A 229,940-nucleotide genomic window follows, 5' to 3' on the forward strand; every position below is an offset into this window, starting at 1 on the left:
CAACGACCTGCGTATCCCGGCCACGCTGCGCCTGGGCGAGGAGGGCGAGGGCTACCGCATCGCCCTGGCCAACCTCGAAGGCGGCCGCATCGGCATCGCCGCCCAGGCGGTCGGCATGGCGCGCGCGGCGTTCGAGGCGGCGCGCGACTACGCCCACGAGCGGGAAACCTTCGGCAAGCCGATCATCGAGCACCAGGCAGTGGCCTTCCGCCTGGCCGACATGGCTACCCGCATCGCCGTGGCGCGGCAGATGGTCCACCACGCCGCCAGCCTGCGCGAAGCCGGTCTGCCGTGCCTGACCGAAGCCTCGATGGCCAAGCTGTTCGCCTCGGAAATGGCCGAGGAAGTCTGCTCCGCGGCGATCCAGACCCTCGGTGGCTACGGCTATCTCAAGGACTTCCCGGTGGAGCGCATCTATCGGGACGTGCGGGTCTGCCAGATCTACGAGGGCACCAGCGACGTGCAGCGCCTGGTGATCGCGCGCAGCCTGTAGCGGCGACTATCCGTCGTTTCCGCAACAGCGCCCTCTCCCTTCAGGGAGAGGGCGCGCTGAGGCACCTCGGAAGCAAACGACTGTGGCCTCGTTCGCCCTACGCCCCTTGGCAGGCGCTCACGCCGGCTGTGCCGCCTTGTTCTCGCGCGCGGTGACCTGCTGGCACAGCTCGATGATCTGTTCGCGCATCCAGCGGTTGGCCGGGTCCTGGTCGGTGCTCTCGTGCCAGTACAGGTGGGTTTCCAGCTTCGGCACGTCGCTCACCGGCAGCACCGCGTAGTGCAGGTCGTGGTGACGGGCGAAGCGTTCCGGCACGGTCATCGCCATGTCGGTCTGCTGGACCACCGTGGAGGCCATCAGGTAGTGCTGCGAGCGCAGCGCGATCTTGCGCTGGATGCCCATCTTGCCCAGCGCCAGGTCGATGTAGCCGAGGCCGCTGCGGCGGCTGGAAATATGGATGTGGGTCAGGCCCAGGTAATCGTCCAGGGCCAGCTTCGGCTTGCCCGCCAGTGGGTGGCCGCGGCGCATGGCGCAGACGTAGCGGTCCTCCATCAGCTTGACGTGGCGCACCTGGGGATCGGTGTTCAGCGGCGCGTCGACGGCGAAGTCGAGGCGGCCGGCGGCGAGTTCCTTGGTGGTTTCGCGGCGCTTGGCGAGGAAGCTCTCGATATGCACGTTCGGCGCCAGGCGGCGCAAGCGCTGGAACAGCGGGGGGAGGATGACCGCTTCGGTGAGGTCGGTCATGCTGATGCGGTAGGTCTTGTTCGCCTGCTGCGGATCGAAGCTGCGGCTCTCCTGCACCGAAACCCGCAGCAACTGCAGCGCGTTGCGCACCGGGCCGATGATGTTCTGCGCCATCGGGGTCGGCACCATGCCCTGGGCGGTGCGCACGAACAGCGGGTCGTTGAAGGTCTCGCGCAGGCGGGAAAGGGCGTTGGATACGGCTGGCTGGGTGATGCCGACGATCTGCCCGGCGCGGGTCAGGTTGGCTTCGGTATAGATCGCATCGAACACGATGAACAGGTTCAGGTCGACTTTGTTCAGGTTCATGGCACTGGCTCCGCGACTTTTCTTGTTATTGGGGGCTTGGATGACCCCCATATGGATCATGAATGTTCATGGACGGAAAAAATAGACTGGGCAAATCTTAAGCCCTGTTCCGGCATCGTTACCAGCGCCTTTGTCCGATGCCTCGCCTGCCAACCCGTCAGAAGGTATCCCCATGGATTTCGCCTATTCCCCCAAGGTCCAGGAGCTGCGTGAACGCGTCAGCGCGTTCATGGAAGCGCATGTCTATCCCGCCGAGGCCGTGTTCGAGCGCCAGGTCGCCGAGGGCGACCGCTGGCAGCCGACGGCGATCATGGAAGAGCTGAAGGCCAAGGCCAAGGCCGAAGGGCTGTGGAACCTGTTCCTGCCCGAGTCCGAGTACGGTGCCGGGCTGGCCAACCACGAATACGCGCCGCTGGCGGAAATCATGGGCCGTTCGCTGATCGGGCCGGAACCCTTCAACTGCGCCGCGCCGGATACCGGCAACATGGAGGTGCTGGTGCGCTACGGCAGCGAAGAGCAGAAGCGCACCTGGCTGGAACCGCTGCTGAGCGGCGAGATCCGCTCGGCCTTCGCCATGACCGAACCGGGCGTGGCCTCGTCCGACGCCACCAATATGGAGGCGCGCGCCGAGCGCCAGGGCGACGACTGGGTGATCAACGGACGCAAGTGGTGGACCTCCGGCGCCTGCGATCCGCGCTGCAAGATCCTGATCTTCATGGGCCTGACCAACCCGGACGCGCCGCGCCACCAGCAGCACTCGATGATCCTGGTACCGGTCGACACCCCCGGGGTGAAGATCCTCCGTCCGCTGCCGGTGTTCGGCTACGACGACGCGCCGCATGGCCATGCCGAAGTGCTGTTCGAGAACGTGCGGGTGCCCTACGAGAACGTCATCCTCGGCGAGGGCCGCGGTTTCGAGATCGCCCAGGGGCGCCTCGGCCCGGGCCGCATCCACCACTGCATGCGCTCCATCGGCATGGCCGAGCGCGCCCTCGAACTGATGTGCAAGCGCGCGGTCAGCCGTACCGCGTTCGGCAAGCCGCTGGCGCGCCTGGGCGGCAACATCGACCACATCGCCGACTCGCGGATGGAGATCAACATGGCGCGCCTGCTGACCCTGCAGGCCGCCTACATGATGGATACCGTGGGCAACAAGATCGCCCAGAGCGAAATCGCCCAGATCAAGGTGGTGGCGCCCAACGTGGCGTTGAAGGTGATCGACCGGGCGATCCAGATGCACGGTGGCGCCGGGGTTTCCAACGACTTCCCGCTGGCTTACTGGTACGCCATGCAGCGCACCCTGCGCCTGGCCGACGGTCCGGACGAGGTGCACCGCGCGGCGATCGGCAAGTTCGAGCTGGGCAAGTACGTGCCCAGGGAGATGCTGCGCAGCAGCCGCTGACGGCTGTGGTATAGGGGAAAGGCCCGCGGGTGCGGGCCTTTTTCATTCCGGGGAGTCTGCCCCTTTTTCCTCGGCGTTGCGTTCCAGCTGCCACGCGCGACGGCTGTGCAGCAGGGCGGCGAACTCGCGGGCCGCCCGCTCGTTGCGGAAGCAGATCCCACGCGTGCCGAGGCGGACCCGCCAGAAAGGTTCAGCGTGGGTGTCCAGACGTTCGATCCAGAGCGTGTTCGGCATTCGGTTCGGCCTTGTCCTCGACGGTGGCTTTCGGCGTGCGGGTCTTCAGCAGGGAGAGCAGGATACCGCCCGCCAGCAGGCCGAAGGTTACGCCAAGCGAGAGGCCGGCGGGAATCTTGCCGATCACACCGTGGAGCATGATCTTCGCACCGATGAACACCAGCACCAGGGCCAGGGCGTATTTCAGGTAGACGAAGCGGTGGATCATCGCCGCCAGCGAGAAGTACAGGGCGCGCAGGCCGAGGATGGCGAAGATGTTCGAGGTGTAGACGATGAACGGGTCCTGGGTGATGGCGAAGATCGCCGGCACGCTGTCCACCGCGAACACCAGGTCGGCCAGCTCGATCAGCACCAGGGCGAAGAACAGCGGGGTGGCGTAGCGCACCAGCTTGCCGCTGGCGTCCGGCAGGCGGACGAAGAAGTGATGCTCGTGCAGTTCCTTGGTCACCCGCATGTGCTTGCGCAGGAAGCGCAGCACCGGGTTGTGCTCCAGGTCGGGTTCTTCCTCGTGCTTGTTGAACAGCATCTTCACGCCGCTGAACAGCAGGAAGGCGCCGAACACGTACATGATCCAGTCGAATTCCTTCACCAGCGCGGCGCCCAGGCCGATCATGATGGCCCGCAGGACGATGGCGCCGAGGATGCCCCAGAACAGCACCTGGTGCTGGTAGCGGCGGGGGATGCCGAAGAAGCTGAAGATCATCGCCATGACGAACACGTTGTCCATCGATAGCGACTGTTCGACCAGGAAGCCGGTGTAGTACTCCACCGCGCTGGTGGGGCCGAAGGCGTACCAGACCCAGCCGCCGAAGGCCAGGCCGCAGGCGAAGTAGCCGGCGGACAGCAGCAGGCTTTCGCGCACGCCGATTTCGTGGTGGTCGCGTTGCAGCACGCCGAGGTCGAGGACCAGGAGAACGATGACGATGGCCAGGAAGGCCAGCCAGAACCAGGTAGCCGTACCGAGGAACGGTTCGGTGAGAAATGCATGCAGAGCTGCCATTGGGCCCCCTCGCTTCGAATTGTCGGATGGTCATGTGACTCCGACATGGCGGCAATTGCTTACCGTCAGAGGGGCCCGCAGTCACTCGGAAAAAATAAACCAGGCTCCGGGCGCCGGCAAAACGGCGAGGTTACAAAGTGCTACAGCGTTCAGTAGACCCAGACTTCCACCCGCCGGTTCTTCTGTCGGCCCAGTTCCTGGTCATTGCTGGCGACCGGCAACTCGTCGCCGAAGCCGGCGATCTCGCGGAAACTCACGCCGCCGCGGGCCAGTTCGCGGCGCACGGCCATGGCGCGCAGGCGCGAAAGCAGGACCGAACGCTCGGCGTCGGACTTGGGATCGCCGAAGCCCACCAGCACGGTGCGCTCCTGCAACTTCCGATTTTGCCGCAGGTAGTCCAGCAAACGCTGTACGTCGAGCAGTGCCTTGTTGTCGAGCAGCGCGCTGCCTTCCTGGAAGCGGAAGTTCACCGTCAGGCGCCGCGCCTGTTCCGCGAGCTTGCGGTATTCGGCGGGCATCTGCGGGCGCGGTGCGATCTGCACCGCCTGGATCTTCTGCGCGACGAAGCCGCTGCGGGTGACGATTGCCTGGCCGCGCGGGCCCTGGGCGAAACGTACCAGGGCCTGGGCCCAGGGGTTCTTCTCGCCGGGCTTCAGGTAGAGGAACAGGCGGCGCGACAGCGGGTAGTCCTCGGTGGCGATCAGGCTTTCCTGGGGCGCCATCGGCAGCGATTCGCCGTCGGCGATGGCCAAGGCGCGGGCCCGGCCCACCGACGCGATGCCGACGAAGCCGATGGCGTGCGGATCGGCGCTCACCGCGGCCGCCAGCCGATCGTTGGATTCGAAGCGGCGGGCGTCGCTGGCCAGGCTCTTGCCGTGACTGGCCAGCACCAGTTCCTTGAAGGTGTCGTAGGTGCCGGACTGCTCGTCGCGAGCGTACAGGCGGATGGCGCCGCCCTTGCCGCCCAGTTCTTCCCAGGTACGCACCTCGCCGGCGAACACCGCCGCCAGTTGCGCGGTGTCCAGCGAGGCCAGCGGGTTGTCCGGATGCAGGATGATCGCCAGTCCGTCGATGGCGATCACCTGCTCGGCATATGGGCTGCGCAGGTCGCCGAAGCCGGCCAGGGCGCGAACTTCGCTGTCCTTGACGGGGCGCGAGGCCGCGGCGAGTTCGGCGTGGCGTTCGAGGAGGGCGGCGAAGCCGGTGCTCGAACCGTGGGCGGATAGCTCCACCCTCACCAGGCGGCCGTCGCGGCTCTTGCCGAGCAGATGGAGTTCGTTTTCCCGTTCTCCGGGGGTACGGCGGATATCCTCCAGGCCTTCCTCTTCCATCAGGCCCTCGACCAGGGCCGGCAGGAGCTTCGCGCCGATGGTGTTGGAACCCTGGATGCGCAGCGCCGGCGTGTCGTCCGAGGGGATCGGCAAGGGGGCGGCGAATACCGACCAGGGGAAGGCGTAACAGAGGAATCCGAGGAAAACCAGGCTCAGGGTACGGCTCCAGAGGTCTTTGTCACTGGCGCGCTGGCGGTGTGGCATCGCGGGCATCGTCTTCTATGGGGAAGGGAATTTGCCGGCGAGATTAAGTCAGACGGGTGACGCTAAGGTTACAGCGTTGGGGAATCATGGCCCTGCGCCATTGTCTCGGTCAGGAAGTCGAGAAACACCCGGGTCTTGCCGGCCAGTTGGCGCGATGGATAGACCGCGTGGATCGCCGTCTCGTCGGCCTTCCAGTCAGCCAGCAATTCAACCAGGCGGCCTTCGGCCAGTTCCGCCTGTACGTACAGCCGTGGGATCAGGCTCAAGCCGAAGCCGGCGAGCAGGGCATCGCGCACCGCCAGGCTGGAGGACACCCGGTAACGCCCGGCGATAGGCACCGCTATGCACTCGCGGCCCTTGCGGAAGGTCCAGCGGTCGGCATGGCCAGAGAGGCTGAAGCGGATGCACTCGTGTTCGCGCAGGGCCTCCGGCCGCAGCGGCTGGCCATGCTGACCGAGGTAGGCCGGCGCCGCGCAGAGCACGTGCTCCAGGATCAGCAGCGGGCGGGCGACCAGGCCGGAGTCCGCAACCCGGTCGCTACCGCGCAGGGCCAGGTCGATGCCTTCGGCGATCAGGTCCTGGCGGCCGTCCTGCAGGAGCAGTTCCAGGCGCAGGTCCGGATAACGCTGGAGAAAAGCCGGAATGGCCGGGGTCAGGCAGGTGAGGGCGAGGGTCAGTGGGGCGCTGACCCGCAGCAGGCCGCTGGGGCCCTGCTGCATCGAAGTGAGCGCGGCGTCGGCGGCCTCGAGGTCGTCGAGGATGCGCTCCAGGCGCTGCCGGTAGACTTCGCCGGCCTCGGTCAGGCTCATGCTGCGGGTGGTGCGATTGATCAGGCGCACCTTGAGGTGCGCTTCCAGCTCGGCGACGTTCTTGCTCACGGCGGCCGGCGAGAGATTCATCTGCCGGGCCGCGGCGGCGAAGCCGCCATTCGCGGCCACGGCGCGGAAGACCTTGAGGGCGGTGAGGTGATCCACGGCGATAATTCACTATCAGTAATCAATGAATCAGGGATTAAAGCATTATCAACCCGAGGTGTGCTGGCTAAAGTCTCGCCATAGTCCACGGTCCTAGAGGTGAATGACCATGCAACCCTTCGTCGTCGAACGTCTCGATCACATCGTCCTGCGGGTCCGCGACCTGGAACGCAGCATCGCGTTCTATCGCGATGTCCTCGGTTGCGTGGTGGTGAAGTGGCGCGACGACCTGGAGCTGGCCCATCTGCGCCTGGGCACGTCGATGCTCGACCTGGTCGCGGTGTCCGGGTCGCTCGGCCGGGAGGGCGGTGCGGCGCCGGGTGGGGAAGGGCGCAACGTCGATCATTTCTGCGTGCGCATCGAGCCGTTCGACGAGGCCGCGCTGATCGCCCATCTCGAGGGGTTCGGCCTGGTCCCGCAGGTTCCCGCGGAAATCCGCTTCGGCGCCGAGGGCGACGGCTGGTCGCTGTACTTCTTCGATCCGGACGGCAATCGAGTGGAGCTGAAGGGGGCGCGGGTGGACAATCCTGCCTGAGGGAAAGGTCGCGCGCCGGATAGGGGGGCGTCGGCGAGATCGCCCGGGCCAGGCAGCGACCGCCTGAAGGCTCATCCGGGGATGAGCCTTTTCCTTAGGCTGGGTCTCAGGCCAGTTCCAGCCAGATCGGGGCGTGATCGGAGGGTTTCTCCATACCGCGCAGGTCGTAGTCGATGCCGGCGTCCTTGAAGCGCGACTGCAGCACCCGGCTGGCCAGGATCACATCGATGCGCAGGCCGCGCTTGGGGGTGTCCTCGAAGCCACGGCTGCGGTAGTCGAACCAGCTGAAGCGGTCGTTCACCTCCGGATTCAGGGCCCGGAAGCTGTCGACCAGGCCCCAGTTCTTCAAGGTAGCCAGCCATTCGCGCTCTTCCGGCAGGAAGCTGCACTTGCCGGTCTTCAGCCAGCGCTTGCGGTTTTCCTCGCCGATGCCGATGTCGCAGTCTTCCGGCGAGATATTGATGTCGCCCATCACCACCAGGGCCTGCTCGGGCTTGAAGCTGTTCTCCAGCAGCGACTGGAGATCGGCGTAGAAGCGCTGCTTGGCCGGGAACTTGGTCGGATGCTCGCGGTTCTCGCCTTGCGGGAAGTAACCGTTCATCACCGTGATCGGGTTGCCCTGGGCGTCGCTGAAGGTGCCCCAGATGAAGCGACGCTGGGACTCCTCGCCGTCGCTCGGGAAGCCGCGGTGCAGTTCCAGGGGCGCCTGGCGGGAGAGCAGGGCGACGCCGTAGTGGCCTTTCTGCCCGTGGTAGTGGACGTGGTAGCCGAGCGCCTCGATCTCGGCCTGGGGAAACTGGTCGTCGGCGACCTTGGTTTCCTGCAGCCCGATCACGTCGGGCTGGTGCCGCTCGATCAGCGCCGCCAACTGGTGCGGCCGGGCGCGCAGACCGTTGATATTGAAAGAGACGATTTTCATGGTGGGCGTCCTGGCAAAAACAGGAATGCTAGCCCAGCCGGGGGATGCCTGGCGACCCTGGAGGCGCTGTGCTAGTGTCCGCCGGGTACCCGATGGCTGTGTGGCTTGGCGCTTTGCCGGCCCTGTGGTCTGCCGCGGACGGGGATGGCCAGGCCATCCGCTCGACCAATCGCCGTGGCGAAGCGTGCGTGTCGCCGCTCCTGCGGCCGACAAGGAATGCGTTCCATGCCTGATCAGGTCACCGATGTCCGTCTGCTCGACGACGGCTATAGCCGCGAAGTCCGCTCGCTTTTCTACCACGCCTACCGCCACGAACCGACCTTCGCCTACCTGATGGATGCGCAGCGCGCCGGCTACGACCAGCGCGTGCGTGCCTGCGTCCGGGAGATGGTCGAGCGCCATCTGGGCGAAGAGTTGCCGGCCATCGGCCTGTTCATCGACGATCGGCTGGTCGCGGCGGCCCTGATCACGCCGCCGCAGCGGCGCCTGGATATCACCGAGAGCTGGAGCTGGCGCCTGCGCATGCTGTTCAGCGTCGGCCTGGCCGCGACCCGGCGCTACCTGGATTACCACCGGGCGGTGCAGGCCTGCCTGCCGGTCGGCCCCCACCACCAGTTGCCGATGCTCGGTGTGCATCCCGAGTACCAGGGCAGGCAGATCGGCGAGCAGTTGCTGGCGGCCGTGCAGCGCTGGTGCGCCGAGGACTCCGCTTCGCAGGGGCTGGTCCTGGATACCGGCAATGCGCGCTACCTGGACTTCTACCAGCGGCACGGCTACCGCGAGATCGGCGAGGTGACGCTGGGAGCGGTGCGCGAGCACGTCCTCCTGCATCCTGGCGAGACGCCGGCGGCGACCTGAGCGTTCCCCCGGACGCGCGAGAAAAGCCATGCCTGTCAGGCGCTTGGCGTCATAAAACCCGAATGTCAGGAGGTGGTCGGCGGCGTCCGCGCAAATCTGGACGCGCGCCACCCGCCTGCGTAGCATCCGCGCCATGAGACTGACTCAAGGATTGTTCCGGTTCCCGCTGGCCGGGCTGCTGTGCCTGAGTACGGCCGCCTTCGCGGAGAGCCAGCTTAGCGTGCGCGTCACCCCCGCCAATGCTGCCCTGAAGGCCAATATCGAGGCCTACGTGGGTAGCCTCGGCGAGCGGGACGAGGCGGCGTTGCAACGTTTCCGCCGCAATGCCGAGGCGCAGGCGGAAAAGGCGGCCCAGGCGCTCGGCTACTTCCAGGCGCAGATCGACAGCGAGGTGAAGGACGGCAAGCCGCCGAAGCTCACGCTCAAGGTAGTGCCCGGCGAGCCCGTGCGCCTGCGCCAGGTGAATATCCAGGTGCTCGGCGAGGCCGCCAGCCTGGAGAGCTTCCGCTTGCCGTCGGGCAAGCAGCTGAAACCGGGCGCGAAGCTGAACCAGGGCGTCTACGAGGACGCCAAGCGGCTGATCCAGAACCAGGCCTCGCGCTACGGCTTCTTCCAGGGCCGCTTCAGCACCCAGCGCCTGAGCATCGATCCGCGCGCCGGCATCGCCGACATCGACCTGGTCTACGACAGCGGCCAGCGCTACACCTTCGGCAAGGTGAGCTTCGACGGCGACTCGATCATCGAGGAAGAACTGTTGCGCCGCATGGTGCCGTTCAAGGCCGGCCAACCCTATGACTCCGAACTGATCGCCGAACTCAACCAGAACCTGCAATCCAGCGGCTACTTCGAGGGCGTGCGGGTCGACGCCGCGCCGACCCAGGCGCAGGCCGACGGCGCGCGCCAGGCGATCCCGGTAGCGGTCCGGCTGGAGGCGCGCAAGCCCCGGACCATGGGCGTCGGCCTCGGCTTCTCGACCGACGTCGGGGCGCGCGCGAGGTTCAACTGGACCCGCCATTGGGTGAATGCCGAAGGGCATAGCCTGGGATTCGAGTCGGAAATCTCCGCACCACGGCAGAACGTCGGCGCCTGGTACGAGATTCCCCTCGATCCGCCGCTCACCGACAAGCTGCGCTTCACCAGCGGCTACCAGTTCGAAGACCTGGTCGACACCGAGAGCAAGCTGCTGACCCTTGGCGGCGAATGGCACAGCAAGCAGCCCGATGGCTGGCAGCGGGTGGTTTCGCTGAACTGGATGCGCGAGGAGTACAAGCTGGGCGACGACTCCGGGCTGAGCAGCTTCCTGATGCCGGGGATCGGCTACTCGCTGCTGGAGACCGACAACAAGGTCGACCCCAGCCATGGCTACCGCCTGCAGTTCAACGTCAAGGGGGCGAAGGAAGGCCTGCTGGCCGACGCCGACGTCCTCCATGTCGACGCCATGGCCAAGGGCCTGACCAGCTTCGCCGGCGGCCATCGCCTGCTCGGCCGCCTGCAGGTAGGCGGAATCGCCACCAACGACTACAAGTCGATCCCGCCCTCGCTGCGCTTCTTCGCCGGCGGCGACCAGAGCGTGCGCGGCTACGACTACCGGACGCTGTCGCCGGAGAATTCCGATGGCGACAAGATCGGCGGCCGCTACATGATCGCCGGCAGCGTCGAGTATCAATATCCGCTGGCCGAGCGCTGGCGCCTGGCGACCTTCGTCGACCAGGGCAACGCCTTCAACTCGCTGGACTTCCCGTCGATCAAGACAGGGGTCGGCTTCGGCGTGCGCTGGGTCTCGCCGGTCGGCCCGTTGCGCCTCGACCTGGCCCATGCGCTCGACGACGACGGCGGTTTCCGCCTGCACTTCTCCATGGGGCCAGAACTGTGAAGGCGCTGAAGATCACCCTGCTGGCCATAGTCGGGCTGCTCCTCGCGCTGCTCCTGGGACTCGCTGCGCTGCTCGGCACCCAGGCCGGCAGCGCCTGGCTGCTCGGCCGCGTGCCGGGCCTGCAGGTCAGCGGCTTCGAGGGTCGCCTCGGTGGCGCCTGGCAGGCACAGCGGCTGTCCTGGGCGCAGGACGGTACGCAACTGGTCGTCGAGCGGCCGGAACTGCGCTGGTCGCCGGCTTGCCTGGCGGGGCTGCGCCTGTGCCTGCAGCGGGTGGCCGCCGAGCGGGTCGCGCTGGACCTGCCGCCGAGCGGCGACAGCGCCGACAGCGGGCCGATCAGCCTGCCGACGCTGAAACTGCCGCTGAGCATCGAACTCGGCGAAGTGGCGGTCGGCAGCTTCCTGCTCGACGGCAACCAGCAGGTCGCCGAACTCAAGCTGGCGGCCCATTGGCTGGCCGACGGCCTGCACATCGACTCGCTGACGGCGCGGGGCTTCGGCCTGGACCTGGCGCTCCAGGGGCGCTTGCAGCCGAGCGGCGACTGGCCCTTGCAGGCCGAAGCCACGCTCGGCCTGCCCGCTCCCGAAGGCAAGCCGTGGAAGCTGGCCGTCCAGGTCGGCGGTGAGCTGCAGCAGGCGCTGACCCTGAAAGGCCGCAGCAGCGGTTACCTGGACGGCAGCCTGGAAGGACAGTTGCAGGCGCTGGCGGAAAACCTGCCGGCACGATTGCTGATCCGCGCCGACGGTTTCAAGGGCGCGGCCGGACTACCGGAAACCTTGACCCTGAATGCCATCCAGCTCGATGCCGGCGGCGATCTCAAGAGCGGTTACCTGATCCGCGGCGGCGCCAGCCTGCCGGGCGAGGGCGGGGCGGTGGCGTTGAGCCTGGACGGGCGGGTCGACGCCCAGGGCGCGGATATCCGCCAACTGCGCCTGGACGCTGGCGGCGAGCAGCGCCTGGAGCTGGTCGGACGCCTGGACTGGCGCGAAAGCCTGGCCGCCGACGCGACCCTGGACTGGAAGGACTTCCCCTGGCTGCGCCTGTATCCGCTGGCGGAGCCGCCGCCGGTGACGCTGAAGACCTTCAAGGCGGAAGTGCATTACCAGGACCAGCGCTACCTGGGCAATTTCAGCGCGGCGGCGAGCGGTCCGGCGGGCGACTTCACGCTGGCCAGCCCGGTGTCCGGCGACCTCGTCCAGCTCAACCTGCCGTCGCTGCAGCTCCGCGCCGGGCAAGGCCAGGCCGAGGGCCGGGTGACGTTGCGTTTCGACAATGGCGTGGCTTGGGATACCGCCCTGCAGCTCAGCGAACTGAACCCGGCGTACTGGGTCGCCGAGCTGCCGGGTTCACTGGCCGGTCCCTTGCGCAGCCAGGGAAGTGTTCGCGACGAGCGGCTGGCGTTGGGCGTGGATCTCGACGTCAAGGGCCGCCTGCGCGGCCAGCCGGCGCTATTCCAGGCGCGCGCCGAAGGCGAGGGGCAGCGCTGGACGCTGGGCAACCTCGACCTGCGCCTGGGGGATAACAAGGTGCAGGGCAGCGGGGCGCTCGACCAGCGCCTGCAAGGCCGCCTGGACATCGCCCTGAACCGTCTCGGCCAGCTTTGGCCGCAACTCTTCGGTCGCCTCGACGGACGCCTCGACTTGGCTGGCAGCCTCGCGGCGCCGCAAGGCAGGCTGAACCTCAAGGGACAGCAGATCGCCTACGCCGAGCAGCGCATCGCCGGCCTCGACCTGCAGGCGAACCTCGATGCCCGGCAGAACGGCACCCTGGCGCTGGTCGCTTCCGGCCTGCGCAGCGGCGAAACCGATCTCGGCCTGTTCAAGGCCAATGCCCGCGGCGACCAACGCCGCCAGCAACTGGAACTGGACCTGCAAGGTGCCTTGCTCAAGCTCGGCCTGGCCTTCGACGGGCAACTGGAGCGCGGCAACTGGCGCGGTCGCCTGGCGCGCGGCGAGTTGAGCAGCGGCGGCCAGGACTGGAAGCTACAGCAGCCGGCGCGCCTGGAGCGGTTGGCCGACGGCAAGGTCAATTTCGGCGCACATTGCTGGGTATCCGGCGCTGCCAGCCTCTGCGGCGGCGAGCAGCGCCTGCTGCCCGAGCCGCGGCTGCGCTACACCTTGCGCGACTTCCCGCTGGACAGCCTGAAGCAATGGTTCCCCGAGGATTTCGCCTGGCAGGGCAAGCTGAACGGCGACCTGCAACTGGACGTTCCGGCCCGCGGCCCGAGCGGCGTGGTCAGCCTGGACGCCGGCAGCGGTACGCTGCGCCTGCGCGACCAGGGCCAGTGGGTCGACGTCGGCTACGACAGCCTGCGCCTGGAGAGCCGGCTGGCGCCCAACCGCGTCGATACCTCCCTCGACTTCCGCGGACCGAAGCTCGGCGAGTTGCGGGTGCAGGCGCAGATCGACCCGCGCCCGGCGAGCAAGCCGCTGAGCGGCGAGTTCAGCCTGGCCGGCCTCGACCTGTCGGTGGCGCGCCCGTTCGTGCCGATGGTGGAGAAACTGCAAGGCAGGCTGAACGGCAGCGGCCGGCTTTCCGGCGGCCTGCTGGCGCCGCGGGTCGACGGACGGGTGACGCTGAGCGACGGCAACATCGGCGGCGGCGAGCTGCCGACCAGCTTCGAGAACCTTTCCCTCGACGCTCGCATCGCTGGCGAAAGCCTGGAACTCGGCGGCGGCTGGCGCAGCGGCAGGTACGGCCAGGGCAGCCTGTCCGGCAACCTGAGCTGGGGCGAGGCGCTGAACGTCGCCCTGAACATTCGTGGCAACCGCCTGCCGGTGGTGGTCGATCCCTATGCGCAACTGGAGGTGGAACCGGACCTGAAGATCGGCATGGCCGGCCAGGAGCTGGCGATCTCCGGCAAGGTCCTGGTGCCGCGTGGCGACATCACCATCCGCCAGTTGCCGCCATCGACGGTCAAGGTCTCCGACGACGCGGTGATCGTCGGCTCCGAGCAGCCCGAGCAGCAGCCGCTGAAGATGAAGATGGACATCGATGTCGAGGTCGGCCAGGACAAGCTGGCGTTCTCCGGCTTCGGCCTCAGCGCCGAACTGGCCGGCCACCTGCACATCGGCGACAACCTGGATACCCGCGGCGAGCTGAACCTGAACAAGGGCCGCTATCGTGCCTACGGCCAGCGCCTGACGATCCGTAGGGCGCGGCTGTTCTTCGCCGGACCGATCGACCAGCCGTACCTGGATATCGAGGCGATCCGCCGGGTCGACGATGTGGTCGCCGGCCTGCGCCTGACCGGCAGCGCCGAGCAGCCGACCAGCGCGGTATTCTCCGAACCGGCGATGAGCCAGGAGCAGGCGCTGTCCTACCTGGTGCTGGGGCGGCCGATGAGCACCGGCGAAGACAGCAACATGCTCGGCGAGGCGGCCCTGGCCCTGGGCCTGGCGGGTAGCGCACCGCTCACCGGGGAAATCGCCAAGCAGCTCGGCATCCAGGACTTCCAGCTGGACACCGAGGGCACCGGCAACAGCACCAGCGTGGTCGCCAGCGGGAATATCACCGACAAGCTCAGCCTGCGCTATGGTGTTGGAGTGTTCGAACCGGCAAATACCATCGCCTTGCGCTACCAGTTGACCAAACGCCTCTATCTCGAAGCGGCGAGCGGCCTGGCCAGTTCGCTGGACCTGTTCTTCAAGCGCGATTTCTGACGGATGCGCTGATACGGACCATGCGTAACGCATAAAAGTGTGTCACTTTTAGCGGCGCATCGACGTCGTAGAATGGAGCGGGCGCCGACCGCCAGGTCGGTGCCCGAAGCAACTCGGCACAAGGACTGGCTGACATGATTTCCGTCTATCAACTCAAACCGCGCTTTCAGAATCTTCTTCGTCCCGGCGTGCAGCGCCTCTACCAGCGCGGCATCACTGCCAACCAGGTGACCCTGGCGGCCTGCCTGCTGTCGCTGCTGGTCGGCGCGCTGGTCGCCGGTTTCGCCAGCCATCTCTGGCTGTTCGCCCTCGTTCCGCTGTGGATGTTCCTGCGCATGGCGCTGAACGCGGTGGACGGCATGCTCGCCCGCGAGTTCGGCCAGAAATCCGACTTGGGCGCCTACCTCAACGAACTCACCGACGTGATCGCCGACAGCGGCCTGTACCTGCCGTTCGCCCTGTTGCCGGGAGTCAATCCGCTGTGGGTGGTGCTGGTGGTGCTGCTGGCGGTGATCAGCGAATATGCCGGTGCGCTGGGCACCATGGTCGGCGCTTCGCGCCGCTACGACGGCCCGATGGGCAAGAGCGACCGGGCGCTGTGTTTCGGCGTGATCGGCGCCGGGGTGGCCAGCGGCCTGTTGCCGCTGGCCTGGATCGACTGGCTGATGTTGCTGATCGCGGCCCTGCTGCTGCTGACCATCGGCAACCGTGTGCGCCAGGGCCTGGCCGAGCTGGCCGCGAGTCGGCGGGGCCGCGACGAGCAGGCCTGAGCGGGAATGGGCGAACGCCATGGAGGTGGGCGCCCGCAGGAAGCAACCCCGCCGGGTTCCCGGCCGGGGCAACGACATAGGGACATCACATGCGCGACGTACAGGAATTGCGTTTCACCACCCACGACGGGGTAGAGCTCTTCTACCGCCACTGGCCGGCCAGCCGCCCGGCGCCGGACGGCACGCGCCAGGCGGTGTTGCTGTTCCACCGCGGCCATGAGCACTCCGGGCGGATCGCCCACCTGGTCGACGAACTCGACCTGCCGGAACACGACTTCTTCGCCTGGGACGCCCGTGGCCACGGCCTCTCGCCAGGCGCCCGCGGCGATAGCCCGAGCTTCGCCACCAGCGTGCGCGACGTACAGACCTTCGTCGACCATATCCAGGCCGTCCACGGTATCGCCGAAGAGCGGATGGCGGTGGTGGCGCAGAGCGTCGGCGCGGTGCTGGTTGCCACCTGGGCCCACGACTACGCGCCGAAGGTGCGCGCACTGGTGCTGGCTTCGCCGGCGTTCCAGGTCAAGCTCTACGTGCCGTTCGCCCGCAGCGGGCTGAAACTGATGCGCCTGTGGCGCGGCAATTTCTTCGTCAACAGCTATGTCAAGGCACGCTTCCTCAGTCACGACCCGCAGCGGATCGCCTCCTACGACAGCGACCCGCTGATCGCCAAGGCGATCTCGGTGAACGTCCTGCTCGGCCTCTACGAAGCTGCCGAGCGGGTGGTAGCGGACGCACAGGCGATCCAGATTCCCACCCAACTGCTGATTTCCGGGGCCGACTTCGTCGTCCATCGTGCGCCGCAGGAGCGCTTCTTCGAGCGTCTCGGCAGCCTGCGCAAGGAAAAGCACATCCTGCCCGGCTTCTTCCACGACACCCTTGGCGAGCGCGATCGTCACCTGGCCGTCGGCCGTGCCCGGCGCTTCCTCCTCGAGGCATTCGCCACGGTCCCAGAACGACCGAGCCTGCTCGATGCCGACCGCCTGGGTCATACCTGCGCCGAGGCCGAGGCGCTGGCCGCGCCGTTGCCGAAGAACTCGCCGCGCGATCTCTACTGGCGCGCCACCCGTGCCGGCCTGCGCCTGGGCAGCCTGTGGTCGGACGGGGTCAAGCTGGGCTTCGACACCGGTTTCGATTCCGGCAGCACCCTCGACTATGTCTACCGCAACCAGCCCAGCGGCAGCGGCCCGCTGGGTCGCCTGATCGACCGCAACTACCTGGACTCCATCGGCTGGCGCGGCATCCGCCAGCGCAAGCTGCACGCCGAGGATCTGCTGCGCCTGGCCATGCAGCGGTTGCGCGAGGAGCAGCGCGAGGTGCGCATCGTCGACATCGCCGCCGGCCACGGCCGCTACATCCTCGAAGCCCTGCAAGGCGTCGAGCCGCTGCCGGAAAGCATCCTCCTGCGCGACTACAGCGAGATCAACGTGCGTGACGGCAGCGCCCTGATCGAAAGCAAGGGCCTCGCCGGCATCGCCCGCTTCGTCAAGGGCGACGCCTTCGATCGCGCCGACCTGGCGGCGCTGCAACCGAAGCCGAGCCTCGGGGTGGTTTCCGGGCTCTACGAGCTGTTCGCCGACAACCGCATGGTCGGCGACTCCCTCGCCGGCCTCGGCGAGGCGTTGGAGGAGGGCGGCTACCTGGTCTACACCGGACAGCCCTGGCACCCGCAGCTGGAACTGATCGCCCGCGCGCTGACCAGCCACCGCCAGGGCCAGGCCTGGGTGATGCGGCGCCGGACCCAGGCGGAAATGGACCAACTGGTGGCCGCCGCCGGCTTCCGCAAGATCACCCAGCGGGTCGACCAGTGGGGCATCTTCAGCGTATCGCTGGCGCAGAAGGTCGCCCGCTGATGGCGCCGCGCGAGCCGGGGGTACTGAAGCGGGCGGTGCTCTGGCTGCTGTTCCTCGGCCCGTTCTTCTTCGCCAGCTATGGCCTGGCCAACTGGTTGACCAGCCAGCGCGGCGACGTCGGCAGCCTGGTCTTCGACTGGGAACGCGGGATGCCGCTGTGGCCCTGGACCATCCTGCCGTACTGGTCGATCGACCTGCTCTACGGCCTGTCGCTGTTGTTGCCGCGAGACAAGCGCGAGCTGGACACCCACTGCCTGCGCCTGCTCAGCGCCCAGGTGCTGTCGGTGACCTGCTTCCTGCTGTTCCCCCTGCGCTTCACCTTCGAACGGCCGGAACTGGGCGGCGTGTTCGGCTGGCTGTTCGACGTGCTGATGGGGTTCGACAAACCGTACAACCAGGCACCGTCGCTGCACATCGCCCTGCTGGTAGTGCTCTGGGTCTGCTACGCGCGCTACGCCAGCGGCGCCTGGCGCTGGCTGCTGCATGGCTGGTTCGCGCTGATCGGGCTGTCGGTGCTGACCACCTGGCAGCACCATTTCATCGACGTGCCCACCGGTGCGCTGGCCGGCTGGCTGTGCGTCTGGCTGTGGCCGCAGGCGCAGCCCGCGCCGTTCGCCCGCGCCAGCCTGAGCCGCGACCGGCAACGGCGGCGGCTGGCTGCTCGCTACGGCCTCGGCGCGCTGGCCTGCGCCGCCGTCGCCTTTGCCGTCGGTGGTGCGGCGTTGTGGCTGTGCTGGCCGGCGCTGGCGCTGGCGCTGGTGGCGCTGAACTACCTGCTGTTCGGCGCCGCCGGCTTCCAGAAGGGCAGCACTGGCCGCCTGAGCGCCGCCGCGCGTTGGCTGCTGGCGCCATATCTGCTTGCCGCGCGGATCAATGCCTGGCTCTGGACCCGTCGCCGGCCGCAGCCGGACGAGGTGCTGCCGGGCCTCTGGCTGGGGCGCCTGCCGTCGTCCGCGGAACTGGCCGACGGCCGCTTCCGCGCATTGCTCGACGCTACCGCCGAACTTTCCTGCGAGCCGCAGGGGCTGGCCTATCGCAGCCTGCCGTTGCTCGACCTGGTCGCGCCGGACGTCGGGGACTGCCGGCGCGCCGCCGCGCTGATCGACGAACTGCTGGCGCAAGGGCCGCTGCTGGTGGCCTGTGCCCTGGGCTATTCGCGCAGCGCCACGCTGGTCGCCGCCTGGCTGCTGCTCAGCGGCCGCGCGGCGGACGTCGAGTCGGCCGTGGCGGTGTTACGCCGGGCGCGACCGCAAGTGCTGCTGGGCGAGGCCCAGCGGCGGACCCTCGCGGCGCTGAGCGGGAGCGTGCCGGAGCCATCGGCGGAACTGGGCGAGGTGCGCCATGCCTGAGCAATCCCTGGCCCTGGTGGCGGCTCTGCTGCGCCGTGGCCGCGAGATCGACCGGCTGTCCGCCGCACTGACCCTGCTGGCCATCGGGCTGGGCCTGTACCAGGCCGTGCAGGGCATCGGCTGGCGCTATTTCGCTGCGGCGATGCTGGCGATCGCCATGCTCGGCCTGTGGCAGAAGTACTGGGCGCTGCGAGTGGCCCTGGACGCCGAACTGTTCGAACGTTTCAGCCGCGCCGGCGACAGGCTGGAGGCGCAGACCCAAGACCTGGACCGGGCCCTGGCCGACCTCGGCCTGGCCCGCGCGGACGCCGCGGAGCGCACCTGGAACCAGCGCAGCCGCGGCGCCCTGCGCCTGCTACGCTGGCAGGCGCTGGCCTGTGGCGCCCAGTTCCTGCTGGCCTTGTCGTGCCTGTTGTCGATCCCTCTATTCAACGCTCAAACCTGAAGAGTCTTCCCATGCTCGAATCAGTCGTCGCCTATGGCATCATCGCCGGCGCCCGCGCCATCACCGGCTTGCGCAGCCTCTGGCTGGGCACCACGCCGATCCCCAAGCAACGCATCTATTACGCCAACCACAGCAGCCATGGCGACTTCGTCCTGCTCTGGGCCTCGTTGCCGCCGGAGGTGCGGCGGCGTACCCGGCCGGTGGCGGGCGCCGACTACTGGAACAAGGCCGGCCTGCGCAGCTACGTGATCAACAAGGTGTTCAACGGCGTGCTGGTCGACCGCCAGCGCAGCGAGGCCAATGCCAATCCGCTCGAACCCCTCGACCGCGCCCTGGACGGCGGCGACTCGCTGATCATCTTCCCCGAGGGCACCCGCAACCTGGACGACGAGGTCAAGCTGTTGCCATTCAAGAGCGGTATCTACCACCTGTCCCTGGCCCACCCGGAGGTCGAGCTGGTGCCGGTCTGGCTGGCCAACCTCAACCGGGTCATGCCCAAGGGCCGCATGCTGCCGTTGCCGCTGCTCTGCACCCTGAGCTTCGGCAAGCCGCTGGTCGCCACGGCGGAAGAAGGCAAGGAGGCGTTCCTCGAACGAGCGCGCATGGCCCTGCTGGACCTGGCGCCGGAAGAGGAGGCCTGAGATGAACGAACAGACCTGGATGCTCTTCGGCGGGATCGGCGCGCTGCTGCTGCTCGCCTCGCTGGTCGGCTTCGTCCTCAAGTGGCGCGCCGGTCCCGGCCCGAACGCGGTGATCGACAACCTGAACGCGCGGATCAACGCCTGGTGGGCGATGGTCCTGGTGATCGGTTTCGCCTTCTGGCTCGGCCAGGCGGCGGTGATCCTGCTGTTCTATGGCGTGTCGTTCTACGCCCTGCGCGAGTTCATCACCCTCACCCCGACCCGGCGCAGCGACTACCCGGCGCTGGTGGCGGCGTTCTACTTCGTGCTGCCGATGCAGTACCTGCTGATCTACATCGACTGGTACAGCATGTTCTCGATCTTCATCCCGGTGTACGTGTTCCTGCTGTTGCCGATCCTCGCCTCGCTGGGCGGCGACACCAAGCACTTCCTCGAGCGCGCCTCGAAAGTGCAGTGGGGCCTGATGCTGGCGGTGTTCTGTATCTCCTTCGTGCCGGCGCTGCTGACCCTCGACATCCCCGGCTTCGAGGGGCGCAACCTGCTGCTGATCGCCTACCTGGTGATCGTCGTGCAGCTCTCCGACGTGATGCAGTACATCTGCGGCAAGCTGTTCGGCAAGCGCAAGATCGCTCCCAACCTGTCGCCGTCGAAGACCGTCGAAGGCTTCGTCGGCGGCATCGCCCTGGCCACCGCCATCGGCGCCTCGCTGTGGTGGATCACCCCGTTCAACCTCTGGCAGGCGGCGCTGATCGCGCTGCTGATCAACCTGCTGGGCTTCTTCGGCGGCCTGGTGATGTCGGCGATCAAGCGCGACCGCGGGGTCAAGGACTGGGGGCACATGATCGAAGGTCACGGTGGCATGCTCGACCGCCTGGACTCGGTGTGCTTCGCCGCGCCGATCTTCTTCCACGTGGTGCGCTACTGGTGGACGCCCTGAGGTTCGCCCGTCGCCGTTCCCCGCCGTGTAGGCAGCCAGGAAATTGCGAGCGATAGAGACCCGTAGGGCGGATACCGCCACAGGCGGTATCCGCCGAAACCCCGGATAAGCGGCGGATAACCGCAAGCGGTGATTCGCCCTACAACCAGGCTCCGGCATATGGAGACGTGACCGCAGCTTCACTGTCTCAGAGATTGACCAGGCGCATGCCTTCCTCGCTATAGCGACTGCCGGCGACCGCCTCGGCGGGGAAGATCGCATCCAGCTCGGCCAGTTCCGCCGCGCTCAGGCGCAGTTCCGTCGCGGCGACGTTCTCCTCCAGGTAGCGCCGCTGCTTGGTGCCGGGAATCGGGATCAGGTCATCGCCCTGCGCCAGCACCCAGGCCAGCGCCAGTTGCGAGGGTTTCACGCCCTTGGCCGCGGCCAGTTCGCCGACCTTGTCCACCAGCTTCAGGTTCTTCGCGAAGTTCTCGCCCTGGAAGCGCGGGCTGAAACGACGGTAATCGTCGGCGGCGAAGTCTTCCGGGCGCTTCAGGGTGCCGGTAAGGAAACCTCGGCCCAGCGGGCTGTAGGGGACGAAGGCGATGCCCAGGCGACGGCAGGCGGCGAGCACCCCGGTGTCCTCCGGATCGCGAGTCCACAGCGAGTACTCGCTCTGCAACGCGCTGATCGGGTGCACCCGGTGGGCACGTTCGAGGGTTTCCGCCGAGGCTTCGCTGAGGCCGATGTGGCGGATCTTGCCGGCCTTCACCAGGTCGGCGAGGGCGCCGACGCTGTCCTCGATGGGCACCTGCGGGTCCATGCGGTGCTGATAGTAAAGGTCCAGGCGGTCGGTACCGAGGCGCTTCAGGCTGCCTTCGATGGCGCGGCGGATATACGCCGGGCTGCCGTCGACGCCGCGCGCCTGGGGATTGGCAGGGTCGCGGACGATGCCGAACTTGCTGGCCAGGAACACCTGCTCGCGTTTGCCGCGCAGGGCCTCGCCGAGCAGTTCCTCGTTGCTGTGCGGGCCGTACATGTCGGCGGTATCGAAGAAGTTCAGCCCGAGTTCCACGGCGCGATGCAGGGTGGCGATGGCCTCCTGGCGGTCGCCGCCGGTGGTGTAGAAGTCGGTCATGCCCATGCAGCCGAGGCCGATGGCGGAGACGGAAGGGCCGTTGTGGCCGAGTTGACGGGTTTTCATGTGTCGAGCCTCGCGGGAGGGAAGGAAAACGCCGTCATTCTTCGCTCCGCATTGGCCTGGATAAAGCCCATAATTACGGTTTTACCATTCGTATTTTCCAAATAATCGAGGACGTCCGATGGATCGTTTCCAGGCCATGCAGGCCTTCACCCGCATCGTCGAGCTGGGCGCCTTCGGCAAGGCCGCGGACAGCCTGGAGCTGCCGCGCGCCAGCGTGACCCAGGCGATCCAGCAACTGGAGGCGCACCTTGGCGTGCAGTTGCTGCAGCGCACCACCCGCCAGGTCAGCCTGACCCTCGACGGGCAGGCCTACTACGAGCGTTGCGTGCGCCTGCTGGCGGACCTGGAGGAGGCGGAAAGCTGCTTTCCACGCGTCCTGAACAACCCGCGCGGGCGCTTGCGGGTCGACCTGCCGGGCGCACTGGGGCGGATGCGGGTGATTCCGTTCCTGCCGGAGTTCTGCGAGCGCTACCCGGAACTGGAGCTGCAGTTGAGCAGCAACGATCGCCTGGTCGACCTGCTGCGCGAGGGTGCGGACTGCGTGCTGCGGGTCGGCGAGCTGCACGATTCCAGCCTGGTCGGCCGGCACCTGGCCGACCTGCCGCAGGTGACCTGCGCCAGCGCCGCCTACCTGGAGCGTCATGGCCATCCGCGGCAGCTCGCCGAACTCGGCGGGCACCTCGCGGTGAACTACCAGTCGCCTTCCAGCGGGCGTACCGCCGACTTCGAGTTCAGCGTCGACGGGCGCCTACGCACGCTGCCGATGCGCAGCCGGGTCAGCGTCAACAACGCCGATGCCTACGTCGCCGCCTGCCGGGCCGGGCTCGGGCTGATCCAGGCGCCGCACTATCACGTCGCCGCCGGCCTGGCCGACGGCAGCCTCCGACAAGTGCTCGGCGAATGGTTGCCGCCATCGCTGCCGCTGCATGCCGTGTATCCCTCGCAGCGCCAGTTGTCGCCGCGGGTGAGGGTGTTCGTCGACTGGCTGGTGGAACTGTTCGGTCGCCAGGCGGCCGGCGAGACGCAATGAGACGCAGGCTTCCTGGTGAAGATTTTTCTCGATTTCGCCGGGATAACCTCGTTAGGATCGGCAGCCTTGGCCTGTCGAGCAGGGATGTTCGTCCGAGTTCCGGATGCCCACTGCCGCCAGGCCGCATTCATTCGAACAAGAATAAGGATCGCTGATGGAAAGCTTGCAGAAGTGGGTGGTCGACCTGAACGGCGTGGTCTGGGGGCCGTTGATGCTGGTGCTGATTCTCGGCACCGGCCTGTACCTGATGCTGGGGTTGAAGTTCATGCCCCTGGTGCGCCTGGGAGTCGGCTTTCGCCTGCTCTGGCAGGGGCGTAGCAAGGATGACGAGAGCAGCGGCGAGATCAGCCCGTTCCAGGCGCTGATGACCTGCCTGGCGGCCACCGTCGGTACCGGCAACATCGCCGGGGTGGCCACGGCGATCTTCCTCGGCGGCCCGGGCGCGCTGTTCTGGATGTGGTGCACCGCGCTGGTGGGAATGGCCACCAAGTTCTCCGAAGTGGTGCTGGCGGTGCACTACCGCGAGAAGGATGAGCGCAACGAACACGTCGGCGGTCCGATGTATGCCATCAAGAACGGTCTGGGCAAGCGCTGGGCCTGGCTCGGCGCGGCCTTCGCGCTGTTCGGCGGGCTCGCCGGCTTCGGTATCGGCAACATGGTCCAGGTCAACAGCATGGCCGATGCCCTGGAGGTTTCCTTCGGCGTGCCCGACTGGGTCACCGGGGTCGCCACCATGCTCGTCACCGGGCTGGTGATCCTTGGCGGCATCCGCCGTATCGGCAAGGTCGCCGAAGCCCTGGTGCCGTTCATGTGCGTCGGCTACATCGTCGCCTCGGTGATCGTCCTGGTGGTCCATGCCGAGGCGATTCCCGGCGCGTTCCAACTGATCTTCACCCACGCCTTCACGCCGATCGCCGCCACCGGCGGCTTCGCCGGCGCAGCGGTGATGGCGGCAATCCGTTTCGGCGTCGCACGCGGGATCTTCTCCAACGAGGCTGGCCTCGGCACCGCCGGCATCGCCCAGGCCGCCGGCACGACCCATAGCGCGGTGCGTTCGGGCCTGATCGGTATGCTCGGCACCTTCATCGATACCCTGATCATCTGCAGCCTGACCGGCCTGGCGATCATCACCTCGGGCGTCTGGACCAGCGGCGCCAGCGGCGCGGCGCTGTCCTCGGCGGCGTTCGAGGCGGCGATGCCGGGCGTCGGCCACTACATCCTGTCGTTGGCCCTGGTGGTGTTCGCCTATACCACCATCCTCGGCTGGAGCTACTACGGCGAGCGCTGCTGGGAGTACCTGGTGGGCACCCGGGCGATCCTGCCGTTCCGGATCGTCTGGACCCTGGCGATTCCGTTCGGCGCCATGACCCAGCTGGACTTCGCCTGGCTGGTGGCGGATACCCTCAACGCGCTGATGGCGATTCCCAACCTGATCGCCTTGCTGCTACTGAGTCCGGTGGTGTTCCGCCTGACCCGGGAGTATTTCGCCAAGGCCAGGAGTTGAGCCTCGGGGGACGGCGACGCTCAAACCCGAGGTTTTCGCTCGGGTAAAGCGTGCTAGCATCGTCGCCGGCCCCGAATGCTTCCGCTGCCGGCCACAGGGCCGGCGGCTTCTCACTGACTAGAAGGATCAACGCAATGGCTCAAGTGACTCTCAAGGGCAACCCGGTCAACGTCGATGGCCAGCTCCCGCAGAAAGGCGCCCAGGCTCCGGCCTTCAGCCTGGTCGGCGGCGACCTCGCCGACGTGACCCTGGAAAACTTCGCCGGCAAGCGCAAGGTGCTGAACATCTTCCCCAGCGTCGACACCCCGACCTGCGCCACCTCGGTGCGCAAGTTCAACGTCGAGGCCGGCAAGCTGGCCAACACCGTGGTGCTGTGCATCTCCGCCGACCTGCCGTTCGCGCAGAAGCGCTTCTGCGGCGCCGAAGGCCTGGAGAACGTAGTCAACCTGTCGACCCTGCGCGGTCGCGAGTTCCTCGAGAACTATGGCGTGGCCATCGCCAGCGGCCCGCTGGCCGGCCTGGCCGCGCGCGCCGTGGTGGTGCTCGACGAGCAGAACAAGGTGCTGCACAGCGAACTGGTCGGCGAAATCGCCGACGAGCCGAACTACGCGGCGGCCCTGGCGGCTCTCTGAGCCCCACGGCCAACCCGCTTCGTCCCATGACCGTCGGCCAGGCTGGCTGGTAACGGGCGAACCCGATTCCCTTGGCTGCTCGCCTCGGGCCATGAGCAGGGCGGATAATCGCAGCGCGGTCATCCGCCCTGCGTCGCAGAGACGCAGCGCTAGCGCATGGCGACCTGGTGGCGCCGGCTGACGCTGGCGAAGGCGCTCCGGAACGCCTGCATCTCTTCCTCGCTGCCTACCGTCACACGGACCCAGTTGGGCCAGGAGGCCCACGGGCGGCCAACGTGCACCCGCTGTTTCTCCAGTTCGGCGATGACCAGCTCGGCGGGACGGCGCATATCCACCATGAAACAGTTGGACTGCGAGGCGGTGCAGCGGAAGCCCTGCTGGCGCAGCCAGGCGATGGTGCGCTCGCGGACCTCTGCGTTCTGCTGCTTGCGCCGTGGCACCAGATCGTCGTCACGCAGGCTTTCCAGCCCGGCGTGGGCGGTCGGCGAGGGCACCACGTTGTGGCCGCCGAAGCGCTCCAGCCGCGCCAGCAGCTGCGGATGCCCGATGGCCAGGCCGAGCCGGGCGCCGGCCATCCCGTAGAGTTTCGAGAAGGTACGCAGGACCAGCACATCCTGGCGCTGGACGGCCAGGCCAACGACGCTGGGTGCGTCGGAAAAATGGATATACGCCTCGTCGACCAGCACCACGCTGCGCTCGGGCTTGCGTTCGATCGCCCTGACGATCCGCTCGTACGGGGTGAGGGTGCCGGTCGGGTTGTTCGGGTTGCAGATATAGATCAGCCCGGCGTCGCGTTGCGCGGCGGCGAGCATGCGCTCGATGTCGTGGGCCGCCTCGGCGTCCAGCGGCACGGCAGCGACCTTCGCCCCCTGGGCCTGGGCGGCGCCGAGCACGGAGTCGTAGGAGGGATCGGCCATGACCAGGCTGCGCTCCTTGCCGGTGAACGCCGCGACGGCGTATTGCAGCGGCTGGCGCGAGCCGCAGTAGGCATGCACGGATTCGGCGGGGATGCCGTTCTGTTTGGCGAACAGGCCGACCAGGGCGTCCTGCGCGTCGTAGTCGTAGCGGCCGCAGAGCGCGGCCGCCTGCTGCATGGCGGCCCTGGCCTTGGCGGAGGGGCCGTAGGGGCTTTCGTTGAAATCCAGGAAGGTCTCTTGCGGCTTCCCGGCGGCGCTTGTCGCGCCGCTCCCGGCGAAGGCTCGCGGGCTCAGCAGGATGCTGCTGGAGGCCAGGGCGGTCAGGGTCACGAACGAACGACGACTCAAAGCGGGCATAGCTTCACCTCCGTGTACCGAATGGGATATGCGTGCGGTGGGTTCCTCTCGGGCGTGTGTCACCAGAGTGGAGAACGAGGAGGGAGCCGGTCCGTTTATGGTGGCGTGATAATGGCGCCAGAATATCGGCGGGTGTTCTTCGGATTGCGCACGCGGCGCTCCCGGGCGGCGAACCGCCGGGGAGCGCCGCGCGGGCTCAGAGCGTGAGGGTGAAGCGCCCGGTCAACGCGCCCGGCAGGTGCATCGAGTCGGTCTGGCGTTCGCCGTAGGTATTGCTGGACAGGCGCAGTTCGCGCTCGTGGCTGAGGTCTTCCAGGTGGGCGCCGAGGAAGCTGTACAGGCTGTCGTCGAAGCGCATGGTGCTGACCGGCGCCCGGATCTGGCCGTTCTCCACCCAGAAGGTGGCGAAGCGGGTCATTCCGGTCAGGCGCGCGGCGGGCATGTCCGAGTAGTTCAGGTACCACAGGTTGCCGATGTACAGGCCGGTATCCAGGGCCTCGAGGATGCGCGCCTGCTCCAGGCTGCCGCCGGCCATGTCCAGCGCCGTGGGCGCCTCGTTGGCGCCGGCGCCATTGGCTACCAGGCCGTATTCGCGGGCGCTGCGCGAACTCACCAGGCGTCCGCTCAGGCGGCCGTTGCCGACCAGTTCGACCTCGGCGCGCGGCGAGCCTTCCGCGCTGAATGCCGGGGAGGGCGAGGTGGCAGGGCGCTCGGCGAGGTTCAGCAGCGGGCTGAGCAGGGCGTCGCCGTTCTGCAGGCGTTGCAGGGGGCTTTCGCCGGTAGCCAGGGCGCGTGCGGAGAAACCGCCCCAGCAGAGCATCTGCATGACTTCTTCGAGCGCCGCCGGCGCCAGGTAGGCGCGGTAGTCGCCGGGGCGCAACTGGCGCAGCGGCTTGCCCAGGTGGCCGAGCTGCTCCCGGGCTTGTTCGAAGCGCCGGGCGAAGGCTTCGTCGTCCCAGCGCTGGCCGGCGTAGTCGGCCTTCACCGCCTGGCCGTTGCCGTGGAACAGGCTCCAGTCGAAGTTGAAGCTGCTGCCGGCATGCCAGCCGAAGGCGCCCCAGGAGTTGGCGAAGCCACGGAACAGCGGTCCGGCGGCATAGATGCCGACCAGGTCGAGGTCGCGCGCCCGGCGTTCGAGGCTGGCCAGCAGCGCGCCGCTGTCGGGCGCTGCGCCGAGGTCCTGGTTCTCTCGCTGCCAGGCCGAGGTGTCGAGCAGCAGATAGGGATCGGCGGGAATCCAGGCCAGGCTCTGGCGCAGTTGTCGAAGGCCTTCGACCAGACGCTGGCGGTCTTCTTCCGGCGCGCCGGAGAGCGTCAGGTCGAGGCTCGCCTGGCGTTCGTCGCGGATCAGCCGGAGCAGCGCGCTGGCCTGGCGCACCCGACCGGCCTGGCGCACCCGCGCCCGGTTGAAGCGGATGAACTCGGAGTCCTCGGCGCTGTACCAGAGGGTGAAGTCCTCGCCCTCGGCCAGATGCCGGCGCAGGTCCTCGGCGAGGGCTTCGAAATGCTGTCTCTGGTGCATCAGGCGTCTCCCCCGAATACGTCCACATCGCTGAATACGCAGGCTGGCGAGGCGTGGCCGACACGGATCACCTGGTTCGGCTCGCCCTTGCCGCAGTAGGGCGTGCCGAGCACCTCGAAGGTGCCGGCGTCGCCCACCGCGCTGAGGTTGCGCCAGAACTGCGCGGAGATGCCCCGGTAGTTGGGGTTCTTCACCACGCCCTTGAGTTCGCCGTCCTCGATCAACTGGCCCCATTCGCAGCCGAACTGGAACTTGTTGCGTGCGTCGTCGATCGACCAGGAGCGGTTGTAGGACATCAGCACCCCGCGCTCGATACCGCCCACCAGTTGGGCGAAGCTCTTGTCGCCGGGCTCCAGGTTGAGATTGGCCATGCGGTCGATGGGCGCGCGGTTCCAACTGCTGGCGCGGCTGTTGGCGACGCCCTCCAGGCCGCTGCGGTGTTGTGACAGGGCGCCGCCGAGCGGGCGCAGCAGGCGGCCTTCGCGGATCAGGTATTCCTTGCGCGCGGGGCTGCCGTCGTCGTCCTGGCGGTAGCTGGCCAGCTCCTCGGGGATTTCCGGGTCGAAGCTGACGTTGAGCAGGCTGGAGCCGTACTGGTAGCGACCGAAGTCCTCGGTCTTGATGAAGCTGGTACCGGCGTAGTTGCGCTCGTCGCCGAGGATGCGATCCAGCTCCAGCGGGTGGCCGATCGACTCGTGGATCTGCAGGATCATCTGGTCCGGCATCAGCAGCAGGTCGCAACGGCCGCTCGGGGTGTTCGGCGCCGCCAGCAGTTGCAGGGCCTGGTCGGCGATGCGCGGCGCGGCGCCGACCAGGCCGAGGCGCTCGATCACTTCGGCGCCGCCCTGCTGGCCGGCATGGTGGCCGCCGAAACTGCGGGTCTGGCTGTCATGGCCGTCGTAGGCGGTGACGCTGGCGCCGGGATAGACGAAGCGCTGCTCGTGGTATTGCTCGGCGCCGGCGCTGTTCAGGTAGAGCTGTTCCTGGCGGCTGACTTCGAGGAATACGCTCCAGTTCACCAGGCGCTCGTCGCGCGGCACCTTGGCGGACTCCTCGGCGAGCAGTTCGTAGCACTCGGCGAGGGAGGGGAAAGGGGCGTCCTGGTTCGGCGAGCGATACTGCGAGCGGCCGCTTGCCGGCGGCAATCCGCGGACGTCGAACAGGGCGTGCCGGGCGATCCGCTCGGCTTGCCGTTCGGCCTGCTCCAGGGCGGCCTGCAGGCCGGCCGCGGAGAGATCGTTGGTGGCGGCGTAGGCTTCCACGCCGTTCAGCCGTACGCAGAGCATGGCGCCGCGGTCCTGGCTGAAGTGCGGCGGTTCGCTGACGTTGCGGCGCACCGAGAGGTACTCGCCGCTACGCTGGACGTAGCGCAAGGAGTGGAATTCGGCGCGACTGCGGAGCGCCGCGAAGCGGTGTTTCAACGGGTCGATCATCTGTGCGTCCCTGGCCGATTGCGGAGTGGGCGAGTGCAGGACGCTCTATTTCAAGCCTTCGCCCGTAACGGAGCAAGCCGTTTGTTGTCATAGCCTGGTGCCAGGCTGTGGGTGGCTCGCCGAAGCATGCGGGCGGAATGCCTAACTATCGGTAAAGCAAGGGTAAATAGCGGGTAAAGAGGCTTTGCCTGGGCCCCCGCAATGCTTATCGTGCAGCCTGGAAAAAGCGCCTCCGTTCTAAGCCTGAAGAAGAACCATGACTCCAACGACCGGTAAATCCAAGTTCCGTACCCTGCGCCCGTGGCTGATCACCGCCCTGGCCTTCGCCGCCGTGATCGGCCTGGTGATGTGGCTGGCGGCGCCCGCCTCGGCGCCGTCCTCCGACGGGCGACCCGGTCGCGGCGGCAAGCCGGGCGCCGCGCTGCCCAAGGCCAACGCGCTCACCGTCGGCGTGGCCAGGGTGGAGCAGGGCGACCTGGCGCTGCATTTCAACGCGCTTGGCACCGTCACCGCCTTCAACACGGTGAACGTCAAGCCGCGGGTCAACGGCGAGCTGGTCAAGGTGCTGTTCCAGGAGGGGCAGGAGGTCAAGGCCGGCGACCTGCTGGCGGTGGTCGACCCGCGCACCTACAAGGCGGCGCTGGCCCAGGCCGAGGGCACGCTGATGCAGAACCAGGCGCAACTGAAGAACGCCGAGATCGACCTGCAGCGCTACAAGGGGCTGTACGCCGAGGACTCGATCGCCAAGCAGACCCTGGATACCCAGGAAGCCCAGGTCCGCCAGTTGCAGGGCACCATCCGTACCAACCAGGGCCAGGTCGACGACGCCCGCCTCAACCTGACCTTCACTGAGGTCCGCGCACCGATTTCCGGGCGCCTCGGCCTGCGCCAGGTGGACATCGGCAACCTGGTCACCAGCGGCGATACCACGCCGCTGGTGGTGATCACCCAGGTCAAGCCGATCTCGGTGGTGTTCAGCCTGCCGCAGCAGCAGATCGGCACCGTCGTCGAGCAGATGAACGGCCCCGGCAAGCTGACGGTCACCGCGCTGGACCGCAACCAGGACAAGGTTCTCGCCGAAGGCACCCTGACCACCCTGGACAACCAGATCGACACCACCACCGGCACGGTCAAGCTCAAGGCGCGCTTCGAGAACGCCGACGGCAAGCTGTTCCCCAACCAGTTCGTCAACGTGCGCCTGCTGGCGCAGACCCTCAAGGGCGTGCTGACCATTCCGGCCAACGCCGTGCAGCGCGGCACCAACGGTATCTATGTGTACGTGGTCGGCGCCGACAACAAGGTCAGCCAGCGCAGCGTCGCCATCGGCACCAGCGAGAACGAGCGGGTGGTGGTGGAAAGCGGCCTGAAGGCCGGCGAGCAGGTGGTGGTGGAAGGCACCGACCGCCTGCGCGACGGTATGGAAGTGCGTGTCGCCGAGGCCTCCCCGCAGGTCCTCGAGGGCGAGCCGCAGAAACCGCAGACTGGCCGCCCCAGCGGCCTCCAGGGCGACTCGGTGGGTAGCGGGAGCGCTGAATGAACCCGTCCCGCCCGTTCATCCTGCGGCCGGTCGCGACCACCCTGCTGATGGTGGCGATCCTGCTCTCGGGCCTGATCGCCTACCGCTTCCTGCCGATCTCGGCGTTGCCGGAAGTGGACTACCCGACCATCCAGGTGGTCACCCTGTACCCCGGTGCCAGCCCGGAGATCATGACCTCGTCGATCACCGCGCCGCTGGAGAACCAGCTCGGGCAGATTCCGGGGCTCAACGAGATGTCTTCCAGCAGTTCCGGCGGCGCCTCGGTGATCACCCTGCAATTCAGCCTGCAGAGCAACCTCGATGTCGCCGAGCAGGAAGTCCAGGCGGCGATCAACGCCGCGCAGAGCCTGCTGCCCAACGACCTGCCGAACCAGCCGGTGTTCAGCAAGGTGAACCCGGCGGACGCACCGATCCTGACCCTGGCGGTGATGTCCGACGGCATGCCGCTGCCGCAGATCCAGGACCTGGTGGATACCCGCCTGGCACAGAAGATCTCGCAGATCTCCGGGGTCGGCCTGGTCAGCATCAGCGGCGGCCAGCGCCCGGCGGTGCGGGTGCGCGCCAACCCGACGGCGCTGGCGGCGGCCGGGCTGAGCCTGGAGGACCTGCGCAGCACGGTGACCAGCAACAACCTCAATGGCCCCAAGGGCAGCTTCGACGGCCCGACCCGTGCCTCGACCCTGGACGCCAACGACCAGTTGCGCTCGGCCGACGCCTACCGCGACCTGATCATCGCCTACAAGAACGGCTCGCCGCTGCGCATCCGCGACGTCGCCAGCGTCGAGGACGACGCCGAGAACGTGCGCCTGGCCGCCTGGGCCAACAACCTGCCGGCGGTGGTGCTGAACATCCAGCGCCAGCCGGGGGCCAACGTGATCGAGGTGGTCGACCGGATCAAGGCGCTGCTGCCGCAGCTGCAATCGACCCTGCCGGGGAATCTCGACGTGCAGGTGCTGACCGACCGCACCACCACCATCCGCGCCTCGGTCAAGGACGTGCAGTTCGAGCTGGCGCTGGCGGTGGCGCTGGTGGTGATGGTCACCTTCCTGTTCCTGCGCAACGTCTACGCCACCCTGATTCCCAGCTTCGCCGTGCCGCTGTCGCTGATCGGCACCTTCGGCGTGATGTACCTGTCCGGCTTCTCGATCAACAACCTGACCCTGATGGCGCTGACCATCGCCACCGGCTTCGTGGTCGACGACGCGATCGTCATGGTGGAGAACATCGCCCGCTACCTGGAGCAGGGCGACTCGCCGCTGGAAGCGGCGCTCAAGGGCTCGAAGCAGATCGGCTTCACCATCATCTCGCTGACCTTCTCGCTGATCGCCGTGCTGATCCCGCTGCTGTTCATGGGCGACGTCGCCGGGCGGCTGTTCCGCGAGTTCGCCATCACCCTGGCGGTGGCGATCCTGATTTCCGGCTTCGTCTCCCTGACCCTTACGCCGATGCTCAGCGCCAAGCTGCTGCGCCACATCGACGAGGACCAGCAGGGCCGCTTCGCGCGCGCCGCGGGGCGGGTCATCGATGGCCTGATCGCACAATACGCCAAGGCCCTGCGGGTGGTCCTGCGGCACCAGCCGCTGACCCTGCTGGTGGCCATCGCCACCCTGGCGCTGACCGCGCTGCTCTACCTGGCCATGCCCAAGGGCTTCTTCCCGGTGCAGGACACCGGAGTGATCCAGGGCGTCGCCGAAGCGCCGCAGTCGATCTCCTTCCAGGCCATGTCCGAGCGCCAGCGCGCCCTTGCCGAGGTGGTGCTGAAGGACCCGGCGGTGGCCAGCCTGTCCTCCTACATCGGCGTCGACGGCAGCAACCCGACCCTCAACACCGGCCGCCTGCTGATCAACCTCAAGCCGCACAGCGAGCGCGACGTCACCGCCAGCGAAGTGATCCAGCGCCTGCAGCCCGAACTCGACCACCTGCCCGGGATCAAGCTGTACATGCAGCCGGTGCAGGACCTGACCATCGAGGACCGGGTCGCCCGCACCCAGTACCAGTTCACCTTGCAGGACGCCGACCCGGACGTGCTCGCCGAGTGGGTACCGAAGCTGGTGGCGCGGCTGCAGGAGTTGCCGCAGCTCGCCGACGTCGCCAGCGACTGGCAGGACAAGGGCTTGCAGGCCTACCTGAACATCGACCGCGACACCGCCTCGCGCCTCGGCGTGAAGCTCTCCGACATCGACAGCGTGCTCTACAACGCCTTCGGCCAGCGGCTGATCTCGACCATCTTCACCCAGGCCACCCAGTACCGCGTGGTGCTGGAGGTGGCGCCGCAGTTCCAGCTCGGCCCGCAGGCCCTGGAGCAGCTCTACGTGCCGTCCAGCGACGGCACCCAGGTGCGCCTGTCGAGCCTGGCGAAGGTGGAGGAGCGGCATACCCTGCTGGCGATCAACCATATCGCCCAGTTCCCCTCGGCGACCCTGTCGTTCAACCTGGCCAAGGGTTACTCCCTGGGCGAGGCGGTCGAGGCGATCCGTGGCGTCGAGGCCAGCCTGGAGCTGCCGCTGAGCATGCAGGGCAGCTTCCGCGGCGCGGCGCTGGCCTTCGAGGCCTCGCTGTCGAACACGCTGCTGCTGATCCTCGCCTCGGTGGTGACCATGTACATCGTCCTGGGCATCCTCTACGAGAGCTTCATCCATCCGGTGACCATCCTCTCGACCCTGCCCTCGGCCGGGGTCGGCGCGCTGCTGGCGCTGATGCTGGCGGGGCAGGAGATCGGCATCGTGGCGATCATCGGCATCATCCTGCTGATCGGCATCGTCAAGAAGAACGCGATCATGATGATCGACTTCGCCCTCGACGCCGAGCGCAACGAAGGCAAGCCGCCCCATGAGGCGATCTACCAGGCCTGCCTGCTGCGCTTCCGGCCGATCCTGATGACCACCATGGCCGCGCTGCTCGGCGCGCTGCCGCTGATGCTCGCCGGCGGCGCCGGCGCCGAGCTGCGCCAGCCGCTGGGCATCACCATGGTCGGTGGCCTGCTGCTGAGCCAGGTCCTGACCCTGTTCACCACCCCGGTGATCTATCTCTACTTCGACCGCCTGGCCCGTCGCTGGGCGGCCTGGCGCAAGCAGCGCGGGCTAGACCTGAACACCGAGGCCGGGTTCGACGGGGATGCCGGGCGATGAGCCTGTCCACGCCCTTCATCCGCCGCCCGGTCGCCACCACGCTGCTGACCCTGGCGTTGCTGCTGGCCGGCACCCTGTCGTTCGGTCTGCTGCCGGTGGCGCCGCTGCCCAACGTCGATTTTCCGGCCATCGTGGTCAGCGCCAGCCTGCCGGGCGCCAGCCCGGAAACCATGGCCTCGTCGGTGGCCACACCGCTGGAGCGCTCGCTGGGACGGATCGCCGGGATCAGCGAGATGACCTCCAGCAGTTCGCTGGGCTCGACCACCGTGGTGCTCGTGTTCGACCTGGAGAAGGACATCGACGGCGCCGCCCGCGAGGTGCAGGCGGCGATCAACGGCGCGATGAGCCTGCTGCCCAGCGGCATGCCGAACAATCCCAGCTACCGCAAGGCCAACCCCTCGGACATGCCGATCATGGTTCTCACCCTGACCTCGGAGACCCAGAGTCGCGGCGAGATGTACGACCTCGCCTCGACCGTGCTGGCGCCGAAGCTGTCGCAGGTGCAGGGGGTAGGGCAGGTGAGCATCGGCGGCAGCTCGCTGCCGGCGGTGCGGGTCGACCTCAACCCGGATGCCATGAGCCAGTACGGGCTGTCCCTGGACAGCGTGCGCACGGCCATCGCCGCGGCCAACAGCAACGGCCCCAAGGGCGCCGTCGAGAAGGACGACAAGCACTGGCAGGTGGACGCCAACGACCAGTTGCGCAAGGCCCGCGAGTACGAGCCGCTGGTGATCCACTACAACGCCGACAACGGCGCCGCGGTGCGCCTCGGCGACGTGGCCAAGGTCAGCGACTCGGTGGAGGACGTGCGCAACGCCGGCTTCTCCGACGACCTGCCGGCGGTGCTGCTGATCGTCACCCGCCAGCCCGGCGCCAACATCATCGAGGCCACCGACGCCATCCACGCGCAACTGCCGGTGTTGCAGGAACTGCTCGGGCCGCAGGTCAAGCTGAACGTGATGGATGATCGCAGCCCGTCGATCCGCGCGTCGCTGGAAGAGGCCGAGCTGACCCTGCTGATCTCGGTGGCGCTGGTGATCCTGGTGGTCTTCCTGTTCCTGCGCAACGGCCGTGCCACGCTGATCCCCAGCCTGGCGGTGCCGGTCTCGCTGATCGGCACCTTCGCGGTCATGTACCTGTGCGACTTCAGCCTGAACAACCTGTCGCTGATGGCGCTGATCATCGCCACCGGCTTCGTGGTGGACGACGCCATCGTGGTGGTGGAGAACATCGCCCGACGCATCGAGGAGGGCGATCCGCCGATCCAGGCGGCGATCACCGGCGCCCGCCAGGTCGGTTTCACCGTGTTGTCGATGACGCTCTCGCTGGTCGCGGTGTTCATCCCGCTGCTGCTCATGGGCGGCCTCACCGGGCGGTTGTTCCGCGAGTTCGCGGTGACTCTCTCGGCGGCGATCCTGGTGTCCCTGGTGGTATCCCTGACCCTCACGCCGATGCTCTGCGCGCGTCTGCTGCGTCCGCTGAAACGGCCCGAGGGCGCCTCCCTGGCGCGGCGCAGCGATCGCTTCTTCGCCGCCTTCATGCTGCGCTACCGCGCCAGCCTGGGCTGGGCGCTGGAGCACTCGCGGCTGATGGTGGTGATCATGCTGGCCTGCATCGCCATGAACCTCTGGTTGTTCGTGGTGGTGCCCAAGGGCTTCCTCCCGCAGCAGGACTCCGGGCGCCTGCGCGGCTACGCGGTGGCCGACCAGAGCATCTCGTTCCAGTCCCTGAGCGCGAAGATGGGCGAGTACCGCAAGATCCTCTCTTCCGATCCGGCGGTGGAAAACGTGGTCGGCTTCATCGGCGGCGGCCGCTGGCAGTCGAGCAACACCGGTTCGTTCTTCGTCACCCTCAAGCCGATCGGCGAACGCGACCCGGTGGAGAAGGTCCTCACCCGGCTGCGCGAGCGGATCGCCAAGGTGCCCGGCGCGGCGCTCTATCTCAACGCCGGCCAGGACGTGCGCCTGGGCGGCCGCGACAGCAACGCGCAGTACGAATTCACCCTGCGCAGCGACGACCTGACCCTGCTCCGCGAATGGGCGCCGAAGGTCGAGGCGGCGATGCGCAAGCTGCCGCAGCTGGTGGACGTCAACAGCGACTCCCAGGACAAGGGCGTGCAGACCCGCCTGGTGATCGACCGCGACCGTGCGGCGACCCTGGGGATCAACGTGGAAATGGTCGACGCGGTGCTCAACGATTCCTTCGGCCAGCGCCAGGTGTCGACCATCTTCAACCCGCTGAACCAGTACCGGGTGGTGATGGAGGTCGACCAGCAGTACCAGCAGAGCCCGGAGATCCTCCGCCAGGTCCAGGTGATCGGTAACGACGGCCAGCGCGTGCCGCTGTCCGCGTTCAGCCACTACGAACCGAGCCGGGCACCGCTGGAGGTCAACCACCAGGGCCAGTTCGCCGCCACCACGCTGTCCTTCAACCTGGCGCCGGGCGCGCAGATCGGCCCGACCCGCGAGGCCATCATGCAGGCCCTGGAGCCGCTGCACATCCCGGTGGACGTGCAGACCAGCTTCGAGGGCAACGCCGGCGCGGTGCAGGACACGCAGAACCAGATGCCCTGGCTGATCCTCCTGGCGCTGCTGGCGGTGTACATCGTCCTCGGCATCCTCTACGAGAGCTACGTGCACCCGCTGACCATCCTCTCGACCCTGCCTTCGGCCGGGGTCGGCGCGCTGCTCGCGCTGATCCTCTGCCGCAGCGAGCTGAGCCTGATCGCGCTGATCGGCATCATCCTGCTGATCGGCATCGTCAAGAAGAACGCGATCATGATGATCGACTTCGCCCTGGAGGCCGAGCGCAACCACGGCCTGAGCCCGCGCGAGGCGATCCTCGAGGCCTGCATGATGCGCTTCCGGCCGATCATGATGACCACCCTGGCCGCCTTGCTCGGCGCCTTGCCGCTGATCTTCGGCATCGGCGGCGACGCCGCGCTGCGCCGGCCGCTGGGCATCACCATCGTCGGCGGGCTGATCGGCAGCCAGTTGCTGACCCTGTACACCACCCCGGTGGTCTACCTCTATCTCGACCGCCTGCGCCACTGGGTCAACCAGAAACGCGGCGTACGCACGGACGGTGCGCTGGAGACACCCCTATGAAACACACCCCCTCGTTGCTTGCCCTGGCCCTGGTCGCCGCCCTCGGCGGCTGCGCCATCGGCCCCGACTACCAGCGACCGGACCTGGCGGTGCCCGCCGAATTCAAGGAAGCCGAAGGCTGGCGCCGCGCCGAGCCGCGCGACGTGTTCCAGCGCGGCGCCTGGTGGGAGCTGTACGGCGACCAGACCCTGAACGACCTGCAGATGCACCTGGAACGTTCCAACCAGACCCTGGCCCAGTCGGTGGCGCAGTTCCGCCAGGCCGAGGCGCTGGTGCGCGGCGCGCGAGCCGCGTTCTTCCCGTCGATCACCGGCAACGTGGGCAAGACCCGCAGCGGCCAGGGCGGCGGCGACAGCACCGTGCGCCTTCCCGACGGCTCCACTGTGAGCAGCGGCGGTGGCTCCGGTGCGATCAGCAACAGTTACTCGACCAGCCTCGGCGTCAGCTGGGAGGTCGACCTCTGGGGCAAGCTGCGCCGGCAACTGGAGGCCAACCAGGCGAGCCTGCATGCCAGCGCCGCCGACCTCGCCGCGGTGCGCCTCAGCCAGCAGTCGCAACTGGCGCAGAACTACCTGCAACTGCGGGTGATGGACGAACAGATCCGCCTGCTCAACGACACGGTGACGGCCTACGAGCGTTCGCTGAAGGTGGCCGAGAACAAATACCGCGCCGGCATCGTCACCAGGGCCGACGTGGCCCAGGCCCGCACCCAGCTGAAAAGCACCCAGGCCCAGGCCATCGACCTGAAGTACCAGCGTGCCCAGCTGGAGCACGCCATCGCCGTGCTGGTCGGCCTGCCGCCGGCGCAATTCAACCTGCCGCCGGTGGCGAGCGTGCCGAAGCTGCCGGACCTGCCGGCAGTGGTGCCGTCGCAATTGCTCGAACGACGGCCGGACATCGCCTCGGCGGAACGCAAGGTGATTTCCGCCAATGCCCAGATCGGCGTGGCCAAGGCCGCCTATTTTCCCGACCTCACCCTGAGCGCCGCCGGCGGCTACCGCAGCGGCAGCCTGAGCAACTGGATCAGCACGCCGAACCGCTTCTGGTCGATCGGCCCGCAGTTCGCCATGACCCTGTTCGACGGCGGCCTGATCGGCTCCCAGGTGGACCAGGCCGAGGCGACCTACGACCAGACCGTGGCGACCTACCGGCAGACCGTGCTCGACGGTTTCCGCGAGGTGGAGGACTACCTGGTGCAATTGAGCGTCCTCGACGAGGAGAGCGGGGTGCAGCGCGAAGCCCTGGAGTCGGCCCGCGAGGCACTGCGCCTGGCCGAGAACCAGTACAAGGCCGGCACCGTCGACTACACCGACGTGGTCACCAACCAGGCCACCGCGCTGAGCAACGAACGCACCGTGCTGACCCTGCTCGGCAGCCGCCTGACCGCCAGCGTCCAGTTGATCGCGGCAATGGGCGGCGGCTGGGACAGCGCCGACATCGAGCGGACCGACGAGCGGCTCGGCCGGGTCGAGGAGGGCCTGCCGCCTTCGCCCTGAGTTCTTCTCGCTGCCTGTTCCTGACGAATGCCTTTCCCCGCTATTGCGCTTGCATGACACACCGCCGTCCGCGTCTCGGCTAGAGTGCGGCGGCGGATGTGGAGGTGAATACGTGTCGGGGAAGTTTCCGGAAAAGCCCTCGCGCCGAGGCTACTGGCTCGGCTGGTTGTGCCGCCTGGCCATGCTTGGCGGCGTCGCCGCGATGTTCTGGGCGCTGCTGCAATGCTTCGTCCTGCTGCACGGCGATCCGCCGCTCCAGCGCGCCCCGCTGCGGACGCCCTGGACCCTGCTGGCGCTCGGCCTGACGCTGTTCCTCGCCGGTTTCTGCGGCGAGTACCGGCTGTGGCGGCGCCGCGCCGGTTGCTGAAACCGGCGTCAGGCAGCGCCCGTCGCAGGGAACAGCAGGCGCAGGTGGGTCTTCTGCTGCGGTACGCTTTCCGCTTCGGCGCGGCCGCCGTGGTAGGCCATGATCGATTGCACGATGGCCAGTCCCAGGCCGGTGCCGGCCTGGGCTCCAGTCTGGCGTCCGGCGCGGCGGTAGAAGCGCTCGAACAGGTGCGGCAGGTACTCCGGTGGGATGCCCGGGCCGTCGTTGCTGACCCTCACCTCGGTTTGCCCCGCGCGCTCCCCGATCCGCACGTCGATGCGCCCGCCTTGCGGGGTGTGGCGCACGGCGTTGGACACCAGGTTGGAAATGGCGCGCTGGATCATCAGGTTGTCGCCGTGGGCGAAGCCGCTGCCGGAGAGGCGCAGTTCGACGCCCTTGTCCTCGGCGACCATCTCGTACAGGTCGATGACCTTGGCCGCCTGCTCGTGCAGGGCGACGCAGCCGAACTGGGCCTGGATCGCCGGGTTGTCCACCTGCACCAGGAACAGCATGTCGGTGACGATCCGCGACAGCCGCTCCAGTTCCTCGGCATTGGACTCCAGGGCTTCGCGGTATGCCGCGCTGTCGCGATGCTGGCTGAGCAGCACCTGGTTGCGCACCAGCAGGTTGCAGATCGGCGCGCGCAGTTCGTGGGCCAGGTCGTCGGAAAACTGCGAGAGCTGGCGTACGCCATCCTCGAGGCGGCCGAGCATGTGGTTGAAGCTGCGGGCCAGGCTGTCCAGCTCGCGCGGCAGGTTCTGCTCGGGGATGCGGTAGGAGAGATCCTGCGGGCTGACCTGGGCGGCCACCCGGCGGAAGCGGTTCAACGGTTCGAGGCCGGCACGCACCACCCACCAGGCGGCCAGGGCGATCAATGGCAGGAGGAAGGGCAGGGCCAGCAGGGTGGCGCGGAGGAAACCGTCGAGCAGGCGCTCGTCGGCGTTGCGCTCGCTGCTCAGCAACACCTGTACCGGGGTGCCGTTCTTCATGCGCATGGAAGCGCCGATGCTCAGCAGGCGCTGGTCGTTGCCGGTGCTCCAGCTCTGGAACACCGGCTGGCGGGCATCCGCCTGCAAGCGGGCGAGAAGCGCGCGGTTGGCCGCGACGCTGGCCGCGGCCTGGTCGCCGAAGCTCATCAGCGGCTGGCCGCTGCGGCTGTCGAGAATGCTCAGGTGCAGGCCGCTGTGGGCCACCAGTTGGTCCTGCAGGGCATGCGCCTGTACGGCCGGGTCGCTGCGCAGGTCGAGATCGTCTTCCAGGCTGTGGCGGATCTGCTCCAGCTTCAATTGCAGGTTTTCCCGCTCGCGGGCTTCCAGCTCGCGGCCGAGGTTCCAGTGCGCCATCGCGCCGAGCGCCAGGGCCAGCAGCGCGCCGAGGGCGCCGACCAGCAGGGCCAGGCGCAGCGACAGTCGGCCTGGTGGCGTCATCGGCGCGCTTCCAGGACGTAGCCGACGCCGCGAATGGTATGGATCAGCTTGAGGTCGAAGCCGTCGTCGATCTTCGCCCGCAGGCGGCAGATGGCGACTTCCACCACGTTGGAGTCGTTGTCGAAGTTCATGTCCCAGATCAGCGAGATGATCTGCGTCCGGGTGATGACGTCGCCGTTGCGCCGCATCAGCAGGTGCAGCAGGGCGAACTCCTTGGTCGTCAGGTTGATCCGCACCCGGCCGCGGAAGGCCCGGTGGCGGCTGGCGTCCAGCTCCAGGTCGGCGACCCGCAGGACGTCCTGCATCGGTGCCTGGTCGTGGCGGCGCAGCAGCGAGCGGACCCGCGCCAGCAGTTCGGGGAACTGGAACGGCTTGACCATGAAGTCGTCGGCGCCGAGATCGAGGCCGCGCACCTTGTCGGTCAGCCTGCCATGCCCGGTGAGCATCATCACCCGCGCGCTGCTGCGTTCGCGCAGGCGGCGGAGCAGGTCCCAGCCGTCGATGCCGGGCAGGTTGACGTCGAGGATCACCAGTTCGTAAGGGTGTTGCAAGGCCATGTGCAGGCCGTCGATACCATCGTTGGCGCGGTCGACGATGTAGCCGCTTTCGGTCAGGCCCTGGTGCAGGTAGTCGGCAGTCTTGACTTCATCTTCGATAATAAGGATGCGCATGTTCGCCCCTATATAAAGTATGGATTCATTTGCAAGTAAATGTTTAAGTGCATTGCTATAAAGTTACATTGCGGGCGTTGCCTGGATAGAATCCTGGAAATGTAATTTCATATCGTTGCGCTGCTTCGATGATAATTATCGAATGACCGGGTAGTTCTCCCGGGAGTCCGCCTGAAAACTTTGGAAATGTCCGCGGCGCAAGCACCGCTGGGCGTGAGGGGCAATGCCTTTTGTAAGCGCATGTTGCTTTTGTCCCTATGTTTCATCCAACTATTGCCAGTCTCTTCGAAGGTTGCCGAAGTGTAACCGCTAATTGTCCGTGGAGAATATTCATTACCGACTTGTAATTCTTCCGTCACCTTGCCGATAAGCCCCGCTACCTAACATCTGCCGCATCCCGGAAGTGCAACTTCGAATATCGCCGGCGAGATATCGCCGATGAACGGTTGCGTGGTTCCGGGCCGGTAATGGATCGCCGTCGCCGACGACGATCAGCAGACGAGGAGCGGAACATGCCGATACTTCGGCCACTGGCCAGCGCGGGGAAACGCGCCTGCTGGCTACTGATGGGACTCTGCCTGGGCCTGCCGGCCCTGGCGAACGAGGCGCCGGTGAGTTTCAACGGTACTTCGATCAGCCTCGAGCAGGCGTTGGAGCGGGCCCTGCGGAGCAACCCCGAGCTGGCGGCGGTGGGGCGCGAGACCGAGATCGCCAGCGGCGCGCGGCAGCAGGCCGGGCTGATCCCCAACCCGGATCTGTCCTGGAGCGTCGAGGACACCCGCCAGGGCAATCGCCAGACCAGCGTCAGCATCGCCCAGCCGCTGGAGCTGGGCGGCAAGCGCGGCGCGCGGGTGGAGGTGGCGAAACGCGGCAGCGAGATCGCCTGGACCCAACTGGAAGTCCGTCGCGCCGAACTGCGCGCCCAGGTCCGCGGCGCCTACTACGCGGCGCTGACCGCGCAGGAGCGGGTGCGCCTGGCGAAGACCTCCCTGGACCTGGCCAGGCGCGCGCTGCAGGCCGCCGACCGACGGGTCAAGGCCGGCAGCATCTCTTCGGTGGAACGGGTCCGCGCCCAGGTCCTGGCGGACAACGCCCAGCTCGACCTGAGCCAGGCGGAGCTGGAGCAGCAGCGCACCTATGTGCAGCTGTCGAGCACCTGGGACGAGCCGCAGCCAGGCTTCGCCAGGGTCGGCGGTGCGCTCGACGCGGTGCCGGCGAGCATCACCCGTGGCGCCTTGCTGCGCCATCTCGACGAGTCGCCGACCTTGCGCCTGGCGGCCCAGGAGGTAGCGCGCGGCGAGGCCCAGGTCGACCTGGAGAAGCGCCAGCGCATCCCCAACCTGACGGTCAGCATCGGCAGCAAGTACGACCAGACCGCCCGCGACGGACGTGGCGAACGGGTCAACCTGATCGGCCTGTCGATGCCGCTGCCGCTGTTCGACCGCAACCAGGGCAACATCTACGCCGCCCAGAGCCGTGCCGACCAGGCCCGCGACCTGCAGCGCGCGACCCTGCTGCGCCTGCGCAGCGAAGCGGTGCAGGCCTACGACCAGTTGCGCACCTCGGAACAGGAGCTGGCGCTGGTCCGCCGCGACCTGCTGCCCGGCGCACAGAGCGCGCTGGACTCGATGACCCGCGGCTTCGAGATGGGCAAGTTCAACTTCCTCGACGTGCTCGATGCCCAGCGCACCCTGGTCGGCGTCCGTGCCCAGTACGTGCGCGCGCTGGACGCCGCGGCGCAGGCGCGGGTGAGCATGGAGCGCCTGCTCGGCGAAGACATCGGCCACCTCGGCCAGTGAGATTTCCGGGGCGGGCCGCCGGCGCGCCCCCCGAACGGTTCGGGAGAACAGAATGGGCAAGAAGACGATTATCGCGGTGACCGCACTGGCACTGCTCGGCCTGGGCGGCGGCGCCTACCTGGAGCTGGGCGGCAAGGCGCCGGCCGGCGCCGGCGAAGCGGCCGCCGAGGGCGAGGGCAGCGGACCGCGCGGCGGCATGTTGTTGCGCCAGGGCGACCTGACCCTGGAACTGCTGGTGCCGGAGGACGGCAGCCCGCTCAAGGCCTGGGTCGAGCGCGGCGGCAAGGCGCTGGCGCCGCAGGAGGTGGTCCTCGGCGCGGACGTCGAGCGCGCCACCGGCGAGGTCGAGGACCTGCTGTTCAAGGCCAGCGGCGATGGCCTGGTGGCCAATGCCGGGATCGCCGAGCCGCATGCCTTCACCGCGCGCCTCAAGCTGATGGCCGGCAAGCAGGGCTACGACTTCGCCTTCACCCGCGAGGAGGGCAAGCTGGAGCTGGATGCCGAGCAGATCGAGGCCGCCGGCATCACCCTCGATACGGCGCGGACGATCAGCCTGGCCCAGGTGGTCTCGCTGCCCGGCGAGATCCGCTTCAACGAAGACCGCACCGCGCATATCGTCCCGCGCCTGCCGGGGATCGTCGATAGCGTGCCGGCCAACCTTGGCCAGGCGGTGAAGCAGGGCGAGCTGCTGGCGGTGATCAGCAGCCCGCAGTTGTCCGACCAGCGCAGCGAATTCGCCGCCGCCCAGCGCCGCCTGAGCCTGGCGCAGAGCACCTACAAGCGCGAGCAGCAGCTGTGGAAGGAGGGCATCTCCGCCGAGCAGGAATTCCTGCTCGCCCGCCAGGGTTTGCAGGAAGCCGAGATCGCGCTGAACAACGCGCGGGCGAAGATCGCCGCGCTCGGCGGCAATCCCAGCCTGCAGGGCGGCAACCGCTACGAGCTGCGCGCGCCGTTCGCCGGGGTGCTGGTGGAAAAGCACCTGACCCAGGGCGAGCCGGTGGACGGCACCGCCAACGTCTTCACCCTGTCCGACCTGTCCTCGGTCTGGGCCACCTTCAACGTGCCCGCGCAACTGCTCGGCCAGGTCCGCGTCGGCAGCAAGGTCAAGGTGCTCGCCCAGGCGCTGGATAGCGAGGTGGAGGGCACCGTGTCCTACATCGGCGACCTGCTCGGCGAGCAGACCCGCGCGGCCACCGCCCGGGTCACCCTGAGCAACCCCGAGAGCACCTGGCGCCCGGGGCTGTTCGTTTCCGTGCAGGTGGCCGAGGCGACCCGCAAGGAAGTCCTGACGGTCGCCGACGGCGCGGTGCAGAACGTCGACGGCGAGGACGTGGTGTTCGTCCGCGTGGCCGACGGCTTCGTGGTCCAGCCGGTCAAGCTGGGCATCAGCGACGGCCAGCGCGTCGAGGTCCTCGAGGGCCTGCGCGCCGGCAGCCAGGTCGCCGCCAGCGGCAGCTTCATCCTCAAATCCGAACTGGGCAAGGGCTCGGCGGAACACGGTCACTGAGTCCCGCTCCAGGAGTCTTCGCATGTTCGAACGCATCATCCAATTCGCCATCGAGCAACGCTGGCTGGTCCTGCTGGCGGTGCTGGGGATGGCCGGGGTCGGCATTGGCAGCTACCAGAAGCTGTCCATCGACGCGGTCCCGGACATCACCAACGTCCAGGTGCAGATCAATACCGCCGCCCCCGGCTACTCGCCGCTGGAAGTGGAGCAGCGGATCACCTACCCGGTGGAGACCGTCATGGCCGGCCTGCCGGGTTTGCAGGAAACCCGTTCGCTGTCGCGGCCGGGGATTTCCCAGGTGACGGTGATCTTCGAGGAAGGCACCGACATCTACTTCGCCCGCCAGCAGGTCAACGAACGCCTGAGCACGGCGCGCGAGCAACTGCCGGAAGACATCTCGCCGACCCTCGGGCCGATCTCCACCGGTCTCGGCGAGATCTACCTGTGGACGGTAGAGGCCGAGGAGGGCGCGACCAAGGAGGACGGCAGCGCCTACACGCCCACCGACCTGCGCACCATCCAGGACTGGATCATCCGTCCGCAGTTGCGCAACGTGAAGGGCGTGGCCGAGATCAACACCATCGGCGGCTACGCCAAGCAATTCCTCATCGCCCCGGATCCGAAGAAGCTCGCGGCCTACAAGCTGACCCTCGGCGACCTGCAGAACGCCGTGCTGCGCAACAACGAGAACGTCGGCGCCGGCTACATCGAGCGGCGCGGCGAGCAGTTGCTGATCCGCGCGCCGGGCCAGGTCAAGGACATGGACGATATCCGCGGGATCATCGTTTCCAACGTCGACGGCGTGCCGATCCGTATCCGCGACGTCGCCGAGGTCGGCCTGGGCAAGGAGCTGCGCACCGGCGCGGCCACCGAGAACGGCCGCGAAGTGGTGCTCGGCACGGTGTTCATGCTGATCGGCGAGAACAGCCGGGAAGTGGCCCAGGCGGTCGGCCAGCGCCTGGAGGAGATCAACCGGACCCTGCCCAAGGGAGTCAAGGCGATCACCGTCTACGACCGCACCACCCTGGTGGACAAGGCCGTGGCCACGGTGAAGAAGAACCTGGTGGAAGGCGCGGCGCTGGTGATCGCGGTGCTCTTCCTGTTCCTCGGCAATATCCGCGCGGCGCTGATCACCGCCACCATCATCCCGCTGTCGATGCTGTTCACCTTCACCGGGATGGTCGGCAACAGGGTCAGCGCCAACCTGATGAGCCTCGGCGCGCTGGACTTCGGCATCATCGTCGACGGCGCCGTGGTGATCGTCGAGAACGCCATCCGCCGCCTGGCCCACGCCCAGGCCCACCACGGCCGCCAGCTGACCCGCGCGGAACGTTTCCACGAGGTCTTCGCCGCGTCCAGGGAGGCGCGCCGGGCGCTGATCTTCGGCCAGATCATCATCATGGTGGTGTACCTGCCGATCTTCGCCCTCACCGGGGTCGAGGGGAAGATGTTCCACCCGATGGCGTTCACCGTGGTCACCGCGCTGCTTGGCGCGATGATCCTCTCGGTGACCTTCGTCCCGGCGGCGATCGCGCTGTTCATCACCGGCAAGGTCAAGGAGGAGGAGAACTTCGTCATGCGCCGCGCGCGTCTGGCCTACGAACCGGCGCTGCGCTGGGTGCTCGGACACCGCGCGCTGGTGGTCGGCGGTGCCCTCGGCGCGATCCTGCTCACCGGGCTGGTGGCCTCGCGGATGGGCAGCGAGTTCATTCCCAGCCTCAGCGAGGGCGACTTCGCCATGCAGGGCCTGCGGGTGCCGGGCACCAGCCTGACCCAGTCGGTCGAGATGCAGCAGACCCTGGAGAAGAAGCTGATGGGCAAGTTCCCGGAGATCGAGCGGGTCTTCGCCCGCACCGGGACCGCCGAGATTGCCTCCGACCTGATGCCGCCGAACGCCTCCGACAGCTACGTGATGCTCAAGCCGCAGAGCCAGTGGCCGGACCCGAAGAAGTCGCGGGAGGCGCTGCTGGAAGAATTGCAGGCCGCGGCCCTTGAGGTGCCGGGCAGCGTCTACGAGTTCTCCCAGCCGATCCAGTTGCGCTTCAACGAACTGATCTCCGGGGTGCGCAGCGACGTCGCGGTGAAGGTCTTCGGCGACGACATGCAGGTGCTCAACGACACCGCGGAGAAGATCTCCAAGGTGCTGCAAGGCATCGACGGCGCCTCCGAGGTGAAGGTCGAGCAGACCACCGGCCTGCCGGTGCTGACGGTGGACATCGACCGCGACAAGGCGGCACGCTTCGGCCTCAATGTCGGCGACATCCAGGACACCGTGGCCACCGCCCTCGGCGGACGCAATGCCGGTACCCTGTTCGAGGGCGACCGCCGCTTCGACATCGTCATCCGCCTGCCGGAAACCCTGCGCGCCGACCTGCCGGCACTGTCCAACCTGCTGATCCCGCTGCCGCCGAACAACCTGGCGCGGATCGACTTCATCCCGCTGTCGGACGTGGCGCGCCTCGACCTCTCGCCGGGACCGAACCAGATCAGCCGGGAGAACGGCAAGCGGCGCATCGTGGTCAGCGCCAACGTGCGCGGCCGCGACATCGGCTCGTTCGTGCTGGAAGCGCAACAGAAGCTGCAGGACGGGGTGAAGATCCCGGCCGGCTACTGGACCACCTGGGGCGGCCAGTTCGAACAGTTGCAGTCCGCCGCCAAGCGCTTGCAGGTAGTGGTGCCGGTGGCGCTGCTGCTGGTGTTCACCTTGCTCTTCGCCATGTTCAACAACGTCAAGGACGGCCTGCTGGTGTTCACCGGCATCCCCTTCGCCCTCACCGGCGGGGTGCTGGCCCTGTGGCTGCGCGGGATACCGCTGTCGATCTCGGCGGCGGTGGGTTTCATCGCCCTGTCCGGGGTGGCGGTGCTCAACGGCCTGGTGATGATCTCCTTCATCCGCAACCTGTTGCAGGAAGGACGCAGCCTCGACCAGGCGGTGTGGGAGGGCGCCATCACCCGCCTGCGTCCGGTGCTGATGACCGCCCTGGTGGCCTCCCTCGGTTTCGTGCCGATGGCCCTGGCCACCGGCACCGGCGCCGAGGTGCAGCGGCCGCTGGCGACGGTGGTGATCGGCGGCATCCTGTCCTCGACCATGCTGACCCTGCTGGTGCTGCCGGTGCTCTATCGCTGGACCCACGGGCGCGACGCCGGACCGCGCGAGGAGACGCCGGCGGCCGGCTGAAGCGGGCGCGCAAGCGGGCCGGCAGGGGAAACCCTGGCGGCCCTTTTTCGTTGGCCGTTGGACGGATTCCGTTCGATTACCGCACGCGATTGCCGGCCCGGATTGTCGCCGGCGGGGGGCTTGCGTAGTGTGGGTGGACGTTCCGCGCCCGGCGCTTGGCGCCGCGCGACGATAACAACAACGATAGCAGCCTGAGTGTCCTGCCCATGAATGCCTCCTTGCTCAGCGAGCGCAGCCGGGTGTTCGAACGTGCCGACCCCTATGCGGTGTCCGGCTACGTCAACCGGCACGTCGGTACGCACTGCATACGCCTGCCGGCCGCCGGCAGGCCGCAAGCCAGCCTCGACCACCGCACCTTCGCCAGCCTCGACCTGTGCCGGATCAGCTACGGCGCGGCGGTACGGGTCACCTCGCCGGCGCTGGAAAGCATCTTCCACCTGCAGATCCTCCTGCGCGGCCACTGCCTGTGGCGCGGCGGCGGGCAGGAACACGCCCTGGCGCCGGGCGAGCTGTTGCTGATCAACCCGGACGATCCGGTCGACCTGACCTATTCGGCGGACTGCGAGAAATTCATCGTCAAGCTGCCCTGCGCGCTGCTCGAAGCGATCTGCGCCGAGCAGCGCTGGAGCCATCCGGCGCGCGGCGTGCGCTTCCTCGAACATCGCTATCGCCTGGACCAGCTGGAAGGCTTCGTCGGCCTGCTCGCCCTGGTCTGCCGCGAGGCGGAGTCCGGCGAGCGGCTGGCGCGGGTCGACAGCCACTTCGAGCAGATCCTCGGCAGCAAGCTGCTGACCCTGCTGAAGACCAACGTCAGCCGCGAGGACCCCGGCGATGCGCAGGTCGTCTTCGCCCGCCTCGATGCCTACATCCGCCGCCATCTGCAGAGCGAGATCGAGGTCGCGGCGCTGGCCGAGCAGGCGCACATGAGCACTCGCTCGCTGTACGCGCTGTTCGAGCGCCAGCTTGGCGAGAGCCCTCGGCAATACATTCGCCGGCTGCGCCTGGAGCGCATCCGCGCCTGCCTGGAAGACCCCGGCTGCCGGGTACGCAACCTCACCGAACTGGCCCTGGACTTCGGTTTCGTCCACCTCGGCCGCTTCGCCGAGCAATATCGCCGGCAGTTCGGCGAGCTGCCTTCGGAAACCCTGCGCCGGCGCGCCTAGCGCCGACCGCTACGGCGTGCAGGAATCGGCCAGCGATCCGCAGGCAACGGATATCCCCAGCAGCACGCGCTACCTAACCTGACCGGGCCTGAACAATAACAACGGAGGCCCCGGCCATGTCCCTGGGTAGCGATTACTTGCGTTCTCTGCTCGAGGAAGACCCCGAGCGCGGCGTCTACCGCTGCAAGCGGGAGATATTCACCGACCCACGCCTGTTCGAGCTGGAGATGAAGCACATCTTCGAGGGCAACTGGGTCTATCTCGCCCACGAAAGCCAGGTTGCCGGAATCAACGACTACCTGACCACCCAGATCGGCCGCCAGTCGATCGTCATCGCGCGCAACCGCGACGGCCAGCTCAACGCCTTCATCAACGCCTGCAGCCACCGTGGCGCGATGCTCTGCCGGCACAAGAGCGGCAATCGCAGCAGCTATACCTGTCCGTTCCACGGCTGGACCTTCAACAACTCCGGCAAGCTGCTCAAGGTCAAGGACCCGGCCGAGGCCGGCTACCCGCAGGGCTTCAACTGCGAGGGCTCGCACGACCTGACCCGGGTGGCGCGCTTCGAGTCCTACCGTGGCTTCCTGTTCGGCAGCCTCAACCCCGATGTCAGGCCGCTGGCCGAGCACCTGGGCGAGTCGGCGAAGATCATCGACATGATCGTCGACCAGTCGCCGGAAGGCCTCGAAGTGCTGCGCGGCTCTTCCAGCTATGTCTACGAAGGCAACTGGAAGCTTACCGCCGAGAACGGCGCCGACGGCTACCACGTCAGTTCGGTGCACTGGAACTACGCGGCGACCCAGAGCCAGCGCCAGCAGCGCGACGCTGCGGACCAGCTGCGGACCATGAGCGCCGCCGGCTGGGCCCGGCAGGGCGGCGGCTTCTACTCGTTCGAGCATGGCCACATGCTGCTCTGGAGTCGCTGGGCCAACCCCGAGGACCGGCCGGCCTTCGAGCGCCGCGCCGAGCTTGCCCGCGACTTCGGCGAGGCCCGCGCCGACTGGATGATCGAGAACTCGCGCAACCTCTGCCTGTACCCCAACGTCTACCTGATGGACCAGTTCAGCTCGCAGATCCGCATCGCCCGGCCGCTGTCGGTGGACCGCACGGAAATCACCATCTACTGCATCGCGCCGAAAGGCGAGAGCGCCGAGGCGCGCGCCCGGCGCATCCGCCAGTACGAGGACTTCTTCAACGTCAGCGGCATGGCCACCCCGGACGACCTGGAGGAGTTCCGTTCCTGCCAGCAGGGCTACCAGGGCAGCGTGGTCGGCTGGAACGACCTGTCGCGCGGCGCCGAACACTGGATAGAGGGCGCCGACGCGGCGGCCGCGGCCATCGACCTGCGGCCGCGCCTGAGCGGCGTGCGCACCGAGGACGAAGGGCTGTTCGTATTGCAGCATCGCTACTGGCAGGAGGCGCTGCTCGCCGCCCTGGAGCGCGAACGGACGCAGCGCGTGGCGCTGCGGGAGGTGGCGTCATGAGCCTGGGCTACGACGCCCTGCGCGATTTCCTCTACCGCGAGGCGCGCTATCTCGACGACAAGGATTGGGACGCCTGGCTGGCGTTGTACGCCGCGGACGCCAGTTTCTGGATGCCGTCCTGGGACGACCGCGACCACCTCACCGAGGACCCGCAGCGGGAAATCTCGCTGATCTGGTACGGCAACCGCGGCGGTCTGGAGGACCGGGTATTCCGCATCCGCACCGAGCGCTCCAGCGCGACCCTGCCGGACACCCGCACCTCGCACAACCTGAGCAACATCGAACTGCTCGGTGAGGACGACGGCATCTGCCGCGTGCGCTGCAACTGGCACACCCTGAGCTATCGCTACAAGACCGTGGATAGCTACTTCGGCACCACCTTCTACGACCTCGACGTACGCGGCGAGAGTCCGCTGATCAAGGCCAAGAAAGTGATCCTGAAGAACGACTACGTTCGCCAGCTGATCGACGTCTACCACGTCTGACGCCCGCGCCGGCGGGCTGTCGAGGGACATGCCATGAACCATCGGATCGCACTCAACTTCGAAGACGGGGTGACCCGCTTCATCCATGCCGCGCCCGGCGAGACCGTGGCCGACGCGGCCTACCGCCAGGGCATCAACATCCCCCTGGACTGCCGCGACGGCGCCTGCGGCACCTGCAAGTGCCTGGCCGAGGCCGGGCGCTATGCGCTGGGCCAGGACTACATCGACGATGCCCTCAGCGCCGAGGAAGCCGCCCGCGGCTACGTGCTGACCTGCCAGATGCGCGCCGAAAGCGACTGCGTGCTGCGCGTGCCGGCGTCCTCGACCCTGTGCAGGACCGGCCAGGCGCGCTACGAGGCGCGCATCAGCGAAGTCCGGCAACTGTCGCCGAGCACCATCGGCCTGTCGCTGCGCGGCGAGGCGCTGGCCAGCCTGGCGTTCCTGCCCGGGCAGTACGTCAACCTCCAGGTGCCCGGCAGCGAGCAGCGCCGCGCCTACTCCTTCAGCTCGCTGGCGAAGGACGGCGAGGTCAGCTTCCTGATCCGCAACGTCCCCGGTGGGCTGATGAGCGGCTTCCTCAGTGGCACGGCCAGGGCCGGCGACAGCCTGGCGATGGACGGCCCGCTGGGCAGTTTCTACCTGCGCGAGATTCACCGGCCACTGCTGATGCTGGCCGGCGGCACCGGCCTGGCGCCGTTCACCGCGATGCTCGAACGGATCGCCGAGCAGGGCAGCGCGCACCCGCTGCACCTGGTCTACGGGGTGACCCACGACGTCGACCTGGTCGGGCTCGAGCGCCTGGAGGCGTTCGCCGAACGGATTCCCGGCTTCACCTGGAGCGCCTGCGTGGCCAGCGCCGACAGCGACTATCCGCGCAAGGGCTACGTGACCGAGCACATCGCCGCGCAGCACCTGCACGAGGGCGACGTCGACATCTACCTGTGCGGGCCGCCGCCGATGGTCGAGGCGGTCGAGCGCTACCTGCGCGAGCAGGGCGTGCGCCCGGCGAATTTCTACTACGAAAAGTTCGCCGCCAGCGCGGCCTGAACCCGAGCGAGCCAAGGAGATTCCCATGAACGACAGATTCCGCGACAAGGTCGCCCTGGTCAGCGGCGCCGCCCAGGGCATCGGCCTGGGCGTGGCCCGGCGCCTGCTGGAGGAAGGCGCGCGGGTGGTGGCGGTGGACCGCTCCGAGCTGGTCCACGAATTGGCCGGCGACGCCTGCCTGTGCCTGACCGCCGACCTGGAGCGCTACGCCGAATGCCAGCGGGCACTGGAGCGGACCCTGGAGCGTTTCGGCCGGCTGGACATCCTGGTCAACAACGTCGGCGGCACCCTCTGGGCGAAGCCCTACCAGCACTACGCCGAGGACGAGATCGAGGCCGAGCTGCGGCGTTCGCTGCTGCCCACCTTGTGGTGTTGCCGCGCGGCGCTGCCGGCGATGCTGGGGCAGGGTAGCGGGGTGATCGTCAACGTCTCGTCGGTTGCCACCCGCGGGGTCAACCGGGTGCCCTATGGCGCCGCCAAGGGCGGGGTGAACGCGCTGACCGCCTGCCTGGCGTTCGAGACCGCCGACCAGGGCATCCGCGTCAACGCGGTGGCGCCGGGCGGCACCGACGCGCCGCCGCGAAGGATTCCGCGCAACGCCGCGGCGCAGAGCGAGGAGGAGCGGCGCTGGTATCGACAGATCGTCGAGCAGACCCTCGACAGCAGCCTGATGAAGCGCTACGGCAGCATCGACGAGCAGGTCGCGGCGATCCTTTTCCTCGCCTCCGACGAGGCGTCCTACATCACCGGCGTGACCCTGCCGGTAGCTGGCGGCGACCTCGGCTGAGCGCATCAGTCGCCGCTTTCGGTGAACTTCTCCAGGTACAGCCGCAGATGCTCCAGGGAGCGCTCGCGCAGCCACTGGCGGACCGCCTCGACCATCGGCGGCGGCCCGCACAGGTAGAGGTCGAAAGCTTCGTCGCGCAGGCGGGCGGCGTCGAAATGCTCGTGCAGGTAGCCGCGCCGGCCGTCCCAGTCGGCGTCCGCCTCGCTGAGCACCGGGACGAAGCGGAAGCCGGGAAGCCGCTCGGCGTAGCCGGCGATCCGCTGCAATTCGCAGAGATCGGCGGCGCGGCGTACCCCGTAGCAGAGATGCACCGGCCGCTCGCAGCCGCGCTCGGCCAGTTCGTCGAGCATGCCGAGGAACGCCGACAGGCCGGTGCCGCCGGCCACCAGCAGCAACGGGCGCTCCACCTGACGCAGGTAGAAGGTGCCCAGCGGCGCCTCGAAGCGGATCTCGTCGCCGACCCGGCAACCTTGGCGCAGGTAGTCGCTCATGGCGCCGCCCGGGAGCAGGCGGATGAGGAACTGCAGGTGGTTCTGCGGATTCGGCCGGTTGGCGAAGGAGTAGGCGCGCCGGCAGTCGCTGCCGGGTACTTGCAGGCGCGCGTACTGGCCGGGCAGGAAGTCCAACTGGCGGCCCGCGGCGCCGGCGTCGAGGCGGAGCAGCGCGGTGTCCTCGGAGAGCAGGCGCAGTTCGCGCACCACGCCGCTGTGCTCCTGGGCCGCGGCGGCGTGGCAGAGGGTCGAGGCGAAGTCGAAGTAGAAGGCCGCGTCGGAGCGCACCCGGGTCTGGCAGGCGAGCACCTTGCGTTGCTCCAGGTCGGCGGCGGAGAGGGTGTCCTCGTCGGCGTAGTCCAGGCTGTAGCTGCCCGCCTCGCAGCGGCCCATGCAGGTGCCGCAGACCCCTTCGCGGCAGTCCAGCGGCAGGTTGATGCCGTGGCGCAGGGCGGCGTCGAGGAGCAGGTCGTCGTGGCCGACGGGCAGGAACAGGGTCTTGCCGTCGGCGAAGCTGAGGGCGACTTTGTGATTCATCGTGACGGGGCCCGCCGTTCAGAGGTGGTAGAAGTCGAGGACCGAGTCGATCCGGTCGTTGAGCAGGACGATGTGCTTGCGCGCGATCAGCCAGGCCTCGCCATGGGGTTTCAGGCGGTAGGTGGCATGGCCGAAGAAGCTGCCGGTCTGGTCCAGGCGCTGGAACAGGGTCTGCCAGTTGACCCGCACTCGCAGCAGGCCTTCGCCTTCCTCGGCGATGCGCACGTTGCCGATCTGGTGCAGGGTGCGCGGCATCGGCACGGTGGACGCGGCCTTGCCGGTGCGGATACGGAACACCCGGTCTTCCAGGCCGGCACGGCTGGGGTAGTAGATCAGCGACATCTCGCGCTTCGGATCGCGGGTGTAGCGGTGCTCGGACTCCCACTGCGGCAGGTGGAACTCGCACTGTTCGTCGAACTGCGCGAGGTAGCCGTCCCAGTCCTGGGCATCGCAGAGTTCGGCGTGGCGGTAGAGGAACTGTTCGACGCGGTACTGCAGTCCGGCGTTCATGGGGTCACCTCCTTCGCGCGCAGGGCCAGGCGCTCCAGGCCGTCGAGGAGGAAGCGCCGCCAATGCGCGTGCTGGTTGACGTAGAGGCCTTCGTGGGTGATCTCGGTGCCGGTCAGCAGCGGCGCGATACCCAGCGCCTGGCTGTTCGGCGTCGCGCCTTCGAGCCACTTGCCGTGGCCGCGGGAGATGTCGCTCCAGCGCTCCAGGCGGGCCTGGAAGCCACGCTGGGCTTCGCGGAACTCCACCAGGTCGTCGGGCGTGCCCATCCCGGAGACGTTGAAGAAGTCCTCGAACTGGCGGATCCGGTTCTCCCGGTCGGCGTCCGACTCGCCCTTGACGCCGATGCACTGGCTGACGATCTCGGTACGGTTCCAGGCCAGCGGGCGGACGATGCGCAGCTGCGAGCTGATCTGGTCGATGACGAACAGGCTGGGGTAGAGATTGAGGTTGCGCAGGCGATGCATCATCCACTCGGCGCGGGCCTGGCCGTATTCCGCCACCAGCCGCGGCATCACGCTGGCGTAGCCGGGGCGTACGGCGGGGTTGGGCATCTCGCTGAAGAGCACGCTGTGGCCGTTGGCGAAGGAGAACCAGCCGTCGTCGGTGGCCGCGTCGCCGGCGCCGAGCTTGCTGTAGTCGAGGGTGGCGGCCGCGCCGCCGCGCTCGGCCTCGACCTGCTGGCGGTGCTGCACGGTGGCTACGTAGTTGTAGTGCACGGTACTGACGTGATAGCCGTCCAGGCCATTCTCGTTCTGCAGCTTCCAGTTGCCTTCGTAGGTGTAGGTGGAGGTGCCGGGCAGCACTTCCAGCTCGCCGCTGGGAGACTGCGCCACCAGCATGTCGAGGAACACCCGGGCGTCGCCGAGGAAGTCCACCAGGTCGTCCTCGCCGGCGACGTCCAGGCTGACGAAGACGAAGCCCCTGTAGCTCTGGATGCGCGCTTTCTTCAGGCCGCGGGTGGCCTTGTCGAAGCCTTCCGGGTATTCGCCCGGCGCCTTGACCTTCACCAGCCGGCCGTCGTTCTTGTAGCACCAGGCATGGAACGGACAGGTGAAGGTCGACTGGTTGCCCTTGCCGACCCGCACCAGGGTCGCGCCGCGATGCTGGCAGGCGTTGACCAGCGCGTGCAACTGGCCGTTGCCGTCGCGGGTGACGATCAGCGGCTGGCGTCCGGCGCGCAGGGTGACGAAGTCGTGGGGCCTGGCCAGTTCGCTTTCGTGGCAGGCGTAGATCCAGTTCTTTTCGAAGATCAGCTCCATCTCCAGGTCGAACAGCTCCGGTTCGGTGAACATGTCCCGGGCGATGCGGAAGATGCCTTCCTCGGGACGGAAGTCGAGGCAGCCGCCGACATAGTCGCGCCACTGTTCCAGGCTTCTGCGGGTAGCGTTCATGCGTTCTCACCCTTGTGCGTTGTCGTTATGGGTGACCCATTCAACGGCCGCGAGCGGGGGCGGGCTATCCGCTTAGTCGACGATGCGCATCCCGAAAATGTGCGGCCGCCGAGGAGCGGCCGAGGGCCTCGCGGAGGGCTCGTTCCGGGTTCGAGCGGCGCTTGCGGCGGACGCTTTGTCCGGAAAGTCGGCGAACGCTATCCGGATAGTGGAGGATGCGGGGAGTCGGCCTTGCGCCGGCACATGCCTTGCATTTTGCTGAAAACAGAGCGCCAGCAGAGCGCACCCTCAGCCTTGCCGTGTCGAGTGCCGAACCATGATGAGGAGCCATCCCGTCGCCGATCGTGGCGATCTCCATGCCGACCACCTGGACCTGGCCGCCGCCCGTTCCTGGATGTCGAAGGTCTGCGGGCCGCACCGGCTCGAAGCGGCGAGCCCGGGACTGGTGCAGTTCCAGCACCACGGCAACGTGCTGAAGTCGATGTGCACCACCCTCGGCTACATCGGCTACGGCACCGACGTCACCATCACCGTCGAGGATGCCGCGGCGTTCAACGCCTACAGCCTGAGCCTGCCGCTCAGCGGCGAGCAGGAGCTGTGCCGGGGCGGGCTGCGCCTGCTCTCCGACGTCCGCCGCGGGGTGATCATCGCGCCCAACGAGCGCCAGGAGCTGAGCATCGCCGGGGACTGCCGCAAGTTGCAGGTGGTGATCGGCCGCACGGCGATGCGCAAGGTCCTGGAGGAGATGTTGCAGCGGCCGATCGATACGCCCTTGCGCTTCGATCCGGAAATGGATGCCCTGGACGGCGCCTCGGCGTCCTGGTGGCGCACCGTGCGGCACATCAGCGAGGAGATGGCGCGCAGCGAACTCTACGCCCAGGCGTTTTTCAGCAGCGACCTGGAACGCGCGCTGATCAAGGGACTGATCCTGGCCCAGCCGAACAACTACAGCGAGGCCCTGCAGCAGGGCCTTGGCGGGCGCCCGCCGCACTACCTGCTGCGCGCTCGCGAGTTTCTCCAGGCCAACGCCCGCGAGACCCTGAGCCTGGAGGACGTGGAACGCGCCGCCGGGGTCTCGCGGTTCAAGCTGTTCGAGGGCTTCCGTCGCTACTTCGGGGTATCGCCGATGAGCTACCTGAAGCACTACCGACTCGCCGCGGTGCGCGAGGAGATCCTCGCCAGCGGCGGCGCCCGCAGCATCTCGACGATCGCCCTGGGCTGGGGCTTCAGCCACCTCGGACGCTTCTCCGTGGACTACCGCAAGCGCTTCGAGGAAACCCCGAGCATGACCCAGCGCCGCGCCGCGCGGCGCTCCTGAGAGGGCACTCAGGCGTCCTCGCGGCCGATCAGCGCCAGGCAGCGCCGCAGGTGCGGGGAGCCGTCGCCCTGGCGCCGGCTGACGATGATCGGCGAGGTCAGGGAGGCGTCGGCCAGGGCCTGGTAGGCGACGTCGTCGCGGTGCTGCAACTGCACCGAGGCCGGCACCAGGGTCGCGCCGAGTCCGGCGGCGACCAGGCCGATGGCGGTCTGCATCTCGTTGGCCCATTGCGTCACGCGCAGGCTCAGGCCGTGGGTGGCGAACAACGCCAGCACGTGGTCGGCGTAGCTCGGCCGCGGCTGGCCGGGGTAGAGCACGAACGGCTCGCGCGACAGGCGCTCCAGGCTCAGCGGCTGGCCGAGCAACGGGTGGCCGGCGGGCAGGGCGGCGACCAGCGGCTCTTCGCTGAGCACGCTCTGGCGGATCGCCGGGTCGTCGATGCGGATGCGTCCGAAACCGATGTCGATGCGCCCGCTCTTCAGCGCCTCGACCTGTTGCAGGGTGGTCATCTCCAGCAGGCCCAGCTCCAGCTCCGGGTCGCCGCGCAGGTGGCGGATCAGCTCCGGCAGCACGCCATACAGCGCCGAGGGCACGAAGCCGATGCCGAACCACTGGCGCTGGCCCTGGCCGATCCGCCGGGTGCTGTCGCAGATGCTCTCCAGTTGGTCCAGGAGCGTCGCGCTCTGTTCGTGGAAGAAGCGCCCGGCTTCGGTCAGGCGCAGCGGCCGGCCGCGCTCCAGCAGGGCCACCCCGAGCATTTCCTCGAGTTGCTGGATCTGCCGGCTCAGCGGTGGCTGGGCGATGTGCAGTTGCTCGGCGGCGCGGGTGAAGTTGAGGGTCCGGGCCAGCGCCTGGAAGTAGCGCAGGTGACGAAGCTCCATGATACCTCCAGGGTATGGTTCGAGAGGAAGATGATATTGGACCCCAGTGAAGAAGGCGATGGATGCTTGGCCGAAACGACGGCGAAACCTGCTCGGTATCGAGCGAGCCTTGAGCGGCGAACCGTCGAAAACCCGACCGCAACCCTGGTGGACCCCCGAGAATGAGCCAAGCCGTGATCCAAAGCCTCGAGTCGATCATCGTCGACCTGCCGACCATCCGCCCGCACAAGCTGGCCATGCACACCATGAACCGGCAGACCCTGGTGATCCTCCGCCTGCGTTGCAGCGACGGCATCGAGGGCCTCGGCGAAGCCACCACCATCGGTGGCCTGGCCTACGGCAGCGAGAGCCCGGAGAGCATCAAGAGCAATCTCGACGCGCATTTCGCCCCGTTGCTGCTGGGCCAGCCGGCGGACAACGTGAATGCCGCGATGCAGCGCCTGGACCGGCACATCAGGGGCAACACCTTCGCCCGCTCGGCGGTCGAGACCGCCTTGCTCGACGCCCATGGCAAGCGCCTCGGCCTGGCCGTCAGCGAACTGCTCGGCGGCCGCCTGCACGACAGCCTGGAGGTGGCCTGGACCCTGGCCAGCGGCGACACCGGCCGCGACATCGAGGAAGCCGAGCGGATGCTCGACCTGCGCCGCCACCGGCACTTCAAGCTGAAGATCGGCGCCGGTGAGGTGGATGCCGACGTGGCCCACGCGATCGCCATCAAGCGCGCCCTTGGCGAGCGCGCCAGCGTGCGGGTGGACGTCAACCAGGCCTGGGACGAAGGCGTTGCCCAGCGTGCCTGCGCGACGCTCGGCGACAACGGCATCGCCCTGATCGAACAGCCCATCGCCCGCCACAACCGCATCGGCCTGGCGCGCCTGAGCAGCCGCGGCGGCGCGCCGATCATGGCCGACGAGGCCATCGAGAGCGTCGAGGATGCCTTCCACCTGGCTCGCGAGGGCGCCGCCCCGGTGTTCGCCCTGAAGATCGCCAAGAACGGCGGACCGCGCGCGGTGCTGCGTAGCGCGGCGATCGCCGAGGCGGCCGGGATCGGCCTGTACGGCGGGACCATGCTCGAGGGCGGCATCGGCACCCTGGCCGCCGCCCACGCCTTCGTCACCCTCGACCGCCTGGCCTGGCACAGCGAACTGTTCGGCCCGTTGTTGCTGACCGAGGACATCCTCCTCGAGTCGCCGCGCTACCAGGATTTCCACTTGCACGTGCCGCGTGCGCCGGGTCTCGGCCTGGCGCTCGACGAGGAGCGCCTGGCGCGCTTCCGCCGGCGCTGAAGCCATTCCGCAGACAGAGGAGAAACGACCGATGCTGTTCCACGTGAAGATGACCGTGAAGTTGCCCGTCGACATGGACCCGCAGCAGGCCGAGCGGCTCAAGGCCGAGGAGAAGGAAATGGCCCAGCGCCTCCAGCGCGAGGGCAGCTGGCGGCACCTCTGGCGGATCGCCGGGCACTACGCCAACTACAGCCTGTTCGACCTGCCCAGCGTCGAGGCGCTGCACGACACCCTGACCCGGCTGCCGCTGTTTCCCTACATGGACATCGAGATCGACGGGCTTTGCCGGCATCCCTCGTCGATCCATGCCGACGACCGCTGAGATTCCCTTCCCACGCCCGACAACAACAAGCAGAGGCAAACGCCATGACCGTGAAGATTTCCCAGACTGCCGACGTCCAGCGCTTCTTCGAAGAGGCCAGCGGCCAGCTCAACGAACGCGGCGATCCGCGCACCAAGGCCCTGGTGCGGCGCATCCTCGACGACACGGCGAAGTTGATCGAAGAGATGCAGGTCACGCCCGACGAATTCTGGAAAGCGGTGGATTACCTGAACCGCCTGGGCAGCCGCCAGGAGGCCGGCCTGCTGGCCGCCGGGCTGGGCCTGGAGCATTACCTGGACCTGCTGCTCGACGCCCAGGACGCCGAGGCCGGCCTCACCGGCGGCACGCCGCGCACCATCGAAGGGCCGCTGTACGTCGCCGGCGCGCCGCTGAGCGACGGCGAGGCACGGATGGACGACGGCCGCGACCCCGGCACCGTGATGTTCCTCCAGGGCCGCGTCAGCGGTCCCGACGGCCAGCCGCTGGCCGGAGCCATCGTCGACGTCTGGCACGCCAATACCCAAGGCACCTATTCCTACTTCGACAGCAGTCAGTCCGAATACAACCTGCGCCGGCGCATCCGCACCGACGCCGACGGCCGCTACCGTGCGCGCAGCATCGTGCCCTCCGGCTACGGTTGCCCGAGCGACGGCCCGACCCAGGAACTGCTCGACCGCCTCGGCCGCCACGGCCAGCGGCCGGCGCACATCCACTTCTTCGTCTCGGCGCCCGGCCATCGCCACCTGACCACCCAGATCAACCTGGCGGGCGACCGCTACCTGTGGGACGACTTCGCCTACGCCACCCGCGATGGGCTGATCGGCGACCTGCGCTTCAACGACGATCCCGCCGCGGCCCGCGACCGCGGCGTGGAGGGCGGACGCTTCGCCGAACTGGATTTCGACTTCCAGCTCCAGGCCAGCCCGGCGCCCGCCGCCGAGCGCCGCAGCCAGCGGCCGCGGGCATTGCAGGAGTAAGGTGGGAAACGGGGAGGGCGGCTGGTCGCTGGCGACCATGCCGCCTTCTTCCGCCAGGCGCGACGGCGGATAAAAAAAGGCGCCATGACTGGCGCCTCAGGACTTGTCCAAAGGAGCAACCCAAAAAGGACAAGTGTATTGCTCGGTGAAAGGCTGCTCAGCCGTTGCCGTTCTTGCGCTCGGCGCATTTGCTGCGGTCGGTCTTCTGCGCTTGCGCTTCCAGTTGTTGCTTCTGCAGGCGCTTTTCGCGCAGTTCTTTCTGCGCGGCGCGGAATTCGGCGTTGTACTGCCAGGAGCGTTCGCTGCCGTCCTGGGCCTGGGCAGTGGCGGCGCCGGTCGCCAGCAGGGCGGCCAGCAGCATCGGGATGATCTTCATGGCAAACCTCTCGGGTTGGCTCGTCGCCGGGGCGAGGTATTCGTCCCGTTTGAGCAAAGAGTAAGAGCGGACGGATTACCCGAGGGTGAGTGGAAAATTACGTTTCCGATAACTTCGGCGATGCTCCGTTGCATGGCGGAGGAGTCTGCGCGAAGCGCATTAAGTGCGAGTTAAGATTGCGGAAAAGTAATCCCCACCTCATGTCTGCGTCATTTCCCCGGTTCCAGAATCAGCCCCACGGTCAATGCCGGTTGCGGCAGGACTGCGCGGGGGCGCGATCGACCAGAAGTTCACGCACAGCCAGCGTCGCAAGGCATGGCCGCAGAAGAAAAACAGACATGAACCGATCTGGAGCAATCGCCATGCAAGGGGATGGAAAGAAACGACTGTGGACGCTTCCACTGCTGCTGGGCGCTGGAGTGATGGCCTCGGCCGTCGCCGAGGAGAACGCCGAGCGGAGCAAGGAAGGTTTCATCGAGGGCAGCGAGGTCAACCTGCTGCTGCGCAACTTCTACTTCAACCGCGACTTCCGCAAGGGCCAATCGAGCCCGGCGGGCGGCGGCTACACCGAGGAATGGGTGCAGGGCTTCATGGCCAACTTCTCCTCGGGCTTCACCCAGGGCACGCTGGGCGTCGGCATCGACGCCTTCGCCCAGCTCGGCGTGCGCCTGGACAGCGGCGGCGGGCGTTCCGGCGCCGGCGGTAGCGTCGACCTGCTGCCCTATGACGACCAGGGGCGGCCGCAGGACGACTATTCGCGAGCCGGCGGCGCGGTCAAGCTGCGCTGGTACGGCACCGTGCTGCGGGTCGGCGACGTGTTCCCGGAAACCCCGGTGATCCAGTACGGCAACAGCCGGCTGTTCCCCTCCAGCTTCCGCGGCTTCACCCTGGTCAACGACAGCCTGGCGAAGGGCCTGACCCTGCAGGCCGGCAAGCTGAACTCGATGACCCAGCCGAACAGCACCAGCGGCAGCGACGACTTCTACAGCTTCTACACCGGCCGGCGCATCGACTCGCCGTGGGTCGCCTACGCCGGCGGCGACTACCAGGCCACCGAGCACTGGAGCGTCAGCCTCTACGGCAGCCGCCAGAAGGACGCCTGGGACCAGTACTACGCCGGCACCAGCTTCAACTATCCGCTGGACGACAAGCTGTCCCTGCTCGGCGGCGCCAACTACTACAAGGTCAAGGACCAGGGCAGGCAGGTGATGGGCGAACTCGACAACGACATCTGGAGCGTGCGCGGCGGCTTCGCCTACGGTCCGCACCAGGTGCTGCTGTCGTACCAGCGCAACAACGGCGACGACGACTTCGACTACCTGCGCCAGACCGACTCCATCTACCTGGACAACTCGATCCAGTACAGCGACTTCAACTCGCCCAAGGAACGCTCGCTGATGCTCCGCTACGACCTCGACATGGCCGCCTTCGGCGTGCCGGGGCTGAGCTTCATGACCCGCTATGGCAAGGGCTGGGACGCCGATTATTCGAATGCCAACAGCGTCTACATGCGCACCGACGCCAACGGCAACCCGCTGACCAACCAGGGCCGCTGGGAACGCGACGTGGAGGTCAAGTACGTGGTGCAGGGCGGCGCGGCCAAGGACCTGGCGTTCCGCGTGCGCCAGGCCACGGTGCGCTCCGACAGCTTCGAGTCGGACCTCGACGAAGTCCGCCTGATCGTCGAATACCCGCTGCAAGTCCTCTGAAGGCGCGCCGCCGCCCCGTCCGGGGCGGCGCTCTGCGACAGCCCGTTGCTGGCGGCTGCGCGGCGGCGCTGCTACTTTCCTCTGGGTAGGCGGGCCGAAGGGCGGTTCCTGGCCGGGCATGGCTTCGACCTGCCGGTGGGCGCCGCGACCCGAACCTCGGCCACGCCATTCCACCCATGCCGCCCGGGCACCGGCGTGCCCGTGGCAGCCCAGGCTACGGGCGCCGCGTAGCCAGCCAAGCGGGAGTCGACATGGCCTCGTGGACCTTGGTGGACGCCAGCGCGATCGCTGTCCGCCATCCCTACACCTTCTACAAACCGGACGCGGAGACCATCGACCGGGTCGCCGCCGGGGAAAGCGTCAAGCTGATCTTCGCCTTCGATACCGACAACCCCGATGCGCCGCGCGCCGAGCGGCTCTGGGTGACGGTCGAGGGCATCGAGGCGGATGGCGCCTTCAGCGGCCGCCTGGACAACTATCCGCAATACATCCGCGACCTGTCGCTGGGCGAACGCATCGTCTTCGAGGCGCGGCACATCATCAACACCGAGCACGACCCGCGGGAAACGCCGATCTCGCGCTATGCCCGGCGCTGCTTCGTGACGCGCCGGGTGATAGACGAGGGGAAGGCGGTCGGCTACCTCTACCGCGAGGCGCCGGAAGAGGAAAACGACAGCGGCTGGCGGCTGATGGCCGGCGACGAGTCGGACGACTACATGAATACCGCCGGGACCACCGCCTACGTCAGCCTGGGCTCGGTGCTGAACGCCGACGACAGCATCCTGCCGCTGCTCGACGCGCCGCCGGGACGGGCGTTCGAGCGGCTGGCCGACGGTTCCTTCATCGAGGTGCAGGGACCGGAGGGTTGAGCCTCAGCCTGGCAGCTCGGCGAGGAAACGCTCCAGGCGCTCGGCCAGGGCCAGGTAGTCGTCGGGACTGCGGTTGCTGCCCATCTTTCCCGACCTGACCCGCCTGGCGTCGCTGCGCTCGCGCTCGGCGCGGCTGGCGAGGGCCAGACGCAGGGCGCTGGCCCTCGCCGGCGACTCCTCCAGCAGCGGTCGCACCATGATCCGCGCGGCGTCGGCGTCGCCGTATTGCAGGGCGAGGAGCACCGTATTCGGGTCGGAGATCGCGCCGAGCCGCAACAGGCGTTCGGCCAGGACCGCATCGAGGTGCGCGGCGCCAATCTGCAGGCTGTCCTGGTGCACCGCGACGCCCTGGTCGAGCAGCCATCTGGCGGCCTCCAGGCGCCCGCGGGCGAGGCAGGCCTCCAGCACGCCGCCGCGTCCGCGCAAGGTTTCGGCGAAGTCGCAGCCGGCATCGCGCAGGCGTTGCAGCAGGTCGATGTCGCCGTCTTGCGCAGCTTCGGCCAGGGCCAGTTGACGCAGCCTTGGCTCGGCGGCCAGGCTGCCGTCGGCGAGGGCCGGCCGCCAGTCGAGGATGCGCTGGCGCAGCAGGACTTCCAGGCGGCCCTTCAGCGCCTTGCCGGGCTCCCCGGCGGCCTCCAGGGCGTCCAGCGCTTCCAGCAGCTCGTCGGCCACACCGCAGGCGTTCTCGGCGTCGAACGGGTCCTGTTCGAAGGACAGCAGGCGGAACAGCCCGCCGACGTCGTCGGCCAGGCGCGTCACCGAATCCTGGTGCAGGCGTCCGGCCCAGGCCGGCGGCAGGCCGTGGCTCCAGGCGATTACCGCGCCATACTCGGGGCCGGGTTCGACGCAGACGTAGAGCCGCTCCAGGTACTCGAAGCCACCGAACGGCAGGTAGGCCAGCTTGCCGTTCCAGTCGCAGCCTTCTTCTGCCGCGGCTTCCGCCGCCAGCTCGCGCTCGTGTTCGATCCAGCCCCAGAGGTCGTGGTAGCCGTCGCTGTCCGGATAGAACAGTTCGCTGAAAGAGAACGGGTGGCGGTGGCCGTCGTAGTCGACTTCCAGGTCATAGCCGAGGCGCCCGCCGAAACAGGTGCGCCAGAGGCGCAGCAGGTCTTCTGGAATCGGTCCGGCCAGGCCTTCGGCAAGACGCTGGACATGTTCGGCGGACACCGGCGGCTGGGCGTCGTACACCACGCAGCCGTCGAACACGGCCAGGCGATGGGCCAGCAGGAGTTGGCGTTCGGCGGGGGAGAGTTCCATTCTCTGTGGTCCTGTCGATTCGGGGCGGCCACTCTAGCACGGCGAGGGTGCGCGTTCCGCAACGCCTTGGCTATCATGCGCGGCTTTCCATCCGCCCTGGCCGGAGTCCGTCGAACCATGCACACCTTGCAGCAACTGCGCAGCGGCGAACTGGCCGGCGCCACGCGCCTGGACCTGTCCTGCGGCCTGCGCGAGTTCCCCCGGGAAATCTTCGAACTGGCCGACTCCCTGGAGGTGCTCAACCTCAGCGGCAACGCCCTGGACAGCCTGCCGGACGACCTCGGCCGGCTGCATCGTCTCAAGGTGCTGTTCTGTTCCGCCAACGACTTCGCCGAATTGCCGGCGGCGGTGGGCGACTGTCCGGCGCTGAGCATGGTCGGCTTCAAGTCCAACCGCATCGAGCGGGTGCCGGCCGCGGCCCTGCCGCCGGCGTTGCGCTGGCTGATCCTCACCGACAACCGGATTGCCACGCTGCCCGAGGAACTGGGCCGCCGGCCGTTGCAGAAGCTGATGTTGGCCGGCAACCGCCTGGAGGCCTTGCCCGAGAGCATGGCCGCTTGCGAAGGCCTGGAACTGCTGCGGATCGCCGCCAACCGTTTCCAGCGCCTGCCGGCCTGGCTGGCGACGCTGCCGCGCCTGGCCTGGCTGGCCTACGCCGGCAACCCGTTGTGCCGCCTGCCGGCGCTGGCCGACAGCGGCATCGCCGCGCTGGACTGGAGCGAGCTGAGCCTGGAAGGGCTGATCGGCGAAGGAGCCTCCGGGGTCATCCATCGCGCCGGCTGGCGCCAGCCGGACGGCTCGACGCGCACGGTGGCGCTGAAGCTGTTCAAGGGCGAAGTGACCAGCGATGGCACCCCTGCCAGCGAGATGGCCGCCTGCCTGGCGGCGGGGCGCCATGCGCAATTGATCGAGGTGCTCGGCCGGCTCGCCGGGCATCCGCAAGGGCGCGACGGGCTGGTGCTGGAGCTGCTCGACGACGCCTATCGCAACCTGGCGGGGCCGCCGAGCCTGGAGTCCTGTACCCGCGACGTCTATCCGCCGGGACTGCGCTTCGAGCTGGCCACGGCGCTGCGCCTGGCGGCCTCGCTCGCCGGGTTGATGGCCCATCTGCATGGACGCGGCATCAGCCATGGCGACTTCTATGCGCATAACATCCTCTGGCGCGAGGATGGCGCCTGCCTGCTGGGCGATTTCGGCGCCGCGTCCTTCCTCCCGGACGACGCCGTGCTTGCCGGCGCCCTGCGGCGTCTGGAAGTGCGTGCCTTCGCCTGCCTGCTGGAGGAGTTGCTCGAGCGCAGTGAGGCGCTGCCGGGGCAGGCCTCGCTACGTGCGGCGCTGGTCGAGTTGCAGCGACGTTGCGCGCTGCCACGGGTGAGCGAGCGGCCGGACTTCGGCGAGATCCAGGCGATCTTGCGCGACCTTGCCGCTCGCAGCCAGGCGTTTCCTCAAGTTCGATGAATTTGCCCGAGATTGACCGCAGGCTGATAAATATCAACGCAGTTCTAGCGGGCTTGGAGCTAGACTGACAAGTATGTCAGGAACGCGGCCAACGAGGGTAAACATGGATTCCTACGGCGTCACTTTCGCAATCATCGTGCTGGGCATGCTCTTCATCGGCACGGGTTTCACCAAGCGCGACACGCCGTTCGGCCTGTTCCTCATGTGGGTCGGGGTGATCTGCATGCTGGCCATCATCAGCTACCGCATCTATATCGCCACCCATTACTGAAGCGCCACCCGCGCCCGCAATGGCGGGCGCGGAGGTCCGCCGCTCAGTCGCGCGTCTCGCCCATGGCCCGGGCATAGCCGGACGGGGCGAAGCGCAGGGTCACCAGCAACATCGCCACCACACTCGCCGCGAGCAGCAGCCAGGAGGCCTGGAAGCTGCCGGTGGCGTCGCGCAGCCAGCCGGTCAGGTAGGGCACGATGCCGGTGATGATGAAGCCGATGCCCTGCACGAAGGCCGCCAGGCTTCCCGCCGCACGCGGCTCGTGGAGGTGGTCGAGGGTCAGGGTCAGGCTGAGGGCGAAGCAGGCGCCCAGGCCGTAGCCGATCAACGCCACCCACAGCGCCGCGTGCTGCAGCGGCATCGACAGCAGGCCGCAGAAGCCGCCGAGCTGGACCAGCAGCGCGGCCAGCAGCCAGGGCCGGCGGTCGAGGCGGCGGCGAATCAGCAGCGGCACGCTGAGCGCGGCGAGCACCTGGAAGATGGTCATGATCCCGACCAGCCCGCCGCTGTCCTGGGCGCTCCAGCCGAGCTGGCGGTAGTACACCGGCAACCAGGCCACCATGCTGGTGTAGCCACCGTTGATCAACCCGAAATACACCGCCAGCAGCCAGCCACGGCGATTGCCGAAGAAGTGCCGGACCGGCCCCTCGCCAGCGCTCGGCAGCACCTCCCTTGGCCGCGCGAACATCCACAGCAGCAGCGCCAGCAGGGCCGGTACGGCCCAGGCGCCGAGGCCGGCCTGCCAGTTGGAGAAGTGTTCGGCGATCCGCGGGCTGAGCACCGCCGCGGTTCCGCCGCCGGCCATCAGCGACGCCGAGTAGAGGCCCATCGCCGCCGGGACCCGCCTCGGGAACCAGCGCTTGACCACGCCCGGTACCAGTGCCTGGATGATCGCCACGCCGCTGCCGGCCAGCGCGGCGCTGGCGATCAGCGCCAGCCCGCTATCCAGTTCCAGGCGCCAGAGGCAGGCCGCGGCGATGGCCAGCAGTCCGCAGACGATGCCGCGGTGCTCGGCCAGCCAGCGCCCGAGCCAGGGCAGGAACAGCGCCACCAGGCCCATGCAGAGCACCGGCAACACCGTCAGCAGCGACGCGCCCTGGAAGCCGAGACCGGTGCCGGCGGTGATTTCCTCGAGCAGCGGGCCGATGCCGGTGAGGATCGGTCGCAGGTTGATGCCGAGGCAGAAGATCACCAGCAGGCCGACCCAACTGACCTCCGCCGCGCCGACGCCGGTGGCGGCCTGGCCGCCGGAAGGGATTCGCGCGCTCATGCCTGGCGTTGCCGCCATTGCCGGTACAGACCCTCTTCGCCGGCAGGACGCAGGGCGCGTAGCGGCAGGCTCTGCCGCTGTGGCGGGCGCGCCATCTCGGCGTAGAGCGTGGCCGTGGACAGGCCGAACGCTTCGCCGTCCTCGTTGGAATAGGCGAACCAGGCCGCCTGGATGCCGCAGAGATGCATGGCGGCCAGGCACATCGGGCAGGGATGGCCGCTGGCGTAGATCACACAACCGTCCAGACGCGGGCTGCCGAGCGCCTGACTGGCCTGGCGGATCGCCTGCAGTTCGGCGTGGGCGCTGGGATCGTGGGTCTCGTGGATCTGGTTGACGCCGCGGGCCAGGACCCGCCCGTCGCGCACCAGCACGGCGCCGAACGGGCGGCCGCCGGCCTCGACGTTGGCGCGGGCGAGGGCGATGGCCTCGCGCATGAAGGTTTCATCGGACATGTCTTTCTCCTTCGCTTTCATTGGGCGCCGGCGGCCAGCAGCAGCCGCTCGATCCCGCCCTGGCCGCGCTGGCGGGCGTGGGCCAGCGGGCTGACGCCGTCGGCATCGGCCAGGTTGACGTCGGCGCCGGCGTCGATCAGCAGGCGCACGATCTCCTGGTGGCGCGGACCGCCGTCACTCAGCAGGATCGCCTCGAGCAGCCCGGTCCAGCCGAGCTTGTTGACATGGTTGGGATCGACCCCGGCTTGCAGCAGCGTCTTCACCACTTCCACATGGCCGCGTTCGCAGGCCGGGATCAGCGCGGTGCCGCCATAGCGGTTGGTACTCTTCAGGTCGGCGCCGTGGAGCAGGGTCAGGCGCAGGATTTCCAGGCGGCCCTCGGCGCCGGCCAGCAGATACGGGCTGTCGAGCCGGCTGTTCTGCCGGTTGACGTCGGCGCCGGCCTCGATCAACTGGCGCGCCACCGCCAGGTGGTCGTTGGCGGTGGCCAGCAGCAGCGGGGTGCTGCCGTCGGCGCTGGGCGCGTCGACCTCGACCTTGCGTTCGAGCAGGCTGGCGACCTGCGCGGTATCGCCGCGACGCGCGGCTTCGAGCAATGCTCCGGCGTCGCTCGCGCCGGCGCCTCCGCTGAATGCTGCGCAGACCAGCATGGCTCCGCTCCTGCATAGATTGGCCAGGGACATGTCGATGGGCTCCGATAGGCGTTGGCGAAAAGTATGGCGTCGATGTCATGTATGCTGAAATTAAATGATGTAATGCCTTTCAGTGGGAGTGTGCATGCTCGATCTGGTCCTGCTCCGTACCTTCGTCAGCGTTGTCGACACCGGCAACTTCACCCGCGCCGGCGAACACCTGCACCTGACCCAGTCCACCGTCAGCCAGCAGGTCATCCGCCTCGAACAGAACCTCGGTTGCCGCCTGCTCGACCGCAGCCAGCGGCAGGTCTTGCCGACCGAGGAAGGCGAGCGCCTGCTTGGCTACGCGCGGCGCCTGCTGCGGCTCTCGGACGAGGCCAGCGAGGCCCTCAGCCCGGCCCATGGCGACGGTGTGCTGCGCCTTGGCGTGCCGGAAGACCTCGCCGGCGAAGTGCTGATGCCGGTGCTGACGCGCTTCACCGAAGAGCGTCCGCGACTGCGCCTGGAGGTCGAGAGCGGTCTCAGCCATCACCTGCTGCGCCTCTATCGCAGCGGCGAGCTGGACCTGCTGCTGGTCAAGCAGTGGGGGGCCGACAGCGACTGCCATGCACGCTGGGCCGAGCCGCTGGGCTGGTTCGGCAGCGCAGCGCGGCCGTTCGGCGAGGGTTCGCCGGAGGAGCCGGTGCCGCTGGTGGTGTTCCCTGTCGGCGCGCTGTATCGCCAGGAGATGATCCATGCCCTGGAGAGCATCGGGCGTCGCTGGCGCATCGGCTATTCCAGCGCCAGCCTGGCCAGCCTGGTGGCCGCGGTCGGCGCCGGACTGGGGGTCAGCCTGCTGCCGCTGGGCTGCGTCGGGCCCGAGCATCGCCTGCTTGGCGCGCAGGCCGGCTTCCCGCCCATCGCTGGCCTGGAGCTGGCGCTCTACGCGCGGCCCGAGCTGGACAGCGCCGGGCGCACTCTCCGCGACCGCCTGCGCGACCTCTGCGATGCACGCCTGGAAGGGTTGCAGGGCGAGCGCTGAGCGCTGCCTCCGGGCTATGATCCGGCTCCCTCAGCGAATGGACACGGAAGCCCGCCAGATGTCCCGACCCACCCTGCAAGTCGACCTGCTGGTCGAGTCCTTCAACTACAAGGCCTGGTCCGACCGCCGCACCCTCGATGCCATCGCCCGGATCGACGCCGAGGCGTTCCCGGCCTCGCTGGCCTTCGCCTTGCAACAGCTCAATCACATGGCGATCGTCGAGGAACTGTTCAGGGCGCGCCTGCTGGGCGAGCCGGCGCCCCACCAACAGACCAACAGCGAGGTGGTGCCTGGCTACGACGTCCTGCGTCAGCGGCTGGAGGATTCGGCCGCCTGGTTCGCCGGCTATGTCGCCGAGCTGCCGCTGGAGCGTCGCGGCGAATGGCTGCGCTTCCGCTTCGCCGATGGCCGCGACGGCGGCATGACGCGCCAGGAGATCCTCTTCCATATCGTCAACCATGGCACCTACCATCGCGGCGCCATCGGTCATGCCCTCGACCTGGCGGGCGCGCCCCGGCCGGCGGATACCTACACCCTGTATATCCACTCCGCGCAGCCGGAGCGGCGGGAATAGCCCGCGGCAATGGCCGCCGAGCCTCTACGCCATCGCCGAGAAACGACGTGGGGCTCGACCGAGCGTCCGCCCCGCGCGGCGCATAAAAAAGCCCCGCGACCAGGAGCTGCAATCGCGGGGCTGGAGTGGCCGATTTCCATCGGCCGGGGATAGCCGGTTCAGGCGCTGGGTTGCCAGCCACCGCCGAGGGAGCGGTAGATCGCCACGATGCCGCGGTACAGCTCGACCTCGGCCTGGGCCTGGGCATCTTCGGCGGAGAGTTGCTCGCGTTCGGCGTCCAGCAGCACCAGGAAGTCGGTGGTGCCTTCGCGGTAGCGGATCGCCGCCTGTTGCGCGGCGGCGCGGCTGGATTCCGACTGGCGGACCAGCGAGACCAGGCGCTCCTGGCGCTTGCCGTAGTCGCTGAAGGCATTCGCCGATTCTTCCAGGGCCAGCAGCACCTGCTGTTCGTAGCTGGCCAGCGCGGCGTCGGCGTCGGCCTTGGCGCCGCGCAGGCGGGCACGCACGCTGCCGAGGTCGAAGGCGGCCCAGCTGATGCTCGGGCCGACGCTCCAGGCGCGTGCAGCGCTCGAGCCGATCTGCGAGCCCCGCCCGGCGGTGAAGCCGAGGAAGCCGCTGAGGCTGACCCGCGGGAACAGGTCGGCGGTGGCCACGCCGACGTCGGCGGTGCTGGCGGCCAGGCGCCGTTCGGCGGCGCGGATGTCCGGCCGGCGGCGCAGCAGTTCGCCGGGATCGCCGATCGGCAGGGCCTTGGTGATCGCCGGCAGGTCGCGCGGCGAAAGGTCCACCGTCAACTCTTCCGGCCGTTGGCCGAGGAGGGTGGCGATACGGTGCCTGGCGCGCTCGGCTTCCGCCTGCAGTTGCGGCACGCTGGCGGCGGTGGCCGCCAGGCGCGCATCGGCGCGCAGTACGTCGAGTTCGGCACCGACCCCGGCGTCGCGCAGTTGCTCGGTGAGCTGGCGCGACTCCTTCTGGTTCTCCAGGTTGCTCAGGGCAATCTTCTCGCGCAGTTGCGCGCCGCGCAGCTGGCCGTAGGCGTCCACCAGCTCGGCGATCAGGCTGACCTGCAGTTGTTGCAGGTCGGCCTCGGCCGCTTCGCTGAGGGCGTCGCTGGACTCCAGCTGACGGCGGATGCGCCCGAACAGGTCAAGCTCCCAGGCGCTATCCAGGCCAAGGTCGTAGCGCTCGCTGTTGACCCGGTCCTCGGTCACTCCCGGTTGCTGGCCCTTGCCGATGTCGGCGCTGGCGCGGCTGGTGACCACCGGGAAGCGATCGTTGGCCACGTCGTCGCGCAGGGCGCGGGCGGCGCGCAGGCGGGCGAAGGCCACGCGCAGGTCGCGGTTGCCGCTCAGCGACTGCTCGACCAGTTGGTTCAGGGTCGGATCGTCGAACTGTTTCCACCACAGGCTTTCGAAGCGACTGCGGTCGTAGGGCTTGCTCGCCGTGGCGTCGATCTTCGCCGCCGCGGTGTCGGGGGTCCGGTAGTCCGGACCCACCGTGCAGGCGCTGAGCGCCAGCAGACTGAACAGACCCAGGGCGGGCGCGAGCCCGCTCCGGATCGACTGCGCGTGAATCATGCATGCACCTCTGGCAGGCCTTTGTCGTTGGCGGCGCGGCGCGCTTCGCGGTTCTCCACGAAGCGGCGGATGAGGACGTAGAACACCGGCGTCAGCAGCAGGCCGAAGAAGGTCACCCCGATCATCCCGGAGAACACCGCCACGCCCATCGCATGGCGCATCTCGGCGCCGGCGCCGGTGGAGATCACCAGCGGCACCACGCCCATGATGAAGGCGATGGACGTCATCAGGATCGGCCGCAGGCGCAGGCGGCAGGCTTCCAGCACCGCGGCGACGCGGTCCATGCCTTCCTCCTGCTTGTCCTTGGCGAACTCGACGATCAGGATCGCGTTCTTGCACGCCAGCCCCACCAGAACGATCAGGCCGATCTGGGTAAAGATGTTGTTGTCGCTGCCGGCCAGGATCACCCCGGTGATCGCCGACAGCAGGGTCATCGGCACGATCAGGATCACCGCCAGCGGCAGGCTCCAGCTCTCGTACTGGGCGGCCAGCACGAGGAAGGCCAGCAGCACGCAGAGCGGGAAGACGAACAGCGCGGTATTGCCGGCGAGGATCTGCTGGTAGGTCAGCTCGGTCCACTCGTAGGTCATGCCGTTGGGCAGTTCCTCCTTCAGCAGCTTCTCGATCGCCGCCTGCGCCTGGCCGGAGCTGTAGCCCGTGGCCGGGGCGCCGTTGAGTTCGGCGGTGATGAAGCCGTTGTAGTGCATCACACGGTCCGGACCGGAGGTGTCGCTGACCTTGATGAAGGACGCCAGCGGGACCATCTCACCGAGGTTGTTGCGCACCTTCAGCTGGCCGATCTGCTCGGGTTCGAGGCGGAACTGCTGCTCGGCCTGGACGTTGACCTGATAGGTACGGCCGAAGCGGTTGAAGTCGTTCGCGTACAGCGAGCCGAGGTAGACCTGCAGGGTGTCGAAGATGTCGCTGATCGCCACGCCGTGGGTCTTGGCCTTCTCGCGGTCGATGTCGGCGTCGATCTGCGGCACGTTGACCTGGTAGCTGGAGAACACCGAGCTGGGTTCCAGCTCAGGCAGCGCACGGGCCTTGGTGATGATGTTCTGGGTCTGCTTGAACAGCTCCTCGTAGCCCTGGTTGCCACGGTCCTCGATCTGCAGGCGGAAGCCGCCGATGGTCCCCAGCCCCTGTACCGGCGGCGGCGGGAAGATCGCGATGTAGGCGTCCTGGATGTCGGCGTACTTGGCGTTCAACGCGGCGGCGATGGCCCCGGCCGACTGGCTCGGGTCCTTGCGCTCGTCGAACGGCTTCAGCGGGGTGAACACGATGCCGCTGTTCGGGCTGTTGGTGAAGCCGTTGATCGACAGGCCGGGGAAGGCCACCGAGTCCGCCACGCCGGGCTGCGCCAGGGCGATCTCGGACATCTGCTTGATCACCGCCTCGGTACGGTCCAGGCTGGCCGCGTCGGGCAACTGGGCGAAGGCCACCAGGTACTGCTTGTCCTGCTGCGGGACGAAACCGGTCGGCGTGCTGGAGAAGCCGAAGTAGGTCAGCACCATCAGCCCGCCGTAGACCAGCAGGGCGATCGAGCTGCCGCGCAGGACCCGGTTCACCGTGCCGACGTAGCCATGGCTGGCGCGGTCGAAGAAACGGTTGAACGGACGGAACAGCCAACTGCCGAGGAGCTTGTCGAGGAACACCGAGAAGCGGTCCTTCGGCTCGTGGTGGCCCTTGAGCAGGACCGCCGCCAGCGCTGGCGACAGGGTCAGCGAGTTGAACGCCGAGATCACCGTGGAGATCGCGATGGTCAGGGCGAACTGGCGGTAGAACTGCCCGGTGAGGCCGGAGATGAACGCGGTCGGGATGAACACCGCGCAGAGCACCAGCGCCGTGGCGATGATCGGCCCGGTCACCTCGCGCATGGCACGCTTGGTGGCTTCCACCGGCTTGAGGCCGAGGCCGATGTTGCGCTCGACGTTCTCCACCACCACGATGGCGTCGTCCACCACGATGCCGATGGCCAGCACCAGGCCGAACAGCGACAGCGCGTTGAGCGAGAAGCCGAGCATGTGCATCACCGCGAAGGTGCCGATCAGCGACACCGGCACCGCGGCCAGCGGGATGATCGAGGCGCGCCAGGTCTGCAGGAACAGGATCACCACCAGCACCACCAGCACCAGGGCTTCGAACAGGGTGTGCACCACCGCCTCGATGGAGCCGCGGACGAAGATGGTCGGGTCGTAGACGATGGAGTAGTCCATGCCTTGCGGGAAGCTGTGCTTCAGCTCGGCCATCTTCTCCCGCACCAGGTTGGAGATCTCGATGGCGTTCGAGCCGGGACGCTGGAAGATCGGGATCGCCACCGCCGGCTTGTTGTTCAGCAGCGAACGCAGGGCGTACTGGTTGGAGCCCAGCTCGACCCGGGCGATGTCGCGCAGACGGGTGATCTCGCCGTTGGCGCCGGCGCGGATGATGATGTTCTCGAACTCTTCCTCGGTGACCAGGCGACCCTGGGTGTTGATCGACAACTGGAAGCTGGTGTCGCTCGGCGCCGGCGGCGCGCCCAGGGTGCCGGCGGCGACCTGGCGGTTCTGCTCGCGGATGGCGTTGACCACGTCGGTGGCGGTGAGGTTGCGCGAGGCGACCTTGTTCGGGTCCAGCCAGACGCGCAGCGAATAGTCGCCGAGGCCGAACAACTGGACGTCGCCGACGCCGTCGAGGCGGGCCAGTTCGTCCTTCACGTTGAGCACCGCGTAGTTCGACAGGTAGAGCATGTCGTAGCGGTTATCCGGCGAGGTCAGGTGCACGACCATGGTCAGGTCGGGCGAGGCCTTGTCGACGGTGATGCCGAGCCGGGTCACTTCTTCCGGGAGCTTCGGCTCGGTCCGGGTGACGCGGTTCTGCACCTGCACCTGGGCGTTGTCCAGGTCGGTGCCGAGGGCGAAGGTGATGGTCAGGGTCAGCTTGCCGTCGGAGGTCGACTGGGAGGACATGTAGAGCATGTTCTCCACCCCGGTGATCGCCTGTTCCAGGGGAGAGGCGACGGTCTCGCCGATGACTTTCGGGTTGGCGCCGGGGAAGTTGGCGCGGACCACGACGGTCGGCGGCACCACTTCCGGGTATTCGCTGATGGGTAGCTGGAACAGGGAGATGGCGCCGCCGATCAGGATCAGCAGCGACAGCACCGCGGCGAAGATCGGCCGCTGGATGAAGAATTGGGAGAAATTCATCGGTTCTTCCTATCGCCGCGCTCAGCCGCGCGGCTCGTTGCGAGTGGCGTTGTCCTTGGACGCCGCCACCTTCGGTGGTTCGCTGTCGCCGACCGACTGCCGCAGGCGCGCGAGGGTGGCCAGGGTGTCGGCGCTGGCCATCTCGACCTTCTGCGGATCCACCTGCATGCCCGGGCGGACCCGCTGCAGGCCATTCACGACGATCCGGTCGCCCTTGCTCAGGCCGCTGCGGACGATGCGCAGGCCCTCCAGCTTCGGTCCCATCTCGACGGTGCGGTAGACGGTCTTGTTGTCGCCATCCAGGACCAGCACGAACTTCTTGCCCAGGTCGGTGCCGACCGCTTCGTCCTTGATCAGGGTGGCGGCGTAGGTCTTGCTGCCGACCAGCTTCAGGCGCACGTAGAGGCCCGGGGTGAACTCGCCCTTGGCGTTGTCGAACACGGCGCGGCCGCGGATGGTGCCGGTACGCGGGTTGACCTGGTTGTCGAGGAAGTCCAGCCGGCCCAGGTGCGGGTTGCCGTCCTCGCTGCTCAGGCCGAGGTAGACCGGGCTCTCGCTGCGCGTGTCGCGACCGGTCTGGCGGGCCAGCTCGACGTACTTGAGGAACACGCGCTCGTCGGCGTCGAAGTAGGCGTAGACCTTGTCGGTGCTGACCAGGGTGGTGAGCAGGGTCTCCCCGGAGTTGACCAGGTTGCCGGCAGTGACCTCGGCGCGGCTGACGCGACCGTCGATCGGCGCGGTGATCCGGGTGAAGCTCAGGTTCAGGCGTGCCGCGTCCAGTTGCGCCTGGGTCGCGGCGACCGCCGCCTTGGCTTCCTGGGCGGCGGTGGTGCGGGCGTCGGCGAGTTCCGCGGAGATCGCGTTGCTGGCGCGCAGGCGTTCGCCGCGCTGGGCTTCGTTGACGCTCCGCGCCTGGGCCGCGCGGGCCTGTTGCAGCTGGGCTTCGAGGCGCTTGACCTCGGCCTCGAACGGGCGCGGGTCGATCTGGAACAGCAGGTCGCCTTTCTTCACCAGGGCGCCTTCATGGAAGCCCACGCGGTCGATGTAGCCCGATACCCGCGGGCGCAGCTCCACCGATTCCGGGGCTTCCAGGCGGCCGGTGAATTCGTCCCACTCGTTCAGCGGTTGTTCGATGACTTCGGCGACGCTGACCTTGGGCGCCGCCATGCCTTGGGTGGTTTCCGGGGCCTTGCCGCAGGCGCTCAGGACCAGTACGGCCGCGAGTGCGAGGGGGTAGCGCCAGAAGAAGTGGGATGACTGTTCCATGCTTGACTCCGCCAGTCGGTTTTTCGGGATTGGCGAAGTCTGCGGGCTGCTCCGGCAGGGAACTAATCGAACGATGAGATTTTGATTATCACGAACAGTGATACATGGTTTTTCGTTTTCTGTAACAGTCCATGGTTATGGACAGTGCTTTCGATGGAATAAGCCACAGGCTCGCGGTGCGCGATCGATTTCCCCGTTGCGACGCCTCGTGCAGGTAGCCGCCGGAGGGCTCAGAGACTGTCCGGATCGCCGATGAACATGCTGATCCGCGAGCGCAGCCAGCGTTCCGCCGGGTCGTTGTCCTGGGCGCCGCGCCAGGCCATCGACAGTTCGAAGGCGCGGGTCTCGAACGGCGGGTCCTCGGCGCGCAGGCCGCCGGCGGCGATCAGCGCCTGGGCGGCGTAGTCGGGCACGGTGGCGATGATGTCGGTGCCGGCGAGGAGGGTGCCGAGGCCGTTGAACTGCGGCACCGCCAGGACCACCTTGCGCTTGCGGCCGAATTTCTCCAGTTCCTCGTCGACGAAGCCGCTGAGGTCGCCGGCGAAGGACACCAGCGCGTGCGGTCGCGCGCAATAGTCGTCGAGGGTCAGCTGGCCGGGCGCGGAGTCGGCGCGGAGGATCTTCGGCTTGCTGCGGCGCACGGTCTTGCGCTTGGCGTTGGCCGGCAGTTCGTCGGTGTAGCTGACGCCCACCGAGATCTCCCCCGAGGCCAGCAGGTTCGGCATCAATAGATAGTTGGCGCGGCGCACGACGAGGACGATCCCCGGCGCCTCTGCGCGCAGGCGGCGGAGCAGGGGCGGCAGCAGGCCGAACTCGACGTCGTCGGAAAGGCCGATGCGGAACACCGCGGTGCTGGTCGCCGGATCGAACTCGCTGGCGCGACTCATGGCGGTGGAGATGGAATCCAGCGCCGGCGACAGGTGGGCGAAGATTTCCTGGGCTCGCGCGGTGGGCTCCATGCTGCGTCCGGTACGGACGAACAGCGGGTCGTCGAACAGCGTGCGCAGGCGCGACAGCGCGGCGCTGATGGCCGGCTGGCCGAGGAACAGTTTCTCTGCGGCGCGGGTCACGCTGCGTTCGTGCATCAGGGTCTCGAACACGATCAGCAGGTTCAGATCGACGCGGCGCAGGTCGTTTCGGTTCATGGCGTTCCTCGTTTCCAGGGGCTAGAGGCTGCAACCGCGGGGGCTCGCCGTCAAGCCTTGCGTGCGAGACGGGGCGGGGCCTGGCGAGGTGCCGGAGGGGCATAGGATCACTGACAGGCATAGCCATTATCAATAACGACGGGTGGTTTTGTCAGGCATGGGCGGATACAGTCACAACCCATGAGGTTATTCACCCCGTGATGCACTGCAGAGGTTTGCGATGTCCCGAGTGATCCGTTTTCATCAGTTTGGCCCGCCAGAGGTCCTCAAATGCGAAGAGCTGCCGACCCCGGCGCCGGCCGCAGGGGAAGTCCTGGTGCGTGTCCAGGCGATCGGCGTGAGCTGGAAGGATGTGCTCTGGCGTCAGAACCTGGCCCCGGAGCAGGCTGCGCTGCCGTCCGGTCTCGGCTTCGAACTGGCCGGCGAGGTGCTGGCGGTCGGCGCCGGCGTCGGCGACCTGCCGCTGGGTTCCCGCGTGGCCAGTTTCCCCGCCCATACCCCCGATCATTATCCGGCCTATGGCGACGTGGTGCTGATGCCACGCGCGGCCCTGGCGGTCTACCCCGAGGTACTCACCCCGGTGGAGGCCAGCGTCTACTACACCGGCCTGCTGGTGGCCTATTTCGGCCTGGTCGACCTGGCCGGGTTGAAGGCCGGGCAGACCGTGCTGATCACCGAGGCGGCGCGCATGTACGGACCGGTCTCGATCCAGTTGGCCAAGGCTCTCGGCGCGCGGGTGATCGCTTCCACCAAGTCCGCCGAGGAGCGCGAGTTCCTCCGCGAGCAGGGCGCCGACAAGGTGGTGGTGACCGACGAGCAGGACCTGGTCCTGGAAGTCGAGCGCTTCACCGAGGGCAAGGGCGTCAATGTCATCCTCGACGAATTGGGCGGCCCGCAGATGACCCTGCTCGGCGATGTCTCCGCCACCCGCGGCAAGCTGGTGCTGTATGGCTGCAACGGCGGCAACGAGTCGGCGTTCCCGGCCTGCGCCGCGTTCAAGAAGCACCTGCAGTTCTACCGCCACTGCCTGATGGATTTCACCGGTCATCCGGAGATGGGCCTGGAACGCAACGACGAGTCGGTGAGCAAGGCCCTCGCGCACATCGAGCAACTGACCCGCGATCGCCTGCTCAAGCCGGTGGTCGACCGGGTATTCGAGTTCGACCAGGTGGTCGAGGCGCACCGCTACATGGAAACCTGTCCGAAGCGCGGCCGGGTGGTGATCCACGTCGCCGATTGAGGACGACCCGCAGCGAAAGAGCCCGGCCATCGAGCCGGGCTTTTTCGTGGGCGCGGTTTCAGATCCACAGATCGTTGACGGCCGTCCGCTCGCCGCCCTGGTCGCCGGTGTTGCGCACGCCGCAGGGCTCCACCAGGAGCATGCGCACCTCGCCCTCGGCGAACGGCTTGTGCTCCACGCCGCGCGGCACCACATACATCTCGCCGGGGCCCAGGTGCACCGCGCCGTCGCGGAAATCGATGCGCAGGCGACCGGCGAGGACGATGAAGGTCTCGTCGGTGTCGGCGTGGCTGTGCCAGACGAAGTCGCCTTCGATCTTCACCAGCTTGAACTGGTAGTCGTTCATCTGGGCGATCACCCTGGGTTGCCAGCGGTCGTCGAACAGGGCGAGCTTGGCGGCGAAGTTGATCGCTTGGGTTGTGCTGGTGGACATCGGTGCGCTCCGGTGGTTGGTCTCTGGCGCCAGGGTAGGCGGCTACGGAGCGGGCGGTCTTGGATGATCGTGCAACCTGGCTAGGCGCGGCCGAGCATACGCAGCCAGCGTGCCGGCGGCAGGCCGTAGCTCTGGCCGAAATGGCGGGTCATGTGGCTCTGGTCGGCGAAACCGGCGGCAAGCGCGGCTTCGGCCAGCGTCTGGCCGCCGAGCATCAGCCGGCGGGCGATGTCCAGCCGGCGCTGGATCAGGTAGCGGTAGGGGCTGGTGCCGAACAGCGCGCGGAAATCGCGCGACAGGCTCCAGCGTTCTCGCTGGGCGACCTGCGCCAGTTCGTCGAGGCCCAGCGGGCGCTCCAGGTGCGCGTGGATGTACTGCCGGGCGCGCTCGGCGGCGACGAAGTCGAAATGGCGCCTGCCGCGCGCCCGGTTGCCGGCCACGGCGTCGAGGGCGTGGGCCAGTTCGAACAGGGCGTCCTGTTCTTCCAGCGGCTCCAGCGGGGTATCCATGGCCTGTAGCAGGGTCCGGCTGGCGGCGATCAGGCGCGGGTCGTCGGACAAGCCCCCGCGCACGAACGGCAGCGGCCGGCCGCCGAGGGCCTGCTGGATCAGCGCCGGCTCGACGTAGAGCATCCGGTAGCGGAACCCTTCCTGGCTGCCGGCCTCGCCGTCGTGCAGCTCGTCGGGATGCAGCACCAGGCAGCCGCCCGGCAGGCTGTGGCGCTGGCTGCGGCGATAGCGGAAGCTCTGCACCCCGGCCAGGGTCTGGCCGATGGCATAGGTGTCGTGGCGATGCGGATCGTAGCCGTGGCCGGCGAAGTAAGCCTCGATGCGTTCCACCGCACCGTGTTGCGGGGCGCGTCGAACCCAGTCGCGGGGCGTATTGGCGTGGCTCATGGGGAAAGGCTCGTGGCGCGGAAGGTTCAGGCTAGCGCTTCGTTGGCGCGACTGGAATAGCCGGACGGCGTCTCGCCGAATACTGCGCGGAAGGCACTGGCGAAGCTGCTCGGGCTTTCGTAGCCGAGCGACCAGGCGACCTCGCCGACCGCCTGGCCCGCTGCCAGCCGTTCGACGGCCGCGTGCAGTCGCGCCAGTTGCCGCCATTGCGCGAAGCTCATGCCGGTCTCGGCGCCGAACAGCCGGCTCAGGCTACGGCTGCTGAGGCCCGCCCAGCGCGCCCATTCGGCCGCCGGCCGCGGATCGCCGGGGTTGGCCAGCAATGCCTCGGCGATCCTGCGCAGGCGCGAATCCCCCGGATAGGGCAGGCGGGTCCGCTGGGGCACGGCGTGGCGCAGTTCGTCCAGCAGCACGCGCAGCAGGTTCTCGCGTTCGGTGTTCCAGGCGGAGCCGGTCGGCCAGCGGGTGGCGCGTTCGACGATCAGCGCCACGAAAGCCGAGCAGGCGAGCACGCCGGGGTGCCGGGGCAGGTCGCGGCAGTGTTCGGCGGCGAGGTAGGCGCTCCAGCCCGCCAGGCTGCCGTGGGAGTGCGCCGAGTGTGGGTGACCCGGCGGGATCCAGGCGATCTGGCGCGGAGGCAGGGCCTGGCGGCCATGCTCGTCCTCGACCACCAGAAGGCCGCGCTCCAGGCAGTAGAGCTGGCCGCAGGCATGGCGGTGGGAGGCCGTGCGGCTGGCTGCGCGGTCGATGCGCAGGGCGAAGAGCGGGACGGGCAGGGGTTCCGGAAGCATTTGGCGGAAAAGCGACGATGATTGGCTTGGAATGGATAATAGGCCATTCGACTGCGGATGTAGCCTGGCGGCTCATCATTCTTGCCTGGAGCACGCCATGAAAGCCGAAGACATCCTTCCCGACCGGCAGGACCGCATCCACCTGGGCGGCGTGGAGATACGCAAGGGCAGCGTCGGTGCGTTCATCGCCAACGCCCGGCTCCTGCTTGAGGAGGAACTGCCCGCGGCGCAACGGCGGCAGGCTGAAGAAGACCTGCGCGCCCTGCTGCCGGCGATCCGGGCACTGGGGCTGCTGGAACTCTTCGAACTGCGCGACGCGCGACTGCGGACGCTGGTGGTGGATTGGGAAAACGCCGCTGGCCGCTCCTGAGAGCGGCACACGGGCACTTGGAGGTATCAGTCGTCGATGCAGCTTTCGATCAGGCGTTGCAGGGCTTCGCGCTCACTGACCGGCGTGCGCATCGGCATGTGCGCGAGGCTGCCGTCGCGGCGCTCGATGATGTACTCGGTCTCGAAGTGCAGGGTGCAATCCTCGAGGCTCACATAGGTGACGCCATAGGTCGGGGCCTTGCGGGAGCGGGCTGAGAGCATGGATGCCTCCTTGGGCTCATTTCTTCTCGCTGGTCGATGCGGGCGCGCTGGCCTGAACCGGGCGAGTAGGGGTCACTGCATTGCTGTAGAACGCGGAAGCGGCGAAGTAGCTGGCGAGGGCGCTGAAGCTGGACATGATCGGTTCTCCTGAGGAAGGGTGGGCGTCTGCCCTTGGAGAGCATGTTTGCCCAGCGGGAGAACCGGCAGAAGTAAAAAGCCTGCATGGTGTATATCGAGCGCGGTGATGGATCAAGCGACCCCCTCCAGCCTTGCGACTGTTCGCCGGTGTTACCATATGACGTGTTTTTTTCTCAGGAATTCCCATGGCCAAGCGTGGACGCCCCTGCGGCTTCGATCGTGAACAGGCATTGCGCCGGGCGCTCGACGTGTTCTGGGAGGCCGGTTACGAAGGCGCGACCATGGCCGCGCTGAAGGAGGCCATGGGTGGCATCTGCGCGCCGAGCATGTATGCCGCCTATGGTTCCAAGGAGGCGCTGTTCCGTTCGGCGGTGGAACTCTACCTGAGCCAGGAATGCCAGCTTTCCAAGGGCGCCTTCGCCCTGCCGACGGCGCGCGAGTCGATCGCCGCGCTGCTGGAAAGCGCCGCCGTCAGCTACACCACGGAAGGCAAGCCGCGCGGTTGCCTGGTCGACCTCAGCACGACCAATTTCTCGCCGGCCAACAAAGGCGTCGAAGACTACCTGCGCGATCACCGGCGGCGCGCCGCGCGCCTGCTGCGCGAGCGTTTCGCGCGAGGCGTGGCTGACGGCGACGTGCCGGCCGGAGCCGATCTCGACGCGCTCACCAGTTTCTACAGCAGCGTGCTCCAGGGTCTGTCGATCCAGGCCCGCGACGGCGCCAGCCGCCAGCAGTTGCTGGCCATCGGCCGCTGCGCGATGGCGGCCTGGGATTCCCTGCTGGCGGTCGAGGCCGCCTGACGCCACAGCGCCCCTTGACTGGAAAAAGCCCATGGATTCTCCGTGGGCAAAAACTATAACGCGTGATATAGAATTGATCCAAACCCCGGGCGAAGTCCTTCCGCGCGTGTCTCGCGCCCTGGCCATCGCCCGCTGCCGATTGGAGCCTTCATGACAACGCTTGCTGATATTCCCCTGTCCATGCTCGACCTGGTGCCGGTGCGCACCGGCGGCAGCGTGGCCGAAGCCCTGCACAACTCCCTGGACCTGGCGCGCCATGTGGAGCGCCTGGGCTTCAACCGTTTCTGGCTGGCCGAGCACCACAACATGGATGGCATCGCCAGCTCCGCCACCGCGCTGCTGATCGGCCATATCGCCGGCGGCACCTCGCGGATCCGCGTCGGCTCGGGTGGGGTGATGCTGCCGAACCATGCGCCGCTGGTGGTGGCGGAAAACTTCGGCACCCTGGAGACGCTCTACCCGGGCCGCATCGACCTCGGCCTTGGCCGCGCCCCGGGCGCCGACCAGGCGACCATGCGCGCCTTGCGTCGCGATCGCCTGGGCAACGGCGACGACTTCCCCGAGCAGGTCGCCGAGCTGGAAATGCTGCTCGGCCCGCGCCGTTCCCAGCAGAGCCTGCTGGCGGTGCCGGGCGAGGGTACCCAGGTGCCGATCTGGCTACTCGGTTCGAGCCTGTTCAGCGCCCACCTGGCGGCGCAGAAAGGCTTGCCCTATGCCTTCGCTTCGCATTTCGCACCGCGTTACCTGCACGAGGCGCTGCGCATCTACCGCAGCAACTTCCAGCCCTCGGCGGTACTCGACAAACCCTACGCGATGATCGGCGTGCCGCTGATCGCCGCACCTACCGACGAAGAGGCCGAGTTCCTCGCCACTACCGCCTTCCAGCGCGTGCTGGCGCTGATCCGCGGCGAGAGCCTGAAACAGAAGCCGCCGGTGGAAAGCATGGCGCCGTTGTGGCTGCCCCACGAGCAGGATGCGGTCGGCAGCTTCTTCGGCCTGGCGGTGATCGGCGGTCCGGAGAAGGTTCGCGCGCGCCTGGAGATCCTCCTGGAGCAGACCGGCGCCGACGAGCTTATCTTCACCAGCGACTTCTACGAGCACGCCCATCGGCTGCGCTCTTGCGAAATCGTCGCGGGGCTGAAAGGGGCGTGATCCGGGGCCTGTAGGGAAAATGATGTAGACCTGCGTGCGGTAGGGTCTTTCGGCGATAGGTTTTTTGGTTCTAAACTTAGAACTAAAAACAATAAGCCAGAGAGGAACCCTGCCATGCCGGTTGCACACCGACTGCTGTTTTCATTGACCGCCTTGCTGGCGGCGACGGCCCAGGCCGCCGTCGACGGCCAGAAACTCTACACACAGGGCGGCGCCAACCCGGCCGCCGCGGCCTGCGTCACCTGCCACGGCGCCGATGGCATGGGCCTGGCCGCCGCCGGCTTTCCGCGCCTGGCGGGCCTTCCCGCCACCTACCTGAGCAAGCAGCTGCACGACCTCAAGCAGGGCGGCAGTCGCGAGCACCCGGTGATGAAGGGCATAGCCGATGCTCTCGGCGACGACGAGATCCAGGCGCTCGCCAATACCCTCGCGGCAATGCCGGCGCCCAAGCCGGTGGAGCTGTCGCGCGTGGCCACCCCGCGCAGCCCCGGCGAGACCCTGGCGGTGCGTGGCGCCTGGGAGCGCAACATTCCCGAGTGCGTGACCTGTCACGGTCCGGCCGGCAGCGGCGTGGGGGAGGCCTTCCCGCCGTTGCAGGGGCAGGGCGAGATGTACCTGAGCAACCAGTTGCGCGCCTGGCAGCTTGGCACTCGCCGCAACGACCCGAACGATCTGATGGGACATATCGCCAAATCCCTCAGCGAAGAGGAGATCCGCAGCGTCAGCCAGTTCTTCGCCACCCTCGGTCAGGCAGGAGGCCAGCCATGAACATGCCGTCGATCCTTTCCCTGGTCGTCGCCGGCCTGCTGGTCGCTCCCGTCCACGCGGCAACGGCGCCCTCGGAGCCGTTCCAGCCGCCGGCGGAAAGCAGCCTCCCGGACAACGCCTTCGGCGAAATGGTCCGCCAGGGCCAGGCGTTGTTCGTGGAAACCCGGAAGAACGCGCCGCATCTGGTCGGCAACCAGCTCAACTGTGTCAACTGCCATCTCGACCAGGGCCGCCGGGCCAACTCCGCGCCGCAGTGGGCGGCCTACCCGGTCTATCCGGCGTTCCGCGCCAAGAACAACAAGGTCAATACGTTCGCCGAGCGCCTGCAGGGCTGCTTCCAGTTCAGCATGAACGGCAAGGTGCCGGCGGCCGACAGCCCGGAGATCAAGGCCCTGACCGTCTACGCCTATTGGCTGGCGAGCCAGGCGCCGACCGGGGTCAGCCTGCCCGGACGCGGCTATCCGGACGTGGCCCCGCCGGAAGGCGGCTACAGCATCGAGCGCGGCGCCAAGGTCTATGCCGCGCAGTGCGCGATCTGCCACGGCGCCGACGGCCAGGGCCAGATGGCTCTGGGGCAGGCGGTGTTCCCACCGCTGTGGGGCGCGCAGTCGTTCAACTGGGGCGCGGGCATGCACCGCATCAACACCGCGGCTTCCTTCATCAAGTACAACATGCCGTTGGGCAAGCCCGGTACCCTCAGCGACCGCGACGCCTGGGACGTCGCCGCCTTCATGAACAGCCACGAGCGCCCGCAGGACCCGCGCCTGGTGGACGGTTCGGTGGAGAAGACGCGGCAGAAGTTCCATGCCAACGACGGCGTCAACCTGTACGGACAGAAGGTCAACGGCGTGCTGCTGGGACAGGGAATCTGACCCTCGTGGCCTGGCGTCCGCAGGACGGAGACCCGGTCCGGCGGAAGCAGGTCGGCGCCTGGGTAGGGCGGATAACGCCAGCGGCGTTATCCGCCGATGCCTGGGCCTGGGTCCGGCGGATAGCCGCGGGGCGGCTATTCGCCCTACGGAGTCGGTTGGCGAGTGGGTGGGGCGCGTGGTGCCCGCGCATCACTCGCGCAGCGGCATTTCCAGCGTCACCCGCAGGCCGTCCGCGCGGCTGTCGAAGTCCAGCCGGCATTGGCAGCGTTGCACGATGGCCTGGACGATGGCCAGGCCGAGCCCGCTGCCGCCGCTCTTGCCGTGGCGCCAGAAGCGCCGGGTGAGGTGCGGCAGGTCGGTTTCGGCGATGCCCGGACCGTGGTCGCGGACGTGGAAGCGCGCGCAGCCTTGCGCGGTTTCCACCGCCAGCTCCACCCGGGTGCCGGCGGCGGTGTGGCGCAGGGCGTTGTCCAGCAGGTTGCGCAGCGCGGCGATGGCCAGCACCGAGGGGACTTCCAGCGGCGCCTCGGACAAGCCGTCGGCCAGCTTCAGTTCGAACATCCGCACGTCGCCGTGGCCGGCGTCGTGCATGGCCACCCGGGCGGCGTCCTCGGCGCTGCACTGCACGCCGTCGTCGAACGACAGGCTGCCTTCCACCCGCGCCAGCAGCAACAACTGGTCCAGCGTCCGGTGCAGACGGTCGGCGCCTTCCTCGGCGTGGGCCAGGGCCTGCTCGGCGGCGGCGCCCTCGGTCATGCGCGCGACCTGCAGGTGGGTCTTGATCGCGGTCAGCGGGCTGCGCAGTTCGTGGGCGGCATCGCCGGTCAGGCGTCGCTCGCGTTCGATGGCCTGGGCGATGCGCTGGAACAACTGGTTCTGGGTTTCCACCAGCGGCTTCAGTTCGCTCGGCAGGGCCGCCAGCTCCAGTGGCTCCAGCGAGTCGGCGCCGCGCCGGGTGAGGGCGTCGCGAATCCGCTTGAGCGGCGCCAGGCCCTGGCCGGCGCCGAGCCAGAGCAGGGCCAGGCTGCCGAGCAGGGCGACCGTCACCGGCACCGCGGCGGCCACCACCACCGAGCGTTGCAGCACGTCGCGCTCTTCCAGGCGGTCGGCGGTGCTGACCCGCAGGTCGCCGGCCTGCACGGTGAAGCTGCGCCACAGCACGCCGTTGATTTCCTGGTCGCGGAAGCCGCTGGCGGTGCTGTCCAGCGCCCGCTCCGGGGTGGCATGGCTCTGCGCCAGGACTTCGCCGCGCAATGAGCTGACCTGGCAGGCCATGCCGTTGGGAATCCCCAGTTGCTCCGCGCTCAGGCGCGTGGTCTGGCCGTCCGCCGGCTGCGGCTGCGGCAACTGCTGGAGCAGGCCGGCGACCATCCGCGCCGAGGCCGCCAGGCGTTGGTCGAAGGAGCGCATCATCTGCCCGCGCAGGTCGCAGAGCATCCAGGCCGCGGCCAGCGACCAGAGCAGGATGAAGGCCGAGCCGAGGATCAGGGTCAGGCGCAGGCGCAGGCTCATGCGTCGTCTCCGTCGCCGCGCGCCGGCCCGAGGCGGTAGCCGAGGCCGCGCACGGTCTGCACGATGGCGTTGCCGAGCTTGCGCCGCAGGTGATGGATGTGGACGTTGAGGGCGTTGCTCTCGACCTCGTCGCCGAAGCCATAGACGCTGTCCTTGAGCTGCTCGCCGCTGAGGATCCGCCCGCGGTTGTTGAGCAATGCCTGCAACAGCGCCTGTTCGCGTCGCGACAGCTCCACGGGGCGACCGTCGAGCCAGGTTTCGCGGGTGCTCGGATCGTAGCTGAGGCGACCGTGTTCGATGACGTTGACGCAGCGCCCGGCGGAGCGCCGTTGCAAGGTATGCAGGCGGGCGCCGAGTTCGCGCAGGTCGAAGGGCTTGAGCAGGTAGTCGTCGGCGCCGGCCTGCAACCCGGCGACCCGGTCGGTCACCGCGTCGCGCGCGGTCAGCACCAGCACCGGCAGGTCGACGCCCTGCTGGCGCAGGCGTTGCAGCAGGCGCAGGCCGTCCTCGTCGGGCAGGCCGAGATCGAGGACCAGCACGTCGAAGCGCGCCACCTGGAGCAGCGCCTGGGTATCGGCGGCGCTGGCCACCCGGTCCACTGTCAGGCCCTGGGCGTTGAGGCCGGCGACGATGCCGCTGGCGATCAGGTCGTCGTCTTCGGTGAGCAGTACATGCATGGCGGTATCGCTGGTTAAAGGGATAGGAGTCTGAAGCGGGCGAATTAAGCCAGGATTATGCCCCGCCCGGCGCGTCGCCGGGGTTTTCCCGTGGCCGCGTTAACGGCCTGTTAATCGTCGCTGGCCATGCTGCCGCCGAGTTCATCGTAGAAGGCGTTATCCATGCGTGTGTTGATCCTGCTCCTGATGCTCCTGCTGCCGGGCCTGTCCCAGGCGCAACCGGGCGACGACCTGTTCGCGCCGCGCGGCGCGACGCAGACGGATTTCCTGCCGGTGGAGAAAGCCTTCCGCTTCACCTGGGAGCGCCTCGACGACGGCCAGGTGCAACTGCGCTGGCAGATCGCGCCGGGCTACTACCTGTACCAGAAGCGCCTGCGCTTCGACGGACTCGACCCGGCCTTGCAGCCGCAGCTGCCGCCGGGCGAAAGCCACAGCGACGAGTTCTTCGGCGAGTCGCAGGTCTATCGCCAGAGCCTGGAACTGACCCTGCCGGCGGCCGCCGCCGGACAACTGCGCCTGGGCTGGCAGGGCTGCGCCGACGCCGGCCTGTGCTATCCGCCGCAGAGCCAGGCGCTCGACCTGGGCGGTACCGGCCCTGCCGCCGCCGTCGCCGGGACGAGCGGCGAAGTCGCCGAGGACCAGGGCCTGGCCGGCAGCCTGCAGGCCGGCAACCTGGCCTGGAGCCTGTTGCTGTTCTTCGGCCTCGGCCTGCTGCTGGCGTTCGCTCCCTGTTCGCTGCCGATGCTGCCGATCCTCGCCGGGCTGGTGGTCGGCAGCGGCGCCGGCCCTCGTCGCGGCCTGCTGCTGGCCGGTAGCTACGTGCTGAGCATGGCGCTGGTCTACGCTGGACTCGGGGTGGTCGCGGCGCTGCTTGGCGGCAACCTGCAGGCCTGGCTGCAACAGCCGTGGCTGCTGGGCAGCTTCGCCGCGCTGTTCGTGTTCCTCGCGCTGCCGATGTTCGGCTTCTTCGAACTGCAACTGCCGGCGGCCCTGCGCGACCGCCTCGACGGTCTCAGTCGCGGCCGCAAGGGCGGCAGCCTGGCCGGCGCGGCCGCGCTCGGCGCGTTGTCCGGGCTGCTGGTGGGGCCGTGCATGACCGCGCCGCTGGCCGGCGCCTTGCTCTATATCGCGCAGACCGGCAATGCCCTGCATGGCGGCCTGGTGCTGTTCAGCCTGGGCCTCGGCATCGGCATGCCGCTGTTGCTGCTGGTGACGGTCGGCAGCCGCTTCCTGCCCAAGCCCGGTCCCTGGATGAACCTGGTCAAGGGCGTGTTCGGCTTCCTTTTCCTCGGCACCGCCTGGATACTCCTGCGTCCGCTGCTCGGCGAGGCGCTGTGGATCGGCCTTGGCGGCGCGTTGCTGCTGGTCCTGGCCTACGCCGCGCTGCACACGGCGCGAGGCCTGGCACGGCACGCGGTGCTGTTCGGCGCGGCGGGCTGCATCTTCGGTCTCTGGGGCGCGGCGATGCTGCTGGGCGCCGCGGCCGGGGCAGACGACCCCTGGCGTCCGCTACAGGTGTATGCGGCGGCGAACCGGGGCGCTACGCCGACGGCCAGCGCGCATGAGGCGTTCCTCACGGTCAGCCAGCCGGCCGAGCTGGACCGTCAGTTGGCTGCGGCCAAGGCCGAGGGACAATGGGTGCTGCTCGACTACTACGCTGACTGGTGCGTGTCCTGCCGGATCATGGAGAAACAGGTGTTCGCCAAACCCGATGTGCTCGCCGCCCTGCAGGGCGTGCGCCTGCTGCGGCTCGACGTGACCGCGGACAACGCCGCCAGCCGCGAGCTGCTGCGCCGCTACCAGGTACCCGGCCCGCCGAGCCTGATCTGGATCGGTCCGGAAGGCGAGGAGCGCCGCGCGCGCCGGTTGACCGGCGAAGTCGACGCCGGCGGCTTCCTCGCCCATTGGCAGGCGACCCGGGAGCGCGGCTGATGCTGAGTTTTTCCCTGGGGCCGCTGGTGGTCTCGCTGCAACACCTGCTGCTGTTCCTCGCCCTCGGCGCCGCGCTGCTCGGTGGTTGGCTGGCGGCGCGCGGTGGCGGGCGCAACGCCGAGCCGGTGCTGTTCAACCTGTTGTTGCTCGGCCTGCTGGTGGCGCGCCTGGCTTTCGTGGTGCGCTACTGGCCGCAGTACCGCGGCGACTTCGCACAGATGCTGGATATCCGCGATGGCGGTTTCCTCGCCTGGCCAGGCCTGCTCGCCGCTGTGCTCGGCGCGCTGTTCTGGGCCTGGCGGCGACCGGCGCTACGTCGCTCGCTGGGTGTCGGCGCCAGCCTCGGGCTGGCGTTCTGGCTGCTTGGCAGCCTGGGCCTGGGCATCTACGAGCGCGGTACGCGCCTGCCCGAACTGAGCCTGCGCAACGCCGCCGGCGAGTCGGTGCAACTGGCCGATTTCCGGGGCCGCCCGCTGGTGATCAACCTCTGGGCCAGTTGGTGCCCGCCGTGTCGGCGCGAGATGCCGGTGCTGCAACAGGCTCAGGCGGAGAATCCCGACGTGGTGTTCCTCTTCGCCAACCAGGGCGAGAGCGCCGAGACCGTGCGCCATTTCCTCCAGGGCGAGAACCTGCGCCTGGACAACCTGCTGTTCGACAACGGCGGGCAGCTTGGCCAGCAGGTCGGCTCGGTCGCCTTGCCCACCACCGTTTTCTACACCGCCGAGGGCCGCCTGCTGGGCAGCCATCTCGGCGAACTGTCCCGCGGCAGCCTGGCGCGCTACCTCGAAGCCTTCGAGCCGGCCGCTGCCGCCCCCGCAACCAGGAGTTCCGAATGAGACTGCCGCGCAACCTGATCACCCTTGGCCTGGGCCTGACCCTCCTCAACGCCGGCCTGGCCACGGCGGCGGAGGAGCTGCCGGCGCCGATCCGCATGGTCCAGGAGAAGGGCGCCCGCATCCTCGGCAGCTTCGACGCCCCGGATGGCCTGCGCGGCTACGCCGCCGAATACCAGAACCAGGGCATGGCGCTGTACCTGACGCCCGACGGCAAGCACGTACTCACCGGCCACCTGTTCGACGCCCAGGGCAAGGACCTCAGCCGCGAACCGCTGGAGCGCCTGGTGTATGCGCCGCTGGCCAAGGAAATGTGGCAGAAGATGGAGCAGAGCGCCTGGATCGCCGATGGCCGTGCCGACGCGCCGCGCGTGGTCTACCTGTTCAGCGACCCGAACTGCCCGTACTGCACCATGTTCTGGGAGCAGGCGCGACCCTGGGTGGATGCCGGCAAGGTGCAGTTGCGGCATATCATGGTCGGCATCATTCGCGAGGACAGCGAAGCCAAGTCCGCTGCGCTGCTGGCCAGCAAGGACCCGCAGAAGGCCCTGCACGACCATGAGCAGGCGGGCAAGGCCAGCACCCTGAAGCCGCTGGCGAAGATCCCGGCGGCGGTGCGCAAGCAGCTCGCCGGCAACATGGAACTGATGGAGTCGATGGGCGCCGCGGCGACCCCGGCGATCTTCTATCTCAATGCCGAGGGGCGCATGCAGCAGCAACAGGGCGCGCCGCAGCCGGACCAGTTGGCGGAGATCCTCGGTCCGCGCTGATCCTCCGGGCCGGCGCCGAGCCGCCGGCCATCTATACTCCCTGCGTTACGCCAACCCAGCGGAGCAAGGGCCATGGACGACGCATTCAGCGAGGAAGGCAGCGCGCAGCCGCGCCATGACGCTCAGCGTCCGGCGCTCGCTCCGCGGAGCGACGGTTTCGACATCCACACCTACCATCCCGACTTCGTCGCCGATCCCTATCCGCTGTTGCGGCTGATCCGCTCCCGTGCGCCGGTCTGCCGCGACCAGGCCTCGATCTGGTGGATCAGTCGCTATGCCGATGTCTCGGCGTGCCTGCGCGACCGCCGTTTCTCCGCCGACCCCGCTCGCCTTGGCGCCGCCGGCGTCCGCCAGGGCGGCGCCAGCTGGTTCGGCCACCAGCAATTGCAACCGCTGGCGCGCTTCTACGACAACTTCATGCTGTTCAACGACGCGCCGCGGCACACCCGCCTGCGCAGGCTGTTCGCTCCGGCCTTCGGCCCCGACGCCGTGCGCCGCTGGGAGGCGTGCATCGAGGCGCTGGTGGAAGAGCTCCTCGACAGCTTGCTGGAGCGCCGCGAGCCCGATCTGCTCAGGGACTTCGCCGAACCGCTGACGATCCGGGTGGCCGCCGAGCTGTTCGGCTTTCCCCGCGAAGACACCGGGCAACTGCTGCCCTGGGGCCGCGACCTGGCCGCCGGGCTCGATCTCGCCGCCAGCCACGGCGATGCCGGGCAGATCAACCGCAGCGCGGCCGCCTTCAGCGACTACCTGCAACGCCAGGCGCGCGGCTGGAGCGATGGCTCTTCGCGCCCGCCGCCCGGCGCAGCGCCGAGCATCCTCGACGGCGCCGCGATGCTGGAGGCCGGACTGGGCCTCGAGGACCTGGTGGCGGCCTATGCCATGGTGTTCATGGCCGCGTTCGAAACCACCATCAGCATGGTCGGCAACGCTACGCTGGCGCTGCTCACCCATCCCGACCAGCTCGATCTGCTGCGGCGGTGCCCGGAGCTGGTGGCGAACGCGGTGGAGGAACTGCTGCGCTTCGACGGCGCGGTGCGCGGCGGCGTGCGTTGCACCCTGGAGGAGGTGGAGATCGGCGGCCAGCGGATTCCGCCTGGAGAGAAGGTCTGGCTGAGCTTCCTCGCGGCGAACCGCGACCCGGAGATGTTCGCCGCCCCCGACCGTCTGCAATTGCAGCGAGCGAACGCCAAGCAGCACGTGGCCTTCGCCCATGGTCCGCACTACTGCCTGGGCGCGTACCTGGCCCGGCTCGAATTGCAATGCGCATTGCGCGGCCTGGTGCGTCGCCGTTTCGCCCTGGCCTCGGAACCGACGGACCTGCGCTGGCGGCGCAGCTCGGTGTTCCGCACCCTGGAGCGCTTGCCGATCGTCCCGGAAGGCGACGCTCAGAAGACCTGCGAGTAGCGCAGGATCAGCCGGCTGCCCTCGCTGCGGTTGCGTGCGCCGTATTCGTGATAGGCGTTGAGGAACAGCCGCGACTTGCCCCAGCCGAACATCAGCGCCGGGCCGATGGCATCGACCCGCTCGCGGGAGTCCGGGCGGTCGTGCCCGTCGACCCGCTCGTCGGTGATCTGTCGCAGGCTGTAGCCGGACAACCCGAGCCGCCAATGCGCATCCAGCGCCAGCGATACCGAGTAGTTGGCGTGGAACGCCTGGCCCGGTTGCAGGTAGTCGTCGGCCAACGGCGGCGCCGGGTCGCGATTCTTGCCCGGCAACAGGTACTGCAGGCGAGCGCTGGCTTCCCAGCCTTCGGCGAATTCCCAAGTCAGCGCGTAGTGCGGGTTGAAGCTCCAGTGGTTGCTGCCGGGATTGATCGCCCGATGCCTGTCATAGCGCCCGGTGGGTAACTGGAAGGCGAGGTTCAGGCGCTGCCAGTAGGGCCGGCCGAACAGCTCGGTCTGTGGCCATTGCAGGATGAACGGACTGACGATCAGGTTGCCGAGGCCGTTGGCGCTGCCAGCGTGGGGTTCGAAGTCGGGATCGGCGAGCAGCACCGGGACGAGGATTTCCGCGCCGTAGTAGGCGCCGAACAGCTGGTGCTGGCTGATGTGGGCGAAGTGGCTGGTGGCGAGCAGGGTGCGCAGGCGATTGTCGAGCGGGCGCCGGTGACCGTTGGCGTCCATGAAGTCGTCGGCCTCGTAGATATTCACGAACTGCTGGAACAGCGTGCCGGGCAGGGCCTTGCCGTCGAGGAAGGAGGTCTGGCCGAGATTCATCCCCGGCAGCGCGGCGATAGCCTGGAACGAGGGCAGCAGCAGGGGCAGGGTCAGCAGGCTGGCCCGGATGCGGGTGGTCATGGGCGTGTCCTTCTTGTTGTTGTTTTCCACGGGGCAGCGCGTCAGTCCGGGAGGTAGTCGGGCTGGCGCTCGGGGCTGGCGCGCTGGAAGGCTTCGAGCGCCAGGCAGCGCCCCTCCAGTTCGAGCAACGCCGGGTAGGGCGCCAGGACACAGCCCATGCGCCGGGCGTTGGCCAGTTGCGGCACCAGGCAGCACTCGACGATGCCCGCTGCGGTGCCGGCGAAGAAGGCGCCGCGACGGTGTCGGTTCAGCAGGGTCTCCGCCGCCGCCAGGCCCTCGGCGACCCAGTGCGCGTACCAGCGCTGGCGGTCCTCGGCGTCTATGCCGAGGACCTGGGTCAGGTACTTGAGCACCCGCACGTTGTTCAGCGGATGGATGTCGCAGGCCACCAGCAGGGCCAGTTCCAGCGCCTGGGCGCGATGCAGTGGGTCGAGAGGGATCAGGCGCGGTTCGGGCTGCACGGCGTCGAGGTAGTCGATGATCGCCAGCGACTGGCTGAACCGACGGCCGTCGGCGTCGACCAGGGTCGGCAGCGCGCCCATCGGGTTGCGCTGGCGGTCGGCCGGGCGCAGTTGCTCGCCCTGCCGCAGGTTGACCGGCACTACCTGGTAATCCAGACCTTTCAGGGCCAATGCGATACGCACCCGATAGGACGTGGAGCTGTTGAAGAAGCTGTAGAGCTGCATGGGAAGTCCTGTTCAGAGAGTGACGGAAGAAGGCCTGGCCCGGCGCCGGCCCAGGCGATGCACGGCCACGGCGGCGAGCAGCGCCGGGATCACCAGCAGGGCGAGGATGCCGCTGAAGCCAAGGCCCAGGCCGAGCAGGGCGCCGCCGCTGAGGGAGCCGACGATCGAGCCGATGCGGCCCAGGCCGAGGGCCCAGCTGACCCCGGTGGCGCGGCTGCGGGTCGGATAGAAATCGGCGGCCAGGGCGTTGGCGCCGACCTGCGAGCCGCTGATGCAGAAACCGACGCCGGCGACGCACAGCGCCAGCAGGGCGAAGCTGTGGTAGAGGCTGGCGATGCCGAGGATGAACAGGGCGCCGCCGACGTAGGCCAGGCTCAGCACCCGGTGCGCGTCGAAGCGATCCATGGCGCTGCCCAGGAGGAGTGCGCCGAGGGTGCCGCCGAGCTGGAACATGGCGCTGATCGTCGCCGCCTCGCCGAGACTGAAGCCGGTGCCGCCGATCAGCGTCGGCAGCCAGTTGGTCAGCAGGTAGATGATCAGCAGGCCCATGAAAAAGGTGGCCCAGAGCAGCAGGGTGCCGCCGCGCAGCTCGGCGCCGAGGATCTGCCGCAGGGGCGAGGTGCCGTCGGACTCGTCGGCGGGCAGTTCGAGGCGCCCGGCCCAGCCGTCGGGCAGGCGCCCCAGGCGTTCGAGGATGCGCCGCAGGCGCGCCGCGTCCGGTGCGCGGCGGGCGAGGAAGCGCACCGACTCCGGCAGGCATGCCCAGAGCAGCGGCAGGCTCGCCAGGGGCAGGCCGCCGCCGAGCAGCAGCACGCTTTCCCAGCCCAGCGCCGGGACCATCCGCGCGGCGAGCAGGCCGCCCAGCGCCGAGCCGAGGGTGAAGCCGCAGAACATCGCGGTGACCATCAGCGCGCGGTGCCGGCGCGGGCAGTATTCGGAGGTCAGGGTGATCGCGTTGGGCATCGCCCCGCCCAGGCCGAGGCCGGTGAGAAAGCGCAGAAGGGCCAGGGTTTCCACCGAACCGGCGTAGGCCGAGGCAAGGCTCCAGCCGCCGAAGAACAGCACCGAGAGCAGGAGCATGCTCTTGCGTCCGAAACGGTCGGCCAGCGGGCCGGCGGCGAAGGCGCCGAGGGCCAGGCCGGCCAGCGCGGCGCCGAGGATCGGGCTGAGTTGCGCCGGGCTCAGTTGCCAGTCGTGGGCCAGGGCCGGGGCGATGAAGCCGATGGCGGCGGTGTCGAATCCGTCCATGGCGACGATCAGGAAGCACAGCGACAGGACTCGCAACTGGAAGGCGGAAACCGCCTGCGCATCGATGAAGGCCTGGACGTCGATCTTGTTGTTCTTGTCGGGCGTAGGCATGAGCGTTCCTCGGCCGTCGCCGTGGCGACAGCCCGGATGAAGGGCAGGGTGGGCCCGCGCCGTGCGCGGGCGGTGGGTCAGACCACGCGGACGCTGAGTTCGCCGAGGCCGTCGATGGCGCCGAGCATCCGCTCGCCGCGCTCGACCGCGCCGACGCCTTCCGGGGTGCCGGTGAAGACCAGGTCGCCGGGGCGCAGCTCGAAGAAGCGCGACAGGTAGCTGACGGTTTCCGCCACCGACCAGATCAACTGGTCGATGTCGCTGCGCTGGCGATCCTCGCCGTCGACCTGGAGGCTGATGGCGGCGTGGCGCGGATGGCCGACCTGGCTGGCAGGGTAGAGCGGGCCGATCGGCGCCGAGCGGTCGAAGGCCTTGCCGATCTCCCAGGGCCGGCCCATCTCGCGCATGCGCATCTGCAGGTCGCGGCGGGTCATGTCCAGGCCCACCGCGTAGCCCCAGACGTGTTGCTCGGCCTGCTCCAGGGGGATGTCGCAGCCGCCCTTGCCGATCGCCGCCACCAGTTCGATCTCGTAGTGGTAGTTGCCGGTCTGGCTCGGGTAGGCCAGCTCCAGGGTGCTGCCGGCGGCGACCGGGACCACCGCGTCGGCCGGCTTGCAGAAGAAGAACGGCGGCTCGCGCTCGGGATCGAAGCCCATTTCCCGGGCGTGGGCGGCGTAGTTGCGGCCGACGCAGTAGACCCGCCGCACCGGGAAGGTCTGGTCGCTGCCATGGATGGTGAGGCTGACGGGCGCTTCGGGCGCGAAGAGATGGCTCATGGGACGGGTCCTTCAGTGGGCGAGGGGTTCGCGGGATTCGCGGAGGATGCCGAGCGCCTGCTGCACAGGACGGTCGGAGAAACTGAACAGCACGCAGTCGGTGGCGCCGGCTTCCAGGCGCAGCTCGGCCCAGGAGGGCACGACGAACAGATCCTTGGCCTCGAAGGCGAAGCGCCGGCCGCCGATTTGCGCCACGCCGCTGCCTTCCACCACCGAATAGACGCTGGCGTCGGTGCTGCGCGCGGGTTGGCCGAGGAAGCCGGCCGGCAGCAGTTGCAGGCAGGTGGCGATGGTCGGCATGGCCCAGCCGCCGGTGGCCGGGTTGACGTAGCGCAGCTTGTGGCCTTCCCAGGGATCGGGCCGTTCGAGGCGCGCCAGGCGCTCGAGGACCTCGCGGCTGCGCGTGTAGGGGTAACTGAACAGCGGCGAGGTCGGCGTCGTCGGCTGATGGCGCAGCGGCAGCATGTTGCTGCCGTAGCGGGCGAGGCTGTCGCCTTCGCCACGTCGCAACGGCTGTACCGGTTCATCATGGTTTTCGGCGAAGGTGGCGCCGAAGAAACGCAGCATCGGGATGTCCAGGCCGTCCAGCCAGACCACCGGCTCGCCGCCTTCCGCGGCGGCGCGGTTGCCGTGGTCGTGCCAGGTCCAGGACGGGGTGATGATGAAGTCGCCCGGCTCCATGCGGGTGCGTTCGCCGTCCACCGAGGTGTAGGCGCCGTAGCCCTCGACGACGAAGCGCAGGGCCGACTGGGTGTGCCGGTGGCTGGGGGCGATCTCGCCCGGCAGGATCAGTTGCAGGCCGGCGTAGAGGCTCGGGGTGATCGCCGACTGGCCGGGAAGGTCCGGGTTCTCCAGCACCAGCACGCGGCGCACCGCTTCCTCGGCGCTGATCAGGTCGCCTGCCTCGAGCAGGAACGGGCGCAGTTCGCGATAGCGCCACAGCGCCGCCTGGCAGCCGCCGGCGGGTTGCGCCGGGACCAGGCTGTGCAGGGCTTCCCAGAGCGGGGTGAGGTGCTGCTGGCGGATGCGGCGATAGAAGTCGGCGCGCTTCTCGGTGGAATTGTCGTTATGCATACCGATGAATCTCCGGCGGGAGGAGGCGGGGCCGCCTCGGTCTGGTAGTCATTATTCGAGGTGAAGGCATAACCGAATAATGATATTTAGACATCGACCTATACGTATTCGAGGATGGCTTGCGATGGACTGGACCCGCCGCCTGCGCCTGCAACACCTGCAACTGCTGGTCAGCCTGATGGAGACCGGCAACCTCAGCGGCACCGCCCGGGCCGCACACACCACCCAACCGGGCCTGTCGAAGTGGCTCAAGGAACTGGAGGAGGACGTCGGCGCGCCGCTGTTCGAGCGCCACGCCCGCGGCCTGCGCCCGACGCCCTACGGCATGACCCTGTTCAACCACGCCCAGCGCGTGCTCACCGAGATGGAGCGGGCGCGGCAGAACCTCGAGGCGATGCGCAGCGGCAGCGGCAGCCGGGTGCTCCTCGGCACGTCGCCGGCCTCCGCGCCGAGCCTGGTGCCGCGCGCATTGCGGGCGTTCCTCGGACGCTACCCCGGGGCCCAGGTGGAACTGCTCGAAGGCACCATGAACGGCCTTCTCGAACGGCTGGAGAAACGCCAGCTCGATGTGGTGGTGGGGCGCCTGGACAACTATGCGCCGCGCGCCAGCCTGCGCTGCGAGGTGCTCTACAGCGAGGCGATCGTGGTGATGGCGCGGCCCGGTCACCCGCTGGCCCAGGCCGCCGCGCTGGACTGGGAAGACGTGCGGCGCTACGACTGGATCGTCTGGCCGCCCGGCTCGCCGATCCGCAGCAAGCTCGACATGGCCCTGACCCAGGGCGGCCGGCAGCCGCCGGCCTACCGCCTGGAGTCATCGTCGATGCTGGCCAACATCGAATTGTTGCGTGGCAGCGACATGCTATCCATCGGCTCGGCGCGGGTGGTCGAGCACCTCGCCGGGCTCGGCCTGGTGGCCAGGCTGGCGCTGGAGATTCCCGGCGAGGGCGCGGTGGGCATGTGCTGGCGCGACGAACCGCATCGCGACCGCGCCAGCGAAGACCTGCTGGCCTGCCTGCGCGAAGGCGCGGCGGCCGAGTAGGGCGCCGGCCGGCGGGTGCTATTGCAAAAAGGCCGCGGCTTCTCGACAATGCGATTCATTATCATTCATGTGTCGCCCCAACTTTCCCATGTCCGCCCCGATCCTTCTCAGCGCCCACCATCGCGCCATGCATGCGCTGTACAGCGAGCACCATGGCTGGTTGCAGAACTGGTTGCGCGGCAAGCTGGGCTGCGCGGCGGACGCGGCGGACCTGGCCCAGGACACCTTCCTGCGCATCCTGCTCAAGCGCGAACTGCGCGAGATCGGCATGCCGCGCGCGTTCCTGCGGACCATCGCCCGCGGCCTGGTGATCGACCACTGGCGTCGCGAGGAACTGCAGCGCGCCTACCTCGAAAGCATCGCCCACCTGCCCGAGGCACAGGCGCCGTCGCCCGAGGCGCGGGAACTGGTGCTGGAACTGCTGGAGGAAATCTCGCGGATGCTCGACGGGCTCAAGCCGAAGGTCCGCACCGCCTTCCTCCTGGCCCAGTGCGAAGACCTCAGCCACCGGCAGATCGCCGAACGCATCGGGGTTTCCCAGCGTAGCGTCGAGCGCTACGTGGCCGAGGCGCTGTACCACTGCTACCTGCTGCGCTACGGCGAATGAGCGGAGCCGTGGACGGGACGCGCGGTAGGGTCGACGAAGCGGTGGTCAGGCAGGCCATCCACTGGCTGGTCCGCCTGCGCTCGCAGCCGGCCGACGATCGCCTGCAGCGCGCCTGCGCGGCCTGGCGCGCGGAGCACGGCGAGCACGAGCGGGCCTGGCAGCAGGTCAGCGCGCTCAACGAAGAACTGCACGGACGCTTCAAGGCGCTGCCCGGCGGGGTCGCCTACGGCACCCTGGACAGCAGCGCGCAGCGCCTGCAGCGGCGCCAGGCGCTGAAACTGCTGTCGCTGCTGGTGGCTGGCGGCGCTGTGGCCTGGGTCGGTCGCGACAGCCTGCCCTGGCAGCGCCTGAGCGCCGACTACAGCACCGCCACCGGCGAGCGACGCAGTATCGAGCTGGTCGACGGCACCCGCCTGCAACTGAACACCGACAGCGCGGTCGACGTGCGCTACGACGCCGGCCAGCGCCTGATCCTCCTCGCCCGCGGCGAGATCTTCCTCGCCAGCGGCGCCGATACGCAATCGCCCACGCACAGGCCGCTGCGGGTACGTACCGCGCAAGGGCTGTTCGAGGCCCTCGGCACCCGTTTCAACGTACGCCTGCAAGATGCCGCCACCTGTCTCAGCGTCAGCGAGGGTTCGGTGCGCATCGATGCCTTCGGCGAGCGTCCGCTGCAGGCTCCGGTGGCCGAGGCGGGGCAGAGCTATCGGATCGCCGCCGACGGCGTGCGGCGCCTCGAACGGCCGCAGATGGACGCCGTGGCCTGGGCCGATGGCCTGATCGTCACCCGCGACATGCGCCTGGCCGACTTCCTCGCCGAGGTCGCCCGCTACCGCAACGGCTACCTCGGCTGCGCCGCGGAGGTCGCCGACCTGCGCCTGTCCGGGGTCTACCGCCTGGACGACACCGACAAGCTGTTGCAGGTGCTCGCGCGGACCCTGCCGGTGCGCCTGCAGCGGCATACCCGCTGGTGGGTGAGGGTGGTCGCCGCCTGAGTCGCGCCGGCGGCCGCGTGGACGCTTGCTTCCGCCCGGAGCGAAACGCACTGAAAATTATTTTCATTATTTTGTCGGCTTTCCGCGACTGGTCCGGCTTTATCGATTGAACACCCTTCAACGACTCCAACGGATCCCGTTCATGACCGCCACCGCCGTCGTCCTCCGCAATGCCCCGTCGTCCCTCGATTTCCCCCGCGCCTCGCGCCTGAGCCGTTCGGTGCGCGCGGCCCTGCTGTCACTGGCCATGGCGGCCGGCGCGGCGCCGCTCTGCGCCTCGGCCGCCGAAGCGGCGGCGGAACAGGCGCGGCCCTATGCGATCCCCGCCGGACAGTTGGGTGACGTGCTCAACCGCTTCGCCCGCGAAGCCGGCATCACCCTATCGGCCACTCCGGCGCAGACCGGTGGCTACAGCTCCCAGGGGTTGCGCGGCAGTTTCACCGTGCAGCAGGGCCTGGCCCGGCTGCTCGCCGACACCCCGCTGGAAGCGGAAGACCAGGGCGACGGCAGCTTCGTCTTGCGCGAGGCGCCGGCAAAGGACGGCGACGTGCTGAACATGCAGGCGGTGGAAGTCTTCGCCCTCGGCAACAACCTGGGCAGCACCGATGGCTACCTGGCCACCCATAGCCAGATCGCCACCAAGACCAGCAAGCCGCTGCTGGAAACCAGCCAGACCGTCTCGGTGATCACCCGCGAGCAGATCGACGACACCGCCTCCAAGACCGTGCAGCAGGCGATGCGCTATACCCCCGGCATCTTCACCGGCCAGGTCGGCGCCTCCAACCGCTACGACTACGTGGTGATGCGCGGCTTCGCCGACAACAGCGTGGACAACATCTACCTCGACGGCCTCAAGGCCATGGGCGACAGCGGCACCTTCAGCTCGATGCAGGTCGACCCGTACTTCCTCGAACGCATCGATGTGCTCAAGGGCCCGTCCTCGGTGCTCTACGGCCGTAGCCTGCCGGGCGGCCTGGTGGCGCTGACCAGCAAGAAGCCGTTGTACGAGGACTACCGCCAGATCACCGGCAGCATCGGCAACATGGGCCAGAAGGAGATGGGCTTCGATTTCAGCGGGCCGCTCGACGAGGAGAAGCGCATCGCCTACCGCCTGGTCGGTCTCGGCAAGGGCTCGGACACCCAGTTCGATCACGTCAAGGAGGAGCGCTACGCCATCGCCCCGACCCTGGCCATCGACTTCAGCGATGACACCACCCTGACCCTGCAAGGCTACCTGCAACACGATCCCAACGGGGGCTACCACGGCGGCGTACCGGCCGACGGCACCCTGTCGCACCACAACGGCCGGCACATCTCCCGCGAGTTCTTCGATGGCGAGCCGAGCAAGGACGACTTCGACCGCACCCAGCGGATGTTCGGCTACCAGCTGGAGCAACGCATCGACGACGTCTGGTCGGCGCGGCAGAACTTCCGCTACCTGGACTCCGACGTCGACCTGTCGCAGGTCTACGCCTACGGCTGGAGCGCCAGCGAGCCGAGCAAGCTGAACCGCTACTTCAGCGGCGCCCGCGAGCACCTGCAGGCGTATATCGTCGACAACATGCTGCAGGCCGAATTCGCCACCGGCGCGGCGCGCCACACCCTGCTCACCGGCCTCGACTATCAGCGCCGGCGCACCGTGGTCGACTGGCGTTCCGGCTCGGCCTCGGCGCTGGACGCGTTCAACCCGATCTACGGCGACGACGCCATCAGCTATTTCCCGGACGACAACCACACCCGCCGCCTGGAGCAGACCGGCGTCTACCTCCAGGACCTGATCGACATCGACCAGTGGCGCTTCTCGCTCGGCCTGCGCCAGGACTGGGTCAGCGTCACCGACAAGAACCGCAGCACCGGCAGCAAGGCCGACGACGACTGGGAGAAATTCACCGGGCGGATCGGCGCGCTGTACCTGTTCGACAACGGCCTGGCGCCCTACGTCAGCTACTCCGAGTCGTTCAACCCGAACGCCTATTCCGACGCCTCCGGCACGCCCCTGGCGCCCACCGAGGGCAAGCAGTGGGAACTCGGCCTGAAGTTCCAGGCGCCGGGCAGCAACAGCTTCTACACCGCCTCGCTGTTCCATATCACCCAGGAAAACGTCGCCTCCAAGGAGCCCCAGGACAACTTCTACACCTCGGTCGGCGAAGTGCGCTCCCAGGGGCTCGAACTGGAGGCCCATACCCAGCTCAGCGACAACCTGAAGCTGCTCGGCAGCTACACCTACACCGACATCACCTACACCAAGTCGCTGGACGGCAACCAGGGCCATACGCCGAACCAGGCGCCCAAGCACATGGCTTCGCTGTGGGCCGACTATGCCTTCGACGCCGGCCCGCTCAGCGGTCTGAGCATCGGCGGCGGCGCGCGCTACGTCGGCGAGACCTGGGCGGACAAGGAAAACACCTTGCGGGTGCCGGACTACACCCTGGTCGACGCGCGGATCGGCTACGACCTCGGCAAGCTCGGCCTGAAAGGCCTGGACGTCAGCCTCAATGCCAACAACCTGCTGGACAAGGACTACGTGGCGTCCTGCTACAGCCTGGACTTCTGCTACTTCGGCGAGAAGCGCAACGTGACCGCGACGGTGAACTACCAGTTCTGACCGTCCACCCGGGCCCCGGCGCCAGCGCCGCGGTACCGGCCAAGCAGCCCGGCGCGCAACGTACGCGCCGGGCATTCGCCGGCGTCGCCGGCCGTACCCTGGTTACCTGGAGCCCCCATGCGCCCCGTCCTGGTTCTGCTGCACCGCTATGTCGGTCTGGCTACCGCGCTGTTCCTTTTCCTCGCCGGTCTCACCGGCAGCCTGCTGGCCTTCCATCATGAAATCGACGAATGGCTGAACCCCGGCTTCTACGCCGTGGGCGAGGGCGGCGAGCGCCTTTCCCCGGGCAGCCTGGTGCAACGCGTCGAGTCACGCTATCCGCGACAACTGGTGTGGTACATGGAGTATCCCGAGGCGGGCGGGCATCCGGCGTTGCTCGCCACCGTGCCGCGCGAGGCCGGCGCCAAGGTCGAGCACGACGTGTTCTACCTCGACCCGGTCAGCGGCGAGGAAGTCGGCAAGCGCCTCTGGGCGGCCTGCTGCTTCCAGCCGGCGAACCTGGTTCCCTGGGTCCTGGAGTTCCACCACAACCTGACCCTGCCGGGGAACTGGGGCCTGTACCTGATGGGCGGGGTGGCGATGTTCTGGTTCCTCGACTGCTTCGTCGGCGCCTGGCTGACCCTGCCGCGCGGCCGGCCGTTCTGGAGCAAGTGGGCGACCGCCTGGAAGATCAAGCGCGGCAACGCCTACCGCTTCAACTTCGACCTGCATCGCGCCGGCGGCCTCTGGCTCTGGCTGCTGCTGGCGCCGGTGGCGCTGAGCAGCGTCGCCCTGAACCTGCCGAGCCAGGTGTTCAAGCCGCTGGTATCGCTGTTCTCGCCGATCGAACCGAGCGTCTACGAGGCGCGCGGGCGGCTGCCCAGGGAGCAACTGGGGGAGACCCGCCTGGACTACGACCGCACCTTCCAGTTGGCCAGCGTCGAAGCGGCGCGGCTGGGCATCGCCGAGCCGATCGGCGAGCTGTACTACAGCTTCGAATACAACTTCTTCGGCGCCGGCTTCGGCGACCACGACGACCCCATGGGCAAGTCCTGGCTGTTCTTCCACGGCAGCGACGGCCGCCTGCTCGGCCAGGAAGTCGCCGGGCAGGGCAGTTGGGGAGAGCGTTTCTACCGCTTGCAGTACCCGATCCACGGCGGGCGCATCGCCGGCCTGCCGGGACGCATCGCCATCGCCGCCCTCGGCCTGGCCATCGCCGGTCTGTCGCTGACCGGTGTCTACATCTGGTGGCGCAAGCGCCGGGCGCGCCACTGGAACGGCCGCTAGACGGCTGTTAGTCTGGCTGCCTCCCACACCACCAGAGGATGGACGAATGAACGCAAGGATCGCCGCATTGGGACTGCTCCTGCCCCTGGCCGCCGGCAGCGCCGTGGCCGCGGAGGAGGGCAGCTCGGTCAAGGACGCGGCCAAGGCCGCGGTGTCCTCGGCCATCGAGACTGGCAAGAACCTCCTCGGCGGGGTCAGCGAGGGCATCACCAGCGGCCGCCAGTCGGCCCAAGGCGCTGATGGCGCCAAGGTGGTCTCCGACAACGCCGGCTTCGCCGAGATCGGCCAGGTCGAAGTGCTCAAGACCGAGCCGCGCGACCAGCAACTGGCCGTCACCCTCGGCTTCAAGAACGACGGCGACGCCACCGTGCGCCTGATCAACCTGACCCAGACCGGCGCGCTGCTGGTGATCGACAACGACGGCTACTCCAACGCCCTGGTCGCCCTCGCCAACCCCGACGACGTCACCGTCCCGGCCAAGGCCGGCATCCGCCAGACCTTCGTCTTCGAAGGCGGCGCGGAAGGGATCAAGGCGGTGCGCCTGTGGGGCAAGGACCTGCCGGTGAAGTGAATTCGAGTCTGCGTCAAAGCAGCCCCGCCTTGGCGGGGCTTCTTTCTGCCGGGCCACGAGCGCAAATAATCAGCTCACCAGAACCCGGCCGAGCGCTGCCTGGAGACCGATAGGTCCTTCCCATTACGAAAATGACGACATCGCATCGATCCTGAAACGTCCGTACAGCCAGGACGACGCAATGAAGGCAAAGTGCCATTCCCTCCTGTCCCTGTTTGGATTAGCATTCCTACTTTTGGACTAATCCCCCCTCAACACGCCCATGTCGTTTAGCTATGCGGTGGATATTGAAGGGAACTCGCAGGACATCGGATGTTGCGTTCTAGCTATCGAGCGGTTGTCGCTGGCTTGGTTTTACTGCCGCTGCTTGCCAGCGCCGCCCCCTTCACCTCCCCCGGTGACCGCGACCTGATCCGCGACCGCCAGCAGCGCCTGCTGGACGAACAGCGCAAGCGCCTGGAGGAACTCCAGCAACTGCCCGGCAAGGGAGCGCCCGCCGCTGCGGATGCCTCCGGCGACGACGAGCGCTGCTTCGAGATCCGCCGCATCGAGCTGGAGGGCGCCGGGCACCTCGGCGAAAGCGCGCGTCGCCAACTGCTGGCGCCCTACCAGGGGCGCTGCCTGGGCGTCGGCCAGCTCAATGCGCTGCTCAAGGCCGTCACCGACCATTACCTGGATCGCGGCTACGTCACCACCCGCGCCTACCTGCCACAGCAGGACCTGGCCTCCGGGACCCTGCGCATCATCGTCGTCGAAGGCCGCCTGGAGGGCCTGGACAGCTCCGCGCTGGCCAGCCCGCGCGAACTGGCGATGAGCTTTCCGGGCAGGACCGGCGAGCTGCTCGACCTGCGCGAACTGGAGCAACTGGTCGACCAGTTGAGTCGCCTGCCGTCGCGCCAGGCGCAACTGGAGCTGGTGCCCGGCAGCGAGGTCGGCGGCAGCCGAGTGCGTCTCAAGGGCGAGCGCGACAAGCCCTGGCGGGTCTCCGCCACGCGCAACAACGACGGCGACGTCAGCACCGGCGAGCAGCAGATGGGCCTGGGTCTGGACTGGGACAGCCCGCTGGGCCTGGCCGACCAGCTCAACCTGCGCGCCAACCGCGACGCGGTGACCGACCGCTGGCGCCATTCCGACAGCCAGAGCCTGTTCTACAGCCTGCCCTGGGGCTGGTGGACCTTCACCTACGGCTACAGCCAGAGCGACTACCGCACGCGCAACGAGGCCAGCGGCTTCCCCTTCAAGCTCGATGGCGACAGCCGCAGCCACCAGTTCCGCGCCGAACGCGTGCTGCACCGCGACGGTGTGAGCAAGACCGCCATGAGCCTGGGGCTCAGCCACCAGCGCACCAACAACTATGTCGAAGACACCCGCCTGGAAGACCAGAGCACGCGGATCACCGAGACCCAGCTCGGCTTCAACCATGGCCGGCGGATCGGCAGTGGCTTCGTCAACCTCGACCTCGGCTGGCAGCAGGGCATCGGCGCCCTTGGCGCGCAGGGTCGCGGCCACCCGCAGGCGGGCGATCCGAATGCGCGCTACGACAAGTACAGCCTGACCCTCAGCTACCTGCAGCCGTTCCAGCTATGGGGCGAGCGCTTCAGCTTCGACAGCCTGGCCACCGGGCAAAGGAGCGAGGACGTGCTGTTTAGCCCGCAGCGCATCAGCCTCGGCGGCAACAGCTCGGTGCGCGGCTTCAAGGACCAGACCCTGACCGGCGACAGCGGCGGCTACTGGCGCAACCAGTTGCGCTGGCGGCGCGCGGTGGAATGGGCGCCGCTGCGGCCCTGGCTGCAGGAATACGGCGTGGCCTTCGCCTACGACGTCGGCGTGATCCGCCACGACCGCTACAACGACGGCGCCAGCGGGCGCATGAGCGGCAACGCCATCGAACTGGATGCCCGCGGCCGCTATTTCGCCGCCAGCGTCGGCTTCGCCCGCTCGCTGGAGCGGCCCAGCGCCATCGAGCGGCGCGAGCACCCGATCTATTTCCGGGTCGACGCGTTCTTCTGAAGACGCGGCGACCTCCTGAACGCTTTAGGAAAGCGCCTACCTGCATCGAGGCCCTTTCCTTGGAAAACCTTGCTTAACCTCGCCGGGCCCCTACCCGCCAAGGAGTAACGATATGGACATCCGCAGCCCGCTGAACCAGTGCATCGCCCTGTCCCTGGCCGGCATCCTGTTCCTCAACCCGATCGTCGCCGCGGCGGCGGGGCTGGCGCTGGACAAGGCCGCCGGCGGCAACACCGGCCTGGGCCAGGCGGGCAACGGCGTGCCCATCGTCAATATCGCCACGCCCAACGGCGCCGGGCTGTCGAACAACCATTTCCGCGACTACAACGTCGGCGCCAACGGGCTGATCCTCAACAACGCCACCGGCAAGACCCAGGGTACCCAGCTCGGCGGGATCATCCTCGGCAACCCCAACCTCAAGGGCCAGGCGGCGCAGGTGATCCTCAACCAGGTCACCGGCGGCAACCGCAGCACCCTAGCCGGCTACACCGAGGTGGCCGGGCAGTCGGCGCGGGTGATCGTCGCCAACCCGCACGGCATCACCTGCCAGGGCTGCGGCTTCATCAACACGCCGCGCGCGACCCTCACCACCGGCAAGCCGATCATGGACGGCCAGCGCCTGGAGCGCTTCCAGGTGGACGGCGGCGACATCGTCGTCGAAGGCGCCGAACTGAACGTCGGCAACCTCGAACAGTTCGACCTGATCACCCGCAGCGCCAAGCTCAACGCCAAGCTCTACGCGAAGAACCTCAACATCGTCACCGGCCGCAACGACGTCCAGGCCGACAGCCTGCAGGCCACGCCGCGCGCCGCCGATGGCAGCGAGAAGCCACAGCTGGCGATCGACAGCTCGGCGCTGGGCGGGATGTACGCCGGGGCGATCCGCCTGGTCGGCACCGAGCAGGGCGTGGGGGTGAAGCTGGCCGGCGACATGGCCGCCAGCGGCGGCGACATCCGCATCGACGCCAGCGGCAAGCTGAGCCTGGCCCAGGCCTCCAGCCAGGGCGACCTGAAGATCGCGGCCCAGGCCGTGGAGCTGAACGGCAAGACCTACGCCGGTGGCAGCGCCGAGATTCGCAGCGCGGAGGAACTGGTCAACCGGCAGAGCCTGGCGGCGCGCGAACGCATCGCGCTGGAGGCGGCGCATATCGACAACGCCGGGGTGATCGAAGCCGGCGTCGAGCCAGACGAGCGGCGCAACGCGCGCGGCGACCTCGAGCTGCGCAGCGGCACCCTGCGCAACGCCGGCAGCCTGGTGGCCAGCCGCGCGCTGGAAGCGAAGGCGAGCCAGGCGCTGGACAACCAGGGCGGCAGCCTGAAGGGGGCGACCGTCCGGGTCGACGCCGGGCACCTGGACAACCGTGGCGGCAAGCTGCTCGCCGAGGGCGAACTGCGGGTCGAGGCGAGCAGCCTGGACAACCGCCAGGACGGCCTGTTGCAGAGCCGGGACCGCGCCGTGGTCAAGACCCGTGGCGATCTCGACAACCGTGGCGGCCAGGTCGTCGGTCTGAACGAGCTGCAGGTCCAGGCTGCCGCACTGGACAATCGCAGTGCCGGTCTCCTTTCCAGCAAGGGAGACATGGACATCGAGGTCGCTCGTCTGGACAACAGTGTGGGCGGCAAGCTGGTCAGCGAGCGCCGTACGCTCTTGAAGGCGGATCGGCTCGATAATCGCAGCGGTCGCATTGTCGCCGGCCAGGATCTCGACTTGAGCTCTCGGTTGATCGACAACCGAGCGGGCGATATCTCCAGCACGTCGAGGGTGGTGGCGAGCGCTCGCGAACAGTTGGACAACCGCGGTGGCAAGATCGTTGGTGACAGTGGCCTGGACATCACAACGCCACGCATGCTCAACCAGGACAAGGGGGTACTCGCCAGCCGCGATGGGCTGCGCCTGAGCGCTACGGAGTTGTTCAACGGCGGGGGAGGCCTGCTGTCCAGCCAGAAGGGTATCGACGTCTCCCTGGCCGGTGCGTTCGATAACCAGGCCGGCAGCCTGGACAGCCGGGGCTTCCTGACGGTGAAGTCAGCCTGGCTCGACAACCAGGGCGGTACGCTATCCAGCGCAGGGGCATTGGCAGTGACCAGCCAGGGCGCCCTGAACAATCAGGGCGGCAGACTGGCGAGCGACGCCGGACTTAGCTTGAGCAGCGCCAGCCTCGACAACAGCCAGGCCGGTGCGATCAGTGGCAAGGGGGCCGTGGAGATTCGTACCGGCAACCTGAACAACAGCCGGAAAGCCAGTATCGGCAGCGATGCGGGACTCACCCTGGTCGCCGCTCGGGTAGACAACAGCCAGGCGGGCCGGATCGCCGCCAAGGGTGTGATCGATGCGGATCTCCAAGGGCTGGACCAGCATGACAGGGGCAACCTGGTCAGCGATACCGGCATCACGCTCGATCTGAACAAGGGAAGCCTGGTCAATCGCGCTCAAGGCCTGATCGCCACGCCTGGCACCTTGCTCCTGCGCCAACTCGGCGTGGTGGACAACAGCGGTGGGGAAATCTCCAGCGACCGCGCGTTCACTCTTGCCACCTCCGCGTTGAACAACCAGGGGGGACGCCTGCTCAGCGGCGGAGCCCTGACCTTGCGTATCGCGCAGGCCCTGGACAACAGCCTCGAGGGGATTGTCTCCGGTGCTGGAGGTCTGGATATCCAGGCATTCGTCCTGGACAACCGTAGTGGCTCCATCGGCAGCAAGGGCGCCATCGATATCGGTGTGACCCGCCTGGAAAACGACGCTGGCACACTGATCGCCGAACGCGGCCTGAAGCTGGTAGCCGATGAGGCGAACAGTTCCAAGGGGCGTATCGCCGCCAATGGTAGCCTGCATGCCAAGGTTGGCACGCTGAGCCAGAAGGGAGGAGAACTGACCAGTCAGGACTCGCTGACTCTCGACCTGGGCATCCTAAACAATAACGCTGGCCGTATCGCTGGCAACCAGGGCGTGGACATCACGGCCCGGCAGGTGGACAACAGCGTCGGCGAGATTGCCAGCCAGGGCGTGGTGGCGCTGAACCTCACTGAGCAGCTGGACAACCGTGGCGGCAAGATCGTCGGTGACAGTGGTCTGGGCATCACCGCGCCGCACGTGCTCAACCAGGACAAGGGGGTACTCGCCAGCCGCGATGGGCTGCGCCTGAGTGCTACGGAGTTGTTCAACGGCGCGGGGGGCCTGCTGTCCAGCCAGAAGGGTATCGACGTCTCCCTGGCCGGTGCGTTCGATAACCAGGCCGGCGACCTGGACAGCCGGGGCTTCCTGACGGTGAAGTCAGCCCGGCTCGACAACCAGGGCGGTACGCTATCCAGCGCAGGGGCATTGGCAGTGACCAGCCAGGGCGCCCTGAACAATCAGGGCGGCAGACTGGCGAGCGACGCCGGACTTAGCTTGAGCAGCGCCAGCCTCGACAACAGCCAGGCCGGTGCGATCAGTGGCAAGGGGGCCGTGGAGATTCGTACCGGCAACCTGAACAACAGCCGGAAAGCCAGTATCGGCAGCGATGCGGGACTCACCCTGGTCGCCGCTCGGGTAGACAACAGCCAGGCGGGCCGGATCGCTGCCAAAGGTGCGATCGATGCGGCTCTCCAAGGGTTGGACCAGCATGACAGGGGCAGCCTGGTCAGCGATACCGGCATCACGCTCGATCTGAACAAGGGAAGCCTGGTCAATCGCGCTCAAGGCCTGATCGCCACGCCTGGCACCTTGCTTCTGCGCCAACTCGGCGTGGTGGACAACAGCGGTGGGGAAATCTCCAGCGACCGCGCGTTCACTCTTGCCACCTCCGCGTTGAACAACCAGGGTGGACGCCTGCTCAGCGGTGGAGCCCTCACCTTGCGTATCGCGCAGGCCCTGGACAACAGCCTCGAGGGGATTGTCTCCGGCGCCGGAGGTCTGGATATCCAGGCATTCGTCCTGGACAACCGTAGTGGCTCCATCGGCAGCAAGGGCGCCATCGATATCGGTGTGACCCGCCTGGAAAACGACGCTGGCACACTGATCGCCGAACGCGGCCTGAAGCTGGCGGCCGATGAGGCGAACAATTCCAAGGGGCGTATCGTCGCCAAGGATGAACTGCGTGCCAAACTCGGTGCGCTGGTGCAGAACGGGGGAGAACTGACGACTCAGGGCGCGCTGGCCCTCGACGCCGACAAAGTCGACAACGGCGCTGGTCGCATCGCCGGCAACCGAGGTGTGGTCATCGATGTCCGGCAGGTGGACAACCGTGCCGGCGAGATTGCCAGCCAGGGCGTGGCGACGCTGAATCTCACTGAGCAACTGGACAACCGTGGCGGCAAAGTCGTTGCTGACAGTGGTCTGGGCATCACCGCGCCACGCGTGCTCAATCAGGACAAGGGAGTAATCGCCAGCCGCGATGGGCTGCGCCTGAGTGGTACCGAATTGTTCAATGGCAATGCCGGACTGCTCAGCAGTCAGAGACATATAGAGGTCACTCTGGACGGCGTGCTGGACAATCAGGGCAAGGGCGCGCTGCTCAGCGACGGTACCCTGACGGTGAGCGCCGGGCGCATACACAACCAGGACGCCACTCTGTCCAGCGCCGGTGCGCTGAGACTGAGCAGCCAGGAGGCGGTGGACAACCGTGGCGGCAAGTTGGTGACGGACTCCAGCCTGCGCCTGACCAGCGCCAGCCTGGACAACAGCCGATCAGGGATCATCAGTGCCAACGCTGCGGCGGAGATCCATACCGGGGTTCTGAACAACAGCCAGAAAGGCAATCTTGGCAGTAATGACGGGCTCGGCCTGATTGCTACTGAGGTGGATAACAGCCAGGAAGGTCGGATCACTGCCAAAGGCATGATCGACGCAAATATCAAGGGACTCGATCAGCAGGGGAAAGGGCGGCTGGTCAGTAATGCCGGCATCATACTCGACCTGAACGAGGGAACCCTGGCCAATGGCGCTCAGGGCCTGATCGCCACGCCTGGAACCTTGCTCCTGCGCCAACTCGGCATGGTGGACAACAGCGGCGGGGAAATTTCCAGCGACCGAGCCTTCACACTCACCACCTCCGCGCTGACCAACCAGGGTGGCCGCCTGCGCAGCGGCGGTGTACTGACGTTGCGCATCGCCCAGGCTCTGGACAACAGCCTCGAAGGTGTTCTCTCCGGCACCGGAGGCCTGGATATCCGGGCGCTTGCCCTGGACAACCGCAGTGGCTCCATCGGCAGCAAGGGCGCCGTCGATATCGACGTGTCCCGTTTGGAAAACGATGACGGCGACCTGCTTAGCGAAGGTCGTCTGAAACTGACTGCCGAGCGAGCGAACAGTGTCAGGGGACGGATCGCGGCCAGGGGTGACCTGCACGCCAGCGTGACAGCCTTTAACCAGGCGGGTGGCGAATTGAGCAGCGAGGGTGCGCTGATGCTCGAGGCCGATAGCCTCGACAACCGCAGCGGCGGTCTGGTCAGTGCTGATGGCAACCTGACCGTTTCCGCCCGGAGGATCGACAACCGTGCGGGCGAAATCGCCAGCCCGGGCCAGGTGACACTGGACGTCGCCGAGCAGTTGGACAACCGAGGCGGCAAGGCCATCGGCGATAGCGGACTTCGCCTCGCCGCGCCACGGGTACTCAACCAGGACGGCGGGGTACTCGCCAGTCGTGATGGGCTGCGCCTGAATGGCGCCGAACTGTTCAATGGCAACGGCGGCCTGCTCAGCAGCCAGCAAAGCATCGACGTCATTCTGGACGGCGTATTGGGCAATCAGGCGGGCAGCTTGAGCAGCCAGGGACGCCTGAGCGTGAAGAGCGGTCGGCTGGACAACCAGGGCGGTGCAGTCTCCAGCGCCGGGACCTTGTCGCTTTCCAGCCAGGGTGCGTTGAACAACCAGGGGGGCAGGGTGGTCACCGACGCCGGTGCCGTCCTGCGCAGCGCCAGCCTCGACAACAGCCAGGGCGGCATCGTCAGCGCCAAGGGGGCCGCGGAGATCCGTACTGGCAGCCTCAACAATAGCCAGAAGGGCGGCATAGGCAGCGGTGCCGGGCTCGCGCTGGTCGCGGACCTGGTGGACAACAGCCAGAACGGCCGGATCACTGCCAAGGGTGCGATTGATGCCAACCTGAAGGGGCTGGATCAGCAGGGCAGCGGCAGGCTGGTCAGCGATACGGCCATCGCACTCGATCTGCGCGGGGGAGAACTGGTCAACCGTGCTCAGGGCCTGATCGCCACGCCTGGAGCCTTGCTGCTGCGGCAACTGGGTGTCGTGGACAACAGTGGCGGTGGCGAGATATCCAGCGATCGAAGCTTTACCCTCGCCGCGACCGCGCTGAGCAACCGGGGTGGCCGCGTGATCAGCGGCGACTCCCTGACCCTGCGCATCGCCCAGGCACTGGACAACAGCCTCCAAGGCGTTCTTTCCGCAAGCGGGGGGCTGGATGTCGCTGCACTCGTCTTCGACAACCATAGCGGCATCGTTGCTAGCAAGGGCGATACACACATCGGGGTGAACCGCCTGGAGAACGAGGCAGGCCGCGTGGTCAGCGAAGGCGCCCTGGATCTGACCGCCAAGCAGGTGAGCAGCGCCAAGGGGCGCATTGCCGCGAAGGGCGATCTGCAGGTCACGGTTGGCACCCTCGAGCAGCAGGGTGGAGAACTGGCCAGTCAGGGGACGCTGACTCTCGACGCCGATAGCCTGGATAACCGCAATGGCGGCCTGGTGAGCGCCGATGGCGGGGTCACCGCCGAGGCACGCCAGATCGATAACCGCGGTGGGGAAATATCCAGCGTGGCCAAGGTGGCTCTGGCTGTCCGGGAACAACTGGACAACCGGGGGGGCAAGGTGATCGGCGACAGTGAGCTGAGCCTAACCGTGCAGCGCCTGCTGAACCAGGCCAAGGGTGTGCTCGCCAGTCGCGATGGATTGCACCTGGACGGCGCTGAACTGCTCAATGGCGATGGCGGCCTGCTCAGCAGCCAACGCCTGGTGGATGTAACGCTCAGTGGTGCATTGGACAACCAGGGGAGCGGTGCACTGGTCAGCGAAGGGTCGCTGACAGTGAAGGCCGACCAGGTCAATAACCAGGTGGGGACTTTCTCCAGTGCGGGTAGCCTGCTCGTTACCAGCCGGGGCGAGTTGAACAACCAGGGTGGCAGGTTGGTGACCGATGCTGGAGCCACCCTGAACAGCACTGGCTTCGACAACAGCCGTGCGGGCCTGGTCAGTGCGAAAGGGGCTGTGGCCATTCGTACCGGAGCCCTGAACAACAGTCAGAAGGGATCCATTGGCGGCAATACGGGCGTCACCCTGGTCGCCGGGTTGGTCGACAACGGCCGGGAAGGACGGATCAGCACCAAGGGTACGCTCGACGCCAACCTGAAAGGGTTGCTTCAGCAGGGGGGAGGCTCGCTGGTCGGCGAGCGCGGTGTCACCCTCGACCTCAACGGTGGCACCCTGGACAACCACGACCTCGGTCTGGTTTCAACGCCTGGCGCGCTCCTGCTGCGCCAACTCGGCATGGTGGACAACAGCGTCGGCGGAGAGATATCCAGCGACCGTGCTTTTACCCTCGCCGCCAACACACTGAACAATCAGGGCGGGCGGCTGATCAGCAGCGAAGCTTTGACCCTGCGCATCGCCAAGACACTGGACAACAGTCTCAAGGGGCAGGTCCTGGCGACCGACGGACTGGCCATCGAGTCTCAGGTCTTGGACAACCGTGCGGGAACCATCGGCAGCAAGGGCGATGCCCGTATCAGCGTGACCAGCCTGGACAACGCCGAACAAGGCAGCCTGGTGAGTGAAGGCCGCCTGGAGCTTGTAGCCGACCAGGTGAGCAACGGCAACCAAGGCCGTATCGCCGCCCGAGGCGTGCTGGAGGCGGCGGTCGGTACGCTGCTCCAGCAAGGCGGCGAACTGGTCAGCCAGGGGAGCCTGGACCTTCGCGCCGACACGCTCGACAACAGCCAGTCCGGGCTGATCGCCGCGAATGGCGGCATCGCTATCGAGGCGCGGCAGGTCGACAACCGCGCCGGCGAGATTTCCAGCACCTCGAAGGTCGCCGTGAACGCCCGCGAGCAACTGGACAACCGCGGCGGCAAGGTCATCGGCGACAGCGGCCTGCGTCTCACCGTGCAGCGCCTGCTGAACCAGGCCAAGGGGGTGCTGGCCGGGCGCGACGGCCTGAGCCTGGACGGCGGCGAACTGTTCAACGGCGACGGCGGTCGGCTCGACAGCCAGAACAGCCTGAGCGTGAGCCTCGGCGGCGTGCTGGACAACCAGGGCGGCGCGCTGGTCAGCGAAGGCAGCCTGACGGCGCGCGCCGCGCGCCTGGACAACCGTGGCGGGACCTTCTCCAGCGCCGGTGCGCTGGCGCTGACCAGCCAGGCCGCGCTGGACAACCAGGGCGGCAGGCTGCTCAGCGATGCCGGCGTGACGCTGAAGGGCGCCAGCCTCGACAACAGCCGTTCCGGCGTGATCAGCGCCAAGGGCGCGGTGGATATCCGCACCGGCGTGCTGGACAACAGCCGCAACGGCGGCATCGGCAGCAACGCCGGCATCACCCTGGTGGCCGCCCGGCTGGACAACGGCCAGCAGGGACGGGTCAGCGCCAAGGGCCTGCTCGACGCCAACCTGAAAGGCCTCGACCAGCGCGGAGGCGGCGTCCTGGTCAGCGAAACCGGCGTCACCCTCGACCTCAATGGCGGCACGCTGGTCAACCGCGACGGCGGCCTGATCGCCACGCCCGGCGCGCTGCTGCTGCGCCAGCTCGGCGCGGTGGACAACGGCGCCGGCGGGGAAATCTCCAGCGACCGCGCCTTCACCCTCGCCGCCGCCAGCCTGGACAACCGCGGCGGGCGCCTGATCGGCGCCGACAGCCTGACCCTGCGCATCGCCCAGGCCCTGGACAACAGCCTGGGCGGGGTGATCTCCGGCGCCGCCGGCCTGGACATCGCGGCCGCTCGCCTGGACAACAGCGCCAAGGGCACCCTGGCCAGCCGCGCCGGCATCGACCTGCGCGTCGATGGCGCGCTGGACAACCACGCCGAAGGCACCGTCTCCGGCGCCCGCCTGACGCTCGCCAGCGCCTCGCTGGACAACCGCGGCAAGGGCCTGCTCTCCGGCAACGCCGGCCTGAGCGTCGCCACTGGCGCGCTGGACAACGCCGAGGGTGGCCAACTGATCAGCCAGGGCGTGCTGGACGTCAGCAGCGCCGACCTCGACAACCGTGGCGGCGCCCTCAGTGGCAAGCAGTCGCTGCGCCTGAGCGCCGCCAACCTGGACAACCGTGGCGGCCTGCTCACCAGCGACGGCGAACTGGAACTGACGGCAGGGCGCGTCGATTCCGCCGACGGTGGCGAAATCTCCGCCCGGGGCGACCTGCGCCTGACGGTCGAGCGCCTGGTGCAACGCCAGGGTCGGCTGATCGGCGAGCGCGGCGTCAGTCTCGACCTGCGAGGCGGCGACCTGGATAACCAGGGCGGCCTGATCAGTGCCCGCGGCCCGCTGAGCATCGAGCGGCTGAACGTCCTCGACAACCGCCAGGGCGGCGAGATTTCCAGCCAGCAGGGCTTCGAGCTGCTGGCCAGGCGCATCGACAACGGCCAGCAGGGGCGCATCATCAGCGCCGGGAAACTGCGCCTGGACGCCGACGCGCTGGGCAACGCCGGCGCCGGCCTGCTCTCCGGATGGCAGGGCCTGACGGTGACAGGCGGGAGCCTGGACAACAGCGCCGGCGGCACCCTTTCGAGCAAGGACGGCGAGCTGGCCATCAGCCTCGGCGGCGCGTTGGACAACCACGGCCAGGGCGCGCTGGTCAGCAAGGGCGCGCAACGGATCGACGCCGCCAGCCTGGATAACGCCCAGGGCATCGTCTCCGGCGAAAGCGACGTGACCCTGAGCATCGCCGGGAAGCTGGACAACGGCCAGGGCGGCCTGGTCTCGGCGCAGCGCGCGCTGAGCTTCGAGCGCGACGATACGCTGCTGAACAACGCCGGCGGCCGGATCAACGGCGGCAGCCTGCTGCTCAAGGGCGCCAGCCTGGATAACAGCGACGGCCAGTTGATCAGCCAGGGCCGGCTCGACGCCATCCTCGGCGGCGCCCTGGTCAACACCGGCGCGGCGCGCCTGGCCAGCGGCGGCGACCTGCTGCTGCGCAGCGCCAGCGTCGACAACCGCGGCGGCAAGCTGGTCAGCCAGGGGCTGCTGGAGATCAGCGCCGGCAGCCTCGAAAACAGCGCCTCCGGCACCCTCGCCAGCCAGGCCGACATGAGCCTGCGCCTGGGCGGCGGCGCCCTGCGCAACCAGCAGGACGGCCTGATCTTCAGCCAGGCCGGCGCCCTCGAGGTGCAGGCCGGCAGCCTGGACAACCGCCAGGGCACGCTCCAGGCCCAGGGCGACAACCGGCTGCGTATCGGCGGCGCGCTGGACAACCAGGGCGGCCGCCTGGACAGCCGGGCCGGCAACCTCGACCTGCAGAGCGGCAGCCTCGACAACGGCGCCGGCGGCGTGCTCAACAGCGCCAAGGGTTGGCTGAAGCTGGTCACCGGGTTGTTCGACAACAGCGCCGGCGTTACCCAGGCGCAGTCGCTGGAGATTCGCGCCGGGCAAGGCGTACGCAACCAGCAGGGCCATCTCTCGGCGCTGGGCGGCGACAACCGCATCGTCACCGCCGACTTCGACAACCAGGGCGGCGGCCTCTACGCCAGCGGCCTGCTCAGTCTCGACGGCCAGCGCTTCCTCAACCAGGGCGCGGCGGCGGGCCAGGGCGGCAAGGTCGGCGCCGGGCGCATCGACTTCAGCCTGGCCGGCGCGCTGGCCAACCGCTTCGGCCAGTTGGAAAGCGAGAGCGAGCTGCACCTGCGCGCCGCCGCGATCGACAACAGCGGCGGCAGCCTGCGCGCCCTTGGCCGCAGCGGCAGCACGCGGCTGGTCGCTGGCGGCCTGAACAACGCCTACGGCGTGCTGGAAAGCGCCAACCAGGACCTCGACCTGCAACTGGGCAGCCTGGCCAACGCCGGCGGGCGCATCCTCCACACTGGCAACGGCACCTTCGGCCTGGATTCCGGGCAGGTGATCCGCGCCGGCGGCGAACTGACCACCAATGGCCTGCTGGACATCCGCGCCAGCGAATGGACCAACAGCAGCGTGCTGCAAGCCGGACGCCTGAACCTGGACATCGGCACCTTCCGCCAGACGGCCGAGGGCAAGCTGCTGGCGGTGCAGTCCTTCACTGGCCGCGGCGGCGACTGGAGCAACGACGGCCTGCTGGCCAGCGACGGCAGCTTGCGACTCGAGCTGAGCGGCGGCTACCGTGGCAACGGCCGCGCCACCAGCCTCGGCGACTTCGCCCTGAACGCCGCCAGCCTCGACCTCGGCAATGCCGCCAGCCTCGCCGGCGGCGCCAATGTCACGCTTGGCGCCGGCAACCTGCTGGTCAACCGTGGGCGGATCACCGCTGCCGGCGACCTCGTGGCCAGCGCCGCGAGCCTGAACAACTACGGCACCCTGGGCGGCGGTGGCAACCTGCGATTGAACGCGCCCGCCCTGCTCAACGAGCGCGGGTTGCTGTTCAGTGGCGCCGACATGACCCTGCGCGCCGGCGACATCACCAACCTCTACGGGGATGTGTACAGCCTCGGCAGGCTGGATATCGCCCGCGACGATGCGGGGGGCTGGGCAAATCGCTTGGAGAACATTTCCGGGAATTTAGAGAGCACAGGTGATATGCGTTTCTCCGTGAGTTCACTTCTCAATAGAAGGGAAACCCTAGAGATTGAAGGTGACTTGCAGAATAGCGCTATTGGCGTCCGCTGTACGGGGTGTCAGCTTTCTGAGAGGTGGGGAAAAACTAGGTCTTCGAGCGAGCTTGTCTGGATCAGGGAATATAAGTCTACATTGGGAGAGTCTTCTGCCGCTGCTTCAATTACGGCTGGTCGAGATCTGCTTGTTGTAGGTGCAAGCCTGCAGAATATTGCTTCTAATATAAGTGCTGTAAGAGACGCCACGCTATCTCTGAGTAATTTCGAAAACAAAGGTTATGCGTTAGGGGAATATGCGGTCAGGGGCGTTTATTCGCCGCCGAGTAAATTTGGCGAAGAATTGCTTATGCGCATATTGGCGTATAACGCTGTCAACGATCCCAGTTATGGGGAGGGATATGCGAGCACAGGGGGGAGACTTCCGAATATTCATTATTTCGACAAGAATTTTAATGAAAAAGTCTCTCCGCTGGAGGTCATTCATGGAAACGGGAAAAATGGTGGGCCGGGTTGGCACCTGTACTTCGGTACCTTAGATGTTGAGTATCCGGGCACAGATCGCTGGAATAAGGCTATTGGACGAATACCGGCGCCGAATTATTCATCGAAAAAAACGGATGCTATTCCAGATCTACTTAAGGGATTGGCTCCTCTCGATGAGTTGACGATTAACAAAGGGGCGAACTCAACGGTTGGTGCTGTCGTGCAAGCTGGCGGTCGTGTAACGGTGAATGCTGCGGAGAGTTTCAATAACTCTGTCCTACAGGGATTTCAGGCCGTTCAGGAAACCCAGTTACCTCATCAGGACATAGCTGTTTCAAGCACGACGAGCGCCGTAGTGACTCTGAAGAGTCAACTGCCAGCGGATTTGGCAAGGCAACAGATCAATCCTCTCACCTTGCCGGGCTTCAGCCTGCCTCAAGGCCAGAATGGGCTCTTCCGCCTGGCGTCCCAAGGAGCCCAGGTGAACCAGGCAAGTGGTGCTCTGAAATCCGCCAGCGATCTCACCCAGAGCGGCCATGGCGTATCTGTATCCGCACAGGCAGGCAGTGACGCAAGTGGCTGGAGTACCCAGGCGCGTCGTGTCGGCGATGATCGGGTCACCTCGCTTACCGGTTCCGCCTATCAAGGCCGGGTAGCTGAGGCTATCGATGCGCTACGGGCTTCCGCGCCAATCTCGGGCGACGGGGGAAACACTGGCCGTTTCCAGGCCGGTGAGCACCAGGCGACCACGGGACTGGGTGGACTCGTCGAGGGCAATGCATCGGGTCACAGCGGCAATGGCGTCATCCTCGCCGATCTGCGCGGTGGTCTACCCTCGTTCTCAAGCCTTCCCGCGGCTGATCGTATTCAAGGCACAGCGCCCGGTCACGATGGGAATGGAACTATTCTCGCCAATTGGCAGGGTGCGCAGGCGACGGTCCAGGCCTCGCCTTCGACAGTGCGTGTAGAGGGGGTAGTTTCCAGTCCAGGTGGCAATGGCAGCATCCTTGCCGATCTGCCGGCTGAGCAGTCGTCGGTGCAGGCACTGCCTTCGGCCGTTAGGGCTCAGGGCAGCCTGCCTCGCCTCGAAGAGCGGAGCGCCGTTCTTGCCGAGCCTCCGGTTGGGCAGCCAGCGTTGCAAACCCTGCCGTCGGTTGCGCGCGTTGAGGGCGTGCCCAGCAATGCCACACCGAGCAACAGCCACAAGTATCTGATCGAGACCAACCCGGCGCTCACCGAGCTGAAGCAGTTCCTCAACTCGGACTACCTGCTCGGTGGCCTGGGTATCAATCCGGATGACAGCAAGAAGCGCCTGGGCGACGGTCTATACGAGCAGCGCCTGGTACGCGAAGCGATCGTCCAGCGTACGGGGCAGCGCTTCATCGCCGGATTGAACAGCGACGAAGCGATGTTCCGCTATCTGATGGACAACGCCATCGCCAGCAAGGACGTATTGGGACTGACCCCTGGCGTCACCCTCAGCGCCGCCCAGGTGGCCGCGCTGACCCACGACATCGTTTGGCTGGAAGAAGTCGAGGTGAATGGCGAGAAGGTCCTCGCCCCCGTGGTCTACCTGGCCCAGGCCGAGGGGCGGTTGGGCCCGAACGGCGCGCTGATCCAGGGGCGCGACGTGAACCTGATCACCGGCGGGGACCTGAGGAACGCCGGTACCCTGCGCGCGCAGAACGACCTCAGCGCGACAGCCGGCAACATCGACAACAGCGGCCTGATCGAGGCCGGCAACCGCCTCGACCTGCTGGCCAGCGGCTCCATCCGCAATGACCAGGGCGGCATCATTGCCGGGCGCGAGGTAAACCTCTCCGCCCTTACCGGAGACGTCATCAATGAACGGACGGTGACCCAGCACCAGTCCTCCTACAGGGGAACCGGTACCACTGAGGCATTTGCCGATAGCGCCGCGCGTATCGAGGCTGCGCAGAAGCTGACCGTTTCGGCAGGTCGCGATGTAGCCAATATTGGCGGTGTCATCGACAGCAAGGGCGACCTCGCCTTGCAAGGCGGCAGGGATGTCCTGGTTTCGGCTGCGGTAGCGGAGCGGGGCTGGACGGCAGGAAGCCAGGCATACCAGACCCAGACGACCCAGATGGGCGCCGAAGTCGTGGCGGGGCGCGATATCAGCGTCAGCGCCGGACGCGATATCAGCGTCGTGGGCAGCCGCATCGACGCTCGTCGCGACGTGACATTCGAGGCGGGTCGCGATGTGGGCCTGGTCGCGGCTGCCAACGAAGAGCATGCCTATGGCAAGACCAAGAAGGTCACTTTCCAGGACGACAAGATCACCCAGCAGGCCACTCGCGTGGACGCTGGCGGCGACCTGGCGATCAATGCCGGACAGGACCTGCGCCTGATCGCGAGCCAGGCCAGCGCCGGCGACGAAGCCTACCTGGTGGCCGGCGACAAGCTGGAGCTACTGGCCGCCAACGACAGCAGTTACTACCTCTATGACAAGAAGAGCAAAGGCAGCTTCGGTAGCAAGAAGACCCGGCGCGACGAAATCACCGATGTGACGGCAGTGGGCAGCCAAATATCCAGCGGCGGCGACCTCACCCTGCTCAGTGGCGGCGACCAGACCTACCAGGGCGCGAAGCTGGAATCGGGCAACGACCTGGCCATCGTCAGCGGCGGCGCGGTGACCTTCGACGCGGTGAAGGACCTGCACCAGGAGAGCCACGAGAAGAGCAAGGGCGACCTGGCGTGGCAGTCGTCGAAGGGCAAGGGCCAGACCGACGAAACCGTACGCCAGAGCCAGCTCGTCGCCCAGGGCAACCTGGCGATCAAGGCCGTGGAAGGCCTGAAGATCGACCTCAAGCACATCGACCAGAAGACCGTGAGCCAGACCATCGATGTCATGGTCAAGGCCGATCCGAGCCTCGCCTGGTTGCGGGAGGCCGAAAAACAGGGCGACGTCGACTGGCGCAAAGTCCGGGAAGTACATGACAGCTTCAAGTACAGCCATTCGGGGTTGGGAGTCGGAGCGCAACTGGCCGTTGCCATCGTCGTGACTTATCTCACTGCCGGTGCTGCTAGTGCGGCGATTGGTAGTGCTGCTGGTGCCACCGCTGGATCAGGGACCGCGATGGCTGCTGGTACGGCCGCCACAGCTACGACTGCGGCCACCTCAGCAGGCTGGGCGAACATTGCCCTCACTGCCGCGGCGACATCCGCCGCCTCCCAAACCGCCATCAGCACCATCAACAACCGAGGTGATTTGGGAGCGGTTGCCAAAGACGTGACCTCCAGTGATGCCCTGAAAAACTACGCTGCCGCAGGGGTCAGTGCGGGCTACTCTCCGCAAAACATTGGTTTGCAGCTGTCCGTCAATGCCGCACTGAAGACCGTCACCCGGGGTGGCAGTTTCAAGGACAACCTCGGACAAGCCGCTATCGACATGATTGCGGATGCTGTTTCCGGGGCTATCTACAACGAGGTGGGTGATGCCCTGACGGGTACCGGTATACCGACTAAGGTGGCGGTCCACGCCTTGGTCGGTGGTCTGATGGCCGAAGCGGCAGGTGGAGACTTCCGTACTGGAGCCTTGGCGGCGGGTGCCAACGAAGCGGTGGTAGCGGCTTTCGGGGAGAAAATTTTCCCTGGTGAGCAGCACGAAAAACTGTTGGGCATGACCTCGAACCTGATTGGCATGACGGTCGCGGCAGCTGCTGGCGGAGACGAAAAGGCACAGGAGAAGGCTGGCTGGGTGGCGCAGCAGGCGACCCTTAACAACTATCTCTTCCATGAAGAAATGGAGGAGATGGCCAATAAGATCAAGGCGTGCGGAGGTGATCAGAACTGCGAGCAGCCGATCCGTGAACACTATGCCGACTTGGATGAACAACGAAACAAGGCATTCCCAGAGCTCTGCCGGGCCAACCTAACGTCTTGTGTCCAGATCGCCAACCGCTTGAGCGCGGAAGAACAGCTCAATGTCGATCTGATGGAAAGTTTGCGGAACGCTCAGTACAACGGTATAGCCGGTGCTATCGGCATTGCGTTCATCCCCAGTAACCGTGTATCTGCCGATCAAGCTACCCTAGAGTATGTCCGTCAGACCGGAGGCACAGCAGAGGAATTCAAAGCGGTCCTGGCTATGCTGGGTGCTGGGGTGGCTGGAGTCGGTCCCAAAACGGTTGAAAAAGCTACCAATGCATTGGATCGTTTGAAGGCACTTCAAGCGGCGAAGGGAACAGTACCGGCAGAAGTACCGGCTACTTCTGTAATAGCTAAAGAAGGTTTATACAATGAATTACGTGCTGCTCAGGCGAGGGATGCTTTAATCGGAACTACTTTGCCAGGTGCGAAGGCTCCAGTTACGGTTACAGCGGAGGGAAGCGTTGGAGGAAAAGTGTTGGTTGATACTAATCAGACGGCACGCCCTGCAATGGTTGCCGAAAATAAGCCAACTCTTATTGCGGATTTGCTTCCACTTGGCAGTCCTAACTCTTCTATGGCAAACGCTCATGCTGAAATCGCGGTTATTCAACGGGCATTCGATGCAGGCATAACAAAGGGGCAGGATATGGCAATAATTGTACGCGGAGAGCGAGTGTGTTCGTTCTGTCGATCTTCTAATAATATTTTAGCCGCAGCTGATCGTTCGGGATTGAATAGTTTGAAGCTTGTTGAAGCAGAAAGTGGCAAAATTTTTACTTGGACTCGCGGAATAGAAGGGTGGAAATAATGTTTGATCTTGAAGATGAGAAACCTATCTGTCTAGAGCTTTGCTATTTGGATAGGTCAAATTCTCCCCCTGCGGTAATTGTCGAAAATCCTGTTTGGGAGAGTATTTCTGAAGGTATTAGAAAAGTATACAAATTTGGCGGATTTGTCAGGCTCTCGGTAAATGAGCCCCAGAGTTCCCTGGTTAGAGAGCTCTCGATGGACTCTTTACCAGGGAGGTTCAAATTGGCAGTTCTAACAAGTTCACCTAACCCTAAAGAAGAGTATCTTGAATGGTGGGAGTTTGGGGATTCTCCTTTCAGAGGAGTCGTAAGGTTTGGTGATGATGAATTCGACTCTAGAACTGTGTGTGCAGATATTTCAATAGCTGAAGCGGTCTTTAAAGAGCTTTATGAAACAGGTGGCCTGGATGTAGGTCTGGCTCAAATGCGTTCGCCCTGGAACCCCAAGCCATGACCACAAGAGCATAAAGGGGACAGCATAAAGGGGACAGATTTATTTTCCCTACTCTAATTTTCTAAGCAGGGAGGCTCCAGCGCAGACGCCGTAAGGAGGCTCCGCGATGCCTAGGCAAGGGCGAGTGGTTTTACCGAATTATCAGTGAATAAAGGGGACAGATTTATTTTTCGGTGTTTATGAGCTGGTCAAGAGCTGGAGGGAAACCTATGCAGCTCTGGAGCAGTTGGCCACTTCGCCAGAGTTCCGGCAGCAATTTGGCGATAACTACCTGAAGGGGCTGGAGGAGCGCGCCGCATTCTTGACCCAGGCTTACGAGGATGCCGGCTGGCAAGGTTCGGTCACAGCTGGTGTCGAGGGCGGTAGGTTCGCTGCGGAACTTGTTGGCGTTCTGACGGCAGTGAAAGGTGGCGCGCAGATAACCGCCAAGCTGCCAACAGCAGCCAAGAACCTGGTCAACGCGATTGCGGAGTCACCTGTTTCCGGTAGTATGAGTTCGCAGCTCGGGGCAGTGGGGGACTTGGGTCGGCTGGGTGGGGGAGGTAAAGGTTATGTCGATATTCTTTCCCACGAAGCTAAACAGCATATTTTGTATGGCGACAAACCTGGGAGTGGTGGCCATATGTGGCCGGGGCAGGCAGGGAAGACAGTTTTCCCTCAAAACTGGTCGGCAGATAAGATAGTTCACGAGGTTGGTGATATTGCGACGTCCCCTAGTACCAAATGGTATGCCCAAACAGGAACTGGTGGGGTTTATACAAGCAAGGGTGATCCCGCTAAATGGGTTGCTTATGAGGTTCGTGATGGAGTTCGTATGCGCGTTGTTTATCAGCCCGCTACAGGAAAGGTGATCACAGCCTTCCCCGACAACGCACCTATCCCACCTTATAAGCCCATTAAATAGGTCTTTTATGTACGCTGATCGTATTGTCAAATTTGGGGAGAGATTCCAGGGGCGGCTAGAGTCTACGCTGCTTCAGGGAGCACTAGACTATGTTGGATACAATGAGGAAAGTCTGGCTTTTGAAGTCCTGTGTGACCATATTTGTGAATATGATGTATCTATCACGGATGAGGAATATCGCGAGGCTGTACAATTAGCCCTGGATATGGGATTTGACTTAGAGGAAGGTCCATTCAAACACTTGAAGGGTTTGAAGTCGTAGTTTTTAAAACATGCATCGTTTGCTTTTTCAAAAACCGGCCTCGGACAGCATAAAGGGGACATATTTATTTTCCCTACTCTAATTCTCTGAGCAGGGAGGCTCCAGTGCAGACGCCGTAAGGAGGCTCCGCGAAGCCTAGGCAGAGGCGAGTGGTTCTACTGAACTATCCGTTTCACGTGGTTCAGTGTGGGTAAGATCGGCAGTGGTATACAGTGGGAATGAGAAATATAAATACTAGCCAAAACTAGAGTAGGAGGAATAAATCTGTCCCCTTTTGGCTTATACTCTCATGACGAGTTTTTGAAGGAGTTTGGGAGATGACTCAGTGGCAATTGTTAGCTGATGATTTGTGGGGGGGTGAAAAAAATATATGCTTTTTTGTTCATTCTGGTGCGTGCTTCTGGGTTGTGGATGATAAGTTCAACTTCATCTTGGATGCGGAGAAGGACTATCGTGCATACCTTGATAAGGGTCATATAACTCAGGAGCAATATGCGTCGGCATGCATGACGTTTAGAGGTGGGGTGCTTAAACTTACTGCTGAGAATTTTTTGAAATATTTGAGGGCGGAGGAACGGTGGGTGTTGTCGCGGCAAGACCTAAAAGATATTTTTGTGTGCGGGCTTGATATGAGCGAGTCTTTGCATGGAAGAATTGAAGGTTACTATCTTTCTGGTGTTGAGTTGAGTGCAAGCTACTTTCATGACGCTAATACTGTTGCCTCTAGGCTTCCAATGTTCTATGTGAATTTCGATCGCAAAATTTACATGCATATGGACTGTAATCGGGCGCATGAAGAATTGGCTTACTCAGACTGGCTTGCTAAGTGTTCGGATTTTTGCCATTTAGTACCCGATAGGGAGAGGTATTGGGTTTTAGAGGGTATGGATTATTGGAAGTATAGATTTTTGCAATCGGCATAAGATGCAAAAGGAACTGCGAATACTGCTGAAGCCTCTATTCACATAAAGGGGACAGATTTATTTTCCCTACTCTAATTCTCTGAGCAGGGAGGCTCCAGTGCAGACGCCGTAAGGAGGTTCCGCGATGCCTCGGTAAGGGCGATTGGTTTAGCGAGTTATTCGCTTTGAGTGGTTTGGCGTGGGCGGTTGCTGAAATTATAGTAGTAAAAATAAATCTGTCCCCTTTTTCCTGGTCCCCTTTTTCCTATGCCGGTAAAGGGCTTATTGGCTCTGGAAGTGGAAATTTTGTGGCTCAATCTGTACCCAACAAGGCCGGAGATATGGTTTATCGGGGAATAGATACGGAATACAAAATACTAGACAATATTTCTGGTCAATTAGGAAGCAACACCTCCGCAAGAGGGGCTGTAAATATTCTAATGGAGAAAGCAGCTTGCGCAAGTTGTCTAAACGTGGCTGAGCAGTTTAAGGCGAAGTATCCCAATATCACAGTTAATATTCTTGATAATCAGGGCGTTATGCTCCGTCCGCCGAGGAAGACGCCGTAATGGAAGAACGTGTGACTTATGGAGAAATCCGGGCTTGGTTTCTGGGCAGCTATTACAACTATTGCAGGGTCAAACTCAACCACCAAAGTCCATGGGTTGAGGGAGAAAGCGAAGTAGGCTATGCCTACAGTGAGCTTGAAAACTCCTTTGATTTGCCTATTGAGAAATTAATGTTGGAAGTTTTAGTGCTTATTCTCTCGGCGGGCAGGTCTTCGGATAAAGTCAAGAGATATCATCTTGATGTTATTCATGGATTGCTAAAGGAGATCAAGCTGTCTTCTGTTCTGGATGATTTGCCTTCTGATGAGGCAGCAGAGCTAAGAGACGATCTCAGAGTGTTAGGTCTTTATTAATTAGCCCAGGGCGGGTTATTTACTTGGTGCAAAAGGAACTGCTAATTTCCCGGAAGGGATGAGCTTCAATCCTAACATCAAGAATCACCTCAGCAATTTTGATGGCCTGACGCAGAAGAGTGGGATTAGCGGTACTTATAACCTAGATGCTTTCTCTCAGGCGGTATCCAGTAATGGGGTGAAGGTACTTAGTGAAACTCCTGGCTCGGTTAAGGGAATTACGACGATTGAATATCAGATTCCTGCATATGATCGTGCTGGGAATGTAATTGGCTATAAAGCGCAGCCTTTTACTAAAACTGTATATGATCCTAAAGTTATTTCTGATCAGAAGGTTCTAGATCTCGGGCGGCAAGCTGCTGCCAGTGGTTATGTAAAAGCGGTAGCTAGTGGTGATCGTTATTATGATAGTACGGCTGGAGGTATCACCTTTAGAGTTTATCTGGATGAAAGAACAGGAGCTGTCCTTAATTTTTATCCGAAATAATAGGTGGTTCTATGAATGAATTATTTGGTCAGCCATACAACGAGGCTGACCCGTGCTGGGTAGTTATGTGCTACATGGATATAATGTACTCGGATGGTAGGTTTATTAAAGCCATTGAGTGCATTGTAAATAGGTGGGGCTATAGCACGGATGGAGCGTACTGTAATTTTCCTGATGAAAACAGTCCGTTTGATGAGGAGCACTTTGAGGGGGTTGAGTTTTCTTATGGCTATCCCCCTAAGGATGAAGACACCATTGTTGTGAGCGAGGCTGTTTGTTCTAAGTTCATTCGGCTCGCTTGTGAAAAGTATCTTCAGCGCCATCCTGTAGTGGTCAACCCATCCCGGACAGTGGGTTGAGTTTTTCTTCGGCCACCGCAGGTGGTAACCCGTCGTTGAATTGATGCGGCCTGATCCAGTTGTAGCGGTGCATCAAGTAATGACTGATGTCCCGTTGGGCCTCCTGCGCCGTCAGGTAACCCGTTGACGGGACCCACTCCGACTTCAGACTGCGGAACAGGCGCTCCATCGGCGAGTTATCCCAGCAATTCCCCCGACGGCTCATGCTCTGCTGCATCCGATAGCGCCAGAGCCGTTGCCGAAACAGGCGGCTGGCGTACTGGCTGCCCTGGTCTGAATGGAACAGCACCTGCTGTGGCCTGCCGCGCTGTTCGTAGGCCATGTCCAGGGCCTTGATCACCAGTTCGGCATCCGGCTTGGCCGAGAACGCCCAGCCGATCACCCGCCGGGTATGCAGATCCAGCACCGCGGCCAGGTAGTGCCAACGGCCTTGCGCCCAGACGTAGGTGATGTCGCCACACCACACCTGATTGGGATGCTCGGTCGCGAATTTGCGGTTCAGCCGATTCGGGATATCCGGCCGCTCAACCGTGGCCTGTTTGTAGGCGTGCGAGCCCGGTTGCTTGCTGACCAGGCCCAGCTCACGCATCAACCGACGCACTCGGAAACGGCCGATGGTCACGCCCTCTTCGCGCAGCATGCCCAGAATGCTGCGGCTGCCGGCCGAGCCCCGACTCTGGCTGAACAACTGGTTGACTTGGCTGCGTAGCGCCACGCGGCGAGCATCGACACGCCGCCGTCGAAGACGGTGGACGTAGTAGCAAGACCGCGCCACATCGAAAGCTGAACAGACCACTTCCACCGACTCCTGCTCACTCAACTGGTCTATCAGCGCGTACGATCGAGTTCGTCCGACATCAAGAGAGCGGTAGCCTTTTTTAATATCGCTTTCTCCCGCTCCAACCGGTTGATCCGGGCTTCCAGCTCCTGGATCTTTTGCTGCTCAGGCGTCAACGCCTTGCTCTTCGGGGTCACACCCTGGCGCTCCGCCTCGAGCTGCTTCACCCAACGGCGCAAGGCCGAATCCACCACCCCCAGCGAACGGCAGGCGTCGATATGGCTGTAGCCTTGGTCCAACACCAGGGCCGCGGCCTCTCGTTTGAACTCGGCGGAAAACGTACGTCGTTGCTTGCTCATCAGACACCTCTCTCACGGCGAGGATTCTCGCCTAAATCGGTGTCCGGGATCAGTAGACCACTACATCCTGAAGATACTGAGAAAGTAAAAGAGCTTTTAGATAAACTCTCTTTCTGGCCGTAAAGGGGACAGATCTGAAAGGCACTTACTTAACCCTTTTCGGATGACCGTGTTTCTTGATCACTGCCCGAGCAGATAGACGTGTGCAGGTCAGTAATGGGTAGGGCTTTGGCCTTGACCATAAAGGGGACTGACCATAAAGGGGACAGATTTATTTTCCCTACTCTAATTCTCTGAGCAGAGAGGCTCCAGTGCAGACGCCGTAAGGAGGCTCCGCGAGGCCTAGGCAGAGGCGAGTGGTTTTACTGAACTATCCGCTTCACGTGGTTCAGTGTGGTAAGATCGGCAGTGGTATACAGTGGGAATGAGAAATATAAATACTAGTCAAAATTAGAGTAGGAAAAATAAATCTGTCCCCTTTTCTCAGAGAGCAACAAGGCTATCCCAATGGAATTCCGGTTGAGGTCATGAATTTTCCAGGTGCTAAGTAGTGAAAGAAATAGAGATATTGTCAGCTCTAGAAGGGCTTGGCTGGAGATGCGACAAAGATGAGGCTGGGGATTATTTTTGCCTAGTGGACATTGGTGAAGTCCAGATTCAGATTATTCCGACTATAGGGAAGCGCTCTGATCATTTTAGGGTTTCATTAATGCCATCTGTTTCTACGAAGAATTTTACGGCGGCAGTTGCATTCGTTTTGGGTGAGGCCAGTAATTATGTGCCGATTATTGTGAGTAATGACGTGCCGGAGAAAATAGTCGATTTCTCACTGGATGATGTCGTTAGACTTTCTCAAAGTGCTATATCTTGGGCTTCTGCTCAAGATATAGAAAAAGGCTTGGCAGCTTATAGAGCTTTGCCAACAAATTCGAAGGGTGCTATGCCGTTGCGGCACTTGGCAGCTTTGGCGATAGCTGGAGACGTTAGCTGTCTTGCAAATTATCAATTCAGCTTCGAGCAGGGTGACAGATTAGGGTTTGTTCCGTATATCACCCAAGACATGATAGAGCGCGCTCTCTTGATTGCGCGAAATGTGCGTTGACGCTAATTACCCAAAGCGAATAAAGAGGAATAAAGGGGGCAGATTTATTTTCCCTACTCTAATTCTCTGAGCAGAGAGGCTCCAGTGCAGACACCGTGAGGAGGCTCCGCGATGCCCTAGGTAAGGGCGATTGGTTTAGCGAGTTATTCGCTTTGAGTGGTTTGGCGTGGGCGGTTGCTGAAATTATAGTAGTAAAAATAAATCTGTCCCCTTTTTTTCTCTCTGAACTATCCGCTTCACGTGGTTCAGTGTGGGTAAGATCGGCAGTGGTATACAGTGGGAATGAGAGATATAAACACTAGTCAAAATTAGAGTGGGAAGAATAAATCTTTCCCCTTTTTCCGCTTCGTGTCCACCCAAAGAGTATCAATGGACAGCCGGTTGATGCTCAGCATTACCCTCCAACTGGAGCAGAATTAAAGAGCTGGAGGCAACAATGAGTTTGGGGAACGTAGTGGCCGACAGGCTTGAAAGAATAGCTGTTGGTGGGTTTGATATTTTTAAAATATCAAAAGAGGCATTTAGCATTTATCAAGACCCGGGGCTTTCTCTCACGAAGGGTTTAGACGTGGCGTTGTTATCGCTGATAGCAATGGGAGAGGGGCCGGAGTTTGAAAAGACAGAAAAGGAGTTTCAGGATTTGCTGGCTGAGATTCGACAGATGTAGTTTTCAATAGCCCCGGCACTGCCGGGGCTATTTACTTCACTCCGCCGTAATCACCAAACACCCCCGCATGACCCGAATCCGAGCGAATAAAAGGGACAGATTTATTTTTCCTACCCTGATTTCTGAGCAGGGAGGCTCCAGTGCAGACGCCGTAAGGAGGCTCCGCGATGCCTAGGCAGAGGCGAGTGGTTTTACTGAACTATCCGCTTTACGTGGTTCAGTGTGGGTAAGATCGGCAGTGGTATACAGTAGAAATGAGAAATATAAGCACTAGCCAAAACTAGAGTAGGGAAAATAAATCTGTCCCCTTTTCCCAGTCCCCTTTTCCCATGGGCCGGCGCCGCAGCTCCCCCAGTTCTATATCGAGGTTTGACTGAGCCGAGCCGACCAGCTTGCAGGCATGCTGGTCGTACCCGTCATCGGAAAAACTCATCTGGGTTATGCGGCAAGGCTCAGATTCAGCGAGAACTGTATTTCAACAGATCTACCAAGGCTTCCTGGATCTATTCTATTACTTATCTTCTATAACGCTAGACTCTGCTCCTTCGAAACCGCTTAACCAATGTGGTTCATCAAGGGAGTACTTGGTTACAGTAAATCCGTCAGGGAACTCTTTGAACCCTGGGAGCTTTAGGTATTTGGGGATTTCTGAGTTTGCCCTATCCTCTGTGCTGAATACTCCTAGAAGCTTATAGCTTTCACTTTCAGAGTCTCCGTATGTATGGTGGAGTATGAATACGTTATCCATCAGTGCCTCCATTTTTTTAGGAGTTTGATTACTTGGGGTCTATGAACGATCTGTCACCCCACTTTTTGATCTGGTTGTATTCAGAGCCTGGTCCGTCTTTCCAGTTACCTTTGCCATATTTTTGATCCATGATGCGTTTGGCAAAGTCTTTCCCTGATTCGCCTTGATATGGCCTATCCCCTTTTGCCCAGCTTGGAACGTCTTTAGCTCCTGCCTTTCCTGAAACTCCTGGCTTGTTGACCTTCCAAGGACCTTTGGGGCCAAGTGGAGGCGCAATTCCCAAGACTGGGGTCTGTACTTCGTAGGTCCAAAGGCAATCGGAGGTTTTAAACACACGGAAGCCATAGACCATATTCCCCCATAGCCATCTATCAATGCTACTGTTCAAAGACTCCTGATAAGCAAGAGCATCTGCTCGTGCCGCAGCCTCTGTTGCAAACAGATCCCCTGGAGCCAGTCCTAGTGGATCTGAAAGTCCGAGTGGATTTCCCTCTACATATCCATATGTATTTAACCCTCCTACCAACCCAATCGGATCACTCTCCACATACCGCCCAGTCTCCGGATCATAGTCGCGGAAGTAGTTGTAGTGCAGCCCGCTCTCCGCATCGTAGTACTGCCCGGGGAAGCGCAGGTTGACCTGGGTGCTGCCCTGGCTCAGCGCTTCGCCGCGGCCGAAGGCGTCGGACTGCCACTGCCAGGCGATCTGGCCGCTAGCGTCGGTGGCCAGGCGCGGGGTGTCGAGGTGGTCGCCATGGAGGTAGAGCAGGGTCGGGTTGCCGACCTTGCCCTGGGCGTCGTAGTCGGCGTCGATGGTGGCCAGCGGCAGGCTGTCCAGCCACAGGTAGTACTGGGCTCGCAGTTTCCGGCCGCTGCCGTCGTGTTCGGCTTCGCCGAGCAATTGGCCGTCGGGACCGTAGAGGTAGGTGGTGACGCTCTCGGGGGTGAGCTTGACGATGCGCTGGCCGAGGGCGTTGTAGCGGTATTCGGCGACCTGCTGGCCGTCGAGGCTGACGCTTTGCAGGCGGCCCTGGGCGTCGTAGGCCAGTTTGCGCGCGGCGCGGTCCTGGGTGAGGTTGCCGGCGGCGTCGCTGGTCACCGCTTGCGCGCCGATGGCGGTCAATCGGTTGCTGTCGGGCGCGTACTGGTAGTCCTGGCTGCTGGCGGTGCCGCCTGAGGCGGGGTTGTCGCTGCGTTGGGTGCGGTTGCCGACCGCGTCGTAGGCATAGCTGCGCCTGCCCTGGACGCCGCGTTCCTCGGTCAGGCGGTCCAGCGGGTCGTACTGGTAGTCCAGGGTGCCCCAGAGGCTATGGCGGTGCTGCTGGATATTGCCATTGGCATCGTGCTGGTAGTCGCTCTGCCAGGGGCCGACCTTCTGCCGCAGCAGTTGGTAGTCCTGGTCGTACTCGCGGCTGAGGGCGATGCCGTTGCCCCAGGTCAGGCGCTGCAGCGGGCCGAAGGGCAGGTAGGCGATCTGCCCGACCAGGGGGCTCGGCGCCTTGTCGCCTACTGCCAGGGTCACGCTGGCGACCTGGCCGCCGGCGTTGCGCGGGTAGCCGATGGCGAGGCCGGAGGGGTAGCCGATCTCCAGCAGTTGGTTGGCCGCGTCGTAGCGGTAGGTCACGCGGTCGAGCAGGGTCTGCTGGTCGAGGCGGATGCTGCGTACCTGCTCGACCAGGTTGCCGCGCTCGTCGTAGCGGTACACCAGGCTGTCGCGGGCACCTTCGATGGCGCCCAGGCGGCCGATGCCTTTGTTGCCGTCGGCGGTGAGGTCGTAGCGGTACTGTACGTCGAGGCTCGGGTCGCTCGGCGAGTGGCGCTCGATCAGGCGATTGAGGGCGTCGTAGCGATACTCGGTGACCGCACCGCGAGCGTCGGTGCGGCGGATGACGTTGCCGGCGGCGTCGTGCTCGAAGGTGGTGGTGCCGCTGTCCGGGCTGACCAGTCGGGTCAGGTTGCCGAGGCCGTCGTATTCGTAGCGGGTGGTGACGCCGCGCGGGTCCTTGACCTCGGTGAGGTTGTCCTGGGCGTCGTAGGCGAGTTGGGTCTTGCCGCCGAGAGGATCGCTCTGGCCGACCAGCCGGTCGAGGGCGTCGAAGGCCTGGCTGTGGGCGAACTGGCGCGGGTTGGTTTCGCCGACCGGATTGTCGTTGAGGTCGTAGGCGAAGCTGCGTGTCTGGCCGCCGGCGCCGACCGCACGGAGCAGCCGGCCAAGCTCGTCGTAGGCCCATTGCTGCTGGCGCACCAGGCTGCCGCTGGCGTCCTTGATGCGCTGGGCGGTGCGATTGCCCTTGGTGTCGACGTCGTATTCGAGGCGTTCGCCGAGGTTGTTGCCGATCGCCACCAGGCGCCGTGCGTCGTCGTATTCGTAGCTCAGCCAACTGCCGTCGCCACGGGTGACGCGGGTGATCTGGCCGACCGCGTCGTAGTCGAAGCGGGTGGTGCTGCCGGCGGTGCTGACGGAGGCCAGCCAGCCGTCGACGCCGGTGTAGGCGAGGCTGCTGGTGACGCCGTTGGCATCGGTGATGCTGCCGGGCTTGCCGCGCTCGTCATAGTCGCCGAGGCGGGTGACCTGGCCGAGGGCGTTGGTCACCTGGGTCAGGTTGCCGCGACTGTCGTAGGCATAGAGGGTGACGTCCTGCACATCGGTGCGCGGACCGTCGGCGCGCTCGATCAGGCCGAGGGCGTTGTAGCTGTAGCTCCAGGCGCGCTCGGCCGCCTGCGCGGGCAGGGCGAGGGCACAGGCCAGGGCGAGGGCGCCGAGACGGGGGAAGTATGGGGGGATGCGCATGGGTGTCGTCCTTGTCAGCGGGTGGTGACGGTCTCGCCGGTCTTGCGTCCCTCGGCGTCGTACTGGTAGCGGGTGATCCGGCCGGGCTCGCTGACCTGCACCGGGAGGAACAGGGTCGGGTGCCAGTCGGTTGTGATGGTGCGCGCCTGCGCAGTGCCGGCGGCCTCGGTGCGCGAGGTCTCCAGGCCACGGGCGTTGTACTGGTAGGTGGTCAGGTTGCCGTTGTTGTCGCGTTTGCTGGTGAGCAGGCCCTGGTCATCGTAGGTGAAGGTGGAATTGCTGCTGGGGCAGTTGGGAGAGGGTTCGCCTTCGATAGACGTTATGTATTTTATACCTTGGATAAATTGAAAGTGATATGTTGTTTTTCTGCCGTACGGATTGACTATTGTCATGGAGTTATTGGTGATGTCTGATATTTGTGTCTTATCTATGCCTGATGCACGCTCTATCTCGAACAAGTAGTTGTTTCTGTATGTCCAAAGTGCCTCCTTTATATTGTCTCTTGCTGTTACGCTGCTTAGCTTCCATTTTGGAGAGGTCTGCGCATAGTCAAAGGTGGTGAGGGAGGCATTGTTGTTGTCTATTTTCCGAAGATTTAAAGAGTTGTCGTATATGAACTTGATTTTTTTGATTTCAGATTCAATTAAAAGCGGTTGAAGTCTAGTGTCTTGGGTGATCGTAGTGGTGAATTTTGTCTTGGAGGAAATTATCAGTTTATTGTTTGGTGATTGAGTGACTGTGTACTCTACTTTGTTGATTTTTTTGCTTATTAGTTTTCCGTTTTTATCGAACTCAAGTCGATTGTTTTCTATGGAGTCGTAAATGTATCCTGTTTCTGTCTTTGTCAGGGTTTCAGGATGCTTCTGGAGGGAGGGGAAAGTTGCCGTCCTACCGTCGCTGAGCGAGATGTATGTATTTCCTTGGATATTAATTAGAAAATCAGAGAAATTATGTCTCCATAAATTATTTTTGCCGTCATAGTGTACACTGATAGGCGGGGATCTGGGGTCTGCTGGCACTGTATATGTATAATCTGGCTCACCAGTATAGATGTTGTAAATACTGGGGCTGGCGCATGAGTCTGTTTTTGGAGGAACTCCCTCTAGACATGATCCATTGATAAAATTAGGATGCTGGCAGCTGGATAGGTTGTACAGGACAGGTCCTGGTAGGTATTGGTTTGTGAAGACTTGGCCTGTGGGTACTGTCTCTGTGTAGTGGCATTTCGAGTAGAGCACAGATCCTGCAGGATATACTTCGGTATATATATATCGATATTTATAACCTAAAGGTGCGTTGTCTTGCTTCTTTTGTACTGCTTTTTCGCAGTTAGGGACAGGGCTTGTGGTGCATTTGCTAGGGTCTCCAGGGCCGCCTGCGGTAGTCCAGCAAAAAATTTCTGAGTCAGAGGAGAATGCAAAGTTATGTTGAGTGATTAAAAAGAGCATGCTTATTGTTGTGATAGGATGTTCTTTAAGTTTCAACATGAGAACTCCTTGCTGAATATATAAAGGCTAAATCTTCCAGCTCCATGGTTTGGTGTGATGGAGCGTCGGTTGAAAGGTAACTCTCTAGTTCGTTGTAACCGCCTCTCCGGTCTTGCGTCCCTCGGCGTCGTACTGGTAACGGGTGCTCCGGCCGGGCTCGCTGACCTGCACCGGGAGGAACAGGGTCGGGTGCCAGTCGGTTGTGATGGTGCGCGCCTGCGCAGTGCCGGCGGCCTCGGTGCGCGAGGTCTCCAGGCCACGGGCGTTGTACTGGTAGGTGGTCAGGTTGCCGTTGTTGTCGCGTTTGCTGGTGAGCAGGCCCTGGTCATCGTAGGTGAAGGTGGAATTGCTGCTGGGGCAGTTGGGAGAGGGTTCGCCTTCGATGGCGACGATGCGCTTGATACCCTGGATCACCTGGAAGCGGTAGGTGGCCTGCTTGCCGTATTCGTTGGTGACGGTGGTGGAGTCGTCATCGTTGTAGGCGAGGGAGACCTTTTCGGCGCCGTTGGCGTGTTCGCTGGAGATGGCGCGGCCTTGGTCGTCGTAGGTCCAGGTGGCGTAACGCGTGCCTTGTTCGTCGATGATTCCAACCATTAACCCGGCATTGCCACTGTCAGCATAGAGATACTTCCGGGTGCGGTTGAGTCCTTGGGACGTGGTTTTCTTCGAAACCAGCCTGGCGCCCCCGTCATATAGATATTCCATTTTCAGGGAACCGTTGTAATCGACGAGGTAGGGTTGTTTCGTTGCGTTCCAGGAAACGGTTAGGGTGTTTCCGAACCCATCTTTAGCCTTGGTGGTGGAGAGGTTCGGATAGGTTATCGTGATGACCTGCCCCCTGACTTTCCTCTGGATAAGCCGGCCCTGGACATCGAAAAGTGAGCTGGTTCCGTCCCTATAGTCATACCTCCAGCCTGCCTGGTCTTTTGAAAGTGTACCCGTCGTTGCGTCGGACGATATTGCGCCGTCAGTCAGCCTGAATAGTTCCTGACGACCATCGGGTAGAGATAGGGAAATATTTTCGCCTACTATTTTTAAGCCTTCCTGGAAGGTGTTCGTCCACATTCCGGTAATGCTGTTGTAGTATCTCTCGAACTGGAGAGGGGAGTGCGACGGATCTATATCGGTTTCACGTTGAAATTTATTGCCGATACTGGCATTTATAGGGTTTCCCTGGAAAGATGAGGGGCCTTGGCATCCGTTTTCGTTGGGGATTCCCGCGTTCTTTCGATCGGAGACGTCAGTGGGGCACTCGTACCGGCCATTGAAAAGGTTGTATGGGCAGCCAGTTGGAGGAGCCTGAGTAACGTTTACAGCCGTGCCGGAGGCCCCCCACCAGTTAGGATTTCCGTAGGTAGCAGTGCCGGATGTAGCTGCTAGCGGAGACTTTCTGAATATGCTGATGCTGCAAAAAAATGAATTGTATCGGGCATCTATAAGTGTTTTTCTGCTGATGTACCCTAGAACTACGTGACCACCCTTCAGATTGCTATCTATATAGTACCTGTCGCTGGCCGCGCAAGCGGCTTCGAGCGAGGGTTGTCGCCTATCTGGATATGGCACGTGTCCAGGTTGTCCAGGGGCTGGTCCTGAAACTGAAAGCTCCCAGCCTTCCTCCGCATGCACTACGGCGATGAATGTATTTAACAGGAGAAAAGCGAGAGCTTTGTACATTTCCATTCCTTGAAGTCTATTTGCACTGCTGATTATCAACGAGACTCAGCATCACTATAGATTGAACACCAGATGAACATCCTCCGGCTCCAACCGATACAACTCCTCATCCGGCTCCATGCACAGCCGGCATCCGAGTCTCATATAAAAATCCACCGTGTTCTGCGACGGCGTAGCCGAAACGTAGAGCGCGCTGGCGCCGAGGTGGCGGGCCTGGGTGGCGGCGAGGTGGAAGAGGTGGGCGCCGAGGCCGCGGCGGCGGTAGGCGTGGCTGAGGTGGAGGAACTTCAGTTGCAGCCAGTCGCGCTCGGGGCCGAGGCGGCGCGGGTCGAGGACTACCGCGCCGATCAGGTGGCCCTGGTCGAACAGGCCGAGGAACCAGCCGCCGCGGTCGAAGCAGTCGAGCAGAATCGGCGTGTAGTGCTCGGCCTCGCCCTCCGGCCAGCCGCGCATGTCGTAGAACTCGGGGCGCAGCACCAGTTGGCCGGCCTCGACGGAATACAGGTGTTCGATCACTTCGCTGCGGTCGATCTCCCAGACCAGGGGGATTTCGTCGCGGCGCAGCAGGCGTTCTTCGGTCATCGTGGTTTCCTTGCGCTGAGGCCGTACATCAGCGGCAGGCGCGGACGATCGGCGGGCGGCAGCATGCGTCCGCCGCCGCCGTCGCGCATGCCGTCGAAGCCGGCCCAGCCGTTGGCGTAGGGGTATTCCTCCAGCCGTTCGAGTTGCAGGCCGGCGCCGAGCAGGGCGCCGATCACATCGGCCAGGCCCCACTGGAACTCGTAGCTGGGATGAGGGTTGCTGAAGTTCTCGACGCCGGCGCGGTAGCCGGAGGGCGCCAGGCTGGCGCCGGACTCGGCGACATAGTCGCTGACGCCGCTCTCGGCGATCGGCTCGCGGCTGAAGTAGTCGTAGGCCGGTTGCCAGTGTGGGTCGAAGTACAGGGCGAAAGGATGGAACTCCACCAGGACGAAGCGCCCACCGGGAACCAGCACCTGGGCGATGCCGTCGGCCCAGCGCTTGAGGTCGGAGAGCCAGACCAGCGTGCCGTAGGAGGCGAAGACCCGCTCGAAGCGTTCGCCACGGGTGGCGGCGACGGGCAGCCAGCGGAGGATGTCGTCGCGCTGGAAGTCGGCGGCGATGCCGCTGTCGCGGGACAGCTGGCGGGCGAAGTCGATGGCGCTGTCGGCGATGTCGACCCCGGTGACGTGGGCGCCAAGGCGCGCCAGGCTCAGGCTGTCCTGTCCGGCGTTGCATTGCAGATGCAGCAGGCGCAGGCCGTCGAGATGGCCGAGCAGTTGCAGTTCCTCGGGATAGAGCGTGGAACCGCCGTTGCGGAAGAAGGCGGCCTGGTCGGCCTTGTGGCTGTTGTGCGCCCGGGTGGCGGCGTTCCACGACAGCCGGTTGGCCTCGTGCAGGTCGGATCGCATGGTTCGACTCCTTCCCTGGAGTGCGCCACCGCGCGGATGGCGGGTCCGGGGGATTACATGTCCTTGATGCTGCGCACCTGGTCCTTGTTGACGCGGGTGCGCTTGCCGTCCAGTTGCTCCAGTTCGTAGAAGCCGGAACTACGATCATAGCGCGGGGTATCCACCGCCTGGATCTCGCGGCCATCGTTGAGGGTGACGATGGTCGGGGTGGAGCAGCCGGCCAGGACGGCGAATGCGGACGAGAGCAACAGGGCGGGCAGCAGACGGGAGGTCATCGGAATTTTCCTTCGGACGGTTTTCGAGGCGGCGGATTCTACTCCAGTCGCGGCGCAACCGCTCTAGCCTGGATCACAGCGGCAAATTTCCGCTGTGATCGTACGTCTCTTCCGGTGAGCCGCCCGGATGGCGGCGCCTATTCGAAGGGAGATTCCATGTCTGCCGTTTCCACCTCGTTGTTGCTTTTCCTCAACCTGCTGACCCCGGCCCAGGCCGCCCAGCCCGTGCCGCTGGCCGATGGCCGCATCGAGATCGCTGCCGGCGAGAGCCGCCAGCGCTACCTCGACCTTGCCCCCGGCGAGTTGCAGTTGCTCGACCTGGAGGTCGACCGCGGCCGCGTCCGCCTGCGCGCCACCACGCCCGACGGCAAGGCGTTGCGCGCGACGGAGCTGGCCGGACGCCAGTCGCTCGGCCTGCAGGCCGGCGAGCGCCAGGGCCTGCGCCTGACCTTCAGCGCCGACGAAGACACCGCACTGACCCTGATCCCCACCCAGCGCCTCACCCCGCAGACCCCGGCGCTTGATTCGCCGGCGCCGCAGAGCCCGACCCTGCAACGCCTGCAGGCGGAGCTTGCGGAAAAGCGCCCCGGCGCGCTGAAGGCGTTCTGGAAGCAGGTAGCGAAGCAGGGCACGCCGCTGGTGGAGCCGCTGGATGCCGAACGTGTGCTGGTCACCTTCCTCTGGCGCCAGCAGCGTCCCGGCGACGTGCGCCTGCTGTGGCCGACCCCGGAGGTCAACACCCGCCGCTTCGAGGCCCTGGCCGGCAGCGACGTACGCTACCTGAGCCTGCCGCTGCGCCGCGACGCGCGGGTTTCCTACCAGCTCAGCGCCGACCTGCCGGACCTGCAACAGGCCGATCGCGGCACCTTGCGCCTGGCGTTGCAGGCGGCGGCGCGGCCGGACCCGCTGAGCCGCACGCCGTGGCTCAACAGCCGCGCGCTGCCGCGGGCCGAGCAGGCCTCGCTGGTGCAGCTCGGCGGCGCCCCTGCCGAGACCTGGGACCAGCCGCGCAAGGACGTGCCGCGCGGCAAGGTGGAGCGCCTCGGCTATAGCAGCCAGGCCCTGGCCAACCAGCGCCAGCTGACGCTCTACACGCCGCCGGGCTACGACCCCGAGGGCCAGCGCTATCCGCTGCTGGTGCTGTTCGACGAGGACCACTACGCGCGCGACGTACCGACCCCGACCATCCTCGACAACCTGATTGCCGCCGGGCGTATCCGCCCGACCCTGGCGGTAATTGTCGGCAATGTCGACGCCAGCAGCCGGGGCCGCGAGCTACCCTGCAACGAGGCCTTCGCCGACATGCTCGCCCATGAGCTGCTGCCCTGGTTGCAGCAGCGCTATGCATTGAGCGAGGAGCCTGCCGATCGCGTGCTTTCCGGTTCCAGCTACGGCGGGCTGGCCTCGGGCTGCATCGCCTACCGTTACCCAGAACGCTTCGGCAAGGTGCTGAGCCTGTCCGGCTCGTTCTGGTGGGGGCCGGACGAGCAGCAGCCGCAGTGGCTGGTACGGCAGTTCGCCGCTGGCGAGCGTTTGCCGCTGACGTTCTTCCTCAGTTCCGGCCTGCTCGAGGAGCCCGAGGCGGACGGCATTCTCGGCAGCAACCGCAGCCTGCGCGCGGCGCTGCAAGGCAAGGGCTACCCGCTGCACTACCGCGAGTTCCCCGGCGGTCACGACTACGCGGCGTGGAGCCTGGAGCTTGCCGAAGGGTTGCAGGCCTTGTTGCCGGCGCATTGAGCCGGCTGGCTGGCGTGGGGCGGATAGCCGCTTGCGGTTATCCGCCGTGCCGCGGTCTGGAGATGGGGGAAGGCTGTCCGGAGCGTATTCGCAATGCCCACCGCGTTGCGGAATCGGAAAAAATCGTCCAGGGCCATTTGCCAGCGTCGGCGGATAGGGGACAATCGGCGTTCGCCTCAATCGAACGACAAGGATGTTCTCGATGCGCCGACTCTTGCGCCCGGTATTCTGCGCCGCGCTCTTCTGCCTGTACCCAGCGCTGGTCCAGGCTGCCGCAGAAAGCGAAATCCTCGGCCTGTTCCAGCGCTGGCAGGCCGCCCACGGGCAGCGCAGCGGCAAGGCCCTGGAAGGGGTCTATGCGCCGCGCCTGGACTACTATGGCCGCGCGCAGACGCGCGAGCGCACCCTCTCCGCCAAGCAGGCCTTCTTCGCCCGCCATCCCGACTTCGAGCAGCGCATCGTCGCTGCGCCGCAGATCGTGCCGGGCGACCAGGAAGGCCGCTACGAGGTGCGCTTCGTCAAGCAGGTACGCCTCGACGGACGCCTGCGCAACTATCCGGGGCTGCTCCTGGCCGAGCGCGCCGGGCCGGGCGATACCTGGCGCTTCGTCGGCGAGAGCGACGAGATCACCCGCTACGCCGTCGACCCGCGGTACACCCCGCTGGCTCGCGGCCGCTTCGCCGGTACCGAGGCGGACTTCGCCTGGGTAGTGGCCCACGCGCCGAACAGCGCCGCCTTGTGCGACGAATACGAGGATTGCCGCTGCGACCTCTGGAGCGCCGACGCGCGCGTCCCGCCCAAGCCGCTGGGCAGTTGCACCGGCGCGGTGCTCAGCGTCCTCGGCGACCTCGACGACAGCGGCCGCGAGCGCCTGCAACTGCTGCGTACCTGGTGGACCAGCACCTGGACCAAGTCGTCGCTGCTGGAAATCCGCGACGGCCAGTGGGTGCGGATGCTGCCGGACATCTCCACCACCTGGGACGATGCCGAGGCCGAGCTGGTGCTGTACAAGGCCGACCCGCAGCAGCCGGGCCGAGTGCTGGTGACCGAAACCGTGATGGACGACGAGGGCGACTGGAGCCACCGCACCCGCAGCGAGGCGCTGCGCCCCGTACCCTGACGCCGGCCCCTTGGGCTGGGCGGCGCCAGGCCGTACAATCGACGGCTTTATGGCGAGCGTCGCCGCAGTCCAGGTTCCCGCATGCGCATCCACGTCTCCTTCATCGACCGTGTCGGCATCACCCAGGAGGTGCTGGCGCTGCTGGGCGGGCGCAACCTGAACCTGGACGCGGTGGAAATGGTGCCGCCGAACGTCTACATCGACGCGCCGACCCTCAGTCCCGAAGTGCTGGAGGAACTGCGCGCAGCGCTGCTGGGCATCCGTGGCGTGCAGGCGATGACCGTGGTCGACATCCTTCCCGGCCAGCGCCGCCGCTTGCAGCTCGATGCGTTGCTGGCGGCGATGGCCGATCCGGTGCTGGCGGTGGACGGCAAGGGCCTGGTGCTGCTGGCCAACCCGGCCTTCAGCGAGCGCTGCGGACGCGACCCGGCCGGCGAGCGGCTGGCCAGCCTGTTCGACGATGAAACCCTGGAGGATGCGCTGGTCGAGCAGGGCTTCCGCCTGCCGCTGCGCGAAGTGACCTTCATGGGCCAGGCCCTGCTGCTCGATGCCACGCCGATCACCGAAGGGCCGGGCGAGGGCGAGCGGCACCTGGCCGGCGGCCTGCTGACCCTCTACGAACCGAACCGTATCGGCGAGCGCCTGGCGGCCTTGCACCATGACCATGCCGAGGGGTTCGAGATGCTCCTCGGCGATTCCCAGCCGATCCGCACCCTGAAGACCCGCGCGCAGCGCGTGGCGGCGCTCGACGCGCCGCTGCTGATCCACGGCGAGACCGGTACCGGCAAGGAACTGGTGGCGCGCGGCTGTCACGCCCTGAGTGCGCGGCACAACTCGCCGTTCCTGGCGCTGAACTGCGCGGCGTTGCCGGAGAACCTGGCCGAAAGCGAGCTGTTCGGCTACGCCCCCGGCGCCTTCACCGGCGCCCAGCGCGGCGGCAAGCCGGGCCTGCTGGAGCTGGCCCACCAGGGCACGGTGTTCCTCGACGAGATCGGCGAGATGTCCCCCTATCTGCAAGCCAAGCTGCTGCGCTTCCTCAGCGACGGCAGCTTCCGCCGGGTCGGCGGCGACCGCGAGGTGAGGGTCGACGTGCGGATCCTCAGCGCCACCCACCGCAACCTGGAGAAGATGGTCGCCGAGGGCAGCTTCCGCGAGGACCTGTTCTACCGCCTCAACGTGCTCAGCCTGGAAGTCCCGCCGTTGCGCGAGCGCGGCCACGACATCCTGCTGCTGGCGCGGCACTTCATGCAGCAGGCCTGTGCGCAGATCCAGCGCCCGGTGTGCCGGCTGGCGCCGGGCACCTACCCGGCGCTGCTGAACAACCGCTGGCCGGGCAACGTGCGCCAGTTGCAGAACGTGATCTTCCGCGCCGCTGCGATCTGCGAGAGCAGCCTGGTGGATATCGGCGACCTGGAGATCGCCGGCACCGCCGTGGCGCGGCAGAACGACGGCGAGGTGGGCAGCCTGGAGGAGGCGGTGGAGGGCTTCGAGAAAGCCCTGCTGGAGAAGCTCTACGTCAGCTATCCATCGACCCGCCAGTTGGCGGCGCGCCTGCAGACCTCGCACACCGCCATCGCCCACCGCCTGCGCAAGTACGGCATCGGCCCGCGCGCCTGAAGCGGGCTCAGCCCTCGCTGGAATACACCGGCTTGCCGGCGAACCAGGTCTTCAGCACCTTGGTTTCGCCCAGTTGCGTCTCCGGCACCTCGAACACGTCGCGGTCGAGGACGATGAAGTCCGCCTGCTTGCCCGGCTCCAGGCTGCCGATCCGGCGCTCCAGGCCGATGGTCCGCGCAGCGTTGCGGGTGTAGGCGTAGAACATGGTCTGGCGGTCCAGGCGTTCGCCGGCGTTGAGCACGCCCTGCGGGCCCTTGCGGGTCACCGCCTGCTGGATGGCCTTCCACGGCGACAGGCTGGACACCGGCCAGTCGCTGGCCCCGGCGATGGTCGCGCCCTTGCTCAGCAGGGAGTGCGCCGGGTACTGGTAGCGGTAGGCGAAGGCGCTGATGTAGGGCTTCATCAGGTCCACCGTGGTTTCGTCGGCGGCGGCCCAGTACAGCTGCATCGAGGCGATCACGCCGAGCGGCCTGAAGCGCTCGAATTCCTTGGGATTGACCAGTTGCAGGTGGGTGATCGAATGGGCGATGCCGCTGTCGCGGTCGCGCCGCGCCTGCTGCATGCCGTTCAGCGCCTCGCGCACCGCGCGGTCGCCGATGGCGTGGACGTGGACCAGCCAGCCGCGGGCGTCGGCGGCGCTGACCAGTTCGCCGAAGTGCGCCGGGTCGATCAGCAGTTCGCCCGTCTTCCTGCTGTTGCGGTAGGGCTCGAGGAGCGCGGCGGTCTGCGCCGGGTATTCCGGTACGCCGTCGGCGAACACCTTGATTCCCGGCAGGGTCAGGTTGGGGCTGCCGAGGAAGCGCTGGCGCACCTTGTCCAGCACCTCGAGGTCGGCCGGCCGGCTGCGTGGGTTGGCGACCAGGAGGGCGGCGACGTGGGCGCTGAGTTCGCCGCCCTTGGCCAGCCGCTGGTAGACCGGTAGCACGCCGACGGTGTTCTCGTCGGGCCTGAGGCTGAACAGGGCGTCGCCCGGCGAGCCATTGGCGGCCGGGTCCATCCATGCGGTCAGGCCCAGCGAGTTGCTGTAGCGCACCGCGCTGCGTCCGGCTTCTAGCATCTGTTCCGCGCTCGGTGCCGGCAGTACCGCGAGCACCGCGTCGAGACCGGCATCGGCGAGGAAGCCGTTGGGGGTGGCGTCGGCGTCGTGGCCGATGGTGTTGCGCTGTTCCTCGGGCAGGGCGCGGACCCGCGCGGCGTCGATGCCGGCGCGTTTCAGCATGGCGGCGTTGGCCCAGCCGGTGTGGTGGTCGCTGCCGATGAAGGCCAGCGGCTGGTCGGCCCATTCGCCGTGGTCGAAGCGCGCGCGGAAGTCCTTGACCTGGCTCCAGTAGGCGGTATGCATGCCGCTGACATTGAGCATGTCGCCATGTCGCGCCTTGCCGTTGTCGCGCCAGGCGCGCAGGCGCCGTTCCAGTTCGTCGAGGCCGACCTGTTCGTTGCCCATGTCCGCGCCGGCCAGCTCCAGGCCGCCGAACACCGCGTGCGAATGGGTGTCGATCAGGCCGGGCATCAGGCGCTTGCCGCCGAGATCGACGACCTGGCTGTCGCCATCGGCCAGGGCGCGCAGCCCGGCCTCGTCGCCGACCGCGAGGATCCGCCCGTCCTCCACCGCCAGGGCCTCGGCGAAGGGTTGCTGCGGATTGGCGGTGAAGATCCTGGCGTTGACCACCAGCAGGTCGGCGGCGCCGAGGGCGTGCAGGGGGATGGCCAGGCAGGCGCCGGCGAGGAGGGTGGGAATCCGTTGCTTCATGGTGGTTTCCTTTGCTTCTTGGTCTTGTGTAGCGTGGCCCGGGCAAGGCGAGACTAGCCAAAGCGCCGGCCCGGCAGAACCGGGCGCGGCGCACAACACTTGTGCCGGAACGGAAGGAGTCGATGGACAAATTGAATGCCCTGGCGATGTTCGTCGCCACTGCCGAAACCGGTAGCTTCAGCCGTGGCGCCGAGCGCCTGGGCAAGACGCCCTCGGCGCTGACCAAGGCCGTCGCCCACCTGGAAGCGGAACTCGGCGCCCGCCTGTTCGAGCGCACCACCCGCAGCCTGGCGCTGACCGAGGCCGGGCAGATCTACCTGGAGGCGGCTCGTCAGTCCCTGGAAACACTGCGCACGGCGGGGCAGGAGATCGAACTGCTGGAGTCGGAGTTGCGCGGCGAACTGCGCCTCGCCGCGCCGCCGTCGTTCGCCGCGGCGTTCCTCCAGCAGGCCTGCGCCAGCTTCCTCGAGGCGCATCCGAGGATCAGCCTGCGGGTGGACCTCGACGAAACCTTCCTCGATCTCAGCGAAGGCGGCTACGACCTCGGCCTGCGCGACGGCCCCATCGACCTGCCGGGGCTGGTGGCGCGGCCGCTGGCGCCGAACCAGATCGTGCTTTGCGCCAGCCCCGCCTACCTGGCGCGGCAACCCGCGCCGCAAGGCCCGGAGGACTTCGAGCGGCACGCCTGGCTGGTCTTCCAGCACCCTTCGCTGAACCAGAACTTCTGGTGGATGGAACGCGACGGCGCCCGCCAGCGTATCGACCAGCCGCGCCCGCGACTGGCCAGCGACAACTACGACTTCCTGCTCGCCCACCTGCTGGCCGGGCTGGGCCTGCAGTTCTGTCCGCAGTGGAGTGTCGCGCCGCTGCTCGGCGAAGGGCGGCTGGTGCGCCTGCTCGGCGACTACCACTTCGACCCGGGGCCGTTCGGGCCCTCCATCCATGTCCTCTATCCGGGGCACCGGCGCAACACGCGGAAGGTCCGCGCGTTCCTCGAGCACCTGCGCGCCAGCTTGCAGCGACAGGGGCTGTGCCATCGGCTGTAACGCTTCGGTTACGAGTGGAACGAATTCGTTCCGATTGCAGGAAAAACCTTTGCTATCAGGCGTTTGCGCTCTGGTTCGGGAAATGTCCGGCGGGTCTGTAACGAAAGCGTTCCATGGCGGCCCTGTCCGGGTTTCCCCCGCGCCCGGCCACGCCCCGTGGCGACAGGGCCGGGGCCGCTTGGCACCCTGCTTGCTACGGGCTGCCGCAGAACAAAGTCCCGTCCCGACCGGGCGACCCGCTGACAATGAGGATCCAGCATGAGCAAGTTGCGCTTTACCACCGACCACGAATGGCTGCGCCAGGACGACGACGGGCTGCTGACCGTCGGCATCACCGCCTACGCCCAGGACGCCCTCGGTGACGTGGTATTCGTGCAGTTGCCGGAACTCGGCGAACACGCCGCCGGCAGTGAAGTGGCGGTGCTGGAGTCGGTCAAGGCCGCCAGCAACATCCTGATGCCGCTGGACGGCGAGGTGGTGGCGATCAACGACGCGCTGCCGGACGCCCCGGAGCTGGTCAACCAGGACCCGCTCGGCGAGGCCTGGTTCTTCCGCTTCCGTCCGGCCGACGCCGGCGCCTGGGAAAAGCTGCTCGACCAGGCCGCCTACGACCGCCTGCTGAACGCCAACGCCGACGCCTGAGGATCCCGTCATGACCGATAACCTGAACCTCGGCGCCATCGACCTGGGCACCGACGACGAATTCATCGCCCGCCATATCGGCCCGCGCGCCGCCGACACCCAGGCCATGCTCCAGCGCCTGGGCTACGACTCGCTGGACACGCTGATCGGCAACGTGATCCCGGACAGCATCAAGGGCAGCAGCGTGCTCGACCTGCCGGCCGGCATGGGCGAGGCCGAGGCGCTGGCCAGCCTGAAGGCGATCGCCGCGCGCAATCGCGCGTTGCGTTCCTTCATCGGCCAGGGCTACTACAACTGCCACACCCCGGCACCGATCCTGCGCAACCTCCTGGAGAACCCGGCCTGGTACACCGCCTACACGCCGTACCAGCCGGAAATCTCCCAGGGCCGCCTGGAGGCGCTGCTGAACTTCCAGACCCTGGTCAGCGACCTGTCCGGCCTGCCGATCGCCAACGCCTCGATGCTCGACGAGGCGACCGCCGCCGCCGAGGCCATGACCTTCTGCAAGCGCCTGTCGAAGAACCGCACCAGCCAGGCATTCTTCGCCTCCCGCCATTGCCACCCGCAGACCCTCGACGTGCTGCGCACCCGTGCCGAGCCGCTGGGCATCGAGGTGGTGGTCGGCGACGAGAGCGCCATCGAAGACTTCTCCGCCTACTTCGGCGCGTTGCTGCAATACCCCACCTGCGACGGCGAGATCGTCGACTATCGCGAACTGGTCAGCCGCTTCCATGCGGTCGATGCGCTGGTCGCGGTGGCCGCCGACCTGCTGGCGCTGACCCTGCTGACCCCGCCGGGCGAGTTCGGCGCCGACGTAGCCATCGGCAGCGCCCAGCGCTTCGGCGTGCCGCTCGGCTTCGGCGGCCCGCACGCGGCCTATTTCGCCACCCGCGACGCCTTCAAGCGGGACATGCCGGGACGTCTGGTCGGCGTCTCCATCGACCGCCACGGCAAGCCGGCCTACCGCCTGGCCATGCAGACCCGCGAGCAGCACATCCGCCGCGAGAAGGCCACCAGCAACATCTGCACCGCCCAGGTGCTGCTGGCCAACATCGCCAGCATGTTCGCCGTCTACCACGGCCCGCAGGGCCTGCTGCGCATCGCCCGGCGCACCCACCGGCTGACCGCGATCCTCGCCGCCGGCCTGGAGCGCCTGGGCGTGGCCGTCGAGCAGAAGCATTTCTTCGACACCCTGAGCCTGGCCACCGGCGCGCGTACCGCGGCGATCCATGCCAAGGCCCGCGCCGCCGGGATCAACCTGCGCGAGATCGATGCCGGCCGTCTCGGCCTGTCGCTCGACGAGACCGTCCGCCAGGCCGATGTGGAGACCCTCTGGGGCCTGCTGGCCGAAGAGGGCCAGGCGCTCCCGGACTTCGCCGCCCTTGCCGCCAGCAGCGGGGACCGCCTGCCGGTCGAGCTGCTGCGCCAGTCGGCGATCCTCAGCCACCCGATCTTCAACCGCCATCACTCGGAAACCGAGCTGATGCGCTACCTGCGCAAGCTGGCGGACAAGGACCTGGCGCTGGACCGCACGATGATCCCGCTGGGCTCCTGCACCATGAAGCTGAACGCCGCCAGCGAGATGATCCCGGTGACCTGGGCCGAATTCGGCAACCTGCACCCGTTCGCCCCGGCCGAGCAGAGCGAAGGCTACCGCCAGCTCACCGACGAACTGGAGGCGATGCTCTGTTCCGCCACCGGCTACGACGCCGTGTCGTTGCAGCCCAACGCCGGCTCCCAGGGTGAGTACGCCGGCCTGCTGGCGATCCGTGCCTACCACCAGAGCCGCGGCGACAGCCAGCGCGACATCTGTCTGATCCCGTCCTCCGCCCACGGTACCAACCCGGCTACCGCCAGCATGGTCGGCATGCGCGTGGTGGTGGTGGCCTGCGACGCGCGCGGCAACGTCGACGTCGAGGACCTGCGCAACAAGGCCAGCGAGCACAAGGAACGCCTGGCCGCGCTGATGATCACCTATCCGTCCACCCATGGCGTGTTCGAGGAAGCGATCCGCGAGATCTGCGCCATCGTCCACGACTGCGGCGGCCAGGTGTATATCGACGGCGCCAACATGAACGCCATGGTCGGCCTGTGCGCCCCGGGCAAGTTCGGTGGCGACGTTTCCCACCTGAACCTGCACAAGACCTTCTGCATCCCCCACGGCGGCGGCGGCCCGGGCGTCGGCCCGATCGGCGTGCGCGCGCACCTGGCGCCGTTCCTCCCCGGCCACGCTCGCGGCGAGCGCAAGGAAGGCGCGGTGAGCGCGGCGCCGTACGGCAGCGCGAGCATCCTGCCGATCACCTGGATGTACATCCGCATGATGGGCGGCGAAGGCCTCAAGCGCGCCTCGGAAATGGCCATCCTCAATGCCAACTACATCGCCCATCGCCTGGAGGAGCACTACCCGGTGCTCTACGCCGGCGGCAACGGCCTGGTCGCCCACGAATGCATCCTCGACCTGCGTCCGCTCAAGGACAGCAGCGGGATCAGCGTCGACGACGTGGCCAAGCGCCTGATGGACTTCGGCTTCCATGCGCCGACCATGTCCTTCCCGGTGGCCGGCACGCTGATGATCGAGCCCACCGAGAGCGAGTCGAAGGCCGAGCTGGACCGTTTCTGCGACGCGATGATCCGCATCCGCGAGGAAATTCGCGCGGTGGAACGCGGCGAGCTGGACAAGGAAGACAACCCGCTGAAGAACGCGCCGCACACCGCCGCCGAACTGCTCGGCGAATGGAACCATGCCTACAGCCGCGAGCAGGCCGCCTATCCGCTGGCCAGCCTGGTGGAGGCCAAGTACTGGCCGCCGGTGGGCCGCGTCGACAACGTCTACGGCGACCGCAACCTGACCTGCTCCTGCCCGCCGATCGAGGCGTACAGCGAGGAGTGACGGACGAGGAGGGCGCCGCCAGCGGCGGCGTCCTCGCGTTTCCGGCGATACCCCTTTCCCGGCGCCGCGCTTGCGTAGCGGCGCCGCGGCCACGCTCGCGCCAGCGAGCGTCCTGACACCGACACGACAAGAGGCCAGCGCCATGTTCAGCAAGCACGACCAGCTCCAGGGCTACGACGACGAACTGCTCGCCGCGATGGACGCCGAAGACCGGCGGCAGGAAGACCACATCGAACTGATCGCCTCGGAGAACTACGCCAGCAAGCGGGTCATGCAGGCGCAGGGCAGCGGCCTGACCAACAAGTATGCCGAGGGCTATCCGGGCAAGCGCTACTACGGCGGCTGCGAACACGTCGACAAGGTCGAGCGGCTGGCCATCGACCGCGCCAGGCAGCTGTTCGGCGCCGACTATGCCAACGTCCAGCCGCATTCCGGTTCCTCGGCCAACGCCGCGGTGTACCTGGCGCTGCTCAACGCCGGCGACACCATCCTCGGTATGAGCCTGGCCCACGGCGGCCATCTCACCCACGGCGCCAAGGTGTCCTCCTCCGGCAAGCTGTACAACGCCGTGCAGTACGGCCTGGACACCGCTACCGGGCTGATCGACTACGACGAAGTCGAGCGCCTGGCCGTGGAGCATAAGCCGAAGATGATCGTCGCCGGCTTCTCCGCCTACTCCAAGACCCTCGACTTCCCGCGCTTCCGCGCCATCGCCGACAAGGTCGGCGCGCTGCTGTTCGTCGACATGGCCCACGTTGCCGGGCTGGTCGCCGCCGGCCTCTACCCGAACCCGATCCCCTTCGCCGACGTAGTCACCACCACCACCCACAAGACCCTGCGCGGCCCGCGCGGGGGCCTGATCCTGGCGCGCGCCAACGAGGAGATCGAGAAGAAGCTCAACTCCGCGGTATTCCCCGGCGCCCAGGGCGGCCCGCTGATGCACGTGATCGCGGCCAAGGCGGTGTGCTTCAAGGAAGCGCTGGAGCCGGGCTTCAAGGACTACCAGGCGCAGGTGATCCGCAACGCCAAGGCGATGGCCGAGGTGTTCATCGGGCGCGGCTACGACGTGGTTTCCGGCGACACCGACAACCACCTGATGCTGATCAGCCTGGTGAAGCAGGGGCTGACCGGCAAGGCCGTCGACGCGGCGCTCGGAGCGGCGCACATCACGGTGAACAAGAACGCCGTGCCGAACGATCCACAGAGCCCGTTCGTCACCTCCGGCATCCGCATCGGCACCCCAGCGGTGACCACTCGCGGTTTCCGCGAGGGCGAGTGCCGCGAACTGGCTGGCTGGATCTGCGACATCCTCGACGATATCGACAATCCCGAGGTCGGCGAACGGGTCAGGGGCCAGGTCGGCGAATTCTGCCGGCACTTCCCGGTCTACGCTGATTGAACAGGAACGCCGCCGTGGTGGCGGCCAATCCGCAAGCGGAGACGAGCATGTCCCTGAGTGTCTTCGATCTGTTCAAGATCGGCATCGGGCCGTCCAGCTCCCACACCGTGGGGCCGATGCGTGCCGCCGCGCGCTTCGCCGAGGGGCTGAGGCGCGAGGGGTTGCTGGAGGCCACTGCCAGCGTCAAGGTCGAGCTGTACGGCTCGCTCGGCGCCACCGGCAAGGGCCACGGCAGCGACAAGGCGGTACTGCTCGGCCTGGAGGGCGAGCAGCCGGACACGGTGGATACCGCCGCGATTCCCGCCCGGCTCGATGCCATCCGTTCCAGCGGCGAGCTGCGCCTGCTCGGCGAGCGGCCGATCCGCTTCGTCGAGAAGGAACACCTGGCGCTGATCCGCAAGCCGCTGGCCTACCATCCCAACGGCATGATCTTCCGTGCCTTCGACGCCGCCGGCCTGCAGGTCCGCAGCCGCGAGTACTACTCGGTGGGCGGCGGTTTCGTGGTCGACGATGAGGCCGCCGGCCTCGACCGCATCGTCGAGGACCGCACGCCGCTGGCGTTCCCCTTCAAGACCGCGCGGCAACTGCTCGACCATTGCGTCCGCGAAGGCCTGTCGATCAGCCAGTTGATGGCCGAGAACGAGAAGGCCTGGCGCCCCGCCGAGGAAACCCGCGCCGGCCTGCTGCGTATCTGGCAGGTGATGCAGGATTGCGTCGAGGCCGGCTGCCGCAACGAGGGCATCATGCCCGGCGGACTGAAGGTCAGGCGCCGCGCGGCGGCGCTCCACCGCCAGTTGTGCCAGCGGCCGGAGGCCGGCCTGCGCGACGCCCTCAGCGTGCTCGACTGGGTCAACCTCTACGCCCTGGCGGTGAACGAGGAGAACGCCAGCGGCGGCCGCGTGGTGACCGCGCCGACCAACGGCGCGGCGGGGATCATTCCGGCGGTGCTGCATTACTACGCGCGCTTCATCCCCGGGGCCGACGACGATGGCGTGGTGCGCTTCCTGCTCACCGCCGCGGCGATCGGCATCCTCTACAAGGAAAACGCCTCGATCTCCGGCGCCGAGGTCGGTTGCCAGGGCGAGGTCGGGGTGGCCTGCTCGATGGCCGCCGGGGCGCTCTGCGAAGTGCTCGGCGGTAGTGTGCAGCAGGTCGAGAACGCCGCCGAGATCGGCATGGAGCACAACCTCGGGCTGACCTGCGACCCGGTCGGCGGGCTGGTCCAGGTGCCCTGCATCGAACGCAACGCGATGGCTTCGGTGAAGGCCATCAACGCGGCGCGCATGGCCCTGCGCGGCGACGGCCAGCACTTCATCTCTCTCGACAAGGTCATCCGCACCATGCGCCAGACCGGCGCCGACATGAAAAGCAAATACAAGGAAACCGCGCGCGGCGGCCTCGCCGTGAACATCATCGAATGCTGAACCGCGCCGCTGCGCCGGCGCTTCTTTTTTCTTTCCCGACAATCGATCGCGGCTCTCCGGCAGACAGGAGGCCGGGATGCCATGGAGTGAAACATGACCGCAGAAACCCTCGCCAAGACGCCCCTGCACGCCCTGCACCTGGAACTGGGGGCGAAGATGGTGCCCTTCGCCGGCTACGACATGCCGGTGCAGTACCCGGCCGGGGTGCTCAAGGAGCACCTGCACACCCGCGAGCAGGCCGGTCTGTTCGATGTCTCGCACATGGGCCAGATCCGCCTGGTGGGCGCCGATGCGGCGCTGGCCCTGGAAAGCCTGGTGCCGGTGGACATCCTCGACCTGCCGGTGGGCCAGCAGCGCTACGCGTTGTTCACCGACGAGCAGGGCGGGATCCTCGACGACCTGATGGTGGCCAACCTCGGCGATTGCCTGCTGCTGGTGGTCAACGCCGCCTGCAAGCACCAGGACCTGGCGCACCTGCGTCGTCACCTGGAGGGCCGTTGCAGCGTCGAGCCGCTGTTCGAGGAGCGTGCCTTGCTCGCCCTCCAGGGACCGGCGGCGGTGCGGGTGCTGGAGCGCCTGGCGCCGCAGGTGGCGCAGATGACCTTCATGCAGTTCGCCCGTGTCGAGCTGCTCGGCCAGGACTGCTACGTCAGCCGCTCCGGCTATACCGGTGAAGACGGCTACGAGATCTCCGTGCCCGCCGCCCATGCCGAGGCCCTGGCGCGGCGCCTGCTGGCCGAGCCGGAAGTGGCGCCGATCGGCCTCGGCGCGCGCGACTCGCTGCGCCTGGAAGCCGGCCTGTGCCTCTACGGCCACGACATGGACAGCGCCACCACGCCGGTCGAAGCCAGCCTCGGCTGGGCCATTTCCAAGGCGCGCCGCGCCGACGGCGTGCGCGCCGGCGGCTTCCCCGGCGCCGAGCGGATCTTTGCCCAGCAGGCGCAGGGCGTTGCCAGCAAGCGCGTCGGTTTCCTGCCGCAGGGGCGGATGCCGGTGCGCGAGGGCGCCGAGATCGTCGATGCCCAGGGCCGGGCGATCGGCAAGGTCAGCAGCGGCGGTTTCGGTCCGAGCCTCAACGCGCCGTTGGCCATGGGCTACGTGCCGAACGAACTGGCCGGCCTGGGCAGCGAGGTGACGGCGATGGTGCGCGGCAAGCCGGTGACCCTGGTGGTCAGCAAGATGCCCTTCGTGGCGCAGCGCTACTACCGCGGTTGAGCCCCTGGCCCTCTCTCGCTTCGGCGGGAGAGGGCGGCGACCGGCCTCACGGGTGTTTCGGCCGCTGCCGTTGCAGGCCCAGCTTCTTGGCCCGGTGGAATACCGCTGCGCGGGTCTTGCCGGTCTGCTGCGCGCACCATAGCGAACCGCGCTGCTGGTAGTGCTGGCGCAGCAGGTCTTCCTCGGACTTGCTCCAGATCGCATTGTTGCGGTCGCGCTGGCTGTGCGGAGAAAGCTCCTCGGCCTTGCTGGCGACACTCTGGTAGCTGCGGCCGAGCATGTAGGCGCACCAGGCCAGGCTGCGCTTGCTGCCGTGGCGGCGGATGAACTCGACCTCTTCGCTGGACCAGGCGGCCGGTGCCTTCGGCGGCGCCTTGCGGTCCAGCGAGCGGGCGAGGGCGGCGCGGGCGCGCGCCACCGCCTGGTCGCCGGGATTGTTGCGGCGGGTCACGCCGAGGGCGCGGCGCCAGCGTCCCACCAGACTCGGACTGAAACCCCACCAGAACTGCACCGACTCGGCGCATTCGGTACGTACCGCGCGCAGCAGGTCGCCGCAGAGAATCGGCGAAGGGCGGCCGCTGCGCTTGCGCGTCGGCCAGCGGAACAGGCCGTCGGTGAAGCCGCCGACTTCCACGGCGCCTTCCAGTTCGTCGACCAGCCAGTCACCGGGGATCACCAGTGGGCTGGTGTAGGGCGCGCCGAGCAGCAGGTGGTTGATGGTAGCGACAGAGGTAGGGGTGTCTGCAGTCATGGGACGATCCTTGCTGATACCGGGCCAGCTGGGCTGGCCATATCCCTGAGAGCGGCGTCGCTGCGGCGTGGCGGGCGACGGCGCGTTCGCTTCCCGTGGTTCGGGCGGTCTTCCGGCGGAGGGCGACTGCCTGTCGCGCCTCCTTGGGAATGGGTTGGAGGCCGTGCTCATGGACGGGCTCCACGATAGATGCGCCAGGCCAGCCGGCCGGGACGGGCGGCGATCGCCGCGCCCACCTCGATGCGCGGCAGGTCCAGCGGGTCGCAACGGGGATCCACCAGGCCATTGCGCGCGCCGAAGGCGAAGCGGTAGCCAAGCCGGCCGAGGGCGGCGCGCAGGCCGGGTTGCGCAGGCGTCGCGGCGAGCGTGGCGCGAGCTTGGCAGAACACCGGCAGAGGGGCGGCGCAATGCTGCTGGAGCTGGCGGTGGGCGCGGCCGAGACAGTCCTCGGCGCAAAGGCCTGTCGCTGGGTGCGGGTCCTGGCCGTGCAGGCCGAAGCGAACCAGGCCGCTGTTTTCCAGGCGGCGGACCCGTTCCCAATCTCCCGCGCCGTACGCCGCGGGGGCCGTGCAGGCCGCGCGCAAGGCCTGCTGCGAAGCCGGGTCGAGGCGTTCCAGCTTGCGCAGGAGGAGGTCGAGGCTACGGCTGCGACGCTGGTCGTCGCCGGTGCGTTCGAGCACCCGCATGAGCGCAGCGCCGCCGTAACGCTCCAGCAGTTCCAGCAATGGCTCGGCGGTAGCCGCATCGGCCTGCCAGAGGGTGTCGGCGACCGCTTCGCGCCAACTGCGCGGGTCGCCGCCGATGAAGGCGCTCGCTGGCATTTCGTAGCGCTCCAGCAGCGGGTAGACCAGCTCGGCCAGTTCCGCAGGGTTGCCGTCGACGCTCAGGGCGATCCGCAAGCAGGCTGGAGCGGGGCTCTCGAGCAGGTGTTCCAGGGGCACGCAGAGGAAGTGCCGCTGTAGCCACAGCAGCAGGGTCTCCAGGCCCTGGCGGTCGAGGCAGCGCCCTTGCCGGTGCGGCAGGGCCGCGCGCCGGCGATCCGCGACTACCCGTCCCAGGCGCAGCACGATGCCGTTCTGGCGCAGCCGGCGCTGGCCCACGGAGGAGTTCAGGAACGTCATCCCGATCAGGCTTCGCATGGCATCCCCCGGCTCATCGACGATCCGTCACCGGCGATGGTTCCGCGTGCGCGGCAGGGCTTTCGCCAGCCTGTCCGGACGCTGCGCCGTGAACTCCGGCCCCGGCGGTCGATTCGGTCATGGGCGAGCCTCCTGGGTAATCCGCACAAACGTTTGCTGCGGCCACGCCAACGCGTGGCTCGAACCGGGGCTTGGCGGGGACCCGGCGGGTGTTCGGTAAGGACTGCATGGCACCGGATAACGCTGCAAAGGATCGATGTGATTCTTTTTTGACGCTACCACAGTCGATAGTCGAATTATTGACGCTTTGCCGCTGTTATAAAACCGTCAGGCTATGCGAAAAGTCCTGCTGGCTACGCGTGGAGGCCCGGAGCGGCGTGCCTTTGAGGGGGAAGCGGGGGAGCCGGCAGGCCTATGCGGATTGGTTATAAGAAATCCGTTTCGAATGAAAATTGCCGACGAATGGTCGTTTGCGCGGATCTCCGGTGGTTTTTCCCGGCTGCTTAGAACCTTTCGGTTGGACGGGGGCTTGCCAAGTGGGTTGCCCCCAGTCTTTCGTCTTCCAGTCAAGAGCCTGGGGATGCAGACTGTTTTTCAAATCATGACAACTTCTTAACGCGCATTGTTATAAAGTTGCGGACGTTTGCGCCGGCCTGGCCGGCACCTTCGAGTTTTGCCTGGAGTGAAGATGAGAGTCGACCTGGACGCCGAGGGCGTCGCCGCCGAATCGCTGCCGCGTTTCCAGCAGGCGCCCCGGCAGTTGCGCCAGTTGTGGCGATGGGCAGCGGCCAGCGTCGCATTGGCCGCCGCCTGCGCCGTGCTGGGGTTCTTCATCGGCCTGTTCGCCGCCGACTCGCTCTGGCCGCCGCTGCTGTACAACCTCGGCGCGGCCTGGCTGGTTCTGTTCGCCGGTCTGCACGCGGCCTACCGGGTCGCGGCCTGGCGTTGCGTGGTCCTCGGCGCGGAGGCCAGCGCGCGGCCTGCCTGGCTGCGCTGGCAGCGGGGCGAACCCGACGCCGCCGCCGACAGCGCCTATGAACGGCTGCTGGAGCGCCTGGGCCAGGCCATCGCCCACGGCCTGGCCCAGCTCGGGCACGCTGCGCTGTGGCTGGCGGCGAGCGCGGCGCTGGCGTTGTGCCTGGTAGCCGCCGGCTGGCGTCTCGACCTGCCGCCGGCCAGTTCCGGGCAAGCGGCCGACCTCGCCATCGGGATCTGCCTGCTGCTGGCCTTCGCGGTGCTGGTGCTGGAACGTCGCTTCGCCAGCCAAGGGCCGGCGCAGTGGCCGGAAGCCCCGGCCCTCGGGCAACTGGCGCGGGCGCTGATCGGTACCCTGGTGCTGGCCGCCCTCTGTCTGTTCCTGGCTCGCCAGGGACACCCCTGGGCCCCGCGCCTGGCGGTACTGCTCGGCCTGTTGCCGGCGGCGCTGGCGTTGGAGTTGCTGGGCAGGGCGATCCTGGCGATGTTCGCGCCGCAGCGTGCCGGCCTCGAACCGCGCCTGGTCGCCACCAGCCTGCTGGCCGACCTGTTGCGCTGGCCGCCGCGTCCCCTGCAGCGTCTGCAGCATGAGTTGCACCAGCGCTTCGGCATCGACCTGCGCCAGGTCTGGGCCTTCGGTTTCATGCGGCGGGCGTTCCTGCCGGTGCTGGCGGTGGTGTCGCTGAGCGGCTGGCTGCTCAGCGGCGTACGCGAGATCGGCATGGATGCACGGGGCGTCTACGAGCGCTTCGGCAAGCCGGTCGCGGTGCTCGGCCCCGGCCTGCACCTGGGGCTGCCCTGGCCGCTGGGGCGGGTGTTGGCGGTGGAGAACGGGGTGGTCCACGAGTTGGCCACCAGCGTCGCCGCCGGCGACGGCGGAGCCGAGCCGCTCGCGCCCGCCGAAGGTCCGGCCCCGGATAGCGCCAACCGCTTGTGGGACGCCTCCCACGTCAGCGAGAAATCGCAGGTCATTGCCAGCCTGGCCGACCGCCGGCAGAGCTTCCAGATCGTCAACATGGACGTGCGCATCGTCTACCGCATCGCTCTCGACGACGCGGCGGCGCTGGCGGCGACCTACCGCAGCGCCGACGTGCCGACGCTGGTGCGCAGCACCGCCAGCCGCGTACTGGTGCATGCCTTCGCCTCGCGGACCCTCGATGAGGTCCTCGGCGAGCAGCGCGCGGGCCTGGCCGAGCAGATCGGCCAGGCCGTGCAGGCCGATCTCGACCGCCTCGGCAGCGGCGTCGAGGTACTGGGCGCGGCGGTCGAGGCGATCCATCCGCCGGCCGGTGCGGCGAACGCCTACCACGCGGTGCAGGCCGCGCAGATCACCGCCCAGGCGCTGATCGCCCGCGAGCGCGGGCAGGCTGCCGCGCAACGCAACGAGGCGCAACTACAGGCCAGCGTGGCGCACGACCGGGCCAGCGCGCAGGCCCGCGAGACCCTGGCCGCCGCGCAGGCCGCCGACCGGCGTTTCGCCGCCGAGCGGGAAGGCTATGCCGACGCCGGCCAGGCTTTCCTGCTGGAGGCCTACTACCGCCAGCTCGGGCTCGGCCTGGGCAAGGCCAACCTGCTGCTCATCGACCACCGCATCGCCGGCGCCGGCGCGCCGACCATCGACCTGCGCAGCTTCGGCCTCGGCCGCCTGGATTCCCCGTCTTCGTCCCGCCCGTCCGCCGCTCCGGCGTCCGCGGCCGGGCAATCCGCACCATGAGGAGAGCGCTCTTGAGCCTCGGTCACTCCCACTCGCACAGCCACCACGAGCATCATCACGATCACGATCACGATCACGATCACGATCACGGCCATGGCGCACAGGCCGCGCCGCCCTGGCGCCGGCTGCTGGTCGCCGCGCTGCTGGTGCTGTTCGCCGTCGCCGCCGCTTGCCTGGTGCAGGTGCGTTCCGGCGAGGCGATGGTCATCACCCGTTTCGGCAACCCGGCGCGGGTCCTGCTCGAACCGGGCCTGGCCTGGCGCCTGCCGTTGCCGTTCGAGAGCGCGATCCCGGTCGACCTGCGCCTGCGCACCACCTCCAGCGGCCTGCAGGACGTCGGCACCCGCGATGGCCTGCGGATCATCGTCCAGGCCTACGTGGCCTGGCAGGTACAGGGCGACGCCGACAACGTGCAGCGCTTCATGCGCGCGGTGCGCAACCAGCCGGACGAGGCTGCCCGGCAGTTGCGCACCTTCGTCGGCTCGGCGCTGGAAACCACCGCCAGCGCCTATGACCTGGCCGACCTGGTGAATACCGAGGCGTCGCGGGTGCGTATCGGCGACTTCGAAGCGCGCCTGCGCGAACAGATCGACAATCAGTTGCTGGCGACCTACGGGGTCAAGGTGGTGCAGGTCGGCATCGAGCGCCTGACCCTGCCCAAGGTGACCCTCGGCGCCACCGTCGACCGCATGCGCGCCGAGCGCGAGACCATCGCCACCGAGCGTACCGCCGAGGGCCGTCGCCAGGCCGCGGAGATCCGTTCGGCGGCGGAGCGCGACGCCCGGGTGATCCAGGCCGAGGCTTCGGTGAAAGCCGCGGAGATCGAGGCCCAGGCGCGGGTCGAGGCGGCGCGCATCTACGGCAAGGCCTACGCCGGTTCGCCGCAGCTGTACAACCTGCTGCGCTCGCTGGACACCCTCGGCACCATCGTCAACGGCGATACCCGCCTGGTCTTGCGCACCGATGCCGCACCGTTCCGCGTGCTGGTCGACGGGCCGCCGGCGCTCCCCGCCGAAGCGCCGGCCAACGGGCGCCGGCCATGAGCGACGAAGCGCACGAGGGGCTGCGCAGCCCCTGGCTGCAGGCCGGACGCCTGGCGTTCCTCGCACTGTTCGGCGTGACCCTCCTGGCGGCGCTGGCCTGGGTGTTTTCCAACGTCCGCCAGATCGGCCCGGAGAACCGCGCCGTAGTGCTGCGCCTGGGCGCGCTGGAGCGCCTGGCCGGTCCCGGCCTGCTGCTGGCCTGGCCGCAGCCGCTGGAGCAGGTGGTGCTGCTGCCGTCCGCCGAACAGGTGATCGAACGCCGCGTCGAGGGCCTGCTGCGCTCCGAGCAGGCGCGTCGCGCCGACCTCGACGTCAGCCTGTCCAGCGACGCGCTGGCCGGCTCCGGCTACCTGCTGACCGGCGACGCCGGGGTGGTGCAACTGGACGTGCGGGTGTTCTACAAGGTCGACGACCCGTACGACTACGTCCTCCAGGGCGCCCACGTGCTGCCGGCGCTGGACCGGCTGGTGGCGCGCAACGCCGTGCAGGTCTGCGCCGCGCGCGACCTGGACACCATCCTGGTGGCGCGCCCGGAGTTGCTCGGCAACGACAGCGCGGTCGCCGAGCGCCGCGAACGCCTGCGCGGCGACCTGGTGCAGGGCATCAACCACAGCCTGGCGGCGCTGGCCGCGGCCGGCAGCGGGCTGGGCATCCAGGTGGTGCGGGTCGACGTGCAGTCGAGCCTGCCGCGCAATGCGGTAAGCGCTTTCAACGCGGTGCTGACCGCCAGCCAACTGGCCGAGCAGAACGTCGCCAAGGCGCGCACCGAGGCGGAGAAACTCACTCAGGCCGCCACCGAGGGGGCCGACCGCACCCTGCAGGTCGCCCGCGCCGAGGCCGGCGAACGGCTGGCCCAGGCGCGCCGCGACACCGCCAGCATCGTTGGCCTGGCCCCGGCGCTGGGCGCGACCGATCCCGGCCTGCTCTGGCGCCTGTACCGCGAGCGGGTGCCGGCGATCCTCGGCAAGGCCGGTTCGGTCGGCAGCGTCGATCCGCGTGATGACGGCCGCCTGATTCTGCAAGGCGGGCAGCCATGAGCCGCTGCCCGACGGCGCCCTTCGCGGGCTGTGAAACAATGGACGGACAAGCGAACGTGAAACGGCTACCCTGCGTCGGCATCAACCTTCGGTACGCGCTTCCGCCAGCGGAACGCGGCGCCGAGTCGAACAACCAGGCGAACGGGACGGGCAATGACGGCAGGCGGTATTCCATTCACGGGCAACGGTGCGCGGCTATCACCGGGCAGGGCCCTGCTGTGCGGGCTGGCGCTGTTGCTGTGCGGCGGCGAGGCGCTGGCGCGGCAGTTGCCGAGCGACATGCTGGTGGGCTTCGTGGCCAGCGCGCAGTACCCGGTCATCACCCTGAAGAAGCCCAAGCAGAGCCTGCTGCGCAGCGTGCTTACCCTGGGGCTGGGGAAGAAGACCGTCAGCTATTCGGTGGCGCCGTCGGTGCGCATCCGCACGGCGCAGAACCTGTTCATCGTCTATGGCCGCATGCCCCAGCTCAAGGGCAGTTTCGTCGGCCTGAAGAGCGACAACAACGGGCAGGTCAAGCAGATCTGGGAACTCACCGAGAAGGAAGCCCTGGACTACGTACGCCGGCCGGACGCGCGCTTCCCGCAATAGCCGCCGCGGCTCGCCCCGGGAGGTGCGCATGAGCGAGCCGACCGCCCACGGCAGCCATGGCGGCTGCGCGCATCATCATCACCTGCCGTTCGGCGGCGGCCTGCTCAGCCGCGACGAGCAGCGCCGCGCCGCCCGCCAGCTGAGCCTGGCGATGCTCGCCCTTGGCCTGTTGCTGCTCGGCCTGGCCTGGCGCTGGCTGGCGGCGGACCAGGCCGGGGTCAGCCAGATCCTGCTCGGCGTCGCGTCGCTGCTGGTGGCGCTGCCGGTGGCCCGCTCGGCCTGGGACAGCCTGCGGCATCCGAGCCTGCACGGCGTCACCGACCAGTTGATCGCGCTGGCCATGCTCGGCGCCTGGGCCAGCGGCGACCTGCTGACCGCCGCGCTGCTGCCGATCATCATGATCTTCGGCCACGTGCTGGAGGAGCGCAGCGTGATCGGCTCCCAGGAGGCCATCGCCGCCCTCGGCGAACTGACCCGCAGCCATGCCCGGCGGATCGAGGCCGACGGCAGCCTGAGCGAGGTGGACAACGCCAGCCTGCGGGCGGGCGACCAGGTGGAAGTGCGCGCCGGCGACCGGGTTCCGGCCGACGGGCGGGTCCTGCAAGGCCAGGCCAGTCTCGACACCGCGCCGATCACCGGCGAGTCGGTGCCGCTCGAGGTGGCGCCGGGGATGGAGGTCTACGGCGGCGCGATCAACCTCGACGGCCTGCTGCGCATCGAGATAACCCGTACCGGCGAGGCCTCGACCCTGGGCAAGGTGATCGGCCTGATGCAGCAGGCCGAGCGCGCCAAGCCGCCGATCACCCGCCTGCTGGAGCGCTACGCCGGGCAGTACATGTTGCTGGTGTTGCTGATCGCCGCCGTCACCTGGTTCGTCACCAACGATGCCCAGGCCATGCTCGCCGTGCTGGTCGCCGCCTGTCCCTGCGCCCTGGTGCTGTCCGCCCCGGCCACGGCCATCGCCGGGATCGCCGTGGCCGCCCGTCATGGCATCCTGATCCGCAGCTCGGCCTTCCTCGAGGAGCTGGCGGACCTGACTTCGCTGGTGGTCGACAAGACCGGCACCCTGACCCACGGCAGCCTGCGTCTGCAGGCGCTGCGCCTGGCCGATGCCGCCGAGGAGGCGTCGGTGCTGCGCCTGGCCGCCAGCCTCGGCGCCGCCAGCAGCCATCCGGTGAGCCGAGCGCTGGCGGCCCTGGCGGCGCACGATGCCTATCATCCATTGAGCGATATCCGCGAACGCCAGGGGTTCGGCGTGGTCGCACGAACAGCGGCGGGCGAAGCCGCCCTCGGCCGGCCCGAGCTGTTCCAGCAACTGGGCATCGACGCCGGCGAGGTGCCGGCGCACGAGGGACCGATCGCCGGAATCGCCCTGGACGGGCGCTTCCTCGGCTGGCTGCTGCTGGCCGACAGCGTACGCGCGGAGGCCGCCGAGGCCCTGGCCGATCTGCGCGAACTGGGTCTGGGCCGGCAACTGCTGCTGACCGGTGATCGCCAGGCGGTGGCCGACGCCGTGGCCAAGCAGGTGGGGATTCGCCAGTTGGTGGCGCAGGCGTTGCCGGAGGACAAGTTGCGCCAGGTCGGCGCGGAGATCGGCAGCGGTTTCCGGCCGATGGTGGTCGGCGACGGCATCAACGATTCGCTGGCGCTGAAGGCCGGTGTGGTCGGGGTGGCAATGGGTGCCGGCGGCGCCGACATCGCCCTGGCCTCGGCGGATATCGTGCTGATCGGCAGCGACCTGCGCCGGCTCGGCACCTGCGTGCGGCTCAGCCGGCAATGCCGGCGGACCCTGCAGGTCAACGTGGCGATCGGCCTCGGCTGGACCCTGGCGATCGTCGCCGCGGCAGCCTTCGGCCTGCTCGGCGCGGCCGGGGCGATGGTCGCGGCGCTGCTGCACAACCTCAGCACCTTGCTGGTGCTGGGCAATGCCGGACGCCTGCTGCGTTTCGAGGAGCCCCTCGGGCAGCCCCGGCCGGCCGTGGAGGGACGCGAAGAGGAGGGTACACCGTGAGGCAGGCGCAAACGCGACGCAACGGCTGGCGCTGGCTGGCCCTGGCGGTCGGCACGCTGTCCGCGCTGAGCCTGGCCGAGGCGTCGATGGCGCGCTGGCCGGCAGGCTGGCAGGTCAGCGACCTGCCCGCCGCGCAGCCCGGCCAGGCCGGCGCCGGCCAGCGACAGCGCGCGGTCAAGTTGCAGGCAGACGGCTCCCAGGCACTGGTGATGGAAGTGACGCGGATGCCCCTGCAGAGCGGGCAGGCAGTGAACCTGGAGAAAGTCCTCGGGCACATGCGCAAGCTGGTGCAGATCGAGTTCCTGCGCAACGGCCTGCAGACCGCCTGCACCTCGCCGCAGCCGTCCACCACCGGCGGGCTGGCGGCGCTGGAGACCACCTGCACCATTCGCCAGCGCGGCGCCGTGGTGATGAAGCAGACCTTGCTCACCGCGGCCGGCAAGACCTCGGCCTATTCGCTGTCCTATGCCGGCCTGGCCGAGGCCTACGACGCCAGCCAGGCGGAAATCCGCGCGGTACGGGAAAGCCTGCGCTTCGAGTGAGCGAAATCGGACGCGGTCGGGGCGGGGCTGGAGTGTCGGCGGATACCGCCTGCGGCGCTATTCGCCCTACGGAGGGTTGCATTGGGGTAGGGCGGATAACCGCTTGCGGTTATCCGCCTTGCGTCTGTCGCGGATCATTTCTTCCCGGCGTTCTGCAGGATCTGCAGGGCCTGGGTGGTGGCGGTGATGCAGCCCTTGGTGTCGCCGCTGGCCTGGTCCTGCCTGGCCTTGGCCTGGAGTTCCTTGACCTCGGTGACCCGCGCACCGGTGACCGAGGTCTTGCCGCGCACGGCGAGGATATCGTCCAGCTTCTGCAGGTTGGCGCCGCACAGGTCGGTGCTTTCGGCGGCTTGGGCGGTACCGCCGAGCAGGGCGGCGGCGATGAGCAGGGTACGCACGATCATGGCAGTTCTCCTTTGTGGGCCGGGTGGCCGGACGGGGGAGAGACGACAGGCTCCTGGGAGTCTTCTCCGCATGCCCAGTATCTGACCGGAGCGTCGCCGGAATGGTTCGGTCGCTCAGCCGTTGCCCCAGGGCGGGATCGACAGCGCCTGCTGGAGATGCTGGATGAACGCCTTGACCTTCGGCGACATCGCCGCCGCCCGCGAATACATCGCGTAGATCACGTCGTCGAGTGGGCGCAGGCTGGGCGCGGCGTCCACCAGGCGGCCGTTCTTGAGGTCCTCGGCGACGATGAACAGCGGCAGCAACGCCAATCCCTGGCCGCGCAGGGCGGCGTCGCGCATGGCCTGGCCGTTGTTGCTGCTGAAGCGTCCGCGTGGCGAGACGGCGCGGGGCTTGGCACCGGGGAACGCCGGTTCGAAGGTCCAGACCTGGCTCGGCGTGGCGTTGTTGTAGCCCAGGCACTCGTGTTGCATCAGTTGTTCGAGGGTGTCCAGCGTGCCGTGGCGTTCCGCGTAGTCGGGGCTGCAGCAGACCACCCGCTGGCTGTTGGCCAGCGGCCGGGCGATCAGCGAACTGTCGTCCAGGCGGGTGACGCGGATGCTCAGGTCGTAGCCTTCCTTCTCGAAGTCGGTGAGGCGGTCGTCCATCTGCAGGACGATCTCCAGGCGCGGGTGCTGGCTCATGAAGTCGGCGATGATCGGCGACAGCCAGAGGGTGCCGAAGCTCATCGGGGTGACGATGCGCAATTCGCCGCACAGGTCGTTCTCGCGCAGGGCGACGATCTCCGCGGCGTTGTTGAGTTCCTGCAGCGAGGCCTTGGCGGCCTTGTAGAAGAAATGCCCGGCCTCGGTCGGCTCGACGTTGCGCGTGGTGCGATAAAGCAGGCGGACGCCGAGGCGTCGTTCGAGATCGCTGACGCGCTTGCTGATCACCGACTTGGACAGGCTCATGCGCTCGGCCGCCGACGTCACGCTGTTGAGTTCGGCGACGTTGAGGAAGGCTTCGATATCGTCGAAGCGCAGGCTCATCGGTGGGCCCACGATACAGTGGCAATCGCTCGACGCATTCTCGGCTCCTCCTGGTCGTTTTCCTTGGGCTTTCTATCCGCTTGATTCGCAAGCTAAATCGATCCAGCCCTGAGCAAGCTTACCCAATCGAAAGGCGCCGCAGCGTTCGTTCTCAGCGAAAACGGTTTTCGCCTGGACGCGCTACCGGGAAGGCCGCCGGGGCTTTTACCCTGTAGTCGCGACTCGTCGCTCCGTGGCCGACCGCACCTGCCCGCCCCCGTAGGCGGCCACGGATTTCCTTGCGCCTTCTAGACTGGAAGCGAACCCGCCGCATCAACCCCGAACGAGAAACCAGCATGTCGAGTCGCTTCATCGCCGCCTGGTCCGCGGCCAACCGTTGCCTGGAGGTGCGGGGCCGGGCATGGAAGGGCTGAAACTCTACGCCCGCTTGCTCTGGCGGCCGCCGCGGGAAACCCTGCTGTTCGCCCTGCGCACCGTCGCCGCCGGGCTGCTGACCCTCTACCTGGCCTTCCTCTTCGACCTGGAGCAGCCGAAGTGGGCGCTGATGACCGTGGTCATCGTCAGCCAGCCGCTGGCCGGGATGGCTCTCAAGCGCAGCTTCGCCCAGGTCGTCGGTACCTTCGCCGGCGCCGTGGTGGCGGTGCTGATCATGGCGCTGTTCGCCCAGCAACCGTTGCCGTTCTTCGTCGCCCTGGGACTCTGGCTGGCGCTCTGCACCGCCGGCGGCACCTTGCTGCGCTACACCGACTCGCACGCCTTCGTGCTCAGCGGTTTCACCGCGGTGATCGTCGCCGTGCTGTCGATTCCCGATCCGGAAAACACCTTCATGCTCGCCGTGGTGCGGCTCACCGAGACCCTGCTGGGCGTCGCCTGCGTGGCCCTGGTCAGCCTGCTCAGCGCGCGTCCGCAGGCGGTGGCGAAGGGCTACTTCGCCCAGGTCGACGGCCTGATCCGCAGTACCGCGCGGCACGCCGCGGCGGTGATCCGCGGCGACGAGGGCGACGAGTCATTCAACCAGCGGCAGATGCAACTGGTCGCCAGCATCACCGCGCTGGACGGCCTGCGCCGGCACCTCTATTTCGACGCGCCGAACCTGCGCCGCGCCGATGGCCTGGTGCAGTTGCTGGGCAACCTGCTGGTGCTGATGGCCTCGCGGCTGTTGCTGCTGCGCCAGCATCGCCTGCTGGTGCGGGCGCACTGGGTCGGGCCGTTGCCGGCGGATATCCAGGCGCTGCTGGATCGTGCGCTGCGGGTGCTGGACGCGCTGGCCGAGCAGGGGCGGGCGGTACCCTCCGAGGTGCTGGAGGAGTTCCAGGCGGTGCGCCAGGCCTTCGATGCCGCGGCGACGCGCGCGGAGTCCTACGACGAGGCGCTGAGCCCGGCGCTGCGCCCGCAGGTGGCGATCCTGCGCTGGGAATACGCGCGGCTGTTCCAGCGCCTGGGCGAAGTGCTCGAACTCAACGATGCGATCCAGTCCGGCCGCCAGGCCAGCAGTTTCTACCGCCGTGGCCAGGCGCAGGCGCTGCACCTGGACTGGGCGCTGGCCTCGATGAATGCCGTGCGCGCTTTCGTCGCCTTGTCCTGCGCAGCCTGGCTGTGGATCACCAGCGCCTGGAACGGCGCCCTCAGCAGCCTGCTGCTGGTCGGGGTGATGTGCTCGCTGATGGCGACCTTCCCGCGTCCGCTGCTGGCGGCGCAGAACTTCCTGCGCGGGCTGCTGCTGGCGATCCTGATCTCGGCGGCGTTGCTGTTCGTGCTGTTGCCGGCATCCGCCGACTTCGAGTGGCTGGCGCTGTGGATGGCGTTGCTGCTGTACGTGGTCGCGGTCGGCCTGAGCAGCCCGCTGAGCGCCGGGATCGCCATGGGCATCGGCCTGGAGACCCTGCTGATGGTGGCGCCGCAGAATATCGCGGTCTACTACAGCAACGCTTCGCAGTGGTTCGAGTTCGTCGGCGGCTTCCTCGCCGCGGCGGTCCTCGCCGTGCTGGTGTTCGCCCTGGTCTATCCGTTCCGCGCCGACCCGCGCCTGCGCCGGCTGCTCTACCTGTCGCGCCAGGACGTCGCGGAAATGTCGCGCTGCGAGGCCAGCGAGGCGCAGCGCTTCGCCTTCGAGACGCGGATGATCGATCGCCTGGCGGTGATGGTCGGCCTGCTGCCGGCGAGCCAGGAGCCGGCTTCGGCGGAACGTTTCCAGTGCGCCCTGGGCTGCGTGGTGATGGGCGTGGCGTTGAACCGCCTGCGCGAGCCGCTGCATGACGCCGGGGTGGTGCCGCTGGAGTTGCAGCCGCTGCTGGGCGAGGCGCTGCGCGAGGTCGCCGCCTACATAGCAGGCGGCGCGGACGCCCCGCGGCAGGACCTCGCCCTGGCCGCCCTGCGGCGTTTCGGCCGGGGCCTGGAGGCCTTGCTGGCGCAGCCGTCGAAGGACCTCGGGGCGACGCGGCAGCGCTTCATCATGAATGTCGCGGTACTGATCCTGCAGCAGTCGCTGCAACGCTATCGGACGCTGCTGGAGGAGGACCGCGGCGCACCGGCGGTCGTCGAAGAACCAGAAGAGGAGGGCGGACATGCCCGCTGATGTCGAGATCGGGGGCGCCTACCTGCCGCCGATCGCCCAGGCGCTGCTGCTGGCCTGGCTGATCCTGCTGCTGCTCAACCCGCTGTTGCGGCGCTTCGGCGTGTTGCAGCGGGTCTGGCACGAAGCGCTGTTCCAGGGCGCGTTGTACTGCGCGATCTGCGCCGGTCTGATCCTGTGGATGGGGGAGATGTCCCGATGAACCTGTTGCAAGGCAAATGGCCGCGCCTGGCCACCCTGCTGGCGGTGCTGGTGGCGGCGGCGCTGGTGTTCCTCGCCTGGGAACGCTACACCCGCACGCCGTGGACCCGTGACGCGCGGGTCCGCGCCGATGTGGTGACGCTGTCGGCGGACGTTTCCGGGCTGATCACCCGGTTGCCGCTGAGCGACAACCAGCCCGTGGAGAAGGGCGAGCTGCTGCTCAGCATCGATCCGGCGCGCTATGAACTGGCGGTGCTGCGCGCCGAGCGCGCGGTGAACGTGGCGCGGGCGGCGCTGGGCGAGTCGCGCGCGGCGATCGAGGCCAGCCAGGCCCAGTTGCGCCAGCGCCGCAGCGAGGCGCAGCGGCGCTCGGCATTGCAGAAGCGCTCGATGCTATCGGTGGAAGAGAACGAAAAGGCCCAGACCGACGTCAGCCTGGCCCAGGCCGAGTTGCTGAGGAACCAGGCCAGCCTCGGCCTGGCCCAGGCCAACGTGGAGCTTGCCGAAGCCGCCTTGCAGCAGGCCCGTCTCGACCTCGAACGTACCCAGGTACGCGCCCCGGTCAGCGGCTACGTGACCAACCTGCAGACCCGCGAAGGCGACTACGCCCACGCCGGGGTGCCATTGCTGGCGCTGGTGGACCGCGATTCGTTCTATGTCAGCGGATACTTCGAGGAGACCAAGTTGCCGGGCATCCGCGTCGGCAGCCGGGCGCGGGTGGAACTGATGAGCGGCGAGCGCTTCGACGGGCGCGTGCAGAGCATCGCCCATGCCATCACTGACCGGGAGAATGCCGAGGGCTCGCGCCTGCTGGCGAACATCAACCCGAGCTATACCTGGGTCAAGCTGGCCCAGCGAATTCCGGTGCGCATCGCCATCGATCCCGCCTATCGCCAGCGCAACACCTTGCGCGCCGGCGTGACCGCGACCATCCGGGTGCTGCCCGCGGAGGACACCGCGAAAGTCGATTCCGCGGCGCCCGGGACTGCCTTGCGGCCTTGAGTCAGGCCGAACCGGTCAGTCTGTGCCGGTCATGGCTCAGGGTTGTTCGCGGACGATTTCCGCCAGTTGCAGGATCAATCGCTCGTCAGCCTGGTTGCCGCTCTGCTGGCGGAATTGCCTGGCCTCCTCGCGGGCGCGCTGGAAGGCCGCATCGACGCTAGCCTGGCCATGGCTGTCGCGAATCCACAGGTAGAGGCCCATGACCAGGCTCTGCAGGGTGGCCAGGTCGCTGCTCTGGGCGTTCAGCGCATCGATGAGTTGCTGTTTGGAAAACGCTTGCATGGTTGATCTCCGATCAATGGCGCCGCAAGGGCGCGGTTCGCCCCGGCGGTCGCCGGGGTGCGCGGAGCATGTGGAAAGTGCGGAGAGGCTGGCCAGCTTAGGCCAAGTCATTCAAATGATTAGGGAATTTTCTGACTTTCAGTGACCTTTCGACTGTTTTCGACGGCGAGCGATCGCTACGTTTTCATCGAACCGTCACCAAAACGTCATGAAGACGCGCCTAGCATTCGCGGTATTTCGGCATGACGTGGAGAGCAGCGCATGGACTCCTATGGCGATACCTCGGGCCGCATCGGTCGCGACTGGCTCGATCGACACGACGAAGAACTGGAGCAGGAACTGCTCGACGACGAGCTGAACCTGGACGAGCTGTTCGGTCCCGAGCAGGAGGATGCGCCCGGCGAATTGAGTCGGCGCCGCTATTTCCGCGAACTGTTCCGCCTGCAACGGGAACTGGTGAAACTGCAGAACTGGGTGGTGCACACCGGGCACAAGGTGGTGATTCTCTTCGAGGGGCGCGACGCGGCGGGCAAGGGCGGCGTGATCAAGCGCATCACCCAGCGCCTCAACCCGCGGGTCTGCCGGGTCGCCGCGCTGCCCGCGCCGAACGACCGCGAGCAGACCCAGTGGTATTTCCAGCGCTACGTCTCGCACCTGCCGGCCGGCGGCGAGATCGTCCTGTTCGACCGCAGCTGGTACAACCGCGCCGGGGTCGAGCGGGTCATGGGTTTCTGCAACGACGAACAATACGAGGAATTCTTCCGCAGCGTGCCGGAGTTCGAAAAGATGCTGGCGCGCTCGGGCATCCAGTTGCTCAAGTACTGGTTCTCCATCTCCGACGCCGAGCAGCACCTGCGCTTCCTCAGCCGTATCCACGATCCGCTCAAGCAGTGGAAGCTCAGCCCGATGGACCTGGAGTCGCGGCGGCGCTGGGAGGCCTACACCAAGGCCAAGGAAACCATGCTCGAACGCACCCACATCCCCGAGGCGCCCTGGTGGGTGGTACAGGCCGATGACAAGAAGCGCGCGCGGCTGAACTGCATCCACCACCTGTTGCAGCAGATGCCCTACCGGGAAGTTCCGCAGCCGCCGGTACACCTGCCGGAGCGCCTGCGCCACGCCGACTACGTCAGGCATCCGACGCCCGGCGAGATCATCGTGCCGGAAGTCTATTGAGCCAGTAGGCGCCGCGTACTTCGCTCACTCGGGTTCTTCCTTGTTCCTCCGGCCGCGCCTGTGGATGACGCTGGCGCCTCGACCGCGCGCGTTGCCGCCTGGCTCGCGCGAGCGCTTAAATTTCCTCCTTCACATGACGTTCCTCTGAGAACAACTCCGTGTCTCGAGTCCGATCATGCCCCTGTTGAATTCCCTGACTGTATTGCCGTTGCCTGGCGGGCAGCGTTTGAGTGGCGACGAAACCGATAGCCGGCTCAGCCTTGCCCTGGATGGTGCGTTGCTGTTGCGCCTGCGCCTGGAGCGCACAGACACGGAAATACGGCTGGCGGTGGAGGAGCTTCCCGGCGGCGATGCCGAGCATGCGTTGTGGGCCGCCAGCTACTGGCTGTTCGCCCGCGATCCGGATTGCCAGCGGCTCGTCTGGTCGCTGTCCTGGGAGCCCGAAGAGTCCCTGGCGAAGGGGATGCTGACAGGAGCCGCCGCAGCGGGCACCTATGTCTGCGAGAGGGGCCGGTTCTGGCAGTTGCCATGGCCCTGGCTGCCGCTTGCCCAGCCGTGCTATCCCCAGTCGATGCAACTTACCGATGGAAAGCGTCATCCACTGCGCCGGCCGAAGCCCAGGGGAGAGGTCTATCGGCGCTTCGATGCGCGATTGGGGTGCTGGATATCCTTGCGTACCTTGGACATCGAGAGGGACCTGGAACGTTTTCATCGCTGGCAGAACTCGCCCAGGGTGGCGGAGTTCTGGCAGGAAGATGGAAGCCTGGAACAACATCGCGAGCGTTTGCGCCAGCTCGAAGCGGATCCTCATGCACTGGGGCTCATCGGCTGTTTCGACGATGAGCCCTTCGCCTATTTCGAGGCCTACTGGGCGAAGGAGGATCGCATCGCGCCGTTCTACGCGGCCGAAGACTACGACCGCGGGATCCACATGCTGGTCGGCGAGGAGGCCCACCGGGGGCCGCACAAGGTCGCCTGCTGGCTATCGGCACTGGTCCACTACCTGTTTCTCGACGACCCGCGCTCGCAGCGAGTGGTGGCGGAACCGCGCGCGGATAACGCGCGGATGATCGGTCACATGCACAACCTGTGCTTCCACTGCGAGAAGGAGTTCGACTTTCCGCACAAGCGGGCGGCACTGATGATCATCGGCCGCGAACGGTTCTTCGAGCGCTGTCGCCTGGCCTGACGGGGCGGGAAGAAGCTCGAGGCGTCCGGCGGACGCCAACAGAAGAACGGGCAGGCGCAATGCCTGCCCTTGTGTCTCAGCGACGCGCGCTCAGGTTCGTCAGATTGTCGCCCTGGCGCTCGGCGGTGACCTTGCGGCAGTGCACCAGGGCGTCGCGGATCATGAAGTTGACCAGGGTCGGCGAGACGCCCAGTTCCTTGGCGATGTCCTTCTGTGGCACGCCGTGCAGGCGGTACATCTCGAAGGCGTAGCGGGTGCGCTTGGGCAGCTCGGTGAGGGCATCCGCGATGTGTTCGAGGGTCGCGTAGTTGATGTGCGAGGTTTCCGACGAGGCGCCCTGGATCACCACGTTCAGGCCTTCTTCCTCCGGCCCCGAGTATTTCTGTTCGAGCGCCTGCTTGCGGTAGTGGTCGATGGCCAGGTTGCGGACGATCTGGAACAGGTAGCTGAGTTGTGCCTTGAACGACGAAGTGATCTGCGGCGCCGACTGGAGCCTGAAGAACGCATCCTGGACCACATCTTCGGCTCGCGAGCGGCAACCGGTAATGCGGGCGGCGATCTTCACCAGGATCGTGCGGTTATCGACGAAAGCCTGGAGAAGCGGGGTATCGCATCTGCGGGTAGACAGTTGTTCCGACATGGAAATCACCTTGCTGCGGAGGGGGCTGCAGAGCACTGGCGGTGGGGGAGACCCACACATGGCGCAACAAATTATGTTGAATGATAATGATTGTCAATTACGAAGAAATAACCAATCTCACCTTTATTCGTGAATGGTCTGCATGCTGGCAAATAGCCGCTGCGAATGATGGAGGGGAGAAATTCTTCGGCGTTTCAGAAGGATGGCCGCGCCAATGTTGCAGTCATGCGTCGCAGACGAAATTTTTTTAATAATCTTTAGGAATCAGCTAGTTAGAAATCGGTATTGAATGCCTCGCGGCTCCTGCCGGCGTTCCGCGCAAGAACTGCGCGAAGGCGCTGCGACAACCGTCCCCAGCTGCTCCAGGTCGTACATCGCTATCGCCGATGCGGCGATAGCGCCGGGCACAACCCATCAGAATGGATAGGGGTTGGCGTCCTTTCGCGCAATGCTCCGCGGTTGCCCGGAGATTGCGGTTACATGCGCTAATTATTTGCCGTTGTTATCCGTTCCCCTCTGTGACAGCGCGGGCAGGTGCCCGGCGCCCCGGCGTGCGCAGCAGGAGACGGAAATGCCGATCGATCATGGGAAAGCGCTCTGCCCCGGACGAGGGCCACGACAGCGGCGCAAGGAGGTCGGCAGGTGAGCCCGGCCGTTTCCCTGCAATTGTTCTGCCTGCCTTATTCGGGGGCCAGCGCCACGCTGTTCCGCCGCTGGCAGCCCAGCCTGCCGAGCTGGATCCGCTTGTTGCCCCTGGAATTGCCGGGGCGCGGCCTTCGCTTCGGCGAGGTCTTGCATACCGATGCCGCCAGCCTGGTCGCGCAATTGGCCGGCGAGCTGCACGGCACCCTCGACAGCGCTTCTCCCTACGCCTTCTTCGGCCACAGCCTGGGCGGGCTGCTGGCCTTCGAACTGGCCCATGCCATGCGCCGGCGCGGCCTCGAAGGGCCGCTGGCGCTATTCCTCTCCGGCGTATCCCCGCCCGCCGAAAACGATGTCAGCGGCTACCGGCGCGCCAAGGCCGACGCCGAACTGGTCGCCGCGTTGCGCGACTACCGGGGTACTCCGGAGGCCGTCCTCAACGATCCGTCGCTGATGCAGATGCTGTTGCCAGTGGTGCGAGCGGACTTTCTCGTCACCGGCAGCTACCGCTACCAGGCGCATGGGCCGCTGGACGCGGCGCTGCACCTGTTCGGCGGACGCGAGGACAGCCTGCGCAGCGCCGAGTTGCTCGGCTGGCTGCATGAGGCCGGGGGCGACTTCACCCTCGACCTGCTCGACGGGCAGCACTTTTTCATCCGCGAACAGCAGGGGCAGTTGCTGCGCCTGCTGCGTCGCTACGCCGGCCAGCATCTGCTGCGCTGGCACAAGGACAAGGTCCGGGGAAGCATGCGCGCCGCCAGTTGAGGGGCGGCCGCGACGACTGTTTCCGGAGACTCACTAGAACTCGATTGCAAGCCGAATTCAGGCAGGAAAACACATGATGGACGCCTTCGAACTTCCCACCACCCTGGTCCAGGCCCTGCGTCGCCGCGCCGTCCAGGAGCCCGAGCGCCTGGCGCTGCGCTTCCTCGCCGAGGACGATGGCGAAGGCGTGGTCCTCAGCTATCGCGATCTCGACCTGCGCGCGCGGAGCATCGCCGCGGCCCTGCAGGCCCATGCGCAGCTGGGCGATCGCGCGGTGCTGCTGTTTCCCAGCGGCCCCGACTACGTCGCGGCGTTCTTCGGTTGCCTGTATGCCGGGGTCATCGCGGTGCCGGCCTATCCGCCGGAATCGGCGCGCCGCCATCACCAGGAACGCCTGTTGTCGATCATCGCCGACGCCGAGCCGCGCCTGGTCCTGACCACCGCTGACCTGCGCGAGCCATTGCTGCAGATGAACGCGCAACTGTCCGCCGCCAACGCCCCGCAACTGCTTTGCGTCGACCAGTTGGACCCGGCCGTTGCCGAGGCCTGGGACGAGCCGCAAGTGCGTCCCGAGCATATCGCCTTCCTCCAGTACACCTCCGGTTCAACCGCACTGCCCAAGGGCGTGCAGGTCAGCCATGGCAACCTGGTCGCCAACGAGGTGCTGATCCGCCGAGGCTTCGGCATCGGTGCCGACGACGTGATCGTCAGCTGGCTGCCGCTGTACCACGACATGGGCCTGATCGGCGGCCTGCTGCAACCGATCTTCAGCGGCGTACCCTGCGTGCTGATGTCGCCGCGCTACTTCCTCGAACGTCCGGTGCGCTGGCTGGAAGCCATCAGCCAGTACGGCGGCACCGTCAGCGGCGGTCCCGATTTCGCCTACCGGCTGTGCAGCGAGCGGGTCGCCGAGTCGGCCCTGCAGCGTCTCGACCTGAGCGGCTGGCGGGTAGCCTTCTCCGGTTCCGAGCCGATCCGCCAGGACAGCCTGGAACGCTTCGCCGAGAAATTCGCCGCCAGCCGCTTCGACGCGTCCAGTTTCTTCGCCTGCTACGGCCTCGCCGAGGCGACCCTGTTCGTCACCGGCGGCCAGCGCGGCCAGGGCATTCCCGCCCTGGCGGTGGATGGCAAGACGCTGGCGGAGCACTCCCTGCTGAGCATCGACGACATCGGCGTGACCCAGGCGTTGAGCTTCTTCAACGACTTCAGCGGCTACTACGAGAGCACCCTGCCGTCGCTCAACCCGCGCTATCGCTACTCGGTCCTGCACGCCGCCGCCAGCGCGACGACCGAGGCCATGTGGCAAAGCCTCGGGCCGCGCAGTCGCAGCCTGACCAGCCGCAATGCCTCGCGCTTCGACGTGCAGGTCAAGCAGGTCCAGGCATTGCAGGCGGCGCTGCTGGAGTTGCAGGACATGCAGGCCGGCGCGCGCCTGCTGGCCAGCCTCAACGCGCTGGCCGTGGCCGATATCGGCCAGGCCCTGCGCGACATCGACGAGCAGGCGGTGCTGCGCGAGCCGGTCGATTTCAGTCGCTGGTCGGGCGCGCCGAATTTCGGCCTGCAGGCGTTCCGCGCCCAGGACAGCGCCGAGCTGAAGCAGAGCCTGACCAGCCAGTTCAATGCCATGGCGGCGGTCGCCGAGCGCCACGCCCCGGCGCTGGAGTGGCTGCAGGCGCAGCAGTCCAGCCTGGCCACCGCCGACTACAACGCGTTCGTGCGCTTCAGCGCGCTCAACGCCGAACTGCAGAAATTCAAGGCCGACAACCCGGCGAGCACCGCGGCGCAGCTGGCGAAGCTGGTGGGTAACGATTTCAACCAGATGGACATCGGCAGTTGCGCTGACATTCTCAACGGCGTGCTCCTGCCGTCCAGCCGCAGCGACCTGGCGACGCGCCTGGTGGACCTGCGCCAGGGCGCGCTCGGGCGCTGCCAGTCGTTGCAACAGCAGCAGGCGGCGCAGGCCTGGAAGGACCTCGCCGACTACTTCAACCAGTACCTCGCCGGACGCTTCCCATTCGCCTACAGCCTGGAAGCGGCCGATGCCGAGCCGGGGCGGGTGCGGCACCTGCTGAAGCTGATGGAGACGCGCTTGCCGCAGGTGCGCGAAGGGCTGGCCCAGGTTCGCTCGCCGGACCTGCCGGCCGCCGAGGACTTCGTCCGCCGCCTGGAGCAGGCGCAGGGCTGGCTCGGCCCGCTGTTCGAGCGCGACAAGTCGGGCCTGCTCGGCGTCGCCCTGGACATCGACTGGCGCAGCGACCGCAGCCTGGAACGCGGCGCCGACCAGGTGATCGCCTGGAGCCTGTACTCGGGCGACCAGGAAAGCCGGTTCCCCGGCGCGCAGGACAAGGGCCTGACCTGGAATGTCGGCGATCCGCTGAAAATCATGCTGCGCTGGGCGAAGAACGGTTCGCAGCGTCCGGCAGACGACCCGCGCCAGGCCAGCCTGGCGGTGGCCGACCTCGAGGCCGGCTGGAGCTACCAGGGCTCCTGGGCGCTGCTACGCATGATGCGCGCGCACTTCTCCCGGCAGCGCCCGCCGAACGTCGACTACACGGAGTTTCCGCTGGTCCTGCAACTGCCGGTGTATGCGCCCTACAGCCCGGAAAACGAGGCGCGGATGTTCTTCCGCCTGTCGTTGATGAGCCTGGGCGGCAAGACCCCGCTGTCCATCCAGCCGCTGCCGGTGCGCGCGCCGCAATCGCCGTTCGCGACGCTGTTGCCGGCCACCGTCGCCAGCACCGGAGGTACCCCATGACCCTGCCTCTTTCCGGCAACGCCCTGTCCCTGGAAGTGCTGCTCGAACCGATCGACCCCAGACAGCCGTGTGGCCCCAGCCTGCGCTACGACCCGGACTACGACCGCCTGCGCGAGTTGCGCCGGGAGGACGACAGCAGCCTGCCGACCGGCGTCTGGCAGGCGGAAGCCAAGCGCGCCGACTGGGCCGCGGTGGAGCAGTTGGCCAGCGAACTGTTGCAGCGGCGCAGCAAGGACCTGATGCTCGCCGCCTGGCTCGGCGAGGCCTGGCTGCAACGCGGCGGGCTGGGCGGATTGCAGCGCGCGCTGGTGCTGCTGGCGGAACTCTGCGAGCGCTACCCCGAGGAGGTGCATCCGCAAGCCCAGGACGGCGATCAGTCGTGGCGGGTGCCGCCCATCGACTGGCTGTTGCGCCGCTATGCCGAGCTGCTGCACACGCGCCTGCCGCTGATGGGGCAGGGCGCGTTCGCCGAGATCACCCTCTATGCCTGGCAGAGGCTGCAGCGCCAGCAGGTCGCCAGCGGCGACAGCAAGAGCGCCAAGGCGGCGCTGGAAGCGGCGCAACTTCAGCAGAAGAAGCTCGACGAAGCGTTGCGCGCGGAGCCCCTGGTGCAATGGCAGCGCAAGCAGGCCAGCCTGCTCGCCTGCCAGCAGCAACTGCAACGCCTGGAACAGTGGTGCGACCGCTGCCTGGGCGAACTCGCCCCCAGTTGCCAGCCGCTGCGCGAGGTCATCGCGCAATGGCTGGCCTTGCTCAAGGAGTTCATCGCCATGCACCCGCAAGCGCCGCTGCCCGACGAACAGCCACCGGTCGCGGAGGCGGACGCCGCCGAAGGCGACGCGGACGGCGAGGAAAGCGTCCCGGCGAGCGCGCCGAGCGGACCGGCTGGCGCGCCGACCAGTCGCGAGGACGCCTATCGGCAACTGCTGCTGATCGCCGACTACCTGGCGCGCACCGAGCCGCACAGCCCGGTTCCCTACCTGATCAAGCGCGCGGTGGAATGGGGCAACAAGCCGCTGAGCGAGCTGCTGGCGGAGCTGATCAATGCGGACTCGGAGGCGCGCCGGGTCTGGTCGCTGCTTGGCGTGCTGCCCTAGGATGCGGGGCTATATCTTTTATTCGAATATATAAATACGAATTCAGAATTTTTTAATCTATGGGTTCCTGGGGCAAGATGGGCGCACATTCCCCGGCTCGGAACCCAGCATGTCCGTCATCACCCATCCCCACGCCCGCGAGCTGACCAAATCGGTGCGCGCCACCGTGCTGGTGTTCAACGACCCCCGTTCCCGCGAGCTGCTGGAGCGCATCGAGCGCCTGGCGCCCAGCGAGGCCAACGCGCTGGTCATCGGCGAGACCGGCACCGGCAAGGAGCTGGTGGCGCGCCATATCCATGCCCTCAGCGGACGCAGCGGCGGCCCGTTCGTCGCGGTCAACTGCGGTGCCTTCGCCGAGAGCCTGGTGGAGAGCGAGCTGTTCGGCCACGAGAAGGGCGCCTTTACCGGTGCGTTGCAGAGCAAGGCCGGCTGGTTCGAGGCGGCCAACGGCGGCACCTTGTTCCTCGACGAGATCGGCGACCTGCCGCCGAGCATCCAGGTCAAGCTGCTGCGCGTGCTGCAGGAGCGCGAGGTGGTGCGGCTCGGTTCGCGCCGGCCGATCCCCATCGACGTGCGGCTGGTGGCGGCGACCAACGTTGACCTGGCCGACGCGGTGGTCGCCGGGCACTTCCGCGAGGACCTGTTCTACCGCCTGCACGTGGCGACCATCCAACTGCCGCCGTTGCGCGAGCGCCGCGGCGATATCCTGCCGCTGGCCGAGTACTTCATCGTCGAGCACTGCCGGCGCCTCGGCTACACCAGCGCGAGCCTGAGCCCGGAAGCCGAGCGCAAGCTGCTCGGGCATTCCTGGGCGGGCAATATCCGCGAGCTGGAGAACGCCATCCACCACGCGCTGCTGGTCTGCCGCAACCGCCTGATCCAGCCGGCCGACCTGCACCTCATCGACATGCGTGCGCGCCAGGAGCCGAGCGGCTTGCGCCGCGCCCCCGAGAGCGCCGCCGGCTCGGCGCTGGAAGCGGCGCTGCAGGCACTGTTCGAGGAAAACCGCGAGGATCTCTACGAGCACATCGAGGAAACCGTGTTCCGCGCCGCCTATCGCTTCTGCCACGGCAACCAGTTGCAGACCGGACGCCTGCTGGGGATCAGCCGCAACATCGTGCGCGCCCGCCTGGAGAAGATCGGCGAGCTGGAAACCTCGCCACGACACAACGTGGTCTCGCTGGTGGGCAAGTGAGCGTGGTGCTTTACAGTCTTTCACAATTCCCCCACAAAACCGGCAAGAACCCGGACGGCGGCTGTTCTACAACGGAGCGGTGAATCTCGTTGGCCGGACCAGGGACGTCGCCATGCCTCGCTCCGCTCGCCTGTGTCGCTCGCTCCCGGTAGCCGCTTTCCCGGCCGCGCCGAGTCCGCCCGGTCCTCCAGTCACAGCAACCTTGGTTTCCCGACCCGGCGAAGAGGATCGCTGCATGCCGTACTGTTCGCCGGAACAACTCGCCGACCTCGGCCCGTTGCTGGATTGCCTGCGCCGCTGGCCGCGCATCCGCGAGCCGCGGCCGGGGGTGTTCTACCTGGGCGACCAGCCGTTCTGCCAGTTCCATTCGCGCAATGGCCAGCGCTGGGCCGACGTCAAGCGCCGCAAGGGGCGCCTGCCGCCGTTCGTCCTGCCGCCGGGCGACCAGTATTCGGCGCGGGCATTCCAGATATTCCTGCTCCAGGCCTACAAGCTGAACTGAACTGTTGCCCGGGCAACAGTCGGACAGCAGCGCTGTTGCGTGGCTGACAGGCCGAGGCCGGAAACCCGCCGCAACTGCCCGGAAAACGCACATTTCCCCGTTGGTACGGCCCTTGCTCCAGGGCACTGCACCTAGCGCAACAGTCCACAGGGAAATCCCATGACCAGCCCCTTCAAAGTCGTCGCCGTCTCCGGCGGCACCTATCGCCCGTCCCGCACCCTGGTACTCACCCAGGCCCTGATCGCCGAGCTTGGCCAGTCGCTGCCGATCGACAGCCGGGTCATCGAGCTGACCGACATCGCCGCGCCGCTGGGCGCTACCCTGGCGCGCAACCAGGCGCCGGCGGAACTGCAGGCGGTGCTCGACGAGATCGAAAGCGCCGACCTGCTGCTGGTCGCCTCGCCGGTCTACCGTGGCTCCTATCCGGGCCTGCTCAAGCACCTGTTCGACCTGATCGACCTCAACGCCTTGATCGACACCCCGGTGCTGCTCGCCGCCACTGGCGGCACCGAGCGCCACGCGCTGGTCCTCGACCACCAGTTGCGCCCGCTGTTCAGCTTCTTCCAGGCGATCACCCTGCCCATCGGGGTCTACGCCAGCGAGGCCGACTTCGACAACTACCGGATCGTCAGCGAGCCGCTGAAGGCGCGCATCCGCCTCGCCGCCGAGCGCGCCGCGCCGCTGTTCGGCGGACGCTCCGAACTGTTGAAGATCGCCTGAGGTGCGCCGATGAACGTGTTCTGGTTCCTCCCGACCCACGGCGATGGCCACTTCCTCGGCACCAGCCAGGGCGCGCGGCCGGTCTCGCTGCCTTACCTGAAACAGGTGGCACAGGCGGCCGATAGCCTCGGCTACCACGGCGTGCTGATCCCCACCGGACGCTCCTGCGAGGACTCCTGGGTGGTGGCCTCGGCGCTGGCGCCGCTGACCGAGCGCCTGCGCTTCCTGGTGGCGATCCGTCCGGGAATCGTTTCGCCGACCGTCTCGGCGCGGATGGCGGCGACCCTCGACCGCCTGTCCGGCGGGCGCCTGCTGATCAACGTGGTCACCGGCGGCGATCCCGACGAGAACCGCGGCGACGGCATCCACCTCGGCCACGCCGAGCGCTACGAGGTCACCGACGAGTTCCTTCGGGTCTGGCGGCGCGTCCTGCAGGGCGAGGCGGTGGACTTCCACGGCAAGCACATCCACGTGGAGAACGCCAAGGCGCTCTATCCGCCGCTGCAACGGCCGTATCCGCCGCTGTACTTCGGCGGTTCCTCGGAGGCCGCCCACGAACTGGCCGGCGAACAGGTGGACGTCTACCTGACCTGGGGCGAGCCGTTGCCGGCGGTGGCGGCGAAGATCGCCGACGTGCGCCAGCGAGCGGCTCGTCATGGGCGAACGGTGAAGTTCGGCATCCGCCTGCATGTGATCGTCCGCGAAACCGCCGAAGAAGCCTGGCGCGCCGCGGACAGGCTGATCGAGCACATCTCCGACGAGACCATCGCCGCCGCGCAGCAGTCCTTCGCCCGTTTCGACTCCGAAGGCCAGCGACGCATGGCCGCGCTGCACGGCGGCCGCCGCGATCGCCTGGAGATCCAGCCGAACCTCTGGGCCGGGGTCGGCCTGGTGCGCGGCGGCGCCGGCACCGCGCTGGTCGGCGATCCGCGGCAGGTGGCGGAGCGGATCGGGGAGTACGCCGAGCTTGGCATCGACAGCTTCATCTTCTCCGGCTATCCGCACCTGGAAGAGGCCTACCGCTTCGCCGAACTGGTCTTCCCGCTGCTGCCCGAACCCTACGCCAGCCTGGCCGGCCGTGGGCTGACCAACCTGACCGGGCCGTTCGGCGAAATGATCGCCAACGACGTGCTGCCGGCTCGCGCCGGCGCTTGAGCGGCCGTGCCCCCGAGGAGAAACGCCCTGTGAATGCGAAGACCCGCCCCGAGGCGCAAACGCCGTTGCAGATTGCCCGGCGCCTGGCCGCCGATTTCGCCGAGAACGCCGCCGAGCGCGACGTCGCCGGCGGCACCCCGAAGGCCGAGCGCGACGCGTTGCGCCGCAGCGGCCTGTTGTCGCTGATCATTCCGCGCGAATACGGCGGCCTGGGGGCGAGCTGGAGCGAAACCCTGCAAACCGTGCGCGAACTGGCCCGGGTCGACAGCTCGATCGCCCACGTCTACGGCTTCCAGCACCTGATGCTGGCCACCGTGCGCCTGTTCTCGCGGCCCGAGCAATGGCAGCCGTGGTTCGAGCTGACCGCGCGCAACCGCTGGTTCTGGGGCAACGCGCTGAATCCGCTGGACAACCGTACCGTGGCCCGGCGCTTCGACGGCTGGCGCGAGTTCTCCGGGAAGAAGAGCTTCTGCTCCGGCGCCCGCGATTCGGAGATGCTCATCGCCTCGGCGCTGGACGGCGAGGGCGGGCCGCTGCTGATCGCCGCCATCCCCACCGCGCGCAGCGGTATCAGCCTGGGCCAGGATTGGGACAACATGGGCCAGCGGCAGACCGACAGCGGCAGCGCGATCTTCGAGCGGGTGCGGGTGGAGGAGAGCGAGTTGCTGCTCGATCCCGGGCCGCTGAGCACGCCGTTCGCCTGCCTGCGGCCGCTGATCGCCCAGTTGATCTTCACCGAGGTGTTCCTCGGCATCGCCGAAGGCGCCTTCGAGGAGGCTCGCCAGTACACCCTGCGCGAAGCGCGACCGTGGTTCCGCTCCGAGGTCGCCGAGGCCAATGCCGACCCCTATGTGCTGGCGCGCTACGGCGAATTCTGGGTCGGCCTGGAAAGCACCCGGGCGCTGGTCGAGCGCGCCGCGCAGCGCCTCGACGCCGCCTGGTCCGAGGGCCCGGCGCTGGACGCCAGCGAGCGCGGCCAGTTGGCCCTGGCCATCGCCGCCGCCAAGGTCGCCGCGACGCGCAACGGCCTCGACCTGTGCAACCGCATGTTCGAAGTCACCGGCGCCCGCTCCACTCACGCCGCCCTGCGCCTGGACCGCTACTGGCGCAACCTGCGCACCCAGACCCTGCACGACCCGCTGGACTACAAGATCCGCGAGCTGGGCGACTGGGCGCTGAACCAGTCACCGCCGCAACCGACCTTCTACTCATGAACGCTTCTACCCATACTCCCGACCGGCTGCTGACGCTGCCACGTTCGCCGAGCCTGGCGACCTCGATCCGCGCCACCGCCCAGGTCTTCGAGGACCCGAAGTCCCAGGCCCTGCTCGAACACCTGCGCCAGGTGGCGCCGAGCGAGGCCAGCGTGCTGGTGATCGGCGAGACCGGCACCGGCAAGGAACTGGTGGCGCGGCATATCCACAACCTCAGCGCGCGGCGCAACGGCCCGTTCGTGGCGGTCAACTGCGGGGCCTTCTCCGAGTCACTGGTGGAAGCCGAGCTGTTCGGCCACGAGAAGGGCGCCTTTACGGGCGCCCTGGCGGCCAAGGCCGGCTGGTTCGAGGAAGCCAACGGCGGCACCCTGTTCCTCGACGAGATCGGCGACCTGCCGATGCCGATCCAGGTCAAGCTGCTGCGTGTGTTGCAGGAGCGCGAGGTGGTGCGCCTGGGTTCGCGCAAGAGCATCCCCATCGACGTGCGCGTGCTGGCGGCGACCAACGTGCAACTGGAGCGGGCGATCAATGCCGGGCACTTCCGCGAGGACCTGTACTACCGGCTCAATGTCGTCAGCCTGGAGCTGTCGCCGTTGCGCGAGCGACCCGGCGACATCCTGCCGCTGACCCGCCACTTCATCGCCGAGTACAGCCGTCGCCTGGGCTACGGCCAGAGCCAGTTGAGCCCGGAGGCGGCGCAGAAGTTGCGCGCCTATTCCTGGCCGGGGAACATCCGCGAGCTGGAGAACGTCATCCACCATACCTTGCTGATCTGCCGCGACGGGCTGATCCGCGCCGATGACCTGCACCTGTCCAACCTGCGCCTGGAGCGTGGCGAGGAGCTGGCGCGCGGGGTCCCGGCGAGCGGCGCCGCCGAGCACTTGTTGCAGCAGGCTTTCCAGCGGCTGTTCGAAGAGCAGGGCGAGAACCTCCATGGGCGGGTCGAGGATGCCCTGCTGCGCGCGGCGTACCGTTTCTGCCATGGCAACCAGGTGCATACCGCCAACCTGCTGGGACTCAGCCGCAACGTCACGCGCACGCGGCTGATCGCCATCGGCGAGCTGGTGGTGAACAAGCGCGGTGGCCAGCGGATCGATGGCGAGCGGGCGGTGCGGTTGTCGATCTGAGTTCAGGCGCTCGGGATCGCGGCGGATAAGCGCAAGCGGTTATTCGGCCAACCTCCCGCGACTATCCGCCGTGCCGGCGCTGCGGCATTCGCCCAAACCCAGCCGGGCGCAGTAGACTCGGCGCTTTGCGGAGCGTCTGGCTCCGCGCTCTGCGCCAGGTGGAACTGCCCGATGCCCGATACCTCTCCCGATCTGCCGGCCATGTCGCCGCTCGCCGCCTATCGTCAGGCCGTGGAACAGCGCGGTTTCGCTCCCGACGAGGCGCAGCGGCGCGCCGCCGAGGCGCTGGAGCGTTGTTTCCAGGCCCTGCACGAGCCGCACCGCCACGGCGCGATCCAGGGCGTCTACCTGTGGGGACCGGTAGGACGCGGCAAGACCTGGCTGATGGATCACTTCTACCAGTGCCTGCGCGTGCCCGCGCGGCGCCAGCACTTCCACCACTTCATGCAATGGGTGCACCAGCGCCAGTTCGAACTGACCGGTACAGCCGACCCGTTGCGCGCCCTGGCCCGCGAGTTGGCGCGGGACGTGCGGGTGCTGTGCTTCGACGAGCTGTTCGTCAGCGATATCGGCGACGCCATCCTGCTCGGCAGCCTGCTGCGCATCATGTTCGAGGAGGGCGTGGTGCTGGTCGCCACTTCCAATCAGCCGCCGGAGCAGTTGTACGCCGACGGCTTCAACCGCGAACGCTTCCTCCCGGCGATCGAGGCGATCCAGCGGCACATGGCGGTGGTCGCGGTGGATGGCGGCCAGGACCACCGCCTGCATCCCGGCCGGGCCGAGCAACGCTACTGGGTGGTGGAGGCGGGGCAGGCGAGCGGTTTCGCCGAACTCTTCGCGCGCCTGAGTGCCGGCGAAGCGGCATCCACGCAGCCCATCGAACTGGGGCACCGCCCGCTGGCGGTGCACCGGCACAGCGAGTCGGTGCTCTGGTGCAGCTATGCGCAGCTCTGCGAGGCGCCGCTGTCGGCGCTGGACTTCATCGGCCTTTGCGACCGCTACCGGGCGATCCTGATGGACGACCTGCCGTGCCTGAGCGCCAGCCAGCGCGAAGGCCGCATAGCCCGTGGCACCGAGGACGGCGCGCAACTGGTGGAGGCGGGGGATCGCGAATTGCCGCAGTTGTCGGTGCACGACGACGGCGTGCGGCGTTTCATCGCCCTGGTGGACGAATGCTACGACCGCAAGGTGCCGCTCTACCTGGAGGCCAGGGTACCGTTGGAGGCACTTTATACCGAGGGCTACCTGGCCTTCGCCTTCCGTCGCACCCTCAGCCGGCTGCGCGAGATGCAGTTGGCGCGCTTCGGCAGCGACAGCGCCGGCTAGCGCCGCGCCGCCGAAGCGGGAACTGCGGATGGCCGCCCGCGCTCATCCGCCGGCCAGGCCGAGGCTCAGTAGCCGTGCCGGCGCAGCAGCGCGTCCATGTCTTGCGCCGCCGGGCGGCCCTGGAACTTCAGCAGTTCCGAGGTGCGGTTGGTGAAGAAACCGTCGACGCCGGCCGCGCCTAGGGCCTTGAAGTCTTCCGCCGAGTCCACCGAGTAGGCATGGATGAACAACCCGCGCGCGTGGGTCATGCGGTTCATCCAGGGTTTCACCAGGTCGGCGTAGCTCTGTTCGCCGCGTTCGCTGAGGGTCGCCGAGGGCCCGGTGCCCAGCGCGCCGTGGGCCTTGGCCCAGTCCAGCCAGGCGCCGAACTCGGCTTCGGACTTCACTTCCTGCCTGGCGTAGAAGGCCGCCTTGTCGGTTTCCCCGGATTCCTTGAAGGTCACTGGCGAACGGGCTTCCAGGTAACCGTCGCCGAGCCACAGCAGGAGAATCTTCGGCACTTGCGGCATGCTTTCTTGCAGCAGTTCCAGGCTGCTCTTCTCGAAGGTCTGCAGGATCACCCGGCCATTGCCGTGGGCCACGTCGACATGCCCGGCGGCGGCGCGCTCGCGGGGTTGCAGCCAGCCGCGGCGTTCCAGCAGCTTGCGCAGGTCGTCTTCGATGCCGGGGAATTGCGCCGGTACCTTGGTCTCCAGGTACAGGCCCGGCTTGTTGGCGCCGCCCTCGGCGATGTCGAGCATCTCGTCGAGGGTGAGGATGCGCAGGCCGACGAAGCCGGGCCGGGCGCGCTCGGGGAAGGCGCGATTGAACCAGGAGCCGGCGTCCAGGCGCTTGAGTTCGGCGAGAGTGAAGCTGCTCACCGGGTCCTTGGCGCGTCCCGGGAAGACCTCGGCGACGTCGGTGGTGCGCTCCAGGGTGTCGTCGTGGAGGGCGACCAGTACGCCGTCGCGGCTGCGCTGCACGTCGGCTTCCAGGTAGTCGGCGCCGAGTTCGCGGGCCAGCAGGTAGGCCGCGGCGGTTTCCTCGGGGGCGTCGTACGAGGCGCCGCGGTGGGCGATGACCGCCGGCCAGGGCACGCCGGCGGCGGCGCTGAGGGCCTTGCCGGACGGCTCCGCGGCCTGGGCGGCGAGCCCCGCCGTCAGGCCGAGGAGGCCCAGGGTCTTGAATGTTCCTTGCCAGAATCTTTGCCGCATGAGGCGCCTTTCCTTCTTTCTTTTTCACGGGATTGCCGACCAGTCTGGCGTTGCCGGATGACCGCAGGACGACAGATACAGGTCTGTCCGGCGCGGGGAAAGATGCGCTGTCGCGGCGACGCTGATTCCTGTCGCCCTCGGTAAAGCGCCAGCCCTCCCAGGCCGGGAGGGCGGATTCTACAGGCGTTTGTTCAGCAGGCGGGCCAGGCGGTCGCCGCCGAACTGGATCAACGTGACCAGCAGCACAAGGACGATGATCACGGTGAGCATCACCTGGGTGTCGAAGCGCTGGTAGCCGTAGCGGTAGGCCAGGTCGCCGAGGCCGCCGGCACCGATCGCGCCGGCCATGGCCGAGGAATTGATCATGGTCACCAGGGTGATGGTGAAGCCGCCGACGATGCCCGGTCGCGCCTCCGGCAACAGTACGTTGCAGATGATGTGGCGGCGTTCGCAGCCCATCGCCTGGGCCGCCTCCACCAGGCCGTGGTCGACTTCGCGCAGGCTGACCTCGGCGATCCGCGCGAAGAACGGCGTGGCGGCGATGGTCAGCGGCACCACCGCGGCCCAGACTCCATAGCTGGTGCCGACGATCATCCGGGTAAAGGGAATCAGCGCCACCATCAGGATCAGGAAGGGTACCGAGCGTAGCACGTTGACCAGACCGCCCAGGATGCGATTGAGCAGGCGCGCCTCGAAGATCCCGCCCGGCCCGGTGGTGACCAGCACCAGGGCCAGCGGGATACCCACCAGCAGGACGATGGCGGAGGACGCGCCGATCATCAGCAGCGTATCGAGGAAACCTTGCCAGAGCCGTTCAAGCATGGGCGACATGGCCGAGCACCTCCACCTTGTCCGCCACCAGCGCGGCCTTGGCCAGCACGCCGGGAAGCTCGCCGGGCGGCGCGCCGACCTGTAGCAGCAGGCGCCCCAGGGCGCGGCCCTGGATCCGCTCTATGCCGCCGTGGAGCAGGTCGACGCGCTGGCCGATGGCCCTGGCGATGGCCAGCAGGTCCGGCACCCGTCGGCTGGCGCCGGTGTACTGGAGATCGAGCAGCACCGGGTCGCCGGCGCCGGGAGCCTGGCGCAGGCGCGCCTGGAGGTCGGCCGGGAGGGCGGCGCGCAGGCTGCCGAGCAGGCTTCGGGTGACGGCATGGTGCGGATCGCCGAAGACTTCCCAGACTTCGCCCTGTTCGACGATGCGGCCGCATTCGAGGACCACCACGCGGTCGCAGATCTCGCGGATGACCGCCATCTCGTGGGTGATCAGGACGATGGTCAGGCCCAGCCGGCGGTTGATGTCGCGCAGCAGCGCGAGGATCGCCTGGGTGCTCTCCGGGTCCAGCGCCGAGGTGGCTTCGTCGCAGAGCAGGATCTGCGGCTGGTGCACCAGCGCGCGGGCGATGCCGACGCGCTGTTTCTGTCCGCCGGAGAGCTGTGCCGGATAGGCGTCGCGTTTTTCCTCCAGGCCGACCAGTTGCAGCAGCCCGGCGACCCGCTCCTCGATCCGTGCCCGGGGCACCCCGGCCACCCGCAGCGGCAGGGCGATGTTCTGCCGCACGGTCTTGGCCGACATCAGGTTGAAGTGCTGGAAGATCATGCCGATGCGTCGGCGCAGGGCGACCAGGCGCTGGCCGTCGTAGCCGCCGATGTCTTCGTCGTCGATCAGCACTTGCCCCTCGCTGGGACGCTCCAGGCGATTGAGGGTGCGGATCAGCGAGGACTTTCCGGCGCCGCTGCGGCCGATGATGCCGAACACTTCGCCGCGGCGGATTTCCAGGTCGATCTCCCGCAGGGCCTGGACCCCGCCGGGGTAGCGCTTGCCCAGGCCGTGGAGACGGATGTGCGGCGTGGAGGCGCGCGTGTCGGGCGCCGTCGGGAACGGTTCGAGGGGCAGCAGGCTCGGGGGAACGGTCATGGTCGTCACTCCCAGCCCGGCTGGTACAGCGTGCCATGGGCCTTGTCCAGCGCGGCGCGGACCACCGGCGAATGCTGGTAGATGTCGACGAAGCGCGCCAGGCGGCCGTCGCGGTCCTGGTAGTCGCCGCGGGTGACGAACTGGATCACGTATTCCCGGTTGTCGATCCCGTCGAACAGCAGTGCCCGGGTCGGGTCGATGGTCCCGGCCAGGCGCAGGTAGTGCGGGTAGCCCTGGGCCAGGTCGAAATCGTCGAGGGCGCGCGCCAGTTGCACCGCCTCCAGCTCGGTGATGCGGATGTCCTTCGGGTTGTCGACGATATCGTCGAGGGTCGCCTTGTAGCCGACGCCGTCCCTGAGCTTCAGCAGGCCGGCCTTCTGTAGCAGTCGCAGGCCGCGGCCGCCATTGATCGGGTCGTTGGCGATGGCCACGCTGGCGCCTTCCGGCAACTCTGCGAGGCTGGCGTAGCGCTTCGAATAGAGCCCGACGTTGTTGATGATCCCCGGCGCGAACGGCTTCAGCCGGAAGCCGCCTTCGCGGTTGGCGTTTTCCAGGAAGGGCACGTGCTGGAAGTAGTTGGCGTCGATGTCGCCCTGGGCGAGGGTGATGTTGGGGGCGTTCCAGTCGCTGAACTCGACCAGTTCGACCTTCAACCCCTGCTTGCCGGCTTCGCTCACGGCGACTTCCAGCGGCGGGGCGAAGGCGGCGGTGGTGCCGATCTTCAGCGGGGCGTCGGCGGCCTGGGCCGGGCCGCTGCCGAGGAGGACGGCCAGGCTCAGGGTTTTCAGGGTGTTCAGCATGGTGGGCTCCTGAACGAAAGGGAAAGTGGGGTCAGGCCTGGCGCTGGCGCGCGGCCGGGGGCTGGCGGAAGGCGGCGCCGGCGTGTTCCGCCTGCAGGCGCGCGCGGCCGCCGCCGAAGAGCTTCTCCCGCAGGGTGCCGGGGGCGTAGGCGGTCTTGTAGCTGCCGCGTGCCTGCAACTCGGGCACCACCAGGTCGATGAAGTCGGCGTAGCTCTCCGGCTCCACGGTGCGGGTCAGGTTGAAGCCGTCCAGGCCGGTATCGGCGATCCAGCCTTCGAGATCGTCGGCGACCTGGCGCGGGTCGCCTACCAGGGTCACGTAGCGGCCGCCCAGGGCCAACTGGTCGAGGAGCTTGCGCACGGTGGAGTCGGTGCGCGCCACGGTGAGGTTCTTCACCACCGACTCGATGGCGTTGTTCTTCTCGTAGCGGATCGGCTCGTCGAGCCCGTAGCGCGACAGGTCGATGCCGCTGGAGCTGGCGAAGTGCGCCAGGCCGGCCTCGGGGCTGGCGTAGCGGCGGTACTCGGCATGCTTGTCGCGGGCCTCGGCCGCGGTGGCGGCGACGATCACGTTGATGCCCATGAAGATCCTGATGTCCTCGGCGCGACGGCCGGCGCCGACCACCGCCGCGCGGATGCGCTGCACCAGTTGGCGGGTGGCCTCGCGGGTTTGTCCGGAGACGAACACGCATTCGGCGTGGCGCGCGGCGAAGGCCAGGCCACGCTCCGAGGAGCCGGCCTGGAACAGCACCGGGGTGCGCTGTGGAGAGGGCTCGGCGAGGTGGTAGCCCTCGACCTGGTAGAACTCGCCATGGTGGCGGATCTTGTGGATCTTCTCCGGCCGCGCGTAGACCCGTCGCTGGCGGTCGGCGAGCACCGCGTCGTCTTCCCAGCTGCCCTCCCAGAGCTTGTAGAGGACCTCCAGGTACTCGTCGGCGCGGTCGTAGCGGCGGTCGTGCTCGATCTGCGCGGACTGGCCCATGGCCTTGGCCGCGCTTTCCAGGTAGCCGGTGACGATGTTCCAGCCGATCCGCCCGTCGCTCAAATGGTCGAGGGTCGAGAGCCGCCGGGCGAACGGGTAGGGCGCCTCGTAGGTGAGGTTGGCGGTGACGCCGAAACCCAGGTGCTCGGTGACCCCGGCCATGGCCGAGACCAGCATCAGCGGGTCGTTCACCGGCAACTGGACGGCTTCGCGGGCGGTCACCTCGATGCCGCCCTGGTAGACGTCGTAGACGCCGAGGATATCGGCGATGAACAGGCCGTCGAACAGGCCGCGCTCCAGCAGCCGGGCCAGCTCGGTCCAGTGGCGCAGTTTGCGGTAGTCGCTGGAGCGGTCGCGCGGGTGGGTCCAGAGGCCGTGGTTGATATGGCCGACGCAATTCATGCTGAAGGCGTTTAGGAGAATCTGCTTCTTGCTCATGGCGGTTCCTTCGGCGTTCAGAGCGTGCCGCGGCGTGGCGGCAGGCGGCCGTTGAGGTAGTAGTCGCCGACCGCGTGGTACTTCCAGCGCACCGGGTCGTGCAGGGTGTGTACGCGGGCGTTGCGCCAGTGGCGGTCGAGACCGAGTTCGGCGAGACAGGCGCGGCTGCCGCCAAGCTCGATCAGCTTGCTGCCGGCCAGCAGGGCGACCTCGGTGGTCAGCGCGCGGGCTTCGGCGACGGCGATCGAGGCGGCCGCCACGCTTTCCGCGTCCGGCTCGGCGGTGGCCCGGTCGAGCACCCGCCCGGCACGTTCCAGCAGCGCTTCGGCGGCGTGCAGGCGGATCGCCAGGCGGCCGATCTCATGGATGGTCAGTGGGTCGTCGCTGGCCTTGTCGACGCCGGAGTCGACCCAGGGCCGGGCGCGCTCGCGGACGAAACGCAGGGTGTCCTCGAAGGCGCCGCGGGCGATCCCGGCGTCGATCGCCGCGTGGAGGATCTGCGCCAGCGGGCCGACGGTGGTCGGGCGCTCGAAGGCGTCCTGGAACGAGACCACGTCCTCGGCGGCCACCGCTACCCGGTCGAACAGCGCCGAACCGCTGCCGGTGGTGCGTTGACCGAAGCCGGACCAGTCGTCGACGATTTCCAGCCCGGCGCTGTCGCGCGGGACGAAGGCCAGTTGCTGGCGGCCCTCGTCGTCCACCGCCAGGGTCGGCACCCGCTGCGCGTAGAGTGCGCCGGTGCAGTAGAACTTGCGCCCGTCCAGGCGGTAGCCGTCGCCGTCGGCGCGCAGGCGGGTACGGCGCTCGCTGGCGGTACGCGTGCCGATCTCGGCCAGGGCGTTGCCGAAACGCTCGCCGGCCAGGGCGGCGCCGAACAGGCGACCTTTCTGCGCCGGCGAGCCGTTCACCCGCAGCACTTCGAGGGCGTAGAAATGGTTCTGCGGAATCTGCCCCAGGGAACTGTCGGCGGCGCTGACGATCGCCACCACCTTCGCCAGGGTCACCCGCGAGACGCCGGCCCCGCCGTATTCGCGGGGCACCGCGATGCCCCACAGGCCGGAGCGGGAGAACAGTTCCAGTTCTTCCAGCGGCAGGCGCCGCTCGCGGTCGCGCTGGATGCTTTCGCGGGCGAACAGGGCGGCCAGCTCGCGGGCCGTTTCCAGGGCTTCGTCGTCGCTGCCGATGCGATGGGCAGCGGCCGTGGGATTGTCGCGCGTAGCGTGTGCGAGGCTCATCGGGCGCTCCTCAGATCCATGAGTGACGCGCCGGACGGGCGCCGTTCAGGTAGTAGTCGCCGACCGCGTGGACCTTCCAGCGTACCGGGTCGTGCAGGGTGTGGGTGCGGGCGTTGCGCCAGTGCCGGTCGAGGTTGAACTCGGCGAGCGTGGCGCGGCTGCCGGCCAGCTCGAAGAGCTTCTCGCTGGCGGCCAGGCTGATCTCGGTGCTCAGCACCTTGGCCTCGGCCACGGCGATCGAGGCGCGTGCCGCCGACTCGGCGTCCACCGGCCGCGCGGCCACTTCGTCGAGGACCTGGCCGGCCTTCTCCAGCAGGGCGTTGGCGGCGTGCAGCTCGATTTGCAGGCGGCCGACCTCGGCGATGCTGTAAAGCTCGTCGCTGGCGCGTTCGACCTGGGCGTCGATCCAGGGCCGGCTGCGTTCGCGGACGAACGCCTGGGTGTCGTCCAGCGCCGCCTGGGCGATGCCGGCGTCGATGGCGGCCTGGATCAGTTGCGAGACGGCGCCCTGGAGGCTCGGGATCTCGGCCAGCAGGCCGTTGTGGATCAGCATGTCGCCGGCTACCGGTACCTCGTCCAGCAGCACCGTGCCGCTGGCGGTGGTGCGCTGGCCGAAGCCGGACCAGTCGTCGACGATGCGCAGGCCGGGAGCGCCGCGCTCGACGAAGAGCATCACCGCGCGCTCTTCCTCGTCGATGGCCTTGACCGCCACCCAGTGGGCGAACAAGGCGCCGGTGGAGTAGAACTTCTCGCCGCTGACCCGGTAGCCGTCGCCGTCGCGACGGACCCGCGCCTTCAGCTCCAGGGTATGGCGGGTATTGCGCTCCGGGCCGGCGTTGGCCAGCCGGCGGCCGTCGAGGATGCCACGGAACAGCTTGCGTTTCTGCGCCGGGCTGGCGACGTTGTCGATCACGCTGAGCAGACCGAACTGGTTCTGCGGAATCTGTCCGAGGGCCGGGTCGGCGGCACAGATGACGCGGAACACCTCGGCCAGGGTCACGTGGGAAACCTGCGCGCCGCCATAGGCGCGGGGAATGCCGATGCCGCCCAGGCCGAGGCGGGTGAAGAGTTCCAGTTCCTGCCAGGGCAGGCGTCGTTCGCGGTCGCGTAGCGCCGCTTCGCGACGGGCCAGTCCGGCTACCTCGTGGGCGGCCTGCAACGCCTGGGCGTCGTTCTCGATGAGGCGTGCCGGGAGTAGCCGGGGCGCCTGGTCACGAAGATCCTTGGGTGCGGTTTCGTCGGTCATGGTTCAGCCTTGCAGCGTGGTGGTTCCGCCAGCGGCATCGGTGCGGCGCGGCTCGCGGGTTCGGTAGTGCGGGTGGAACGCCTGGAGGGGGGAGGGGAAACAGGCGGTAACGACATGCTCGCTGGGCACCTCTGGCAGTTCGGATAGGTGGCTGGCGCGATCGCCAAGCCTCTGCCGGGTCTGTTTGCACAAGCCGTGCCGTTTGCTAATCAATAGAAAAATCAAAGAGTTGGAGGTTTGCTCCAACAGTTTCTGCTGGTCCGCGGGCGCTGCCTGTTGCTCCGCTGTTGCCAGGGCAACAGTTACCGGCGGATTACAGCCGGATGCCGCGCGCCGGCGCCGTGCTGCTAGGGTGATAGGGTTTCGCGCGCGGTGGCCTGGCGCGCGTCCACCCACTCGGATCGTCGAAGGAACTCCCATGCAGAGCGCTAACGCTTCAGAACTCACCACCGACATCGCCGTGATCGGCGGCGGCGCGGCCGGCATCGGCGTGATCGCCAGCCTGCTGAAACGTTCGCCGGGGTTGCGTATCAGCCTGATCGAGCCGGCGGACACCCACTACTACCAACCGGGCTGGACCCTGGTCGGTGGCGGCGCCTACGCCCAGGGCGACACCGCGCGGCCGATGGCCGGGCTGGTCCCGGCCGGCGTGGAGTGGTTGCGCACCCGTGTCGAGCGGGTCGACCCCGAGGCGCGCCGGCTACTGCTGGAGAGCGGCGGCAGCCTGGAATACCGCAACCTGATCGTCTGCCCCGGCCTGCGCCTGGCCTGGGAGCGCATCGAGGGCCTGGAGGAGACCCTCGGGCGCAACGGCGTCACCTCCAACTACCGCTACGACCTGGCGCCCTACACCTGGGAGCTGGTGCGCGGCCTGCGCGGCGGCAAGGCGCTGTTCACCCAGCCGGCGATGCCGATCAAGTGCGCCGGGGCGCCGCAGAAGGCCATGTACCTGTCCTGCGACCACTGGCTGCGGGAGGGCGTGCTGCAAGACATCGAGGTCGAGTTCGACCTGGCCGGCGCGGCGTTGTTCGGTGTCGCCGATTTCGTTCCGCCGCTGATGGAGTACGTGCGCAAATATTCGGCCGAGCTGGCGTTCAATTCCAACCTGGTGAAGGTCGACGGCGCGGCGCGCAAGGCCTGGTTCGAGGTGAAGGACGCCGACGGCAACACCAATCTGGCGGAAAAGGACTTCGACCTGCTGCACGTGGTGCCGCCGCAGCTGCCGCCGACCTTCGTCGCCGCCAGCGGCCTGGGCGACGCGGCCGGCTGGTGCGAAGTCGACCCGGCGACCCTGCAACATGTCCGCCATGGCGAGATCTTCGCCCTCGGCGATGTCTGCGGCACCGCCAACGCGAAGACCGCGGCGGCGGCGCGCAAGCAGATCGTGGTGGTGGCCGAGAACCTTCTCGGCCTGCGCAGCGGCCGTGGCCTGCCGCTGCGCTACGACGGTTACGGCGGTTGCCCGCTGACCGTCGAGCGCGGCCGGGTGGTGCTGGCGGAGTTCGGCTACGCCGGCAAGCTGCTGCCGACCTTCCCGCTGGAGCCCACCGCGGCCAGCCGCTTCGCCTGGCTGCTCAAGCGCCACGTACTGCCCTGGGTGTACTGGAACGCCATGCTCAAGGGCCGGGAGTGGCTGGCGCGGCCGGGGCGCTAGACCGGGCGGCAGCCCTCGGCCTGACCGGCCTCAAAGCTCGTGGGCGAACGGCAGGTCCGGCCCCACCCGCGAGCAGGTGACCGCCGCCGCGCGGATGGCGAAGGCGAGCATCGCGTCGATCGCTTCCCGCGACAGCGCGGCTAGCCTGGCCGGGCTGTCGGCGTCGAGGCGGCGGAGGTAGGCGAGGGTCGCCGCCTGGAAGGTATCGCCGGCGCCGACCGTATCGCGCAGCGCCAGGGCGGTATCCGCCGGGCGACTCCAGCTGCCATGGGCGCAGTGCACGCTGGCGCCGGCGCCGCCGTGGGTGACGAAGACCAGCCGGCAGCGCGGGTTCAGCCAGCCGCGGGCCACCTCGCCGGGATCGCGGTCGGGGTAGAGCAGGGCCAGGTCTTCCTCGCTGGCCTTGATCAGGTGCGCATGACTGGCGAAGGCCTCGACCCGGCGCCGCCAGAGGTCGATGTCCGGCTGCGGGTCGAGGCGCACGTTGGGGTCCAGGCTGACCAGGCGCCGGCCGCTCTCGCGCCGGACCAGCGCCAGCAGGGTGTCGGCCACCGGCGTCACCACCAGGGTGTAGGAGCCGACGTGCAGCCCGCGTATCCGCCCATCCAGCGTCGGCAGGTGTTCCAGGCGCACCTGGCGGTCGGCGCAGCCCTCGCCGCGGAACTGGTATTGCGCCGAGCCGCTGGCGTCGAGGCCGACCATCGCCAGGGTGGTCGGGGCGTCGCTGGGCACCAGGAAGCCGCAGTCCACGCCTTCTTCTTCGAGCACCCGGCGCAGCCGCGCGCCCAGGTAGTCGCTGGACAGCCCGCCGAACAGCGCCGCCTCCACGCCCAGCCGGCGCAGGCCGACGGCGACGTTGAACGGCGAGCCGCCGGCGATCGCGGTGAAGCCCAGCTCGTTGCTGCGCGCAGCGCTTTCCAGGCTGAAGACATCGAAAAGGGCCTCGCCACACACCAGGTACATGCAGATCTCCAAAACGCCAGAAGAGGAAGGAAAGCGACCATTATCGCGGAGGCAGGAGCTCCAGGTAACGCCGGTAGGCCTGTTCGTAGGCTGCCTGTCGTCGCGCCTGGGGCTGGGTGCGGGTCGCCTCGTCGAGCGCCACGCAGCGCCGGCACAGGGCTTCCAGGCTTTCACCGGCGCCGCTTTCGCGGCCCAGGCTCCAGGCCGCCTGGAGCGCCGCGCCAAGGGCGGCGGCCTCGGTCTGCCGTGGACAGACCAGCGGCAGGCCGAGCAGGTCGGCGAGCGTCCGCCGCCACAGCGGGCTCTTCGCCGCGCCGCCGACCAGGCGGATTTCCTCGCCCGGCAGGCCGCTGGCGCGCAGCAGGTCGAGGCCGTAGCGCAGGCCGAAGGCGGTGCCTTCGAGCACCGCCCGGCAAAGATTGGCTCGGCTCAGGTTGGCCGCGGTCATGCCATGCAGGCTGGCGCTGGCGTGCGGTAGCGCCGGAACCCGCTCGCCGTCGAAGAACGGCAGCATCAGCAGACCCTCGGCGCCGACCGGCGCCTGGGCGGCCAGCCGGGAGAATTCGTCGAGATCGAGGTGCAGCAGGTCCTGTACCAGGCCGCAGGCGCCGGTGAGGTTCATCGTGCAGGCCAGCGGCAGCCAGCCGCCGGACGAGGCGCAGAAGGTCGCCAGCTCGCCGTGCGGACTGACCAGCGGCCGCTCGGCATAGGCGGCCAGGGTGCCGGAGGTGCCCAGGCTGGCGGTGAGCAGGCCGGGGCGGATGTTGCCGGTGCCGATGGCGGCGAGCATGTTGTCGCCGCCGCCGCAGGCGACCCGCGTGTGGGGAGCCAGGCCGAGGGCGGCGGCCGCTTCGGGGCGCAGGTTGCCGATGCAGGCGCCGGGCTCGATCAGCTCCGGCAGCGCCGCCGCCAGGCGTCCGCCCGGCTCGACCAGCTCCAGCACGTCGCTGGCCCAGGTGCGCCGGCGCACGTCGAAGTAGCCGCTGCCGGAGGCGTCGCCCGCTTCGCTGCAGACGCGGCCGGTGAGCCAGTGGTTGAGGTAGTCGTGGGGCAGGAGGATGTGCGCGACGCGGGCGAACAGCTCGGGAAAGCGGCGCCTGCTCCAGAGCAGCTTGGACAGCGTGTAGCCCGGCGCGAGCACCAGTCCCAGGCGTTCCAGCGAGCCGGCCGGGCCGCCGAGGGCTTCCAGCAGCTCACGGTTCTCCGCCGCGCTCTCGGTGTCGCACCAGAGCTTGGCCGGGCGCAGCGCCCGGCCCTCGGCGTCGAGCAGGAGCAGCCCATGCTGCTGGGCGGAAACCGCCAGGGCGCGGACCTCGCGGCCGTCCACCGCGGCTTCTTCCAGGGCCATGCGTACCGCGCTGGCCATGGCTTCCAGCCAGTCCGCCGGGTCCTGCTCGCGGCGTCCGTCGCGGCCTTCCGGCGGGCGCTGCGCGGCGCTGCCCAGGCCCAGCGTGCGGCCGCTGCCGGCGTCGAGCAGCAGCGCCTTGCTGCCTTGGGTGCCGCAATCGATGCCGAGGAACAATCCGTGCATGCGGCCCTCCGGAGTCATTCGCCGAGTACCTGGCGCAGGGTTTCGCTGACGCCGTGTCGGCGCAGGCTGTCGTAGAGCCGCTCGAAGGCCTCGACGAAGGCCGCCGAGGCCGGGATCGCCGGGCCGAACACGGTCTCCACGCCGAGCAGGCGCCGGCCCAGGCCGTGGCGTTCGGCAACCAGCGCCTGGCATTCGGCGGCGCGCGGATCGGGAATCGGGTAGCGTTCGCCATGCTCGTCGACCCCGCCCAGGTACAGCGCCCAGGCCGCCACCACCAGGGCCACCCGTTCCAGCGGCCGGCCGGCGGCGATCAGCCGATTGGCGGTGGGGACGATGAACTTGGGAAACTTCGACGAGCCGTCCGAGCAGACCCGTTCCAGTTGGTCGGCGATGGCGCGGTTGGCGAAGCGCTCGACCAGGCTGTCCTTGTAGCGTTCCAGGTCGATCCCCGGTACCGGTGCCAGCAGCGGGGCCACGTCGCGGTCCATGAAGGCCCGCACGTAGCGACGCAGCAGCGGGTCGCCGAGGGTCTCGTGGACGAAGCGGTAGCCGCGCAGGAAGCCCAGGTAGGTGAGCGCCAGGTGGCTGCCGTTGAGCAGGCCGATCTTCATCTCCTCGTAGGGCGTGACGTCGTCGGTGAACTGCACGCCGACCTTTTCCCAGGCCGGGCGCCCAGCGCTGAAACGATCTTCCAGCACCCATTGCACGAAGGGTTCGCAGACCACCGGCCAGGCGTCTTCCACGCCGTGCCGTTGGGCCAGTTGGCGGCGGTGGGCGGGGCTGGTCATCGGGGTGATGCGGTCGACCATGGCGTTGGGAAAGCTGACGTGCGTCGCGATCCAGCGCGCCAGCCCCGGGTCGAGCCGTTCGGCGAAGGCCAGCAGCGCCTTGCGCGCCACCTCGCCGTTGTGCGGGAGGTTGTCGCAGGACATCACGGTGAACGCCGGCACGCCTGTGTCGCGGCGCCGCCGCAGAGCCTCGCAGAGAAAGCCGAAGACCCCGCGCGGGGTCCGCGGGTTGGCCAGGTCGTGGCGCACCAGCGGCAACTCGGCGAGGAACTCGCCGCTGCCGTCGTCGATGCAGTAGCCGCCTTCGGTGATGGTCAGCGAGACGATGCGGATGGCCGGCTCGGCAAGTTTTTCCAGCAGCGCCTCGGCGCCGTCCTCGGCGAGCAGCATGCCGCTGATGGCGCCGATCACGCGGACCTCGGTGTCCGGTTGGTCGCCCAGCTCGTAGAGGGTGTAGAGGTAGTCCTGGGCGGCCAGGGCGTCGTGCATGGCGCGGTCGTCGCTGCGCAGGCCGGCGCCGCAGATCGCCCAGTCGAGGGCTTCGCCGCGGTTCATCAGGGCGTCGGTGTAGGCCGCCTGGTGCGCGCGGTGGAAGCCGCCGACACCGATGTGGACGATGCCCTGGCGCAGTTGCGCGGGGTCGTAGGACGGGCGGGCGACAGCGGTCGCCAGCAGGGGGAGGTGCTGCCGGTTGAGTTTCATCGGTGGGTTCCCGCTGGCGGCTTCAGGCCGCCTGTTGCAGTCGTTTGTCGAGGGCCTGGCCGTTGCTGTCGAACAGGTGGCAGTGCTCCGGATCGAAGCCCAGCTCCAGGGGGGCGCCGTAGTCCGGTGCGAAATCGCCGCGCACGCGCAGGGTGAGCATTTCCCCCGAGTCGGCGCGGACATGGCAGAAGCTGTCGCTGCCCAGGCGCTCGCTGACGTCGGCGGCGACCCGCAGCAGGCCCTGGAAGGCATGGCCCGGGCGGGCGATGTTCAGGTGTTCCGGGCGGATGCCGAGGGTCACCGGGCTGCCGGTGGCCAGCTCGCCGGCGCATAGCGGCAGGCCGACGCGCGCGCCGCATTCGAGGGCGACCTCGCAGCGCTCGCCCTGGTTGCGGCTGAGATGGCCGCGCAGGAAGCCCATCTTCGGCGTGCCGAGGAAGCCGGCGACGAACAGGTTGGCCGGATGGTGGTAAAGCTCCAGCGGCGAGCCGACCTGCTCGACGCGCCCGCCGTTGAGCACCACGACCTTGTCCGCCAGGGTCATCGCCTCGACCTGGTCGTGGGTCACGTAGATCATGGTCGCCGCCAGTTCCTGGTGCAGCCGCGCCAGTTCCAGGCGCATCTGCACGCGCAGGGCGGCGTCGAGGTTGGACAGCGGTTCGTCGAAGAGGAATATCTTCGGGTTGCGCACGATCGCCCGGCCGATCGCCACCCGCTGCCGTTGGCCGCCGGAGAGCTGGCGCGGCTTGCGCTCCAGCAGCGCTTGCAGTTCGAGGATGCGTGCGGCGGCGTCGACCTTGGCGGCGACCTCGCGCTTGTCGACGCCGGCCAGGTCGAGGGCGAAGGAGAGGTTCCTGCGCACCGTCATGTGCGGGTACAGCGCGTAGGTCTGGAAGACCATCGCCAGGTCGCGTTTCGCCGGCGGGGTGTCGGTGATGTCCGTGCCGTCGAGGGCGATGCTGCCGCCGCTGGCCTCTTCGAGGCCGGCGATCAGGCGCAGCAGGGTCGACTTGCCGCAGCCGGAGGGGCCGACGAAGACTACGAACTCGCGGTCGCGGACGTCGAGGTCGATGCCCTTGATGATGGCCTGGCCGTCGAAGCCTTTCTGCAGGTTGCGGATCTTGAGATCAGCCATGGCGGAATACCTCCGTGGACGAAAGGATGGGGATGCGCTTCATTTCACGGCGCCGAAGGAAAGGCCGCGTACCAGCTGCTTCTGGCTGATCCAGCCGAAGACCAGGATCGGCGCGCAGGCGAGGGTGGAGACGGCCGAGAGCTTGGCCCAGAACAGTCCTTCGGGGCTGGAATAGGAGGCGACCAGGGCGGTCAGCGGGGCGGCGGCCGAGGAGGTCAGGTTGAGCGACCAGAAGGCCTCGTTCCAACACAGGATCAGCGACAGCAGCAGGGTCGAGGCGAGCCCGCCGCGGGCGATCGGCAGCAGTACGCGGACGATCTCCTGCCAGGTGCCGGCGCCGTCCAGGCGCGCTGCTTCGAGGATGTCCACGGGGATGTCCTTGAAGTAGGTGTACACCATCCAGACCACGATCGGCAGGTTGATCAGGGTGTAGACGATGATCAGCGCCAGCCGCGAATCGAGCAGGCCGAACTGCTTGGCCAGCAGGTAGATCGGCATCAGTACGCCGACCGGCGGAAGCATCTTGGTCGACAGCATCCAGAGCAGCGTGCGCTTGGTGTGGCGGGTCTCAAAGAAGGCCATGGAGTAGGCCGCCGGCACCGCGACGAGCATGCACAGGAGAGTCGCCGAGGAGGAGATCAGCAGCGAGTTCCAGGCGTAGGCGAAGTAGTCGCTGCGCTCGTTGATGTGCAGGTAGTTCTCCAGGGTCGGCTGGAAGATGAACTGCGGCGGCGTGGCGAAGGCGTCGATCTCGCTCTTGAAGCTGGTCAGCAGCATCCAGAAGATCGGGAAGAACAGCAGCAGGGCGATGCCCCAGCAGAGCAGGCCGAGCAGGGCATTGCGCAGGCGGCGGGATTGCTTGAGTGTCAGCATGGCGGGTTCCTCAGCTGCGCTCGGTAAGGTTCTTGCCGATCATCCGCACCAGCACGATGGCGGCGATATTGGTGATCAGCACCGCGATCAGGCCCCCGGCCGAGGCCATGCCGACATCGAACTGCAGCAGCGCCTGGTTGTAGATCAGGTAGGCGAGGTTGGTCGATTCGTAGCCGGGGCCGCCGCTGGTGGTGGTGAAGATCTCGGCGAACACCGAGAGCAGGAAGATCGTCTCGATCATCAGCACCACCGCGATGGGCCGCGCCAGGTGCGGCAGGGTCAGGTGCCAGAAGATCGCCAGCGGACCGGCGCCGTCGAGGCGGGCAGCCTCCTTCTGCTCCTGGTCGAGGGACTGCATGGCGGTCATCAGGATCAGGATGGCGAAGGGCAGCCATTGCCAGGAGACGATGAGGATGATCGACAGCAGCGGATAGTGCGCCAGCCAATCCACCGGCTCGGCGCCGAACAGGCGCCAGACGGCGGCGAGGATGCCCGAGACCGGGTGGAAGATCAGGTTCTTCCAGAGCAGCGCGCTCACCGTCGGCATGATGAAGAACGGCGAGATCAGCAACACCCGCACCGCGCCGCGGCCGAAGAACTCGCCGGCCTCCAGCAGCGCGGCGATGAGCACGCCGAACGCCACGCTGATCGCCAGCACGCTGCCCACCAGCAGCAGGGTGTTCAGCGCGCCGGGCAGGAAGCCGGCGTCGGTGACGAAGAAGGTGAAGTTCTCCAGGCCGACGAAGGCATTCTCGCCGGGATACAGCAGGTTGTAGCGGATCAGCGAGAAATACAGGGTCATGCCCAGGGGCACGATCATCCACAACAGCAGCAGCGCCACCGAGGGGCTGACCAGGAGCCAGCCAGGGCCGCGCCGGCGGCGCTGGAGACGGCGGCGGGCGGGACGGGCCGGGAGCGGGGTATCGAGGGCCGAGGTGTTCATGGCGACTCCGTCTGGATCTTCAAGGGCAAGCGCTCGAGCAGCGCCGCGCCGGGCGCGGCTGCGCCCGGCGGCGGACTACTTCGGATAGCCGGCGCGCTTCATCTCGCGGGCGGTGCTCTGCTGCGCGGCGGCGAGCGCCTGGTCGCTGCTCATCTGCCCGGTGAGGGCGGCGGAGAACAGCTTGCCGACCTGGGTGCCGATGGCCTGGAACTCGGGGATGGTGACCAACTGGATGCCGACATAGGGCACCGGCTTCAGCGTCGGATGGTTGGGATCGACGCGCTTCAGCGATTCCAGGGTGACCCGCGCGAACGGCGCGGCGGCCAGGTAGGCCTCGCTGTAGGTCGAGGCGCGGGTGCCGGGCGGCACGTTGGCTACGCCTTCCCTGTCCGCCACCAGCTTGCCGTACGCCTGCGAGGTGGCCCAGGTGGCGAAGGCCTTCGCCGCGTCCTTGGCGCGCGAGCTGGCGGGAATCGCCAGGGCCCAGGAATACAGCCAGGAGGCGCCCTTGTCGGTGACTTCCCGGGGGGCGAAGGCGAAGCCGGTGGCGTCGGCGACCTTGCTCTGGCTCTTGTCGGTGACGAACGAACCGGCGACGCTGGCGTCCACCCAGATCGCGCACTTGCCGCTGTTGAACAGCGCCAGGTTCTCGTTGAATCCGTTGCTGGAAGCGCCGGGCGGGCCGTACCGCTTGAGGGTGGAGACATAGAAGTCGAGAGCCTTCTTCCATTCGCCGCCGCTGAATTCGGGCTGCCATCGCTCGTCGAACCAGCGTGCGCCGAAGGCGTTGGCCAGGGTGCCGATCAACGCCATGTTCTCGCCCCAGCCGGCCTTGCCGCGCAGGCAGATGCCGTACTGGCCCTGGTCCGGGCGGTTGAGCCTGGCGGCGAACTCGCCGAGCTGGGTCCAGGTCGGTTGCTCGGGCATCCGCAGCCCGGCCTGCTGGAACAGGTCCTTGCGGTAGTAGGTGATCGAGGCTTCGGCGTAGAACGGCAGGGCGTACAGCGTGCCCTTGACGGAGAGACCGTCGCGCACCGAGGGCAACAGGTCGTCCAGGGCGTAGTCGGCGGGCAGCCCGCTCATCGGCTCCAGCCAGCCCTTGGCGCCCCACAGCGCGGCTTCGTACATGCCGATGGTGAGCAGGTCGAACTGTCCGCCCTGGGTGGCGATGTCGGTGGTCAGGCGCTGGCGCAGGACGTTCTCTTCGAGCACCACCCATTTCAGCGCGATGTCCGGGTGGCTTTCCTCGAACACCTTGGACAGGCGTTGCATGCGGATCATGTCGTTGTTGTTGACCGTGGCGATGGTCAGGGTCTCGGCGCCCTGGGCCAGCAGGGGCAGGGCGAGGCAGGCGGCGGCCAGGCAGGCCTTGATCGAGTCGTTCATCGGTGAACTCCTCTTCCGGGCCGGCGGGCGGCGCGGAAGACATTATTGTTTTTGTGTCGCTCGCTGCCGATTACACAGGCGCGTCACGCAACCGACAAAGCCTCGACTGCACTTCGACCGATACTTTTTTGCACCGCCGGGGTGGGGCGCTGGAGGCTCAGAGCAGGTTCTGCTCGGTCAGCCGCTGGGTCACCAGGCGCCGGTAGCCGGTGGGCGTCATGCCCTTGAGCTGCTGGAAGCGCCGGTTGAAATTGGACAGGTTGCTGAAGCCCGACTCGAAGCACACCTCGGTCACCGGCAGCTCGCTGCGGGCCAGCAGCTCGCAGGACTTGCTGATGCGCAGGCGGTTGACGAACTCGACGAAGCCGCGCCCGGCGGCCTGCTTGAAGAAGCGCGAGAAGTAGGTGGGGGTCATGCCCAGGTGGGCGGCGACCTGCTCCTGGGTGAGGTCCTGGGCGTAGTGCTGGAAGATGTAGTCCACCGCCCGGTTGATCCGTTCGACGTTGTGCTCGTCGGCCAGTTGCGAGGAAGTGACGGTGGAGAGCAACTGGTAGTCCTCGCATTCGGCGAGCTGTTCCATGAGGATAAAAAAGTATCCCAGGCGGGTCATGCCGCCGCTGTCGGCGATGCGTTGCAACAGTCGCCGGCTTTCGCCGATCAGCGCCGGGTCGCGGAACTCGATGCCGTAGCGCGCCCGCGCCAGCAGCGGGGCCAGGCGGTTCAGCTCGGAGAATACGCCGCTGCCGTCCTCCAGCACCTCGTCAGTGAAGTTCACCAGCATGTCGCGCCGGGCCACCACCTCGTCGGGCTCGACCTGGCTGATCCAGTTGTGCGGCAGGTTGGGGCCGGTGAGGAACAGGGTGTCGGGGGCGAAGTTGCCGATGTAGTCGCCGATGAATACCTTGCCGGAGCTGGCGACGATCAGGTGCAGTTCGTATTCCTTGTGGAAGTGCCAGCGCACCAGCGGGCTGGGGAAGCCGTGCTGGCGGTAGATCAGCGAATGGCCTTCGTGGTCGTCCATCAGCTCGTAGGACGGATCGGTGACTTTGCTGGCTCTGGGCATGGGCGCGGGCCGACCGGGGGAACGAAGGCACATCCTAGCCCGAAGCGGCGGGGCTGTGCAGGGGCGGGCAGCGGCCGTGGCGCTGTCCGCCGCCATCCACCCCAAGGCCGGGGCGTGGCGTGGTCCGGGTTGCCGTTGCGGACCGGGCGGTTGTCGAGGCGCGCGCTCTTCGACCCCGCTTCAGCGCCGTTGGCCTGCTCGCTGCCGATCGGCCTCCGGCGATCAGCGGCTGGCCTTGCGATAGGCCCCCGGCTGCTGCCCGGTGGCCTTGTGGAAGGCACGGGTGAAGGCGGCGGTGGACTGGTAGCCGACCGCCGCCGCGACCTCGGCGACGCTGGCGTCGGCGCGCAGCAGGGCGCAGGCGCGGTGCATGCGCAGGGCCAGCAGGACCTGCCCCGGCGACTGACCGCTGAGTTCGTTGAAGCGCTTGAAGAAGGCCGAGCGCGAGAGTCCGGTGCGTTCGGCCATCTGTTCCAGGCTCCAGGGCTGTTCGGGTGCCTCGATCAGCGCTTCCAGCAGGCCGGCGAACTGCGGCTGGCGTGCCAGTGCCACCAGGCCGCCGAGGGTCGGGTTGTCGAGCACCTGCTGGCGCAACACGTAGAGGAACAGCAGGTGGCTGAGGCGCTCCAGCAGAACCGGCGACGGCGCCGGCTGGCGGCGGCACTCGTCGACGATCAGGGCGAACAGGCGTCGCGCCGCGTCCAGCGCCGGATCGCCGGCGCGCAGGATCAGCCAGTCGGGCAGGGCGTCGACGATCAGCCCGGACAATCCCGAATGGAAGTGGAAGAACCCGCAGACCAGGCCGGCACCGTCCGCCGCGTTCCACTCCAGCGCCTGCATTTCGCCACGCGGCTGGCAGCGCGCTGCCTCGGCGGTGGCCTCGCTGGACAGGCGGAACTCGACGTCGCGCAGGAAGAACAGCGCGTCGCCGCTGTCCAGTCGCCAGCCCCGGGCGCTTCCGGCGACGTGCGCCCAGCAGTGTCCCTGCACCACCAGGTGGAAGCTGGCACGCGCCAGACCGTGGGTGGAGGCATGCCAGCCGCCGCAGTAGCGACCGACATGGAACAGGCTGGTGTCGACTTCAAGGCTGTCTAATAACCAATCGACAAGGGGGTTGGACGAATTCATCTAAGGGAAAGACTCAAGAGCAAGTGATAGCGACTTTAGAATATTGAATGGATTTCTTATTACCAAGAGACTTCTTCGACACCTCAACCACCGGAGTCGAAAGCATGTCACGCGTTCCCGTGCTCACCCTGGAAAACGCCCCCGAGGCGGCGCGTCCGTTCCTCCAGACCGCGCTGAACAACTCGGGTTATATCCCGAATCTGCTCGGCGTGCTGGCCAATGCGCCGGCCGCCCTGGAAACCTACCTCACCGTGTCCGGGCTGAACGCCAAGGCCAGCCTCGGCCTGCCCGAGCGGGAAGTGGTGCAACTGGTGGCGGCCACCACCCATGGCTGCGACTTCTGCGTTGCCGGGCACACCGCGGTGGCGCGCAACAAGGCGCGCCTGCCGGAGCCGGTGATCGAGGCCCTGCGCGCCCGCGGCGAACTGCCCGATGCCCGCTACGAAGCCCTGGCCGACTTCACCCGCGCGGTGATCGCCAGCCGCGGTGCGGTCACCGACGAGCAGTTCGAAGCCTTCCGCGCCGCCGGTTTCGACCAGGCCCAGGCCCTGGAAGTGATCCTCGGGGTGAGCCTGGCGACGCTCTGCAACTTCGCCAACGTGTTCGCCCGCACGCCGCTCAATGCCGAGCTGGAGCAATATCGCTGGACCAACCCGCAGGCCTGAGCCTGCGCTTGCCGGGCGGCATGCCGCGCCGGCGCAAGGAGTGACGACCATGCTTGACCCGACCCTGAGCGACTGGCTCGACCGCCAGGCCGACGCCCTCGACCGCGGCGACGCCGATCCCGCCGCGCTGCTGCCGCGCCTGGCCGCCGCCGGCGTGCTCGGCGTGGCGGTGGAGGAACGCCTCGGCGGCGCCGGCGGCACGCTCGCCGACGCGGTGGAGCGGGTGGCCGCAGTGGCGGCGCGCTCGCTGACCGCGGCGTTCGTCTTCTGGGGCCAGCGCGCCTTCATCGAGTACCTGTTGCAGAGTCCCAACCAGGAACTGCGCCAACGCCTGCTCGGCGACCTGCTGGCCGGCCGCCTGGCCGGCGCCACCGGGCTGTCCAACGCGATGAAGTTCCTTTCCGGGATCGAGGCGCTGCAGGTGGTGGCGCACGCGGAGGAGGCCGGCTGGCGCCTGGACGGTCGCCTGCCGTGGGTGACCAACCTGCGCAGCGGCGATTTCGTGGTGGCGGCGGCGATCGAACACGGGGAGGGCGGCAAGCCCTTCGTCCTGGCGATTCCCGAAGGCCTCGCCGGCTTGCAGCGCTCGGCGGACCTGCGCCTGCTCGGCCTGCAATGCAGCAACACCGCCGCCCTCGATCTGCGCGCGGTGGCGGTCGGGCGCGACTGGCTGTTGCACGACGACGCCCGGCAGTTCCTGCCACGGGTGCGCCCGGCCTTCCTCGGCCTGCAATGCGGCATGGCCATCGGCCTGGCGCGCCGCGCACTGGACGAAGTGCAGCGGCACCTGGGCGGCAGCCGTTCGCTCCTGGATGGCGAGCTGGCGGCACAGCGCGAAACCCTCGACGGGCACGTGGCGGCGCTGCACGCCGGACTGGCCAGCGGCGAGTTCGCCAGTCAGCCGGCACGCCTGTTCCGCATCCGCATCGGGCTCGCCGAAGCCGCCGCCAATGCCGTGCAACTGGAGTTGCAGGCCAGCGGCGGCAAGGCCTACCTGAGCGAGCACGGCGCCGGTTTCGCCCGCCGCTGGCGCGAGTCGGCGTTCGTCCCGATCGTCACCCCGAGCCTGGTGCAACTGCGCGCCGAACTGCAACGCCAGGCCGAGGCCAAGGCATGAGCGAGGCGCTCCTCGACGCTCGCGGGATCGCCCTCGGCTATCCGCGCGGTGCCGGCTGGCAGGCGGTGCTCGGCGATTTCGAATTGCGCCTGGGTGCCGGCGAGGTAGTCTCGATCCTCGGTCCCAGCGGCGTCGGCAAGTCCAGCCTGCTGCGCGTGCTGGCCGGCCTGCAGGAGCCGGCCGCCGGCAGCGTGCGGGTACTCGGCGAGCCCCTGCGCGGACCGCATCCGGGCGTCGCGGTGGCGTTCCAGGACCCCAGCCTGCTGCCCTGGCTGAACCTGGAGAAGAACGTCGCCTTCGGCCTCGATTTCGCCCGCCAGCCGCACCTCGACGCGGCCACCCGCCAGGCCCGCGTCGACCAGGCGATCGCCGCGGTCGGCCTGGAGCACGCCCGTGCCCGCTACCCGGCGCAACTCTCCGGCGGCATGGCCCAGCGCACCGCGCTGGCCCGCTGCCTGGCGCGGCAGCCGAAGGTGCTGCTGCTCGACGAACCTTTCGGCGCGCTGGACGAAGTGACCCGCGCCGACATGCAGCAGCTGCTGCTGCGGGCGATCCACGAGCGCGGCACCGCCGTGCTCCTGATCACCCACGATATCGACGAGGCCCTGCTGCTCTCCGAACGCATCCTGCTACTGGGTGACAGCCCGGCGCGGACCCTCGGCGAGTGGCGCATCGACCTGCCGCAGCCACGCGCGGAGCTGGTCGAGGAACTGGGCGCGTTGCGCATCGAGATCCTGAAAACCCTACGGCGGGCGAGCCGCACCCATGCCCATCCCATCGCTCAGCCGGAGGCCTCCCATGTGCCTGGACGACCCGACCCATTCCCGACGTGACATCCTCAAGCTCGCCGCGCTGCTCAGCGCCGCCGGCGCGTTGCCGCTGCTGAGCAGCCTGCAGGCGCGTGCCGCCGCCGAACCCGACGCGCCGGTGCGCATCGGCTACCTGCCGATCACCGACGCCACGCCCTTGCTGGTGGCCCATGCCAACGGCCTGTTCGAGGCCGAGGGCATCCAGGCCGAACGGCCGGTGCTGTTGCGTAGCTGGGCGCAGGTGATCGAGGCGTTCATCTCCGGCCAGGTCAACGTCATCCACCTGCTGTCGCCGATGACCGTCTGGGCCCGCTACGGCAGCAAGGTGCCGGCCAAGGTGGTGGCCTGGAACCACGTCGGCGGCTCGGGGCTCACGGTGGCTCCGGAGATCGCCGACGTGCGCCAGCTCGGCGGCAAGAGCGTGGCGATCCCGTTCTGGTACTCGATCCACAACGTGGTGTTGCAGCAACTGCTGCGCGACAACGGCCTGCGCGCGGTGAGCCGAGCGGTGGGCGCGGCGCTGGCCGCCGACGAGGTCAACCTGGTGGTGCTGCCACCTTCGGACATGCCGCCGGCGCTGGCCAGCAAGCGCATCCACGGCTACATCGTCGCCGAGCCGTTCAACGCCCTGGCGGAGAACCTCAAGGTCGGCCGGGTACAGCGTTTCACCGGCGATGTCTGGCGCAACCACGCCTGCTGCGTGGTGTTCATGCACGAACACGACCTGGAGCGGCGGCCGCAGTGGTCGCAAAAGGTGGTCAACGCCATCGTCAAGGCCCAGCTATGGACTCGCGAGCACCGCGCCGAGGCCGCACAGTTGCTGTCCAAGGCCGGAGCCAACCGCTACACGCCGCACGCGCCGGAGGTCCTCGGCCGGGTGCTGGCGCCGGGCGCCGAGGAGCAGCAGGCCTATCTCGCCAGCGGCGCGATCCGCCACGCCGACTGGCAGGAGCGGCGCATCGACTTCCAGCCCTATCCCTATCCGAGCTACACCGAGGAACTGGTGCGGCGGCTGAAAGACACCCTGATCGAAGGCAATAATGCCTTCCTCGCCAGCCTCGATCCGCGCCAGGTGGCCAGTGATCTGGTGGACGACCGCTTCGTCCGCCAGGCCCTGGCAGAGGTCGGCGGGTTGCAGGCGTTCGGCCTCGCCGAGGGCTTCCAGCGCAGCGAGGAGATCAGCCCGTGAGGCAGACCCTGCGCCAGGGTGCGCTGGGCGTTGCCGGGCTGCTGGCGCTGTTCGCCCTGTGGTGGCTCGGCGTGGCCCTGTTCGGCGCCGCCGACGGCCTTTCGGCACGCTTCTCGCCGCAGGCGACGTTGCTCAGCCTGGGTGAACTGCTGGAGCGCCGCGAACTCTACGAGCATGTGCTGGTGAGCCTGAAACGGGTCCTGCTGGGCTTGTTCCTGGCGCTGCTGGTGGGAGTGCCGCTGGGGCTGCTGGTGGGCGCCTCGCGCAACCTGGAAGCGGCGACCACTCCGGCGTTCCAGTTCCTGCGGATGATCTCGCCGCTGTCGTGGATGCCCATCGCGGTGATGCTGATGGGCGTGGGCGACCAGCCGATCTATTTCCTGCTGGCCTTCGCCGCGCTCTGGCCGATCCTGCTGAATACCGCCGCCGGCGTGCGCCAGCTCGACCCGCGCTGGCTGCAACTGAGCCGCAGCCTCGCCGCCACGCCCTGGGAAACCCTGCGCCGGGTGATCCTGCCGGGCATCCTCGGCCATGTGCTGACCGGCGTGCGCCTGGCCATCGGCATCCTCTGGATCGTCCTGGTGCCCTGCGAGATGCTCGGCGTCAGCGCCGGGCTCGGCTACTACATCCTCGACACCCGCGATCGCCTGGCGTACTCCGAGCTGATGGCGATGGTGCTGCTGATCGGCCTGCTCGGCTACCTGCTCGACGCCGCGGCGCGCGGACTCTACCGGCGCTGGGCGCACGGAGCGCTCGGGTAGGACGAGGTACCGGTGCGCTGGCGGATAGCGCCGGGGCGCTATTCGCCCTACGGGGTTCGGGGCTCGGGTGGGGCGGGCGAATGTGTTGATCCACCAACACTTGCCCAGCAGTTGCGCCCGCACAGTGACAGGGGCTTGCCACCCAGGCCTTGTCCGGCGCGGCCCCGCGGCCCGGCACGGGCTGTGCACGGGGTGCCGGATGCACAGGCAAGCCAAGGAGTCCCCATGCCGCGCGAAATCCGTCTCAACGCCTTCGAAATGAACTGTGTCGGCCACCAGTCGCCCGGCCTCTGGGCGCATCCGCGCGACCGCTCCTCGCAGTACAAGGACCTGGAGTACTGGACCGACCTGGCGCGGTTGCTCGAACGCGGCCGTTTCGACGGACTGTTCATCGCCGACGTGCTGGGCATCTACGATGTGCTCGACGGCAATGGCGACGCGGCGATCCGCCAGGCCGCCCAGGTACCGGTGAACGACCCGCTGGCGCTGATCACGCCGATGGCCGCGGTGACTCGCCACCTGGGCTTCGGCCTGACCGCCTCGCTGTCCTTCGAGCATCCCTATCCCTTCGCCCGCCGACTCTCGACCCTGGACCACCTGACCAAGGGCCGGATCGGCTGGAACGTAGTGACCTCCTACCTGGAAAGCGGCGCGCGCAACCTCGGCCAGCAGGCCCAGCTCGACCACGACCGCCGCTACGACTATGCCGACGAATACCTACAGGTGCTCTACAAGCTCTTCGAAGGCAGTTGGGAGGACGGAGCGGTGCTCCGCGACCGTCGCCGAAGGATCTTCAGCGACCCGGGCAAGATCCACGAGATCCGCCATGTCGGCGAGCACTTCCAGGTACCCGGCATCCATCTCTGCGAACCGTCGCCGCAGCGCACGCCGGTGCTCTACCAGGCCGGCGCGTCGAGTCGTGGCAAGCGCTTCGCCGCCGAGCACGCCGAGTGCGTGTTCGTCGCCGCGCCATCGAAGACCGTGCTCAAGCAGGCGGTCGCCGACATCCGCCAGCGCGTCGCCGAGGCCGGCCGCGATCCGCGCAAGGTACTGGTGTTCAACCTGCAGACGGTGGTGCTGGGCGAAACCGACGCCAAGGCCAGGGCCAAGTTCGACGAATACCGCGCCTTCGTCAGCTACGAAGGCGCCCTGGCGCTGATCTCCGGCTGGACCGGGATCGACTTCGGCCAGTATCGGCCGGACCAGGTGCTGCGGCACATCCACACCAATGCCATCCAATCGGCGGTGGAAGCGTTTTCCAGCGCCGATCCGAAGCGCACCTGGACGGTCCGCGAGCTGGCCGACTGGGTCGGTATCGGCGGCTTCGGCCCGCTGTTCGTCGGCAGCCCGGCGACCGTCGCCGACCTGTTGCAGGAGTGGGTGGAGGACACCGACGTGGATGGCTTCAACCTGGCCTATGCGCTGGCCCACGAAACCTTCAGCGACGTGGTCGAATTGCTGGTGCCGGAGTTGCAGAAGCGCGGGGTGTACAAGACCGAATATGCGCCGGGGACTCTGCGCGAGAAGTTGTTCGGCGACGGCCCGCGGCTGCCGGATTCCCATCCGGCGGCCGGCTATCGCGACCTGCGGGCGCTCTGGGAGAAGGAGGCCGGGCGCAACGCGCTGCCGGCCTGACCTGGGCGGACGGCGGATGACGCCGGTGGCGATATCCGCCCCAGGACCCGGGACGGCTCCTAGAGCCAGGCGTGCCGCGGTGGCTTCACCCCATTCAACTGGTAGTTGCCGATGGCATGGTATTTCCAGCGCACCGGGTCATGCAGGGTGTGGGTGCGGGCGTTGCGCCAGTGGCGGTCGAGATTGAGTTCCTCCAGGGTCGAGCGCGTGCCGGCCAGTTCGAACAGCCGGTTGGCGGCGAGCAGGGCGGCTTCGGTGGTGAGCACCTTGGCCTCGGCCACCGCGATCGAGGCGGCGGCCACGCTCTCCTCGTCGGGGGCGGCGAGCGCCGCTTCGATGGCGTCGGCCGCCAGGTCGAGCACGGCTTCCGCGGCGCGCACGCGGATGCGCAGGTCGCCGACCTGCTGGATGGTGTAGGGGTCTTCCCAGGCATGCTGCTGGTTGGCGTCTATCCATGGCCGCGCGTGGCGGCGCACCTGCTGCACGGTCTCGGCGAGGATGCCACGGGCGATGCCGGCGTCGATGGCGGCCTGGATGAACTGCGATACGGCGCCGGCGGCGGTGGGGCGGTCGAAGGCGCGGTGCACCGGGATGACGTGCTCGGCCGGCACCCGCACGTTGTCCAGGATGACGGTGCCGCTGGCGGTGGTGCGCTGGCCGAAGCCGGACCAGTCGTCGATCACCGTCAGCCCCGGCGCGTCGCGCGGGATGAACGCCAGGTGCGCGCGCTGCTCGGCGTCGAGGCCGACGGCCGGTACCCAGTGGGCGAGCAGGGCGCCGCTCGAATAGAACTTGCGGCCGTCGATGCGGAACCCGTCGCCATCCGCCAGCACTCGTGTCTGGAATTCGGCGACGGTACGGCTGTGGCGTTCGGAGAAGGCGTTGCCGAAGCGCACGCCGTCTAGCACCAGGCCGTAGAAGAAGCGTTTCTGCTCCTCGCTGCCGTCCAGGCGCAAATGGTCGAGCACCGCCAGGTGGTTCTGCGGCAACTGCGCCAGGGACGGGTCTACCGCGGCGATGGTCTTCAGTACTTCGGCCAGGGTCCGGTAGCCGACCTCGGCGCCGCCGTAGGCGCGCGGTACGCTGATGCCCCACAGGCCGCTCTGCGAGAAGGCTTCCAGTTCGGCCACCGGCAGCCGGCGCTGGCGGTCGCGCAGCGAGGCTTCCTCGGCGAACAGCCCGGCCAGTTCGTGGGCGACGCGGATCGCCTCGGCGTCGTCGGCGATGCGCCGGGCCGGGGTCCGTGGCAGCGGTTGCCGATAGGGATCGGCGGCGTTCTTTTCCAGTGCGCTCATGGCAACTCCTTGCGATGGGATGGGCGAGGTTCAGCGGGACGCCGTGGCCGGACCGCTGCCGATCTGCCAGACGTAGGGCGGCTCGCTGCCGTTGATCTCCCAGTCGCCGACGATCCGTTGCTTGTAGATCAGGGGATTGTGCGAGGCGGCGGTGCGCGCATTGCGCCAGTGGCGGTCGAGCTGCTTGCCGCGGCCGACGGCGGAAGCGCCGCTGGCGTCGAACAGCTCGCTGGTGGCCTGCAACACCAGTTCGGCGACGATCGCCTGGGCCTTGGCCGATTCGATCTCGGCGGCGACATTGGCCTCCTTCTCCGCCTGCGGGTCGCCTACGAAGCGCGCCAGGTAGGCGCGCTGGGCCGCTTCGGCGGCGCGCAGGGTGGCCGCCTCGGCGGCGTAGACGCGCGCGGCGATGCGCCCGACCACCTGCTGCACCTGGGGATCCTGGCTGACTCGCGGGGCATTGCCGTGGCTGTAGATACGGGTCCGCCCGCGCACCTCGGCGGCGACGTCGCGCAAGGCGGCGCGGCCGGTGCCGGCCAGCACCGCGAGCAGGACCAACTGGTAGAACGCGGTCTGGTACTTGAAGCGGCTGGCGAAGTCGATGAGGTTCTCTTCCTCCACCTCGGCGTCCTCGAACCGCGACGTGCCGCTGCCGGTGGTGCGCTGGCCGAAGCCGTCCCAGTCGTCGCTCTGGCGCACGCCGGGCTGGTCGGTGCGGATCGCCGCGATCACGTCGGCGCCGGTGTCGTCGCGCTGGGCATACAGATCGATCCAGTCGGAGAAGAGGCTACCGGTGCTGTAGTACTTGCTGCCGTTCACCACCCAGCGACCGTCGTCCTTGCGCGAGACGCGGGTGAGCACTTCGCCCAGCCGTACCGAACCGACCTCGGTCCAGGCGCAGCCGACCAGGTCGCCCTCGACGAAGCGCCGCAGCCAACGGTCGCGGCCAGGGCCGGGCTCGGCATTGAGACGGTCCTCGACGAAGGCGAAGTGGCCGCGCAGGGCCTGGGTGATGTTGGAGTCGGCCTCGGCCAGTTCGATCAGCAACTGAACCAACTGCGGCAGCGAGGCGCCGGCGCCGCCGTGCTCGCGCGGCACGCGCACGGCGCCGAAGCCGGCCTGCTTGAGCCAGGCGATCGCCTCGTGGGGCAGTTCGCGTTGCCGTTCGCGCTCGACGGCGCCTTCGGCGATGCGCGCGAAGATCGGTCGGAAACGCTGGGCGAGCAGTTCGTAGTCGGCGCCTTCGGAGAGACTGGCGGCGGTGGCTTCGGGATGGACGCGGGCGTTCATGCGGACTCCTGGTAGGCAGCGGGGCCGTCCGGTCGACGGCTACCCTGGAGTCCGGGCTGTTGCACAGCCTGTGCCGACCCGCGCAGGCCACTGGTTGCGCGGGTTCGCGCGAGCAGGAGGTGTTGCCGGGGCGGCAGCCTGTTGCGCGGCTGCTGCCTGGCGGACAGTGGGGGAGGTGGCGGCAGGTCCCTCTCCCGGCGGGAGAGGGACAGGCGCTTCAGAAGATGTAGTCGGTGGTGAGGAAGTTCGACGCGCGGTTGCGGATGATCTCGCTGACCAGGGTCTTGTTCGCCTCGGTGTCGCGGGTCGCCACCAGGGTGCGGATGGAGAACACCCGCAGCGCGTCATGGACCGACAGGGTGCCTTCCGCCGAATTCTTCCGGCCGTTGAACGGGTAGCTGTCCGGGCCGCGCTGGCACTGGGCGTTGACGTTGATCCGGCCGACCTGGTTGGCGAAGGCGTCGACCAGCCGGCCGATCTGCGCCGGGTCGTTGCCGAACAGGCTCAACTGCTGGCCGTAGTCGGAGCGCAGGACGTAGTCGATCACCTCGTCCAGCTCGCGATAGGGCACCACCGGCACCAGCGGACCGAACTGCTCCTCGTGGTAGAGGCGCATGTCCGGGCTCACCGGACTCAGCAGAGCGGGGTAGAAGAAACTTTGCCGATGCTCGCCGCCGCCCGCATTGACCACTCGTGCGCCCTTGGCCAGGGCGTCGTTCAGCAGGCCTTCGAGGTAGTCGACCTTGCCCGGCTCCGGCAGCGGCGTCAGCGCCACTCCCGGTTCCCACGGCATGCCCGGCTTGAGGCTGGCCAGGCGCGCGCTGAACTTGTCGAGGAACGGTTGCAGCACGCTTTCGTGGACGAACAGGATCTTCAGCGCGGTGCAGCGCTGGCCGTTGAAGGACAGCGCGCCGGTGACCGCCTCGTTCACCGCGTTGTCCAGGTCGACCTGCGGCAGGACGATGCCCGGGTTCTTCGCGTCCAGGCCGAGGGCGGCGCGCAGGCGGTGCGGGCGGGGGTGCAGCTTCTTCAGGTCGCTGGCGCCGGAATGGGTGCCGATGAAGGCGAACACGTCGACCTTGCCGCTGGCCATCAGCGCCGACACGGTTTCCCGGCCGCGTCCGTAGATGACGTTGATCACTCCCGGCGGGAAGCTGTCGCGGAAGGCTTCCAGCAGCGGGCGGATCAGCAGCACGCCGAACTTGGCCGGCTTGAACACCACCGTATTGCCCATGATCAGCGCCGGGATCAGGGTGGTGAAGGTTTCGTTCAGCGGGTAGTTGTACGGCCCCATGCACAGCGCCACGCCCAGCGGCACCCGGCGGATCTGGCCGAGGGTGCCCTGTTCCAGCTCGAAACGGCTGGAGCGGCGGTCGAGTTCCTTCAGCGCTTCGATGGTATCGACGATGTAGTCGCAGGTGCGGTCGAACTCTTTCTCGGAGTCCTTGAGGTTCTTGCCGATTTCCCACATCAGCAGCTTGACCACCGCCTCGCGTTGCTCGCGCATCCGCGCCAGGAAGCGTTCGACGTGCTGGATGCGCTCGGCCACCCGCAGGTTCGGCCACAGGCCCTGGCCGTGGTCGTAGGCCCGCACCGCGGCGTCGAGCGCGGCGAGCGCGGCGTCGGCGTCGAGCAGCGGGGTGCTGCCGAGGATCACCTGGCGCTCGCCGTCGGCCTCGGCGAGGAATACCGGGCTGCGTACCGGCGCCAGCGGGCCGTCCCAATGTCGCAGTTGGCCGTCGACCAGGTAGTCGCGCTGCTCGATGGGGGCGTCGGGGCGGTACTGCTCGGGAATGGCGTCGAGGCTGGGAAACAGCGAATCGAGGTGGAGCGGGGCGGTCATGGCGGGTCCTCGAATGACGTGGGTGAAAGGCATGGGACTGTTGTAGCGCGGTCCGGGGCGAAGGTAAATCGTTTCAGCAGGAAAACCGTCGCGCAGTTGCCGGAAGTCAGCCTTTGCTCCCACTTCGCGGGGAGGCGGGAGCAAAGGCACGGCACCGTCTGGCTTCAGGCGTCGGCGGTAGGCTCTTCGCGGGGCTGCGCCGGCGGCGGCTCAAGCAATTCCTGCTGCTCGGCATAGCGCTGGCGGATATCGAAGTCGCGCGGCCAGCGCGAGGCTTCGTGGTCGGGGCGTTGCATCGGTTCGGTCATGGCTGGACTCCGGTCGGGCTGGTGCTCAGAGCACCAGCGACAGCAACAGGATGAAGACCAGGCCGACCACGGAGAGGATGGTCTCCATCGCGGTCCAGGTCTTGAAGGTCTCGCTGACGCTCATGTTGAAGTACTGCTTGACCAGCCAGAACCCGGCGTCGTTGACATGGGAGAGGATCAGCGAGCCGGCGCCGGTGGCGAGCACCAGCAACTCGCGGTTGACGCCGGGAATCAGGTCGATCACCGGCACCACGATGCCGGCCCCGGTGATGGTGGCGACGGTGGCCGAGCCGGTGGCGATGCGGATCACCGCGGCCACCAGCCAGGCCAGCAGGATCGGCGAGATCTGCGCGTTCACCGCGAGATGGCCGATGACGTCGCCGACCCCGCTGGCCACCAGCATCTGCTTGAAGCCGCCGCCGGCGCCGATGATCATCACGATGGCGGCGGTCGGCGCCAGGCTCTGGTCGAGCAGCCTGAGGATCTTCTTCGAGTCGAAGCCACGGGCGTAGCCGAAGGTATAGAGCGCCACCAGCAGGGCCAGGAGCAGGGCGCTGATCGGATGGCCGATCATGTCCATCCAGGCGCGGAACGCGTGGCCATCGGGGAAGGCGACGTCGGCGAAGGTCTTCAGCAGCATCAGGAACACCGGCAGCAGCACGGTCGCCAGGGTCACGCCGAAGCTGGGCAGGTCCTGGGTCTCGGGCTCGTGGGCGATCTGCTCGACCAGTTCCGCCGATGGCGTGCCGGGGATGTAGCGCGAGACCAGCGCGCCGAACAGTGGGCCGGCGATGGCGGCGGTGGGCAGGGCGACGATCAGGCCGTAGAGGATGGTCTTGCCGATGTCGGCGCCGAACACGCCGATCGCCAGCAGCGGGCCGGGGTGCGGCGGCACCAGACCGTGCACCGCGGAAAGGCCGGCGAGCAACGGGATGCCGATCTTGATCAGGGACACGCCGCTGCGCCGGGCGACGATGAACACCAGCGGGATCAGCAGGATGAAGCCGATCTCGAAGAACAGCGGGATGCCCACCAGGAACGCGGCGAGCATCATCGACCAGTGCACCCGCTCCTTGCCGAAGGCGCGGATCAGGGTGCGGGCGATCTGGTCGGCGCCGCCGGAATCGGCCATCAGCTTGCCGAGCATGGTGCCCAGGGCGAGGATCACGCCGACGAAGCCGAGCACGCCGCCGAAGCCGTCCTGGAAGGATTTGACGATCTTCTCCACCGGCATCCCCGAGGTCAGGCCGAGGAAGCCGGCGGCGATGATCAGGGCGATGAAGGGATGCACCTTGAAGCGGGTGATCAGCACGATCAGGCCGATGATGGTCACCAGGGCGTCGAGGAGCAGGTAGGCATCGTGTGACATGCCGAACATGGAGGGCTCTCCTTTTGTCGTTGTTCTACCGGAGTTGCTGTTTCATTGAAGGAAGCGCCTTTTCGGGGTAGCGCTATCTTTGTCGGACAAGCGAAAGACTTCAGGCGGCGGCGTGCTCCAGCCACCAGGCGTGGGCGGCCTGCGCCAGGCATTCCACCGGCAGGGTGGCGTCCAGGCGCAGGGTCAGGGGTTCGTCGAGCGGCGGCTCGAGGGCGGCGAACTGGCTGTCGATCAGGGTCGCCGGCATGAAGTGGCCGGGGCGCTGGGCGACGCGCTCGGCGGCGACCGCCGGGGTCAGTTCCAGGTAGACGATGCCGAGGCCGGGCACCGCGCGGCGCAACCGGTCGCGGTAGGCGCGCTTGAGGGCGGAACAGGTCAGTACCGGCAGCTTGCCGGCGGCCACCGCCTGGCGCAGCTGCTCGGCGAGGGTGTCCAGCCAGCCGGCGCGGTCGTCGTCGGTGAGGGGGATGCCGGCGCTCATCTTGCGGATGTTGGCGGCGGGATGGAAGCTGTCGCCTTCGATGCCGTGGGCGCCGCTGCGCTGGCAGAGGGCCTGGCTGACGCTGGACTTGCCGCAACCGGCGACACCCATGATGACCAGGGCTTGGAGGGATGGATGCATGGAACACCTCAAGCGTGAGACAGCGCTGTCTTTGCGACCTGGAAAAAATCGCGCGAGCCTGGCTCCGCCTTCTTGTCGTTGTGGTCTGTCGAATCCCGCGCGGGCAGTGGCGGACAGGCCGCCTCAGGCGATTGCCCAGGTCGCGAGACAGCGCTACCTTAGTGCCTGGAATTTTGTTTGGCAAGCAGGCCACGATGAGCATCACCAAGAACGACAAGAACACGCGAACCACCGGACGTCCCACCCTCAACGAAGTCGCGCGCCGCGCCGGGGTCAGCCCGATCACCGCGTCGCGCGCGTTGCGCGGCGTCGCCAGCGTCGCCGAAGAACTGGCGCAGAAGGTCCGCGACGCCGCCCGCGAACTCGGCTACGTGGCCAACCCCGCGGCGCGCGCGCTGGCCTCGGCGCAAAGCCACAGCGTGGCGGTGCTGGTGCCGTCGCTGGCCAACCTGCTGTTCATCGAGACCCTCGAGGCGATCCACGCGGTACTGCGGCCGCAGGGCCTGGAGGTGCTGATCGGCAACTTTCACTACTCGCGCAACGAGGAAGAGGACCTGATCCGCAACTACCTGGCCTACCAGCCGCGCGGCCTGCTGCTGACCGGCTTCGAGCGCACCGAGAGCGCCCGGCGGATGATCGAGGCCAGTGGCATTCCCTGCGTGTACATGATGGACCTGGACTCCGGCGCCGGGCTCAATTGCGTCGGCTTCTCCCAGTTGCGCGCCGGCGAGGCCGCTGCCGAGCACCTGCTGGCACGCGGCCGCAGGCGCCTGGCCTACATCGGCGCCCAGCTCGACCAGCGCACCCTGCTGCGCGGCGAGGGGTTCCGCCGCGCCTTGCAAAAAGCCGGCTGCTACGACCCGGGGCTGGAAATCCTTACGCCGCGGCCGTCCTCGGTGGCCCTCGGCGGCGAACTCTTCGTGCAGTTGCTGGCCAGCCAGCCGCAGGTCGACGGGGTGTTCTTCTGCAACGACGACCTGGCCCAGGGCGCGCTGTTGGAGGCCCTGCGCCGTGGGGTCAAGGTGCCGGAGCAGATCGCCGTGCTCGGTTTCAACGACCTGCCGGGTTCGGACTGCACGGTCCCGCGCCTGAGCAGCATCCGCACCCCGCGCGAAGCCATCGGCCGGCGCGCGGCGGAGCAGTTGCTGGCGCTGATCGCCGGCAAGGAGGTGCGCGATAGCGCGCTGGACATGGGGTTCGAGCTGATGGCGCGGGAGAGCACCTGAACCCGCGGCCCGACGGTGCGGCCGTTCAGGGACATGTCGAGGGTTGGGCAGCGCCGCCGGACGGAACGGCTTGCCGGGTAGGGCGAATAGCGCCGCGGGCGCTATCCGCCGTTACGCCGGGTTTCACGGCGGATAACCGCGAGCGGTTATTCGCCCTACGGGGACATGTCGAGGGTTGGGCAGCGTCGCCGGGCGTAACGGCTTGCCGGTAGGGCGAATAGCGCCGCAGGCGCTATCCGCCGTTACGCCGGGTTTCACGGCGGATAACCGCGAGCGGTTATTCGCCCTACGGGGGCGTGTCGAGGGCTGGCAGCGCCTCCGGGCGTAATGGCTCGCCGTTACGCCGGTGTCTCAAGCCACCGCGTAGTAATGCTTGACGAAGCCGCCGTCGGCAACCTCCCAGAGCACCGGGGTGCCCTTGCTGACGAACCAGCTGTCGCCGGCCTTGTAGAGCGTGCTCTGGCCGGTGGACTCGTCGGTGAGGCGGACCTCGCCGCTGACCACCGTGGCCTGTTCGCTGAACGGATAGGTCATGCGGAACTTGCCGGCGGTGGTGCCGAAGTAGGCGGCGCTGACCGGGTCGGTGGGGGCGCCGGCGGTCATCTTGCCGAAGGCTTTCACCTCGCCTTCGAGGATCTCCGAGCCGAGGTCGGCGACGCTGCCCCAGGCGTCCAGTTCATCGAGGGTGATGCCGTGGCGGATAACGGTAATGGCCATGGGAATGCTCCTTGTAGAGTGATCGGTAGGTTTCAGCGCCGGCCGTTCCAGTAGCCGGAGAGCTGGTGCCAGGTCTTGCCCGCGCTGAGCAGCAGCGGGCGGAAGTGGTCCTTGCCGTGGATCGGGATGCGGCGCACCGAGCTGAGCAGGTCGTAGCGCGCCGAGCCTTCGCTCATGCCTTCGGCGAGGACCTTGCAGACGATGTGGCTGGGGGTCACGCCGAACCCGGAATAACCCTGGACGAAGAACGCGTTGGGCCGCCCCGAGAGGCTGCCGATCTGCGGGAACAGGTTGGCGCTGCAAGCCATCGGCCCACCCCAGGCGAGGTCGATGCGGACGTGCTCCAGGTAGGGGAAGATCTTCAGCATCAGCTTGCGGTTCCAGGCCTTGAGGTCGCCGGGTATGCGTTCGACGAAGGGCGTGGCGGCGCCGAACAGCAGGCGGTTCTCGTTGGTCACCCGGTAGTAGTCGATGACCGGGCGGATGTCGCTGTAGGCGCCGCGGATCGGGCTGATCCGCTGGATCAGTTCGTCCGGCAGCGGCTCGGTCATCATCTGGAACGCGTAGGTATTGATGGTGGTGCGGTGCAGCTCGGGTTCGAGCCGGTTGAGGAAGCTGTCGCAGGCCCAGAGCAGCTTGTTCGCGGTGACCGAGCCCTTGGCCGTGCGCACGCGGATGCGCTCGCCGTATTGCACCTCCAGCGCCGGGCTGTATTCGAATATCCGTGCGCCGAGGCCGGCCAGCGCCTTGGCTTCGCCGAGCAGCAGGTTGAGCGAGTGCACATGGCCGCCGCCCATGTGCAGCAGGGCGCTGCCGTAGGCGTCCGAGCCGATGATCTGGCGCACCTCGGCACCGTGCAGGTAACGGATCTCATGGGGCGAGCCGAGCGACCGGAACTCCTTTTCCCAGGCCTGCAGGGTCTTCGCCTGGCGCGCGTTGAAGCCCATGTAACCGTAGCCGTGGCAGAAGTCGGCGTCGATGGCGTACTTCTCGATACGGCCCTTGATGATGTCGGCGCCGAGGTCGCTGATCTCGAAGATCGCACGCAGGCCGTCCTCGCCGACGTCCTTGCGGATCTTCTCCAGGTCGTGGCCGATGCCGGCCATGATCTGCCCGCCGTTGCGCCCGGTACCGCCGAAGCCGAGGTGGCGGGCCTCCAGCACGACGATGTCGGTGATGCCGTGCTCGGCCAGTTCCAGCGCGGTGTTGATGCCGGAGAAGCCGCCGCCGATCACCACCACGTCGGCGTCCAGGTCGGTTTCCAGGGAGGGGAAGGACAGCTCGTACTTCTTGGTCGCCGTGTAGTAGGTCGGCGTCTCGATGTTGATCATGGATGCGGCCTGGCAAGGGGTGGATGTACCTATTAGACGCTCCGAGGCCGCCGCGGTCTTGCTCCTGTCTGCCGCCGGCTTGACCGGCCCTGCCAGGCGCGCTTCAGCCCAGCGTGGCGATCACCCGTGGCGCGACGAAGTCGATGAAGGCGCGCAGCTTGGGCGAGACCTGGCGGCCGGACGGCCAGAGCAGGAAGAACCGCGCGCGGCGCTCGCAGAAGGCGTCGAGGACGCTGACCAGGCGTCCTTCGCGCAGCGCCTCGCGGATCGAGAAGTCCGGCAGGCAGGCGATGCCCTGGTCGCGCAGGGCGAAGCAGACGCGGGTCTCGATGTTGTTGCAGACCATCGACACCGGAATCTGCGGCGGGGCTTCGCCGTCCGCGCGGCGCAGCGGCCATTCCTCGAGGCGGCCGGTGTTGGAGAAGCGGTAGTGCAGGCAGGTGTGCCGCAGCAGGTCTTCCGGGCAGCGTGGCGTGCCGTGGCGGGCGAAGTAGGTCGGCGAGCCGACCAGCTTCAACTGGAACTCGCCCAGTTCGCGCATGGACAGCCGCGAATCCACCGGCTGGCCGGTGCGCAGGACCACGTCGAAGCCTTCGTCGACGACATCCACCACGCGATCGCTGAAGTCGAGGTCTAGCTCGATGTCCGGATAGGCCTGCATGAAATCGGCGAGCGCCGGCAGGACCAGCCCGCTGACCAGCGGCAGGCTGACCCGCAGGCGCCCGCGCGGGGTCTCGCGGCTTTGCGACAGCTCCAGCTCGGTGGCTTCGATCTCGGCCAGGATGCGCCGGCTGCGCTCGAGGAACAGGCTGCCTTCGGCGGTCAGGGTGATGCTGCGGGTGCTGCGGTGGAACAGGCGCACGCCGAGCTTCTCTTCCAGGCGGGCGACCCGCTTGCCCACCGCCGAGGCGCTGACGCCGAGGGTCCGGGCGGCGCCGACGATGCTGCGGGTCTCGGCGACGCGGACGAAGACGGTGAAACCGCTGAGGCTGTCCATGCAAGGCTCCGATTACGGACATCAAGGTCCGGATAGAGCGGAACTCTATCCGTCTTTTTCCGCTTTTGCAGCGCTCTTAGCCTGTCCGCATCCTTCATCGTCCGCGGAGAGTCCTGCATGCCAGGTTTCGAACGAGGGCCAGGGCGCAGCCTGGCGGAACATGTCGATCAGGCGATCGAGGCGGCATTCGCCGACCAGCGCCTGGTGGGAGCGGTGGTACTGGTGGCGCACCGGGGGCAGTGGCTCTATCGACGGGCTGCCGGCCTGGCCGACCGCGAGGCCGGCCGGACAATGGGCGAGGACAGCCTGTTCCGCCTGGCCTCGGTGAGCAAGCCGATCGTCAGCGTCGCCGCCCTGAGCCTGGTGGACGAGGGCCGGCTGGCCCTCGACGAGCCGATCGCCGACTGGTTGCCGGCGTTCCGTCCGCGCCTGGCCGACGGCCGCGAGGCGCGCATCACGCCGCGGCAGTTGCTGAGCCACAGCGCCGGCCTCGGCTATCGCTTCCTCGAAGCCGACGCAGACGGCCCCTATGCCCGCGCCGGGATTTCCGACGGCATGGACCTGCCGGGCTTCGACCTGGCCGAGAATCTCCGTCGCCTGGCCTCCGTGCCCTTGCTCTACGAGCCCGGCCGCGCCTGGGGCTATTCGCTGGCCACCGACGTGCTCGGCGCGCTGGTGGCGCGGGTCGACGGGCGGCCGCTGGCGGAAGCGCTGCGGCAGCGGGTCGGGATTCCGGCCGGCATGCGCGACAGCGGCTTCCTCTGCGCCGACGCGCAACGCCTGGCGGCGGTCTACGTCAGCGACCGGCCACGCCCGCGGCGGATGGCCGAGCGGGAGACCGTCACGCCGTTCGAGGACTGCGTCGGCATTCGCTTCGAGCCGCGTCGGGCCTTCGAGCCGTCTGCCTATGCGTCTGGCGGGGCGGGGATGATCGGCAGCGCCGGCGACGTGCTGCGCCTTCTGGAGGTCCTTCGCCAGGGCGGCGCGCCGTTGCTGACGCCTGGCCTGGTGGAGGAAATGGGCCGCGACCAGGTACCCGGCCTGGAACTGCCGGCCAATCCCGGTTTCGGCTTCGGCCTGGGCTTCTCCGTGCTGCGTGACCCGGCCATCGCGCAATCGCCGGAGTCTCCCGGCACCTGGCGCTGGGGCGGCGCCTACGGGCATTCCTGGTTCGTCGACCGGGCCCGCGAACTGTCGGTGGTGGCGCTCACCAACACCCTGTTCGAGGGCATGTCGGGACGCTTCGTCAACGACCTGCGCGACGCCGTCTACCGTTCCGCGGAGGTGCGCTGATGGGACGCCGCGAAGCATTTCCGGAGAACGCCGGGGCCGCTGCGTCGGCCGTGGCGCCGCGGCTGCCGCTGAGCGCGTTGCTGGCGATGGCGATGTCCGGCTTCGTCGCCATTCTCAGCGAAACCCTGCCGGCCGGCCTGCTGCCGCAAATCGGCGCGGGGCTGGCGGTCAGCGAGGCGCTGGCCGGGCAGCTGGTCAGCGTCTATGCCCTGGGTTCGCTACTGGCCGCGTTGCCGGCGGCGAGCCTGACCCAGGGCTGGCGGCGGCGCCGGGTGCTGCTGCTGGCGCTGCTGATCTTCTTCGTCTGCAACAGCTTCACCGCCGTTTCCTCGGATTACCGCCTGACCCTGCTGGCGCGCTTCGGCAGCGGCGTCGCCGCCGGCCTCGCCTGGGGCCTGCTGGCCGGCTACGCGCGGCGCCTGGTGCCGCCGGAGCAGCAAGGGCGGGCGCTGGCGGTGGCCATGCTCGGTGCGCCGCTGGCGTTGTCGCTCGGCGTTCCGCTGGGCACCTGGCTGGGCGGCCTGCTCGGCTGGCGCTGGGCCTTCGGCCTGTTGTCGCTGATCGCGCTGTTGCTGGTCGGCTGGGTGCTGCACAGCGTGCCGGACTTCCCTGGCCAGCCGGCCGGGCGGCGCCTGCGCCTGCTCGGGGTGCTGCGCACGCCGGGCGTGCGTCCGGTATTGCTGGTGATCGTCGCCTGGGTGCTGGCGCACAACATCCTCTACACCTATATCGCGCCGTTCCTCGCCAAGGTCGGCCTGGGCGCCTCGGTGGACCTGGCCCTGCTGGTATTCGGCAGCGCCGCGGTGGCGGGAATCTGGCTGGTCGGCGCGCTGGTCGACCGGCACCTGCGGCGGATGGTCCTGGCCAGCCTGGCGCTGTTCGCCGTGGCGGCGCTGGCGCTGTGCCTGGGCGCTCGCTGGAGCTGGCTGGCGTTCGCCGGCCTGGCCCTCTGGGGGCTGACGTTCGGTGGCGCGGCGACGCTGCTGCAGACCGCTTCGGCGGACGCCGCCGGGGAGGGCGCCGACCTGGCCCAGTCGATGATCGTGGTGGCCTGGAACCTGGCCATCGCCGGCGGCGGAGCGTTGGGCGGCATGGTGTTGCAGCGCTGGGGCAGCGAGATGCTGCCCTGGACCCTGCTGCCGCTGATCGGCCTGGCCGCGGCGCTGGCCTGGGGCAATGCCGCGCACGCGTTCCGCGTCGGCCCGCGCGGTTTCCCCAGGGCATCGTCCGAACGCCGGAAAGCGGCGGAATAGAGGGGCGCCGCCGGGCGAGGCAAAAAACGCGACGGGTCTTAGAACGTTTATTCACTTGGGTTATTTGGATAGGCCAGATTCGAATATCCATCGCGTCGAAATACCTGTCGCGACGATGCGCTCCTCCGTCATGCAGCGGAATCCGCTGTCATTGCGCCGAACGCCTTCGCTGCCTCGCCGGTAGCCGCCATGCAGCGCCCGGCGCGGCTGTTGCACCGGCATCTTGCCGGTGCGCCGGCGCTGCCTAGAATCGGCCCCAGTCGCACTTACCCCCGCTTCGCCTACAGGAGTTACCGCCATGATGAACGCCATGCAGATGCCGATGAACATGAATGCCGCCATGCCGATGATGCCCATGATGGGCATGCCGATGATGATGGCGAGCATGCAGTGCGAAACGATGGACGACGGCATGCTGTGCAAGATGATGCCGGCGATGGGCATGGACCTGGGCCAGTTCCGCAACAGCGCCGAGATGATGGCGATGATGATGAACTGCGGCATGCCCATGATGATGCAGTGCGGCAACCTGGCGATGATGGGCATGTCCCAGGCCTGCATGGCGATGATGCCGACGATGGGCATGGGGATGGGCATGCCGATGATGGGCATGGCTCCGATGAAGTGCATGATGGAGTGCTCCATGCAGGGCGACGCCCTGCATTGCAGGATGATGCCGATGCAGGGCATGGACATGGAGATGTTCAAGAATTGCTGCATGCTGATGGCGAAGATGATGGAGTGCGGCATGCCGATGATGATGAGTTGCAACGGCATGCCGATGATGTGCTGCACCTGCTGATCCGTCGCCGGATGGAAAAGGCCCGCCCGGGATGACCGGGCGGGCCTTTCTTCGTCCATGGCAGCAAGGCCGGGGGTCAGTCCAGGCGCTCCGGGTAGGTCATCACCAGGTACGCCAGCGCTTCGCTATCGGCGGGGTTGCGGTAGCTGTGCGGCTGGTCGGCGTAGAACAGGATCGAGTCGCCGGTGGCGAGCAGGAAACGCTCTTCGTTGACCCGCACTTCCACTACCCCTTGCGCCACCACCAGGTTCTCCTGGGTGCCGGGGGCGTGGGCTTCGGCGTCTTCCTGGCCGAGGCCGCGCAGGCGCAGTTCGTAGAACTCCACCTGGCGCGCCACATCGAAGGGGAACAGCGCGCGGCTGGTGAAGGCGCCGTCGGCGCTGACCAGGCGCTTGCTCTGTTGCGCCGGCAGCACGGCGACGCCGGCGAAGGCGCGATCGTCGAGGAAGGCTGCCACCGACACCTTGAGGCCCTGGGCGATCTTGCACAGCACCTTGATCGACGGCACGCTGCGCCCGGACTCGATCTGCGCCAGCATCGCCCGGCTGACGCCGGAAATCCGCGCCAGAGCGTCCAGCGAGAGATTGCGCTTGCCGCGCAGGCGCAGCAGGTTGTGGGCGACGCGCTGGCCAATCAGATCATCGGGTTCGGTATGCACGCCGGCGGCCAGTTCCAGGTGGGCGACGCCATCGCTGGCGGGCAGGTTCATCGGTCAGGCCCGGCGGCTGCGCTCGTCGTGCCTGGCTGGCGGTTGCGGCACGGCGTAGCCGGCCCGCCAGGCGTACACCGCCCACATCATTTCGCACAGGCGGCGTGCCTGGCGGCGCGAGCGGTAGCGGGCGAAATCGATGACGTTGTCGGTGCGGTCCATGAGGCATTCCTCGGGCGGCGGGTTCGATGGCAGCCAGACTATCCCTTCGCCGCTTAGAGCCATAAATACTAAGTTTTTATTTATTAATTCATTTTTGTGCTTACAAGGAACGCCGAACCGTACCGAGCAGCATATTTATATTCTTTAAAGGTATTTAAATTAATTTTCTTATTCCAATAAATTAAAGACTCTCGCGTACCTGCCGACCAATCGGCGCGCCGCACCGAATCCATGCCGCCTCGCGCGGTATCTCGTGCCCGGCGTGTCCGGGCTTGCGTGGGAGTCAGCGATGTCCGTTTCCCTTCCGGCGCCAGCGCGCGCCGACGTTCCCTTGCAGATCCGTGCCCTCGATGCCGCGTTCGGCGCCGAGGTGCTCGGCCTCGACCTCGGGTTGCCCCTGGCCGCCGAGGACTTCCGCCGTATCCATCGGGCGCACCTGGACCACCATGTGCTGGTGTTCCGCGAGCAGCGCATCACCCCGGCGCAGCAGATCGCCTTCAGCCGGCGCTTCGGTGAGTTGCAGATCCATGTGCTGAAGCAGTTCCTGCTCCCAGGGCATCCGGAGATCCTCATCGTTTCCAACATCGTCGAGAACGGCCAGCCCGTCGGTCTCGGCGATGCCGGCAAGTTCTGGCACTCCGACCTTTCCTATAAGGAGCTGCCGAGCCTCGGCTCGATGCTGCATGCCCAGGAGCTGCCGGAGGAGGGCGGCGATACTCTGTTCGCCGACATGCACAAGGCCTGGGACAGCCTGCCGGAGGCCCTGCGCAAGGCGATCGAGGGACGCACGGCGGCGCATTCCTATACCGCCCGCTACAGCGAACCGCGCTTCGAGGGCAACTGGCGGCCGACCCTGAGCGCCGCCCAGCTCGCCGAGGTGCGCGAAGTGGTCCATCCGATCGTGCGCACCCACCCGGAAAGCGGGCGCAAGGCGCTGTTCGTCAGCGAAGGTTTCACCACCCGCATCGTCGGCCTGCCGGCCGACGAGAGCGCCCAACTGCTCGCCGAGCTGTATGCGCACAGCGTGCGCCCCGAGCACATCTACCGGCATCGCTGGCAGGCGCATGACCTGGTGTTCTGGGACAACCGCTCGCTGATCCATCTCGCTGGCGGTTGCCCGGCCCACCTGCGGCGCAAGCTCTACCGCACCACCATCCAGGGCGACGCGCCGTTCTGACGACGGCGCGCGCTTCCCCCTTTTCGCCAGGAGCGTTTCCATGAACCGCATTCCCCGTTTCACCCGCCTGGTCGCCGCGCTCGGCCTGGGCCTGAGCCTCGCCACCACGCTGCTGGCCAGCCGGCCGGCGCAGGCCGAGGGCGAGATCCGCATCGCCGAGCAGTTCGGCATCGTCTACCTGCTGCTCAACGTGGTCCGCGACCAGCGCCTGATCGAAAAGCACGGCCAGGCCGAGGGCCTGCAAATCAAGGTCGACTGGACCCAACTGTCCGGCGGCGCGGCGGTCAACGATGCGCTGCTGTCCGGGGCGATCGATATCGCCGGTGCCGGCGTCGGTCCGCTGCTGACCATCTGGGACCGTACCCGCGGGCGCCAGAACGTCAAGGCGGTGGCCTCGCTGGGCAACTTCCCCTACTACCTGCTGAGCAACGACCCGCGGGTCAGGAGCATCGCCGACTTCGGCGCCGGGGATCGCATCGCCGTGCCGGCGGTGGGGGTTTCGGTGCAGTCGCGCTTCCTCCAGTACGCCGCGGCGAAGCAGTGGGGCGACAAGCAGTTCGACCGCCTCGACAAGTACACCGTGGCGCTGCCGCACCCGGACGCCACCGCCGCGCTGGTGGCCGGCGGCACCGAGCTGACCGGGCATTTCTCCAACCCGCCGTTCCAGGACCAGGCGCTGGCCAACCCGAAGGTCCACGTGGTGCTCGACAGCTACGAGCTGTTGGGGCCGAATTCGCCGACCGTGCTGTTCGCCACGGAGAAGTTCCGCCAGGACAACCCGAAGACCTACCGGGCCTTCGTCGAGGCGCTGAAGGAAGCGGCGGCCTTCGCCCAGAACGACAAGGCGGCGGCCGCCGATACCTATATCCGGGTGACCGGGGCGAAGATCGACCGCGCCGCGCTGCTGAAGATCATCGCCAATCCGCAGGTGGAGTTCAGCGTCACGCCGAAGAACACCTATCCGCTGGCGGAGTTCCTCTACCGGGTCGGTGCGATCCGCAACAAGCCGGCTTCCTGGCAGGACTATTTCTTCCAGGACGGCGCGCCGTTGCAGGGGAGTTGAGACGCCGATGAACGCCGCCTCCCGCCAACCTTCCACGCTCCCCGCCGACGCCCTGCTGGCGGTGGACGGAGTCAGCCTCGAATACCGCACCCGCTCGCGCGTGGTGCGGGCCACCCAGCGGGTCAGCTTCGAAGTCGACCCGGCCGATCGCTTCGTCCTGCTCGGCCCGTCCGGCTGCGGCAAGTCGACCCTGCTCAAGGCGGTGGCTGGCTTCATCACGCCCAGCGAGGGCGAGATCCGCCTTCAGGGACAGGCGGTCAGGGCGCCCGGACCCGACCGTATCGTGGTGTTCCAGGAGTTCGACCAGTTGCCGCCATGGAAGACCGTACGGCAGAACGTGCTGTTCCCCTTGCGGGTGTCCGGCCAGGTGGCGCGCGACGAGGCCGAGCGACGCGCCGACGAATGCCTCGAGAAGGTCGGCCTGGCGGGCTTCGCCGAGGCCTACCCGCACACGCTGTCCGGGGGCATGAAGGCGCGGGTGGCGATCGCCCGGGCGCTGGCGATGCAGCCGAAGATCCTGCTGATGGACGAGCCGTTCGCCGCGCTGGACGCGCTGACCCGGCGAAAGATGCAGGAAGAACTGCTGCGCCTGTGGGAAGAGGTGCGTTTCACCCTGCTGTTCGTCACCCATTCCATCGAGGAGGCGTTGGTGGTGGGCAACCGCATCCTGCTGCTCTCGCCGCACCCGGGGCGGGTCCGGGCCGAAGTGCACGGCCACCCGTTCGGGCTGCACAGCCTGGGTGGCGAAGCGCTGCAAGCCGCGGCGCGACGCATCCACCGCTTGCTGTTCGACGAGGGCGGCGAACCGACGGTGGCCGCGACCCTCGACTTCGCCGACATCCGTCTGGCCCACTGAGCAAAGGAGCCGATCGATGAGTCGAGTCACGCGCGTCCGCGAAGAATACGAAATCCAGCTCGAACCCCTGCTGGAGGTCCCCCTGGAGCAGCGCCTGCCCCTGGGCCAGCGTCTCTGGCAACAGGGCTGGCTGCGTAAGGGGCTGATCCTGGCGCTGCTGGCGCTGGCCTGGGAGCTGGCGGCGCGGGTCCAGGGCAACGACCTGCTGCTGCCAGGCTTCCTGCAGACGGCCAGGGCCCTCGGCGAGGGCCTGGCCAGCGGCGAACTGCCGGCCAAGGCGGGGATCTCCCTGCTGGTGCTGTTCAAGGGCTACCTGCTGGGGATCGTCCTGGCCTTCGTTCTGACCAGCCTGGCGGTCTCCACGCAGTTGGGCCGCGACCTGCTCGGCACCCTCACAGCGATGTTCAACCCGCTGCCGGCGATCGCGCTGCTGCCGCTGGCGCTGCTCTGGTTCGGCCTGGGCCAGAATAGCCTGATCTTCGTGCTGGTGCATTCGGTGCTCTGGGCGCTGGCGCTGAACACCTATGCCGGTTTCCTCGGTGTCTCGGAGACCCTGCGCATGGCCGGGCGCAACTACGGCCTGCGCGGCCTGCGCTTCGTCCTGCTGATCCTGGTGCCGGCGGCGCTGCCGTCGATCCTCGCCGGGCTGAAGATCGGCTGGGCCTTCGCCTGGCGCACGCTGATCGCCGCGGAACTGGTGTTCGGCGCGAGCAGCGGCAAGGGCGGGCTCGGCTGGTACATTTTCCAGAACCGCAACGAGCTGTACACCGACAAGGTATTCGCCGGCCTGGCGGTGGTGGTGCTGATCGGCCTGCTGGTGGAGAACCTGGTGTTCGGCAGCATCGAGCGCCTCACGGTGAAGCGCTGGGGAGTGCAACGCTAGGGCGGCGGACGGGTGGAGTGTTACGGCAACTTTCTCGGCAACTGTTGCGCTGGCGCGGCGGCAAAGCGGAGTAACGTCTTGCCCGCACCCACTTCAAAGGATGGAACGAATGTCGCTCTCCGTGGATCTGCTGCTGGCGTTCTCCCTGTTCGCCTTCGTCACCTCCGTCACGCCCGGTCCGAACAACACCATGCTGCTGGCCTCGGGGGTCAACTTCGGTTTCGTCCGCTCCATCCCGCACATCCTCGGGATCAGTTGCGGCTTCTTCATCATGGTGATGGCGGTGGGCTTCGGCTTGGGCACGGTGTTCGAGGCCTACCCGGTGCTGTACACCATCCTGCGCTACGTCGGCGCGGCCTACCTGCTGTACCTGGCCTGGAAGATCGCCACCTCCGGCCCGGCCGGCAACGACCCGGAGGGACGTGGCAAGCCGTTGAGCTACTGGGGCGCGGCGGCGTTCCAGTGGGTCAACCCGAAGGCCTGGGTGATGGCGGTCGGCGCCATCAGCACCTACACCCCGTTGCAGGGCTACTTCACCAACGTGGTGGTGATCTCGACGGTCTTCGCCCTGATCAACGCGCCGACCATCGGAATCTGGGCCGGTTTCGGCAGCATGCTGCGCAACGTGCTGCGCGATCCGCGCTGGCTGCGGGTGTTCAACGTAGGGATGGCGCTGCTGTTGGTCGCGTCGCT

At 67.3% G+C, this 229,940-nt stretch carries 190 protein-coding genes and 2 pseudogenes (2 of these 192 only partly in view); 112 read left to right on the plus strand and 80 right to left on the minus strand.

What is annotated here, in order from left to right; all coding sequences use genetic code 11:
* Positions 1-493, plus strand: the end of a protein-coding gene (locus VQ067_RS13080) for an acyl-CoA dehydrogenase family protein (protein ID WP_003090001.1). It extends 635 nt beyond the left edge of the window; 493 of the gene's 1,128 nt are visible here — the last part of the coding sequence; its start codon lies beyond the left edge, outside the window; its stop codon occupies positions 491-493.
* Positions 494-610: 117 nt separating this feature from the next.
* On the opposite strand, the gene VQ067_RS13085 is transcribed toward VQ067_RS13080, so the two are convergent.
* Positions 611-1,543 (minus strand): LysR family transcriptional regulator, encoded by a 933-nt coding sequence (locus VQ067_RS13085; protein WP_003090000.1) that lies wholly within the window; start codon positions 1,541-1,543, stop codon positions 611-613.
* A gap of 172 nt (positions 1,544-1,715) precedes the next feature.
* Between VQ067_RS13085 and VQ067_RS13090 the strand changes: the two genes are divergently transcribed.
* The gene (locus VQ067_RS13090) at positions 1,716-2,945 is read left to right on the plus strand and encodes an acyl-CoA dehydrogenase (protein WP_003089998.1); all 1,230 of its coding nucleotides are present in this window, start codon (positions 1,716-1,718) and stop codon (positions 2,943-2,945) included.
* A gap of 42 nt (positions 2,946-2,987) precedes the next feature.
* Here the strand turns inward: VQ067_RS13090 and VQ067_RS13095 are convergent, their stop codons facing one another.
* From VQ067_RS13095 to VQ067_RS13110, 4 genes are all read right to left on the minus strand, one after another.
* Positions 2,988-3,179, minus strand: coding sequence for a hypothetical protein (locus VQ067_RS13095; protein WP_003089995.1), 192 nt, complete (start codon positions 3,177-3,179; stop codon positions 2,988-2,990).
* Positions 3,136-4,179: a TerC family protein gene (locus VQ067_RS13100; protein WP_003104462.1), complete on the minus strand. Its 1,044-nt coding sequence runs from the start codon at positions 4,177-4,179 to the stop codon at positions 3,136-3,138. Before VQ067_RS13100 ends, VQ067_RS13095 begins: the two co-directional genes overlap by 44 nt.
* 149 nt (positions 4,180-4,328) lie before the next feature.
* On the minus strand, positions 4,329-5,723 hold the full coding sequence (locus VQ067_RS13105; RefSeq protein WP_073657102.1) for a substrate-binding domain-containing protein: 1,395 nt from the start codon (positions 5,721-5,723) through the stop codon (positions 4,329-4,331).
* Between the two features lie 59 nt (positions 5,724-5,782).
* Entirely contained in the window at positions 5,783-6,688 is a 906-nt protein-coding gene (locus tag VQ067_RS13110; protein WP_021264879.1) for a LysR family transcriptional regulator, read from the minus strand.
* A 103-nt stretch (positions 6,689-6,791) separates the two neighbouring features.
* On the opposite strand from VQ067_RS13110, the gene VQ067_RS13115 reads away from it, so the two are divergent.
* Positions 6,792-7,223, plus strand: a complete 432-nt coding sequence (locus tag VQ067_RS13115) for a VOC family protein (protein WP_003139067.1) — start codon at positions 6,792-6,794, stop codon at positions 7,221-7,223.
* 106 nt (positions 7,224-7,329) lie between these two features.
* Here the strand turns inward: VQ067_RS13115 and xthA are convergent, their stop codons facing one another.
* Complete coding sequence (gene xthA, locus VQ067_RS13120) at positions 7,330-8,142, minus strand: exodeoxyribonuclease III (protein WP_003089983.1); 813 nt, start codon at positions 8,140-8,142, stop codon at positions 7,330-7,332.
* A gap of 144 nt (positions 8,143-8,286) precedes the next feature.
* Between xthA and VQ067_RS13125 the strand changes: the two genes are divergently transcribed.
* From VQ067_RS13125 to VQ067_RS13165, 9 genes are all read left to right on the plus strand, one after another.
* Positions 8,287-9,000 (plus strand): GNAT family N-acetyltransferase, encoded by a 714-nt coding sequence (locus VQ067_RS13125; protein ID WP_021264878.1) that lies wholly within the window; start codon positions 8,287-8,289, stop codon positions 8,998-9,000.
* A 133-nt stretch (positions 9,001-9,133) separates the two neighbouring features.
* Positions 9,134-10,873: an autotransporter assembly complex protein TamA gene (locus VQ067_RS13130; RefSeq protein WP_003122638.1), complete on the plus strand. Its 1,740-nt coding sequence runs from the start codon at positions 9,134-9,136 to the stop codon at positions 10,871-10,873.
* The gene (locus VQ067_RS13135; RefSeq protein ID WP_033991009.1) at positions 10,870-14,535 is read left to right on the plus strand and encodes a translocation/assembly module TamB domain-containing protein; all 3,666 of its coding nucleotides are present in this window, start codon (positions 10,870-10,872) and stop codon (positions 14,533-14,535) included. The genes VQ067_RS13130 and VQ067_RS13135 overlap by 4 nt, the downstream gene beginning before the upstream one ends.
* Before the next feature lie 134 nt (positions 14,536-14,669).
* Entirely contained in the window at positions 14,670-15,305 is a 636-nt protein-coding gene (locus VQ067_RS13140) for a CDP-alcohol phosphatidyltransferase family protein (protein WP_003139074.1), read from the plus strand.
* Positions 15,306-15,394: 89 nt separating this feature from the next.
* On the plus strand, positions 15,395-17,155 hold the full coding sequence (locus tag VQ067_RS13145; RefSeq protein WP_023091703.1) for a bifunctional alpha/beta hydrolase/class I SAM-dependent methyltransferase: 1,761 nt from the start codon (positions 15,395-15,397) through the stop codon (positions 17,153-17,155).
* Positions 17,155-18,504 carry a phosphatase PAP2/dual specificity phosphatase family protein gene (locus VQ067_RS13150; RefSeq protein WP_023091704.1) on the plus strand — a complete coding sequence of 450 codons (1,350 nt, stop codon included), beginning with the start codon at positions 17,155-17,157 and terminating at the stop codon, positions 18,502-18,504. The genes VQ067_RS13145 and VQ067_RS13150 overlap by 1 nt, the downstream gene beginning before the upstream one ends.
* Positions 18,497-18,949 (plus strand): hypothetical protein, encoded by a 453-nt coding sequence (locus tag VQ067_RS13155; protein ID WP_033991007.1) that lies wholly within the window; start codon positions 18,497-18,499, stop codon positions 18,947-18,949. Before VQ067_RS13150 ends, VQ067_RS13155 begins: the two co-directional genes overlap by 8 nt.
* 11 nt (positions 18,950-18,960) lie before the next feature.
* Positions 18,961-19,590 carry a lysophospholipid acyltransferase family protein gene (locus tag VQ067_RS13160; RefSeq protein WP_023091706.1) on the plus strand — a complete coding sequence of 210 codons (630 nt, stop codon included), beginning with the start codon at positions 18,961-18,963 and terminating at the stop codon, positions 19,588-19,590.
* A 1-nt stretch (position 19,591) separates the two neighbouring features.
* Positions 19,592-20,527, plus strand: coding sequence for a phosphatidate cytidylyltransferase (locus VQ067_RS13165; protein ID WP_003089962.1), 936 nt, complete (start codon positions 19,592-19,594; stop codon positions 20,525-20,527).
* Positions 20,528-20,714: 187 nt separating this feature from the next.
* On the opposite strand, the gene VQ067_RS13170 is transcribed toward VQ067_RS13165, so the two are convergent.
* Entirely contained in the window at positions 20,715-21,710 is a 996-nt protein-coding gene (locus VQ067_RS13170) for an aldo/keto reductase (protein ID WP_003089960.1), read from the minus strand.
* 118 nt (positions 21,711-21,828) lie between these two features.
* Between VQ067_RS13170 and VQ067_RS13175 the strand changes: the two genes are divergently transcribed.
* The 3 genes from VQ067_RS13175 (at position 21,829) to tpx (ending at position 24,876) form a co-directional block, all read left to right on the plus strand.
* Positions 21,829-22,740 (plus strand): LysR family transcriptional regulator, encoded by a 912-nt coding sequence (locus VQ067_RS13175; RefSeq protein WP_009314146.1) that lies wholly within the window; start codon positions 21,829-21,831, stop codon positions 22,738-22,740.
* Between the two features lie 154 nt (positions 22,741-22,894).
* The gene (locus VQ067_RS13180; RefSeq protein ID WP_003089954.1) at positions 22,895-24,244 is read left to right on the plus strand and encodes an alanine/glycine:cation symporter family protein; all 1,350 of its coding nucleotides are present in this window, start codon (positions 22,895-22,897) and stop codon (positions 24,242-24,244) included.
* 134 nt (positions 24,245-24,378) lie between these two features.
* Positions 24,379-24,876: a thiol peroxidase gene (gene tpx, locus VQ067_RS13185; RefSeq protein WP_003089950.1), complete on the plus strand. Its 498-nt coding sequence runs from the start codon at positions 24,379-24,381 to the stop codon at positions 24,874-24,876.
* 149 nt (positions 24,877-25,025) lie between these two features.
* Here the strand turns inward: tpx and ptaA are convergent, their stop codons facing one another.
* The 3 genes from ptaA to VQ067_RS13200 form a co-directional block, all read right to left on the minus strand.
* Positions 25,026-26,150 carry a pyoverdine biosynthesis transaminase PtaA gene (gene ptaA, locus VQ067_RS13190; protein ID WP_023111719.1) on the minus strand — a complete coding sequence of 375 codons (1,125 nt, stop codon included), beginning with the start codon at positions 26,148-26,150 and terminating at the stop codon, positions 25,026-25,028.
* 196 nt (positions 26,151-26,346) lie between these two features.
* On the minus strand, positions 26,347-27,672 hold the full coding sequence (locus tag VQ067_RS13195) for a TldD/PmbA family protein (RefSeq protein ID WP_003089937.1): 1,326 nt from the start codon (positions 27,670-27,672) through the stop codon (positions 26,347-26,349).
* On the minus strand, positions 27,672-29,105 hold the full coding sequence (locus VQ067_RS13200; RefSeq protein WP_003131289.1) for a TldD/PmbA family protein: 1,434 nt from the start codon (positions 29,103-29,105) through the stop codon (positions 27,672-27,674). The genes VQ067_RS13195 and VQ067_RS13200 overlap by 1 nt, the downstream gene beginning before the upstream one ends.
* Before the next feature lie 256 nt (positions 29,106-29,361).
* Between VQ067_RS13200 and muxA the strand changes: the two genes are divergently transcribed.
* The 5 genes from muxA to VQ067_RS13225 all read left to right on the plus strand — a co-directional run bounded on the left by muxA (position 29,362) and on the right by VQ067_RS13225 (position 38,740).
* Positions 29,362-30,642 carry a multidrug efflux RND transporter periplasmic adaptor subunit MuxA gene (gene muxA, locus VQ067_RS13205; RefSeq protein WP_003113320.1) on the plus strand — a complete coding sequence of 427 codons (1,281 nt, stop codon included), beginning with the start codon at positions 29,362-29,364 and terminating at the stop codon, positions 30,640-30,642.
* On the plus strand, positions 30,639-33,770 hold the full coding sequence (muxB, locus tag VQ067_RS13210) for a multidrug efflux RND transporter permease subunit MuxB (RefSeq protein WP_003089920.1): 3,132 nt from the start codon (positions 30,639-30,641) through the stop codon (positions 33,768-33,770). The genes muxA and muxB overlap by 4 nt, the downstream gene beginning before the upstream one ends.
* Positions 33,767-36,877, plus strand: coding sequence for a multidrug efflux RND transporter permease subunit MuxC (gene muxC, locus VQ067_RS13215; RefSeq protein ID WP_003089914.1), 3,111 nt, complete (start codon positions 33,767-33,769; stop codon positions 36,875-36,877). Before muxB ends, muxC begins: the two co-directional genes overlap by 4 nt.
* Positions 36,874-38,373 (plus strand): multidrug efflux RND transporter outer membrane subunit OpmB, encoded by a 1,500-nt coding sequence (gene opmB / locus VQ067_RS13220; RefSeq protein ID WP_003120075.1) that lies wholly within the window; start codon positions 36,874-36,876, stop codon positions 38,371-38,373. Before muxC ends, opmB begins: the two co-directional genes overlap by 4 nt.
* Positions 38,374-38,485: 112 nt before the next feature.
* Positions 38,486-38,740, plus strand: coding sequence for a hypothetical protein (locus tag VQ067_RS13225; RefSeq protein WP_023097545.1), 255 nt, complete (start codon positions 38,486-38,488; stop codon positions 38,738-38,740).
* Between the two features lie 8 nt (positions 38,741-38,748).
* Here the strand turns inward: VQ067_RS13225 and VQ067_RS13230 are convergent, their stop codons facing one another.
* Together VQ067_RS13230 and VQ067_RS13235 are read right to left on the minus strand one after the other, a co-directional pair.
* Positions 38,749-40,167: a sensor histidine kinase gene (locus VQ067_RS13230; RefSeq protein ID WP_033991006.1), complete on the minus strand. Its 1,419-nt coding sequence runs from the start codon at positions 40,165-40,167 to the stop codon at positions 38,749-38,751.
* The gene (locus tag VQ067_RS13235) at positions 40,164-40,838 is read right to left on the minus strand and encodes a heavy metal response regulator transcription factor (protein ID WP_003089900.1); all 675 of its coding nucleotides are present in this window, start codon (positions 40,836-40,838) and stop codon (positions 40,164-40,166) included. Before VQ067_RS13235 ends, VQ067_RS13230 begins: the two co-directional genes overlap by 4 nt.
* Before the next feature lie 512 nt (positions 40,839-41,350).
* Between VQ067_RS13235 and VQ067_RS13240 the strand changes: the two genes are divergently transcribed.
* The 8 genes from VQ067_RS13240 (at position 41,351) to VQ067_RS13275 (ending at position 52,288) form a co-directional block, all read left to right on the plus strand.
* Complete coding sequence (locus VQ067_RS13240) at positions 41,351-42,637, plus strand: TolC family protein (protein WP_003113317.1); 1,287 nt, start codon at positions 41,351-41,353, stop codon at positions 42,635-42,637.
* A gap of 52 nt (positions 42,638-42,689) precedes the next feature.
* The gene (locus VQ067_RS13245; protein ID WP_003109532.1) at positions 42,690-44,144 is read left to right on the plus strand and encodes an efflux RND transporter periplasmic adaptor subunit; all 1,455 of its coding nucleotides are present in this window, start codon (positions 42,690-42,692) and stop codon (positions 44,142-44,144) included.
* Between the two features lie 22 nt (positions 44,145-44,166).
* Positions 44,167-47,322 carry an efflux RND transporter permease subunit gene (locus VQ067_RS13250; RefSeq protein ID WP_031629364.1) on the plus strand — a complete coding sequence of 1,052 codons (3,156 nt, stop codon included), beginning with the start codon at positions 44,167-44,169 and terminating at the stop codon, positions 47,320-47,322.
* A gap of 206 nt (positions 47,323-47,528) precedes the next feature.
* Positions 47,529-48,485, plus strand: coding sequence for an AraC family transcriptional regulator (locus VQ067_RS13255; RefSeq protein ID WP_016263430.1), 957 nt, complete (start codon positions 47,529-47,531; stop codon positions 48,483-48,485).
* A 116-nt stretch (positions 48,486-48,601) separates the two neighbouring features.
* Positions 48,602-49,969, plus strand: coding sequence for a benzoate 1,2-dioxygenase large subunit (benA, locus tag VQ067_RS13260; RefSeq protein ID WP_016263431.1), 1,368 nt, complete (start codon positions 48,602-48,604; stop codon positions 49,967-49,969).
* Positions 49,966-50,454 carry a benzoate 1,2-dioxygenase small subunit gene (benB, locus tag VQ067_RS13265; RefSeq protein WP_033991005.1) on the plus strand — a complete coding sequence of 163 codons (489 nt, stop codon included), beginning with the start codon at positions 49,966-49,968 and terminating at the stop codon, positions 50,452-50,454. Before benA ends, benB begins: the two co-directional genes overlap by 4 nt.
* 33 nt (positions 50,455-50,487) lie before the next feature.
* Positions 50,488-51,501, plus strand: coding sequence for a benzoate 1,2-dioxygenase electron transfer component BenC (gene benC, locus VQ067_RS13270; protein ID WP_003109537.1), 1,014 nt, complete (start codon positions 50,488-50,490; stop codon positions 51,499-51,501).
* 25 nt (positions 51,502-51,526) lie between these two features.
* Entirely contained in the window at positions 51,527-52,288 is a 762-nt protein-coding gene (locus tag VQ067_RS13275) for a 1,6-dihydroxycyclohexa-2,4-diene-1-carboxylate dehydrogenase (RefSeq protein ID WP_340080827.1), read from the plus strand.
* Positions 52,289-52,293: 5 nt separating this feature from the next.
* On the opposite strand, the gene antC is transcribed toward VQ067_RS13275, so the two are convergent.
* The 3 genes from antC to antA are packed head-to-tail and all read right to left on the minus strand — an operon-like array spanning position 52,294 to position 55,217.
* Positions 52,294-53,316 carry an anthranilate 1,2-dioxygenase electron transfer component AntC gene (gene antC, locus VQ067_RS13280; protein WP_003131294.1) on the minus strand — a complete coding sequence of 341 codons (1,023 nt, stop codon included), beginning with the start codon at positions 53,314-53,316 and terminating at the stop codon, positions 52,294-52,296.
* An 18-nt stretch (positions 53,317-53,334) separates the two neighbouring features.
* Complete coding sequence (antB, locus tag VQ067_RS13285) at positions 53,335-53,826, minus strand: anthranilate 1,2-dioxygenase small subunit (protein WP_003131295.1); 492 nt, start codon at positions 53,824-53,826, stop codon at positions 53,335-53,337.
* Positions 53,823-55,217: an anthranilate 1,2-dioxygenase large subunit gene (gene antA, locus VQ067_RS13290; RefSeq protein WP_003139109.1), complete on the minus strand. Its 1,395-nt coding sequence runs from the start codon at positions 55,215-55,217 to the stop codon at positions 53,823-53,825. Before antA ends, antB begins: the two co-directional genes overlap by 4 nt.
* Before the next feature lie 316 nt (positions 55,218-55,533).
* On the opposite strand from antA, the gene VQ067_RS13295 reads away from it, so the two are divergent.
* Entirely contained in the window at positions 55,534-56,535 is a 1,002-nt protein-coding gene (locus VQ067_RS13295; RefSeq protein WP_003089872.1) for an AraC family transcriptional regulator, read from the plus strand.
* Between the two features lie 8 nt (positions 56,536-56,543).
* On the opposite strand, the gene VQ067_RS13300 is transcribed toward VQ067_RS13295, so the two are convergent.
* Positions 56,544-57,416, minus strand: coding sequence for a LysR family transcriptional regulator (locus VQ067_RS13300; protein WP_003089870.1), 873 nt, complete (start codon positions 57,414-57,416; stop codon positions 56,544-56,546).
* A gap of 161 nt (positions 57,417-57,577) precedes the next feature.
* Between VQ067_RS13300 and VQ067_RS13305 the strand changes: the two genes are divergently transcribed.
* From VQ067_RS13305 to catA, 3 genes are read left to right on the plus strand one after another with little or no spacing between them, the layout of a single operon-like run.
* The gene (locus VQ067_RS13305) at positions 57,578-58,699 is read left to right on the plus strand and encodes a muconate cycloisomerase family protein (RefSeq protein WP_003139111.1); all 1,122 of its coding nucleotides are present in this window, start codon (positions 57,578-57,580) and stop codon (positions 58,697-58,699) included.
* 31 nt (positions 58,700-58,730) lie between these two features.
* On the plus strand, positions 58,731-59,021 hold the full coding sequence (gene catC, locus VQ067_RS13310; RefSeq protein WP_003089864.1) for a muconolactone Delta-isomerase: 291 nt from the start codon (positions 58,731-58,733) through the stop codon (positions 59,019-59,021).
* Between the two features lie 44 nt (positions 59,022-59,065).
* Entirely contained in the window at positions 59,066-59,998 is a 933-nt protein-coding gene (gene catA / locus VQ067_RS13315; RefSeq protein WP_009314156.1) for a catechol 1,2-dioxygenase, read from the plus strand.
* Positions 59,999-60,155: 157 nt separating this feature from the next.
* On the opposite strand, the gene VQ067_RS13320 is transcribed toward catA, so the two are convergent.
* Positions 60,156-60,374, minus strand: coding sequence for a hypothetical protein (locus VQ067_RS13320; protein WP_003089862.1), 219 nt, complete (start codon positions 60,372-60,374; stop codon positions 60,156-60,158).
* Positions 60,375-60,736: 362 nt separating this feature from the next.
* Between VQ067_RS13320 and VQ067_RS13325 the strand changes: the two genes are divergently transcribed.
* Together VQ067_RS13325 and VQ067_RS13330 are read left to right on the plus strand one after the other, a co-directional pair.
* The gene (locus tag VQ067_RS13325) at positions 60,737-62,083 is read left to right on the plus strand and encodes an OprD family porin (protein ID WP_022580469.1); all 1,347 of its coding nucleotides are present in this window, start codon (positions 60,737-60,739) and stop codon (positions 62,081-62,083) included.
* A gap of 251 nt (positions 62,084-62,334) precedes the next feature.
* The gene (locus tag VQ067_RS13330; RefSeq protein WP_003089860.1) at positions 62,335-62,952 is read left to right on the plus strand and encodes an immunity protein Imm33 domain-containing protein; all 618 of its coding nucleotides are present in this window, start codon (positions 62,335-62,337) and stop codon (positions 62,950-62,952) included.
* 3 nt (positions 62,953-62,955) lie between these two features.
* On the opposite strand, the gene VQ067_RS13335 is transcribed toward VQ067_RS13330, so the two are convergent.
* Positions 62,956-64,209: an ankyrin repeat domain-containing protein gene (locus VQ067_RS13335; protein ID WP_024947556.1), complete on the minus strand. Its 1,254-nt coding sequence runs from the start codon at positions 64,207-64,209 to the stop codon at positions 62,956-62,958.
* A gap of 117 nt (positions 64,210-64,326) precedes the next feature.
* Between VQ067_RS13335 and VQ067_RS13340 the strand changes: the two genes are divergently transcribed.
* Both VQ067_RS13340 and VQ067_RS13345 read left to right on the plus strand, forming a co-directional pair.
* Complete coding sequence (locus VQ067_RS13340) at positions 64,327-65,667, plus strand: leucine-rich repeat-containing protein kinase family protein (protein ID WP_023084198.1); 1,341 nt, start codon at positions 64,327-64,329, stop codon at positions 65,665-65,667.
* A gap of 103 nt (positions 65,668-65,770) precedes the next feature.
* The gene (locus tag VQ067_RS13345) at positions 65,771-65,938 is read left to right on the plus strand and encodes a hypothetical protein (RefSeq protein ID WP_003089849.1); all 168 of its coding nucleotides are present in this window, start codon (positions 65,771-65,773) and stop codon (positions 65,936-65,938) included.
* Positions 65,939-65,981: 43 nt separating this feature from the next.
* Here VQ067_RS13345 and VQ067_RS13350 read toward each other — a convergent pair whose 3' ends face one another.
* From VQ067_RS13350 to VQ067_RS13360, 3 genes are read right to left on the minus strand one after another with little or no spacing between them, the layout of a single operon-like run.
* Positions 65,982-67,208, minus strand: coding sequence for a CynX/NimT family MFS transporter (locus VQ067_RS13350; RefSeq protein ID WP_003109547.1), 1,227 nt, complete (start codon positions 67,206-67,208; stop codon positions 65,982-65,984).
* On the minus strand, positions 67,205-67,660 hold the full coding sequence (locus VQ067_RS13355) for a nucleoside deaminase (RefSeq protein ID WP_003109548.1): 456 nt from the start codon (positions 67,658-67,660) through the stop codon (positions 67,205-67,207). Before VQ067_RS13355 ends, VQ067_RS13350 begins: the two co-directional genes overlap by 4 nt.
* A 17-nt stretch (positions 67,661-67,677) precedes the next feature.
* A complete protein-coding gene (locus tag VQ067_RS13360; RefSeq protein ID WP_003109549.1) occupies positions 67,678-68,310 on the minus strand; it encodes an ankyrin repeat domain-containing protein in 633 nt (210 codons plus the stop codon).
* Positions 68,311-68,437: 127 nt separating this feature from the next.
* On the opposite strand from VQ067_RS13360, the gene VQ067_RS13365 reads away from it, so the two are divergent.
* Together VQ067_RS13365 and VQ067_RS13370 are read left to right on the plus strand one after the other, a co-directional pair.
* Positions 68,438-69,316 (plus strand): LysR substrate-binding domain-containing protein, encoded by an 879-nt coding sequence (locus VQ067_RS13365; RefSeq protein ID WP_003089840.1) that lies wholly within the window; start codon positions 68,438-68,440, stop codon positions 69,314-69,316.
* 58 nt (positions 69,317-69,374) lie between these two features.
* Positions 69,375-69,890: a DinB family protein gene (locus VQ067_RS13370; protein ID WP_021264857.1), complete on the plus strand. Its 516-nt coding sequence runs from the start codon at positions 69,375-69,377 to the stop codon at positions 69,888-69,890.
* Positions 69,891-70,048: 158 nt separating this feature from the next.
* On the opposite strand, the gene oprN is transcribed toward VQ067_RS13370, so the two are convergent.
* From oprN to mexT, 4 genes are all read right to left on the minus strand, one after another.
* Positions 70,049-71,467: a multidrug efflux RND transporter outer membrane subunit OprN gene (gene oprN, locus VQ067_RS13375; protein ID WP_023097551.1), complete on the minus strand. Its 1,419-nt coding sequence runs from the start codon at positions 71,465-71,467 to the stop codon at positions 70,049-70,051.
* Complete coding sequence (mexF, locus tag VQ067_RS13380) at positions 71,464-74,652, minus strand: multidrug efflux RND transporter permease subunit MexF (RefSeq protein WP_033991003.1); 3,189 nt, start codon at positions 74,650-74,652, stop codon at positions 71,464-71,466. The genes oprN and mexF overlap by 4 nt, the downstream gene beginning before the upstream one ends.
* A gap of 21 nt (positions 74,653-74,673) precedes the next feature.
* Positions 74,674-75,918, minus strand: coding sequence for a multidrug efflux RND transporter periplasmic adaptor subunit MexE (gene mexE, locus VQ067_RS13385; protein WP_033991001.1), 1,245 nt, complete (start codon positions 75,916-75,918; stop codon positions 74,674-74,676).
* 230 nt (positions 75,919-76,148) lie between these two features.
* Positions 76,149-77,063, minus strand: a complete 915-nt coding sequence (gene mexT, locus VQ067_RS13390) for a multidrug efflux system transcriptional regulator MexT (RefSeq protein ID WP_003089829.1) — start codon at positions 77,061-77,063, stop codon at positions 76,149-76,151.
* Positions 77,064-77,283: 220 nt separating this feature from the next.
* Between mexT and mexS the strand changes: the two genes are divergently transcribed.
* On the plus strand, positions 77,284-78,303 hold the full coding sequence (gene mexS / locus VQ067_RS13395) for an oxidoreductase MexS (protein ID WP_003103552.1): 1,020 nt from the start codon (positions 77,284-77,286) through the stop codon (positions 78,301-78,303).
* A 58-nt stretch (positions 78,304-78,361) separates the two neighbouring features.
* Here the strand turns inward: mexS and VQ067_RS13400 are convergent, their stop codons facing one another.
* The 3 genes from VQ067_RS13400 to VQ067_RS13410 all read right to left on the minus strand — a co-directional run bounded on the left by VQ067_RS13400 (position 78,362) and on the right by VQ067_RS13410 (position 80,423).
* The gene (locus VQ067_RS13400; protein WP_003089825.1) at positions 78,362-78,736 is read right to left on the minus strand and encodes a cupin domain-containing protein; all 375 of its coding nucleotides are present in this window, start codon (positions 78,734-78,736) and stop codon (positions 78,362-78,364) included.
* Between the two features lie 80 nt (positions 78,737-78,816).
* Positions 78,817-79,632 (minus strand): AraC family transcriptional regulator, encoded by an 816-nt coding sequence (locus VQ067_RS13405; RefSeq protein WP_023097553.1) that lies wholly within the window; start codon positions 79,630-79,632, stop codon positions 78,817-78,819.
* Between the two features lie 26 nt (positions 79,633-79,658).
* Positions 79,659-80,423 (minus strand): AraC family transcriptional regulator, encoded by a 765-nt coding sequence (locus VQ067_RS13410; protein ID WP_004349975.1) that lies wholly within the window; start codon positions 80,421-80,423, stop codon positions 79,659-79,661.
* Positions 80,424-80,520: 97 nt separating this feature from the next.
* Between VQ067_RS13410 and VQ067_RS13415 the strand changes: the two genes are divergently transcribed.
* The gene (locus tag VQ067_RS13415) at positions 80,521-80,793 is read left to right on the plus strand and encodes a hypothetical protein (protein ID WP_033990998.1); all 273 of its coding nucleotides are present in this window, start codon (positions 80,521-80,523) and stop codon (positions 80,791-80,793) included.
* 26 nt (positions 80,794-80,819) lie between these two features.
* Here VQ067_RS13415 and ptrC read toward each other — a convergent pair whose 3' ends face one another.
* Together ptrC and VQ067_RS13425 are read right to left on the minus strand one after the other, a co-directional pair.
* Positions 80,820-81,014 carry a type III secretion system co-regulatory protein PtrC gene (ptrC, locus tag VQ067_RS13420; RefSeq protein WP_003089814.1) on the minus strand — a complete coding sequence of 65 codons (195 nt, stop codon included), beginning with the start codon at positions 81,012-81,014 and terminating at the stop codon, positions 80,820-80,822.
* 16 nt (positions 81,015-81,030) lie between these two features.
* Positions 81,031-81,150, minus strand: coding sequence for a PA2485 family small membrane protein (locus VQ067_RS13425; protein WP_003116878.1), 120 nt, complete (start codon positions 81,148-81,150; stop codon positions 81,031-81,033).
* 187 nt (positions 81,151-81,337) lie between these two features.
* Here VQ067_RS13425 and VQ067_RS13430 point away from each other — a divergent pair, with 187 nt between their 5' ends.
* The 4 genes from VQ067_RS13430 to VQ067_RS13445 all read left to right on the plus strand — a co-directional run bounded on the left by VQ067_RS13430 (position 81,338) and on the right by VQ067_RS13445 (position 84,744).
* Positions 81,338-81,952 (plus strand): TetR/AcrR family transcriptional regulator, encoded by a 615-nt coding sequence (locus tag VQ067_RS13430; RefSeq protein WP_003089808.1) that lies wholly within the window; start codon positions 81,338-81,340, stop codon positions 81,950-81,952.
* Between the two features lie 150 nt (positions 81,953-82,102).
* Positions 82,103-83,104, plus strand: coding sequence for an LLM class flavin-dependent oxidoreductase (locus VQ067_RS13435; RefSeq protein WP_003089806.1), 1,002 nt, complete (start codon positions 82,103-82,105; stop codon positions 83,102-83,104).
* A gap of 114 nt (positions 83,105-83,218) precedes the next feature.
* On the plus strand, positions 83,219-83,872 hold the full coding sequence (locus tag VQ067_RS13440; protein WP_003109555.1) for a c-type cytochrome: 654 nt from the start codon (positions 83,219-83,221) through the stop codon (positions 83,870-83,872).
* Positions 83,869-84,744 carry a c-type cytochrome gene (locus VQ067_RS13445; protein WP_033990996.1) on the plus strand — a complete coding sequence of 292 codons (876 nt, stop codon included), beginning with the start codon at positions 83,869-83,871 and terminating at the stop codon, positions 84,742-84,744. The genes VQ067_RS13440 and VQ067_RS13445 overlap by 4 nt, the downstream gene beginning before the upstream one ends.
* 189 nt (positions 84,745-84,933) lie before the next feature.
* Here VQ067_RS13445 and VQ067_RS13450 read toward each other — a convergent pair whose 3' ends face one another.
* Together VQ067_RS13450 and VQ067_RS13455 are read right to left on the minus strand one after the other, a co-directional pair.
* Positions 84,934-86,256, minus strand: a complete 1,323-nt coding sequence (locus VQ067_RS13450) for an ATP-binding protein (protein WP_003103567.1) — start codon at positions 86,254-86,256, stop codon at positions 84,934-84,936.
* Positions 86,253-86,933 (minus strand): response regulator, encoded by a 681-nt coding sequence (locus VQ067_RS13455; RefSeq protein WP_003103570.1) that lies wholly within the window; start codon positions 86,931-86,933, stop codon positions 86,253-86,255. The genes VQ067_RS13450 and VQ067_RS13455 overlap by 4 nt, the downstream gene beginning before the upstream one ends.
* A 162-nt stretch (positions 86,934-87,095) precedes the next feature.
* Between VQ067_RS13455 and dsbD the strand changes: the two genes are divergently transcribed.
* From dsbD to VQ067_RS13475, 4 genes are all read left to right on the plus strand, one after another.
* On the plus strand, positions 87,096-88,865 hold the full coding sequence (gene dsbD / locus VQ067_RS13460; RefSeq protein WP_003109558.1) for a protein-disulfide reductase DsbD: 1,770 nt from the start codon (positions 87,096-87,098) through the stop codon (positions 88,863-88,865).
* Complete coding sequence (locus VQ067_RS13465; RefSeq protein ID WP_003089792.1) at positions 88,865-89,701, plus strand: TlpA family protein disulfide reductase; 837 nt, start codon at positions 88,865-88,867, stop codon at positions 89,699-89,701. Before dsbD ends, VQ067_RS13465 begins: the two co-directional genes overlap by 1 nt.
* Complete coding sequence (gene dsbG, locus VQ067_RS13470) at positions 89,698-90,468, plus strand: thiol:disulfide interchange protein DsbG (protein WP_003089790.1); 771 nt, start codon at positions 89,698-89,700, stop codon at positions 90,466-90,468. The genes VQ067_RS13465 and dsbG overlap by 4 nt, the downstream gene beginning before the upstream one ends.
* A gap of 72 nt (positions 90,469-90,540) precedes the next feature.
* Positions 90,541-91,875 carry a cytochrome P450 gene (locus VQ067_RS13475; RefSeq protein ID WP_003109559.1) on the plus strand — a complete coding sequence of 445 codons (1,335 nt, stop codon included), beginning with the start codon at positions 90,541-90,543 and terminating at the stop codon, positions 91,873-91,875.
* Here VQ067_RS13475 and VQ067_RS13480 read toward each other — a convergent pair.
* From VQ067_RS13480 to gtdA, 5 genes are all read right to left on the minus strand, one after another.
* On the minus strand, positions 91,857-92,768 hold the full coding sequence (locus tag VQ067_RS13480) for a SphA family protein (protein ID WP_033990993.1): 912 nt from the start codon (positions 92,766-92,768) through the stop codon (positions 91,857-91,859). The two genes, VQ067_RS13475 and VQ067_RS13480, sit on opposite strands and share 19 nt — an antisense overlap.
* A 41-nt stretch (positions 92,769-92,809) precedes the next feature.
* Positions 92,810-93,454: a maleylacetoacetate isomerase gene (maiA, locus tag VQ067_RS13485; protein ID WP_003109561.1), complete on the minus strand. Its 645-nt coding sequence runs from the start codon at positions 93,452-93,454 to the stop codon at positions 92,810-92,812.
* A gap of 12 nt (positions 93,455-93,466) precedes the next feature.
* A complete protein-coding gene (locus tag VQ067_RS13490) occupies positions 93,467-94,813 on the minus strand; it encodes an MFS transporter (RefSeq protein WP_033990991.1) in 1,347 nt (448 codons plus the stop codon).
* 77 nt (positions 94,814-94,890) lie between these two features.
* Complete coding sequence (locus VQ067_RS13495; RefSeq protein WP_003131334.1) at positions 94,891-95,589, minus strand: fumarylacetoacetate hydrolase family protein; 699 nt, start codon at positions 95,587-95,589, stop codon at positions 94,891-94,893.
* Positions 95,590-95,601: 12 nt separating this feature from the next.
* The gene (gene gtdA / locus VQ067_RS13500) at positions 95,602-96,663 is read right to left on the minus strand and encodes a gentisate 1,2-dioxygenase (protein WP_031685860.1); all 1,062 of its coding nucleotides are present in this window, start codon (positions 96,661-96,663) and stop codon (positions 95,602-95,604) included.
* 124 nt (positions 96,664-96,787) lie between these two features.
* Here gtdA and VQ067_RS13505 point away from each other — a divergent pair, with 124 nt between their 5' ends.
* From VQ067_RS13505 to cdiI, 16 genes and pseudogenes are all read left to right on the plus strand, one after another.
* Complete coding sequence (locus VQ067_RS13505) at positions 96,788-97,702, plus strand: LysR family transcriptional regulator (RefSeq protein ID WP_003089777.1); 915 nt, start codon at positions 96,788-96,790, stop codon at positions 97,700-97,702.
* Between the two features lie 88 nt (positions 97,703-97,790).
* Positions 97,791-98,309 carry a sigma-70 family RNA polymerase sigma factor gene (locus tag VQ067_RS13510; RefSeq protein ID WP_033990989.1) on the plus strand — a complete coding sequence of 173 codons (519 nt, stop codon included), beginning with the start codon at positions 97,791-97,793 and terminating at the stop codon, positions 98,307-98,309.
* Between the two features lie 8 nt (positions 98,310-98,317).
* On the plus strand, positions 98,318-99,304 hold the full coding sequence (foxR, locus tag VQ067_RS13515) for an anti-sigma factor FoxR (protein WP_033990987.1): 987 nt from the start codon (positions 98,318-98,320) through the stop codon (positions 99,302-99,304).
* Positions 99,305-99,446: 142 nt separating this feature from the next.
* Positions 99,447-101,909 carry a ferrioxamine receptor FoxA gene (gene foxA / locus VQ067_RS13520; RefSeq protein WP_033990986.1) on the plus strand — a complete coding sequence of 821 codons (2,463 nt, stop codon included), beginning with the start codon at positions 99,447-99,449 and terminating at the stop codon, positions 101,907-101,909.
* A 117-nt stretch (positions 101,910-102,026) separates the two neighbouring features.
* Positions 102,027-103,175 carry a PepSY-associated TM helix domain-containing protein gene (locus tag VQ067_RS13525; protein ID WP_003089766.1) on the plus strand — a complete coding sequence of 383 codons (1,149 nt, stop codon included), beginning with the start codon at positions 102,027-102,029 and terminating at the stop codon, positions 103,173-103,175.
* Between the two features lie 46 nt (positions 103,176-103,221).
* Complete coding sequence (locus tag VQ067_RS13530; RefSeq protein ID WP_003089762.1) at positions 103,222-103,746, plus strand: hypothetical protein; 525 nt, start codon at positions 103,222-103,224, stop codon at positions 103,744-103,746.
* Between the two features lie 312 nt (positions 103,747-104,058).
* Positions 104,059-105,756 carry a two-partner secretion system transporter TpsB1 gene (gene tpsB1, locus VQ067_RS13535; protein WP_014603856.1) on the plus strand — a complete coding sequence of 566 codons (1,698 nt, stop codon included), beginning with the start codon at positions 104,059-104,061 and terminating at the stop codon, positions 105,754-105,756.
* A gap of 112 nt (positions 105,757-105,868) precedes the next feature.
* On the plus strand, positions 105,869-122,656 hold the full coding sequence (gene tpsA1, locus VQ067_RS13540; RefSeq protein WP_232002103.1) for a two-partner secretion system exoprotein TpsA1: 16,788 nt from the start codon (positions 105,869-105,871) through the stop codon (positions 122,654-122,656).
* Positions 122,656-123,111, plus strand: coding sequence for a DUF6911 family protein (locus VQ067_RS13545; RefSeq protein WP_123794459.1), 456 nt, complete (start codon positions 122,656-122,658; stop codon positions 123,109-123,111). The genes tpsA1 and VQ067_RS13545 overlap by 1 nt, the downstream gene beginning before the upstream one ends.
* 172 nt (positions 123,112-123,283) lie before the next feature.
* Positions 123,284-124,015: pseudogene (locus VQ067_RS13550) on the plus strand (EndoU domain-containing protein); the annotation flags it as partial.
* Between the two features lie 7 nt (positions 124,016-124,022).
* Positions 124,023-124,277: a MafI family immunity protein gene (locus VQ067_RS13555; protein WP_046602502.1), complete on the plus strand. Its 255-nt coding sequence runs from the start codon at positions 124,023-124,025 to the stop codon at positions 124,275-124,277.
* A 317-nt stretch (positions 124,278-124,594) separates the two neighbouring features.
* Positions 124,595-125,200, plus strand: a complete 606-nt coding sequence (locus tag VQ067_RS13560) for a hypothetical protein (RefSeq protein ID WP_023108422.1) — start codon at positions 124,595-124,597, stop codon at positions 125,198-125,200.
* Between the two features lie 164 nt (positions 125,201-125,364).
* The gene (locus VQ067_RS13565) at positions 125,365-125,748 is read left to right on the plus strand and encodes a deaminase domain-containing protein (protein WP_171891641.1); all 384 of its coding nucleotides are present in this window, start codon (positions 125,365-125,367) and stop codon (positions 125,746-125,748) included.
* Positions 125,748-126,101, plus strand: a complete 354-nt coding sequence (gene imm2, locus VQ067_RS13570; RefSeq protein ID WP_003089744.1) for an Imm2 family immunity protein — start codon at positions 125,748-125,750, stop codon at positions 126,099-126,101. Before VQ067_RS13565 ends, imm2 begins: the two co-directional genes overlap by 1 nt.
* A gap of 58 nt (positions 126,102-126,159) precedes the next feature.
* Positions 126,160-126,588, plus strand: a complete 429-nt coding sequence (locus tag VQ067_RS13575; RefSeq protein ID WP_071534352.1) for a CdiA family toxin C-terminal domain-containing protein — start codon at positions 126,160-126,162, stop codon at positions 126,586-126,588.
* Between the two features lie 11 nt (positions 126,589-126,599).
* Complete coding sequence (gene cdiI / locus VQ067_RS13580; protein WP_071534351.1) at positions 126,600-126,947, plus strand: ribonuclease toxin immunity protein CdiI; 348 nt, start codon at positions 126,600-126,602, stop codon at positions 126,945-126,947.
* Here the strand turns inward: cdiI and VQ067_RS13585 are convergent.
* Positions 126,922-128,084 (minus strand): IS3-like element IS222 family transposase gene (locus tag VQ067_RS13585; RefSeq protein ID WP_087920907.1). Its coding sequence is split into 2 segments (ribosomal slippage): positions 126,922-127,829 and positions 127,829-128,084, totalling 1,164 coding nucleotides; the frame shifts between segments, so codons are not numbered across the junction. The two genes, cdiI and VQ067_RS13585, sit on opposite strands and share 26 nt — an antisense overlap.
* A gap of 550 nt (positions 128,085-128,634) precedes the next feature.
* Between VQ067_RS13585 and VQ067_RS13590 the strand changes: the two genes are divergently transcribed.
* Together VQ067_RS13590 and VQ067_RS13595 are read left to right on the plus strand one after the other, a co-directional pair.
* Positions 128,635-129,186 carry a DUF6990 domain-containing protein gene (locus VQ067_RS13590; protein WP_046602498.1) on the plus strand — a complete coding sequence of 184 codons (552 nt, stop codon included), beginning with the start codon at positions 128,635-128,637 and terminating at the stop codon, positions 129,184-129,186.
* Between the two features lie 436 nt (positions 129,187-129,622).
* The gene (locus tag VQ067_RS13595; protein WP_031686718.1) at positions 129,623-129,853 is read left to right on the plus strand and encodes a hypothetical protein; all 231 of its coding nucleotides are present in this window, start codon (positions 129,623-129,625) and stop codon (positions 129,851-129,853) included.
* 511 nt (positions 129,854-130,364) lie between these two features.
* Here VQ067_RS13595 and VQ067_RS13600 read toward each other — a convergent pair.
* From VQ067_RS13600 to VQ067_RS13630, 7 genes and pseudogenes are all read right to left on the minus strand, one after another.
* Positions 130,365-130,601 carry a DUF7336 domain-containing protein gene (locus tag VQ067_RS13600; protein ID WP_071534362.1) on the minus strand — a complete coding sequence of 79 codons (237 nt, stop codon included), beginning with the start codon at positions 130,599-130,601 and terminating at the stop codon, positions 130,365-130,367.
* A gap of 28 nt (positions 130,602-130,629) precedes the next feature.
* Entirely contained in the window at positions 130,630-133,392 is a 2,763-nt protein-coding gene (locus VQ067_RS13605) for an RHS repeat domain-containing protein (RefSeq protein ID WP_033991613.1), read from the minus strand.
* 14 nt (positions 133,393-133,406) lie between these two features.
* Positions 133,407-133,781: pseudogene (locus VQ067_RS33515) on the minus strand (RHS repeat domain-containing protein); the annotation flags it as partial.
* Positions 133,782-134,963: 1,182 nt separating this feature from the next.
* The gene (locus VQ067_RS13615) at positions 134,964-136,094 is read right to left on the minus strand and encodes a DUF6531 domain-containing protein (protein ID WP_371032336.1); all 1,131 of its coding nucleotides are present in this window, start codon (positions 136,092-136,094) and stop codon (positions 134,964-134,966) included.
* A gap of 513 nt (positions 136,095-136,607) precedes the next feature.
* A complete protein-coding gene (locus tag VQ067_RS13620; RefSeq protein WP_033991611.1) occupies positions 136,608-137,135 on the minus strand; it encodes a GNAT family N-acetyltransferase in 528 nt (175 codons plus the stop codon).
* Complete coding sequence (locus VQ067_RS13625; RefSeq protein WP_003146786.1) at positions 137,132-137,983, minus strand: class I SAM-dependent methyltransferase; 852 nt, start codon at positions 137,981-137,983, stop codon at positions 137,132-137,134. The genes VQ067_RS13620 and VQ067_RS13625 overlap by 4 nt, the downstream gene beginning before the upstream one ends.
* A 53-nt stretch (positions 137,984-138,036) precedes the next feature.
* Positions 138,037-138,258, minus strand: coding sequence for a YgdI/YgdR family lipoprotein (locus VQ067_RS13630; protein ID WP_003089729.1), 222 nt, complete (start codon positions 138,256-138,258; stop codon positions 138,037-138,039).
* Between the two features lie 156 nt (positions 138,259-138,414).
* On the opposite strand from VQ067_RS13630, the gene VQ067_RS13635 reads away from it, so the two are divergent.
* The 3 genes from VQ067_RS13635 (at position 138,415) to VQ067_RS13645 (ending at position 142,732) form a co-directional block, all read left to right on the plus strand.
* Positions 138,415-139,995 carry an alpha/beta hydrolase gene (locus tag VQ067_RS13635; protein ID WP_019681958.1) on the plus strand — a complete coding sequence of 527 codons (1,581 nt, stop codon included), beginning with the start codon at positions 138,415-138,417 and terminating at the stop codon, positions 139,993-139,995.
* Between the two features lie 202 nt (positions 139,996-140,197).
* Entirely contained in the window at positions 140,198-141,115 is a 918-nt protein-coding gene (locus VQ067_RS13640; protein ID WP_003105796.1) for a hypothetical protein, read from the plus strand.
* Positions 141,116-141,196: 81 nt separating this feature from the next.
* On the plus strand, positions 141,197-142,732 hold the full coding sequence (locus VQ067_RS13645) for a sigma-54-dependent transcriptional regulator (RefSeq protein WP_009876510.1): 1,536 nt from the start codon (positions 141,197-141,199) through the stop codon (positions 142,730-142,732).
* Between the two features lie 7 nt (positions 142,733-142,739).
* Here VQ067_RS13645 and VQ067_RS13650 read toward each other — a convergent pair whose 3' ends face one another.
* A complete protein-coding gene (locus VQ067_RS13650) occupies positions 142,740-144,482 on the minus strand; it encodes an amidohydrolase (protein ID WP_003089724.1) in 1,743 nt (580 codons plus the stop codon).
* Between the two features lie 122 nt (positions 144,483-144,604).
* Between VQ067_RS13650 and VQ067_RS13655 the strand changes: the two genes are divergently transcribed.
* From VQ067_RS13655 to gcvT, 6 genes are all read left to right on the plus strand, one after another.
* Entirely contained in the window at positions 144,605-145,528 is a 924-nt protein-coding gene (locus VQ067_RS13655; protein WP_003089722.1) for a LysR family transcriptional regulator, read from the plus strand.
* Between the two features lie 258 nt (positions 145,529-145,786).
* Positions 145,787-146,170, plus strand: coding sequence for a glycine cleavage system protein GcvH (gene gcvH / locus VQ067_RS13660; protein WP_003089718.1), 384 nt, complete (start codon positions 145,787-145,789; stop codon positions 146,168-146,170).
* Positions 146,171-146,180: 10 nt separating this feature from the next.
* The gene (gene gcvP, locus VQ067_RS13665) at positions 146,181-149,060 is read left to right on the plus strand and encodes an aminomethyl-transferring glycine dehydrogenase (protein WP_003111566.1); all 2,880 of its coding nucleotides are present in this window, start codon (positions 146,181-146,183) and stop codon (positions 149,058-149,060) included.
* Between the two features lie 142 nt (positions 149,061-149,202).
* Positions 149,203-150,459: a serine hydroxymethyltransferase gene (glyA, locus tag VQ067_RS13670; protein WP_034019443.1), complete on the plus strand. Its 1,257-nt coding sequence runs from the start codon at positions 149,203-149,205 to the stop codon at positions 150,457-150,459.
* Between the two features lie 47 nt (positions 150,460-150,506).
* A complete protein-coding gene (locus tag VQ067_RS13675; RefSeq protein WP_003112071.1) occupies positions 150,507-151,883 on the plus strand; it encodes an L-serine ammonia-lyase in 1,377 nt (458 codons plus the stop codon).
* Between the two features lie 93 nt (positions 151,884-151,976).
* Entirely contained in the window at positions 151,977-153,098 is a 1,122-nt protein-coding gene (gene gcvT / locus VQ067_RS13680; protein ID WP_003136335.1) for a glycine cleavage system aminomethyltransferase GcvT, read from the plus strand.
* Positions 153,099-153,144: 46 nt separating this feature from the next.
* Here the strand turns inward: gcvT and VQ067_RS13685 are convergent, their stop codons facing one another.
* Positions 153,145-154,020, minus strand: coding sequence for a hypothetical protein (locus tag VQ067_RS13685; protein WP_003136336.1), 876 nt, complete (start codon positions 154,018-154,020; stop codon positions 153,145-153,147).
* The gene (locus tag VQ067_RS13690) at positions 154,017-154,988 is read right to left on the minus strand and encodes a polysaccharide deacetylase family protein (RefSeq protein WP_009316188.1); all 972 of its coding nucleotides are present in this window, start codon (positions 154,986-154,988) and stop codon (positions 154,017-154,019) included. Before VQ067_RS13690 ends, VQ067_RS13685 begins: the two co-directional genes overlap by 4 nt.
* A 688-nt stretch (positions 154,989-155,676) precedes the next feature.
* Between VQ067_RS13690 and hflK (VQ067_RS13695) the strand changes: the two genes are divergently transcribed.
* From hflK (VQ067_RS13695) to VQ067_RS13720, 6 genes are all read left to right on the plus strand, one after another.
* Positions 155,677-157,677 carry a protease modulator HflK gene (hflK, locus tag VQ067_RS13695; protein WP_003136341.1) on the plus strand — a complete coding sequence of 667 codons (2,001 nt, stop codon included), beginning with the start codon at positions 155,677-155,679 and terminating at the stop codon, positions 157,675-157,677.
* A gap of 11 nt (positions 157,678-157,688) precedes the next feature.
* Positions 157,689-158,720, plus strand: a complete 1,032-nt coding sequence (gene hflC, locus VQ067_RS13700; protein ID WP_009316187.1) for a protease modulator HflC — start codon at positions 157,689-157,691, stop codon at positions 158,718-158,720.
* On the plus strand, positions 158,717-159,757 hold the full coding sequence (gene hflK, locus VQ067_RS13705) for a protease modulator HflK (RefSeq protein WP_003139212.1): 1,041 nt from the start codon (positions 158,717-158,719) through the stop codon (positions 159,755-159,757). The genes hflC and hflK (VQ067_RS13705) overlap by 4 nt, the downstream gene beginning before the upstream one ends.
* Positions 159,758-159,910: 153 nt before the next feature.
* Entirely contained in the window at positions 159,911-160,345 is a 435-nt protein-coding gene (locus VQ067_RS13710) for a hypothetical protein (protein WP_003089693.1), read from the plus strand.
* A gap of 28 nt (positions 160,346-160,373) precedes the next feature.
* Positions 160,374-162,356 carry a cation-translocating P-type ATPase gene (locus VQ067_RS13715; protein ID WP_009877739.1) on the plus strand — a complete coding sequence of 661 codons (1,983 nt, stop codon included), beginning with the start codon at positions 160,374-160,376 and terminating at the stop codon, positions 162,354-162,356.
* Entirely contained in the window at positions 162,353-162,898 is a 546-nt protein-coding gene (locus VQ067_RS13720; protein WP_003116899.1) for a DUF4946 domain-containing protein, read from the plus strand. The genes VQ067_RS13715 and VQ067_RS13720 overlap by 4 nt, the downstream gene beginning before the upstream one ends.
* Positions 162,899-163,032: 134 nt before the next feature.
* Here VQ067_RS13720 and VQ067_RS13725 read toward each other — a convergent pair whose 3' ends face one another.
* Entirely contained in the window at positions 163,033-163,302 is a 270-nt protein-coding gene (locus tag VQ067_RS13725; RefSeq protein ID WP_003089681.1) for a hypothetical protein, read from the minus strand.
* A gap of 114 nt (positions 163,303-163,416) precedes the next feature.
* Positions 163,417-164,331, minus strand: a complete 915-nt coding sequence (locus VQ067_RS13730) for a LysR family transcriptional regulator (RefSeq protein ID WP_003136351.1) — start codon at positions 164,329-164,331, stop codon at positions 163,417-163,419.
* 400 nt (positions 164,332-164,731) lie between these two features.
* Between VQ067_RS13730 and VQ067_RS13735 the strand changes: the two genes are divergently transcribed.
* The 3 genes from VQ067_RS13735 to VQ067_RS13745 are packed head-to-tail and all read left to right on the plus strand — an operon-like array spanning position 164,732 to position 168,106.
* The gene (locus VQ067_RS13735) at positions 164,732-166,906 is read left to right on the plus strand and encodes an FUSC family protein (RefSeq protein ID WP_003102970.1); all 2,175 of its coding nucleotides are present in this window, start codon (positions 164,732-164,734) and stop codon (positions 166,904-166,906) included.
* A complete protein-coding gene (locus tag VQ067_RS13740) occupies positions 166,896-167,105 on the plus strand; it encodes a DUF1656 domain-containing protein (protein ID WP_003102972.1) in 210 nt (69 codons plus the stop codon). Before VQ067_RS13735 ends, VQ067_RS13740 begins: the two co-directional genes overlap by 11 nt.
* Positions 167,102-168,106 carry an HlyD family efflux transporter periplasmic adaptor subunit gene (locus tag VQ067_RS13745; RefSeq protein ID WP_003116902.1) on the plus strand — a complete coding sequence of 335 codons (1,005 nt, stop codon included), beginning with the start codon at positions 167,102-167,104 and terminating at the stop codon, positions 168,104-168,106. Before VQ067_RS13740 ends, VQ067_RS13745 begins: the two co-directional genes overlap by 4 nt.
* Positions 168,107-168,142: 36 nt before the next feature.
* On the opposite strand, the gene VQ067_RS13750 is transcribed toward VQ067_RS13745, so the two are convergent.
* Positions 168,143-168,388: a hypothetical protein gene (locus VQ067_RS13750; RefSeq protein ID WP_003089668.1), complete on the minus strand. Its 246-nt coding sequence runs from the start codon at positions 168,386-168,388 to the stop codon at positions 168,143-168,145.
* 261 nt (positions 168,389-168,649) lie between these two features.
* Here VQ067_RS13750 and ppk2 point away from each other — a divergent pair, with 261 nt between their 5' ends.
* Positions 168,650-169,564, plus strand: a complete 915-nt coding sequence (ppk2, locus tag VQ067_RS13755) for a polyphosphate kinase 2 (RefSeq protein ID WP_003089666.1) — start codon at positions 168,650-168,652, stop codon at positions 169,562-169,564.
* Positions 169,565-169,739: 175 nt separating this feature from the next.
* Positions 169,740-170,753, plus strand: a complete 1,014-nt coding sequence (locus VQ067_RS13760; RefSeq protein WP_003136357.1) for a GNAT family N-acetyltransferase — start codon at positions 169,740-169,742, stop codon at positions 170,751-170,753.
* A gap of 76 nt (positions 170,754-170,829) precedes the next feature.
* On the opposite strand, the gene pvdS is transcribed toward VQ067_RS13760, so the two are convergent.
* Complete coding sequence (pvdS, locus tag VQ067_RS13765) at positions 170,830-171,393, minus strand: pyoverdine signaling pathway sigma factor PvdS (RefSeq protein ID WP_134483923.1); 564 nt, start codon at positions 171,391-171,393, stop codon at positions 170,830-170,832.
* Positions 171,394-172,035: 642 nt separating this feature from the next.
* On the opposite strand from pvdS, the gene pvdG reads away from it, so the two are divergent.
* The 10 genes from pvdG (at position 172,036) to zapE (ending at position 183,891) form a co-directional block, all read left to right on the plus strand.
* The gene (gene pvdG / locus VQ067_RS13770) at positions 172,036-172,800 is read left to right on the plus strand and encodes a pyoverdine biosynthesis thioesterase PvdG (protein ID WP_015502869.1); all 765 of its coding nucleotides are present in this window, start codon (positions 172,036-172,038) and stop codon (positions 172,798-172,800) included.
* Positions 172,801-172,873: 73 nt separating this feature from the next.
* A complete protein-coding gene (locus VQ067_RS13775; RefSeq protein WP_340080834.1) occupies positions 172,874-175,555 on the plus strand; it encodes an AMP-binding protein in 2,682 nt (893 codons plus the stop codon).
* Positions 175,552-176,652: a type VI secretion system protein TssA gene (tssA, locus tag VQ067_RS13780; RefSeq protein ID WP_033990507.1), complete on the plus strand. Its 1,101-nt coding sequence runs from the start codon at positions 175,552-175,554 to the stop codon at positions 176,650-176,652. Before VQ067_RS13775 ends, tssA begins: the two co-directional genes overlap by 4 nt.
* Before the next feature lie 109 nt (positions 176,653-176,761).
* On the plus strand, positions 176,762-177,847 hold the full coding sequence (locus VQ067_RS13785; RefSeq protein WP_003089480.1) for a sigma-54 interaction domain-containing protein: 1,086 nt from the start codon (positions 176,762-176,764) through the stop codon (positions 177,845-177,847).
* A gap of 235 nt (positions 177,848-178,082) precedes the next feature.
* On the plus strand, positions 178,083-178,349 hold the full coding sequence (locus tag VQ067_RS13790) for a hypothetical protein (RefSeq protein WP_003089476.1): 267 nt from the start codon (positions 178,083-178,085) through the stop codon (positions 178,347-178,349).
* Positions 178,350-178,508: 159 nt separating this feature from the next.
* Positions 178,509-179,069 (plus strand): FMN reductase, encoded by a 561-nt coding sequence (msuE, locus tag VQ067_RS13795; protein ID WP_003089470.1) that lies wholly within the window; start codon positions 178,509-178,511, stop codon positions 179,067-179,069.
* 9 nt (positions 179,070-179,078) lie between these two features.
* On the plus strand, positions 179,079-180,224 hold the full coding sequence (gene ssuD, locus VQ067_RS13800; protein WP_003104713.1) for an FMNH2-dependent alkanesulfonate monooxygenase: 1,146 nt from the start codon (positions 179,079-179,081) through the stop codon (positions 180,222-180,224).
* 29 nt (positions 180,225-180,253) lie between these two features.
* Positions 180,254-181,438 carry an acyl-CoA dehydrogenase family protein gene (locus tag VQ067_RS13805; RefSeq protein ID WP_015502891.1) on the plus strand — a complete coding sequence of 395 codons (1,185 nt, stop codon included), beginning with the start codon at positions 180,254-180,256 and terminating at the stop codon, positions 181,436-181,438.
* Positions 181,435-182,565, plus strand: coding sequence for a sigma-54 interaction domain-containing protein (locus tag VQ067_RS13810; protein WP_003139334.1), 1,131 nt, complete (start codon positions 181,435-181,437; stop codon positions 182,563-182,565). Before VQ067_RS13805 ends, VQ067_RS13810 begins: the two co-directional genes overlap by 4 nt.
* Before the next feature lie 171 nt (positions 182,566-182,736).
* Entirely contained in the window at positions 182,737-183,891 is a 1,155-nt protein-coding gene (gene zapE, locus VQ067_RS13815) for a cell division protein ZapE (RefSeq protein WP_003122701.1), read from the plus strand.
* 65 nt (positions 183,892-183,956) lie between these two features.
* On the opposite strand, the gene VQ067_RS13820 is transcribed toward zapE, so the two are convergent.
* The 7 genes from VQ067_RS13820 to VQ067_RS13850 all read right to left on the minus strand — a co-directional run bounded on the left by VQ067_RS13820 (position 183,957) and on the right by VQ067_RS13850 (position 191,700).
* Positions 183,957-185,084: a glycerophosphodiester phosphodiesterase gene (locus VQ067_RS13820; RefSeq protein ID WP_033990509.1), complete on the minus strand. Its 1,128-nt coding sequence runs from the start codon at positions 185,082-185,084 to the stop codon at positions 183,957-183,959.
* Positions 185,085-185,261: 177 nt separating this feature from the next.
* The gene (locus VQ067_RS13825) at positions 185,262-185,915 is read right to left on the minus strand and encodes a methionine ABC transporter permease (RefSeq protein ID WP_003111646.1); all 654 of its coding nucleotides are present in this window, start codon (positions 185,913-185,915) and stop codon (positions 185,262-185,264) included.
* The gene (locus tag VQ067_RS13830) at positions 185,899-187,008 is read right to left on the minus strand and encodes a methionine ABC transporter ATP-binding protein (RefSeq protein ID WP_074241397.1); all 1,110 of its coding nucleotides are present in this window, start codon (positions 187,006-187,008) and stop codon (positions 185,899-185,901) included. The genes VQ067_RS13825 and VQ067_RS13830 overlap by 17 nt, the downstream gene beginning before the upstream one ends.
* Positions 187,005-187,799 (minus strand): MetQ/NlpA family ABC transporter substrate-binding protein, encoded by a 795-nt coding sequence (locus VQ067_RS13835; protein WP_033990511.1) that lies wholly within the window; start codon positions 187,797-187,799, stop codon positions 187,005-187,007. Before VQ067_RS13835 ends, VQ067_RS13830 begins: the two co-directional genes overlap by 4 nt.
* Before the next feature lie 31 nt (positions 187,800-187,830).
* Positions 187,831-189,219: an LLM class flavin-dependent oxidoreductase gene (locus VQ067_RS13840; RefSeq protein ID WP_003106871.1), complete on the minus strand. Its 1,389-nt coding sequence runs from the start codon at positions 189,217-189,219 to the stop codon at positions 187,831-187,833.
* Between the two features lie 17 nt (positions 189,220-189,236).
* Entirely contained in the window at positions 189,237-190,454 is a 1,218-nt protein-coding gene (locus tag VQ067_RS13845; RefSeq protein ID WP_003089457.1) for an SfnB family sulfur acquisition oxidoreductase, read from the minus strand.
* Positions 190,455-190,464: 10 nt separating this feature from the next.
* Complete coding sequence (locus VQ067_RS13850) at positions 190,465-191,700, minus strand: SfnB family sulfur acquisition oxidoreductase (protein WP_033990512.1); 1,236 nt, start codon at positions 191,698-191,700, stop codon at positions 190,465-190,467.
* Positions 191,701-192,118: 418 nt separating this feature from the next.
* Here VQ067_RS13850 and VQ067_RS13855 point away from each other — a divergent pair, with 418 nt between their 5' ends.
* Positions 192,119-193,354: an NAD(P)/FAD-dependent oxidoreductase gene (locus VQ067_RS13855; protein WP_015502896.1), complete on the plus strand. Its 1,236-nt coding sequence runs from the start codon at positions 192,119-192,121 to the stop codon at positions 193,352-193,354.
* A 30-nt stretch (positions 193,355-193,384) separates the two neighbouring features.
* Here VQ067_RS13855 and VQ067_RS13860 read toward each other — a convergent pair whose 3' ends face one another.
* The 9 genes from VQ067_RS13860 to VQ067_RS13900 form a co-directional block, all read right to left on the minus strand.
* Entirely contained in the window at positions 193,385-194,317 is a 933-nt protein-coding gene (locus VQ067_RS13860; protein ID WP_015502897.1) for a carbohydrate kinase family protein, read from the minus strand.
* 40 nt (positions 194,318-194,357) lie between these two features.
* Positions 194,358-195,866 (minus strand): xylulokinase, encoded by a 1,509-nt coding sequence (gene xylB / locus VQ067_RS13865; protein WP_074241393.1) that lies wholly within the window; start codon positions 195,864-195,866, stop codon positions 194,358-194,360.
* Positions 195,863-197,338, minus strand: a complete 1,476-nt coding sequence (locus VQ067_RS13870; RefSeq protein WP_023110020.1) for a mannitol dehydrogenase family protein — start codon at positions 197,336-197,338, stop codon at positions 195,863-195,865. Before VQ067_RS13870 ends, xylB begins: the two co-directional genes overlap by 4 nt.
* 22 nt (positions 197,339-197,360) lie before the next feature.
* Complete coding sequence (locus tag VQ067_RS13875; protein WP_003115000.1) at positions 197,361-198,473, minus strand: ABC transporter ATP-binding protein; 1,113 nt, start codon at positions 198,471-198,473, stop codon at positions 197,361-197,363.
* 39 nt (positions 198,474-198,512) lie between these two features.
* The gene (locus tag VQ067_RS13880; protein WP_003105365.1) at positions 198,513-199,346 is read right to left on the minus strand and encodes a carbohydrate ABC transporter permease; all 834 of its coding nucleotides are present in this window, start codon (positions 199,344-199,346) and stop codon (positions 198,513-198,515) included.
* A gap of 10 nt (positions 199,347-199,356) precedes the next feature.
* Entirely contained in the window at positions 199,357-200,289 is a 933-nt protein-coding gene (locus tag VQ067_RS13885; RefSeq protein WP_340080837.1) for a carbohydrate ABC transporter permease, read from the minus strand.
* Positions 200,290-200,364: 75 nt separating this feature from the next.
* The gene (locus tag VQ067_RS13890; protein ID WP_003105362.1) at positions 200,365-201,675 is read right to left on the minus strand and encodes an ABC transporter substrate-binding protein; all 1,311 of its coding nucleotides are present in this window, start codon (positions 201,673-201,675) and stop codon (positions 200,365-200,367) included.
* 157 nt (positions 201,676-201,832) lie between these two features.
* Positions 201,833-202,738, minus strand: a complete 906-nt coding sequence (locus tag VQ067_RS13895) for an AraC family transcriptional regulator (RefSeq protein ID WP_003089438.1) — start codon at positions 202,736-202,738, stop codon at positions 201,833-201,835.
* Between the two features lie 222 nt (positions 202,739-202,960).
* On the minus strand, positions 202,961-203,866 hold the full coding sequence (locus VQ067_RS13900) for an AraC family transcriptional regulator (RefSeq protein ID WP_003089436.1): 906 nt from the start codon (positions 203,864-203,866) through the stop codon (positions 202,961-202,963).
* A 104-nt stretch (positions 203,867-203,970) separates the two neighbouring features.
* Between VQ067_RS13900 and VQ067_RS13905 the strand changes: the two genes are divergently transcribed.
* The 6 genes from VQ067_RS13905 to VQ067_RS13930 all read left to right on the plus strand — a co-directional run bounded on the left by VQ067_RS13905 (position 203,971) and on the right by VQ067_RS13930 (position 210,042).
* Positions 203,971-204,531 carry a carboxymuconolactone decarboxylase family protein gene (locus VQ067_RS13905; RefSeq protein WP_003089433.1) on the plus strand — a complete coding sequence of 187 codons (561 nt, stop codon included), beginning with the start codon at positions 203,971-203,973 and terminating at the stop codon, positions 204,529-204,531.
* A 49-nt stretch (positions 204,532-204,580) separates the two neighbouring features.
* On the plus strand, positions 204,581-205,648 hold the full coding sequence (locus tag VQ067_RS13910; protein ID WP_003117847.1) for an acyl-CoA dehydrogenase family protein: 1,068 nt from the start codon (positions 204,581-204,583) through the stop codon (positions 205,646-205,648).
* On the plus strand, positions 205,645-206,481 hold the full coding sequence (locus tag VQ067_RS13915) for an ABC transporter ATP-binding protein (protein WP_033990517.1): 837 nt from the start codon (positions 205,645-205,647) through the stop codon (positions 206,479-206,481). The genes VQ067_RS13910 and VQ067_RS13915 overlap by 4 nt, the downstream gene beginning before the upstream one ends.
* Positions 206,447-207,646, plus strand: a complete 1,200-nt coding sequence (locus tag VQ067_RS13920; protein WP_003107732.1) for an ABC transporter substrate-binding protein — start codon at positions 206,447-206,449, stop codon at positions 207,644-207,646. The genes VQ067_RS13915 and VQ067_RS13920 overlap by 35 nt, the downstream gene beginning before the upstream one ends.
* The gene (locus tag VQ067_RS13925) at positions 207,643-208,407 is read left to right on the plus strand and encodes an ABC transporter permease (RefSeq protein ID WP_003089428.1); all 765 of its coding nucleotides are present in this window, start codon (positions 207,643-207,645) and stop codon (positions 208,405-208,407) included. Before VQ067_RS13920 ends, VQ067_RS13925 begins: the two co-directional genes overlap by 4 nt.
* 225 nt (positions 208,408-208,632) lie before the next feature.
* Positions 208,633-210,042, plus strand: coding sequence for an LLM class flavin-dependent oxidoreductase (locus VQ067_RS13930; RefSeq protein WP_009316110.1), 1,410 nt, complete (start codon positions 208,633-208,635; stop codon positions 210,040-210,042).
* A 59-nt stretch (positions 210,043-210,101) separates the two neighbouring features.
* Here VQ067_RS13930 and VQ067_RS13935 read toward each other — a convergent pair whose 3' ends face one another.
* The 6 genes from VQ067_RS13935 to VQ067_RS13960 form a co-directional block, all read right to left on the minus strand.
* Positions 210,102-211,337 (minus strand): SfnB family sulfur acquisition oxidoreductase, encoded by a 1,236-nt coding sequence (locus VQ067_RS13935; protein WP_004349842.1) that lies wholly within the window; start codon positions 211,335-211,337, stop codon positions 210,102-210,104.
* A 30-nt stretch (positions 211,338-211,367) separates the two neighbouring features.
* A complete protein-coding gene (locus tag VQ067_RS13940; RefSeq protein ID WP_009316108.1) occupies positions 211,368-212,627 on the minus strand; it encodes an acyl-CoA dehydrogenase family protein in 1,260 nt (419 codons plus the stop codon).
* A 217-nt stretch (positions 212,628-212,844) separates the two neighbouring features.
* Positions 212,845-214,470, minus strand: a complete 1,626-nt coding sequence (locus tag VQ067_RS13945; RefSeq protein WP_003089420.1) for an NADP-dependent glyceraldehyde-3-phosphate dehydrogenase — start codon at positions 214,468-214,470, stop codon at positions 212,845-212,847.
* 164 nt (positions 214,471-214,634) lie between these two features.
* Positions 214,635-214,778, minus strand: coding sequence for a hypothetical protein (locus tag VQ067_RS13950; RefSeq protein WP_003111383.1), 144 nt, complete (start codon positions 214,776-214,778; stop codon positions 214,635-214,637).
* A 25-nt stretch (positions 214,779-214,803) separates the two neighbouring features.
* Positions 214,804-216,156, minus strand: coding sequence for a GntP family permease (locus tag VQ067_RS13955; protein ID WP_003107128.1), 1,353 nt, complete (start codon positions 216,154-216,156; stop codon positions 214,804-214,806).
* Between the two features lie 100 nt (positions 216,157-216,256).
* On the minus strand, positions 216,257-216,778 hold the full coding sequence (locus VQ067_RS13960) for a gluconokinase, GntK/IdnK-type (RefSeq protein ID WP_033939696.1): 522 nt from the start codon (positions 216,776-216,778) through the stop codon (positions 216,257-216,259).
* Between the two features lie 194 nt (positions 216,779-216,972).
* On the opposite strand from VQ067_RS13960, the gene gntR reads away from it, so the two are divergent.
* Positions 216,973-218,004, plus strand: coding sequence for a LacI family DNA-binding transcriptional regulator GntR (gntR, locus tag VQ067_RS13965; protein ID WP_003111384.1), 1,032 nt, complete (start codon positions 216,973-216,975; stop codon positions 218,002-218,004).
* Between the two features lie 351 nt (positions 218,005-218,355).
* Here the strand turns inward: gntR and VQ067_RS13970 are convergent, their stop codons facing one another.
* From VQ067_RS13970 to VQ067_RS13980, 3 genes are all read right to left on the minus strand, one after another.
* Positions 218,356-218,721 carry a cupin domain-containing protein gene (locus VQ067_RS13970; RefSeq protein WP_003089408.1) on the minus strand — a complete coding sequence of 122 codons (366 nt, stop codon included), beginning with the start codon at positions 218,719-218,721 and terminating at the stop codon, positions 218,356-218,358.
* 32 nt (positions 218,722-218,753) lie between these two features.
* Positions 218,754-220,052: an NAD(P)/FAD-dependent oxidoreductase gene (locus VQ067_RS13975; protein WP_003089406.1), complete on the minus strand. Its 1,299-nt coding sequence runs from the start codon at positions 220,050-220,052 to the stop codon at positions 218,754-218,756.
* 103 nt (positions 220,053-220,155) lie between these two features.
* The gene (locus VQ067_RS13980) at positions 220,156-221,049 is read right to left on the minus strand and encodes a LysR family transcriptional regulator (RefSeq protein WP_003111387.1); all 894 of its coding nucleotides are present in this window, start codon (positions 221,047-221,049) and stop codon (positions 220,156-220,158) included.
* A 117-nt stretch (positions 221,050-221,166) separates the two neighbouring features.
* On the opposite strand from VQ067_RS13980, the gene VQ067_RS13985 reads away from it, so the two are divergent.
* Together VQ067_RS13985 and VQ067_RS13990 are read left to right on the plus strand one after the other, a co-directional pair.
* Positions 221,167-222,342 carry a serine hydrolase domain-containing protein gene (locus tag VQ067_RS13985; protein WP_023091776.1) on the plus strand — a complete coding sequence of 392 codons (1,176 nt, stop codon included), beginning with the start codon at positions 221,167-221,169 and terminating at the stop codon, positions 222,340-222,342.
* On the plus strand, positions 222,342-223,595 hold the full coding sequence (locus tag VQ067_RS13990; protein WP_023095597.1) for an MFS transporter: 1,254 nt from the start codon (positions 222,342-222,344) through the stop codon (positions 223,593-223,595). The genes VQ067_RS13985 and VQ067_RS13990 overlap by 1 nt, the downstream gene beginning before the upstream one ends.
* A 60-nt stretch (positions 223,596-223,655) precedes the next feature.
* Here the strand turns inward: VQ067_RS13990 and VQ067_RS13995 are convergent, their stop codons facing one another.
* Positions 223,656-223,982: a hypothetical protein gene (locus VQ067_RS13995; protein ID WP_162483300.1), complete on the minus strand. Its 327-nt coding sequence runs from the start codon at positions 223,980-223,982 to the stop codon at positions 223,656-223,658.
* Between VQ067_RS13995 and VQ067_RS14000 the strand changes: the two genes are divergently transcribed.
* On the plus strand, positions 223,894-224,397 hold the full coding sequence (locus VQ067_RS14000) for a hypothetical protein (RefSeq protein ID WP_033990519.1): 504 nt from the start codon (positions 223,894-223,896) through the stop codon (positions 224,395-224,397). The genes VQ067_RS13995 and VQ067_RS14000 overlap by 89 nt on opposite strands.
* 76 nt (positions 224,398-224,473) lie before the next feature.
* Here VQ067_RS14000 and VQ067_RS14005 read toward each other — a convergent pair whose 3' ends face one another.
* Together VQ067_RS14005 and VQ067_RS14010 are read right to left on the minus strand one after the other, a co-directional pair.
* Positions 224,474-225,055: a helix-turn-helix domain-containing protein gene (locus VQ067_RS14005; RefSeq protein WP_073665517.1), complete on the minus strand. Its 582-nt coding sequence runs from the start codon at positions 225,053-225,055 to the stop codon at positions 224,474-224,476.
* Positions 225,056-225,109: 54 nt separating this feature from the next.
* Positions 225,110-225,268, minus strand: a complete 159-nt coding sequence (locus VQ067_RS14010) for a hypothetical protein (RefSeq protein ID WP_033990520.1) — start codon at positions 225,266-225,268, stop codon at positions 225,110-225,112.
* A gap of 289 nt (positions 225,269-225,557) precedes the next feature.
* On the opposite strand from VQ067_RS14010, the gene VQ067_RS14015 reads away from it, so the two are divergent.
* The 5 genes from VQ067_RS14015 to VQ067_RS14035 all read left to right on the plus strand — a co-directional run.
* Entirely contained in the window at positions 225,558-226,445 is an 888-nt protein-coding gene (locus tag VQ067_RS14015; protein ID WP_003144063.1) for a TauD/TfdA dioxygenase family protein, read from the plus strand.
* A gap of 40 nt (positions 226,446-226,485) precedes the next feature.
* Positions 226,486-227,508 carry an ABC transporter substrate-binding protein gene (locus VQ067_RS14020; RefSeq protein WP_003089389.1) on the plus strand — a complete coding sequence of 341 codons (1,023 nt, stop codon included), beginning with the start codon at positions 226,486-226,488 and terminating at the stop codon, positions 227,506-227,508.
* A gap of 7 nt (positions 227,509-227,515) precedes the next feature.
* Positions 227,516-228,364: an ABC transporter ATP-binding protein gene (locus VQ067_RS14025; RefSeq protein WP_022580973.1), complete on the plus strand. Its 849-nt coding sequence runs from the start codon at positions 227,516-227,518 to the stop codon at positions 228,362-228,364.
* Positions 228,365-228,380: 16 nt separating this feature from the next.
* The gene (locus VQ067_RS14030; protein WP_021264794.1) at positions 228,381-229,247 is read left to right on the plus strand and encodes an ABC transporter permease; all 867 of its coding nucleotides are present in this window, start codon (positions 228,381-228,383) and stop codon (positions 229,245-229,247) included.
* Between the two features lie 109 nt (positions 229,248-229,356).
* Positions 229,357-229,940, plus strand: the 5' portion of a protein-coding gene (locus VQ067_RS14035; RefSeq protein ID WP_003089383.1) for a LysE family translocator. The gene runs 34 nt beyond the window's last position; the window shows 584 of its 618 coding nt (coding positions 1-584); its start codon is at positions 229,357-229,359; its stop codon lies off the right edge, out of view.

This window comes from Pseudomonas sp. KBN12P06040, assembly GCF_037574965.1.
GTDB classification, from domain to species: Bacteria; Pseudomonadota; Gammaproteobacteria; order Pseudomonadales; family Pseudomonadaceae; genus Pseudomonas; species Pseudomonas aeruginosa.

Coding starts and splice junctions, on each gene's coding strand:
- VQ067_RS13170 (WP_003089960.1), bottom strand. CDS start 21,710: ATGAAAACCCGTCAACTCGGCCACAACGGCCCTTCCGTCTCCGCCATC.
- VQ067_RS13975 (WP_003089406.1), bottom strand. CDS start 220,052: ATGATCAACATCGAGACGCCGACCTACTACACGGCGACCAAGAAGTAC.
- benB (WP_033991005.1), top strand. CDS start 49,966: ATGAGCCTGGGCTACGACGCCCTGCGCGATTTCCTCTACCGCGAGGCG.
- VQ067_RS13885 (WP_340080837.1), bottom strand. CDS start 200,289: ATGAACACCTCGGCCCTCGATACCCCGCTCCCGGCCCGTCCCGCCCGC.
- VQ067_RS13490 (WP_033990991.1), bottom strand. CDS start 94,813: ATGCCTACGCCCGACAAGAACAACAAGATCGACGTCCAGGCCTTCATC.
- muxC (WP_003089914.1), top strand. CDS start 33,767: ATGAGCCTGTCCACGCCCTTCATCCGCCGCCCGGTCGCCACCACGCTG.
- VQ067_RS13495 (WP_003131334.1), bottom strand. CDS start 95,589: ATGAGCCATCTCTTCGCGCCCGAAGCGCCCGTCAGCCTCACCATCCAT.
- VQ067_RS13505 (WP_003089777.1), top strand. CDS start 96,788: ATGGACTGGACCCGCCGCCTGCGCCTGCAACACCTGCAACTGCTGGTC.
- VQ067_RS13790 (WP_003089476.1), top strand. CDS start 178,083: ATGCCGTACTGTTCGCCGGAACAACTCGCCGACCTCGGCCCGTTGCTG.
- VQ067_RS13825 (WP_003111646.1), bottom strand. CDS start 185,915: ATGTCGCCCATGCTTGAACGGCTCTGGCAAGGTTTCCTCGATACGCTG.
- VQ067_RS13605 (WP_033991613.1), bottom strand. CDS start 133,392: ATGCGCATCCCCCCATACTTCCCCCGTCTCGGCGCCCTCGCCCTGGCC.
- VQ067_RS13145 (WP_023091703.1), top strand. CDS start 15,395: ATGCGCGACGTACAGGAATTGCGTTTCACCACCCACGACGGGGTAGAG.
- VQ067_RS13195 (WP_003089937.1), bottom strand. CDS start 27,672: ATGCACCAGAGACAGCATTTCGAAGCCCTCGCCGAGGACCTGCGCCGG.
- VQ067_RS13335 (WP_024947556.1), bottom strand. CDS start 64,209: ATGGAACTCTCCCCCGCCGAACGCCAACTCCTGCTGGCCCATCGCCTG.
- VQ067_RS13140 (WP_003139074.1), top strand. CDS start 14,670: ATGATTTCCGTCTATCAACTCAAACCGCGCTTTCAGAATCTTCTTCGT.
- ptaA (WP_023111719.1), bottom strand. CDS start 26,150: ATGCCCGCTTTGAGTCGTCGTTCGTTCGTGACCCTGACCGCCCTGGCC.
- VQ067_RS13350 (WP_003109547.1), bottom strand. CDS start 67,208: ATGAGCGCGCGAATCCCTTCCGGCGGCCAGGCCGCCACCGGCGTCGGC.
- glyA (WP_034019443.1), top strand. CDS start 149,203: ATGTTCAGCAAGCACGACCAGCTCCAGGGCTACGACGACGAACTGCTC.
- VQ067_RS13175 (WP_009314146.1), top strand. CDS start 21,829: ATGGATCGTTTCCAGGCCATGCAGGCCTTCACCCGCATCGTCGAGCTG.
- VQ067_RS13955 (WP_003107128.1), bottom strand. CDS start 216,156: ATGTTCGGCATGTCACACGATGCCTACCTGCTCCTCGACGCCCTGGTG.
- gcvH (WP_003089718.1), top strand. CDS start 145,787: ATGAGCAAGTTGCGCTTTACCACCGACCACGAATGGCTGCGCCAGGAC.
- VQ067_RS13360 (WP_003109549.1), bottom strand. CDS start 68,310: ATGCTGGTCTGCGCAGCATTCAGCGGAGGCGCCGGCGCGAGCGACGCC.
- VQ067_RS13630 (WP_003089729.1), bottom strand. CDS start 138,258: ATGACCTCCCGTCTGCTGCCCGCCCTGTTGCTCTCGTCCGCATTCGCC.
- VQ067_RS13735 (WP_003102970.1), top strand. CDS start 164,732: ATGGAAGGGCTGAAACTCTACGCCCGCTTGCTCTGGCGGCCGCCGCGG.
- VQ067_RS13245 (WP_003109532.1), top strand. CDS start 42,690: ATGGGCAAGAAGACGATTATCGCGGTGACCGCACTGGCACTGCTCGGC.
- opmB (WP_003120075.1), top strand. CDS start 36,874: ATGAAACACACCCCCTCGTTGCTTGCCCTGGCCCTGGTCGCCGCCCTC.
- hflK (WP_003136341.1), top strand. CDS start 155,677: ATGAGAGTCGACCTGGACGCCGAGGGCGTCGCCGCCGAATCGCTGCCG.
- VQ067_RS13740 (WP_003102972.1), top strand. CDS start 166,896: ATGCCCGCTGATGTCGAGATCGGGGGCGCCTACCTGCCGCCGATCGCC.
- VQ067_RS13130 (WP_003122638.1), top strand. CDS start 9,134: ATGAGACTGACTCAAGGATTGTTCCGGTTCCCGCTGGCCGGGCTGCTG.
- VQ067_RS13995 (WP_162483300.1), bottom strand. CDS start 223,982: ATGCTCGCCATCATCATCGGCATGCCCATCATGGGCATCATCGGCATG.
- VQ067_RS13560 (WP_023108422.1), top strand. CDS start 124,595: ATGACTCAGTGGCAATTGTTAGCTGATGATTTGTGGGGGGGTGAAAAA.
- foxA (WP_033990986.1), top strand. CDS start 99,447: ATGACCGCCACCGCCGTCGTCCTCCGCAATGCCCCGTCGTCCCTCGAT.
- VQ067_RS14025 (WP_022580973.1), top strand. CDS start 227,516: ATGAACGCCGCCTCCCGCCAACCTTCCACGCTCCCCGCCGACGCCCTG.
- VQ067_RS13985 (WP_023091776.1), top strand. CDS start 221,167: ATGCCAGGTTTCGAACGAGGGCCAGGGCGCAGCCTGGCGGAACATGTC.
- VQ067_RS13200 (WP_003131289.1), bottom strand. CDS start 29,105: ATGATCGACCCGTTGAAACACCGCTTCGCGGCGCTCCGCAGTCGCGCC.
- VQ067_RS13530 (WP_003089762.1), top strand. CDS start 103,222: ATGAACGCAAGGATCGCCGCATTGGGACTGCTCCTGCCCCTGGCCGCC.
- VQ067_RS13900 (WP_003089436.1), bottom strand. CDS start 203,866: ATGAATTCGTCCAACCCCCTTGTCGATTGGTTATTAGACAGCCTTGAA.
- ssuD (WP_003104713.1), top strand. CDS start 179,079: ATGAACGTGTTCTGGTTCCTCCCGACCCACGGCGATGGCCACTTCCTC.
- VQ067_RS13415 (WP_033990998.1), top strand. CDS start 80,521: ATGAAAGCCGAAGACATCCTTCCCGACCGGCAGGACCGCATCCACCTG.
- cdiI (WP_071534351.1), top strand. CDS start 126,600: ATGAATGAATTATTTGGTCAGCCATACAACGAGGCTGACCCGTGCTGG.
- dsbD (WP_003109558.1), top strand. CDS start 87,096: ATGCGTGTGTTGATCCTGCTCCTGATGCTCCTGCTGCCGGGCCTGTCC.
- VQ067_RS13685 (WP_003136336.1), bottom strand. CDS start 154,020: ATGAGCACGGCCTCCAACCCATTCCCAAGGAGGCGCGACAGGCAGTCG.
- VQ067_RS13935 (WP_004349842.1), bottom strand. CDS start 211,337: ATGAGCGCACTGGAAAAGAACGCCGCCGATCCCTATCGGCAACCGCTG.
- VQ067_RS13595 (WP_031686718.1), top strand. CDS start 129,623: ATGAGTTTGGGGAACGTAGTGGCCGACAGGCTTGAAAGAATAGCTGTT.
- VQ067_RS13305 (WP_003139111.1), top strand. CDS start 57,578: ATGAGCCAAGCCGTGATCCAAAGCCTCGAGTCGATCATCGTCGACCTG.
- zapE (WP_003122701.1), top strand. CDS start 182,737: ATGCCCGATACCTCTCCCGATCTGCCGGCCATGTCGCCGCTCGCCGCC.
- VQ067_RS13715 (WP_009877739.1), top strand. CDS start 160,374: ATGAGCGAGCCGACCGCCCACGGCAGCCATGGCGGCTGCGCGCATCAT.
- VQ067_RS13890 (WP_003105362.1), bottom strand. CDS start 201,675: ATGAACGACTCGATCAAGGCCTGCCTGGCCGCCGCCTGCCTCGCCCTG.
- VQ067_RS14020 (WP_003089389.1), top strand. CDS start 226,486: ATGAACCGCATTCCCCGTTTCACCCGCCTGGTCGCCGCGCTCGGCCTG.
- VQ067_RS13275 (WP_340080827.1), top strand. CDS start 51,527: ATGAACGACAGATTCCGCGACAAGGTCGCCCTGGTCAGCGGCGCCGCC.
- VQ067_RS13475 (WP_003109559.1), top strand. CDS start 90,541: ATGGACGACGCATTCAGCGAGGAAGGCAGCGCGCAGCCGCGCCATGAC.
- mexE (WP_033991001.1), bottom strand. CDS start 75,918: ATGGAACAGTCATCCCACTTCTTCTGGCGCTACCCCCTCGCACTCGCG.
- VQ067_RS13555 (WP_046602502.1), top strand. CDS start 124,023: ATGTACGCTGATCGTATTGTCAAATTTGGGGAGAGATTCCAGGGGCGG.
- VQ067_RS13330 (WP_003089860.1), top strand. CDS start 62,335: ATGGCCTCGTGGACCTTGGTGGACGCCAGCGCGATCGCTGTCCGCCAT.
- VQ067_RS13085 (WP_003090000.1), bottom strand. CDS start 1,543: ATGAACCTGAACAAAGTCGACCTGAACCTGTTCATCGTGTTCGATGCG.
- VQ067_RS13105 (WP_073657102.1), bottom strand. CDS start 5,723: ATGCCCGCGATGCCACACCGCCAGCGCGCCAGTGACAAAGACCTCTGG.
- tpsA1 (WP_232002103.1), top strand. CDS start 105,869: ATGGACATCCGCAGCCCGCTGAACCAGTGCATCGCCCTGTCCCTGGCC.
- antC (WP_003131294.1), bottom strand. CDS start 53,316: ATGAATCACAAAGTCGCCCTCAGCTTCGCCGACGGCAAGACCCTGTTC.
- VQ067_RS13160 (WP_023091706.1), top strand. CDS start 18,961: ATGCTCGAATCAGTCGTCGCCTATGGCATCATCGCCGGCGCCCGCGCC.
- VQ067_RS13600 (WP_071534362.1), bottom strand. CDS start 130,601: ATGGATAACGTATTCATACTCCACCATACATACGGAGACTCTGAAAGT.
- VQ067_RS13295 (WP_003089872.1), top strand. CDS start 55,534: ATGATGAGGAGCCATCCCGTCGCCGATCGTGGCGATCTCCATGCCGAC.
- VQ067_RS13320 (WP_003089862.1), bottom strand. CDS start 60,374: ATGAAGATCATCCCGATGCTGCTGGCCGCCCTGCTGGCGACCGGCGCC.
- VQ067_RS13400 (WP_003089825.1), bottom strand. CDS start 78,736: ATGTCCACCAGCACAACCCAAGCGATCAACTTCGCCGCCAAGCTCGCC.
- VQ067_RS13255 (WP_016263430.1), top strand. CDS start 47,529: ATGAATGCCTCCTTGCTCAGCGAGCGCAGCCGGGTGTTCGAACGTGCC.
- gcvT (WP_003136335.1), top strand. CDS start 151,977: ATGACCGCAGAAACCCTCGCCAAGACGCCCCTGCACGCCCTGCACCTG.
- VQ067_RS13325 (WP_022580469.1), top strand. CDS start 60,737: ATGCAAGGGGATGGAAAGAAACGACTGTGGACGCTTCCACTGCTGCTG.
- muxA (WP_003113320.1), top strand. CDS start 29,362: ATGACTCCAACGACCGGTAAATCCAAGTTCCGTACCCTGCGCCCGTGG.
- VQ067_RS13480 (WP_033990993.1), bottom strand. CDS start 92,768: ATGACCACCCGCATCCGGGCCAGCCTGCTGACCCTGCCCCTGCTGCTG.
- mexF (WP_033991003.1), bottom strand. CDS start 74,652: ATGAATTTCTCCCAATTCTTCATCCAGCGGCCGATCTTCGCCGCGGTG.
- mexS (WP_003103552.1), top strand. CDS start 77,284: ATGTCCCGAGTGATCCGTTTTCATCAGTTTGGCCCGCCAGAGGTCCTC.
- VQ067_RS13300 (WP_003089870.1), bottom strand. CDS start 57,416: ATGGAGCTTCGTCACCTGCGCTACTTCCAGGCGCTGGCCCGGACCCTC.
- VQ067_RS13785 (WP_003089480.1), top strand. CDS start 176,762: ATGTCCGTCATCACCCATCCCCACGCCCGCGAGCTGACCAAATCGGTG.
- tpx (WP_003089950.1), top strand. CDS start 24,379: ATGGCTCAAGTGACTCTCAAGGGCAACCCGGTCAACGTCGATGGCCAG.
- VQ067_RS13820 (WP_033990509.1), bottom strand. CDS start 185,084: ATGCGGCAAAGATTCTGGCAAGGAACATTCAAGACCCTGGGCCTCCTC.
- pvdS (WP_134483923.1), bottom strand. CDS start 171,393: ATGTCGGAACAACTGTCTACCCGCAGATGCGATACCCCGCTTCTCCAG.
- benA (WP_016263431.1), top strand. CDS start 48,602: ATGTCCCTGGGTAGCGATTACTTGCGTTCTCTGCTCGAGGAAGACCCC.
- VQ067_RS13835 (WP_033990511.1), bottom strand. CDS start 187,799: ATGCTGAACACCCTGAAAACCCTGAGCCTGGCCGTCCTCCTCGGCAGC.
- VQ067_RS13970 (WP_003089408.1), bottom strand. CDS start 218,721: ATGGCCATTACCGTTATCCGCCACGGCATCACCCTCGATGAACTGGAC.
- VQ067_RS13510 (WP_033990989.1), top strand. CDS start 97,791: ATGTCCGCCCCGATCCTTCTCAGCGCCCACCATCGCGCCATGCATGCG.
- VQ067_RS13620 (WP_033991611.1), bottom strand. CDS start 137,135: ATGACCGAAGAACGCCTGCTGCGCCGCGACGAAATCCCCCTGGTCTGG.
- VQ067_RS13125 (WP_021264878.1), top strand. CDS start 8,287: ATGGCCAGGCCATCCGCTCGACCAATCGCCGTGGCGAAGCGTGCGTGT.
- benC (WP_003109537.1), top strand. CDS start 50,488: ATGAACCATCGGATCGCACTCAACTTCGAAGACGGGGTGACCCGCTTC.
- VQ067_RS13435 (WP_003089806.1), top strand. CDS start 82,103: ATGACAACGCTTGCTGATATTCCCCTGTCCATGCTCGACCTGGTGCCG.
- VQ067_RS13370 (WP_021264857.1), top strand. CDS start 69,375: ATGTCCCGACCCACCCTGCAAGTCGACCTGCTGGTCGAGTCCTTCAAC.
- catC (WP_003089864.1), top strand. CDS start 58,731: ATGCTGTTCCACGTGAAGATGACCGTGAAGTTGCCCGTCGACATGGAC.
- VQ067_RS13165 (WP_003089962.1), top strand. CDS start 19,592: ATGAACGAACAGACCTGGATGCTCTTCGGCGGGATCGGCGCGCTGCTG.
- dsbG (WP_003089790.1), top strand. CDS start 89,698: ATGAGACTGCCGCGCAACCTGATCACCCTTGGCCTGGGCCTGACCCTC.
- ptrC (WP_003089814.1), bottom strand. CDS start 81,014: ATGCTCTCAGCCCGCTCCCGCAAGGCCCCGACCTATGGCGTCACCTAT.
- VQ067_RS13940 (WP_009316108.1), bottom strand. CDS start 212,627: ATGAACGCCCGCGTCCATCCCGAAGCCACCGCCGCCAGTCTCTCCGAA.
- VQ067_RS13750 (WP_003089668.1), bottom strand. CDS start 168,388: ATGCAAGCGTTTTCCAAACAGCAACTCATCGATGCGCTGAACGCCCAG.
- VQ067_RS13880 (WP_003105365.1), bottom strand. CDS start 199,346: ATGCTGACACTCAAGCAATCCCGCCGCCTGCGCAATGCCCTGCTCGGC.
- oprN (WP_023097551.1), bottom strand. CDS start 71,467: ATGATTCACGCGCAGTCGATCCGGAGCGGGCTCGCGCCCGCCCTGGGT.
- VQ067_RS13905 (WP_003089433.1), top strand. CDS start 203,971: ATGTCACGCGTTCCCGTGCTCACCCTGGAAAACGCCCCCGAGGCGGCG.
- VQ067_RS13250 (WP_031629364.1), top strand. CDS start 44,167: ATGTTCGAACGCATCATCCAATTCGCCATCGAGCAACGCTGGCTGGTC.
- VQ067_RS13410 (WP_004349975.1), bottom strand. CDS start 80,423: ATGCTTCCGGAACCCCTGCCCGTCCCGCTCTTCGCCCTGCGCATCGAC.
- VQ067_RS13920 (WP_003107732.1), top strand. CDS start 206,447: ATGTGCCTGGACGACCCGACCCATTCCCGACGTGACATCCTCAAGCTC.
- VQ067_RS13405 (WP_023097553.1), bottom strand. CDS start 79,632: ATGAGCCACGCCAATACGCCCCGCGACTGGGTTCGACGCGCCCCGCAA.
- VQ067_RS13760 (WP_003136357.1), top strand. CDS start 169,740: ATGCCCCTGTTGAATTCCCTGACTGTATTGCCGTTGCCTGGCGGGCAG.
- VQ067_RS13150 (WP_023091704.1), top strand. CDS start 17,155: ATGGCGCCGCGCGAGCCGGGGGTACTGAAGCGGGCGGTGCTCTGGCTG.
- tssA (WP_033990507.1), top strand. CDS start 175,552: ATGACCCTGCCTCTTTCCGGCAACGCCCTGTCCCTGGAAGTGCTGCTC.
- VQ067_RS13895 (WP_003089438.1), bottom strand. CDS start 202,738: ATGCCCAGAGCCAGCAAAGTCACCGATCCGTCCTACGAGCTGATGGAC.
- VQ067_RS13875 (WP_003115000.1), bottom strand. CDS start 198,473: ATGGCTGATCTCAAGATCCGCAACCTGCAGAAAGGCTTCGACGGCCAG.
- VQ067_RS13855 (WP_015502896.1), top strand. CDS start 192,119: ATGCAGAGCGCTAACGCTTCAGAACTCACCACCGACATCGCCGTGATC.
- gtdA (WP_031685860.1), bottom strand. CDS start 96,663: ATGCATAACGACAATTCCACCGAGAAGCGCGCCGACTTCTATCGCCGC.
- VQ067_RS13235 (WP_003089900.1), bottom strand. CDS start 40,838: ATGCGCATCCTTATTATCGAAGATGAAGTCAAGACTGCCGACTACCTG.
- VQ067_RS13990 (WP_023095597.1), top strand. CDS start 222,342: ATGGGACGCCGCGAAGCATTTCCGGAGAACGCCGGGGCCGCTGCGTCG.
- VQ067_RS13545 (WP_123794459.1), top strand. CDS start 122,656: ATGTTTGATCTTGAAGATGAGAAACCTATCTGTCTAGAGCTTTGCTAT.
- VQ067_RS13635 (WP_019681958.1), top strand. CDS start 138,415: ATGTCTGCCGTTTCCACCTCGTTGTTGCTTTTCCTCAACCTGCTGACC.
- tpsB1 (WP_014603856.1), top strand. CDS start 104,059: ATGTTGCGTTCTAGCTATCGAGCGGTTGTCGCTGGCTTGGTTTTACTG.
- VQ067_RS14030 (WP_021264794.1), top strand. CDS start 228,381: ATGAGTCGAGTCACGCGCGTCCGCGAAGAATACGAAATCCAGCTCGAA.
- VQ067_RS13155 (WP_033991007.1), top strand. CDS start 18,497: ATGCCTGAGCAATCCCTGGCCCTGGTGGCGGCTCTGCTGCGCCGTGGC.
- ppk2 (WP_003089666.1), top strand. CDS start 168,650: ATGGACTCCTATGGCGATACCTCGGGCCGCATCGGTCGCGACTGGCTC.
- mexT (WP_003089829.1), bottom strand. CDS start 77,063: ATGAACCGAAACGACCTGCGCCGCGTCGATCTGAACCTGCTGATCGTG.
- VQ067_RS13860 (WP_015502897.1), bottom strand. CDS start 194,317: ATGTACCTGGTGTGTGGCGAGGCCCTTTTCGATGTCTTCAGCCTGGAA.
- antA (WP_003139109.1), bottom strand. CDS start 55,217: ATGAACGCTACCCGCAGAAGCCTGGAACAGTGGCGCGACTATGTCGGC.
- antB (WP_003131295.1), bottom strand. CDS start 53,826: ATGAACGCCGGACTGCAGTACCGCGTCGAACAGTTCCTCTACCGCCAC.
- maiA (WP_003109561.1), bottom strand. CDS start 93,454: ATGCAGCTCTACAGCTTCTTCAACAGCTCCACGTCCTATCGGGTGCGT.
- gcvP (WP_003111566.1), top strand. CDS start 146,181: ATGACCGATAACCTGAACCTCGGCGCCATCGACCTGGGCACCGACGAC.
- VQ067_RS13915 (WP_033990517.1), top strand. CDS start 205,645: ATGAGCGAGGCGCTCCTCGACGCTCGCGGGATCGCCCTCGGCTATCCG.
- VQ067_RS13870 (WP_023110020.1), bottom strand. CDS start 197,338: ATGAAACTCAACCGGCAGCACCTCCCCCTGCTGGCGACCGCTGTCGCC.
- VQ067_RS13950 (WP_003111383.1), bottom strand. CDS start 214,778: ATGACCGAACCGATGCAACGCCCCGACCACGAAGCCTCGCGCTGGCCG.
- VQ067_RS13455 (WP_003103570.1), bottom strand. CDS start 86,933: ATGCATGTACTGCTCACCGAAGACGACGACCTGATCGCCAGCGGCATC.
- VQ067_RS13810 (WP_003139334.1), top strand. CDS start 181,435: ATGAACGCTTCTACCCATACTCCCGACCGGCTGCTGACGCTGCCACGT.
- VQ067_RS13575 (WP_071534352.1), top strand. CDS start 126,160: ATGAGCTTCAATCCTAACATCAAGAATCACCTCAGCAATTTTGATGGC.
- VQ067_RS13645 (WP_009876510.1), top strand. CDS start 141,197: ATGCGCATCCACGTCTCCTTCATCGACCGTGTCGGCATCACCCAGGAG.
- gntR (WP_003111384.1), top strand. CDS start 216,973: ATGAGCATCACCAAGAACGACAAGAACACGCGAACCACCGGACGTCCC.
- VQ067_RS13980 (WP_003111387.1), bottom strand. CDS start 221,049: ATGGACAGCCTCAGCGGTTTCACCGTCTTCGTCCGCGTCGCCGAGACC.
- VQ067_RS13650 (WP_003089724.1), bottom strand. CDS start 144,482: ATGAAGCAACGGATTCCCACCCTCCTCGCCGGCGCCTGCCTGGCCATC.
- VQ067_RS13355 (WP_003109548.1), bottom strand. CDS start 67,660: ATGTCCGATGAAACCTTCATGCGCGAGGCCATCGCCCTCGCCCGCGCC.
- VQ067_RS13745 (WP_003116902.1), top strand. CDS start 167,102: ATGAACCTGTTGCAAGGCAAATGGCCGCGCCTGGCCACCCTGCTGGCG.
- VQ067_RS13090 (WP_003089998.1), top strand. CDS start 1,716: ATGGATTTCGCCTATTCCCCCAAGGTCCAGGAGCTGCGTGAACGCGTC.
- catA (WP_009314156.1), top strand. CDS start 59,066: ATGACCGTGAAGATTTCCCAGACTGCCGACGTCCAGCGCTTCTTCGAA.
- msuE (WP_003089470.1), top strand. CDS start 178,509: ATGACCAGCCCCTTCAAAGTCGTCGCCGTCTCCGGCGGCACCTATCGC.
- VQ067_RS13445 (WP_033990996.1), top strand. CDS start 83,869: ATGAACATGCCGTCGATCCTTTCCCTGGTCGTCGCCGGCCTGCTGGTC.
- VQ067_RS13180 (WP_003089954.1), top strand. CDS start 22,895: ATGGAAAGCTTGCAGAAGTGGGTGGTCGACCTGAACGGCGTGGTCTGG.
- VQ067_RS13840 (WP_003106871.1), bottom strand. CDS start 189,219: ATGAGCAAGAAGCAGATTCTCCTAAACGCCTTCAGCATGAATTGCGTC.
- VQ067_RS13725 (WP_003089681.1), bottom strand. CDS start 163,302: ATGATCGTGCGTACCCTGCTCATCGCCGCCGCCCTGCTCGGCGGTACC.
- VQ067_RS13095 (WP_003089995.1), bottom strand. CDS start 3,179: ATGCCGAACACGCTCTGGATCGAACGTCTGGACACCCACGCTGAACCT.
- VQ067_RS13365 (WP_003089840.1), top strand. CDS start 68,438: ATGCTCGATCTGGTCCTGCTCCGTACCTTCGTCAGCGTTGTCGACACC.
- VQ067_RS13625 (WP_003146786.1), bottom strand. CDS start 137,983: ATGCGATCCGACCTGCACGAGGCCAACCGGCTGTCGTGGAACGCCGCC.
- VQ067_RS13115 (WP_003139067.1), top strand. CDS start 6,792: ATGACCATGCAACCCTTCGTCGTCGAACGTCTCGATCACATCGTCCTG.
- VQ067_RS13465 (WP_003089792.1), top strand. CDS start 88,865: ATGCTGAGTTTTTCCCTGGGGCCGCTGGTGGTCTCGCTGCAACACCTG.
- VQ067_RS13710 (WP_003089693.1), top strand. CDS start 159,911: ATGACGGCAGGCGGTATTCCATTCACGGGCAACGGTGCGCGGCTATCA.
- VQ067_RS13730 (WP_003136351.1), bottom strand. CDS start 164,331: ATGAGCCTGCGCTTCGACGATATCGAAGCCTTCCTCAACGTCGCCGAA.
- VQ067_RS13450 (WP_003103567.1), bottom strand. CDS start 86,256: ATGAGCCTGCGCCTGCGCCTGACCCTGATCCTCGGCTCGGCCTTCATC.
- VQ067_RS13230 (WP_033991006.1), bottom strand. CDS start 40,167: ATGACGCCACCAGGCCGACTGTCGCTGCGCCTGGCCCTGCTGGTCGGC.
- muxB (WP_003089920.1), top strand. CDS start 30,639: ATGAACCCGTCCCGCCCGTTCATCCTGCGGCCGGTCGCGACCACCCTG.
- VQ067_RS14010 (WP_033990520.1), bottom strand. CDS start 225,268: ATGGACCGCACCGACAACGTCATCGATTTCGCCCGCTACCGCTCGCGC.
- VQ067_RS13640 (WP_003105796.1), top strand. CDS start 140,198: ATGCGCCGACTCTTGCGCCCGGTATTCTGCGCCGCGCTCTTCTGCCTG.
- VQ067_RS13930 (WP_009316110.1), top strand. CDS start 208,633: ATGCCGCGCGAAATCCGTCTCAACGCCTTCGAAATGAACTGTGTCGGC.
- VQ067_RS13425 (WP_003116878.1), bottom strand. CDS start 81,150: ATGTCCAGCTTCAGCGCCCTCGCCAGCTACTTCGCCGCTTCCGCGTTC.
- VQ067_RS13440 (WP_003109555.1), top strand. CDS start 83,219: ATGCCGGTTGCACACCGACTGCTGTTTTCATTGACCGCCTTGCTGGCG.
- hflK (WP_003139212.1), top strand. CDS start 158,717: ATGAGCGACGAAGCGCACGAGGGGCTGCGCAGCCCCTGGCTGCAGGCC.
- VQ067_RS13100 (WP_003104462.1), bottom strand. CDS start 4,179: ATGGCAGCTCTGCATGCATTTCTCACCGAACCGTTCCTCGGTACGGCT.
- VQ067_RS13775 (WP_340080834.1), top strand. CDS start 172,874: ATGATGGACGCCTTCGAACTTCCCACCACCCTGGTCCAGGCCCTGCGT.
- xylB (WP_074241393.1), bottom strand. CDS start 195,866: ATGACTCCGGAGGGCCGCATGCACGGATTGTTCCTCGGCATCGATTGC.
- imm2 (WP_003089744.1), top strand. CDS start 125,748: ATGGAAGAACGTGTGACTTATGGAGAAATCCGGGCTTGGTTTCTGGGC.
- VQ067_RS13850 (WP_033990512.1), bottom strand. CDS start 191,700: ATGACCGACGAAACCGCACCCAAGGATCTTCGTGACCAGGCGCCCCGG.
- VQ067_RS13910 (WP_003117847.1), top strand. CDS start 204,581: ATGCTTGACCCGACCCTGAGCGACTGGCTCGACCGCCAGGCCGACGCC.
- VQ067_RS13655 (WP_003089722.1), top strand. CDS start 144,605: ATGGACAAATTGAATGCCCTGGCGATGTTCGTCGCCACTGCCGAAACC.
- VQ067_RS13345 (WP_003089849.1), top strand. CDS start 65,771: ATGGATTCCTACGGCGTCACTTTCGCAATCATCGTGCTGGGCATGCTC.
- VQ067_RS13845 (WP_003089457.1), bottom strand. CDS start 190,454: ATGAGCCTCGCACACGCTACGCGCGACAATCCCACGGCCGCTGCCCAT.
- VQ067_RS14015 (WP_003144063.1), top strand. CDS start 225,558: ATGTCCGTTTCCCTTCCGGCGCCAGCGCGCGCCGACGTTCCCTTGCAG.
- VQ067_RS13675 (WP_003112071.1), top strand. CDS start 150,507: ATGTCCCTGAGTGTCTTCGATCTGTTCAAGATCGGCATCGGGCCGTCC.
- VQ067_RS13945 (WP_003089420.1), bottom strand. CDS start 214,470: ATGACCGCCCCGCTCCACCTCGATTCGCTGTTTCCCAGCCTCGACGCC.
- VQ067_RS14000 (WP_033990519.1), top strand. CDS start 223,894: ATGATGAACGCCATGCAGATGCCGATGAACATGAATGCCGCCATGCCG.
- VQ067_RS13690 (WP_009316188.1), bottom strand. CDS start 154,988: ATGCGAAGCCTGATCGGGATGACGTTCCTGAACTCCTCCGTGGGCCAG.
- VQ067_RS13960 (WP_033939696.1), bottom strand. CDS start 216,778: ATGCATCCATCCCTCCAAGCCCTGGTCATCATGGGTGTCGCCGGTTGC.
- xthA (WP_003089983.1), bottom strand. CDS start 8,142: ATGAAAATCGTCTCTTTCAATATCAACGGTCTGCGCGCCCGGCCGCAC.
- VQ067_RS13525 (WP_003089766.1), top strand. CDS start 102,027: ATGCGCCCCGTCCTGGTTCTGCTGCACCGCTATGTCGGTCTGGCTACC.
- VQ067_RS13430 (WP_003089808.1), top strand. CDS start 81,338: ATGGCCAAGCGTGGACGCCCCTGCGGCTTCGATCGTGAACAGGCATTG.
- VQ067_RS13340 (WP_023084198.1), top strand. CDS start 64,327: ATGCACACCTTGCAGCAACTGCGCAGCGGCGAACTGGCCGGCGCCACG.
- VQ067_RS13240 (WP_003113317.1), top strand. CDS start 41,351: ATGCCGATACTTCGGCCACTGGCCAGCGCGGGGAAACGCGCCTGCTGG.